Below are 222,086 nucleotides of genomic sequence, written 5' to 3' on the forward strand. Positions count from 1 at the left end.
CGGCGCCTTTCCTGGTCCAGGGAGTCGAGGCGGGCTGTACGCCCGCAACCCGCGAACTTTCAGTCCGATGCGAGGGCGACGTCGAGAATGGACCGGCTGCAATTCGGGGTCGGTGCGTTGGAGCAGAAGGAGTTGACGGAGAAGTCGCTGAAGTTCGCGCTGGGCTCGATGGGAATGACGCGCCCCACCGGGTTGGGAGTCACACTGACCTTGAACTCCGCACCCAGACGTAGGCCGTTTGCGCTGCGGTGACGCCTACGCGGACCTCGAAATCGTCCCGGCCTCCGTTGAATGCGTCCGGCCGTGACCAGGATCCCAGATGGAAGTCCTGGATCTCGCCCGGCCGCAGCGAAGCCTGGACGGGAACCTCGGCGCATTGGCCCTGGACGGTCACCTGGGGCACTTCGTAGGCCAGGAACGGCGAAAGGGGGACGACGCCGCCAGGACGAACCGAGGTTATCCGATACTGGCCACGCCGACCGCCCGACTGGCGGGGTGATCAGGCCGGGGAATGCTCAGACGGCGGCAGCCCGCAGTTCGCGCATGCGTTGAACGCCGCTCCCCCGGCCAACTTCCCGTGAGCCAGTCGTGAACGGCGCGCTCGCGTCGGCAGCGAGAAGGGCGTCCGCCGGGCAGTGCGGCGAGGGCGCGAGGCGCCGGCCCTCAGTGATGTTCTGCCGTGAACAGGCGTGCGCGACATGGCTGCCACGATCGGACAGGTGCTGATTGCCCTGGCCGGGATCGTTCATACGGGGAGGGCGTCTCCGGGGAAGCCGTGGCACGGGTGAACCTCGCAGCGCATCATCCCCGCGCGCACGCAGGGGTCCTCGGCCATGATCTCCGCGGCTTCTTCGGCCGGCACGGTCATGATCGCGACGCCGGCCACGGTGTCGGAGGCGACCGGGCACAGGATCGCGATCACCCCCTCAGCACGCAGCGACACCATGCGCCGCTGGTGTTCGAGTTCGATGGCGTCCGCGCCGTCCATGGTCCGCTCCGGCCTCCAGTGGAGGAGCGCCAGGCTGTAGGGCTTCGCGGTCGCGGCCAGAGCCCGGATCTGTTCGTCGGTCACGGTCGTGCTCATGAGGTCTCCCTACTTCTCGATGCGCTCGGCCAGCGAGACGATGATTCCTTCGGGCCCGCGGACGTAGGCCATGCGCCACACGCCCTCGTACTCGCCGATGCCTCCCACGAGGCCGTAGCCGGCGGCTGCGGCGTGGTCCACCGCGGCTCGGAGGTCGTGCACCTCGAAGGCGACGTTGCGCAGGCCCAGCTCGTTGGCCGGCGCGGCAGGCGAACCCGGGAGGTGGTCCGGCCGCGTGAAGCTGGAGAGCTCCAGCGTCGTCCCTCCGCCGGGCGGTCGCAGCATGACGATCTCGGTGCGGGCATCGGTCATGCCGATGACCGTGTCCAGGAACTCGCCTTCTACGGCCATCTTCTGATCGGCCTCCAGGCCGAGGCTGACGAAGAACGCCGTCGCGGCGTCGAGGTCGGCGACGGTGATGCCGACGTGGTCGAAACGCCTGATGAATGCCATCGGATCCCCTTCAGAGTTTCCTTAAGAGACTCTGGGAAGGTAGCACCCAAGGTTTCGTAAGGGAACCCCAATTGCTAGATTGTCGCCATGCAGCGAACGCGGTTCGGGGAGATGGCGTGCTCCATCGCGCGTACGTTGGACGTGATCGGCGAGCCCTGGTCACCGCTGATCCTGCGCGACGTGTGGGCCGGGGTGCGCCGCTTCGACCACATCCAGGCGGACCTCGGGATCTCCCGCAAGGTGCTCACCGAGCGGCTCAACCACCTGGTCGAACAGGGCGTGCTCGAGCGGCTGCCCTACGACGCCCGCCCCCGCTACGAGTACCACCTCACCGCCAAGGGCACCGAGCTCGTCGAGATGCTCATGGTGATGGCGCGGTGGGGCGACCGCTGGCTCGCCGGCGAGGCCGGGCCTCCCGTGCTGTACCGCCACCATGCCTGCGGGCAGATCGGCCACGTCGACCCGCGCTGCAGTCACTGCGGAGAGCCGATGCACGCCGACGACGTCGACCTCCTCCCAGGACCGGGCTCGGCCTGACGACCACAGGACCTGCGCGGTGTTACCAGTAGTCCCAACCGTGCCAGCCGTACCAGGAGCCCGTGAGGTGCCGGTAGGTGTCGTCCCCCGTCTCCTCGGGCTCGCCCTTGGGAAGCAGGACGAAGTTCGTATTGCTGTAGACGGCCCATTCCTCGGCGATCAGGCAAGCGCTGCCGGGGACGTCCTCGGCGTCCTTCTCCAATCCCGAGTACGGAAATGCATCACATATCCGGTACAACCCCACCCATTGGCAGGAAAAATCGCGATCCGTCTGCCTGGTTACGGTCTGAGCGTAGGCTTCCATGCTCGGTTTCGAGATCGTGAATCGCAGCCAGAAGGGCGCGTCCACGACGAGTGCCCCCACCACGCCTCCGGCGATGATCCAAGGCAGGACCCAACGTACGATCCGTCCGTCGATCGCGCCTCGACCGACCGCCAAGCCGAAGCGGAACAACCAGATCACATACAGAGGAACCCCGAAGAAGAAGGCAACCAGCATCATCTCGATGACGTACCAATGGGGGACGCTGGCCCAGTACAGAATGACGCAGGCCGAGGCGGAGAGCACGGTGAGGTACAGCCATCCGGGAGGCTTGGTGATCACGCGCCACCTTAGCGCTCGTCATAACCATGCGACCAGGCCGCGTCAGGCCGACTTTCAAGGGCTGGAGTGACGCGAACCGGGCTTCGCGAGGCCGGCGTTCAAGGGACTCATCGCAGAAGAGGGTGCAGTCGGGGTCCGCCGGTTTTCGAGGTCGCCCGCACGGATTCTCACGCTCGGCTGCACTCCTGTCCGAGCGCGACGGGACGTGCGCCGGGGAACGAGCTATGCGTCGTCGTTGCCATCGCGCAGGGAATGGATCATGCTCCGCAGGATCCGGAACGCCTCTGACTGCTCGGTCTCGGACATGCCTGCCAGCATTCTGACCTCGACGGACCGGACCGCCACGGTCGCCTTCTCGAGGCTCCGCCGGCCGCGAGGCGTGAGCCGCGCGGGAAGAGCCTTCCCGACGGGCGCCTCCGCGGGCCTGGTCACGTAGCCGTCTCGTTCCAGGGCCTGGAGCAGCACGTTCATCGTCTGCCGGGTCACGAACGCGCCCCGCGCGAGCTCGGAGTTCGACAAGCCCGGCCGTTGAGCCAGCAGCTCGAGGCAGGAGTAGTGCGTCACGCTCATCCCGAGCGGCCGCAGCACCTCCTCCATGGCTGCACGGAGGGCGCTCGACGCCTCTTTCAGCAGGTAGCCCAGCGACGTCTCCAGATCGACGCCGACACCCTTTTGACTCATGTCAGTATTCTGACATAGATTCACCTGTGTCAGAAAACTGACACGAAGAGAAGGAGCATCATCATGCCCGTCACCGGCCCCGACTTCATCTCGCTCCAAGCGCGCGACCTCCACGCTTCGCAGGCGTTCTACGAGCAGTACCTCGGCCTCGTCCGCTCGCCGGCCGGACCTCCGCACGCCGTCGTCTTCGAGACGAAGCCGATCGCGTTCGCACTCCGCGACATCGTTCCCGGCACCGATCTCACATCCGCCGCTCAGCCCGGCATCGGTGCCGCGATCTGGCTCCACGCCACAGACGTCCAGGCCATCCACGATGCCCTGGTCGCCGACGGCCACACCATCGTCTCCGCACCGACCGACGGCCCCTTCGGCCGGACATTCACCTTCGCCGACCCCGACGGCTACCAGATCACTCTCCACGATCGCGCCTGACAGGCCGAACGCCACCGGACGATCACCGGCCCCCGAAGACCGAGCTTGTGCCCGGGGCTCGAGAACCGGGCGAGTTTGTTCACCCAGGGTGATCACTCGAAGAGCTCCCTGACGCGGTCGCGGTAATAGACCCCTTCCACGTCGTGCGGCTGGCCGGTGAGGCGCTCGACCAGTGCCGGCGCCGGCTGATCGTCCATGGCCACCGCGGCCGTAAGGACGACCCGCTCTACCGGGTACGGCGGACCCTGCAAACCGGCGCCGACCAGCAGAAGGACCGCCTCGCCGACCTGTTCGACGCGGAGAGCCACGGCGACACGCACGTCGAAGTCGAGGCGACCTGGGGGATCTACCAGCGGATGATCGCCGCCTACCGCGAACCTGACGCAAACTCGGCAAGGCGTCCCGGCTGCGCCGGCTTCAGGTCGTGACTGCGCCTTCGTCTGTGAAGAGCCCGTTCAGGCGGCTGAACCACGTTCTGGTACGGCGTAGCAGATCGATACGGTGGGCTCGCTCGACGATGTGGTGACCCTCGCGCGGGTAGACGACGAACTCGTGCTCGACGTCGAACCTGCGCAGGGCCCGGTGCAGGAACTCCGCCTGGCTGAGCGGGACGTTGGTGTCCTGCGCGCCATGAACGATCAGGACCGGGGTTCGGATCCTGGCGGCGTAGGAGATGGGGCTCCGCTCGTCATGTGGGTGCGGGCCGACTCCCTCCCAGCCGGTGCTGCCGCCACGCGCCGCCTCGAACGCGCCCAGTTCGCCGGCCGCGGCGAGCATGCCCCAGTCACTGATCCCCGCACCCACCAGCGCCGCCTTGAAGCGGTCGGTCTGACCGACTGCCCAGGCGGCCATGTATCCGCCGTGACTGTAGCCGCCGATGCCCAACCGGTCAGGGTCAGCCACCCCCTGCTCGATCAGCAGGTCGATGCCGGTGAGCAGGTCCTGCCACTCCTCCCTGCCAAGGGTGCCGTTCGTGGCGAAGGCGTGCCCGTGGCCCTGGCCGCCCCAGGGATCGGGCAGGAAGACGGCGTGACCGTCGGCGGCCAACCACTGCGCGGGCTCGTAGTGATGCAGGAGCAACTGGTCCGCCCAGCGTGCATAGGGCCCGCCGTGCACGATCGTGACCAAGGAGAACGGGCCGTCCTCCCGGGACTTGCCGGGTGGCAGGACGAGCAGGCCGTCCAGGTCCAACCCGTCTTTCGCCCGATAGGAAAGGCGTTCCTGGGCGCCCCACTCGATGGCGCGCAGTTCGGGTGCGGTGTCGCTGAGCCGTACCAACGGACCTTGGACAGGACCCGCGAAGACCGAGCGTGCCTCGTGCGCCTCGCTCCTGGCCAGCGCGATCGTCGCGCCGTCCGCGTCGGCCGTCAACCACCACGCCAGTCCCCGCAGAGGAAGGACCTCGACGAGCCTTCGCGTGGCCGGGTCAAGGCGATGGATCGCGGAGTCCAGCCCGTCCGCGACCAGAGCCAACCCGCCGGAGGTCAGGTTGAGCGGGCAGACCGGTAGACCTTCGGTGAGATTGCGGTGCTCTCCCTCCGCCAGCGTGACGTCCAGCACGGCGTTCCCGCCGACTATGCCGGGTGGTGTCGTCGCGATGTAGGCGACATGCCACCCGTCCGCTCCCTCCCACCAGGTGAGCGAGCCCGCCGACACGGCCGCCGCGCCCAGCTCTCGCACCTCGCCGGTGGCTGGGTCGAACAGGTGCAGGCGTGGCGTCAGCTCGCCGGGATCGGGGTCGGCCGACTCCTGCGTGAGCACGGCGAGCATCCCGCCCCCGGGCCGCTCTGCCACGTCGACCACATGCCGCCCCAGGAAGACCCCTGGGGTCGTGACCGCACCGCTCCGCAGATCGAGCAGCCGCAGCCGGTCATGGTTCGCGGTCTCGCTCCACACCCACGGATCGCTCTCGCCGGGGTCCGGCGAGAGCACGACCACCGTGCAGGAGTCGGCGAGCGGCAGGTAGGCGCCCACCTCGCCCTTCCACGACCTGCGGTCGCCCCCTTCAGCCCGCTCCCGGTGCAACTGCTCTTCCGTCCGGAAGTAGACATACCGCGAGTCGGCTGACCACTTGGGGTCGATCCCTTCACCCAGCTTCCTCGATGGCGCCTTCCCGTCCACCCCCGCCACCCAGACCGTCCTGCTCGGCATCACGCCATAGGTCACCCACCGCCCATCCGGCGAAATCACCGGACAAACGGGCACCTGCGCGTCAACCACCATCTCTTCGGTCAGCATCGCCCGATGTTCGCACACCAACCCGGCCGGGCGGGCTCCTCTCGGGCGCGGCCCGTCGGCTTCAGAGCACAGTCGATATGACGAAGCGGCAGTGTTCCGTCTCCAACCACCGGTCGGTCAGATAAGTGTTGCTCAGGCGGGCGGCGAGGGTGAAGGCGGAGGTTTTCCATTGGTCGTCGGGGGTGGTCGGGAATGACAGGCCAGGGACGTGCGGGGCGACGACTTCTTTCATGGCAGAGGGCCAGTCGGTGACAGGGGATTTGGGGATTGACGCGATCAGACGCCCTTGTGCGGCATAGTTGAACTCGACCTGCGCCGGGCCATTCCAATAGAGCGTGAACGCCTCCCCCGCGATGGAGAGAGCGGCCATGACCTCAGAGGAACGCGCTTCGCCGCCGTTCGGTTCGATCGCGAGGGTCCAGCCGTCCAGCGAGCCGACAAGGACGGTTTGCCAGGCTTCGTCGTAGTGCTCGAACTCGGCGTCCGTGACAGTCATCGGCGTCCCACTCTCCACGTCCGCGCCGAAACAACGCGCGGCCTGTTCGACGTCGAGACCCGAGCACCAGGTGACGCAGGCCGGATCAGACATCCATCGAGTGACGAGTTCGCCGTAGTGGGCGACGCCGGGGTCTGACATCCCGTCACCTTCACATGGGCGAAAAAGAACTGCAACGCCTCAGTGCCTGCCCGACGGCAAACGAGCCGATCCGAGCGAACCAGCCCGTACGGACCCTGCGATAGATACACCGTGAGACCGTTCCCCTTCCGGCGGCGCGCGGCCCCGGACGTCACCGCGGAAGGCGGCGACGCCGACCTCGTCACCGCCGTCGCCGCCCGCAGCACCGCCGCCCTGCGCATCCTCCACCAGCGCCATGCCCCCTGGTTGCGCGCCCGGCTGGCCCGCCGCTGCGCCGACGCGGACGTGGTGGACGACGCGCTGCAGGAGACGTTCCTGGCCGTGTGGCGTTCGGCGGGCGGCTTCCGGGGGCGACAACGTGGCCGGCTGGTTGTGGACGATCACCGTCCGCCGGCTGATCTCCGCCCTGCGGGGCCGCGGCGCGCGCCGGGTCGGCTCCGGCCTCGAACCGGACGACAGCTCCCCGTCGCCTCCGCCGAGGACGTCGTCCTGCTGGGCGTGGAGCACGGCGATCTCGGCTCAGCCGTTCGGGCATCCGGCCATCTTCTTCTTGACGTGCATGGTCATCTCGGGAGTCAGCTTCACCCGGCCCGGCTGCGCCCAGACGAGCACCTGTCCAGTGGCCGACGGCACCGCGTCGGTGACGAACCAGTTGCCCGGCACCTGCTGGGCGCGGTCCGATCGCTTGCCGACCCTGAACTCCTCGATCGAGCCGTCCCGCTCGGCCAGCACGGCCCGTACCTCGTCCACGGTCATGCCGCGGAACGGTACGCAGTGCAGCAGCTCACCGGTGGCCTCGGCGTCGCCTGCCGCTACGTACCGCTCCCCGGGCCGGGCCGGGCGGGCGAACGAGATCTGCGCGCTGCCCTTGAAGTCCCCGGGAATGCGGAATGAGGCCGTGCATCGGCCGGACTCGCACTCCACCGACTCCTCTTCGATGCCGGCTCCCTCCGAATTATCCGTGGCCGTGACATGACCGACGATGCTCGGTGAGCCCGGTGCGATCGTCAGACGGATGTCGAGCCCACGGGCCTTGAACTCGGACGCGAAGCGCTCGGGGTCGGCGTAGAGGTCCTTGACGGTGACGATCCAGTCGTCGCCCGAACGCTCGAACGCCAGCGCGGCGGCCGGCGCGACGCCGCCTGGCGCGCCCGTGGGGATGAACGCCACCCCCATGACGGCCACGGCCGCCAGCATCGCGGCGACGGGGATCACCACCGGCCAGCGCACTCTGCGACGTGCCATGACCGGCGTCGCGACGATCCTGCGGAACAACTCCTGCGCATCCTGCCCGTGTTCCGGCGCGTGGGGCCGCGAGCGGTGTCGGCCGCGAGGAACTCCAGGAGATGGCCGACGCCGCCCTGCGCAACTGGCCGCTCGCCTGAGATCAAGGCTGCGCGTGCCGGTGCAGGCCGAGCGTGGCGATGAGGTCTTCGTGGAGCTGGAACCAGACGCGATGGCAGGAGTCGACGTCGGTGCGGTCCACCCAGGCGTTGTCCCCGGCCCGGGCGCGCGCCAGCGCCGCCGCGAACCGGGCGTCGTAGCCGCGGAACCGGGTCAGCACGCTCCCGAGCCGGTCCGCCAGCGGCGTGAGCGCGCGGGAGACGCAGGCGAGCTCGTGCAGGACCCCGGCGTCCCAGTCGGCATCACGATGATCGTTGACGGCTAGCCGGTCGCCGGCGGTCGGCCGGAGCTGCCAGTCGGTGCAGGCCTGGAGCAGGAGGGCGTTCAGCGGGAGGAACGCGCGGTAGACGTCCCTGACCTCGTCGGCGCCGCCGGCGTCGGCGAGCTCGGCGGCGAGCCTGCGCTCGTTCTCGGCCCGGCCTGGCTCGGTCAGCGACCAGCCGCCGGTGCCGGCGAAGGCGGAGTGCCCGGCCCAGCCGCGCGCCTCGAAGTCGCGCAGCAGCTCCTCGGCCTGGGCCGCGTCGAGCCCGTACCGCCGCGCGACCTCCGGGGTGTCGGCGAAGCCGAGGACGCGTACGGCGTGCAGGACCAGCAGGTCGGGCGCGGAGTCGCGGGTCATGCGCCGGCCTCGCGCGCGGTCAGGCGGGTGTAGTGCTGCTGGCACGCCTGCGGCGAGTTGAACCCCATCGCGTCCGCCATCTGCGCCCACGTCAGCCCGCTGCCGCGGGCGATGAACAGCAGGGCGGATTCGAGCCCGTCGACCTCGGCTCGGGCGGCCGGCAGGAGGGCCAGCGCGCTCAGGACGTCCTCCGGGGCCAGGTCGGCGTTGCGCCAGACGGCGAACTGGACGAGGTCGACCGCCGACGGCGGGGCCGGCGCGGGGCGCCACGGACGGGCGTCGAGCGCGTCCGCGCCCAGGCGCAGCAGGCGTCGCCGCGCGTCGTGCTCGCGGCCGGCCTGGGCCTGGTCCGCGCGGTCCGCGCGGCCGGCCTGACTGAGGTCCTGCTTGCGTGACATGCCGTTCATGATCCAGAATCAACGAAATGTTGTCAACGTTTCGTTGAAAGGCGGGCGGATGATCGTACCCCTCAGGTCGGCCGCCGCCGGCACGTGCGGGGGCAAGGCCGGGGCGCTCGGGGCGCTGCTCCGCGCGGGACTGCCGGTCCCCGACGGGTTCGTGGTGCCGTTCGCCGCCTACCGGGCCGCCGTACGCGACCTGGACCCCGGGCCGGACCGGCGGCGGGCGATCGAGGACCTTCCCGTCCAGGCCGCCCTGATCGACGCGCTCGGACAGGCGCTCGGCGAGCTCGGCGATCCGCCCGTCGCCGTGCGATCGTCCGCCGCGCACGAGGACACCGGCCGGATGTCGGCGGCCGGTCAGCACGACAGCTTTCTCGCCGTACGCGGAGCCGGCGCGGTCGCGGACGCCGTACGCGCCTGCTGGGCCTCGCTGTTCACCCCGCGCGCCGTCGACTACCACCAGGGGGCCGGCGACCTCGCCATGGCCGTCCTCGTGCAGCGCCACCTGGACGCCGAGGCGTCCGGCGTCATGTTCACCCCGGCCGACCCGCACGACCCGGTCCGCATCGAGGCGTCCTGGGGGCTCGGCCCCAGCGTCGTCGGCGGCACCGTCACCCCTGACGCCTACCGCGTCGCCGGGGACGGGACGGACACCCGCGCGCTCGCGCACAAACGCACCCGCCTCGACCGGCGGGGCGACCGGCTCGTCACGTCCGACGTGCCCGCCGACGCCCGTGACCAGCCGTCACTCGACGACGTGACCGCCGGGCTGCTCGCCGAGCTGGGCAAGCAGATCGCCGCCCTACGCGGCGGGCCGCAGGACGTCGAATGGGCGATCGCCGGCGGACGCCCCTGGATCCTGCAGGCACGGCCGGTCACGGCCACACCTCCCGCATGGCCCACCCACCACCCCCCGGCCACGCTGACCGGAACACCCGGCAGCCACGGGATCGCCACCGGCACCGCGCGGATCATCCGCGGCCCCCGCGACTTCGCCCGCGCGCGGCCCGGCGACATCATCGTCTGCCCCCTCACCGACCCCGCCTGGACGCCGCTGCTGCGCATCGCGGCCGGCGTCGTCACCGAGACCGGAGGCGTACTCTCCCACGCCGCCATCGTCGCCCGCGAGCACGGCATCCCCGCCGTCCTCGGCGTCCCCGACGCGACGAGCAGACTGCACGACGACAGCACCATCACCATCGACGGCACCACCGGCACCGTCACGGACCGGAAGGAGACGGGAAGCGGGCCCGCCCGGGCGCCGCGCCCCACCCGCCCATGACCACGCGACACCTCTACCTGGCCCGCCACGGCGCGGCCGACGCCCTCGGCAACCTCACCGACCTCGGCCGCCGGCAGGCGGGACTGCTGGGCGAACGGCTCGCCGGCCTGCCGATCGACGCCGTGTGGCACTCCCCGCTGCCGCGCGCCGCCGCCAGCGCGCGCGAACTCGCCCGCCACCTGCCGGACGCGCCCGTCGCCGAGGCCGCCGAACTCATCGACCACGTGCCCTACGTCCCCCCGGCGGCCGAGATGCCCCCGGCGCGGGCCGGCTTCTTCGACGGCTACGACGAGGCCGAGGCGGCCTCGGGCCACAAGCTCGCCGAGGCCCTGCTGGCCCGCTTCGCCACGGCCCCCGAGGCCACCGACACCCACGAGGTCCTGGTGACGCACGCCTTCCAGATCGCGTGGCTGGTGCGGCACGCCCTGGACGCGCCGCCGTCACGCTGGCTCGGACTGAACAGCGCCAACGCCGCGCTGACGGTCATCCACTACCGCCCCGGCCTGCCGCCGACGCTCGTGACGTTCAACGACATGGGCCACCTGCCCGCCGAGCTGCGCTGGACCGGGTTCCCCGACGGCATCCGGCCATGAGGTGACGGCCTCCAGCAGCTCCCGCACCCGGCCGAGGCAGGCGGCGGCGTACGCGCCGTCAACCTCTCCGCAGTCCGGCACGGTCCCCTTGTAGGCTGCGCACCTCTGCCGCCAAGGGCGGCGCCCTCGTGACCGCCCACCGACGACCGGAGTGACCACTTTGTATGAGATCCCGCAACTGCTGGCCGAGTACGACCGCGCCCGCGCCTACACCGACGAGCTCTGGCGCGACCTGACCGCCGAGGAGCTGCACTGGCGACCCGAGCAGAACTTCAGCCCCATCGGCTGGCACCTCGGCCACCAGGCCCACGTCGCCCACTTCATGGTCCGCAACCTCACCGCGGCCGAACCGAGCCCCGCCCCCGACCTGGACGGCCTCATGGACTCCGCCAACCCGGAAGCGGACCGGCTGCCCCTGCCCGACCCCCGGCGGCTGGCCGACTTCCGCGCCACCGTCGGCGAACGGGTCCACGCCCGCATGAACGCCATCGGCGCCGGCGACGTCGGCGCCCCCGCCCAGCTCAAGATCGTCGCACAGACGCTGCTCATGGCCATCATCAACCACGAGTACCAGCACGACCGCTGGATCGGCGAGGTACGCAACCGCGACCTCGGCCACACCCTGCCCGACGACCCCACCTCCGATCTCATCACCACCGTCGATGGTTACCTGGTCGTGTGCGGGTGGAGCATCTGAGGGGGTTGCCTGCCTTCGTCATCTTGCCCATTGCGGGCAGAACGCCACGTGCAATTGAGTGATGCCCCAGCCGTAGATGGCTCGACACACGTGATAGTTGCATCCAACCGGTTGGTGCAAACCCCGTTGCGGCGGCGGGCGGCGTTCCCGCGTTGAGACGTTCCCGGATCTGCTTCCAGCGGGAAGGGCGCAGCTGCAGTTCGCGGGGGGCCAGCACGAGGTCCAGCGGCAGCTCGTCTTCCCCGCCGACATCGGGCACGGCCGGAGCGGTACGCATCGGCACATGGACCAACGACCGCGGCGCGGAGCGACCTCCGCATCGGAGGTCGTAGCCGCCGATCCGCGCGACGAAATCCGCTCGCTCGCCCCGCCCGGAGCGCACTACTGTCGCGCGGATGAGCAACCCTCACCTGCCTGTGCTGTGGCTGTCGGGCCCCACGGGTGTCGGGAAGTCCTCGGTCGGCTGGGAGGTGTTCACGCAGCTGAGCCGTGGCGGTGTCAAAGCGGCGTTCGTCGACGCCGACCAGATCGGCCTGTGCCACCCCTTGCCGGAGGGTGTGACGCATCGCCTCCGAGCGCGGAACCTGGCCGCGATGTGGCCGCACTTCAAACAGGAAGGCATGCAGTGTCTCGTCCTCGCGGGCTTTGTCCACGCTCCTGAGGAGGTTCGTGAGTACACGGCCCTTCTGCCCGAGGCCGCGTTCACGTTGTGCCGGCTGCGCGTCGACAGCGCCGAGCTCAAGGAACGCTTTCTGGGGCGAGGCTGGCGGCCCGAACTGGTGGAGGCGGCGGTCGCCGAGGCAGACGCCCTGGACCGGAGCGACTATGCCGACGTGTGCGTGGACACCGGCGGCCTTGCGGTGCCCGAGGCGGCGCGACTGATCCGCGAGCGGGCCGGAGGATGGCCGGCCGCCCTCCCCGCCCCGGCGTCCTCCGGAGACCTGCGGCACCACCCGCCCGCATCCCAGGCGGATGCCGCGCCCACACCCGTGCTGTGGCTGCGCGGCGCGACGGCGGTCGGCAAGTCCACGGTCGGTTACGAGATCTTCTCGCAGGTCTACCGGACCGGTCTGCGTGCCGCCTACGTGGATGTGAAGCAGATCGCTGCGCTGGCTCCTGTCGGCGACGACGACACGGACAACCGCCGCCTCAAGGCGCACAACCTCGCGGCCGTCTGGGCCGGCTATCGCGCGGTGGGCGCTCAATGCCTGGTCGTCTCCGGCGAAGCCGACTCCGACGACACCGTCCAGGCCTATGCCGAGTCGCTACCAGGAACGGCCCTGACCGTGTGCCGCCTGGATGCCGGTCCAGCGACACTGGCTGACCGCATCGCACGGCGTGCCCAGGGAGGCGGACCTTCCATACCGGGCGACGAGCTGAGAGGGCTGGGCCCGGACGCCCTGCAACGTGCCGCCGAACGCGCGGCCCGCGAGGCCGAGGCGCTTGCCCGGGCGGGGGCAGGTGATCTGCGCATCGACACCGATGGCCGGTCGGTGCAGGAGGTGGCCGCGGACGTACGGGCTCGCGCCGGCAACTGGCCGACAGGCGCCCAGGCCGAGACGTGATCAGAATCGCAGGTCTAAACCAAGCGGAAGGTGTCGGTAGCGGAGCTCGCATTGGCATGTCCCGGTCGCGTCAAAGATGGACAGCCTTCGGGCGGGCATCCTCACGGCCGTAGGCGAGAATGCGCCGCAACGCGTTCCGGAACTCCTCGATCGCTTCGTCGTCCGCCTCGATGGTCGCTTCGATCTCGGGGTCGGACAGGCCCAGCGCTTCGAGATCGTGCGGGTCCAGGACGATGCGCAGCACGTTGCCGTGCAGGGCGAGCTCGTTGACGGCGCCGTAGGCGGTGCCTTGGTTTGCGGTGACCACGCAGTGGGTGTCCCAGCCCAGGGTGATGTCCTGCTCGTCGGGCTCGTACAGGGCGCACTGGAAGTCGAACATCAGGCCGTCGCCGTCCTCGGTCTCGGCGATACCGGCTGACAGGCAATCGTCGGCTCCATCCTGGACTCCGACCGCTCGGGCGATGAACCTGATCGTCATATCGCCGGAGAGTAGCGGCATGCCGTACCGGCGGTCCCCTCTGGAAGGAAAGAAGAGCTGTCATGAGAAAGATCATTGCTGAGCGCTCCGACGGGATAGAGGTGAGGGGTTTCCACGGGTTCGCGGATGTCGAGGCTGCGAAGGATCTCCGTCCCGGTCAGCGGAGCATCTGGGACCTCAGCGGGCCTGGCCGTGGCCGGCGGGTCGCGGTCGGACCTAATGCGCTCATCGTGGATGTCGCTCCGGACGTCGGCGTGTTCGTACGCTACGAGAGATGGGACGGCCCGCCCGACCCATATGCGGAATGGGAGCTGGTGTGGGACGGCCCGCTCTTCCTCGCTTCGGGGCGGGTCTGCGCCGTGAAGGAGGATCAGGGCGAGAGGGATTATCATCCGGCCTTCGACCTTGGACGTGAGATGACGCAGTGGAGCGCCCGCCTGCTCTCCAAGTTCGTCGACAACGACCGCGAGCCACTCTTCCCCCGCAACATCTACGAGGTCACCCTTCTCACGCTGCAACTCTGGCCGTGAACCGCGCGAGGTCATCGCTCGCATCGCGCGACCACGCTCGTGGAGGCGATCCTCGTGCTCGGGCAGGCGCTATCTGCGTTTTATGATGATGCGTTGCGGGCCGTTGACGTTGTTCCCGCTGCCTCCGGACAGGTTGTTGGACTTGTAGGAGTCGACCACGTTCGAGAAGTTTCCGCTGTCGATCGATTTGCCCTTGCTCCAGTAATTGCCGAACTTTCGCGAGTTTCCCTTGTTCTTGGGATGGCCCGCCTTCGCGGAAACATAGGCCGCCTCGCGAGTCGACGATTCGGCGGGCAGGGCCGGGGTCGTCGCGGCGAAGAACGCCAGGCCGACAACGGCGATGGCCAGGCCGGTCATGTTCACGTGCTCTCTCATTCCGCCCGCCCGGTCACCGCAGGGTCTGGGATCCGTTGGCGTTGTTGCCGCTGTCGGTGGCGTTGTTGCTGTTCGTGGAGCCGTTCACGTTCGAGAAATTGCCGCTGTTGATGGGATCTCCTTCGCTATGGTAATTCCCGCTGTTGGTGGAGTTGCCGCTGTTTTCTGCCCCGTTGACGCATTTCGTGGGAGAGTTGGACGAAGGAGAGTTGTAGTTGACCAGCCGGTTGCCGCAGAAGACCGCCGGAACCATCGACAAGATGGTGCCCAGGTCCGCGCCCACCAGGCGCGCCAACGGGGAGGGCTCTTGGGGCGCCGGTCGTGCCGCCGCGTCGCTGACCGCGGTGAGGGTCATGCTGGACCCGGTTATTGTCACGACCGCGGCAAGCCGAATCAGGATTTTCTTCATAGGCTCCATGTCCGCCTCCGATGCTCAGTGACAGGTCGGTTCACGATCGCCGCCGAGCGTATAGCTCACGATGGAGCGTGGCCAATGTTCCGGCGCCGTGTCGGCTTTCTCAGTGAGCCTTTTTTATCCTGGGTAACGGCCCTCTTCGACGCGCGCCTTCAAGGTCGCGACGGGTGCGAGCGGCGGTCACGTCGTGGACGGCGCCCGCAAGCGCGGGTGAGGAAGGTCGGCTGTGTCAGCAGTAGTGCTGTGCTCTGGCGGTGAACTCGGCGGCGGAGAGCAGGGCATCGACCCCGTCCGGGTGATGTTCGGCGTGGTTCTGAACGAGGATGCTTCCGGCCGTTATCTTCTCTTTGGTGTCGTTCGTGAAGGTGACGTCGGCCATTCTCGCGTGGCTCGTGGCGTTGTAGGCGCCGGCGACGTACTTCTGGCCAGGCCGGAAGTTCAGGTCGCCCTTGAGCAGGGACCAGCCCGGCGGGATTCTCTCCAGGTCCAGGGAGGCCGTGGTCCCGGACAGTTTCGGCGCTTTGAGGTCGGCTTGGTCCACAAGGTCGCCGTTGACCCTGCGATAGATGATGACGCCGTCCGGAGGCTCCTGACACCATGCCGCCACCACCGCCATTCGTCCTTCGGCGTTGACGGTGATCCCGGTGACGCCTCCAGCGGCTGGGCTCGTGGGGACGCAGCCGGTGGCCGTGGCGAGGGCGAGAAGGCCGAGGATCTTCCGGACCGGATGCCTGTCGGCCTGCGTTCTCACTGATCGCACCATCTTTCGGATAGTGACACCTGAACATCTCGGATTGAGATGCGCTGGGTCACAGGCCGGCCGATGATGATCGGGATGTCAGCACGACGAGCAGGCCCGCCGTGATCAGCCCGCCGGCGTGCAGGCAGAGCGTCGGGACGATGCCGAGGTGGTCGCCGAGCACGCCCGCCGACACCATCCCGAGCAGCGACGTGGCGGCCTGGGCGCTGCCGAGGAGGCCGAAGACCGCGCCCAGCCGGTCCTCGCCGGTGGCCGTCTGGGCGAACGTGGTGAGTCCCGCCATCGCGGCCGCGGCCGGTAGCCCGGCCAGGGCGATCAGCGCGATGGCCGGCCACAGCTCACGCGTCAGGAGCGGATAGGTGAACAGCGCCAGGTCGGCCAATCCGAAGACGACCGTTCCCCATCCGAACAGCGCGCGCGGCGTGGCGTACCCCGGGCGGGCGGCGACCGCCAGGCCGCCGGCGATCCCGCCGACCGCCTGCGCCGACAGGAACAGCCCGTACGCGTCTCCTTCCCCGCCCAGCACCTCTGCCACGAACGGCGCCGCGAGCGTCGCGAAGATGCCCTCGCCCAGGCCCGTGATCACCATGTACGTCACCAGCAGGCGCACGCCGGGGTCGCTCCTGGCGAGCCGTAGCCCGGCGACCCACTGCCCGCCCATGGTCGTCGCGGCCGTGGCGCGTCGGGCGGGCGTACGCAGGCGGGCCAGCAGGAGTGCGGAGATCAGGAAACCGGCCACGCCGATCCAGACGACGGCGGCCAGCCCGCACCGACCGCGACCCCGCCCGCCAGCGCTCCCAGCAGTCTGGCGGCCTGGCCGCTCTGCCCCTGCAACGCGTTCGCCCTGACGAGCTGCGAGGCGGCCACGATCTGCGGCACGAGGGCCTTCTGCGCGGGGAACAGGACCGTGCTGATCACGCCCGTCCACAGAGCGACGGCGTAGACGATCCACACCTGTCCCGGTTCGCGTACCGCGAGGAGAGGCAGCAGCCCCAGGCCGAGCAGCACGTCCGTGATCACCAGCAGCCTGCGGCGGTCCCAGCGGTCGGCGAGCACGCCCGCCAGTGAGCCGAGCAGGACGTCCGGCAGGCGGCCCGCCAGCAGCATGGTGGCGCTGGACAGGGTGGACCCGGTGAGGACGTAGACGTGGTACGCCAGGCCGGTGCCGATGACCCAGTCGCCGGTCTGCGAGATCAGCCCGGCCGTGAGCAGCCGCCGGTAGTCGCGGTTCTTCCCTAACGGGCCGCCGATCCCGGTCGGCGCCTCCCCTGCCGGTTCCCCTCCCGGCAAGGTGGCGTCCCTGGCGTCAGTCACCGGTGCCGGTGGCCGGGAGCGGGACCAGGAGGGTGGTCAGCAGGACGGGCCGGGCCCCCTCCGGCCGCTCGGACGGGTCGGCGATCCGCGCCATCAGCGGTTCGAGCAGCCGGTTGAACGCGGCGTCGAACGAGGCCAGTTCGTCGGGCGTGACGTAGAGGTAGGAGCTGCCGATCCCGCCGGCCGTCCGCCATTCGTCCGGCTCGTCCGTACGGCGCTCCTGCCACTCGGCCAGCCGGGACAGCGCCCGTTCGGCGATGACCTGTTCCAGCAGGCCGCGGGCGGCCGACCCCTCGGAGGTCGATGCGGTGTCGGACCACTCCTGGGTCAGCGACGTCGCCTTCCACGGCCGCTCGCGTTCGTCGCGCGCCTCGGCCTGCTCCACGAAGCCGTACTTGGCGAGCTGCCGCAGATGGTAGGAGGCCAGGGCCTGGCTGATGCCGACCTCGCGGGCGGCGTCCGCGGCGGTCGTGGCGCCGGCCCGCATCAGCAGCTCGTGCAGGGCCAGGCGGACGGGGTGGGCGAAGGCCCGCATGGCGGCGGGGTCGTCGAGCACCCGGCGTGGCCGCTTCCTCCAGGATTCCAAAGACATGCTTGGAATCCTGGGCCGGCCGGGTGCCGATGTCAAGGAAACCTTTGGAATATGGTGCACACGAAGCCGCGTACATCCCGGCGCCGACCCCCGCCACAACCCACGCGGTACGCCCGCCGTACCGGAACGGCACCCCAGGCGGACGACAGGCCGCCGGCCCCGCGCCTACCGTCGGGCGCGACCGAAACCCCGTGAGGCGGAGGACCCTGTCCGATGAGATCCAAGACCCTCGGCCTGTCGCCGATCGCCGTCCTGGCCCTGGCCGCGCTCGGCGCGCCCAGGGCGATCGCGCATGACCTGGGCCTGGTCGGTCCGGTGGTCAACGCCCTGCTGGTGTTCCTGCCGATCGCCGTCTGGCTGGTCGTCGTGCTGTGGAAGCGTGTCCCGAACCCGTTCCTGACCCTGCTGGCGGTCGGCGTCGCCTACGGGGTTCTGCTCGGCGTCACCCACCAGGTGCTGTGGTCGGCGTCGTTCGGCGATGATCAGCCCGCTCTCGGCGGCAACCTGGCGGGTGCTCTGTCGCCGGCGATGGAGGCCGTGCTGCTGCGCACCTTCGCCTTCGGCAGCAGTGTGCTGACCGGCGCGGGGGTCGGCGTGGTCGCCGGCGTCGTCGGCTGGGTCGGGGCGCGGCTGCTCCCCGCGGCGCGACGCTGACGCCCGGCCGCGCGAGGCCGGCGTCGGCTCATGGACGGATGATGGCTCGTTCGAGCAGGTCCTGAAGGGTGCGCTGCTGCTCGGCGGTGAGGCCGGCCAGCGGTGAGTCCTGGACGAGGAGTTCGAGGAGCCGTTCGCGCAGAGCGTTGCCCTCCGGGGTGAGGACGAGTTGCTTGGCGCGACGGTCGGTGGGGTGCGGACGGCGCTCGATCAGGCCCTGCTTTTCGAGCTTGTCGACGATGAACGTGGCGTTGGAGGGCTCGCAGCTCATGCGTTCGGCGAGCTCCCGCATGGTCATCGGGCCGGTCAGCTCCCGCAGCGCGGTCGCCTGGGCCGAGGTGAGGCCCAGGGTGACCGCGCGTTCGCGTACGTGGACGGCGATCTGCTGGGCCAGTCCATTCACCAGGCCGCACAGCTCCCGCTCGGCGACGGCCTGCGGTTCCGAGGACGGCGGGGACGTGGTCATGCGCCCCATCCTAGCAAGTACATCAAGCCAGAATCTTTCAAGCTTGACCATTTCAAGCTTGAAGTTTATGGTGGCCTGGCCGACGACCCGACCCCCGAAGAAGGGAACGCGACCATGTCGAACTCCGCGGTTCATCAGGACGAGCGGCTACGGCGGCCGGCGAGGATCCACTCGGTACGGCTGGGCGACACGAAGGTGTCCTTCGTGCCGGACGGGGCCATCCAGGGGAGACCGCGCAGCTGGCTGCCGGACACCACCGACGAGACCTGGGCCGCCCACCCGCAGTACCTGGACGCCTCCGGCCACCTCGTGGCGAGCATCGGCGGACTCCTGGTGGAGAACGGCGACCGCGCCCTGCTGATCGACGCCGGGTGGGGCCCGGTGTCGCTGCCCGCCGAGCCGGGAAGCCCGAACGGCGCCGTTCACGGTGGCGCGCTGCTCGACAGCCTGGCCGAGCTGGGCCGCAGGCCGCAGGAGATCGAGGCGGTGGCCTTCACCCACCTGCACATCGACCATCTCGGCTGGGCCTGGCACCCCGCCCCCGGCGGTGACCAGCCGGTGTTCACCCGGGCCGAGTATGTGGTGGCCGAACCGGAATGGGCCCGACGCGACCTGCTCGCGCAGGGCGTCACCGAGGAGGAGGCCACCGCGCTGGCGCCGCGCGTGCGTACGGTGACGGACGGCCAGGAGATCTTCCCCGGCGTGAAGGCCCAGATCACCGGCGGCCACACGGCCGGGCACACCCAGTACGTCATCACCGGCGGCGGAACCCGGCTGATCGCCTTCGGCGACGCCCTCCATTCACCGATCCAGGTGGACCACCCCGAATGGTCCTGCCTCTACGACCACGACCCTGCCCGGTCCGCCGGGCATCGGCGTCAGCTCCTCGCCGAGCTGGAAGAGCCCGGCACGATCGGCTTCGGCATCCACTTCGCCGATGCGGTCTTCGGGCAGGTGCGCCGGGACGGCGCCGGCCCCGCCTGGCGCCCCCTGGACGTCTGATCCATGCCGACGACCATCACCCGCGGCCTGCCCACCCGCTCGCCCGTACGGCACTGGCCGGGAATCGCCGCGACCGCGCTGACCGCGACCGTGGCGGGGACGCCCGGCTTCACCGTCGGGGCGCTGGCCCCGGCGATCGGAGCGGACCTGCACCTCTCCCGCAGCGCCGTCGGGCTGGCCATGAGCCTCTTCTACGCCGCCACCGCCTTCGGCTCGCCCGTCGCCAAACGGGTGGCGGCGCGGTTGCCTGTCCCCACGGTCCTCGCCGTCGCGGCGCTGGTCGCGTCGGTGGTGATGGTCGTGGCGTCACGGGCGACCGGGCCGGGGCTGCTGACGGCGGCACTGCTGGTGGGCGGGCTGAGCAACGCGCTCGTCCAGCCGGTGGCGAGCCGGCTGATCGCGGCACGCGTCCCGGAACGCCGGCGTTCGCTGGCCGCGGGCATGATCGGCGCGGCGCTGGGGGCGGCCGCCCTCGTCCCCGGCCTGCTCGTCGCCCTCGTCCTCCCGGCGTACGGCTGGCGGACCGCCCTGCTCGTCGCGGGTGCCGCCGCGCTCGTAGCGGTCGCGCTCGTCCCGCTGGCCCGGGCGCCCGGCGGTCCGCCGCCCGTCAGGCCGAAGGAGGCCGGGGACGAGCGACGGACGGTCGGGCGGGTCCTGGTGCTCTGGGCGCTGGCCGCCGCGCTCTCCGCGACCGGCAACAACGCGGTGGCCACGTACTTCGTCGAACTGGGCACCCACTCCGGGCTGGGCACCACCGTCACGGGCAACCTGTTGTCGCTCAGCGCCCTGCTCGCCATCGCCGTACGGATCATCGCCGGGGCGCTCACCGACCGGGCTCCTCACCGCAACGCGGCGGTGATCGTCGCGATGATGCTCACCGGCGGGCTCGGGCTGGCACTGATCGCGATCGGGACGGCGACGACGTTCGTCCTCGGTGCCATCCTGGCCTTCTCCGCGGGCTGGGGCTGGACCGGGCTCCTGCTCGCCACCACGCTGCGCCTGGTGCCCGGCCGGACCGAGGACGCCGGGCACACCGTGCAGATCGGCGTGTACGCGGGCGCCACCATCGCACCGTTCGCCTTCGGCGCCCTCTCCAGCGCCCTCGGATTCCCGGCCACCGCCCTGCTCGCCGCCGTGGCCGCCGTCGCCGCGGCGGCGGCGATGACCGCCGGGGCGCTGCTGCTGCGGCGAGCGGGGTGACGGGCGCGGACCTTACCGGGGAAGCTCGTCCGTCCACCCCGTGGTCAGCTTGATGAACAAGTCGCGCTTCGTCCCCATCGACCCTCCTGTGGCGGTGGGGAGATAACTGGTGCGGATCACCTGGGACGTCTCGGGATCGACGACCAGCCTGCTCTCATGCCTCCCGCTCTGGATCAGCAGCTCCTCGCCGCCTTCGATCGCGCCCAGCCGCCGCACGCCCGGCAGCTCGGCGAGCGCGCGGAACGCCGCCGATCGCACCTCCGCGGGCGGACGTCCCACGGCGGGAGTTCAGCTGTTGCTGAGCCTCGGGGAGGACGACCCCAGGACGCGGGCCGGTGCGGATCGCCGTGGCCGGTGGAGGCGACGACCGCTGTGGCCGCACCTGTCGCGCCGGGGCCGGCCGCCTGCTCGCGCCCCCGCCCGGCGTCCCGTCACCGGCTGCGACGACGGCGGTGGCGGCGAACCCGGAGACGGTGAGGACGGTGGCCGGCCCGGAGGTCCGCCGCCTGCCCCGCTGGGCAGGGAGAACATCCAGGCGAGGGTCGTCCCGTAGACGGCCATCGACACCGCGAGCTTGAGCAGCTTGAGCCAGACGGGCGCGCCGGACGGCATCCGGTCGGCGAACACGAGCCCGGCCGCCGAGACGACCAGCAGGAGCAGCATCGAGGCGACCATCAGCATCAACGGTCGCTGCCACCGGGACGCCCGGCGCAACGCGGCGCGAACGAGAGACATGGGACCTCCCGGGAACGACCAGACCCACCGTCCAGGCTCCAGGTCACCGGGTGTCACCGCATTGCCGTACACCCCCTTGTCGGCAGTGAGGCCCGCCCTACCCCTGGCGCCTCCTGGCGCCGTCAGTGATCCACCCGCGTGCGCCGGACGAATCACGGTCACCTCTCCAACGGAAGGGACTTCGATGGTCCAGCCACACTGGTTACGCAAGACCCTGACCGCGGGCCTGCTCCTGGCCGTGGCCGCGGGCGTCCTGACGCCCGGATCCTCCGCCGCCGCCGCGACGGCCCCGTACGCGGCCGACCTTCCCGACCTCGGCACTCCCGCCGTCGCCTACGACCGTACCTCCCAGCCCACGGCGACCGGCGTCGCCGCCCGCGGCGCCGACGGCTCGCTGCTGTACAGCGCCCGCTCCGGCTCCTCCTTCGGGCCCTTCCAGTCGCTCGGCGGGGTGATCGTCGGCGACCCGTCGGTGGTGGTGACCACCGCGGGCACCCACTTCTTCGTACGGGGCACCGACGACCAGGTGTACACCAACACGATCACCCCCTCCGGCGTCGTCACCGGCTACGCGCACGTGCCCGGCCTGACCGTCACCGGCGACGTCGAGGCGCTCGTCCCCAACCTCGCGCCCGCGGGCAGCCTGCGGATCTTCGCCCGCGGCACCGACGACGCCGTCTGGACCAACCAGCTCACCGGCGGCGCCTGGAGCGGCTGGAGCAGCCTCGGCGGCTTCGCCACCAGCGACATCACCGCCACCCGTACCTTCGCCTTCCCGAACGACACCGTCCGGGTGTTCGTCCGCGGCGCCGACCACCGCGTCTACGTGAGCAGGGTGGCGGCCAGCGGCGTCACCCCCTTCGAGCCGCTCGCGGACCTGCGGGTCACCAGCAACATCGCCGTGGCGGAGGACGCGATCTTCGGCGGCGGCTCCATCGCCGCCCGCGGCGCGGACAACGCCGTCTGGGTGCTCAACCTGTTCACCCTGCCCTACACCTGGAGGTCCCTCGGCGGCAGCGCCACGAGCGACGTCGCCCTGAGCTACCAGGCGAACGTCACCGCCCTCTACGTCCGGGGCACCGACAACGCCATGTACGTCAACAAGACGACCGCTTCCGAGGCGGCCTACCGCGGCTTCGAGCGCATCGACGGAACCGTCACCGGCAACCCGGCGGCGTTCGGCACCGGTCCCAGCGTCCCGGGCACCGGCTTCCTGCTGGCCCGCCTCGGCAGCGGCGCCCTCGGCCTGAACCTGGAGCCCAATCCCGCCGTCCTGCCGCCGCACAAGTTCGGCGGCTACAGCCCGATCCCGGGCCCGGCCGCCGGCTGAACCACGGTCGCCCGCGCCTCTCTCGAGCCGCGGGCGACCTTTGTAAGCCGCCAGCGGGCCGGTGAGGGTGAGGAAGGTCTCCGACGCCAGTCTCACGGTCCCCAGGCCCTCGCTGGTGGCCTCGGCCACGGCACGCCGGCCGGCCTCCAGCTCGCCGAGGGAACGTTCGACCTGGTCGCGGAAGAGCTTGCCCGCCTCGTTCAGCCGCAGCCGGCCGCTCCGGTCGAACAGCGGTGTGCCCAGTTCGCTCTCCAACCGGGCGATGGTACGGCTCAGCGACGGCTGGGCGACGCGAAGCTCGTCGGCCGCCCGGCTGAGGTGCTCCAGTCGCGCCACCACCAGGAAATGCCTGAGCGAGTTCAGCTCCACCATGTCTCCCTGGGCATAACGCCATACGCACGACGCCGGCCTCAAGGACACCGTCTCCTTGCGACCCGGCGAAGCAGTGGAGATCATCACCCGCTTCGACGGCTGATCATCTAGGGCCTCGTGACGCGAGAGGAAGGCGGCCGAGGGCGCGGCTGGAAAACATGACACAAGGCGTCGGGTTTTGGAGCGACCATCGGTTCCCTCGACCGGGACAACGTCCCGGTCCTGGTCAAGATGGAGGAAGGTTGACTGCGTTCGTACAGGACGTCGCAGGGGTGCGGTGCGAGACCATCGAGGTGGTGGGGGCTCGTACCAACAACCTGCGGGACGTGTCGGTGAGCATCCCCAAGGGATGCCTCATCGCCTTCACCGGGGTCAGTGGCAGCGGCAAGACCTCGCTGGCCATCGACACCCTGCACCATGAGGCCCAGCTGCGCTATCTGGAGGGGCTTTCGCCGTTCGTGCGGCAGTACATCACGCAGCGCAACCGGCCGAAGGTCGACCGCATCCTGGGACTCGGCGCGACGCTCGCGGTCGACCAACGCCGTCTGAACCGCAACCCCCGGTCCACGGTGGCGACGATCACCGGTATCGACGGGCATCTGGGGCTGTTGTACTCGCGCCTTCCGGGCGTCGGCGCGGACCCGGCGGCGCAGGGTGGGAACGGGCACCTGACGACCGCTCATTTCGACCGGAACACGCCGGAGGGGAGCTGTGCGGACTGCCACGGCGTGGGCGGGCGCTGGCAGGCGCAGGAGGACCTGGTCATCACCCATCCGGAGCTTCCGCTCTTCGAGGGGGCCTCGCCCTGGTACGCCAAGTGGCGTTCGGGGGAGCACGCGTTCGTGCCGGCGCTGGCCGAGAAACGGGGTGTGGATCTCGGCCTGCCGTGGCGGTCGCTGCCGGAGGAGTTCCGTCACTGTGTCCTGTACGGCACCGGTGAGGAGAAGGTCGAGGCGACCGTCGACATGACGAGCAAGAAGGAGACGGTCTCGGTGACCTACACCTCGAGCCAGCCGCTGCGGGGCGCGCTCGCCGAGGTGGAGCGGGTGTTCATGAACGCCCAGACCTCCAGCGCCAAGCAGCGCTACCTGCCGTACATGCGCAAGCAGCCGTGCGACGCCTGCGGCGGCAGCGGATACGACCAGGTGGCCCGGTCCGTGCGGCTCGGCGGGCTGACCTATCCCGACCTGCTGGAGGTGGAGGTACGGGAGGTGCGGAGCTGGGCGGAGCGGGTGGCCGGCGACCTGGGCGCCCGGCAGCGCGAGGTGGGTGAGCCGCTGCTGCAGGACCTGGGCCGCAGGCTCGGGATACTCGACCGGCTCGGCCTGGCCCATCTCCAGCTGTCCCGGAGCGCCGCGACGTTGTCCGGCGGCGAGTTGCAGCGGACCCGGCTCGCCGCGCAGCTCAGCACCGAGCTGAGCGGTCTCATCTTCGTCCTGGACGAGCCTGGGGCGGGGCTGCATCCGGCGGACAAGGCGCATCTGCTCGACATCGCCCTGGAGCTGCGCAAGGCCGGCAACACGGTGCTCCTGGTCGAGCACGACCCCGAACTGATCGCCCGGGCCGACTGGGTGATCGACATGGGGCCCGGCGCGGGCCGCCTCGGCGGTGAGGTCCTGGTGTCGGGGCCTCCCGCGGCCGCGGCCGCCCATCCGACGTCGCTGACCGGACGCTATCTGGCCGGTGAGGGGCCGCGGCTGCGCCGGACCCGCCGTCCGGCAGGGGATGACATCGGCTGGGTGGAGCTGCACGGCCTGCGCGCGCACAACATGACCGCGGACCTGGTGCGTTTCCCCGCCGGTCGGCTCACCTGCCTGACGGGGGTGAGCGGCAGCGGCAAGAGCAGTCTGCTCGGCGCGCTCGCGGCGAGCGTGGAGGCCGCGCTGAACGGGACGAGGACGGACATGGTGCGGCAGGTGACCGGCCTGGAGGGGTTCGACTGGGTCGCCGTCGTCGATCAGGAACCGCTCGGGCGCACGCCGCGGTCCAACCCGGCCACGTACAGCAAGGCGTTCGACATCGTCCGCCAGCTGTTCGCCGAGACGGACGTGGCGCGCGAACGCGGGGTCAAGGCCTCCTGGTTCAGCTTCAACACCGCGGGCGGCGGCCGCTGCGAAACCTGCACCGGTTACGGCCGCAAGCTGGTTGACATGCACTTCCTGCCCGATGTGTGGGTGGTCTGCGACGCGTGCGAGGGCCGGCGCTACAAGCCGGAGGCCTTGGAGATCAGGTATCGGGGATTGGCCATCGATCAGGTGCTGGAGCTGACCGTCGCCGAGGCCGTGGAGCGGTTCTCCGAGCCCCGGCAACTCGCGGAGATCCTGGGAGCCTTGAACCAGGTCGGGCTCGGCTATCTCCAGCTCGGTCAGAGCGCCACCGAGTTGTCCGGCGGCGAGGCGCAGCGGCTGAAACTGGCGTCCGCCATCCAGCGCGGCGCCGCGGGCCGCAAGGCCGGCCTCGTCGTTCTCGACGAACCCGTCTCGGGCCTGCACCCGTCGGACATCCAGCGTGTGGTGGACGCGCTCGACGTGCTGCTCGACTCGGGCAACACCGTCGTCGTGGCCGAACATGACATCCCCGTCGCCGCGTCCGCGGACTGGGTGATCGACCTGGGGCCGGGAGCCGGTCCGGACGGGGGCACGGTGATCGCGGAGGGAACCCCGGACGCCGTCGCGACCGCGGACACCCCGACCGCTCGTTTCCTCCGCCGGTACGCGGCGGGCCTGCCGCTCCTGGAAGTGCGAGAAGGTGCGCGCTGCTGATGCCCTCTCACAGAGGCGAGCATGGGTGAGTCAGAGCCCCGCTTCCCGCGCCGGCGCCGCCTGTCATGCCGCTGACCGAGGGTCCGGTCGTTCGCAGCAGGAGCGCCAGGGCCCAGTCCTGGTCGTTGGCCAGGGGGTCCGGACGATGGGCCGGGCGGCCGTCCACGCAGCTCGGCATCACGAAGGCGCAGGTCGCGCGGCCGTCGGGGGTGAAGTCGACGAGGTTGGCCGCGAAGATCGCGTCCGCGGTCCGCCGGCTCTCCTCGGTCTGCAGCTGTGCGGGGAGCCGGCGGAGGGCCACCGCGGTCAGGACGCTCCAGTAGTGCGGGAACACGTCGCCCCACTGCCGGTCGATGCCGAACCAGTAGCCGTCCCAATGCCGGATGCCGATGTCACGCAGCCGCACGTGCGGCTGCGGCCCTCCGAAGGCCCGCAGCCACGTCACCGCGGGACGCAGCGCGGCGACGAAGCGCTCGTCGGGCCGCAGGGCGTACGCGGTCGCGAACAGGCTCACCAGCGGCGCGACCATCGACTGTTCGTACGTGACCTCGTGCGCCGGCAGGTCGGTGCCGAGGTCCACGAAGCGATCGGCGTGGTCGATCAGGGCCTCGCGCAGCGAGCCCGCCCGCTCCGGATGGCCCTGGCCCTCCAGTGCGTCGGCGACCCCGGCGACGGCCTCGGGGTGCCCGATCAGGAGATGGTCGGCGGCGCCCAACGCGTAGCCGGACTCCAGAAGGGACGCGGCGAGGTCCAGGTCGGCGCCGTCGCCGTAGAGATGGAACTGGTCGAGGAAGAAGTGCGCGAGCCACGGCGTGTTGTAGAGCCGCAACGGCTCGGCACCGGGCCGGCTGCCGCGATGGACGGAGCCGTCCGGCTGGACGAGCCGTTCCCGGGCGAAGCGCGCGAATCCCCGCAGCGCGTCGTCGATCGCCTGCCGGTCGCCCCAGCCGCGCCGCCGCGCCTGTTGCAGCAGCACGGCCATCCCGGTCCGCTCGGCGCCGTCGGTCCAGTCGGGCCAGCCATTCTCCGTCTGACGTAACCCGGTGCGGGTGTCCACGGGCACGAACGCGTGCCGCTCGGGATCCGGCCGTTCGACCGGCCGGTGTTCGTGGAGGATGCGTTCGACCCGTGCCTCGGTGAGCAGCCGGACCGGGGCCAGGAAGGCGACCGCCGTACGGCTCGTGCGCCCGTCGCGCTCCAGGTCGAGGTGCTGGACGCCGTGGCGGACAGCGGTCTCCCCGGACAGGAGCTTCGTTCCGGCGGCGAGCTCTACCGCCGGCTTCGAGCCGAGCGGCGCGGTCAGCGAGGGCAGCCGCGCCGGAGCGTCCGTGGCGGCGAGGAACGCCTCGCGGCTGTCGTACCAGCCGAGCTCCCACGACAGCGTGTGGCTCTCCCCCGCGGCCAGCGTCAGGATCGGCTGCCCGCCGAAAGCGTCGGGGTTTCGGGCATGATCGGTCGGGTGGACGAGGAGGTGGCCTCGGGCGTTCGACGAGGTGCGCCGGTTGCGGGACTCGACCGAGTACGCCCACAGGCTCCCCTCCCGCACGATCACCCCGAGCAGCGGCGCCGCCCCGGACATCGGCTCGGCCAGGATCCATGACCACGCGCCGCCGGTGAAGACGTGCGCGTGGCAACCGTGGGCCAACGCCGACCGCGCCCCGTCGTAGACGTCACGTACCGGCACGTTCAGCGCCAGCCCCGTGATCTCGACGGCGCGGTCGCCGGTGTTCGTCCACCGGTAGGTCTCGGCCCAGTGGTCGCCGTCGGTGCGGCGCTCGATGCTCAGCTCCAGGTCCGCTCGCGGCCGATGCCACGCGGTCACGCCGCCGGCGTGCCAGTCCACCGCGTTCGCGGTCTGCCATCGGCCGGACCCCTCGGGCGTGATGACGAAACCTGAGCCCCAGGAGTGATCAGGACCATGCCATTCCTCCAGTGCCTCGCTGAGGAGATAGACCCGGCCGGGGTCCCGGGGATGCAGGAACGCCGCCGGCGCTCCGTCGGGGCCCAGCTCGACGCCGCCCCCGCCGAACATGAACGTCTTCGTCATCCTGACCTCAGGCGATGTAGGGAAGTTGCGCCGGCTCGACCTGTCCGAGCAGCGGCACACCGTTGGCGAACCTGCCGACCTCGGCCACCGCGAACTCGCCGAGCCTGCGCATCTCACGCCCCTGCGCACCGGCCAGGTGCGGAGTGACGAGGACGTTGGGCAGGGCGAAGAGCGGATGCCCCGGTGGCAGCGGTTCGGGGTCGGTCACGTCGAGGATGGCGGAGATCCGGCCCGTGGCGCACGCCGCGGTCAGCGCCTCGGTGTCGATCAACGAGCCGCGGGCGGTGTTGACGACGACGGCGCCGTCCGGCAGCAGGGCGAGCCTGCGGGCGTCGAGCATGTGGCGGGTCTCGGGCAGGGCGGGGGCGTGCACGGTGACGAGGTCGCCGCGGCGGCAGAGCTCATCGAGGCTCACCGGCTCGACGCCGAGGGCCGCGGCTTCGGCCGTGCTCACGTGGGGGTCGTACAGCAGCACCTCCACGTCGAAGGCCCGCAGACGGCGCAGCACCAGCCGGCCGATCCGGGAGGCGCCGATCACGCCCACCGTGCAGTCGTGCAGGCCGGTGCCGTCGCCGGAGAGCCAGTCCCTGGGGCCGTCCTCGCGGGCGGCGGCGTAGCGCCGGGCGCGGGTGAAGGCGCGCTTGGCGCCCAGGACGAGCATGGCGAGGGTGTAGTCGGCCACCGGGACGGCGTTGGCGTCGGCCGCCGAGGACACGACGACGCCCCTGTCGTACACGGCGGGAGCGACGCGGGCCTTGACGGTGCCGGCGGCGTGGATGACGGCCCGCAGCCGGGGCGCGGCCGTCAGCACCGCCTCGTCGACGCGCGGGCCTCCCCAGCCGGTGAGCAGGATGTTCGCCTCCGCCAAGGCGGCGGCGGCCTCCGGTCCCTCGAACGAGGTGAAGGTGGTCGCCGGGTCGATGTCGGCCAGTTGCCGTAACCGGGTGAGCAGATCGGCCGGGAAGACGTCGCCGAACGCCCAGGGGGCGATGGCGAAGACCGCGACGGGTCGCCGTAGCACGGATCAGCTCCTATGAGACGTGGGACCTTCATGTAAACGCTTCCTCAGTTCGAGGCAACTGTACGAGATCACGTCCCCCGTCACAACGCTGCTTCTCCAGGAAGACTCCATGAGACCGCTATTGACGGTCCTATGTAACCGCTTTATGTTGATGAACATTCTGTTTCGAGCTGGGCACGCGAGAGAGGCGTAGCACGTGAGCATGACGCGGGTCCGCAGCGACACCGGCGCGGCCAGCCCGCCCACCGAGAGGACAGGGACGGCGCACAACCGCCTGCGCCGCATCCGCGCCGACCGCGTGCTGCTGCTCATCGCGGTGCCGGGCCTGGTGTACTTCCTGGTCTTCCACTACGGCGCGATGTTCGGCAACGTGCTGGCGTTCATGAACTACGTCCCGTTCCTCGGGATCTCGGGCAGCGAATGGGTGGGCCTGGCGCACTTCGAGCGCATGCTCACCGACCCCGGGTTCTGGAACGCGGTGCGCAACACCCTGACGATCGCCGTCCTGCAACTGGTGTTCTTCTTCCCTGCCCCGCTGGCTCTCGCCCTGCTGCTGCACAGCATCGTCGGCGACACGGTCAGGAAGTTCGTGCAGAGCGTGGTCTACCTGCCGCACTTCCTGTCGTGGGTGATCGTGCTGGCGCTGTTCCAGCAGATGCTCGGCGGCGCGGGCGTGGTCAACGGCTGGCTGTCCGACCTGGGCGCGGGCAGCATCTCGATCATCGGGAACCCGGACGCGTACGGGCCGCTGGTGGTCGCCCAGCTCGTCTGGAAGGAGTGCGGCTGGGCCACCATCATCTTCCTGGCCGCGCTGTCGCAGGTCGACGAGCAGCAGTACGAGGCCGCCGCCATCGACGGCGCGAGCTGGGGCCGCCGCCTGTGGCACGTCACCCTGCCCGCCATCCGCCCGGTCATCGTGCTGCTGCTGGTGCTGCGCCTGGGCGAGTTCCTGTCGATCGGGTTCGAGCAGTTCTTCCTGCAACGCCAGTCGGTCGGCCCGGAGACCGGCGAGGTGCTGGAGACGTTCGTCTACTTCACCGCCTTCGCGGGCGGCGACTTCGGCTACGCCGCCGCCGTCGGGCTGTTCAAGGGCGTGATCGGCGTCGTCCTCATCCACACCGCCAACAAAGTGGCGCACCGGCTCGGTGAGCAGGGGGTTTACAAGGCATGAGCACCACCACGCAAGCGCCCGCCTGGATGGGGCGCCCCACCGTCGCCGTCCGCGCGCTCAAGGCGGTCGCGCTGAGCGTCGTCGTGCTGCTGGTGCTCTTCCCGCTGTGGACGGTGCTGGCCACCAGCCTCGCGAGCCCGCAGAACGTCATCGACAACGGCGGCTGGGTGATCTGGCCGACGGAGTTCTCCTTCGACGCCTACGGCGACATCCTGGCCGGCGGCATCATCACCCGCGCCCTGGTCATCAGCACCGGCATCACGCTGGTCGGCACGGCTCTGAGCCTGGCCTGCACCATCGCGCTGGCGTACACGCTGAGCCGGCCGAAGGTCTACGGCGGCAAGCCGATGCTGCTGCTGGTGCTGTTCACGTTCCTGTTCCCGCCCGGCATGGTGCCGCTGTTCCTGGTCGTGCAGAGCGCCGGCCTGGTGGACAACTACGCGGCGCTGATCCTGCCGTTCCTGATCAACGTGTTCAACCTGGTCGTGATGCGCGGCTTCTTCCAGTCGATCCCGCAGGAGCTGATCGACGCCGCCCGCATGGACGGCGCCGGCGAGCTGGCGATCCTGCGCAAGGTCGTGCTGCCGCTGTCCAAGGCGGTCATCGCGGTGATCGGCCTGTTCTACGCGGTGTCGTACTGGAACCGCTTCTTCGAGGCGATCATCTACTTCAACGACCAGAGCAAGTGGCCGATCGGCACCGTCCTGCGCCAGTACGTCACCGGCGGCGCCTCCCTGTCCGAGACGGCGGGCGAGATGGCCACGGCCTCGCCGCAGTCGGTCCAGATGGCCGTCGTCATCCTGGCCACCCTGCCGATCGTGTGCGTGTACCCGTTCCTGCAGCGCTACTTCGCCAAGGGCGTGCTCACCGGCGCGCTCAAGGCCTGAACCCCCCGAAGGAACCTCGTCATGGACAACATCATGAACCGTCGCGGCCTGCTCAGAATGGCCGGCGCGGGAGCCCTCGGCCTGGCCGCCGCACCCCTGCTGTCCGCCTGTGGCGGCGGCAGTGGCGGCGGCTCGGGCACCGGCGGCGTCTCCAACGCGGGCAAGCAGCTGGCGCCCTGGCCGACCTACGTGCCCTTCGCCGGGCCGAAGCCGGACGCGCCGGGCGACGACACCGGCGTACAGCCGCTCTACCTGACGTACCCGGAGACGCTGACGCAGTCGGTCGACGACACCGTCGGCGACGGCTCGAAGGTGACCGCGCTGGTCGTGACGTACGGCCCGCCGCCCGCGCCCGTCGCCCAGAACCGGTACTGGCAGGCGATCAACAAGGCGCTCAACGTCGACCTGCAGGTGACCATCATCCCCGACCCCGAGTACGGCCAGAAGATGACCACCCTGATGGCCTCGGGCAGCGACCTGCCGGACATCATCATGTTCACCAACCTGGCGCTGCCGCACTCCCTGGAGTTCATCCAGGCCCGGTGCGCCGACCTGTCGGAGTTCGTCGCGGGTGACGCCGTCAAGCAGTACCCGAACCTGGCCAACATCCCCACCTACGCCTGGAAGGGCATGGGACGGATCAACGGCAAGATCTACGGCATCCCGCTGGAGCGGCCCATGCCGGCCAACAGCCTGTTCGTCAACCGCACGGCCATGGACGAGGCGGGCATCCCCAAGGACTGGACCGCCGAGCAGTACCTGGACGCGATGAAGGAGCTCAGCGGCGAGCGCAAGTGGGGGCTCGGCTGGTACAAGACGCTCTTCACCGGCCTGGGCTGCATCAGCTACCACGCCGGCGCGCTCGGCGCGCCCAACATCTGGGCGGTCTCGGGCGGCCAGTTCACCTCGACGATCACCACTCCGCAGTTCGAGCAGGCCATCGACGTCATGCGCAAGCTGGTGGAGGCCGAGTCGGTGCATCCCGACAGCCTCACCGTCAGCTCCACCGACATGCAGAGCTACTTCTACAACGGCACGGTCGCCTCCTCCCAGGACGGCTTCGGGTCGTTGTCGCCGACCACCCTCACCAAGATCAACGGCAGGTACGAGCTCGACCTGGGCCGCCCGTACAGCCCGCAGGCCACGCCCTGGCAGAGCGCCGGCATGTTCGGCTACGTCACCTTCAAGAAGGCCCCCGCCGACCGGATCAAACTGCTGCTGCGCATCAGCGACTACCTCAGCGCCCCGTTCGGCACCAAGGAGTACGAGCTGGCCAACTACGGCGTCGAGGGCGTGCACTTCACCAAGGAGGACGGCGGCATCAAGACCACCGACCTCTACCAGACGGAGAACAACAACACCCTCCCCTTCCGCTACATCGGTGCCGCGCCGTCGGTCCTCTACCTCCCCGGCCATCCGGAGACGGCCAAGGCCACCTACGAGTGGCAGCAGGCGACGCTGCCGAAGAGCGTCCCCAATCCCGGTCAGGGGCTGCGTTCGGCCACCCAGGTGAGCAAGGGCGCCCAGCTGAACCAGATCCTCGGGGACGGCATCGCGGCCATCGCCTTCGGCCGCAAGCCGCTGTCGGCCTGGAAGGACGTCGTCGCCCAGTGGAAGCGGACCGGCGGCGACCAGATGGCCGGGGAGTTGGCCGAGGAGTACGCGGCGAACCAGTGACGCCGGGTGCAACCGCTTCCACCCGGCCCCGGGAGAGGTACGATTTGACACCTCCGCAGGGGAGCGAAACGATCGATGCAACCGGTTTACCAGCCATAGACCTGACAGGTGAGGGTGCATGTCCCGGCGCGCGACATCCGAGGGTGAGGACCGGCGGGCGGTGACGATCCGCGACGTGGCCGCCCACGCCGGCGTGTCCGTCGCCACGGTCTCCCGCATCCTGTCCGGCTCCTACCCCAGCGCCCCCGCCACCCGCAGCAAGGTCATGAAGGCGGTCCGCGAGCTCGACTACGTCGCCAACGCCAACGCCCGCGGCCTGGCCGGGGCCCGCAGCCGCAGCGTCGCCATCATCGTCACCTCCGTCGTGTCGCCCCACTACGCGCACGTCGCCCAGGGCGTCCAGACCCAGGCCGCCCTCGAAGGCAAGCTCTGCATCGTCGGCACCACCGGCGGCGACCCCGAGCGCGAGCTCGCCACGGTCCAGCTCATGCGGCAGGAGCAGGCCGAATGCGTGATCCTCGTCGGCAACGTCGTCAACAACGACGCCTACCGCGAGCGCATGGCCGACTACGCCCGCGCCCTGGCCGCCGCCGGCTCCCAGCTCGTCCTGTGCGGCCGCCCCACGCTGGGCCCCGACGTGCCCGCCCTCGTTGTCGAGTACGACAACACCGGCGGCGCCTACGCCATCACCAGCCACCTGCTCTCGGCCGGCCATCGGCGCATCCTGTTCCTCGGCCGCCGCGAGGGCTACACCACGCCCGACAGCCGCGTCGCCGGCTACCGCCGGGCCCTGGCCGACTTCGGCGTCGCCCACGACCCCGGTCTGGAGATCGACGGCACGATGGAGCGCAGCGAGGGCTACCGCATGATCCGGGAGCGCCTCGCGGCGGGACCGGCCGACTTCACCGCCGTCTTCGCCGGCAACGACCTCCTCGCGGCCGGCGCCCGGCAGGCGCTGCGCGAGCATGGGCTGCGGGTGCCCGACGACATCTCCATGGTCGGCTTCGACGACCTGCCCACCGCCGCCGACATCGACCTCACCACCGTCCACGTGCCGCACGAGGAGCTCGGCCGCACGGCCGTCCGCATGGCATTGGAACGCGGGTCCGGCGAGGCCGGCACGGGCCACGTCATGCTCGGCACGCACATCGTCGTGCGCGACTCGGTCCGCACGCTGAAGCCCGCGCCACCGCGGGAGTGACTCCCGGCGCTGTTCAGGCGGTCACCCTCGCACGCACGAGATTGTGGTCCGACAGGCCGTCCGCGTCCTCGACGGCCGCGTCGCGGGCCTCGCCTCCGCGTACGACCACGTGGTCGATGAACGGCGACTTCGTGCCCTCCGTGCGCGGCCGGGTCGGCAGCGCGTCCGGCGGGAGGTCCGCGACGGTGAACGCGGGGCCGAGGCCGGCGAGCACGGCGGCCCGGTCGGTGTTGAAGTCACCGAGCAGGACGACCGGCTCCGGCGAGGCGGCGGCCAGCTCCGAAAGGCGTTCCAGCTGGCGCGCGCTCCGTTCACCGGAGCTCACGTGGACGGCGATCACGAGAACCCCGGCGGTCCGGACGGCGAGCAGACCCTTGCCCGGATCTTCCTCGAAGGGTTCGGCGGCGACCTGCCGGGCCGGTCCGTCCACCGCCAGCACGAGGTGTTCGCGCGGATCGTCGAGGGGGGAGGCGCCGTTGCGCGGTGCCGGGACACGCGGATAGGTCAGGGCATGGACCGTCCGGCCGGGCAGGGCACGACGCAGGGCGGCCAGCTGGTCCCCGCTGACCTCCTGCAGGGCGATGACCTGCTCGGCGCGGCCGGCGAGCCGGGCCGAGACGGCGGCGATCCGCTCCGGCTCGTCCGGCCAGCGCGCCGGGATGTCCGCACCCCAGTTCTCCGCGTGGATGCGGTGCAGAACGTTCCAGGTCATCACGGTGATCATGGGTCGTCATCCTACTGAGGCACGGAGTCGGGATCCGCCGGGGGCCGCCGGCACCGGTTCCGGCGGGCCTCGGCACGATCACCTCAGATGTGCTCTCCGACCAGGGCGAGGCACTGGAAGACGGCCAGGCCGTACTGTGCGCTGGCGTTCGTCGACAGATTCGCCTCGTCCACCGGGTTCAGCACGGCCGACCCCTCGACCCGCCGCGAGGCGAACGGATGGTTGTCGGGGTAGCCGGCGTGGCCGGTGCGCAGCTCCTGCCAGGCACGTTTGGCGAGGGCCTGGTCGTTCAGCTGCACGGCCGCGTACGCGGTGGCCCGCGAGTAGGCCTGCCTGAGGTTGAGGTTGCCCCAGTCGGCGCCGGTGACCTCCTTCTGCTCGGCCTTGGTCGCGTTGTAGAGGCGGCAGAACTCCACCCACTTCGCCTTCACGGCCTGGTCGTCGATCAGGCCGATCAGCTCGGTCATGACCTCGATGAGCCCGAAGACGGAGCTGAGGCTGCCGATGCTCACCGACTTCTCCGTCATCGGGGCGAAGCGGCCGTCGGCCAGGTTGTACGTGACGTCCCCGCCCTGCACCCAGCCGTTGGGCAGCGCCGCGATCGTGGTGGCGCCGTTGACCAGCTTGGTGCGGGCGATCGGGTCGCCGCCCCGCTCCCACTCCGTCAGCCACGCCATCGCCAGGGCGCCCCAGTCGGTGGTCGTGCCGACGCCGAGCGCCTTGGGGTCCGGGTCGAACGGCCGGCCGCCCAGCTTGCGTACGGGGTCGAGCACGAGGAAGCTGCGGTCGGAGTCGATCAGGTCGTGCAGCACGTCGCCGATCCGCTCGTCGGCCGTCAGGAAGTAGTAGAAGCGCTTGTAGCCGGCGTTGCTGATGCGCACCTGCTTGGCGCTGTCGCCCCAGTGCATGACGCCGTGCCGGGTGCCCAGGCCGCGCCACTTGCCGAGGTGGTACATGTCCACCTCGCTGGTGTGGCGGGTCATCGCCTCGGCGAAGCGGAACGCCTGCGCGTCCCCGGTGCGCAGGTAGTGGTACCAGAGCCACAGGTCGGTGGACAGCTCGGAGTTGTCCCAGGCGTAGCCGCCGACGTCGTAGCTCCACACGTGCCGGTCGCCGTCGTAGCTGTGCATGATGTCGCCGTAGTCCCAGAATCCGTACCAGGAGCGCTGGTCCACCTGCTCGCGGTGGTACTTGTGCACCAGGTCGAGCCTGTCCTCCAGCGCCGCCTTGGCCGGGACCGACCGGTCCACCGGTGACCAGGAGCCGAACACGCCGGCCGCGTGGTTGTGCCGAGGCGGGCTGATCAGCAGGGGCGGGGTGGCGTTGGCGTCGGCGAGCCGGGCGAAGCGCTCGCTCGCCGGGGTGGCCTCCAGCGCCCAGAACGTCAGCTCGGTGGTGCGCGCGACGCCGTACGGGGTGCCGAAGCCGGGCTCGTAGTCCTCGTAGGTGATCTCCAGGGCGTCGAGCTGCTCCGGGTAGGTGTCCTGGCCCATGCCGTCGTGGTAGAACCGCAGGTCCATCGCGCCCGCCCGGGGCGACCACATCCACACCGTGGCCTGCGCCTCGTCGGAGGCGGCGCCGGTGATCTCCAGCTCGGTCGGGCAGAGCTGCCAGAAGTTCCGCATGCCGAACGCGAGCCCGCCGGTCGGCCCGCCGACGTAGGCGAGCCCGGCGGCCCGGCGCCCGCCGTCCACGCGCACCCACGAGTGGCCTTCCTTGGTGCGCTTGTGGATCTCGAAGCCGTGCGCGTTGAGCTGGCTCAGCCGGTGGTCGCCCCAGGCCGGGATCCAGTGCAGGCGCGTGGTGACGCGCTGGTCCCAGGTGGCCGGGTCGGGGGTGGCCTTGCCCTGGTACTGGGCCTGCCGGACGGCCTGGCCGGGGTCGCGGCGCAGACCGGTGACGCCGCGTACGGCCTCGGCCAGCACGCCGTCGCCCTCGCCCGCGAAGCGCACGTGCCGGTCGTGCAGCTCGCCCCGCATCGGCACGGCGAAGCGCACGCCCAGGCCGTTGACGAAGTCCTTGCCCTCGTCGCCGTCGTAGACGAAGGTGTGCACCACGCGGATCGCGTCGGAGCCCGCGTACAGGTAGAACCGCACCGTGAACGGCAGCCACTCGCGCCGCCCCTTCTTGTGCCTGCCCTCCACCTTGACCACCGCCCGGACGGGGCCGTTCTGCTCGACCTTCACCGACGAGACATGGCCGGTGAACGACTCGGTCTTGCCGGCCTCCTCGGGCTTGTCCTGGCGGGAGGCGATGAGGCGGCCGTCCTTGGCGACGACGGTCGCGCCCCGCGTGATCGACTTGACCAGGTGCTCGCCCGAGCGCCCGAACGCCACCGTGATCACCCCGGTGTCCACGGTGACCTGGCCGCCGGCGGTCCTGACGACCACCGGCTTCGCGGGCTGCGCCGCCGTTCCCGCGGCCAGCCGGTACGTCCGCGCGCGCGGCTCGGCCCCGCTCACCGCGTGCGCGGTCCACTTCACCGAGCCGTCCGGCCAGAAGCCGATCGGCCACGACTGCACCGGCACCTGGGCGCCCGCCTCGGTGGTGAGGGTGAACTGCTGCTCAGGCGCGAACGCGCCGCGCGGCCACGGCACGCCCCACGTCGTTCCGCCGGTCAGCTCGGCGGGGGCGCCGCCTTCGAGCCAGGTCAAGGTGATCGGGTCATGCCCCTTCAGATCCACGGGCGCGGCCGTCGGGGTGGCCTGCGCCGCGGCGGGACTGGCACCGCGGAAGGCCAGCGCCGCCGCGGCGCCCGCCGCCGTGGTGGCCAGCATGGACCGCCGGCTGATTTCAACCACGAAAATCGAACTCCTTCCGTACGACAGGGGATCAGTAGCTGATGTTCGGCCGGGGCGGCGTGGTCATGCCGTTGCCGAGGTAGTAGTCGACGTGGTGGTCCTGCAGGTAGCCCTTGACGGTCAGGTCGTTGCGGTAGGCCGGGTTGTGGGCGAGCGTGTAGAGCCGGGTGGTGGTCGGCCTGTCGGTGGTGAAGACGAGCAGCTCGTCGTACTCGGGAGTGGTCATCACCACCTCCTCGCGCCAGTCGCCGAGGATGTCGCCGATCAGCGCGGGATACTGCGTGCCGTTGTTGACCGCGCCGAAGTTCCACGTGGTCACCTGCCGTGACACGCCTCCCGTCGCGGGGTCCCACTTCTCGATCCGGCCGTCGTTGAACAGCTCCGTGGTCAGGTCGCCGTCCCAGAGCACGCTCAGATGCGGCCAGGGGCCGATGGCCTGGGTGAGCGTGTTGGTGCGGGCGTTGTAGACACCGGAGAACGACCAGACCTCCATGCCCAGGTGGCGCGGGTCGATGTCGGCGGCCATGCCGCGTCCGACGTCGCCGACGCCGGCCTCGACGTGCTGCCAGAGCATGTTGCCGTTCTTGGCGCCGTAGTAGTACTCGCGCAGGCCGCTCGGGTTGTCCTGCTGCACGCCGTACCCCTCCAGGCCGGCCCGGCGGGGGTCCATGTCGGCGACGTGCCAGCGGTCGCCGTGCACGACCCCCTCGTCGGCCAGGCTGTAGCGCAGGGTGCCGTCGCCGTTGAGCGCGAACCCGATTTCGGCGATCTCGTCATCGCCGTCCTGGTCCAGGTCGATGATGCGGGTGTTGTGCCCGTCGGGGGCGGCCTGCGAGCCGCGCAGCCACTTCCACTGCCTGCTCAGCGTGCCGCCCGAGAGCTTCCACGCGGTGAACATGAGGTTGAAGCCGCCGTCGCCGACCCGGTTCTTCATGTACGCCACCAGGCTCGGCGTCACGCCGTCGAGGTAGCCGACGCCGAGGCGGGCCCCCATCGGGCCGTCGGCGAGGTAGTCGGTCGGCACGGGGGCGCTCGCCCGCAGCGCGCCGGTCCGGCCGTCGAGGATGGCGATGGCCTGGTGGGTGTCGCTCGGCAGGCCGGTGTACGTCGTGCCGTTGCCGAAGACCACCCCGTTGGCGATGCGTACCGCCACCTCCGCCCGGCCGTCGCTGTCGAGGTCGTGGACCGTGACGCCGTCCCAGTGGCCCACGTCCACGGTGGACGAGCCGGGCTCGATGTTGTCCTGGTCGGTGCTGTTCGGCCCCAGATTCACCGACCAGAGGAAGACGCCGTCGTTGCGGTAGGCCTCGATCGTCTGGGGTGAGGTCTGACGATCGAGCACGTAGTCGTACTCCCCGTCGCCGTTGAGGTCGCCCACCCAGACGAACTTCACCGGCCCGCCCGCCCGCAGGGGGACGCGGACGACGGGTTCGGTCGCGTGGCCGGCGCTCAGCGTGAAGGCGGCGCTCGGCGTCTGCTCCGCGCCGTTGACCACCGGCCGGACCCGGTAGCTGTTGGCCTTGGTGAGGTCGGCCGTGGAGTCGGTGTAGTTGGTGCCGCCGGTCAGGGCGGAGGAGTTGAGCTTGACGTACGAGCCGCCGGCGGTGGACCGGTAGACGTTGAAGCCGATCCCGTCAGGGTCCAGCCCCAGCAGCCGCCAGGTCACCAGCACGTTCGTGCTGCTGGAACGCACGGCCACGACGCCGCGCCCCAGGTTCTCCATCGGACGTGCGGCCGCCGCTTGTTGCGTGGGGGCGGCCGACGCCGGGGGCGCGGTCAGCGCCGTACAGGCGAGCAGAACGACGATAGCTCGATGTCGGCGTAAGGCATGCATGAACGTCTCCTTGTCACGAGGGGGGAGCCGGTCACTGATCCGGCCGGGAGCAGAGGAGATGATGCGGCTCGTCGAAACTCTCACGAGTTGAACCGTTTACGTGGATGTCATCGGACCATAGGCAGGAACGCCCGTCAAGCCTTACCCTGACGCCGGCCTGCGCATCTCGCCTGCGCGACGTCGCTGAGCAGCCCTGAACAGGGATTCAACACAAACCGGATACCAGGCGGTCTCATGACATCCTGCCGAGCACCACCTCTGAATCCGCCTCCCCTGCTTGCACAACCCCCGAGAAACCGTTTAAATCCGGGTGTCCACCACGAGCCCCCGCGACTTGTTCGCAAGCCTCCGGAAAGCGCTTACCCGAGGAGCCCAGTGAGACAACGCCGCCCCCTGCTCGCCATCGCCGCCCTGCTCTCCCCGTTGCTCATCGGCTCCCCCGCCCTGGCCCACGGACATCCCCCACGGCCGTACGAGGACCTGGCATCCCACTGCACCGGCACGTCGCCCATCGTCTGCACGTTCGACGTCCCCACCGGCAACTACGACGTGACGGTCGTCCTCGGCGACGCCCAGGTCGCCGCACAGACCTCCGTGCACGCCGAGGTCCGACGTTCGATGGTGCCGCTCACCGCGACAGAACCGGGCGCGTTCGCTCGCCGCGGCTTCACCGTCAACGTCCGCGAGCCCGAGGGCGAGCCCACCGGCCCGCTCGGCACGCCCGGCCTGACCCTGACCTTCGACGGCCCGGCCCCGCACGTCGCCAGGATCAAGGTGGCCCCCGCCCGCCGCGTCCGCCAGCTCTTCATCGCCGGCGACTCCACCGCCTGCGACCAGAGCAGCCACCCCTACTACGGCTGGGGACAGGCGCTGCCCTCCTTCCTCGGCCGGGGCCTCTCCGTCGTCAACCACGCCGACAGCGGCGAGAGCAGCGTCACCTTCCGCGACGGCGAGGCGTTCTTCCCCGCGATGAAGCCCCGCATCCAGCGCGGCGACCTCGTCCTCATCCAGTTCGGCCACAACGACAAGACCACCACCGCCGAGGACTTCCGCGCCAACCTCTCGGCCATGGTCGCCGGCGTACGCGAGCAGGGCGGCCGGCCCGTGCTGGTCTCCTCCGTCGTACGCCGCCGCTTCCAGGGCACCCAGCTCAACGACCTCGGCCTCATCATCCACGGCGACGTGAACCTGCCCGCCGAGACCCGAGCGGTCGCCGCTGCCGAGAACGTCCCGCTCATCGACCTCACCGCCCGCACCGAGCAACTCGTCGAATCCCTCGGCCCCGAGGGCTCCAAGCCGATCTACCTCACCGACGTCAACGGCGACAACACCCACCTGTCCGAGTACGGCGCCCATCAGTACGCGGCACTCGCCGTCGAGGAGCTGCGCGCAGCCCACCTCATCCACCCGTGACCGGGGCAGGACGGCGCAAATGTCAGCCGGTTCCCTGGACCATCGAACGAGGAAGGGGACGAGCAGCCCGGGGCGCGCCGTCCTCTACCTCGATCCGCTGCCGACCGGCTCGATCCGGACCGTGAGACGCCGGCCCGCGCGGGAAAGGTCGTCCAGACCGGCCTCGACGACGCCGAGCCGGACCAGCCCCGGATCGGGCACCGTCTGGCCGAGGTCGTCGTAGTAGACGGCGATCATCCCGCTCACCGGCCAGAAGTAGATGCCACCCGCGGCGGGATCGTGAACCGGCGTACCGCCTCCCCCGGCCGTGAGCGGTCGCGGCAGGGGCCCCGCCTTCGCCTGCCCCCACGCGTCCGCCAGTTGCACGGTCAACGGGAGCATCGCGATGAACTGCCGCGACACCATCGTGTCGGTCAACCTCGCGGCGACGACCTGATCGCCGAACCGCAGCACCACGGGCACCCCCGACCCGGCGCCCGCCACGCGCGGCGACGACACCGGCAGCGTCCTCGTCCCGGCGCCCAGCGGGCCTGCCGGCGCCGAGCACCCCGCCAGGAGGCCGGCCAGCAGGCAGGCCGCCAGGCGGCGGATCCCAGCGGCGGCGGCCGCGATCACAACCTCGCTCATGGCAGCCAGCACACCCGCCCCAGCCCGGCCGAGGAAGTCTCTGCCGATGGGTGTACTCCCAGTACATCCCACGTGCCGCAGAGCCTGACGTACCGTTGCGGCATGGACAACCGGTCCGAAGTGCGGGCATTCCTCACCTCACGCCGCGCGAAGATCACGCCCGGGCAGGCGGGCCTGCCCGTAGCCGGGCGACGACGCGTTCCCGGCCTCCGGCGCAGCGAGGTCGCCGCCCTGGCCGGGATGAGCGTGGAGTACTACGCCAAGCTCGAACGCGGCCACCTGGCCGGAGTCTCGGCCGGCGTCCTCGACGCGCTCGCCCGCGCCCTGCACCTGGACGACGCCGAACGCGCCCACCTGCTGCGCCTCGCGCACGAGGCCGACGGCAGCAACGCCATTTTGCGCCGACGCCGCCCCAAGCAGCCGACCGCACGGCCCACCCTCCAGTGGATGCTCGACGCCATCGCCACCGCCCCGGCGATCATCGGCAACCACCGCTCCGACCTGCTGGCCGCCAACCACCTGGGCCGGGCCCTGTACAGCGATCTGTACAGCGATCTGTACGCCGGCCCGACCCGGCCGCCGAACTTCGCCCGCTTCACCTTCCTCGACAGCGCGGCACGCCGCTTCTTCCCCGACTGGGACCTGGCCGCCGACATGACCGTGGCCAACCTACGCACCGCCGCCGGCCAGGACCCGCACGACAAGGGCCTGCATGACCTGGTCGGGGAGCTGTCCACCCGAAGCGACGACTTCCGCCGCCGATGGGCGGCCCACAACGTCCGCACCCACGGCACCGGCGTCAAGCACTTCCGCCACCACGTCGTAGGCGACCTCACCCTCACCTACGAGAGCATGGACCTGCGCGCCGAGCCCGGCCTGTCCATGACGATCTACACCGCCGAACCCGGCTCCCCCTCCGAGGACGCGCTACGCCTGCTCGCCTCCTGGTCCGCCACCCAAGAACACCCCGAGCGCCCCCAGGACACGGGCCACCCACGCATGGGACGCCCCTGACGCGACCGTCGCCGTGGATCGTCACGACGTGAGCCGGTTGCCCGATTCATGACGATGTCATAGTGAGCTGGTGATCACGTCTCTGGTTCGTACCGCGCCTGGCCAGCAGTGTTGTCTCCAGTCGATCCGAAGGAGACATCATGATTGCCCCGCGCTGGAGAACCTGGCACGGCCCGCTCGTCATCTGCGCCGTCGCGATGGCGGCGCTCATGTCGGTGAGCGCCGTCGGCCTGGTGGTCGACGGGCGGACCGTCATGGGAGAAGGGGTGTGGCTCAAGCCGTTCAAGTTCGCCGCCTCCTTCAGCCTGTACGCGCTCACGCTCGCCTGGATGATCAGCCAGGTGAAGCGGTGGCGGCGGACCCTGTGGTGGCTGGGCACGGTGACGGTGGCGCTGTTCGTGCTGCCGGAGATCTCGGCGATCACCTTCCAGGCGGTACGCGGGGTGCGCAGCCACTTCAACTTCGCCACCACGCTCGACAAGTCGGTGTTCACGGTGATGGGAGGGGCCGCCTACCTGGGCTGGGCGCTGACGCTGGCGCTGGGGATCTTCCTGGTCATGCAGCGCCGGGTGAACCGGGCGATGGCGTGGGCGATCCCGCTGGGGGTGGCGATCTCGCTGGCGGGCATGTCGGTCGGCTACCTGATGACCGCGCCGACGCCGGAGCAGGCGCAGGCCCTGGCCGGCGGCGCCAAGCTGATCACGATCGGCGCGCACACGGTCGGCGCGCTCGACGGCGGCCCGGGGATGCCCCTGCTCGGCTGGGCGACCGGTGGCGGCGACCTGCGGGTGGCCCATTTCGTCGGACTGCACGCACTGCAGGCGCTGCCGCTGATCGCACTGTGGGTGCGCCGGGTCCCGCTGGTGCTCGTGGCCGCCTTCGGGTACGCCGGTCTCACCGGACTGCTGGTCTGGCAGGCGCAGCGCGGCCAGGCACTCATCCACCCCGACGCGACGACCCTGCTCGCCGCCGGTGCTCTCCTGGCGGTGGTGGCGGTGGCGACGGCAGTCCTACGACGCTCCCCGGTCCGCTCCGAAACCCCCGGACAGAACACCTTCGTCGAGCCGACGCAACGACGGCGCGAGCCCGCCGGACAACACTGACAAGCCAGTGACGGAGCCTCCGGCCAGCCTCCTGAGAAGCCACAGGCGTCCACTCCGCCGTCTCGACGAGAGAGCCACCCTCACCCCGTGCCCGCCGACGCAGGACGCAGAACCTCGCTCCCCCGCTCAGGCAGGGCACGGGTCCCTGCTTCCCCTCTGAGGCAGGATGCGGAACCCTACTGCTCCCCACTGACTGATGAACTCGGTCCCGGAGCATCGGATCCCGTTCATCCCGGTCCGCGTCGCCGGTGGCAACCGCAGCGTGCCGCGATGCCCAGCGCACGATCGACGGCATCGTCCGGTTCACTCGTCCGGCAGGGCGAGCGTGCGGGCCGCGTGGCCGGCCCACGCCGTCAGGAACGTCTCCCGGTCCAGGTCGCCCGGCGTGTGGCCGATGAGAATGCGCAGCAGCGGGAAGTAGGTCAGCGACGAAATGAGCACGGCGGCCGTGGCCTCCGGATCGGCCCGCCGGGCCAGCCTGGCCCGCACCGCGCGCGTGTCCCAGGTCGAGGACGTCACGAACTGCTGCAGCCCTTGGTGGTCCACCCCCAGGCAGCCCGCCATCGGCTGCATCGATTTGCGCCGTCCATCGAGCAGCAGACCACGCAGGTAGGTCATCCCCTTCGCTCGTTGATCCGAGCGTGGCATGGGCGCGAACATTTCCGCGGCGAACGTCTCAAACCGTTGCCGCACCCTCGAAAGCTCGTCAGGGGTCACCGCAGCATGAAACTACCCGCATCGCCTCGAGGTCTCTACGCCAAAAGGACCTAACAAAGAACTACTAGGGGACGCCGGCCGCGGAGCAGGCGTCCGCGGAGCAGGCGGCCTCAGCGCCGCCGTCCCCGGCGTCGGCCGCGGTGCGCCCTGCTCAGGCGGATCACCGGTGATCCGCGCTGAACAGGGCTGCCGTCGTGCTCAGGAGCAGGTCGGCTCGCCGCTCTGTGCGGGGACGTTCACCCCGCTCCAGGCCGCCTTGACGACGTTGAACTCGACACAACCGTTGGGGAACAGCGTCCTGGCCGCCCGCAGCGTGGCCACGCGGGCCTTGGCATGCGTCCACGGCGCCGTCTTCATGTTCAGGCCGGTCATGAAGATCTGCCCGGCCTTACGGACGCCGACGCCGGTGATGGCCGCGCCGCCGTCGCACCGGCTGCTGGCCGGCTTCCCGCTCGGGTTGGTGCCCTCGGCCAGCAGGTAGAACCAGTGGTTCTGCGGCCCGGCCCCCGCGTGCACCTCGGTGCTCGGGATGGAGGAGCTGTAGCAGTTGGGGTGGCCCAGCGCCGACGGGTTGTACATGTTCCTGATCGCGCCGCGGCCCACCAGGTTGACCTCCTCGCCGACCAGGTAGTCGGGCGGGTCGAGGGTGCTGGGCTCGTTGACGTACGCCTCGGTCAGCGCGCCGAAGATGTCGCCCGTGGACTCGTTCAGCCCGCCGGCCTCGTTGCCGCTGCCGCCGCTGCCGCCGGAGAACTGGAAGATGCCGTGGCCGAACTCGTGCCCGACGACGTCCATCGAGGTGGCCTGCTGGGTGCCGGCGGAGTTACGGCCGAAGGAGGCGTACGAGCCGTTCCAGAAGGCGTTGGCCTGGTTCAGCCCGACCCTGGCGGGGTAGCCGCGGCCCGAGCCGTTGATGCCGTTGCGGCCGAGCCAGTCGCGCAGCATGTTCCACTCGCGCTGCTCGGCGAAGAGCGCGTCGACGCAGGCCGTCTCCAGGTTGGTGCCGCTGCCGTTGCCCCAGTTGTCGGTCGACTTGGTGTAGACCGAGCCGTTCTGTCCGCCGCACTGGACGCCGGTGCGCGTGGGGTCGCGCATCACGTACGCGGGAGAGGTGTCGATGGTGACCGTGCCGTTGTAGTAGCTGTCGCCGGTGCCGTCGACCACCTGGTCCCACTGGTCGATGACCTGGCCGTCACGCGCGTCCACGTACACGTGCACGATGCTGGAGCGGTCGTCGTTGGCGGCGACGACCTCCCATGCCAGGCGTGGGGTGGGCGTGGTGGCGTGCACCACGAGAACGGGGGTGCCGATCGAGGTGGCCTTGGGCGCCGCGGCGCGGGCCGTGTCCACCGCCGCCTGCGCGGCGATCTGCGGCTTGGTGTCCAGGGAGATCGTGGCCTGCTGGCCGGTGTCGATGGCGCTGACCGACTTACCGGACTTGTCGGTCGTCACGACCACCTCGCCGCCGAAGACGGGCAGTCCGGCGTAGGTGCGCGCGTACGTGAGGTGCTGGATGCCGTTGACGCCGGCGATGGCCGACGACAGGGAGAAGGTGTCCTGGTCGGTGGCTCGGAGCTGCGTCCGGTCGGCGGCGATGACGCTCTGCGCGCTCGCCACCGCGGCGCTGCGCTCCGCGGGTGAGGGCGGGTCGACCGCCTGGGCGTTCGCGCTGGTGAGGCCCGACGGTACGGTGACGGCCAGGGCTAACGCGAGGACGGTGGCAGTGCCCAACCTGAGCTTGGGGTTCACGCTCGTTGCTCCTCAGGGGGGTGGAGTGGACGAGCCCCAGCCGGCTGGGGTGCCCTCAGATTGGCATCGCACGCGACCCGGGTGATACCTCCCAATTTGCCCATAACGCTGTGGTATGGCAGGCCGCCACCTCCATCCGCGGCGACCCGGAGTACGCCGGCGTGGCCGCCGGGGAGCTGAACAGCGCCCGGCAGGTGCACGGGGCGTTCGGTGTCGCCCCGCGGACGTCGTGCACCGGGCAGGCGTCAGGGCGGGGACATGGCGTGTGCCCCATGTGCCCAGGACACCGGGCGGCCGAAGCTTCAGGTGTTCGAAGAGCCGGAAGCGCCGGCTCGAAAGCCCCGAGAAAGGGAATCGCTCATGAAGCGCATGCTCGCCGCCGCAGGGTTCGTGTTCGTTCTGGCCGGCTTCGCCCAGGCCGCCGCCGCGGAGACCACCACGGCCCACCAGCAGGGCGCCGTCGTCACGGCCGCGGCACCCGCCGACCTGCCGGTGCACCGGGGCAAGTTCTGGTTCCACAGCGACTGCATCACGGCCGGTCAGCAGGGAGTCGACCGCGGGCACTGGTCGCAGTACCAGTGCGCGGAAGGCTGGATGTGGAACCTGTGGACCGACCGCTGACGGGCCGGATGACGGCGGCCGGATGACGGCGGCGGGCTCGGGAGGTCCTGCCTCCTCCGGTCATCCCGAGCCCAGCCCGGCGTCCCGCGCCCGTACGATGGCCGCCGCCCGATCGGGCACCCGCAGCTTGGCGAAGATCGAGCCGACGTGGTTGCGCACGGTCTTGTCCGTGACGAACAGCCGCTGGGCGATCTGCCGGTAGCCGAGCCCCTGGGCCAGCAGGTCGAGGATCTCGCGTTCCCGGGCGGTCAGGGTCGGAAAGGCCTCCTTGGCGGGGGCCGCGGTGAAGGCGGCGAACAGCCGGGTCAGCCGTTCGGCCATGTGCGGGCTGAACACCGCTCCGCCCCGGCAGACCGTACGCAGGGCCAGCAGGATCTCCTCACGTACCGCGCCCTTGAGGAGATAGCCGCGGGCCCCCGCGCGGATCGCCGCCAGCAGGTTGTCGTCGTCCTCGGACATGGTCATGACCAGGACCCGGATGCCGGGATGGGCGCGCAGCAGGTCGCGCGTGGCCTCGATGCCCGACTGCCCCGGCAGGTTGAGGTCCATGACGACAAGGTCGGGGGCGGTGCGGGCGGCCTCGGCCAGGGCCTCCTCGCCGGTGGCCGCCTGCGCCACCACCTCGAACTCGGCGTCCAGGCCGACCGCGGCGGCCAGCCCCTCCCTGAACAGGGGATGATCGTCGACCAGCAGCACCCGCCAGACGCGTGGCCCGGTCTCACTCATGGGGGTCTCCGAGGGTGGTGGGAAGGGTGGCGGTCACGGTGGTGCCGCCGGGGGCGGTGTCGATCGTGGCCGCGCCGCCGATCTCCTCGGCGCGTTCGGCGATCGACGACAGGCCGGTGCCGGGCAGGGCGCCGGCGTCGAAGCCGGTGCCGTCGTCGGTGACGGTGACCGTGAGCGCGCCGGGGCGCGCGGTGAACGTCACCTCGACCCCGCGCGCCCTGGCATGGCGTACGGCGTTGGTGACGGCCTCGGCGGTGATGCGGTACGCGGCGGTCTCCACCGCCGGGGGCAGGGCGGGCAGCGGGGTGGCCGGGTCGGTCACCGTGACGCGTACGGCGTCGGTGGTGAGGCGGTGCGCCAGGATCCGGGTCGCGTCGAGCAGCCCCCGGTCGACCAGGGTGGCGGGGGTCAGCCCGGCCGTGATCCTGCGCACCTCGGCCAGTGCCTCGCCCAGGACCTCGACGGCCTCGCGCAGGTGGGCGTCGGCGGCGGACGGCAGGCCGCACGCCTGCGCGACGCCCAGCCGGAGCCGGACCGCGGCGAGCTGGGGGCCGAGGCCGTCGTGGATCTCGCGGCGCAGCCGCCTGCGTTCCTCCTCGCGGGCCAGCACGAGGCGTTCGCGGGCGGCCCGCGCGTCCTCGGCCAGCCGCAGCGCGGCCAGCGCCGGGCTGGCCTGGTCGGCCAGCAGCGACAGGAGCTCGGTGTCACGTTCGGCGGGCGTGCTCGCGCCGTCGCGGGCCACCTCCAGGCGGCCCACCACCTGCCCGTGGTGGCGCAGCGGGAAGACCTGCCCCGGCCCGCTCACCGGCGAGCCGGCGGCGGCCAGCACCCGCTGGCCCGCCCGGGTCTCGACGCCGATCCGCGCCCCGGACAGGCCCAGGTCCTCCACGACGCTGCGGCAGATCTGCTCGGGCACCGAGCCGGGGTGCGGGGCCTGCTGGAGGCGTACCGCCAGCGCGCGTACGGCCTCGTGCGGGCGGGCGCGCGGTCCGTAGAAGGCCCGCTCGATCGCCAGGACGGCGTGCCGCACGACCGGCCGGGCGGCCCAGCCCGCCACCAGCGCGCAGCAGGCCGCGATCACGGTCGCCGCGGTGCGCGTGGCGGGGAAGGCCGCCCACGCCCCAGTGGCGGCGCACGTCGCGGCGATGACCAGCACGGCCAGCACGAACGCGCGGGCCATGCGATGGCTGGTGACCCGCTCCAGCCGCCACATGCCGCCCCGGGAGGCGGCCAGGCAGATCATGGCCCCCCACAGCGCGACACCGGCCGCCCGCGCCACCACCGTCCAGGTCTCTCCCCACAGGTCGGACAGCAGCAGGCACACGTAGAGCGGGTACGCCGTCGCGATCAGCCCCCGGACCCCGCGCCCCTCACCAGCGGGCGCCCGCCACGCGCCGCGCGCCAGATCGGCCGTCATCGCCACGGTCACGGCCAGAGTCACCCAGTCGAGGAGGGCGTGGCTGTCGTGCAGCAGATCGGCGGCCCACTCCCCCGTCGCCGTCTCCAGCCACGGGCTGGCGAACCCGGGCAGGCCCGGGGTGCCGAGGGTCCAGATCACCGCGTACTGGACGCTTGCGGCGGCCGCCACCAGCACCACCATCCGCCGCCAGCGGCGCGAGGCCGAGCCGGGCAGCAGGCACAGCGGGAACAGCAGCACGGTCAACGGCTGGCAGACGGCCCCGGCCGCGCCCAGCAGGAGCGCGGCGGCCGCCACGGGAGCCGCCGGGCCGCGCAGGTGCGCGAGCACGTCGGACACGGCCGGCAGCACGATCCACGCTCCCCCGGCGGCCAGCACGAGCCGGCCCCTGCGGAAGGCGTACCGGTCGGCCAGCAGCAGCACGGCGACCACGCACACCGGCAGCCCTACCACCAGCCGGGTCACCTCGGCGGTCACCCGGGCCGGGCCGGGCGGCGACGGCCCGGCCCGCCCCCAGTCGGGGAGCGTCACCGCGAACCTCGCCACCAGGACGGCCAGCAACAGCGCCGAGGCCATCCCGGCCAGGTGCGCGCCGCGGGTGTGCCACCGGGGGGCGGTGGCGAGCTCCGGCGTCAGTCCACCCAAAGGTCCCACGTGCCGAGCTGGATGCGGATGGTCTTCACGCAGGTGGGGTTGGTCCAGTGCCGCTTCCGCACACCCTCGCGGCCGGCCGCCTGGCATCCGGACTCGGAGTGGTAGGAGGCGATGTAGCGCTTGGCGTCGGGCCCGTCGTCGTCGGCGGCCGCGGCCCCGGCGGGAGCCAGCGCGGCGCCGGCGATCGCCAGGCAGGTGAGCAGTACGGAAGAGATGCGCATGGGGAGCTCCAGAGCAGGGACGATCGCGAACTGTATCCGCTCAGTTGCTCATCGTAGCGGAGCGATCTCCTGCCGACGCAAAGGCTTTCCTCCTTCAGTCGGCCGGCGAGCATGGTGGACGTCGGGCACGCTGCAGCGGCGGCGCGAGGCGCCTCGGCTCCCCCGGCCTCGCGTACGGGTCCCGATCTCGCGCTCGGTCAGGGTCGAGGCGACAGGGACGTGCAGGGTTTCAGGGACCGTACAGGGGTGATGCCCGATGGGCGGTGACAGACCCGTTCCGGCACGCTGATGATCACGCGTGATCACGGCAGAACGTGATCCTGTCCAGCGGACTGGCCCGGCGGCGGCCCGACCCTTCACGGGTGCGGGAGTTGCTGCACCGGGTTGGGCTGGCCGGGCGGGAGGGGCATCGCCCGGCGCAGTTGTCCGGTGGCCGGCAGCAGCGGGTGGCGATCGCCCGTGCCCTGTCTGGCAGGCCGGAGGCGCTGTTGGGCTTCGCCGTTTGGTTCGCGGCGGTGCTCCTGGCCGTGATGTCGGGGGGCGGCAGCGGTCTGGTGGTCGCCGGCGCCGGGAGGCGCAGCACTCCGACATGGGACGTTCAAGTGATCTCACTGGTGGGGGCGGAGGTGAACCGTGGCCCCCGCCAAGGGCGCGGCCACGGTGGCGCGATCGCGGTGAAGCCTCAAGGGGTGCGGGCCGCTCTGGCGGCCTGCTCGATCTTCGCGCAGTAGGCTGCGCGGGCTTCCTCGTCGATCTGCTCCTCGTATTCGGCGCGCAATCCGGTCCGGCCGTCGAGGCCCTCGCGCAGGATGTCGGCGTGTCCCGCATGGCGGGTGGACTCGCAGAGGACATGAACCATGATGGCGAACAGGTTCGTGTGCCAGGCCGGCGTCGACTCCGGCCACCACGGCACGCGGCCGGGGGCGTCGAGGGGAAGCTCGTTGATCGTCGCGTCCGAGTGTTCCCACGTGCGCCGGTAGAACCCGATGATCTGCTCACGGGTCTCGTCCTCGGTCGCCCACAGATCGCTGCCGTCGGAGTCCTGCCACCGGGGCAGCGGTTCGGGGGAAGGGCGGCCGAAGACCTCGCCGAAGTACCTGGCCTCACAGGTGGCCATGTGTTTGACCAGGCCGAGGAGGTTGGTCCCGGTCGCTGTCAAAGGGCGGCGGACGTCGTATTCGGACAAGCCGTCGAGTTTCCAGAGCAGCGCCTTGCGGTCCCGCCGCAGTCTTTCGTGCAAGTTGTCCTTCGCGAAGTCGTCGATCATGGGTCCGATTCTGTCAGGCTGCGCCGGTGGCCTCAGGTCGTGAGCCGCCTGGCGTCGGCTCCGCCGGCTGTCGCTCACAGCCACGCTGCTCGCCGAGGTCCTCGCAGCGATCTCGCAGACCGCTCGCCGCACTCGTGCTGACCCGGCACCCAGGCCACGGTCCGGAGCTGCCACTACCAGCGCAGATCCGGACGTGATCGCGGGTGTCACCGGAGTACTAGCCTGTCCGGCAGGGCGGCTGCTTGGGGGGGCCGGGCCCCGGCGAGTTGAGGGAGACGATGTCGGCGACGCGACTGCTGGTCCTTGGCGTGGTGCGGCTGCACGGTCAGGCACACGGTTACCTGGTGAGCTCCGAACTGGAGTCGTGGGAGGCCGGGCAATGGGCTGGCCTCAGGTCGGGCTCGATCTACCACGCGCTGCGCCAGCTGGCCAAGGAAGGTCTGCTGGACACCAGCGAGGTGTACGAATGGCCGGGCCGCGTCGATTACGCCATCAACGAGAAGGGCGAGGAGACGTTCCTCAGGCTGCTCAGAAGCGCCCTGAGGGTCCCCGATCGGCGTCCGGAGCTGCTCAGCGCGGCCCTCGTGCTGCTTCCCGCGCTGCCCGTGGCGGAGGTGATCGAGCTGCTCAAGGAGCGGGTGGAAGCCCTGGACGGCGAGCGGGAGCAGCTCGTGGCCACGGCCCGGGAGGGAAGGCGGCCGAGGAGCGTCGCAGAGCTGTTCGACCTGCGTGCGGCACAGGCGGCGGGTGAGGCGGCGTGGGTCCGTAACCTGATCGGGCGGCTGGAACGCGGCGAGGAGCCAGTCTGAGCGGTTTGACGGTGAGGACGTGGATAAGCCATAGTTCGATACCCAAATTTGGGTAGCCAAATTTGGGTACGCCTTCTTAAGGAGTTCCATGCGCAGCACGACAACGGCGAACGCCTCCCCCGCCTGCCGGCGCGAGTGGGCCGACCGCCGCGTGGACGGGACGGCGCGATGAGCCAGGAGCCCATCGACAGCCCCACCGGGTGGGTGGCCAGGCACATCAAGAGCTACACCGAGTCCGGCGGCCAGCGCGGTCACCTCTTCCACGGGGCGCCCACGCTGCTGATCACCACGATCGGCCGCCGCTCGGGACTGCCCCGGCGTACCGCCCTCATCTACGGCCGCGACGGCGACCGCTACCTCGTGGTCGCCTCCAACGGCGGTGCCGACGGCCATCCGCTCTGGTTGCACAATCTGCTCGCCCAGCCACAGGTCAGCGTGCAGGTCGGGGCCGAGGTGTTCGACGCGGTGGCCCGCCCGGCGACCGAGGACGAACGGCTTCGCCTGTGGGAGACGATGACCGGGATATGGCCGCACTACGCCGCCTACCAGCGCAAGACGTCGAGACAGATCCCGATCGTGATCATTGAGCGGGTGGCGACGCCGGACCCCGGCTGACGTCGCGGCGGCGTTCCGTCATGGGACGGTGATCCCGGCCGGTCAGGAGCCCGGTCCCGCACGGTGCGGCGCGTGCCGGCCGTGCGGGTCGATCCTTTCCAGGCCGGCAGCCGTGGACGCCTGGTCTCCGCGCTGCCCGCGGGGCTCGGCCGCGCCTTCCTCCGCCTCACGACCAAGAGCGGACGCCTGTGCAACTCCATGTCGGTCGACGACCACCCGGTGGCGCCGATCGGCGGCGCTAGTTCGGATTTTGAGTCGCTTCAGTCGCTGTCCGCGCCATCGCCGGCGGCAGGACCGGCGACGCGGCCCGCCGGTAGTCGCCGGGAGTGAGGCCGTACTCCCGTTTGAACGCCAGGTGGAACCCGACCTCGGACCGGTAGCCGACGCGCCGCGCGACGGCGTGGTGCGGCAGCGCGGTCCCGGCGAGGAGCCGGGCGGCCTCCTGCAGCCGCCGCGCGGTCAGGTGCCGCATCGGCGCCACGCCGACCAGCTCGCGGAACGCCGCCGCGAACGCCGAGCGCGACATCCCGGCCTCGGCGGCGAGCCGGTCCAACGTCCACGGCTCGGCGAACCTGCGGTGCACCGCCAGCAGCGCGGGCCCCACGGACGGATGGCGCAGCGCCCGCAGGATCGGCTCGCCGTCCGCCAGAGCGCCCAGCGCCGCCCGCAGCGCCAGCACGAAGGCCAGCTCGAAGGCGCGCAGCGCCACCAGCGTCTGGCCCGGCGCGCTCTGGTCCCACTCCCGCGCCAGACCGTTCAGCGTGCCTGCCAGCAGCGGCTGTCGCCGCAGCGCGGCCCGCTCCAGCACGAGCACCGGTGGCAACGCCCGGTACAGGGGCGCGGCCGCGGCGGGGTCGTAGTGCAGGCCGCCGCACAACATCGTGGTCGCCGCGCCGGGCCCGTCGATGCGCACCGTCCGCACGCCGCCCGGCGGCCGGGCGGGCAGCAGGCTCGCCAGCGGCACGGTGGCGCGGCCGGGAACGTCGGCGAGCCGGTGGGCGCTGCCGTGCGGGAACACCACGAGGTCGCCGGCCGCCAGCCGGACCGGGGCGTGGCCGGGCAGCTCGACCGTGCACGTTCCCGCCTGCACGTAGTGGAGCAGGGCGCAGTCCTCCGCCTCTCCGGCGACGCCCCAGGGCGAGCGGGCCGTCCAGCGGCTGTGGAAGACGCCCTCCAGCCGCAGCGGGGCGAGGAGTTCGCTCAGCAGGTCGTCGTCTTCCACGGACGTTCCTTAAAGGCTTGAGGACTTTCCTTTATGGATCGTACGCGTCGTGGCTGGGAGGTTGAGGGCATGACGGTTCTGGTGTTCGGCGCGGGTGGCGCCCAGGGCGGGGCGGTGGCCCGGCGGCTCGTGGAGGAGGGGCTGGCGGTGCGGGGCGTGTCCCGTACCGGGGCGGTTCCGGAGGGGGTGGAGCCCGTCAGGGCCGACCTGGGGGATCGCGGGCGGCTGCGGGAGGCGTTCGCCGGGGTCACGCACGTGTCGATGGCGCTGCCGCTGGAGTACGACCCCGACCGGGTGGCGGCGTACACGCGCAACGTGCTGGCGGAGGCGGCGGCCGCCGGGGTGGCGCGGCTGGTGTTCAACCCGGGCAACCGGCTGCCGCGAGCCGGCACCGGCGCGGCGGCGTTCGACACGCGGCGGGCCGCGGCACGGGCGGTGCTGGACTCGCCCGTGCCGGCGGTGGTGCTCTGCCCGCCGATCTACCTGGAGAACCTGGCGGCGCCCTGGGTGCGGCGGGGGCTGACCGGCGAGGGCGTCCTGCGCTATCCCCTGCCGGCGAGCGTGCCGGTGGCCTGGCTCAGCCACGCCGACCTGGCCGCCGCCACGCTGGCCGCGCTCACCGGCGACGACCTGGCGGGCGCCACGCTGGATCTCGGCGGGGAGCCGATGACCGGTCCGGAGCTGGCGACCGCGTTCGGGGCACGGTACGAGGCGATGGACGTGGACGCGTTCGTGGCGGGCGCGGCCGCGGCGCTCGGGCCTGACGTGGCCGAGGGGGTGGCCGCGACGTACCGGTGGGTCGCCGGGCCGGGACGGGAGCTGTACGCCGCTCCGTCCGGGGGCGCGAAGCGGCTCGGCATCGAGGTGACCTCGCCGGCCGACTGGGCGGCCCGCCAGGCGTGGAGCCGGCAGCGGTGACGGGGACGGACCGGGACCTCACGGACGCGGTGCGCGCCGAGGTCGTACGGCATCACCAGGTGATCGAGCAGTGGCTGGCCGGGAAAGCGCCGCGGGCGGCCTTCGACCGGTTCTCCGCCGCGCACGCGCCCGGTTTCACGATGGTGGCCCCGGACGGGCGGCTGCTGTCGCGCGGCGACGTGCTCGCCGAGGTGGAGGCGGCCTACGGGGGCCGGCCGGACGCCCGGATCGAGATCAGGGCCGTCGCCGTGGTGACCACGGCCCCCGGCCTGGTCGTGGCCCGCTACGAGGAATGGCAGGACGACGAGGGGCGGCTGGCCACCGTCGTCCTCCAGGACGGGCCGGCCGGATGGCGATGGCTGCACCTGCACGAGACCCGGCGCGGCGGCAGCGGGGCCCGGACCTGACGGTCAGGCGCTCGCGGCGGCCCGCCAGCGGGCCAGGATCCTCAGGTCGTCGGCGTCGCCGTGCCAGGCGGCCTCTTCGGGCATCGCGTACGGCAGCCAGAGCTCGTAGTCGGGGGCGTCGGGCGGGATGTCGCGGGTCCCGTCGACAATGGTGCCGTCGGCCAGCACGGTCGACTCGGGGATGCGCAGGACGCCGCCGGCCAGCATGACAGCGGTCATGAGCTGCGCCCCTTCCGTCTCATCAGTCACCTGTCCTTCCCAGAATAGCGCGCCTGACTCTCCGGGGAAGGAGACAATTCCGCTCAGCCGATCCCGTACCGGCCAGAAAACCATAAGTAGGCGTGCCGGGCCGCGTCCTCGTCGCCGAACAGATCGATCAGCCGTCTCGCCCGCCTTACCAGGACGCAGGCGAAGGCCTCGGCGTAGAGCTCGGCGGCGTCCTGCCGGTAGGGCGGCGCCAGGTGCGGCGCGCGCAGCGCGTGCAGCCGCGACCAGAACACGCCGCGCGACGCCATGCCGTCCAGGTGGTCCGTGGCGTGCCCCAGCTCGTGCCCCGCGACGCTGACCGACGGGGACGGCACGCTGCCGACGCCGACCCGCCGCCGTACGGGGTCGTAGACGCCCGCGCTGCGCTCCCAATCCCCTTGCTGCACCGGCAGCGGGACGCCGCGAAGCGCCTCGAACCCCGGCAGATCCGGCACGGCTCCGGGCCCCACCACGATGCCTCCGTCCAGGTGCGCGGCCAGGCGGGTGCCCAGGGCCCGCGGCACCGCGGACAGCGTCATGATGGCGAGCAGCACCTCGGCGGGCGGGAACGCGCCGGCCTCCCACGCCCGGGTCAGCCGATCCTCGAGCGCTCCCACGTGCAGCCAGCCCGGCCGTCCCCTGCTCTGGCTGGCCACTCGTCCCCCCGCGTCGATGATCACGACGACTCTATCGGCAGCGGTGGCGCCGCGCATCCGCGGCCGCGACGCCGAGCGGCGGCGGAAACTCGTACGGAAGGGTCGGCGGCGACCGGGCAATCAGTAGTGTCCGACATCCCCGGCGAGAGAGACCGATGCATGACCACGTTCCTCGATGGAGCGGTCGCCGATCCCGAGCGATTCTCCGCCCTCTTCGATGCCCACTACGAGGAGATCCGCGGCTACATCAGCCGCCGCCTCGACCTCGACATCGCCGAGGACCTCGCCGCCGAGACCTTCCTGATCGCCTTCCGCGGGCGTGACGGCTTCGACGCCGCCAAAGGCGGCGTCAGACCTTGGCTGTACGGCATCGCCACCAAGCTCATCGGCCGGCACCGGCGTGCCGAGCTGCGGCGATACCGGGCGCTGGCCAGGTCGGGGCCGCCTCCCGACGAGGACGGCCACGACCAGCGGGTGGTGGATCGGGTCGCGGCGCGGGTGACCGTACAGCAGCTCTCGGCCGCGCTGGCCGGGCTGTCGCGCGGTGAGCGCGACGTGGTGCTGCTCGTCGCCTACGGCGAGCTGACCTACGACGAGGTCGCGGCGGCGCTCGGCATCGCCTACGGCACCGTCGCCTCCCGGCTCAGCCGGGCCAGAACGAAGCTTCGTGACACGTTGGGAGTTGAGGTGTGATGAGGGAATTCCAGCTCATCGACAAGGTGATGCCGCAGGCGCCGCCCGCCGACCACGCCACGCTGACGGCCGCCCGCGCCCGGATGCTGGGCGCCGCGCGGCGGCGGCACCGGCCGGTCTGGCACAAGGTGGTGCTCGCGACCGTGGCCGTCAGCGCGGTGATGGCCGGAGGCTACGTGGCGATGCCGCTCCTGGACCGGACGGGCGTCCAGACGGCCGCGTCGCCGGAGGCGGACGCGGACGCGGTGCTCGCCGCGGCGGCCGACCGGCTGGCCGCCCAGCCCCCGGGGACCGGGGCGTGGTGGCGGCGGGACATGGTGCAGGTGAAGCGGGTGAAGACCGCGACCTACACCGTCGAGCAACGGGTCAGCGACGTGCTGTGGGCGAGCAGGAAACACGGGTATCGCACCCAGCGCGGACCTGTCGCCGCCGAACCGCTCACGCCCGCCGACGAGCAGGCGTGGAAGGACGCCGGCTCGCCCGACCTGTGCGACGGCTGCCAGTTGGGAAAGACGTACTTCACCCCGCTGAGGCTGACATCCAAGCCCGTGTCGGAACTGCCCACAGCACCCGAGGCGCTCAAGGCCGAGATGCTGCGGGCCAACGACAAGGAGGCCCCGGAGGCGTGGCTGTGGGGGGCGGGCAAATGGCTGCTTCTCGACGTCGAGAGCACCCCTGCCACCAGGGCCGCGCTCTACCGGGTGCTCGCCGGCCTGCCGGGCGTACGGGTCGAGAACGACGTCACCGACCTCGACGGCCGGACCGGGGTCGCGCTGATCTACGGCGAGGCGCCCGCCCGTCAGCGCATCATCGTCGATCGGGACAGCGGAAACCTGCTCGCCGTGGAGGACGTCGAGGGGGAGGCGGCGTACGTGATCAAGCGCCTGGGCTGGACCGACGACCCGGCGCCGAAGGAGTCGACGTTCTCATGACCCGCTGAGCGCTCGGCCTCGTAGCGGGGATGCTCTCGCGGCACGGCGTTCAGCCGGGCCAGCGCGGTGACCGGCCCAGGGTGGCGACGATCTGGTCCAGGCGGGACTCTCCCTCCCAGGCGAGCGCCGGCGCGAAGGCCGTTCCGGGAGCGTGGCGGGTCTCGCCGTCGGGAACGGCCCGGGCCACGTCCAGGGCGACCTCCAGCAGGTCCGGCGGGAACTCGACGTCAAGGCCCAGCGCCTTGGCGAGGTCCCACGAGTGGACGACGTAGTCGATGAAGTGGAAGCCGACGGCCTGCCTGCCGGGGAAGGCGAACCCGGTGGCGATCTCGGGCAGGGGGAAGCTCCGCTCCAGCACGCCGTCGGCGGCGAAGGCCGCCAGGACCTGGTCGGCCGCGTCGCGGTAGCTCGCCACGACGTCGTCGCCCAGAGAGCGCAACCGCCACTGGGCGATGTCCCCGTCGCCCCTGGCCGCCGCGGCGAACCCGTGATGCTGGGTGGCCATGTGCGCGAGCAGGCCGTACACGGTCCAGCCGAGGCAGGGCGTCGGCCGGGACAGGTCCGCGGGTCGTACGCGGGAGGCCAGCTCGACGCTGGCCCGCACGGCCTGTGCGTCGAGGGCGACGATGTCGACCTTCTCATTAGTAAGCATCTGCATATGATCTACGACTGCTTATTATCTGTCAACGGGTAGTATGACCGCGTGACGAGTCGCCGCGACCTGGCCGCGATGCTGCAGCCCCTCCTGCAGTCGCTCATCGCGGCCGAGCTCCCGGTGCTGGCGGAGCACGGCCTGTCCATGTGGGGCTACATCGTGCTCGGCGCCCTGGACGACGGCGCCGTACGCACCCAGGCCGCCCTGGCCGAGACGATCGGCGCCGACAAGACCCGCATCATCACCACCCTCGACAGACTGCAGGCGGACGGGCTCATCACCCGCGAACCGGACCCGCGCGACCGCCGCGCCCGCATCCTCGCGATCACCGACGAGGGCCGCGCGAGGCGCCGGGCGGTACGCGCCGAGATCCAGGCCAACGAGGAGCGCCTGCTCGCCCGCCTGCCCGAGGCCGACCGGCAGGGCTTCCTGCGCGCCCTCCAGACGCTCTCCCTGCTGCCCCGCGCCGAGATCGTCGGCGGACCCGTTGCCGAGGAGCGGGTGGAGTGACCATCGCGCTCCTGCGGGTGCGTTACGAACTTCCAGGTGCTTACTTCCTATTGGAAAGCAGGCATCCGTAGGGTCGTCGTCGAATCCTGAAAGTGGGACGACGAGGAGGCTTCATGCGCGCAGTTGTCATCCGTACGCTCGGCGGCCCGGAGGTTCTCGAGATCGCCGACGTGCCGGTGCCGGTCGCGGGAGAGGGACAGGTCCGGATCCGGGTCGAGGCCGCGACGGTCAACCCGGTCGATCTGGCGACCCGGTCCGGCGCGCTCACCGAGGCGGGCCTGCTGCCGGCGCGGGACATGATCGGCATCGGATGGGACGTCGCCGGAACCGTCGAGGAGACGGGCCCAGGGGTGACCGGCCTCCGGCACGGTGACCGGGTGATCGGCCTGTCCGACCGGCTGGACGTCCCGCTCGGCGCTCAGGCCGAACACGTCGTCCTCGACGCGGACGCGGTCGCCGCCGCGCCGGCGGGCGTCTCATCCGTACAAGCCGCCACACTCCCCCTGAACGGCCTCACCGCCGCCCAGGCGCTCGACGGGCTCGACCTGGATGACGGGCAGACGCTGCTGGTGACCGGGGCGGCCGGCGCCGTCGGCGGCTTCGCGGTCCAGCTGGCCGCAGCGCGCGGGCTCCGGGTGATCGCGGTCGCCGGTGCCGATGACGAACCGCTCGTCCGCAGGCTGGGGGCCGAGCTGTTCGTGCCGCGTACGGCGCGGCTGGGCGAGGCGGTCCGTCGCCTCGTCCCGGGCGGAGCGCACGCGGCGCTGGACGCCGCCGTGGCCGGGGTGGCCGCCCTCGACGCGGTCCGGTCGGGGGGAGCGTTCGCCGCGCTGGTGGCGGGAGGGGCGCCGCTTCCGCTGCGCGGCATCCGGGTCTTCCATCACTGGATCCGCGCCGACGGCGCCCTCCTCTCCAGGCTCGCCGCCCTGGTCGAAGCGGGTTCCCTCACCCTGCGCGTGGCTGAGAGCATGCCGCTCGACCAGGTCGCCGCCGCCCACCGGCGCCTCGCCGAAGGCGGTCTCCGTGGCCGCCTCGTCCTCACTCCTTGAAGCAGGCGGCGCGGGCGCGCCCGCTCCGGTCAGGCGGGCTCCGCCTGCCAGATCCTGCTGTGCAGGTCGGCGCCCCGGATGACCTGGACGCGCCATGGGGTCAGCCGCAGGACGTGCAGCCGGGGATCCTCGGGGCTGCTCCAGAAGTTGCCCAGCTCGTACCCTGCTCCGGGCGGGCTGCCCTCGCGGTAGAGGTTCCACACCCGGCGCACGACCGCCGGGTCGCTCACCCATTCGGCCACGGTGTCCAGGCTCACGGCGTTCTGGCGGGGGCTCCAGTAGGAGAACGTGGTGTGCGGGTTGTGGGCCAGGTGTGCCGTCTTCACCGGGGTCCGGTAGGTGGCCAGCCAGCCGAGAGGGCGGCCGTCGACCACTTCCCAGATCGGTATCAGGACGCGCGCCCGCGGGCGTCCCTTGGCGTCCACCGTGGTCATGGTGGCGTACACGATGTCGCCGATGTAGGCGGCGAACTGCTTCTCGATCTCGTCGAACGACGTCACCTTGTCTGCCATGAGGCACTCCGATCGGGGGTCAGGCCGAGGCCGGGACGGATTCGATGGTGGCCGGCGAGTCTCCGGCACGGCGGCGGGCCCCGAAGGCGGTGATCACGGCGGCGGTGATCGCGGCCACGACCGGGACGACGAGGGCGAGCTGGAGGGAATCGAGCTTCGCCGCCCGCGTGGTGGCCTCGCCGAGCGCCGCGACGCTCACGGCCGTCACCGCCGACAGACCGAGCGCCGTGCCGAACTGCAGGGCGGTGTAGAGCAGCCCGCTCGCCAGGCCGTGCTCGTGCTCCTCGACGCCCTCCGTCGCCGCCATCGTCAGCGGGCCGTAGGCCAGGGAGAACGCGACGCCGAGCAGGAGCATGGTCGGCAGCATGGCCGCGTAGGTCCAGTCCATCCCGATCGGCAGGAAGAGCGCGTAGCCCAGGGCGGCGGCCACCAGCCCGCCGAGCAGCACGCGTACGTTGCCGAACCGGTTGACCAGCCGCGGGGTGAGCGTCGGCGCGAGGATCGTGTCCATGCCGATCACCAGCATGGCCAGGCCGGTCTGCAGGCTGCTCCAGCCGCGGACCTCCTGCAGGTAGAGGGTGGCCACGAACTGGAAGCCGGCGAACGAAGCGAGAAAGAGCAGCGCTCCCAGGTTGGCCCGTACCAGCGGGCCCGAGCGCAGGATGCCCAGCCGCACCAGGGGGTTGGCCGTACGCCGTTCGATCAGTACGAACAGCGCCAGCAGGGCGAAGCCACCGGCGAACACCCCGAGCGTGACCGCCAGGTCGTCGCCGGGGCGCTCCAGCCGGACCACCCCGTAGACCAGCAGCAGCATCGCGCCGGTGATGCTGAGGGCGCCGGCCAGGTCGAAGCCGCCCTGCCCGCGCTCGGGCGTCGGGCTCTCCTTGAGCAGGGCCAGCGCCGCGAGGAGGATCGCCGCCGCCAGGATGACCGGCGCGAAGAACACCCATCGCCATCCGATCGCGGTCAGCAGCCCGCCGATGACCAGGCCGAGGGAGAAGCCGCCGGCGGCTGTCCCTGCGTACACGCCGAGCGCCTGCGTCCGCTGGGGCCCTTCGGGGTAGTTGACGGTGATCAGCGAGAGCCCGGCGGGAGCCATGAACGCGGCCGCCACCCCGGTCACGAACCGGGCGACCAGCAGCATCCACCCTTCCGTCGCGAAACCCCCCAGGCCGGAGAAGACCAGGAACACGGTCAGCCAGAACAAGAACATCCTGCGGCGGCCCAGCAGGTCGGCCGCCCGGCCGCCGAGCAGCATGAATCCGCCGTAACCGAGCACGTAGGCGCTGACCACGCCGCTGAGCGTGCCGGTCGACAGGCCGAGGTCGGCCCGGATCGCCGGCAGCGCGACGTTCAGCATCGCCACGTCGATCCCCTCCAGGAAGACGGCCCCGGCGAGGACGAAGAGCACGCCCCAGGCGCGCGCGTCCATACGGCCGCTCGGTGTGGATCTCGATCTGGATATGGACATGATGCGCCCCTTATGAGTTCTGGGAGTAAGCCATCCGGCAGACGCCTGCGGCAACGGACCGGCCATGGTTCCCGGAAGGCCTGCCGGTTCCTTCTTGTAACCAGCAGAATCGTCGAGCATCATCAGATGTCATGGAAGATGGCACTTCTAAGTCCCTCGGTTACTGCGGTGATACCGACGGCGACTACGACGTTCTCCAGTGGGACACGCGCGAGGACTGCGAGGTCCGGCAGATACTCGACCGCGTCGCGGACAAATGGTCACTGCTGGTCATCGCCCTGCTCGACCAGCGCTCCCTGCGCTTCTCCGAGCTTCGCCGCAGGATCGACGGCGTCAGCCAGCGCATGCTCACCCGCACGCTGCGGCACTTGGAGCGCGACGGGCTGGTGAGCAGGACCGTGCACCCGACCGTCCCGCCGCGTGTCGACTACGAGCTGACCGCGCTGGGCACGACGTTGCACGCCACCATCCGCGCGCTGGTCACCTGGACGGAGACCCACCAGAACGAGATCGCCGCGGCGCGCACCGCCTACGACGCCCGCGTGCTGGCCGAGCAGTCGGCGGCCGAGGCGCAGGCCGCCGAACGGGACGAGATCGCCCGCAACGTTCTGTCGGGCAGCCGTTGACAGCTCGGTGCGCCTTGAGAGCGACTCGAGCGACCGGCCGCGCCGATTCGGCCAAGAGCTACGGAGGGTGAGTCGAGGAGGGCAGGTATACGTGCCGCCCTCGGTCGCTGCCGTCGGGGAGGCAGAGGTTCGCTCGGCTGAGACGCTCGTCGGTCACTGCGCGCTGCTGCTGCTCAGGGGCCTTTCCGGAACACTCCAGCGACCGAAGCGACTGAAGGTTGCACTCTGTGACGCAGATCGACGCGGAACGAAACGCAGGCCATGAATTCCCTCCCCCCGGTCGCTTCAGTCGCTCGCCGACTCGACCGGGCGTCCTGAGCAGCGTGAACGCCAGCGACTCAGGGTGCCTGCGCGCCGGCTCCGTCCGTCGCTCCGGCTCTGTGTCCGAAGCTCACCGCGCGGGACGTCGCCGCCAGGCCGAAGGCGGCAGGACGTGCGGGTGACGATGGCGAGCGTTCCAAAGCGGGCTGACCGCGCGAACGAGGACTTCACCTGCGCCGGACCGACGGCAGCGGTGCTCATCGACGGCGCCGGCATCCCCGGCGCCGAATCGATCTGCCGGCACGGCGTGGCCTGGTACGCCAGTCGCCTGGGAAGCAGCCTCCTCGGCCTTCTGTCACTCGTGCAGGACAGCAGCCTTCCGGCGCTGCTCGCCGAGGCCATCGATCAGGTGACCGACGGTCACCGTGACACCTGCGACGTGGCCGACCCCATCAGCCCGTCGGCGACCGTAGCCGTCCTGCGCCTGTCCGGCGGCCTCCTCGAGTACCTGGTGCTGGGTGACTCGGTCGTCGTGCTCGACCGAGCGGATGATGATCCGTTCGTCGTGTCCGACCCCCGTGAGGTGATCATCAGCCGGTCGTACCAGCCCGCGATCGAGGCCGCCGCCGAGGGCGGTGACGAGTACCACCGGCTCCTGCGGGACCTGCGCGCCCACCGCAACCAGCCGGGCGGCTTCTGGCTGGCCAAGGACGACCCGCGGGCGGCGGACGAGGCGATCATCGGAAGCCGCCCGGTCTCCGGGCTGATCGGCGCCGTTCTGCTCAGCAACGGAGCCAGCCGCATCGTGGACCGGTTCCAGCTCGCCGACTGGCCGCACGTCATGGCCATGCTGGCGTCGAGCGGACCCGCCGAGATCATCCGTCGTGTCCGGCAGGCGGAAGCGCGCCGCGCGGTGGCGGCGGACGATGCGACAGTCACCTACTGCACTGACCTGGACGAGGTCTGAACGCGTCCCATGAAGGATTTCCGCCTGGCGCGGCAATGACGGGTGAACCCCTACGCCAGGAAGGCCCGCATGAACGAGTCCGAGATCTTCGTCCCACTGTCCAGGAACAGCCGCCCCGCGCCCCCGGGACGGCGGGCGAGGGGTTGACGGGCGTCCGGGCAAGAGCCGGAGATCGCCTGGACCGCGATGTCGTTCGCCTCCCCGTTGTTCCTGTGGTTCTTCATGCCGGCCACGCTGCTGGCCCTCTGGGCGCTGCCGCGCCGCTGCCGCAACGCGGTCGTCGCCGCGGCCAGCATGGTCTTCTACGCCTGGGGCGCCGGGCCGCACACCCTGCTGCTGCTGTCGGCCATCGTCGTCAACTACGGGGCCGGCCTGGCGCTGGACTCGGCGCGGCTGCGGGATCGGCCCCGGGCCCGCCGCAAGGTGCTCCTGGCGGCCGTCGGGTGGAATGTCGCGATGCTCGCGGTGTGGAAGTACGCCGGTTTCGCCACCGAGCAGCTCGACGCCCTGACGGACGCGCTGGGTCTGGGCCACAGCCCGATCGTGACCCTGGCGCTGCCGATCGGGATCTCGTTCTTCACCTTCCACCACCTGTCGTACGTGGTGGACGTCTACCGCGGCAGCACGCCGGCCCAGCGAAGCCCCGTCCGGTTCATCACCTACATCGCGATGTTTCCGCAGCTCGTAGCGGGACCGATCGTCCGCTACCACGAGATCGCCGAGCAACTGGGCGACACCCGCAGGGACCGCCTCGGCGACCTGGCCGCCGGCTTTCCCCGCTTCGCCCTGGGCCTGGCCAAGAAGGTGATCGTCGCCGACTCGCTCGCCGCCGTCGCGGACGCGGCGTTCGCGCAGGCCGGCGGGCCGGTCAACACGCCGACGGCGTGGCTGGGGGCGACGGCCTTCGCCCTGCAGATCTACTTCGACTTCTCCGGCTACTCCGACATGGCCGTCGGTCTGGGCCTGATGTTCGGGTTCCGGCTGCCGGAGAACTTCGACCGGCCGTACTCGGCGTACTCCGTCACCGACTTCTGGCGGCGCTGGCACATGTCGCTGTCGCGCTGGTTCCGTGACTACGTCTACATCCCGCTCGGCGGCAACCGGGGCGGCGCGCCGAGGACCTACCGCAACCTCCTGATCATCTTCGTGCTCTGCGGCTTCTGGCACGGCGCCGACTGGACCTTCCTGGTGTGGGGCCTCTACCACGGCGGCCTGCTGGTGGCCGAACGGCTGCTCGGCTGGGACCGTCCGCCGGGCACCGTGTGGACCCTGGCCCTGCGCCGCGCCGCGACCCTCCTGCTGGTCGTCGTCGGGTGGGTGTTCTTCCGCGCGAAGAGCATGAGCGAGGCGTGGAGCATGCTGCGGGCGATGTTCACCTGGCGGCCGGGCGAGCTCGACGAGTTCGTCGCCTGGGCCGCCGGCGACCAGCGGACGGCGGTCTTCGCGCTGGCGCTGGCCGTGGTGGCGCTGCCGGCCTCGCGGGCGCTCGGCCCGCTCATCCAGACGGGCCGCGGGCCGGTGGTGCGGGTGGCGCGCGCCGCGGTGACGTGGGTGGGCGCCCCTTACGCGGCGATGCTGGTCGCCGCCGGCACGTTCAGCCCTTTCCTGTACTACCAGTTCTGATGAGGACACCGATGACCCTCGTACGGACCGGATCGGCGCGGCGGGCGATGACGACGCTCGCGGCCGCGCTGTTCTTCTGCGGGCCCGCGCTCGCCTTCGCGGCGGGCGCGCGGGCGGTGGAGATGGAGAACCGCAGGCTGCCGGAGTTCCCGGCGCTGTCGCGCGGCTGGAGCGTCATACCGGACGTGGAGGCCTGGGCGTCGGCTCACCTGCCGTTGCGGCAGTACGCCGTCCGCGCCAACGCCACCCTGTCGGAGCTGCTGTTCGACGAGGCGCCGTCGTACGACACGGGGGGCACCCCCGGCTATCCCCGGGTGATCGAGGGGCGGGACGGCTGGCTCTACTTCGGTGACGACGTGACCGAGGCGTGCCGGCCGCGCCAGTCCGTCGCCGAGACCCTGGAGCGGGTACGCCGCCTGGCCGAGATCGTACGAAGATCGGGAAGGCGGTTCCTGTTCACCGTGGCTCCCGACAAGACCACGGTCAGCCCGGACCGGTTGCCGGACCGCTTCCCCGGTCAGGCCTGCCTCCGCGAGCGCAAGCAGGAGTTCTGGACCGCGCTCCGGGCCGCCGGCCTGCCCGGCTTCGTCGATCTCCGGGACCGGCTGGAGCGGGCGCAGCGCGAGTCCGGCACGCCGGCGTACTGGCGGACCGACAGCCACTGGACCGAGCACTCCGCCGGCCTGTACGGCCTGGAACTGGCAGGCGCACTCCAGCCCGGCCTGTCCCGCGACACCCGGCTGGTGAAGACCGGGCAGGCGCCACGGAACGGCGACCTGGGCGGGCTGCTGGGGATACCCGTCGAGGAGAGCATCAACCGGTGGCGGCTGGTCCGCGACGGCGTGCGGCAGGTCCGGCGGGACGATCGCGAACTGCCCGTGTCGTTCCGTGTCGTCAACCAGTCGGACCAGGCGCCGCTGCACAGGCCCCGGACGCTGCTGATCGGCGACTCGTTCACGCGCAACTCGCTGCCCTGGGTGGTGCCGTACTTCGCCGACCTCACCTACCTGCGCAGCGACGCGCCCGCCAGGACGGGGCCGGACGATCTCGTGGAGAAGGTCGTCCGGAGTGAGACGGTGGTGTTCGAGATCGTGGAGCGGTATCTCGTCGGCGGGCACGCCGAGATGCTGGACGACGCCGTGCTCGCCGCCCTCGACGAAGCGCTCTGAACGCTCGCGCTTCCTGGCGTGACGCCCTTCCTCACGGCCGTGATCGTCGTCACCGTGAAGAATCTCGGCCTGACGCGGCAATAGCTGGTGACCGCCGCATAAGCCAGGAAAGGTCGGCATGCATGACAATCCCTCGCGAAGCTGTCGAGGTCGACGACGCGATCCTCATCGAGAGATCGCTGAACGAGCCCGAGATCTTCGCCACGCTGTTCGACCGGCACGCTCCGCTCCTGCATCGCTACGTGACCAGGCGGCTCGGGCCCAGCGAGGCGGAGGACGTCGTGGCCGACACCTTTCTGGCCGCCTTCCAGCAGCGCGGCGGCTATGACCGCCGTCGCTCCGATGCCCGGCCGTGGCTGTACGGCATCGCCTCCAACCTGATCGGCCGCCGGCGTCGCGCCGAGATGAGCCTCTACCGCGCCTACGTCCGCAGCGGCGTGCACCCGGCGGAGCGCTCCGGCTTCCAGGTCGAGGACGGGGTCAACACCCTGGCCGTCAACCGGCCGCTGGCGCTCGCCCTGATGGACCTCAGCCCGGCCGACCGCGACGTGCTGCTGCTCGTCGCCTGGGCCGAACTGAGCTACCAGGAGGTGGCCGACGCGCTGGCCATCCCGCCGGGGACGGTCGCCTCGCGCCTCAACCGGGCCCGTCTCCGGATCCGTCAAGCCCTGAGCCGACAAGGAGATTGACCATGGACGAGATGGACGAGCTGAAGGCCATGTGGCAGGCCGTCCCCCCGGCCTCGCCGGACGAACTCGCCGGAGCGCGGCAGCGGCTGCTCCGCCGGGCGCGGCCCCGGCGACGGGTCGTCACCGGCCCGCGGCTGCTGGTCGCGGCCGCTGTCGCGGCGGGACTCGTCGTCACACCGTTGATCAGCGGCATCGGGACCTCCGCCTACGCGGTGGCCGAAAGCCCGGACGGCACGGTCATGGTCACCGTCAACGAGCTGCGCGATCCCTCCGGACTGGAGGCCAGGCTCGCGGAGGCGGGCGTCAAGGCCGACGTGACCTTCCTGGCCCCGGCCATGCGGTGCGCGGCCCCTCGGTTCGTCAGCGAGGACCAGACCTACGGCGGGGCCCCGGTCGCGAACGCGAGCGAGCTGCGTTCACTCGTGGAGAGGTCGCGCTCGTCCAAGGTCGTCCAGGTGAAGTCCGTCCGGACGATTCGGATCGTCCCGCAGTACATCGAGCCGGGCGAGACGCTCGTGGTGGAGTTCCGTGACAACCGGAGCTCGTACATACCCTGGCTGCTCGCCACGTCGCTGGCACCGGCGGGCACCACGGTGAAGCCGTGCGCGCCCGTCAAGGACCCTCACTGAGCACCCGGCCCGCGTGCCGGGTGCGCGTGACGGTCGCCCGAGCCACCCGTTGGAGGGCGGCTCGCGGCTGATCAGGCCTTCGGAAGGGTGATCCCCAAGGCGACCATGGCGGGCGAGGGAGGCCCGCCCTCGGAGCGTTCGGTCTTGTGGCCGGGCTTGCCGGGGGCCAGCGTCCGGGGGTCGACCGACTCCAGCGGGGCTCCGGTGCTGTATTCGCCGTCCGGGAGCGTGTCGCGGTCGTGGGGGGCCAGCCAGAAGACCCGGCGGTGGAAGGTGCCGGACGCGGGAGCGGCCTTGGCCGTCCGCCCGAGCACGGCGTAGCCCACCATGCGGCCGTCGCGGTGGTAGGCGGGCTTGCCGCGACGCGTGGGCAGCCTGTCCAGGCTCTGGCGGACGTAGTCGAGACCCTCGGTGTCCTCAAGCCACACCAGCTCGACCTCGTGGCACAAACTCGATTCGTTGATCAGGCTCATCGCCGGGCCTCCTCACCGTGGAACTCGGAGCTGAGGCCGATACCCGGATAGAACTTGCGCGAGTTGGACAGGATCATATCCTTTGGCGACGTCATTCTCAGTGTGTCGCGAATGCGTGCGGCGAAGTTGCGGGCCGAGACAGGGGTGGCACCCTCTGAGCTGCACCAGCGGGTGTAGGCCGCGTACAGACTCGTCTGTTCTGCACGCAGGCCCGGTTCGAGTATGCAGGCGTCTCCGATGAACCGCCCCACTACATCCTCCGTCGCTTCGTAGGCATCTGTCGCTAGACGTACCCGTTGCGGCCCTGACAAGTCTTTCTCGCCCGCCAGGTAGCGGCGGGCTCCGTCGACCAACCAGGACAAGATTCCCGGTCCCTCCTCATCCACCAGGATGCGTGCGAGGTTGTCAATCTTATGTTCTTCGGACACCACCCGTTCGAAGGGGATCAGGCGCAGCCGCCGCCAGAACGCGAACCCGCCCGTGCTCACCTCGGGGCGATGGTTGCCCAGCAACCACAGGTGGTGAGTCGGGTCGAAACTGAAGAAGTCCTGACGCATCCGGCGCGCCTTGATCTTGTCGCCGCCGGTCAGCAGCTTCACCCGGGCCTCGTCGAAACGATCACCGGGCTTGAGCTCGGAGCAGACGATGACCCGGCGGCCGTGCAGCTCGGCCAGGTCGGTCGGGTGGCCGTCGAACGACTTGGCCATGAGGAACCCGGGCGGGGCCGCGTCGGCGTAGTCGCCGAGCAGTTGCAGCATGACCTCCAGCAGCACGGACTTGCCGTTCTTGCCGGCGCCGAACAGGAACGGCAGGACCTGCGCGCCGACGTCCCCGGAGATGGAGTAGCCGAGCAGCAGGTGCAGGAAGTCGACGGTCTCCTTGCCCTCGGCGTCGTCGCCGAAGGTGTCGGAGAGGAACCGCTCCCAGCGCGGGATGGGGCCCGGCTCGGGGGCCAGGGTGGTGGAGCGCGAGTGCAGGTGCCGCTCGGGATCGGGGGCGGTGATCAGTCCGGTACGCAGGTCGACCACCCCGGCCGGGGTGCACAGGGCGTAGGGGTCGGCGTCCAGCGCGGCGGCGTTGAGCGCCATTCCGGGAGCCGCCTTCGCCTGCACGAGCATGGCGTGGATGCCGGCGGTCGACAGCGCCCGCTTCTTGTGCCGACGCAGGTCGCTGGCGGTGTGCCGGTGGAAGCGGTCGAACACGGCGAGCTGGTCGGCCATCTCCCCCGCCGCCCAGAGCACGGCGTCGCTCTCGTCGGGGATCCAGCGGTACTCCGCCCAGCGGTACCAGCCGAGGCCGGGCACGTGCTTGAAGTCGCGCCCGTACAGGTGCACGAACAGCTTGGCGTTGCCCCGGTCGCTCAGCGACTCAGGCAGCAGCCCGTCGCTGGTCGCGGGGGCCTGGGCAGGCGGCGCGGCCGGCGGCGGAGCAGCGGCGGGCGGGATCTCGGCCAGTTCGAGCATCTGCTGGGCGGCGGCTTCCGCGTTGAAGCCCCCGGACGGGGTGCCGGGCGTCATGAGCGTTCCTGGAGGTAGAGCGGCCGGGTGGAGCCTCGGGTCAAACCGCTGCTGATGATCTTGTCGGAGCGGCCCTCCTGTCCAGGACGCGCGTGGTGGGCGGCCGCCGCCAGCATCGTCTGGGCGTCGTGCGCGGACAGATATCCGCCGGCGACGAGGCCGCCGGCGGTGTACGCCGCTCGGTTGAGCTTGCCGGTGAACCCCGCGCCGTGCGGGACGGACGCGCACGCCTCGATGTCGGCCAGCAGGCGGTGCAGCAGGCGTTCGGCCGAGGTGTTCCGGCCGCCGGCGCCGACGACGGCCTGACGGGCGCGGGGCGGGATCGGGCGGCCCTGCTGGGGCGGCCTGGCGGCGGGGACGGGGACGTGCCCCGTACGGGAGAGTTCCTGGGCGAGCCAGTGCGGCAGGGGCGCGGGCACGCGGCACTCCCCCACCGCCGTGTAGACGCCGTCCTGGGTGCGCGTCCCTGGCGCGATGATGTAGCCGCCGTGGGCGCGTACGTCGACCTGCCAGGCCAGGGCCCGGGAGGAGCTGGAGCCGGTGGAGCAGAGGAACGTCTGCCCGGGCTCGGCGCGGTACCAGATGTGCAGGCCACCGGAGGGCGTACGGACCCGCAGGGTCGAGGCGTCGGCCGCGGCGTCGGGGGCACGGCGCAGGGCGGCCAGCAGCGCCAGCGTGTCGAAGCCGGTCGCGAGGCCGGCCAGGTCGACACGGGGGTCGATGGGGATGCCGGGCAGCAGGCGGTCGCGGTCGGGCACGGGCGTGGGGTGGGCGTCGACGTCGATGACGACGAGCCGGGCGGGACCGCAGGCGACACCGACGCCGAACGCCGGGTGGGCGCCCCACCAGCTGTCGATCAGCTCCGAGTCGACGGTGGCGGAGTGGAACCCGTGGCACCACCGGCCCTGCCGCAGACACGGGCATCCGGCCGGGTCGTGCCCGGCGGCCTGGCAGGCGGGGCAGTTGCGCGCCGGGGTCTTCCGGCCGGCGGCGAGGGGGTGGACGGGCCAGCCCTGGGCGGCGCACCAGCGGGCGATGTCGATCGGCCGGGAGAGCTGGGGAGGGCTGGGGGTGACGTCGTCGAGAGGGGCGTGCAGAGTCACGTCATCCCTTCTCGTGGTCCGGGCAGAGGGTGGGTCGCCGGTTCGGCCTGCTTGCCTGTCGCCGCCCGTGAGGGAGGCTGAGCGACTGAAGCGACCGAGCCTTGAACATGGCACGACAGATTAGCGGACCTTGGGGCGGCTGTGGGGGATGGCGTGGGCGTGGCGGAAGAAATGCGACGCGGCTTCGCGATGGCCCCGTGAGGCGAGGCGCGTCGGCGACGGGCCGTCTGGAGTAGCGACTGAAGCGACTCTACTGAGCACTTATGACGCCAGCACGACGATGCGTACTACGACGACATATACCGGAGGAGGAGTCGCTTTGGTCGCTGCCCATCCTCGCACAACCCCCTGACCTGCGGCTTTGTCAGCTACTCAGGACCAGCTACCGAAGCACTGTCAGTCCCTCCGTCCCCGGCTGCCCCACGCGCCCCGCGGCTTTTGGGATTGTTTGAGCCCCGGCCCGGAGAGGGAGCGACTGAAGAGACCGAGGGCCGGCCGGGTCGCTTGGGTCGCTCCAGCACCCAAGCGACTGACGCTCAGTCTCTGTGCCGCGGTGGGCCGCCCGGTCATGACAGCGACCGGAAACGCGGCCCCGTCTCCCTCCCCGGATCGTGCGCCGAGCACCGCCGCATGCCGGTCTTCAGTCGCTTGAGTCGCTTCGATCGCTCGGCCTGCACGAGTGGTTCGTACGCCTTTTCGCCGGGCCCGGTCCCTTCAGTCGCTCGGGTGCTGTCAGGGCCGGCTCGGCGGGGCCGGGCCGGTATCCGCTCCCCCGTGACCGATCAGCCCAGCCAGCGTCGGATCGCCGTCCTGAGCGACGCGCGGGACTCCGCGTCGGGCTGCGGGACATCGGTGGCCCACGCCACGTATCCGTCGGGCCGCAGCAGCAGGGCCGTGCACGGCACGGCGGGCCCGGGCAGCCCCGCGGTCGCGGGGTGCCCCCAGTCGCCCCCGGTGAAGTCGATCAGGTGCGGGCGGCCGTCCCTGGTCAGCTCGGCCAGCCGGCCCCCGCCCTCGAGGTCCAGGTCTGGAGCCCACCGGCCGGCCAGCGGATGGTCGCTGCCCACCTCGTAGCGGATGTCGGCGCCCGACATCAGGTCGGCGATCCGGCGGACGTTGCGCGGGTCGCCGAGCAACTCGGTGAACAGCGCGCGCAGGCCGGTGACCTCGCTGCCCGGGGCGATCAGCGCGGACTGGGCGCGCGAGGACATCACCACCCGCTCGGCGGCCGGGCGCCGTTCGGACTCGTAGGTGTCGAGGAGCCCGGCGGGGGCCGTGCCGCGCACCTCGGCCGCGAGTTTCCAGCCGAGGTTGACCGCGTCCTGGAGGCCGAGGTTGAGCCCGGGCCCGCCGATCGCCGAGTGCACATGAGCGGCGTCGCCGACCAGCAGCACCCGGCCGTCACGGAAACGCTCGGCCAGGCGGGTGTTGCCGCCGTTGAGCTTGCGCATCAGGTGCGGCCCCGGGCCGTCGGGCGGGCCGAAGGCGATGTCCGCGCCGAGCACGCGCCGGGCGCTGGCCTGTAGTTCCTCCAGGGTGAGCGGCCCTTCGGCGTCCTGTCCGTTCCACTCCATCGTGGAGATCAACGGTGCGGTGGAGCTCGGCAGGGGCGCGTACACGAACAACCCGTGCTCGGTCCGGTGGTGCAGCAACGGCGGGATGGGCCCGTACCCGGGGACGTCGAGGCCGCCGGTGGCCGGGTCGATGAACTCGGCCGCGACGGTGGCGTGCGCGGTGCGCGAGATCGTGGTGTCGGTCGTCACGCCGGGGAAGGCGATGCCGGCCAGCTTGCGCACGATGCTGTGGCCGCCGTCGGCCCCGACCAGGAAGCGCGCTTCGACCGTGTACGGCCCGGCCGGGCCGCTCACCTTGAGGGTCACGCCATCGGCGTCCTGGTCGAATCCGGTGAGTTCGTGGCCGCGCCGGATCTCGACGGCGAGCTCGCCGGCCCGTTCCTCCAGCATCTGCTCGATCCTGAGCTGCGGAACCGGGAGGAGGTAGAGGGGGTTGTCGTCCAGCACGCTCAGGTCGATGGGCAGCGCGCCGAAGACGAACCCGGGGGCGGGCCGCGGCGGCTCCTGGACACCGGCGAGCCGCTCGTACAGGCCGCGCCGGTCCAGCATCCGCACCACCTGCCCGACCAGGCCGTTGGCGCGGTTGTCCTGGCTGCGCTCGGGCAGGCGCTCCAGGACCAGGGGGCGGACTCCGGCCAGGCTGAGCTCGCAGGCCAGCATCAGCCCGTTTGGCCCGGCTCCGGCTATGACGACATCGACGATCATGGTGGTCCTTCCGGGCATGACGGATCGGCCGACGGCAGGCCGGCAGAGAAAGATGGGGAAGGTCAGGGCGTCGGCAGTCCGGCGGCGACCTGACCGAGGGCGTCGCGCAGCAGCTCCGGGAACGGTGCCGGTGCGTCGCCGTGGAGCCACAGGTGAATGGTCGCGAGCACGGCGGCGCCCACCGCCCCGGCGACCAGGTGCGGATACAGATCCCGATCGAGGTCGGTGCCGGTGCGCTCGGCGACCGCCGCGGCCAGCGCGTCCTGCGCGGCCGCGTGGGCCTTGAGGAACTCGCCCCGGTGCTCAGGGTGCTGGGTCATCAGCTTGACACCGGTGATCCAGTGCTCGTCGGCCGACCACCCGCGCTCCTGCATGCCGAGCGCGAACCGGGCGAACACCGCGTTGGTGACGGCCTCCCACAAGGGCTCGCTCTCCGGCCTGGACCTCAGCTCGTCGGCGATCTGCACCGCCCGGTCGAAGTGCCTGGCCGCGATGGCCTCGCCCTTGCTGGAGAAGTAGTTGTTGAACGTGCGGTGCGACACGCCCGCCTCGGCGGCGATGTCCTCCACCCTGACATTGTCGAAGCCACGCTCGACGGCCAGCTTGATCGCCGCCCAGCTGAGCGCGAGCCGGGTTTCTTCCTTCTTGCGCTCCCTGAGCCCCATACGAGCACCCTACACAAACTTGCGAGTCACGCAAAGATGCGAGTCGCGCAAAATTTCGGGGCGGCGGGTGCGGTGCCCTGCCCTGGCCGGCCACCGAGCGGCGAACACTGGGCGACAGTCGCCTTAGGGGAGAACGCCATAACTGCACCACCCGGCGCCCGCGGCTACGAGGAGATCGCGGCGGCCCCGGACATACCGGTGGAGACCGTCGGGTCCCGGATCAACAGGGCACGCAAGAAGCTGCGTAAGGCCCTGGGCGACGTCAACCCGATCGGGGAGCGGCGATGGACGAGTTGAAGCCGATCGGAGCCGGGTTCGTGGAGCCCGAGCCCACGCCGGAGGCGGCGTCGGCGAAGGGACGTGACCGCCTCCTCCGCCTGACCTGTGAGGCACGGACGGCGCGGCCGGCCCGTGCCCGCCGCAGCTGGCCCGCCACGCTGCCGATCCGGCGCCGTGGCGGTGACGCTCACCGGCGGCATCGTCGTCACCCAGGTGAGTCCGGGGGCTCCGACCCGCGTACCCCTCATGCCTGATCGCCGCCCCTCCAGCCGACGCCAGGACGCTGCTCATGCGGGCCACGCCGGCCGCCGCCGCCCGACAACCCGACCCGGTTCCGGCCCGCGACCAGTACGTTCACACCAAGACGCTGGCCCAGCGCAGCCTCTACACCACGGACGCGTCGGGCCGGACGCTCCACACCATGGCGCTGGTGAGCGAGGAGCGCTGGGAGGCCGCCGACCTGGACAAGCCCTGGCTGCGCCGCAGCCGGAACCCGCCGGCCACGGGACCTGCGCCCGCATGTACTGGGACCGCGGCGACATGACCGACAGGGCGCCGCCGGGCGTCTCAGGTGGTGGGAAGAGCCCTGACGCCGGACGTCCCGGTGAGCGAGCCCTCCTCCTCGTCGTCCAGCAGGTACGCCTCCACCGCGACGGATACCAGCGTGGACAGGTGCTCGGCCCCGGTCTCCTCGACGAGCTCGGTCAGGATGTCGAGTTCGGCCGGGCGGAACTGCACCGGCCACAGCACCCTGCGGACGCCCGCCTTCGATCGTGACCGCAGGTTTCTCCGAGGCGGGAATCGCGAGCCGTTGGGCCGGCTGACTTCCAGACGCGCTTGCACCAGGAACCCCAGTACGCCTTCGGTCAGGTAGTGGTCGATGGCGTCCATCGCCAGTTGGGCGTACTCGATGCCCTCGGCACGGCTCATCTCGCGCGCCCGCTCTTTCACCTTGGGCGTCACGTAGATGCTGACCTGCTCAGGCGTCTGGTACGCACTGGTCGGCGAGGGCTCAGCGACCGGAGCGGGCGCGCGGCGGGCGGCCGCCTGCGCGGGACGGGCGGCCTGGCGGCGCGGCTTGGTCGCGTGCGGCGTGGGAGGACGCGACGGCGACGGTGATGTCGCGTCCTCCGCCGTGCTGGCTCGTACGGCCTCCTCAGGGGCCCTGAGGGCCGAGCCTGCGGCGCTGTCGGGCGATCCCGACGGCTCCGGCAGGCCGCCCGCGTCCGCGGGTGCGACGACCACGCTGACGGGCTTGGAAGGCGTCCGCGGCGTGGGCGTCTCGATGGCAAGCTCGGCGGAGGAGCCGTCCGCCTCCTGTGCCACGGGCGCGGGAGCGACCGGTGCTGCCGGAGCCTCGACCTTGGCGGGCTCTGCTGCGACCGGTGCTGCCGCTGCAGGCTCGGCTGCGACCGGCTCGGGTGCCGGCTCTGCTTGAGGAGCAGGAGCAGGAGCAGGAGCAGGTGGCGCGGGCGCAGAGGCCGCCGCCGTGGCCGGCGTGGTCGGCGCAGGGACCGGGGTAGTGACCGGCGCAGGAACCCGCGCGGCGCCCGGCGTGGCGCCCGGTGCGGAGGCCGGTGCGGAGGCCGGTGCGGAGGCCGGTGCGGAGGCCGGTGCGGAGGCCGGTGCGGAGGCCGGTGCGGAGGCCGGTGCGGAGGCCGGTGCAGCAGCCCCTGCCGGGGCGGGTGCCGGGGCAGGGGCTGCCGTGGTTGCGGCGGCCGCTGTAGCCTCCGGAGCCGGCTGCTTCTTCTCCCCCTCGGCCAGCTTGCCGACCAACGTCGCCAAGCCGCTCTGCCCCCGCTTGCCGCGCGCCCGGGTCATCCCGCTGAGGCGCGGCTGCGGCGGCTTGTCGTCGAAGAACTCGCTCGTCATGCGTACGCCTCCGCTTCCAGCTCCAGCGCCCGAGCGATGATCTCCATGGTGGCCTCTTCCATCTCGATGGCGGAGGTCTCGGCCGACTCCGAGCTGAGAGACAGCTGGTGCTGCCTGGCGTGCTTCTTCCAGTCCGCGCCCGCGGTCAGGTCCGCCAGTTCGGCGAACACCCGGCCGTGCTTGCGGCACTGGTCCGCGACGTTGACGGCCCGCGTGATGACGGTCTGGAAGATCGGGATCCCCGAGTCGCCGAGCACGCCTTCGATCTCGCGCCGCTTCTTGGCCAGGAACCCGATCTCCTTCACCCCCACCACCTCCCCGTCGTCGTCCTTGACCTTGCGCAGATGCTGGCGGTCGAAGCCGAACAGCAGCACGCCGAGCGGCGTCAGCGCCGGGTTGAGCGGGGATGCGACGTCGAAGACCTCGCTGACTCCTTCAAGACCCTGGATGGCGCCTTGGTCGAAACAGACGGGGATGAGCACGTACTCGGCGGCGACGGCAGCCAGGTGCTGCAGGTCGGCGATGTTGGGCGGGCAGTCGATGAGGATCCACTCGTAGTCGTCCGCCACCTCCGCCAAAGCCTGGGCCAGACTCAGCAGGATCTCCCTGCGAGGGTCGATGGACCTGGTGCCGATGATCGAGGCGGTCGTCCGCTTGAGCACCTTGCCGCCCGGCACGACGTCGAGCTGAGGCCGTACGTCGCGCACGATGTGCAACGGACCGGTGCCCTCCACCACGTTGATGACGCTCTGCCCCTCGTCGTCCCCGGGCCTGCCCTGGTAGCCCAGATCCAGCCCCAGGTTGCCCTGAGGGTCGAGGTCCAGGGCGAGGACCCGCTTGGACGACCCCGCTTGGTGGAGCGCGGCTGCCAGCTGGGCCGAGATGTTGGCCGTGGTGGTGGTCTTCCCGGCACCCCCCTTGTTGTTCAACACGATGAGCACCCGCCGCAGCTTGGGGCGGATCTGTTCGATGATCTCCTGCGTGGTCATCCCACGGGCCTGAGTGGCAGAGAGGGGGAAGCTCATGGATCTACTCTCCTGTGCATGCCTAGGACTGGACGGAAGGTCCCTTGTTCCTGCAGAGGCGCAAGCTCCCGGTAACTTGACGAAGCTGATGGAACTTCCGTCCCTTTCTTAACAGATGAATGCCTTGAGCGTCATCTTCAGCTACGGCGTGTCGCCGCGCTCGTTCTCCCGTCCCCCTGGGCGATCCCTCGACAGACCTCTCCTCGCGCTGAACCCTCCGCTCGTCTCTCACTTGGTGACCTGAGGGTGCCACCCGGCAGTCACGTCGATGAAGGCTCGCTCACTCGTGGAAGCCGTTGAGATGTGCGTCCCCCGGCCTCGCCATGGCCTGACCTTCTGCCCTGATCGCCTACGGCTTCTTCATCTGCTGCCACCCCCACTCTGATCATCAGTCTGCTCAGTTGTCTGCATGGTGCTTGCATCACCGATTGACCTATGACGTGGTACGGCTTTCTGTAGAACATCTGACAAGACTTGTTGCAACACTGTCTCCTGCCATTTCTGTCCGCCTTGTCCTCAGCCTGTCTCTTCCGCTGTCGATGCGAATATGTCCATGACATTCGACGTCACTATCTCAGATGCTTTCGATGCAGCTATTCACAAACCGGTCTATGTCCCTCTCGACAGACCTGTCTTCACACCTATTAGTCGAGCCGACCTGCGGTGATGCGGTCGCGTCGGTGAGGGTACGCGCCGCGATGGCACGCCCACCCGCAGAATTCACGGCTGACGGTGAGCCCTTGAGGAAGCCTCCCGGCTCGCACTGCAAAGCGCGGCCGGGAGCCTTCTCTCGAATTACTTTCCCATCCTATGCAGGCCATGCGCAATATCGCGAAGACGCTGGCTGGCAACGGACGGCAATTACGAAGCAGCCCTGCAAGCACGCGGGAACGCGGAGATGGCGCGGCAACGGGTACTGCCGGCTCGCCGATCAGGCCGTCCGGCCGGGATAGGTCGCGGTGATGAGCCGGTACAGAAAGGCGTCGAGGTCGTCGAGACCGTAGGAGGCCAGCACGTCGGGCGGCTGGGAGAGCAGGTGGGCCAGCGCGCCGTTGATGGCCAGGGTGACCGGGGCGGCGCCGTCCCGGGTGGCCGGAAGGCCGGCGGACTGCTGGAGGGCCAGGTGCAGATCGAGGTCGGCGCGGGCGAGCCGGGCCATGGTCTGGCGCACCTGCGGGTTCCTGGCGGCCTCCGCGTTCAGTTCGAGGTAGGCCAGGACGCGTGACCTGTTGTCCGTCAGCGCTTTGTCCATCAACCGGCGCAGCAGCGCGAGCAGCTGGTCCACGGTGTGGACCTCGGCCTGCTGGAGGTCGCCGAAGTAGCGATCCACGCACCGCTCCGCCGCGGCCTGCAGGAGACTGACGCGGGTCGGGAAGTAGTTCTTCGCCGTGCCTTCCGGCAGCCCGGCGACCCGGTCCGTCGCCCGGTGCGTGAGCCCCCGGCCGCCCTCGGCAGCCAGCACCTCGATCGCCGCGTCGCGCAACCGATCGCGCCGGTCACTGTTCTCCGCCATGGGCCTCTATGTTTCCACTCGACAGGACCACCACATCCGTGGTACCACAGGTGTGGTGATTCGAATGAGAAATGCCGTCATCGTGGGCGCCGGCGTCGGCGGGCTGACCGCCGCGATCGCGCTGCGCGCCATCGGCTGGAAGGTCTCCGTCTTCGAGCGGTGGCCACGGGTCGTCGCCGAGGGCACCGCGCTGGGCCTGCGCCCCGACGCCCAAGCCGCCCTGGCCACGCTGAAACTGGGCGAACGGCTGCGCGAGCGCACCGTCCCCTACCGGCGGGCGCAGATCCGCACCCCCGGCGGCAGACGTCTCGCTGACCTGCCGCTGGGGCGCATCGAACGGCGCGGCGGGGCACCCGTCCGCATGCTGTCGCGGGTCTCGCTGATCGAGCTGCTGCTGGAGGAGGTGGACCAGGAGACGATCAGCACCGGCGTGAAGATCACCGATCCCGCCGGGCTGCGGGCGGAGTACGACCTGGTGATCGGCGCCGACGGGGTCCGCAGCGCGGTACGCCAGGCGTTCTTCGATCCCACCACGCGACCCCGCTACGCGGGCATTGTCGCTTGGCGCGGCGTCGTCGAGGGCTTCGAGCCGCAGGACTACGGCGAGACGTGGGGACGCGGGCAGATGTTCGGCATGACCCCGCAGGCGCCGGGCGTCACCAACTGGTACGCCCCCGTACGTGCTCCGGCAGGCACCCGCGAGACGCTCGACGACCTGCGGGCCCGCTTCGCCGGCTGGCACGAGCCCATTCCCCGCGTGCTGGCCGCGGCCGACGAGGGCACAGTGCTGCGGCACGAGGTCCACGACCTGGCGCCGCCGCTGGCCTCCTACGTCACCGGGAACGTCGCGCTGATCGGCGACGCCGCCCACGCGATGACCCCCGCCCTGGGGCAGGGCGCCTGCCAGGCCCTGCTCGACGCGACCGAGCTCGCCGCCTGCCTGCGCGACCACCCCGGCGACGTCGAGCAGGCGCTGCGCGCGTACGACGCCAAGCGGCGTCCGGCGACCCAGCGAATCGTCACCGCGGCCCGGTGGATGACCCGCCTGGCCGGGGCCGATCGCCTGACGGGCCCGCGCAATGCCCTGATGCGCCTCCTGCCCATGTAAGGGCGAACGCCGCCGTCTGCTCGCTCGTGCTCTTCAGCAGGATCCGGCGGGACGACCCGTTCGAGGACCGAGCGAGTACGAGGTCAGCCGCCGAAACGGGCCTCGTGCTGCTGCTCGGCGAGCAGGGTGAGCCGGGGAAGGAGATCCGACAGTTGCTCCCGAAAGGCGGCATAGCGCTCCTCCCGCAGCGCGTCGAGAATCTCCTCCAGCCACCAGCCGATCTCGCGCAGCGTCGGATACCGGTCCGGCGTCAGCGGCCACTGCATCTCTCTGACCGCACGACGCAGGCCGATCAGGTTCTCCGCCAGCTCGTCGTCCAGCAGATGGTCGAACCGCGCGCGATAGTCCACCAGCTCTCCTGCCGCCTCCCACAACGGCAGCGCATGCCGGTCGTACCACGCCGCCTCCGCCGTGCTCGTGCTCGTGGGGGAAGAGGTGGGGGAGCGCCGGTGTGCTCGTTCCGCTCGTTCGTTGCGGGCCAGCCCCAGCTTGGCGGCCCGATGGCGAAGGATGCGGTGCTCCACGGCCTGCCTGCTGCGTACGTTGAGCGGGGGCGCCATACGCATCATTGCGATCTGCTTGGCACAGCCCAGTTCGAGAAGTTCATGTTCCAGGCGGTCGGCCTCGTCCGGCAGGTGCGGACAGTAGCGCCGGACGTAGGCCAGCACCCACAGACCGTCGATCACGTCACCGACGAGCACCCAGTCCGGGACCCGCCGACGGGTCAGGACATAACGGATCACGGCGAGGGGATGGTCGGCCGGATCGTCGCGCAGCAGTGTCTCCACATCGGGATCGTGTGCCTTGCGGCGTCGCTCTACAATGTCCTGGATGGCCCTCTGACCTGCGGTTTTAGTGACAAGAGGCTCTGCGCGTTTCGGCATGTCAATAGTGTATTGACGTTTATGATCATGATGCTGCTGGTGGACGGTTGTGACTCCCGGAGATGGTTGTCACCTACCAAAGATAACTGCCACCAAGATCCCTTCATGGCGGTTGTCCTGTCTCGCGAAACCTGGCGTGCGTCTCATCCACCTGGCGGGATTCGCCGTTCCGTCTCACCTGGTTGGTGTGGCCGCCTGTGGTCGGCCACGACTAGTGATCACGTTGGCTACGAGTCGTGGGTCTGGCTCTCCTGGGCCGCGCCGCCGAAGCGGGCGCGGCCGTCGTCTTCGTCGAGTACGACCGCTCGCCCGAGGCCCGCCACCTGGTGGCCATCGAGCAGGCTTACGCCACCGCCCAGTGGATCGTGAAGTTCGGCGCCGAAGAGGGGCTGGACCCCTCCCGGCTGGCCGTCGCGGGCGACTCGGTCGGAGGCAACATGACCGCGGCGCTCACCATCCTGGCCGAGCAGCGCGGTGACGTGCATTTCGTACGACGAGGTCCGGCCGGGCGGCCTGCGCGTCCGTGTCGCTCTCGGATACCGGCTCCGTTGCGGTGCGGCGCGCTTCTCGGTGGGGCCATATGCGATCAGCCGATCCCGCAGATCAGGACGAGCGCGTAGGGCGGGCGACCATCCTCATGGAAACGGCAAGGAAACAACCGCAGCTCTACTACTGATCCGCATGACGTACCGAACTTCACTGACGGCACTGGCCTTGGCGCTGGCGGGGTTGGCGGCGTATCCTTCCGCGGCGGGTGCCACCGCTACCGTCGCCGTGAGCGCGAGCGCCAGCGCGAACCCCAGCTCCAGCTCCGGCATGTCTTCCGTGCAGTGGAAATCCTGCCCGGCCTACTCCGATGAGGTGATCCGCGGCCTGGGCGTGGCGGAGGACAAGGTTGCGGCGTTCCGCTCCTTGATGACGCGCCTGGAGTGCGGCACGGTCGGCGTCCCGCTGAACCATCGTGACCCCAGCGGGCGGAAGATCGACATCGCGGTGACCCGGCTGGCCGCCACGGACGAGGCCCACCGGCTCGGCGCCATCGCCGTCCTCCCGGGCGGGCCGGGCAACAGCGGATACCTGGACCCGGTCCTGCGGGCTGCGCTCAGGAACGAGGAGATGGCGGGGCTCAACAAGCGATACGACATCATCGGCTTCGACCCGCGCGGGGTCGGGTACAGCACCAAGGTCGCCTGCGCCTTCTCGCCGAACGGCCCGCAGGAGCCCGGCACGCTGACCAGGGAGGCGGCCAGGAAGATATACGACGCCCAGGTCGCCGCCAACCAGAAGTGCGGACGCTCTGACCCCGCCTTCCTCGGACAGCTCACCACCGAGAACGTGGCCAAGGACCTGGACCTGGTACGGACCGCGCTGGGCGAGAGCGAGCTCAACCTGCTCGGCTTCTCCTGGGGCACCCATCTGGGCATGGTGTTCCGCAGCCTGTTCCCGGGGCACACCGGACGGGCCTTCCTGGACAGCGTGGCGCCGCCGTGGACCCGCATCGACGAGCACGCCAAGGACAGCGCGGAGGCGGCCGAGCGTAACTTCGGGCGCATGGCCGCCTGGCTGGCCCGCCGCGACGCCACCTACGGTCTCGGGCCCACCGCACGGAAGGTGCGCGAGGAGGTGGCGAAGCTGGTCCGCACGTACGACAAGAGCCCCAAGATCTACACCGACCTGCAGCGGCCCATCGACGGCTCGGCCATCGCCGACCTGGCCAGGCGCAACTCGACCGAGTGGGTGCGCGCGGGCAAGGCGCTGGCCGAACTGCGGACGGTGACGGGCACCACCGCCCCGCCCACCGTCAAGGAGCTGCTCGGCGCACCGATGATGGGGACGCCCGTGCCCGGCGCGCCCGAAACACTGAACATGACCATGAACTTGGCCGTCGCGTGCAACGAGGACGGCAGCCGGGCCGGTTTCGACACCGCCTGGCGTGACCACCAGCAGCTCGTGAAGCGCCATCCGGCGACCGGCCGGTCCTGGGGACTGCCTGTCATGTGTCCCGGCTGGCCGCTGCCGGTGCAGCAGGCCACGTTGAAGCGGGGCAACGGGTCACTGGTGCTGGCGGGGCACCTGCACGAGTTCATGTCCGTCTACGACTGGACGCTGCAGACGCGGCGCGCCATCGGCGGCACCGTCTACACGGTCGCCGACGACGTGCACGTGTCGACCACCCGGGTGCCCAAGTGCGCCGCCGACGTGGTGCGGTACTTCGAGACGGGCCAGATCGGCAGAGGTTGCGACGGCAGCGCAATCCCGGGCTGACCATCGGTTACGGCCCGGCGACCCGCCACGGGTCGCCGGCGCGATGTCCTGGCGGCGACGTCGAGGCTCACGGCTCGCCCGCCCGGGACCACGGCGAGCGCCCGGTTCATTCAATCCCTGGAGTGGTCATGATGTCCGCCGGTAACTGCGGGTGACGAAGATCTGCTGGCGGGCGTATTGCTGAAGGCCTGGTTGGACATGTCGACCACTGCGCCGTGGTGCGGCCGACACCGAGGGATGGCAGGCAGCCCACCGGCTGGTCGCCCGACTGCCCAAAGACGCCCGCCTTGTCTCCAGCAACGAGCCGAAGGCATGGCAGACCCTGGGGGGCGATGACGCGGTCGTACGTGATCGACGGTTCGACGAGGTCACCCGCGTGGAGCCATGGGAAGGCGACTATCGCGAGTTGCGGCGCGCGTACGTGGAAGGCGCGGATCACGCGGACTGGGAGCCGCGAGCCGAGGTCGCCAAGCGCTTCGACGCAGGGATCACCGAGCATCTCGCACTTGCCGGCGGGCGCCCGCTCGTGGTGGCGACGCACGGCATGGCGATGACTGTTTGGGTGATGACTCGGCTGGGCCTGGAGAGCGCCGGCGACTTCTGGGCGCACCTTCGCTTTCCTGACGCGCATCTGGTCGACCTGGGCGCGGGCACCGTCGAGCGAGCCTTCACCCTCTGAAGATCACCAGAAGGACCAAGAGGCGATTGAGCGCGCGGCAGCCGAGCTTCGATCACTCAAACGTCGATGAGAATCGCTCAACCTTCGCTGCGACGGAACATGAAACGACAAGATCCCGCCTATCGCGATGATCAGACGGGATCCCGTCGACTTCCGTCCGGCCGTCTCATGAACGGCCCTCCTCGACGGCCTGGCGGCTCGACTGCGCTGACGGCCCGTCCAGCCGGTGACGGCCACATGAGGGAGTGTTGAACACTTCCCGCCCGCTCTGTCCCATTTGACGATCATGCCGACACAATGTCGCCGTGATCCGATTTCTCCTGATGTATCTGCGTGCCTTGCTGATCGGCTGCCTGGCGACGGCCGGGCTGCTGTCGTTCTCCGGCGCCGCCACGGCGGCCACGCAGCCGCCGGCGGGGAAGCCGCCGTACGCGCTGCTCCAAATGAACCTCTGCCTCAGCGGCTACGCCGGTTGCTACGCCAAGACGCAGTACCCGAAGATCCTCGACGAGACGGTGGAGCGCATCCAGGCCAACGACGTCAACGCCGTCACCCTCAACGAGGCGTGCAGCGGCGACGTGGCCCAGATCGCCGAGCGCACCGGCTACCACTACCGCTTCGCCACGATCATTTACAACGGCGCGCCGCTGGCCTGCAAGACCCCGGCCGGGCGCGGTGAGTTCGGCAACGCCGTGCTCACCAAGGAGGCGATCCACGCCGCCGAGGACGCGCCGTACTCCGTCTTCAGCGGCGTCGAGCAGCGGCGCTGGCTCTGCGTGACGACCGCCCGCCGCGTGGACGTGTGCACCAGCCACCTGTCCACCGACGGCGAGGCCGCCGGCTCGGCCAACTCCACCCAGTGCGGCGAACTCGCCCAGGTGCTCGCCACCCGCGCGGGCCGCCCGGTCGTCTTCGCCGGGGACGTCAACCGCCGGGCGTCGTGCGCCCCCGAGGGCCTGTGGACGCTGACCGACGCGGCCGCGAGCCAGGCTCCCGGTATCCAGCACGCCTACGGCAACCTGACGGGGGTGCGGCTGGAGATCGAGCGGACCACGTACACCGATCACGACGCCCTCGTGATCCGCGGTGGCCTGCCGAAGCTCGCCTGATCAGGCGGCATATTCGCCGGCGTACGCGCCAGTGGCCGGGTTGACAGCACGGGTGACCGCGATGCCCGTGCCCGCCGACCTGGCCCACCTGGTGTCCGGGACCCGGGTGCTGGACGGCGACGCGGCGCCGAGAGGGCTGCCGCAACCCGCCGGCGATCTGCTGGTCATGCCCGACAGGGCGTGCTGGCCGGCTGGACCCGAGACGCGCGGACGGCAGGGGACACCGCCCGCCGGACACCGCCCGCCGGACACCGCCCGCCGGTGAGGTGCTCAGCCTCGGCCTGGCTTCAGGCGCCGTGCCGGGTGTCACCTCGGCTGGGGGGAGCTGCTGAAGCGCGCTGTGGCGAAGCTGGTGGGTGGACTACGTGACCGGCCACGGCGACCTCATGGGCTTTGTCAGCGCGGGCGATCGCCCGCCCGCAGGATGTCGGTGATCTCGTCCACCGCAGGACCTCGCCCCGGTGTCGCCTTGGGCGCGGTGATGGACACCTTGGCCTGCCAGTTCCAGAATCGCGTGACCAGGCGCACCGAGCGGATCCGGTTGTCCCCCAGCCCGATGGAGTCGGCCTTCGTGGTCGTCTGGAAGTGCCAGCCGAGCCGGTCCGGCAGGCCACGGTCGTCGTACAGGTATTGCCACCAGATCTCATCCGTGCCAACGGCCGAAGTGCCCGCCGCCTCGCGGAAGGTGGGGGAGACCCGGTAGAGCTCCTTGAGGGTGATCGTGCCGCTACGGGTGTAGATGCGCTGGTTGCGGCCGGTGGTGCGGTTCTTGTGCCATGGCGTGACCGATGAGCGGTCCGCGGTGGACAGCAGCTTGGCCAGGGTGGCCGGCTCCAGCACGTTGATGATCTGGTCACCGTACGCTGCGGCGCCCCCGCCGGCGCGGCCGGTACGGAGCCACGTGCGGGATTTCGGCAGCAGGTGGTAGAGCCAGCCCTTCGTGCTGATCATGCGCGTCGTTCCAGCGGATTTGAGCAGGCCGGCGAAATAGGCGTCTCCCTTGGCCGCCTCCTGCTTCATCAAGACCTGTCCGCTCAACTGCACGACGCGGGTGATTTCGGAGGCCGTCACGCCGGTGGCGCCCAGTAGGAGCTTGCCGGTGCCCTTCAGGCCGACACCGCCGGATATCTGCTCGCGAGTGGCGTCGTTCTGCCAGAACAGATCGGTGCCGGTGCTGCCAAGAAACTCCAGCGTGACCCCGGCATTGCGGGCCAGAAGGGCCCGTACGGCGGCCACCGGGTCGGGAGCCGCGGCGGCATGGGCGGTCGCGGGGACCGCGGTGGCGAGAGCCAGAGTCGCTATGAGGGCTTTCATGTCCTGTCCAGGGAGGGGATCCAAGATCGCCGCCCATTGTGGCGGAGTGTGGAAGGGCTGTCGATCTCCTTGACCGCCGGTCGACACCGGGAGCGCCGAAAGCAGCGACAGAAGGCAGAGGAAAGTCTCCACCGAACCCGGGGTGATTCGGAGCCGCTTGGAGCTCGACGGGGATTCAGCCTGGTGTTTTGGTCCTGAACTCGAACCCAGGAGTGCTCGATGGCGCGGCCTGCGTCCCGGCGATCTTCCCATCCACACACAACCACGAGCGAGCGCAGCACTCCAGCGATATGGTTCGCGATCGCCCGGGAGGTCCTGATTGGCTGGGCGCGTGAGAACCCAGCGGTGTGATTGGGCAGAGCTCCCGGTCATCGTGAGGCGCGCAGTCGAACATCGGTTGGGTGCCGGCTTCCAGGGCTTCGAGGAGCGTCAAGGTGGCTTCTCCTTCGGCGTGCTCGGCGTCGCGACGCTGTCCACGGGGGAGCAGGTGTTCATCAAGGCCGTACGCGACGATGCGGCCAACGTGCAGGACTACCGGACCGAGGCTGCTGTCGCCACCGCGTTGCCCCCGGCGGTGCCCACGCCAAGGTTGCGATTCTCGTGTGAGCTGGCCGGGTGGCTACTGCTGTGCTTCGATGTCGCGCCGGGCGCGCTGCCGCACGAACCGTGGCGGCCCGAGGAGTTGTCGGCCGCCTTGGAGGCGGTGACTGAGTGCGCTCTGCAGTTGACGCCCTCGCCGATCGGCGGCCTGCCGACACTGGGCCAGCAGATGGCCGGGCGGTGTGAGATCTGGCGGGAACTGAGGCGAAACGGCGCCCTTGGCACGGTCACCGTTGACAGCATCGGCGAATGGGAACGCAAACACCTGTCCCGCCTCGCCTCCGTCGAAGCGACGTGGGCCGAGCTTGCCGTCGGCGATACGCTCCTGCACTTCGACCTGCGCTTCGACAACGTCATCGTCAGCCCGCGCAGGACCGCGCAGGTGGTCGACTGGGGGCGTGCCTGCATCGGCCCGGCCTGGGGCGATCTGGTCTGCCTGCTGTTGCAGTCCGATCTGGGCAACCTTCACCCCGACGACATCTTCTCGGGTCACCTGGTCGGCCGAGCCGCTGAGCCCACGCAGGTCGACGCCTTCCTCGTCGCGTTGGCCGGCTACTGGACCCACACGGCATCGCTTCCAGGTCCCGCCCATGCCCCGCATCTGCGGGACCGGCGGGAGCACTCACGGCGAGCGACGATCGGCTGGCTCCGACGCCGCTGGTCCCCAGGTGATTCCCAGAGGTAGTTGCGTGATGAGTCTTCAAAGGGCGCCGGCGTGGTTGCCGTGGCGGTCCTCGACACGGTGCACTGAGCAGCAGGCGCGAAGACCGGGACGTTGGAGGGCTCGTTGACGACAAATGAGGACGGAACGGACGCGAGGCAGGTGTTCATGGCACTGCCGACCCGAACGGATGACGACAGGACGTTGTTGCCGTCGCGTCCGAACGGCGCTGCTCGAACATCTGCGAACGGGCACCGACGGGGAGCGGGCCGGCGCTGCGCGAGCGTGGTACTGGTCGGCTCTGCCGCTTCGGCTCAGCCACGTGCGAGCGGAGACTTCGAGCACCGAGAGCCCGGCAGAGCCAGACGACCCGTCGGCCCTGATGCGGGAGTGGCACCAGGCCGCACTCCGGGAGTTCGTGAGCAACGAGCACCTGGACGTCCGGCGATGCATTCTCCCCGTGCTGCCGCTCTGGCGATCCGCGTACCCGCCGGAGCTGCATGACCTCGTGGACGCGGCGGTGTCGATCGCCCGCTCGCACCCGGACGGGTACATCCGCCATCGCGTGGAACTCCAGGTCCGTGGTTGACCACGTCTCACGTCAACGTTCTGCCCATCAGCGTGCAGACTGTCGCATAGCGCCGGATCACGCCGTCCGGGCCTTCGGCATCCCATGCGTCGGGCTCGCTGCCATGGGCGACGTAGCCGAGTCGTTCGTACAGCGCTCTCGCACGAGGATTGCTCTCCTCGACGCTCAGCTCCGCGCGGTGCAGTCCCCTGGCGATGATGCGCTGCTCGGCCGCGTGAACCAGAACGGTCCCGATGCCGCAGGACTGCAGAGCGGGGAGCACGGCCAGTTGCCAAAGAGTTCCCGCTCCTGGGCTCATCTCATAGTCCACGCCGCCGATCCCCACCGGCCGGCCGGACGGGGGACAGACGGCCAGGTAGTCCACGACGCCGCTCCGCGCGCGCTCGAGCTCCCGCGCGACGTAAGTCAGGTGCAGAGCCGAACCGGACCACGAACACCACTGCAGATCCTCCTGGGTCAGATCACGCACTGACAAATTGACGACGACAGCCGGCATCGACAGCACCTCCTTGCCGGACAGCGTCTCTGCCAGGGCCTTCACCTGGCAACCGAGTTCTCAAGCGCCGGCGCGGCGAGCCCCGCGCTGAAGCTGAGGAGGCTCAGCGCTCCGCTTCCGCGAAGGGTCCGTGGCCGAGGACGGCGAGCAGCCGCAGTTTCTCGAAGTCCTCGGTGCGCGGCGCGGCGGTGAGCACGAGCAGCGTCTGGGACTGGTCCTCGGTGAACAGCGCCTGGCAGTCCAGCTCGATCGGCCCGATCTCGGGATGGACCAGCGTCTTGTGGTCCTCGAACCGCCGGACGACCTCGTGCCGTGCCCAGAGCTCGGCGAACTCCTCGCTCGTCCTCTGCAGGACGCGGACGAGCTCGCCGGCCCGCGACCGGGGCCCGCGCAGGCCGTACGCGACGCGCAGGTTCGCGACCTGGGCCCGGCTCTGCCGGTCGCGGTCGGCCTCGGGGTAGAGCGTGCGCTCTGAGGGGTCGGTGAACCAGCGGTAGATCGCGCTGCGCGCCAGGCCGGTGTGCTTGGCGGCGTCCCCGAACAGGGCGGCGGCCGGTCTGTTCTGCACCAGCGTCTCGGCCAGGTCGGACAGGATGAGCGCCGGGGTGTCGTCGAGCCGGTCGAGCACCCGCAGCAGCGCGGGCGCGACGTGCGTCGAGGCGGACAGCGTCGCGGGCGCGTTGTGCCCGGCGATTCGGTACAGGTAGTCGCGCTCGTCGCCGGTCAGCCGCAGCGCGCGGGCGAGGGAGGCCAGCATCTGCTCGCTGGGCTGGGGGCCGCGCCGCTGCTCAAGCCGCGTGTAGTAGTCGGTCGACATGACGGCGAGGGAGGCGACCTCCTCGCGCCGCAGCCCGGGGGCCCGGCGGCGGGCGCCCTCGGGCAGGCCGACGTCCCCGGGCTGGAGCGCCTCGCGGCGGCGGCGCAGGAAGTCGGCCAGTGCTGCACGGTCCATATGACCGATTATGGGGTGCGGCCGCCGGGCGAGGCAGGGATCGCCGATCCCCCGATGACCCATCTCTGCCTGCGCCTCGACGGGTTGGGAACGATCGGTACATGCACATTTCCGGAAACACCATTTTCATCCCCGGCTCCACCAGCGGCATCGGCCTCGCTCTCGCCCTTGAGCTGCAGGCCAGGGGGAACACCGTCATCGTCGGCGGCCGGCGCGCCGAACTGCTCGAACGGATCGCGGCCGAGCACCCCGGCATCCACACCGTCCAGATCGACACCACCGACCCGGCGAGCATCGCGGACGCCGCCAAGCGGGTGCTCGCCGCGCATCCGGACCTCAACGTCCTGGTGACGATGGCCGGCGTGATGCGCGTCGAGGACTGGCGCGACCCCGCGACGTTCCTCGCCACCGCCGAGGAGACCGTGATCACGAACGTGCTCGGCCCGATCAGGCTCATCGCCGCGTTCGTCGAGCACCTGCGCGAGCGGCCGGACGCCACGATCATGACGGTCTCCTCGGGCCTGGCGTTCGCGCCGCTCAAGGCCACGCCGAGCTACAACGCCTCGAAGGCGGCCATCCACATGCTCAGCGAGTCGATCCGGCTGCAGCTGGCCGGCACGTCGGTGAAGGTCGTGGAGCTCGTGCCGCCGTCCGTCCGCACCGCGCTGCTGCCGGGGCAGGAGGACAACGAGCACGCCATGCCGCTCGACGCGTTCGTGGCGGAGGTGGTCGGGCTGATCGAGGCTCAGCCCGACGCGAAGGAGATCCAGGTCGAACGGGTGAAGTTCCTGCGCTACGGCGAGGCCCGCGGCGACTACGACCAGGTGGTCGAGACGCTCAACGCCGCCGACCCGCACGGCAAGTAGGCCGGGCGGTACGGGCCCGCGCGCCCGCGCCATGACGCGCACGGCGCTACCCGGCCGGTGGTCACCGCGCCCCCGCGCCATGACGCGCAGGGCGCACCTCGGCCGGTGGTCACCGCGCCCCCGCGAGCTCCGCCACGGTCGCGGCGACCTCGTCGACCTCGTCCTCGGTGTTGTAGTAGTGCGGCGACAGGCGCACGCACCAGTCCACGTCCTTGTCGCCGAAGTCGTACTGGGCGAACTCGCGGAAGCTGAGCGCCGAGTTGATCTTCCGGGCGTCCAGGGCGGCCTTGAACGGCTGGGGCTGCCGGCCGTCGATGGCGAAGGTGACCAGCGCGCCCAGCCGGGCGCCCCGGTCGAGCACGCGCACCCCGGGCACCTCGGCCAGCGACCGGCGCAGCCGGGCGGCCAGCGCGGGGGTGCGGTCGGCGATGACGTCCAGGCCGACCTGCCGGGCGTAGCGCGCGGCCTCGGCGCATCCCAGCACGGCGGCGTAGGGGAACTCCCAGTCCTCGAAGCGGGCGGCCGTCTCCACCGGCTGGTAGCGGTCCTCCGCCACCCAGCGCGCGCCGTACATGTCGATGAACAGCGGTTCGTATCCGGCGCGCAGGACGCGGTCGGCGACGTAGAGGAAGCCCGTGCCCCGTGGTCCGCGCAGGAACTTGCGGCAGGTGGAGGTGAGCAGGTCGCAGCCGATCTCCTCGACGTCGATCGGGTACTGGCCGAGCGACTGGCAGGCGTCGACGAGGTAGAGCAGGTCCAGCTCGCGGCAGTGCCGGCCGATCTCGGCGACCGGCTGGACGAGACCGGAGTTGGTGGGGATGTGGGTGGCGGCGACCAGCCGGGGCCGGTGCTCGCGCATGAGCGCGGCCATGGCGTCCACGTCCACCCCGCCCTCCGGGACGTCGGGCGCGTGGATCACGCGCACACCGTGGCGCTTGCGCAGTGACAGGAAGGCGATCTGGTTGGAGATGAAGTCGTTGCGGGTGGTCAGGATCACATCGTCGCGCTCGAAGGGGATCGCCGACAGCGCGGTGGTGTAGGCGTGGGTGGCGCTGCTGGCGAAGGCGATGTTGCCGGGGCCGCAGTTGATCAGGGCGGCCAGTTCGTCGTAGAAGCCCCGCACCTGCTCGGTCCGGGCGGCCGCCGCCTCGTAGCCGCCGATCTGCGCTTCCAGCCGCAGATGGTCGAGCATCGCGGTCAGCACGGACGCCGGCGCGAGGCCGCAGCCGGCGTTGTTGAAGTGCACGACGTTCGCGACGCCCGGCGTGTCGGCCCGCAGGACCAGTAGTGATTCTGGGTTAAGGACAGAAGTGCTACCGTCATTCCTCATGAACGAGGGTAGCACTTCTGGCGAATTGGCGGCGAGCCTGCGCGCGCTGGTGGCCGGCCTGGCTCCCGGCGATCGGCTGCCCAGCAGCCGCGAGCTGACCGAGAAACACCGGGTCGGTCCCGGTACGGTCTCGCGCGCCATCGCGACGCTGGCCGCCGAAGGGCTGGTGGTGACCAGGCCCGGCTCCGGCACGTTCGCCGCGCCGCGCCGCCGCGGGCCGGGCGACGAGGCCGCCGACACCTCCTGGCAGGCGGTCGCGCTGGCCGGACGTGACTACGACACGGCCAACGCCCTCGAAGCCGCGCAGTCCCTCCCGGCTCAAGGGATCGCCATGTCGGGCGGCTACCTGCACGAATCCCTCCAGCCCGTACGGGCCCTGAGTGCCGCCCTGGCCCGCGCGGCCCGGCGGCCCGACGCCTGGCGCCGCGCGCCGAGCGCCGGCCTGGAGTCCCTGCGGACGATCTTCGCGAGGCAGATCGGCGCCGGCCTCACCCCGCAGGACGTGCTGATCACCGGTGGCGGCCAGAGCGCGCTGTCCATGCTGTTCCGGGCGATCGTCGCGCCCGGCAGCCCGGTCCTGATGGAGTCGCCCACCTACCCGGGCGCACTGAACGCGGCCCGGGCCGCCGGGCTGCGGCCGGTCCCGGTGCCCATGGACGACGAAGGCATCCGCCTCGACCTGCTCGCCGACGCCTTCGCCATGACCGGCGCCCGGCTGCTGTACTGCCAGCCCACCTTCCACAACCCCACCGGCACGGTGCTCGCGGCCGAACGGCGCGCCCGGATCGGCGACGTCGCCCACGCGGCGGGCGCCTTCCTCATCGAGGACGACTTCGCCCGCCACCTCGGTCACGGCCGCCCCGTGCCCCCACCGCTGATCACCGGCGACCGCCACGGCACGGTGATCCAGCTCACCTCGCTCACCAAACCCGCCTCGCCCAGCCTGCGCATCGGGGCCGTCGCCGCCCGCGGGCCGGTGATGCGCAGGCTCCAGGGCATGCGCTACGTGGACGACTTCTTCATCGCCCGCCCCCTCCAGGAAGCCGCCGTCGAACTGCTCAGCGCCCCCGCGTGGCACCGTCACCTGCAGGCCCTCGCGGCCTCCCTGTTCGAACGATGCGCCGTGCTGGCCGGCAGCCTCGCCCGGGACCTGCCCGAATGGCACCTCACCCGGCTCCCGGCCGGCGGCCTGCACCTGTGGGTCCGCCTGCCCCCGGGATCGGACGACGCCGCGGTCGCCGAGGCGGCCCGCGCCCGCGGCGTCACCGTCAACGCCGGACACCGCTTCTTCCCGGCGGAGCCGGCCGGTCCCTGCCTGCGGCTCAGCTTCGCGGCCGCGGCCGATCCGGCCGAGCTGGCCGAGGGCGTCCGCCTGCTCCGATCGGGGAACGCGACCTGAAGATCCGCAGGGCGGCCGGGCCTACCATGTGAGCGTGACCTCGACACCCCGCCGCGCGTCCAGGAGCGCCGTCGCCGTGCCCAGCATACGGGACGTCGCGGCGGCCGCCGGGGTGTCGTACCAGACGGTCTCGCGGGTGCTCAACGACTCGCCCAAGGTCCGCGCCGAGACCCGCGCCGCGGTGCTGGCGGCCATCGACCGGCTCGGCTTCCGGCCGAGCCGCGCCGCCCGCGCGCTCAGCCTCGGACGTGCCCGCTCCATCACCGTGGTGACGTCCAACACGGTCCTGTACGGCTACGCCGCCACCTTGCAGGGCATCGAGGAGGCCGCGCGCGCGGCCGGCCTGGCCGTCGGGATCCGGGTCGTGGAGTCGGCCGAGCCCGCCGAGGTGAAGCAGACCGTCGACGACGTCAGCGACGCCAGCGCGGGCGGCGTGGTGGTGATCGCGTTCGACCCGATGGGCGTGGCGGTGCTGGAGGCGCTGCCCCGGCACGTCCCCGCGGTGGCCGCCGCCGAGCCGGCCGCGCCCGACCGGGGCCGGGTGTCGATCGCGCTGGACGAGCGCCGCGCCGCCGCCGACGCCACCCGGCACCTGCTGGCGCTCGGCCACCGGACCGTGCACCACGTGGCGATCCCGTCGGAGGGCCGGGCGGGCGGCCGGCTGGCCGGCTGGCGCGACGCGCTGGGGGAGTCGGGCGCGCCGATCCCCGCCGTGCTCGACTGCGGCTGGGACATCGCCTCGGCCTACGCCGCCGGGCGGCGGCTGGCCGCCGAGCCGGACGTGACCGCCATCCTGTGCGGCAACGACGACATCGCCCAGGGGGTGCGCCGGGCGTTGTACGACGCGGGCAAGGCGGTGCCCGGCGACGTGAGCATCGTCGGCTTCGACGACATCCCGGGCTCGGCGTACTGGACGCCCGCGCTGACCACGGTCCGGATGGACTTCGCGGGGCTGGGGCGGGCCTGCTTCCACGCGGCCGTGGCCGAGCTGACCGGCCAGGAGCAGCCGGAGCTCGCCCTGGTCGCGCCCAGCCTGGTGGTGCGCGAGTCGACCGGGAGCCCGCGCGGCATTTAGAAACCTGCGCGTAACGATCCCGCAAACAGGTCTTCCCTCATGTCGGTGTGACCGCTCACACTGCACTTTGTGACCGGTCACACCGATGCGCCATCACTGGTCGCACGAGAGCACGGAAGCACGAAAGAGAGTCCCTTGATGCCTGCTGACGTCGTCGAGATCCTGCGCTGGGGCCACTCCGGCCTCGCCGCCGTCCTGGAGGTCCACCCGGATCGCCCGGTGGCGCTGCGCGAGCTGACCGCCGGGCCGGTCAGCGTGCGGGCGCGGGTCTCCCAGCCGGTGGTGGAGGTGCTGGTGCCCGGCGAGGGCCGGGCGCGGGCCTCGCAGCGGCTCTCGGAGACCGCGGTGGGCTCCCGGCTGCGCTACGCCGGGTCCGAGCAGTCCAGCGCGGACGGCTGGCACGAGCTGCGGGTGCGGATGCGGGACGAGGTGTCCGGGCTGGCCGCCGAGCTGACCCTGCGCTCGCCCGACGGCGTGCCGGCCGTGCAGGCGTCGGTGCGGGTGACGAACCAGGGCGCGGAGCCGGTGCTGCTGCTGGCCGTGACCTCCTTCGCCGCGGGCTTCCTCGGCCTGCCGGTCGCCGACCTGGACGTCCTGTACGGCGACAGCGACTGGCTGGGCGAGAACCGCTGGACCAGCAGGCCGCTCGCCGACCATGTGCCCGACCTCGGCCTGACCGGGCACGGCCAGCACGGCAAGAGCGTCTTCGCGCTGACCAGCACCGGCACCTGGTCGAGCGGGAGGCACGTGCCGATGGGCGGGCTGAGCGAGCGGCGTACCGGCCGGACCTGGCTGTGGCAGATCGAGCACAACGGCGCGTGGCGGTGGGAGGCAGGCGACCGGATGGACGGCGCGTACGTCGCGCTGTCCGGCCCCACCGATCCCGACCACCAGTGGAGCGAGCTGCTGGCGCCCGGGGAGTCGTTCGTCACCGTGCCCGTCTCGGTCGCCGTCTCCGACGACGGCGTGGAGGGCGCCGCGGCGGCGCTGACCGCCCACCGTCGCGCGCTGCTGCGTCCCCATCCGGACCGGCCGGCGCTGCCGGTCGTGTTCAACGACTACATGAACACGCTGATGGGCGACCCGACGACGGACAAGCTGCTGCCGCTCATCGACGCCGCCGCCGCGGCCGGCGCGGAGGTCTTCTGCGTGGACGCCGGCTGGTACGACGACGGCGGCGACTGGTGGGACAGCGTGGGGGAGTGGCTGCCGTCCCGGTCCCGCTTCCCGCGCGGCCTGGAGGAGGTGCTGGCCAGGATCGCCGGGCACGGCATGACGGCCGGGCTGTGGCTTGAGCCGGAGGTGATCGGCGTACGCAGCCCGATGGCCGGCAAGCTGCCCGCCGAGGCGTTCCTCCAGCGCGGCGGCGTGCGCCTGGCCGAGCACGGCCGCCACCACCTGGACCTGCGCCACCCGGCGGCCGTCGCGCACCTGGACCAGGTGGTGGACCGGCTGGTCGAGGAGCTCGGCGTCGGCTACTTCAAGCTCGACTACAACGTCAACCCCGGCGCGGGCACCGACGTCGGCGCCACGAGCGTCGGCGCGGGGCTGCTCGCCCACAACCGGGCGCACCTGGCCTGGCTGGAGGGCGTGCTGGACCGCCATCCGCACCTGGTGCTGGAGAACTGCGGCTCGGGCGCGATGCGCATGGACTACGCGATGCTCTCGCGCCTGCAGCTCCAGTCCACCAGCGACCAGCAGGACTTCCTCCGCTACCCGCCGATCGCGGTCGCGGCCCCGCTGTCGATGCTGCCCGAGCAGGCCGCCAACTGGGCCTACCCCCAGCCCGGGATGACGGACGAGGAGATCGCCTTCACGATGTGCACCGGCATCATGGGCCGGCTCTACCTGTCGGGCAACCTGCACCGGATGACGCCGGAGCAGCTCGCCCTGGTCCGGGACGGCGTACGGCTCCACCAGAGCCTGCGCCCGGACCTGCTGCGCGCCACGCCGTGCTGGCCGCTCGGCCTGCCCGGCTGGGACGACCCGTGGCTCGCCCTCGGCCTGCGCACGGAACACGGCACCCACCTCGGGATCTGGCGCAGGCCGGGAGCCGCCGAGACCACCGTGCTGCGCCTGCCCCACCTGGCCGGGCGCGACCTGCGCGCGCAGGCCGCCTATCCGGCTCCCCAGGAGGGCTGGTCCGCCGCCTGGAACCCGCGGACCGCGGAGCTGACCGTCACGGCGACGGTCCCCGCGCCTACCGCCCGAATTCTGCACCTTCGTCCCTACTAATCTCCCTAAAGGGATGTTCGACGCCAAAGGCGGGCGAACATGGATAAAGGAAGCAAACCGTGAAGCTCGTACCGCGTGTCGCCGCCGTCGCGGCCCTCGCCCTGGCCGTCGCGGCCTGCAGCGATCCCTCCGCCGGCCCCGCCGCGCCGGCCGCAGGCAGCTCCCCGGCCGCCTGGCCGTCGCCCACCGCCCGGCTGGACGGGGTCACGTTGACCATCTGGGCCGCCCAGAACAGCAACACCGTGCCCAAAGCCGTCACCGACGCCTTCACCCAGGCCACCGGCGCCAAGGTCGAGGTCGTCACCATCCCCGACCCGTACGAGCAGGGCGTGCAGACCAAGGTCGCCACCGGCGACAAGCCCGACCTGGCCTTCTGGCAGCCGACGGCGTCCATGCTCACCGCGCTCAACGCCCGCGCCAACCTGCAGCCCCTCGACGGCGCGCCCTGGGTCGAGTCGCTGTCGCCGGAGCTGCGCGACATCACCGGCCTGCTGGACAAGACCCGTTACGCCGCGCTCGTCACCAGCCCCGCCGTCGAGGGCGTCTACTACAACAAGCAGGTCTTCGCCGCCCACGGCATCAAGGAGACGCCCAAGAACTTCGACGAGATGCTGGAGGTCGCCCGCACGCTCAAGGGCAAGGGCGTCACCCCGTTCTTCGAGATGGCCGGCGACAAGTGGGCCACCCAGTGGTGGGTGCAGGTCCAGCTCGCCGACGCCGCCAAGGGCGGCCTGTGGGACCGGGTCAACACCGGCAAGGAGACCTTCGAGGACAAGACCGTCCTCGACGCCATCAAGAAGTACAAGGCGCTCATCGACGAGGGCCTGTTCAACTCCGACATCAAGACCGCCAAGTTCGAGGACCAGGGCGAGGCGCTGCTGTCCGGCAAGGCCGCCATGGCGATCCAGGTCAACTCGTTCTTCGGCCAGCTCCAGGCCAAGGCCGACACCGCCGAGCTGGACGAGAAGATCGGCTTCTTCCCGATCTCGCCCAGCGGCAACGTCGGCACCTCCATCCCCGACCAGTCCAACGCGCTGGTCGCCTTCCGCACCGGCGACGACAAGCGGGAGGCCGCGGCCCGGCAGCTGCTGGCGTACTGGATGGGGCCCGGCTACGCCTCCTTCGTCGCCGACCGCAAGACCGTGTCGCTGCGCCCGGACGTGCCCACGCCCGACGGCGTGCCGCAGGCGCTGCGGGACGTGCACGCCTCGCTCGGCCAGTCGGTCGGCTCCATGCAGTCGCTGGCCGTCGCCAACCCGGACCTCTACCTCAACCTGGCCGACATGATCACCGGCAGCCTGACGCCCGAGCAGGTGGCCGCCGCCACCCAGAAGCAGTTCGCCCAGCTCGCCAAGGCCGCCGGCGCCACCGGCTTCTGACCGCACCGGCGGGAGGCGGCCCCCGGCCTCCCGCCCCTTCCCCACACCCCCAAGGAGCCGATGGTGCCGACCGGCCAGCAGACGCTCACCCGCCCAGCACGCCGCGTCCCGGCCGCCCGACCGGCTGCGGTCGCGCGCGACCGCACCCATCCGATGTGGTTCCTCGTCCCGGCGTTCGTGATCCTGTTCGTGTTCTTCTTCCTGCCGACCCTGTTCAACTTCGTCTACGCCTTCACCGACTGGTCCAGCTTCAAGAGCGACATCCGCCCGGTCGGCTTCGACAACTTCACCGATCTGCTGTCGGACGGCACCCTGTTCAGCGCCCTGCGCATCACTGTGATCTACGCCGCCCTGGTCGCGCTGCTTCAGAACCTGTTCGGCTTCGGCCTGGCGGTGCTGCTGGAGAAGGACACCTGGCTCAACCGGGCCGCCCGCATCGTCTTCGTCGTCCCGGTGCTGATGTCCGCGCTGGCCGTCGGCTACCTCTTCCAGGCCCTGCTCAAGCCCGACGGCAGCCTCAACGACCTGCTGTCGGCCGTGACCGGGCAGCAGGTGGAGATCGCCTGGCTGGGCAGCACCACCTGGACGCTCGTGCTGGCCGCGGCCATCCACGCCTGGAAGTGGATGGGCCTGTCCATGCTCATCTACCTGGCCGGGCTCAAGACCGTGCCCGAGGACGTCACCGAGGCCGCCCGCATCGACGGCGCCAGCGGGTGGCAGGCGTTCTGGGCGGTGCGCTTCCCGCTGCTGGCCCCCGCGATCACCTTCAACGTGGCCACCGCCCTGCTCGGCTCCATGAACGGCTTCGACATCGTGCAGGCGCTCACCGGCGGCGGCCCGGCCCGCAGCACCGAGATCCTCAACATCTTCATCTACCGCACCTTCGGCCAGGGCCTGTTCGCCCAGGCCACCACCATGAGCCTGGTGCTGTTCCTCATGGTCGCGCTGCTGGCCTTCCCGGTCATCCGCGTCCTGCGCAAGAGGGAGGACATCCTGTGACCGCCCCCGTCTACGGCGCGCCGCGCCGCCGCGTCACCCGCCCGCCGGTCGCGCGCGGCTGGGCCGCGCGGCTGCGGCCCGCCGCCGTCGTCGCGCTCGTCGCGCTCGTCATGGGCGTGCCGCTGTGGCTGGTCGTGGTCACCGCGGGCAAGTCGCAGGGCGAGGCGCTGTCGCCGGACCTGTCGCTGCCCTCGCGCTGGCAGCTCTGGGACAACCTGGCCCAGGTCTGGCAGCAGGGCGAGGTGCCCAAGGCGTTCCTCGGCAGCGTGCTCGTGGTCGCGCCGTCGGTCGCTCTGGTGCTGGCGTTCGGCTCGATGGCCTCCTGGATCCTGGCCCGCCGCGCCAGCCGGCTCAACGCCGTGCTGTACGCCCTGGCCATCAGCGGCATCGTGCTGCCGCCCGCCGTCGTCACCATCGTGCTCCTGCTGCGCCAGCTCGGCCTGGCCGGCAGCCCGGTCGGCATGATCGGCGTCTACGTCGGCATCTACATGTCCACGGTGATCTTCTTCGTCACCGGGTTCGTCCGTACCGTGCCGCTGTCGCTGGAGGAGGCTGCGCGGATGGACGGCGCCGGTCCCGTGCGGGTGTTCTTCTCCGTCATCCTGCCGCTGCTGCGGCCGGTGCTGGCCACCGCGACCATCCTCATCTGCCTGTACGTCTGGAACGACGTCTTCTACGCCTTCTTCGTCATCGGCGGCCGGCTCGACACGCTGCCGCTGAACCTGTTCCAGGTCGCCAACGCCGGCCTCTACCTCAACAACTGGCACCTGATCTTCGCCTACATCATCCTCATGAGCCTGCCGCTGCTGGTCGTCTTCGCCGTCGCCCAGCGGAAGATCATCTCCGGCATCACCGGCGGCGCCGTCAAGTAGCCGGCCCGCCCGTCCCCCCCATCCCCCCATGAGAGAGGACGTCATGCCCCGACCCCAGCCCCGAGCACGCGCGGCCACCGCTGCCGCCGCGCTGGCTCTCGCCTCACTGACCGCCGTCCCGGCCCACGCCGCCGCCCCCGACGTGGTGGCGGTGGACTTCGCCCAGCGCACGGGCCCGGTGCACGGCGGTGCGACCGGCATGCTGTACGGCCTGTCGGACCCCGGCGTGCCCGGCGACTCCCTCCTCGCCGGCGCCCGGCCGCGTACGATCGCCCAGAAGGCCCCGGACGGCGACCAGCACCCCAACGGCGACGCGCTCAAGGTCGCCGACGGCTTCTTCGCCGCGGGCGGCGAGGAGATCGTCGTCTACATGCAGGACGTCTACAGCCAGTGGCCCTACGAGAACCGCGGCATCGACGACTACCTCGCCAAGGTGGACACGATGGTCCGCAAGGTCGTGCGCGAGCGACCGAAGGACAAGGGCAAGTTCGTCTGGGTGCCGTTCAACGAGCCCGACGGCATCTGGTACCAGAACTGGAGCACCTCGAAACAGAAGTTCTTCAGCGACTGGAAGGCGGTGTTCGAGCGCATCCGCTCCATCGACCCCGCCGCCCGCATCGTCGGCCCCAACGAGGCCAACTACAACCCCGGCCGCCTGCGCGACTTCCTCACCTGGGCCAAGGCCACCTCCTGCGCCGGCGACCAGCAGGGCAACTGCCTGCCCGACATCATGGCCTGGCACGAGCTGTCGCGCAGCCGGCTCGCCGACTACCGCGGCCACTACGAGGACTACCGCCGGATGGAGCGCGAGCTCGGCATCGGCCCGCTGCCCATCAACATCGACGAGTACGGCAACCGCCGCGACATGTCCGTCCCCGGGCAGATCATCCAGTGGATCTCCCTGTTCGAGGACACCAAGGTCGACGCCGACATGGCCTACTGGACCTACGCCGGCAACCTCGACGACCACGCCGTGCGCACCCGCCAGGCCAACGGCGGCTGGTGGCTGCTCAAGTGGTACGCCGACCTGACCGGGCAGACGGTCAGGACCACCCCGCCGCAGATCGACGTGGCCGACACCGTGCAGGCCGTCGCCGCCATCGACGAGTCCGCCCGGCGCGGCACCGTCCTGGTCGGCGGCGGCTCGCAGCCCGTCCGCCTCGACGTCTCCGGACTCGCGGCCGCCGTCTTCGGCCCGCAGGTCGACGTCCTGGTCTCCAGGACGACGTGGAGCGGGTACGAGGGCGACGCGCTCAAGCCGCCGGTCGTCGCCGCGCGGCGGACCGCCGTACGGGACGGGCGCATCCAGGTGGACCTGCCCGGCGGGGACGTGATGGCCGCCTACCGGGTCACGATCGTGCCCTCCACCGGGGCCGCGCCCGCCACGGACGCGCCGTGGAGCACGTCGGTGGAGGCCGAGTCGGCCACCCTCACCGCCGCGCAGGCGTTCGACCAGGACACCACCGCGGACCCGCAGCTCTACGCCACCTCCGGCAGGCGCGACGTCGGCGCCATGAACCAGATCGGCTCGGCCGTGACGTTCTCGGTCACCGTTCCCCGCGACGGCCGCTACCGGCTCGGCATCCTCCAGGGCGCGAACAAGATCCCCGGCAGGCACGCGCTCTTCGTGGACGGCAGGCTCGACCGGATCGTGCAGTACTCGGCCAACCTGAGCTGGACCTACCGGGGACGCACCGACGTGGAGCTGACGCTGGCCGCCGGCACCCACCAGCTGTCCCTGCGCACCAGCGCCGACGGGGCCAAGCGGCTGCCCGGCAGTGACATCACGCTCGACAGGTTCGACCTCACCGAGGTCACCGGGGCGGAGCGGGCCGCGTATCCGGCCGACGAGGCGCGGCTGTCGGGCGGGGCGCGGATCACCCGCGAGGGGAAGGGGCCGGCGATCGCCCTCGGCGGCGGCGCCCGCGCCACCTTCTTCGTCGCCGCCGGCCAGGACGGCTACCACGACCTGACCCTCTCCTACAAGGCGAGCGCCGCCGGCGACCTGGGGGTCCGCCTCGACGGCCGCGAGGTGCGCGGCCTGCGGGCCACCCGCCCGGGCGAGGCCGCCTCCCGCGCCCGGATCTACCTGCCGGCCGGCGTCTCCAAGATCGAGGTGAGCGGCCCGGCCGGGCTGGAGCTGCGCGAGCTCACCACGGTCAGGACCGCGCAGGCCGACACCGCGATCCACCGGGTCGAGGCCGAGCAGGCGCGCCTGGCCGGCACGGCGAAGGCGGTCACCGTCCCCGCCACGAGCGCGTCCAACGCCTCCGGCGGCGTGTACGTGGGCGACCTCGGCAACGGCGCGGGCAACACGCTGACCCTCACCCGCCCGGCCGGGTTCGGCGCCGGCGAGTACGTCCTGCTCACCCACTACGCCAACGCCGACCGCAACACCGGGCACCCGTACAACACCGACGTCATCAGCCGCTTCCTCGACATCACCGAGACCGGCGGCGTGACGACGCGCGGCGTGTTCCGGCACAACTACGCCTGGGACAACTTCTGGCCCCAGGCCACGCCGCTCACCCTCACCACGCAGGACGGCGCGCTCGTCCTCGGCAACGCGGGCGCCTACGGGCCGAACGTGGACCGGCTGGAGCTCGCCCGCCTCGTCCTGGAGGTCCAGAACGGCTGACCGCCGGCGGGGCACATGCGTGACGACGTAGGGGACGCTGTCGACGATCGCCGACAGCGTCCCCGAGACGCCGAGCGGCCCTATCGTGGTCGGCCCCGGCCTCCTGGCCGTCACGCCCGCCTGACCCGGCCATCCCCACGTGTTGCCGCGTCGCCGTCGCTCAGGCGTGCAGCCACGCCCGGGCCTGCGCGAGGATCTCAGGGGGCGTCGTACGGTTGACGTCCGTGACCAGATCGGCGATGGTGACCCCGCGCAGCGACTCCCGCCAGGCGCGGTCGGCGGATTCCATCGTGCGGGCGATCGGGCAGGGAGTGTCGCACCGCTCCGCCGGCACGGCCATCGGCCCCCGCTGACGCACTTCCGTACACCGGAACGCCGGCTCGACGCCGTCGATCGCCTCGACCACGTCCAGCACGGTGATCTCAGTCGCGGCCCGGGTCAGCACATAGCCGCCGGACTGGCCCAGCGTTGAGCGCACGAGCCCTGCGCGGGACAGCAACTGCAGCTGTTTGGCCAGGTAGCTCTGCGAAACGTCGTGCAACTCGGCGAGCTTGGCCGCCGGCACCGGCGCCCCCGCCCCGCTCAGCACGACACAGCAGTGCAAGCCCCACTCGACCCCGCCGGACATCTTCATGCGCCCAGCCTACTTGACTCGGACAACTCTTATCCGAATAGAATCTCGGACAACAATTATCCGAATTCAGGGCGTCGAGTCGCCGACGGTTCTCGTGACCCCCGCCGATGCGCCGTCGGCGCACGCCGGCCTCGACGACGCGATGCCCACGCCTCAAGGAGAAACCATGACGACCCACGTGCACACCAGTGAGCCCCGCCTCGACCTGCGGACGGCCGCTCCGAAGGCCGCCAAGGCGCTCTACGCCGCGGACCAGGCGATTCTCGCCTCGCCGCTCGACCCGACCATCCGGGAGCTGGTCAAGCTGCGTACTTCACAGATCAATAACTGCGTGCACTGCATCGACCTGCACAGCCACGATGCGCTGGAGCAGGGCGAATCGCTGAACCGCATCATCCAGCTGTCCGCGTGGCGCGAATCGGCGCTGTTCACCCCAGCGGAGCGGGCGGCGCTCGAGTACACCGAGGCCGCGACGACGCTGACCCCGCACGGCGTCAGCGACGAGATCTGGGCCGGCGTCCGCAACCTCATGACCGACGAGGAACTCGGCGCGCTGGTCGTCCAGGTGGCTCTGATGAACGCCTTCAACCGGTTCGGAGTCCCGCTGCAGATACCGGCGCCGCCCCGCGATTAGTCCTGCCGCTGTGCTCGTCCTCGGCAACGTGGGCGCCCACGGGCCGAACGTGGACCGGCTGGAGCTCGCCCGCCACGCCCCTGCGGGACTGGGCCTTTCCTCGATGCTGTGTTAGCGCTAACTTGACTGTGGCAGACGGATTTCTCTCCGGGCGGGCGTCAACGATCACGCAGTGAGCGACGCCCGCACGGAGAGAACCATGACAGGCACCACGTCTCGTCGCGCCCGCCCGACCGCGCGACCGATCGCCACGACGACGCACGAGAGGGGTTCCTTCATGGACACATCCCGAGGCAGGCGACTGCTCGCCGGGCTGGCGGCCCTGGTGCTGCTGCCGATCACCGTGGTGAGCTTATGGACGACGCCCGCGGCGGCCGCGACCAGTCAGTTCCGCGGCATGAACTGGGCGGTGCTGGGCGACAACTTCAGCACCGCCCCGCTCGTCGTCGACGGGCTGAGCGGCTCCGACAGCTACGCAACCGTGCAGGCCAAGGCCAACGCGCTGTACGACGACATGCAGTCCACCCTCGGCGTGAACACCGTCCGCCTGCCGATCAACACCCACACCGTCGGCACCGCCTGGTGGAACGCCTACCGTGGCGCCGTCGACGCCGCCACGGCGCGCGGATGGAAGGTCATCCTCGCCTACTGGGAGGACGGCGCCGCCTCCGGGGGCCGCATCACCAACCTGGCGGCCTGGAACTCGATGTGGTCGACCGTGACCTCCCAGTACGGATCGAACGGTCTCGTGTACTTCGAGCCGATGAACGAGCCCCACGGCTACAGCTCCGCCGAGTGGCGCAACCTCGCCGCCGACTGGCTGACCTCCCACTACTCGGCCCCGCCGAACCGGGTGCTCGTCGGCGGCACCGGCTACAGCCAGGACCTCCGTGACCTGTGCAACGACTCGCGTTTCGCCGGCACGCTGTTCTCGTTCCACCACTACGCGTTCTTCTACTCCGCGAACACGTACGACGGCTGGCGGTCCCACGTCCAGACGCGCCTCGGCAACTGCGCCTCCCGGGCGGTCGTGACCGAGTTCGGGGCTCCGATGAACAACGGCCTGAACTACGCCGACGCGAACAGCACCGACAACTTCGTCCGCCACATCCGCGCCGTCACCCAGGTGATGCGGGACAACGCCATGGGCGGCACCTACTGGCCGGCCATCGGCGGCAAGCCCGGCGACATCGGCTACGACTGGTACGCGATGTACGCCAAGAGCGGCAGCGGCACCGCCCTCGACCTCACGATCCGCAACCAGTCCGGCGCGACCCGCCTGCGCTACGGCTGGGGTGACGCCGTCGACGGCGGCGGCGGCCCCACGACGACCCAGATCGTCAACCAGAACTCCGGCAAGTGCGTCGACGTCCTGCAGGCCTCGACCGGGAACGCCGCCGAGATCATCCAGTACACCTGCACCGGCGCCGCCAACCAGCAGTGGCAACTGCGCGATCTCGGCAACGGCTACCACAACCTCGTGGCGCAGCACTCCGGCAAGTGCCTCGACGTCAACAACGCCTCCACCGCCGACAACGCGGCCGTCATCCAGTACACGTGCGGCAGCGGCACCAACCAGCAGTGGCAGCTCCGCGCCGTGCCAGGCACGAGCTACGTCGAGATCGTCGCCCGGCACTCGGGCAAGTGCCTCGACGTGTCCGGCCAGTCGACGGCGAACAGCGCCCGCCTCCAGCAGTACGCCTGCTGGGGCGGCGCCAACCAGCACTGGGACGCCTGACGCCACACCACACGAAGCGGACCGCCGACACAAATCATCTAGGCGTGCTTCTCGCCGCCGGCCCGGTGCCGTGGCCTGCCGGGCGGGCGGGGCCGGGGCAGGAAGACGGCCGCGAGCAGGCCGATCGCCATCGCGCCCGTCGCGACAAGGAAGGAAACGCGGAAGCCGTGCAGGGTGGGGACGGTGACGCCGTTCACCTGGTGCGCGGTGCCGGCGAGGACCGTGGCGATGACGGCGCCGGCGACCGAGGAGCCGATCGAGCGCATCAGCGTGTTGAGGGCGTTGGCCGAGCCCGCTTCCGAGGCGGGGGCCGCGTCGGCGATCAGGGCTGGGAGGGCGGAGTAGGCGAGACCGATGCCGACGCCCAGGATCGCCGTGATGACGAGGCTCTGCCAGGGGGCGCTCAGCAGCCCGAGGCCGGCGCCGTAGCCGAGCGCGATGACCATCATGCCGAGGATCAGGGCGGCCTTGGGGGACAGTGCCGCGGACAACCGGGCGTAGAGGGGGGCCGTGAGCAGCATGGTCAGGCCGAGCGGCACCATGCACAGGCCGGCGACCACCATGGACTGGCCGAACCCGTGGCCGGTGCTCGCCGGCATCTGGAGGAGCTGGGGAAGAACCAGCGACACCACCAGAAAGGAGGCGCCGACCATGATCGAGGCGAGGTTGGTGAAGAGCGCCGCGGGGCGGGCCGTGGTGCGGAGGTTCACCAGCGGTGTCTCGAGCCGTAGCTCCATGACCCCCACAGGACGAGGACGACGGCCGCCGCGGCGAACAGCCCGAGGGTGGCGCCGGAGGTCCAGCCCCAGGAGCCGCCCTTGCTGACCGGCAGCAGGAAGAGGACGAGACCGGCGGACAGCCCGATCGCGCCGAGGACGTCGAAAGTGCCTGGCACGCGGGCCGAGGACTCGGGGACGACGAGGAGGGTGAGGACGATGCAGAGGACGCCGAGGCCGGCGGAGCCGTAGAAGAGGGCGTGCCAGTCGAGGTGCTGGGCGACCAGGGCCGCCGCGGGCAGGGCGAGACTGCTGCCGATGCCCATGGATGAGCTCACCAGGGCCATCGCCATGCCGAGCTTCTCGCGGGGGAGCAGGTCGCGCATCAGGCCGAGGCCGAGGGGGACCGCGCTCATCGCGAGACCCTGGAGCGTCCGGCCCGCGATCATCACGTACAGGTCGCTGGTGAGGGCGCTGACGAGTGCGCCGCCGACCATCGCCCCGAGGCCGAGGACCAGCATGCGGCGCTTGCCGTGAAGGTCGCCGAGGCGGCCCATGATCGGCGTGGCGACGGAGCCGGCGAGCAGGGTCGAGGTGATGACCCAGCTCGCGTCGTCCGGCTCGGCGCCCAGCAGATGTGGCAGGTCCTTGAGCACCGGGATGAGCAGGGTCTGCATCACCGAGACCACGATGCCCACGAAGGCGAGCACCGGAACGAGAGCGCCGCTCCTCGCTCTGGGCGCGGGAGGGGCGGACGGCGTGGGCGTGCGTGTCATGGGCGTGCGTGTCATGAGGGACGGTCCCCGGACCGGGGGGTACGGGGTGCCGGATTCGTCGAACCGGCCGCTGCCCAGGGGCCGAGGGCGAACCCGGCGCCCTTCCGCCGGACCTCCACGGCGCCCGCGCCGCCGAAGTGCGCGGGGACGAGCAGTTCCCTTTCGTCGGCCGCCCGCCCGAGGATGCGGCGGCGGCTGGCCGCCGCTTGTCGCGGGGCCAGGCAGGCGTTGCTGTTGAGGCAGGGGTCGAGGATCTGCACCGGGCTGTGCAGAAGATCTCCGACGAAGACCGCCCGGTCGCCGCCGGAGGCGAGTCGCAGCACCGACGAGCCGGGAGTGTGGCCGGGGGCGGATTCCAGGGTGAGGTGTTCGTCGATGCGGTGGTGGCCGTCCCACAACACGGCCTGTCCGGCCTGGTGGACGGGTGCGACGCTGTCCTCGTAGATCAGGCGGTCGACCTCCTGCGCGCCGTTGCCGTACGCGTTGTCCGGGCCGTAGTGGAAGTCGTCGGCGGCTGGAATGAGGTACTGGGCGTTGGGGAACGCCGGCACCCACTGCCCATCCTCGTCGAGGGTGTTCCAGCCGACGTGATCGACGTGCAAGTGGGTGTTGATCACGACATCGACGTCCTGTGGATGAACGCCGGCTCTCGCCAGGAGGTCAAGGAACTCACTCCGAGCCTGGTGGAACGGCCCCATGCCCGGTCGTTCGCGCCCGTTGCCCGCTCCGGTGTCGACCAGGACCGTCCGCCCGCCGCTGCGCAGCACCCAGCTCTGCAGGGCGGTCACCAGCAGGCCGCTGTCCGGTTCCCAGTGATCCGGCGCCAGCCAGTCCTCGTTGTCCTTCCACACCTCGCCACCGGCTTCCGCGAAGAAGGCGGAGGGGGGCAGGAATGGGGCGTGCCACTCGACGACCCGGATGATCTCGACGTCCCCCAGGGTCATGCGCTGCGCACTCTTGTCGTCGTTCGTCATGGGAACGACCCTAAGAAGGTGCGGACGATCGCCTCAATGCGTATTCAGCTCAGTCAGATACGAGTCCGTCTCACGGACTATACGGGAGATATCCTGGGTGAGTGGATGTGGTGAGTGACGCGATCTCCGCCGTTCACCTCGGGCACCCGTGGTTCCAGCGGGTGCGGGCGAGCGGGAGCTGGTGCGCGCGGCTTGATGCGTACGACGGCGCGGGCTTCCACGTCGTCCTGAAGGGCAACTGCCGGCTCCTGACCGACGGTGGCGCCTCGGTGTCCCTGGGCGTGGGCGACGCGGTGCTGCTGCCTCACGGCACGGGCCATGTCATCGCCGACGCTCGCCTTGATGCGGAGGTCGCGGCGCGGAAGGCGGTGCCGTTCGAGCAGTGGCTCGGGGAGACTTCGCCGCGAGCCCGGCCCGATCGCGACGGGACGGAGATGATCTGCGGCAGATACTGGCTCGACTGCAGCCGCATGCACCCGCTGATGACGGAACTGCCCGAGGTCGTCCACCTTCCCAGCCGCGTGGGCACCCACCTCGAACTCCGCGCCGCGATCGACCTGCTGGCCGGTGAGCTGGACGAGGCGCGGCCCGGTTCCTGCGTGGCGCTCCCCAACCTGCTCGATCTCCTCCTCGTCTACATGATCCGTGCCTGGATGACCGAGACCACCAGCGGAGCCTGGCCCAGCGCACTGGGCGACTCGGTGACGGCCGCCGCGCTGCGGGCGATGCACTCGCATCCGGCCGCGCCGTGGAGCATCGACCGCCTGGCCGCGGAGGCGGGCGTCTCCCGCCCCACGCTGGCGCGCCGGTTCACCACCCTGGTCGGCCGCCCGCCGATGGCGTACCTCACCTGGTGGCGCGTGATCCTGGCGGCCACCCTGCTCCGCGACACCAAGGAGACCCTGGCTGCCATCGCCGACCGCGTCGGCTACGGCAGCCCGTATGCGCTCTCCCACGCCTTCCAGAGGGAGTTCGGCACCACACCAGGGCGATATCGGGAGGCCGCGAACCGGCGCGCGACGTCCGACGCCTCCCCACGCTGATGCGGCAAGTGCCGGCTGCTCGGTGTACGGCGTGTCGCAGGCCGATCACGGCCAGGGTGGTACGGCATGACGACGCGGATGCTTGCTGAGGCGGTGGCTGTGCTGCCGCAGGTCCTGGAGGCCCTGGGCTGGCAGGGCCGGCGCGTGGTCCAGGCCAGGGCTTTGAGCAGCCGGCGGTGGGTGGCCTGTGAATTGAACGAGGCCGAGCACGAAACTCGATTGCGTGAGGGGCTGCCGCCGGCGGCTGACGCCTTCCTGCTGCACTGCGTCGCCCACCGCTACCCGGACTTCCTGTCGCGCCCGGCGCCGGTGCACATCGAAGGCGCGATCGCGCCGCGTAGGACCTGGGCGGCCGCGAGGAACAACCTCGGCGGGTTCGTGTCGTTCGGTGCACGGGTGGCCCTCGTACCCACCGTTGTGGCACGAAGCCTGCCCGTCGCGGTGGATGCCGTCTACTACGGCTTCGGCGTGGTGGCTCTGGAAGAGCCTGATCGGCTGGTCCATCCGCCTGAGCCCGTTCCCGCCCAGGAGCGCACGTGGGTGAGACGACTCGTCGAGGAAGTGATCTATGACGCCGTGCTTCGTCAGGCCGGTCAGGCTCTTCCCGTCGCACTCGGCGTGGCGTAGGACTTCACCCACGCCTGCAGGTGCTTGGGCACTCCCCACGACAGCCGGCGCTGGGCGTTCAACTCGTGGTGCCGGTGAATGGCGTCCTTGCATTTGGCCAGCCAGGAGCCCGGCCGTTGGTGCGGGAGCAGAGTGGTGATGCCCTCATGGAGGTGCAGCAACGGCTCGAACGTGTGGGCGGCGAGTTCGGTGGGTGAGGCGGTGGCCAGCCAGTCCATCGTGCGGCTGCCGCACACGCGGCAATCACAGGTCCAGACATCACGCATCAGGTCGGGATCTTCGAGAGTGGCCTGCACGCCTTCGAGAATCTTGTCCACGGTCATCAAGGCCAGGAGCGGCAGGACGAGTGTGTGCCGTCGGGGCGTCCCATTGTTCGGGGGAGGCGAGGCGTCTTCGGGATAGAGATGACGCAACGAAGAGGTGGCGCCCATGGCAGCCCAGAGGGCGCCGTGAGCGATTGCTCCCAGTCCGGAGACGTCCGTGCTCAGCAGGCTGACCGGGACGGTGGCACGTTCCAGCAAGTGTCTGAGGCCCGAGACCGCTCGGATGGAGCCGAGAGGGTCGCTCCGGTGCTCCAGCACAAGAGCCACCGGCGTCTCGTGCGAGCAGATCTCACTGACGAGATGGTCTACCCAGGGTGTCAGCAGCCAGCTACTGTGCAGGGGCAGTACGGCGGTGACGTCGGCGCCCGCTTCCTTGGCTTGGCTGAGCACAGTCCGTAGTGCGGCCTTGTCCTCCTCGCCCACGTATCCGGAGTCGGTCAAGACGCTGGGGACGTCCAACGCGCGCTGGGCATCGAGCCAGGCGCGACTGATCGGCTCCGCCCCGGCCTTCCGGCGGGACTTGCCACCCGCGTAGCAGCGCCGGTCGATGAGCAGGGGCCCGCGGAGGCGTTCTCGTAAGGATGGGTGAAGCGCGGTGGCCTTCTCTCCTGTGAGCACGATTCCGCCGGCGGATGACGGGATGATGTCGAGCACAGCGGACATTTGCCCGGCTGGGATCATGAAGCAGGTGACGATCCGTGAGGATCGTGTTCGCGGTATGGGTTCTTTCTGGCGTGGCGCCGGCCGGGGCATGGCCAGGGACGTAGACAGGTACTTAGCTAATTGCCATAATGCCTTTGTGCTGGACGTTGATCTGGTGAAGGCGCTGGCCAACGACAAGCGGTTGCTGATCTTGGAGTGGCTGCGTGACCCTGAACGCCATTTCCCGCCGCAGCGGGACGGCGACCTGGTGCGCGACGGGGTCTGCTCCTTGTTCATCGCCCAGAAGCTGGGAGTGAGCCAGCCGACCTGCGGTGAGCATCTGAAGGTGCTCGCGCAGGCCGGGCTGTTGCGCGGCAAGAAGATCAAGCAGTGGGTGTTCTACCAACGTGACGAGGACCGCATTTCCGCGGCGAAGGAGTTGCTGAGCGGTGAGTGGTGAGCTGGGCGGCGGTGTCGCCGCGCCCGAGAGTCTGGACGCGGGACTCTATGAGCGGTTGATCGCCGATCTGGAAGCGGCGGGGGCGCGCTATCGTCTGATCGACCACCCGCCCGAGGGGCGCACCGATGAGGTCAGCGCTCTGCGTGGACACGACGTCGCACAGGCCGCCAAGTGCCTGGTCGTCATGGTCAAGATCGGCAAGAAGCGGACCCGGTACGTGCTGGCCGTGGTGCCCGGTGATGCCCGCCTGGATCTGCAGGCGGTGAAAGCCCTGCTGGAGGGCACCTATGCCGCCTTCGCCGACCGTGACAGAGCCGAGGAACTGGCCGGCAGCGTCAGCGGCACCGTGCTGCCCTTCAGCTACCACCCCAAGCTGGAGGTGATCGCCGACCCGGCGCTGCTGCGGGTTCCGGAAGTGTTCTTCAACGCCGCCCGCCTGGACCGTTCGATCGCCCTGGCCACCGACGACTACCTACGGCTGGCCGCCCCTCGCGTCGCTCCCATCATCACCGCTCCCTGACTCCGACGCCGGAGCGCGTCAAACAGCTCGGGGTGTAGATGACCACGTGCAGGTCGGGGTGGTCGGCAGGGGCCAGGCGGTGGTGCTCGAAGTGTCGCATCCCCGTGATCGGGTGGTCGAAGACGCGCACGCGGGAGGCGAAGCCCTCGATGTGGTGGTCCTGCCACGCCGTACGGAAGGCCGCACTCGTGGCCAGCAGGCGCTGGATGGCCGGGGAGCCGGCGAGGTCGCCGAGCCGGGGCCCGGCCTCGGCCCGGAACTCGGCGACGAAACGACGGCTCGTGACCTCCCAGTCCGGCAGCAGATCACGGACGTAGGGATCGGTGAACACCAGCCACAGCAGGTTGCGCTCCTCGGGAGCGACCGTGGCGACGTTCGGATACAGGTCGACGTAGGCGGCGTTCCAGCCGGTGATCGTCCAGTCGGGCGCGATGGCGTACGCGGGACATCCGGCGAGCGCGTCGAGCAGCCGCTGCACGTGGCCGGGAGCGGTGCGGGCCGCCGGTTCCCCGGGCTCGGTGAGGGGGGCGTATCCGGCCAGGGACAGCACATAGGCATGCTCGGCGGGGGTCAGGAGCAGCGTACGGGCGAGGGCGTCCAGGACGTGCCGGGAGGGCTGGATGTCGCGGCCCTGCTCCAGCCACGTATACCAGGTGGCGCTGACCTGGGAGAGCGTGGAGACCTCCTCTCGTCGCAGGCCGCCGCGCCGGCGGGGACCGGCCGGGGGCAGGCCGACCGCCGTCGGGTTGAGCCGGGCTCGCCTGGCGCGCAGGAAGTCGCCCAGTTCCTTGCGCCGCTCCGCTGCCGTTCCCATGGACGCAGGATAGGTACTGGTAGCCGGACTACTAGCATTCGGGGCGTCTTCGCGGTACGCCCGCGCACCGCGAGGATCGGGGCATGCCACAGCTGAGATCCCGCACCGTCACCCATGGCCGGAACATGGCCGGGGCGCGCGCCCTGATGCGCGCCTCCGGCGTGCCCGGCGCCGACATCGGCGTCAAGCCGGTGATCGCGGTGGCCAACAGTTTCACCGAGTTCGTCCCCGGTCACACCCATCTGCAGCCCGTAGGCCGGATCATCGGCGAGGCCATCGGCGCGGCGGGCGGCATCGCGAGGGAGTTCAACACCATCGCGATCGACGACGGCATCGCCATGGGCCACGCGGGGATGCTGTACTCGCTGCCCTCGCGGGAGCTGATCGCCGACTCCGTCGAGTACATGGTCCAGGCGCACTGCGCGGACGCCCTGGTCTGCGTCTCCAACTGCGACAAGATCACCCCGGGGATGCTGCTGGCCGCGCTGCGGCTGAACATCCCCACGGTGTTCGTCTCGGGCGGCCCCATGGAGGGCGGACGGACGGTGCTGTCCGACGGCACGGCCCGTACCGGCCTGACCCTCGTCACCGCCATGTCCGAGGCGGTCAACCCCGCCGTCTCCGACGCCGACCTGGCCGCCATCGAGGAGGCGGCCTGCCCGACCTGCGGTTCGTGCGCCGGGATGTTCACGGCCAACTCCATAAACTGCCTTCTGGAGGCTCTCGGCCTGGCCCTGCCCGGCAACGGCACCACCCTGGCCACCCACACCGCGCGCAGGGCCCTGTACGAGCGGGCCGGGCGGACGGTCGTGGAGCTGACCGAACGGTACTACGGCAAGGACGACGCCACCGTGCTGCCCCGGGCGATCGCCTCCCGGGCGGCGTTCGACAACGCGATGGCCCTGGACCTGGCCATGGGCGGCTCCACCAACACCGTGCTGCACCTGCTCGCCGCCGCCCACGAGGCCGAGCTGGACTACGGCCTGTCCGACATCGAGGCGCGCTCGCGCGAGGTGCCGTGCCTGTGCAAGGTGGCCCCCAGCAGCGCGTACCTGATGGAGGACGTCCACCGGGCCGGCGGCGTCCCCGCCCTGCTGGGCGAGCTGTACCGCGCCGGGCTGCTGCGCGAGGACGTCCAGGCCGTTCACGCCGGCTCACTCGCCGCCTGGCTGTCCGCCTGGGACGTCCGCGCCCCCTCGCCCTCCCCGGAGGCGACCGGCCTCTTCCTCGCCGCTCCGGGCGGCGTCCGCTCCGCGTCCGCCTTCGGCCAGTCGGCCCGCTGGGAATCGCTGGACCTGGACGCGGCCGCGGGCTGCATCCGCGACGCCGCCCACGCCTACTCGGCCGACGGTGGGCTCGCCGTGCTGCGGGGCAATATGGCTCCGGACGGGGCGGTGGTCAAGTCCGCCGGCGTCCCCGACGGCATGACCGTGTTCACCGGCGCAGCCGTGGTCACCGACTCCCAGGACGAGGCGGTGGAAGCGGTCCTGTCCGGGCGGGTGCGTCCGGGCAGCGTGCTGGTCATCCGCTACGAGGGTCCGCGCGGCGGTCCGGGCATGCAGGAGATGCTGTATCCGACGGCCTACCTCAAGGGCCGCGGCCTCGCCCACTCCGTGGCCGTCGTCACCGACGGCCGCTTCTCCGGCGGCAGTTCCGGCCTGTCCGTCGGCCACGTCTCACCAGAAGCCGCCGCCGGAGGACCGCTGGCACTGGTCGCTGACGGCGACCTGATCACCGTCGACATCCCGGCCCGCACCCTGCGCCTCCACGTGCCGGAGCCGGAGCTCGCCGCCCGCCACGAGAGCTCGGACTACCGGCCGCACCGCCCCCGGCGGCCCGTCTCGACGGCTTTGCGCGCGTACGCGGCCCTGGCCCAGTCCGCCGACAAGGGCGCCGTACGCGCCCTGCCCAGCGACTGACCGCTCCGGAACGACTCGATCAGCGCCGTTCCGCCGTGATGGCTCGTGCGAGTGCCGCAGTACGGGCTCGCGCGAGCCGGCCGTGACGATCCCTCTTCGACCGCCAGCGGCGGCGACGCGAACTGAACAACGCCTCCCCAACAACCTGCTTCACAGGAACAGCAGGGACACTCACAGACCGGAACTGATGACGTGGACGCCGTCATGCTGCCGTACGGCCGGCCTTCCCTCGCCTTGCATCGCGTCCAAGACTCGGACGGCAAAGGCTTCGACGGAGAGCCCTTTGATCTCCTCAGCCGTGGCCCACCTGAAGGCGCGCGTCTCATCCGTTTCCGTCAAAGCCCCGCCCACAGCCCGGCACCTGAACACGAGCGCGACGATCCCGCGCTCCATGTTCTTGTAGACGCCGGTGAGCGCCTCCGGCTCGACTTCGAGGCCAGTTTCCTCCCGGACCTCCCGTCTGAGCCCGCCGACCACGTCCTCCTCCAGCTCAAGCACGCCACCGGGCGCTTCCCAATGACCGTTGTCCCGCCGCTGGATGAGCAGTGCCCGCTGCCGGTCGTCCACTATGACGCCCGCGACGCTGACCGAGTGACGTGAGTCGTGATCCATCGAAATCCTCATTGCCCGAAGGTGGCTAGACTCCCAAGCTAGTACATGTATGTACGAGTAGAGGAGTGAGCCTGGATGACCTTGGCATTGCCGGGTCTGGACCCGGTTACCGACCGCCCGGTGTTCAAGCAGATCGCCGATCACCTTCGCGATGCCATCGAACAGAACAGGCTGGAGCCCGGAGCGAAGGTGCCCTCCGAAGCCAAGCTCATGGCACACTACGGCGTCGCTCGGATGACGATCAGGAACGCACTCCAAATCCTTCAGACCGAGGGGCTGACCGTAGCAGAACATGGGCGCGGCGTATTCGTCCGTTCGAGATCCCAAGTGCGTCGCCTCGCTTCCGACCGGTTCGCGCGACGGCACCGTGAGCAGGGCAAGGCCGCGTTCATCGCGGAAACTGAGGGCGTCGGCGGCAAGCCGACGGTTGATTCCATCCAGATCAGCGAGACAGAGCCGCCGGCCTACGTGGCGCAGCGGCTGGGTCTCGGCGAGCGCGACAAGGTGCTCGTACGTTCACGTCGCTACTTGATCAACGGCCACCCGGTGGAGACAGCGGTTTCCTACCTTCCCGCCTCGATCGCGAGAGGGACACGCATTGCCGAACCCGACACGGGACCCGGCGGCATCTACGCACGACTGGAGGAGATGGGACACCCGCTCGACCACTTCGATGAGGAGGTCAGGTCCCGGATGCCGATGCGCGAAGAGGTCAAGGCACTGAAGCTGGCACCCGGCACTCCCGTCTTCCATCTCGTCCGCACTGCGTACGCCGAGAACGGCAGGGCGGTGGAGGTCTGCGACACGGTGATGTCGAGTGACGCCTACGTGCTCTCCTATCAACTTCCAGCGCAATAGCCCTTGACTCCTCTAGATAACTTTGACATACATGAGCCAACTCCTCTAGTCGAGTAGACGCCTAGACGGGAGCCATAAAGATCTCGCAGGCAGAACCAGGAAGGCCGCCGCAACCAGTGAATCCACAGCAAACCCTGGACCGCCATCTCAGCGACCTCCGCGCTTCGTTCCCCGACTGGGCCTTCTTCCGCAGTGACCCAGGCGCCTTCTACGCGACACGACGCGGCGTCGTCCTCACCGACGCCGAGATCGATGCGGGCCTTGAGCAGCCTGTGAGCGCCGACGACGAGGCCACCTTCGTGGCGCTGTTGCATGAGCAGCACGTGAGGGGGTGGAGTCGTGGCCGCGCGACCGCCTGATTCACGGCGGTGCAACAATCAGCACGCCGCCCCGCCGGCCCCTGAGGCAAGGGTGATCGAATGGGGGCAGAGCCATTCCCGCGTGAACCGAGTACGAGTCCGCACACACACCTGCTCCTGCACTTCGCCCTACTTCGAACTGTGCACAGCAGGCGGACTTTGGTTCGTCCGGCGTTTCACCGCAGGCACTCCGACCGTGACCGCCGAAAGTCCTTGGATATCGGCCCGCGCCGCCCAAGACCTGTGGAACCAGATCTTGACCGGCCAAGCCCAATGACCGGCCGCCACAGCTCACCGTCGTAGTCGCCGGCCTGAACCTGCCCGCCACCCCGGATGCGTTCCGGCGTTCCACCGGGCTCGTGGCGTCGAGAACTCGATTCGTCTCATCGGGAAACAGCAGGCATGACACGAACAACCCCACCGGAGGAGCGGGTCGAGGCGGACGACGCCGAGCTCATCCGCCGGTCCATCGACGATCCGGAGCAGTTCACCGGCGTGTTCGACCGGTACGTCGAGCAGATCCACCGCTATGTCGCGCGGCGGTTGGGCGTGCAGGTCGCCGATGACGTCGTGGCGGAGACGTTCCTGACCGCCTTTCGCTGCCGCGCCTCCTACGATCACGCCCAACCGCTGGCCAGGCCGTGGCTGTACGGCATCGCGACCAACCTCATCGCCAGGCAGCGGCGCGACGAGGAGCGGTTCCTGCGGGCGCTGGCGCGTACCGGTGCGGAGCCGCCGTCCGAGTCCATGGCCGACGCGGTGGTCGGGCGCGTGGCCGCGCAGGCCGAGGACCGTCGGCTGGCGGGGGCGCTGACGGGCCTGGCGAGCGGTGACCGCGACGTGCTGCTGCTGGTGGCGTTGGGAGACATGGCCTACGACGAGGTGGCGCAGGCGCTCGGCATCCCGATCGGGACCGTGCGCTCGCGCCTGCACCGGGCCCGCAAGCAGGCGCGGGCCGCCCTCGGCACCGGCACTCAGACGAGAGAGGACGCATGATGGACGAGTTCGGACGGTTCCTCGAGGCCACCCCGGCGATCACCGGCGAGGCGAAGGCGGCGGCGCGCACCCGGCTGCTGGAGGCCATCCGTGAGCCGGTCCCCCTGCCTGCAAAGCCTCCGGCGCGGCGGCGCGGGCCGCGCCTGGCCTGGCGGCTGGCGCTGGCCGCGTCGGTCGCGCTGGCCGTCGGCGCGGGCGTCATCACGGTACGCGGCGGTGGAGAACCTGCCACCGCCCCGGTCGCCGCCGTACGGGAACTCGGCGACAAGGCGGCCAGGAGCGCCGAGACCGACCCGTACCAGATCACGCCCTCGCCGGGCCGCTGGCTGTACGTGCAGCAGACGATCGCTCCGCTCCGCCAGGAGCCGGAGCCCGAGGTGGACCGCGACAGGCGCATGACTCTGGAGACGTGGCACAGCCTGGACGGCAAGCAAGTGGCGTTGGACGACGGACGGGGCAGGCTCGTCACGGAGGAGTACGGCCCCGGCGTCACGGCCGCGGACCTGGCCGAGGCGCCGGTCACCCCCGAGGAGATGATCGCCAGGATCGGGGCGAGCGTCGATGCGACCCCGGCGACGGAGTTCGACGACCCCGGCGCGACCCGGCAGGAGCGGATCTTCCGGACGATCTCCCAGTTGCTGGGCGAGCAGCCGCTGACCGCCGACGTACGGGCCGCGTTGTTCCGGGCGCTGCCCATGATCGAGGGGGTTGCCGTCAAGCAGGACGCGGTCGACGCGGCGGGCCGCCACGGGGTCGCGTTCGCCTGCACGGGAACCTGGGAGCGCCTGGAGATCATCGTGAGCGCGCAGGACCACCGGTTCCTGGGGACGTACGGCGAGAGCGTCGCCGACCGCACCTTCGACCTCCCAGGCGGGGCGACACGCACCGTCAAGGCGGGCACCCCGCTGGTGTGGAGCGCGCGGATGACGGCCGAGGTCGTCGACAAGGCCGGGGACCGGCCGTAGCGAGGGCGTCATCTTTGGTTGACGCGCCATCGCTCGTCAACCTAAGATGACGTCATGGAGTCCGATCCCATCGCAGCGCTCACCCGCGCCGTGAACGCCGACGACCCGATCAACTCGCTCGCGGCCATCGCCGAGTTCCGCCGTGAGCTCGCGCGCATGGAGGCGGTGGCGGTCCGCCAGGCCCGTACCCGGGGCGACAGCTGGACGGAGATCGCCGCCGCTCTGGGCCTCAGCAAGCAGGCCGTGCACAAGAAGCACGGCGGCCGGGGCCTGTTCCGCGCCCAGGACTAGCAGACGGACACCACACCGAACGTCAGCGATCAAGGCTGGACGTTCCGATGCGTGCTGCCCGGAAGCGGTCCGGGCGGCCGGCGAGGAGGACGATGATGACGGCGGCATCAGTGACACGAGACGCTCTCGCGGTCGCGGTGACGGCCAACCTGCCGGTGATCCTGTGGGGCGCGCCGGGCACCGGCAAGACGTCCGTGGCGACCGCGCTCGGCGCGGCCGTCGGCCTGCCGGTCGAGGTGGTGGTCGGCTCGATCCGCGAGCCGAGCGACTTCTCCGGGCTGCCGGTGCTGCGCGACGGCGGCACCTGGTTCGCGCCGCCGCGATGGGCCGAGCGGCTCGCCGCCGGGGGCGGCGGCCTGCTGTTCCTCGACGAGCTGACCACCGCGCCGCCGGCCGTGCAGGCCGCCATGCTGCGGGTGGTGCTGGAGCGCACGGTCGGCGACCTGGTGCTGCCGGACGAGGTACGGATCGTGGCCGCCGCCAACCCGCCGGACCAGGCCGCCGACGGCTGGGACCTGTCCGCGCCGCTGGCCAACCGGCTCATCCACCTGAACTGGACGGTCTCGGCCGAGGACGTCGCCGAGGGCTTCGCCGGAGGCTTCCCCGTGCCGGAGTTCCACCTGAAGGGCCCGGCCGGCCCCGCCGACGCCCGCGCGCTGGTCGGGGCGTTCCTGCGGGTGCGGCCGGAACTCGTCCTGGCGGTGCCCGACAGCCCGGACCGGGCGGGCCGCGGCTGGCCCAGCCCGCGCAGCTGGGAGATGGCCGCACGGGCGATCGCCGCCTGCGAGCGCCTGGGCGCCGGCGAGCCGGTCCTGGCCGAGCTGGTGCTCGGCGCGGTCGGCGAGGCGGCCGGGTTCGAGCTGCTCTCCTGGCGCCGCAACCTCGACCTGCCCGATCCGCAGTCCCTGCTGAACGACCCGCACGCACGCCTGCCCGAGCGACTCGACCGGCTGCACGCCCTGCTCGGCGCGGTGGTCGCGTACGTACGGTCGGACGGCACCACCGACACGTGGGAACGGGCGTGGGCGGTGGTGGCCCGGGTCGCGCGCACGGCGCCGGACGTGGCGGCCAGCGCGGCCCGTTCGCTGGCCCGTACCCGGCCCGAGGGCGCGACCCTGCCCGAGGCGATGCTCGAACTCGCGCCGGTGCTGCGCTCGGCGGGGCTCCTGCGATGACCGCCGACCGCGCTCCCGCCCACGAAGAGGCAGTGCGCGCCAGGATCGCCGCCGCGCGGCTGTGGGCGGCGCACCGGGCCCCGTACCTCGCCTCGGCCGTCTTCGCCCTCAACCCGGTCATCCTGGAACCGGCCCTGGACGAGGACACCGGCGCGCCCGTCGCCGACCCCGGCTTCCGCGCCTTCCCCGCCGACACCCGGTGGAATCTGTACGTGGAACCGGGCACCGCGCTGGCCACCCCGGTCGAGGAGATCGGCTGGTGGATGCTGCACCAGGTGGGCCATCTGGTGCGCGGGCACGCGGCCCGCTCGCCGGTGCGGCCGGAGCCGGGCCACGAGGTGAGCCACGCCGCCGGCGCGGCCCGCGACGACGAGGCCCACCGCTGGAACCAGGCCGCCGACGCCGAGATCAACGACGACCTGGAGGCCGAGGAGCTACGCGGCCCGGCGGGCGTGCTGTCGCCTGCCGAGCTCGGCCTCCCTGCCCACCGCACCGCCGAGGAGTACGTGCCGATGCTCGACGTGCTCGCCTCCGCGATGGGCCGCGGCGGGCGGGCGCTGGCCGAGGCGATCGACTGCGGCAGCGCCGTGGACGGGCAGGAGCGCACGTACGAGGACGGCGGCTCCGGCGAAGGGCTCACGCAGCTCGACCGCGAACTGCTCGAACGCACCATCGCGGCCGGCATCCAGGACCGGATCAGCGCGCGCGGCGAGCTGCCGTCAGGATGGCGCCGCTGGGCCGAGGAGCGCCTGCGTCCCTCGGTGAACTGGCGGGCCCGCCTGGGCGCGGTGATCCGGCGCGGGCTGAGCACGGTGGCGGGGCAGGTCGACTTCAGCTACCGCCGCCCGTCGCGCCGCGCCGGCGCGTACGCCGGCATCGTGCCGCCGTCGATGGTACGCGCGGTCCCCGACACGGTGCTGGTGATCGACACCTCCGGCAGCGTCACGAACGACGTGCTGAACCGGTTGCTCGCCGAGGTGACCGGCATCATCGACGGCGTGGCCGGCCCCGGCCGGCGGCTGCGGGCGTTCTGCTGCGACGTCCGCCCGCACCCCGTCCAGCTGGTACGCCGGGCGAGCGACATCGAGCTCGTCGGCGGCGGCGGCACCGACCTGCGGGCCGGCCTCGCCGCGGCCATGGCCCTGCGGCCCCGGCCCGACCTGGTCGTCGTGCTGACCGACGGCGAGACGCCGTGGCCCGAGCAGCGCCCTCCCGCCCAGGTGGTGGTCTGCCTGATCGGCGACGGCGGGCACGCGCCCGGCTGGGCGTCCGTGGCTCGCATCCCGGCGAAAGGAGAGTCATGACGACGGGCTACGCCGACGAGCCGGGCCCGGAGCCGCTGCACGCGTGGCGGCGACGCGGTTTCACCATCGCCGAGGCCCGGCGGTGGATCGACGACGGCTTCTCGATCGGCAACGCGGAGCGGTGGCGCGCATCCGGCGTCTACACCGCGGCCGACGCGCGATCATGGCGCACCGCCGGAGCCACCCCGTACACCGTGGATCTGTGGCTGCGGGCCGGCATGACGCCACGGGACGCGGTGCGGTGGCGCGAACTGGGCTATCCGCCCGAGGAGGCGGCCGACCGGCACCTCGCGGGGGAGCGCCCGCACCCGCGCGGCCGGCTGTGGCGGCTGCTGCACCGGGGCGAGCAGCCGGGCGGCGCGTTCGCCGACGAGGAACGCTCCCGCAGCATGCGGGAGCTCCTGCGGGCCGGCATCCCGGCGGGCAGGGCACGCGCCTACGTCGAGGCGGGCTGGACCGGCGCCGCCGCGGTGGAGTGGGCCGAACGCGACGTCGAGGCGGGCCAGGCCCAGGTCTTCAGTGCGCTCGGCCTGTCCGCCCGCGAGGCCGGCCGCGTGCTCGCCTCGGGGCAGGACGCCCTCTCCCTCATGACCGAGTTCTGGCGCGCCGGAGTGCCGATCGACGAGGTGGCGGACTGGCGCGCGGCGGGTTTCACCGGCGAGGAGGCGGCCCGGATGCGGGCCGAGGGCATCGGCGTCGAGCAGGCCAAGGTGCTGCGGGCGTTGAACGACGGCGACGAGTCCTGACCGGGAGGCGAGAAGAGTCAGGGAGCCGTACGACTCCGAGCCGCGAGAGCGCCCGCCACTCCCAGCGCCGCGGCGGCCACGTACGACCAGTTGACCAGTTCCAGGCCGGAGCAGCCGCGCGGTGCCGACGAGGCGAGCTGGGCGACCGGGTCGTACAGGGCGGGGACGAGCAGCACGAAGGCGGCGGACAGCGCGGCCGGGCCGGATGTGAGCACGGCGCCGACGGCGGCCACGCCGACCCACACGCCGACGGCTTCGGCGATGGAGAGATGCGCCTGGACCAGCGCCCAGGTGTCCGTCAGGTCCGCGCGGCAGCCGAGGTCCGCGGCCGAGGAGACGGACATGGTGGCGGCGACGTCGCGGGCGACGGCGACGACCAGGACCGCCGTCCAGGCGGCGGCGGTCGCCCGCCGCGCCGGACGGCGCGGCCGCCGGTCGCCGCGATCCAGGAGGCAGGCGGTCAGGGCGGCCGCGTAGCAGAGGAGCAACAGCCACTCGCCGCGCTGGGGGCCGCAGGGCGTGGTGTACGGGATGACGACGGTCAGCGCGCCCAGCACCAGCACGACGGCCGACATGGACGCGCCGAGCACCGCGAAGCGGCGTGGCAGCCACAGGGCGAGCAGCGCGAGCGCCACCGGAAGGAGCTCCGCGCCCCACTCGCCGAGCGTCCACACGACCGTCGCCGCGGCACTCGGCCCCGGCAAAGCCTCAGAGAGCGGCGTGTAAGCGAAGAATCCGCAGCTCTCGCCGGGGAACAGCGCCGATAAGACGGCCGGCGTCACGGCTGCCAGCATGGCCAGGAGACGGAACATGAGGCGGCCTTTCGCCGGGTCCACGCGATCATGTGGGGGCGAGGCTACCGTACGGCGAGGTCAGTGCGAATGGACTCGTGCGTGCGCCTCTTCGAGGGAGGATCCCGCGAGGAGCGCCGCGACCCCGCCGGCGAAGTTGGCGCACGCGAAGATGTCCTTGTGCGGGCAGGCCAGGCCGTGGGCGATGGCGGTGCGGGCCACCTGCGCCTGCGCGATCCGCTGATCCAGCTCGGCGAGCTTGCGCTGGTACAGCTCCCGCCAGTCGTCGCCGGCCGGCGTACGGGAGGCGAGGAACGCCTTGACCTCCCGCAACGTGAAGCCGACGTCGCGCAGCAACAGCACCACACCGACCAGCTCGACCGCCGACGGCGGATAACGCCGCTGGCCCGAGACCCGGGCCGGCGCCGGCAGCAGGCCGAGCTGCTCCCAGTAGCGCAGAGCGGAGGTGGCGACGCCGGTGCGGCTCGCCAGCTCGCCGATCGTCAACTGCTCGCTCATTGACTTCAAGCGTACTTGAAGCCGTTGACTGGCGATCATGCAGATTCTCAGGCAACGCGTGATCCGCTACCTGGTGAGCCAGGCCCATCGTCCCCGGGGCGTCGTCGGGTGGGCGAACGGCTGGATGTTCGCCCACCGCCCCTCCAACCGCAAGCGCAACATCTGGGCGGTGTCGTTGCTGGACGTGCGGCCCACCGACCGGGTGCTGGAGGTCGGCTTCGGCCCCGGCGTCGCCATCGCCGAGTTCGCCGCCCGCGCCACCCGGGGCCAGGTCTTCGGCATCGACCACTCGCGGGCCATGGTCCGGCGGGCCGCCCGTCGCAACGCCGCCGCCGTACGCGCCCGCCGCGTGCACCTCACGTGCGCCCCCGTGGAGCGGTTGCCGAGCTTCGGCGATCCGCTCGACGCCATCCTCGCCGTCAACTCGGTGGGGTTCTGGCCCGAGCCGGTGGAGCGGCTCGGCGAGCTGCGCCGCCTGCTCCGCCCCTCGGGCCGCATCGCGCTGGTCAGCCAGCCCCGCTGCCCCGGCGCCACCCGGGACACCACGGCCCGGGCCGCCCAGGAGCTCCAGGACCTGCTCACCCGGGCCGGTTTCACCAACCTCCGGGTCGAGACCCTGGAGCTCGACCCGCCCGTCGCCTGCGTGCTCGCCGACAGTCCGGGGTAGCCATCTGGCTCAGCTCGGTGCCGCGGCCTCGATCGCCTGCTTCATCTCCCGGGCGCCGTGTTCGACGCGCACGCGGATCTCGGCCGCTCGCGCGTGCGGGAGCACGTTGGTGATCCAGATCAGCCGGCCCGCTTCGCCGCCCTCCGGCCGAACCTCGAACGAGGCGTGGTGGTGATCGAGCGCGGGTCTCGCGCCTTCGACGACGGAATAGACCAAGCTGCGGGACTCGTCGTCGATCGCGACGATCAGCTCGCGGATCACGTGCCCGTCGGGAAAGGTCAGGAACCGCTGGTCGCCCTCCAGCCGGGTGCCGACGACACGGCCCGGCAGCAGGCGCTCGTGCACGGCTCCGACGTCGCGCAGCACATCCCAGATGTGCTCAGGGGACGCGTCGATGACGATCTCGTGGCGAATGGAGGCCAAGACGCCGCAATTCCCTTCCGGTTGGGACGACATCGGTCAGGGCTGTTGCCCGGCCCGGCGCAGGTGCTCGGCGAGGCGATGCTGGTTGGCGGCCAGCCGCAGGCACAGGTCGCGCAGCACGACCAGTTCTTCAGGGGCGAACCCCTGGAACATCGCCCGCATGGCAAGCTGCGACGGCTTGCGGAACGCCTCCATCCATGCTCGCCCGTCAGGGGTGATCTCGGCCAGGACCGAACGCCGATCCTTCGGATCGGGGATTCGGCGGACCAGCCCGTGGCTCTCCAGCGTGTCGACCAGGCCGGTGGCGTTGCGGGAGCTGACCCCGGCGGCGCGGGCCAGCTCGCCGATGCTGATGCCGTGCTCGCTGTCGTCGAGGCGGATCAGCAGGTCGAGCGCGCCCGCGCTGACCCCTCGCCCCTCAGCGCCGTGGGCGCGCATGCGCTCGACGGCCTGGTTCGCGGTGCGGACGGCGGCGCTCGCCTCGAAGGCGAGCAGGGTTTCGTCGCTGTCGGCGAACCGGGTCATCGCGGCCCTGACCCGAGGGTCGTAGAGGAGGCCGTCGGAGTCGCTCTCATAGATGTTTACGTCCTTCATTATGAAGGAGGAGAATAGTACGTACTTCCCTATATCGTCCAGCGCTCCGGAAATCGCCCGGCCGGTGAAACAATCCAGCGGGAGGTCCGTATGCGTGTCACCCCGCTCACCCTGCTGATCCCCGAGAAGCGCGCCGTGCCGTACGCCGACGACCACGGCCTGCTGGCGAGCACGGCCGCCTGGGCCACCGCCGACGAAGCCCCGGCGGTGCGCCTGGTGTCCGGCGCGCCGGGGGCGGGCAAGACGCGGCTGGCGGTCGAGCTGCAGGCGCAGGGGGTGCGCTGCGTCTGGGCGCGGCCGGGCGAAGAGCCCCCCGAGCACGTGGACGGCGGGGTGATCGTCGTGGACGACGCCGACGCGCACGACCCGGTGGCGCTGGCCGAGATCCTGGCGAGGGCCGCGACGACGCGGCTGCTGGTGCTGGTGTGGTGGAGCTCCGCCGTCAGCAGCGACGAGTCGGGCCTGCTGGAGAGCGCCGAGCACGTCACGCTCGTGCCCGCCGTGCTCGATCAGCGGTCCGTACGGGCGGCGCTCGCCGAGCGGCTCGGGGTCCCCGTGCCGGAGGGCGCCGCTGCGCGACCGGAGACTCCGCTGCAGGCCCTGGAGTCGGCGCTGGCCGAGGTGGTCGGCGGGGAGCTGTGGCAGCGCGAGCAGGAGCTCTGGCCCGAGCCCGAGGTGCCGGCGCCGCCCGAGGTGATGCTGGATGCCCTGGCGGTGGCCGTGGTGCTGGACGGCTCGATCTACGGGGACGGGGAGCTGGAGCTGGCCGAGCTGCTGCTGCGCGTTCCCGGCCTGGTGGACGCCGACGTCGAGGTCCGCGTCGCCCTGGCGCGCTGGGTGGCCGACGCCTACCCGGAGGGCCGGCCCGAGTCGTTCATGCGGCGGATGGCGGCCCGCCGGCTGGAGCAGCGCCCCGAGCTGGCCGTACGCCTGCTGCGTGAGCTGTCGGCCCGGCGTGCGCTGCGTGCGCTCATCGCCCTGGCGCGGGTCCCCGGCGTACGGCTCGGCGCGCTGATCGGGGCCGAGGTGGCGGCCTTGCAGCCCGTGCTGCTCAACGCCGCGCTGACCGGCGCCGCCAGAGTGGTGGACGAGGCGCTGGCCGAGCTGGTGGGCGAACGCATCCGCCAGGGCGCGGCGCCGTCGGACCTGCTGCCCCCGATCGAGGGGCTCGACGACGACGACAAGGCCCTGGTGCTGCCGCTGACCATGGCGGCGCTCGCCGAGCAGGGCGGGCCACCGCGCGCCGACGCGGCGGAGGCGCGCAGGTCACGGGCCTACCGGCTGCTGGAGCTCGGGCAGCTGGAGGAGGCCGCCACCGTGCTGCGGGAGGCCGTCGCCCTGTTCCGCGTCACGCCGGGCGCGCGGGCGGGGCTGGCGGGGGCGCTCAACAACCTCTACATCTGCCTGTCGGGGCTGGGCCGCCTCGACGAGGCGCACGCGGTGATCACCGAGGAGGTCGAGCTCAACCGGGTCCTGGCCAGGAACGACCCCGGCCGCCACGACGCCGCGCTCGCCGCCTCGCTGAGCAACCTCAGCGTCTCGCTGACCCAGAGGGGCCGCGCCGAGGAAGCCCTGGAGCTCGTACGGGAGGCCCTGACGTTCTTCAGGGGATCGTTGGAACACGGCCCCGACCTCGCCGGCGCGCTGGCCAACGAGGCGCATGCGCTGAGCAGGCTCGGCCGCGACGAGGAAGCCCTCGCCGGCCTGTTCCAGGCGCTGGAGATCCGCCGCAGGTCCGGCGATCCGGTCAAGCTGCTGCTGGTGCTGAGCAACCTGACCGGCACGCTCAGAAAAGCCGGGCGGGTACGGCAGGCCGCCGAGGTCGCGCGGGAGATCCCGCCGGTCGTCGACGGGCTGCCGCCCCACGTGGCCAGGATCAACCGGCCGCTCATCGCCGGCGCCCTGTTCAACGCCGGGACGGTGCTGCCGGAGGACGGCCTGGCCGTGATGGAGGCGGGCATCGCCGTGCAGCGCGACCTCGCGGCCGAGGACCCCGACCGGCACGGCGACCTGCTCGCCGGCATGCTGCGCGACTTGGAACGGGCCTCACTTGCCCAGCAGGTCGAGGAGCATCTGCAGGACCCTGCCGAGGTTGGCCATCCCCCTGACGTCGATGACGACCTTTAGGTCCTTCTCGTCCTTCTTCTCCTGCTTCCTGAACTCCACCCGCGGCCTGATGATCGCCACGGCCGCCGCCACGCCGACGACGGCGGCCAGCGTCTCGGCGTCGACGGGCAGGGTCGAGCGCCGGCGTACCTGCTCGATCGCGCGCTCGACCTCCGGCGCGACGTCGGGCAGCTCGGCGAGCTCGGCCAGCAGCTCGCGGGCCGAGGGCGGTTGCGCGCCCGGCTGCACCTCCAGGGCAGCGGCGAGGTCGCGTACGTAGGCGCGGTCGCGCTCCAGCCGGTCGCGCACCTCCTGCGGCGTGGTGGCCGGCTCCTCCTCCTCGTCGAAAGCGGTCAGCAGGTGCTGTAACACCCGGACGGCCTCTTCCTCGCGCAGGCTTTCGATCCCGGACATCCGGACCTCAGCTTCCGATGAGTTTGAACGCGGACCAGTGGTAGACATGCTGCCACGCGGGCTGATCGTCGTCGCGCCACATCGCGCGCTGGGCCTGGGCGATCGCCTGCCACTTGGGCACGCCGTCCCACAGCCAGCGGCGGTAGAAGTCCGCGAGCAGCTCGGTGGAGGAGGCGAGGTCGACGTCCCACAGCGGAGCCAGCACCGAGTCCGCGCCCGCCGCCAGGAACGCCCTGGTCGGGCCCCACATCTCGTCGCTGCCGCCGGTGACGTTGCGGCCGAGCGAGCAGGCCTGGACGGTGACGTGGCCGGCGCGGGTGCCCTCCCCGATCAGGTCCCGGCCCGTCAGCAGGCCGGAGGCGAGCGCGAACCCGGACCGCATGATGTCCGCCTTGTCGCGGTAGGCGCCGTGCGCGAGCAGATGGTGCAGCACCACGGACCGGCTCGTCTCCTGGAAGGACGCCACCGTCGCCTGCTCACCGAACGACGCCCGCACCGCGGGGAACGCGGCCCCCAGGGTCGCGCACAGCTGCTCGTGCGCCGCCGCCATGGCCGCGACGTCGTCACCGGGCATCGGCGCCGTCGTCACGCCCGCGCGCACGAACCGCGCCAGCTGCCGGTCCCGCGCCCGCGTCATGAGGAAGTCGAGCATGCCGAGGCTGGGGACGTAGGTCCAGCCCGGCGTGGCGCCGCGCCGCCAGAGCCGCGGCAGCAGCAGCGCGTGGACGGGCAGGTTGTGCCACTGCCGGTGCGGGACGGCCACCACCAATTCGCTGTCCTCCAGGTACGGCACGGCCGGCGCGAGCAGCTCGCCCAGCTCGTCGAGCGGCCGGAGAAAGCGCCGGTGGTGCCGGCCGGGATCCTGGGGGTCGATGGCGCCGAACAGCCCGGCCGCGGAGAAGTAGGCCTGCATGCGGGTGCCGGCCCGCTCCAGCTCCGCCGCGCCGACGGGCAGGCGCAGCATGACCGGCGGCCGGGCGGGGTCGCGGACGATGTTGAGCACCGTCTCGCTCCTGGTGGCGTAGAACGACAGCACGGCGGTCCCGCCGGGCAGGCGTTCCCACAGCTCGTGGGCCGCCCGTTCGTCGAGCGTCGCGGAGACGGCGCCGCCCCGCTCCCCGCGCCATTCGCGTTCGGCGAGATCGACGCGCGGGTCGGCCAGCGCCTCGACCGGCAGCCCCGGCGCCTCGTCTGCGGCCCGTTCCACGGGCGGACGATGCGGCAGGCCCATCGTCAGGTCGCGCAGGAACCAGCGGCTCTTGGCGTTCTCCGCCTCCAGCACGATCTCCAGGGGGTGCTCGGCCAGAAGCAGGGGGCGCGCCGCGGCGCATCTGGCCAGCCGGCCGATCATCTCGATCGCCATCCAGCCGCCGTGCGTCTCCTCGGGACGCGGCGGCCGCACCAGGGCGGCGTAGCCCGCGTGCTGCGCCGCCCGCGCCGTCCTGAACAGCTCCATCGCCGCCTCGTAGTCGCCCCGGGCCTGACGGTCGTCGCCGACCATGGCCAGGATCGGGACCAGCTTGGCCGCGTTGACCTGCTGGAACCCCTGCACCCTGCGCAGGTGGGCGGCGGCGGACCTGTCGAACTGGTCGAGCAGGCTCGGCTCGGCGTACGCCTGCCTGCGCAGCGCGGCGATCGTGAACCAGTCGCCGGTCTGCCGCAGCGCCTCGTCCTCGGCGATGCCCGGCGTGACCCTGAGCTCGGCCAGGCGCTCCATCGCGGCGCCGTCGCCGAGCAGGTCGGCCACCCGCCACCGGTAGAGCTCGATGGTGCGCCGGGACCGCAGCGCCTCCTCGCCTTCGATGCCGTCGTAGATCTCGGCGGCCCGCTCCAGATGCGCGGCGGCGCGCATGAGGAGGGTTCGTGACTTCTCCGGCATCGGCTCCAGGTAGCGGCGCTCCGGCTCGTGGTGGGAGAAGGTCGTCGCGATGGTGATGCCGACGCTCATGTTGAGCTGTCCCTCGAGCCAGCGGTCGGCGAACGGAGCCGGATTGGCGACCGCGGCCGTGAAGTGCGTGACCGCCTCGTCGAGCCAGCCCATGTACTCGCAGGCCACCGCCGCCAGCCTGCGCGCCGTGCGGGCCTGGTCGTGCGCGCCGGTCCGCTCCGCCTGGACGGCGGTCCAGGCGGCCACCCATTCGGCGAAGTCGAGCCGGCCCTCGTCCAGCAGCAGGCCGGCCAGGTGCGTGCCGACGGCGATCCCGCCGCTGACCGTTTCCGGGTCGGCGAGGTCGCCCAGGTAGCGGTGGTAGGCGAAGGAACGGAAGGCCGCGAGCAGGCGGCCCTGCTCGATCGCGGTGACGGCTTCGCGCAGGTAGAGGCCGGACTCGATCTCGGAGGCGCGGCTCTCGGGGACGTCCTCCAGTTCGGTCATCAGCAGCGAGGGCGGCAGTCCGGGCGCGGGCCATACCGCGTGCATGCGCAGGCCGTACTTCTTGATCAGCTTGCCCAGGTTCCCGCCGCGCGTGACCCACGAGGGCACCTCGATCGAGGCGACCTTCAGCGACTCCGAGCCGAACGCGTACAGCACGGCCTCGGCGATCTCACGGGGATCGCGGGAGATCGGCCGGATCGCGACGGTCCGCCACGTGCCGTTGCCCTGGGGAAGGTCCGACCAGATCAGGTCGGCCGGCCAGTCCGGCTGGGTGACCGGCACCTCGCCGAGCACTCCGAGGAAGAGCCTGCGGGCGTGCTCGGCGAAGTCGGCGGCTCCCGGGTCGGGCTCGACGTAGCACATGCGCCGCCTGCCGCCCGAGAAGTGGCCGGTCAGCATGTGGGCCCGGTAGCCGAGCCCGCGCAACCGGTACGGCCCGCTGATCCGGAGCGGCGCGGTCAGCGCCGTCAGCGCGTCCATGGCCAGCCGCTTGGCCGTCCAGCCCGGCTGCTGGTGGTAGGGCAGCAGGGGCATCCCCTCGGCGGCGATCCAGGTGCCGATCAGCGCCGTCGTCTCGTAGGACCGCCTGGCCAGCTCGGTCAGCTCCAGCAGGTAGGGGCCGATCCGTTCCCGCAGGGACTCGCTCATCTCCTCGTCGGTGACCTGGACGAACGTCCACATCGTGCCGTCGATGAGCGCGCGGACGACGTAGGCGAGCGGGCTCCCGCGCCGCCTGAACGGCCCCTCGATCCACACCCCTCCGATGCGGGCAGGCGGGGCGGCCGCCTCGGCCGCGGCCAGGGCGGCGGCGGCGAGCTCCTCGCCCGCCAGCCCTTCACCCTCGGGGAATTCATGAACGGTCGTCTCCCGCCCGCCGAGCACCAGCAGCGGGTCCGCAAGCTCGCCGGCCGCCGCCATGACGTCGGCGAAGAACCTCGCGTACGGGTCCTCGTTCGCCGCCGCGAGGGCGAACCCCTCCGACGCCACCAGCACGAGCGTGCGGTCCCGGCCGCCGTGCTCGCCGCGCAGGACCCAGACCGCGCCGCCGGCGAGCCGCTCCACCGACACCCGCGGGCCGGACAGCTGGGCGCGTACGCTCAGGAAAGCCTCCGCCGCCGGATGCCGCTCGCCCAGCCCGGCCACGACGTCGTCCACCAGGGCCAGCAGCTCGGCCTTGTCCTCCTCCGCGCCGGTGATCAGGTAGCGGTGACGCAGGAGAGCGGTCAGGTCCATGGCCACGTCGAGGTCGCCGGGGGCCAGGGTCCTGGCCGTACGCAGCAGCTCGACGGCCTCGGCGAGCTGCCCCAACTCGTCGCCCCACAGGCGCCGCGACAGATCGTCGGCCAGGTTGCTCAGGCACATCACCCGGTCGGGCGGCTCGGCCTTCGCCAGGGCTCTGCGGTGCAGGTCGATGGCGCGGTCCAGGTGGGCGCGCTCGTCCTCGTGGAGGAAGCGCTGCCGCCAGGCGAGCCCGTAGTGGTTGAGCACGCGCGCGTTCAAGCCGTCGAGCCCGCCCGGGGTGCGGTCGACCACCTCCTCGTACAGGTCCAGCGCCCGGTAGAGGTCGGCGCGCCGCCGGCTCACGGTGTGCCGCTGACGTAAGGCGTTGGCGAGATTGGCGACGATCCAGGCCGGCCGCTCGCCACCGGCTGCGGTCAGAGCGGCCTCGTGGGCGTCGATCGCCTCGTCCAGATCGCGTGGCTCGCGCGACAGCGACCAGCGGTCCTGCAACGCCGTGCCCAGCAGGGTGCTCAACCGTACGGGAGCGACGTCCTGTCCGCCGCGCAGCAGCTCCACGGCCCGGTCGACCAGGGCCAGGTCACGTTCGGCCTCGTAGAGCCGGCGTAGCGCCTCGGCCTGGGAGGCGAGAAGGTCTTCCTCCGCCGGGCCCCACCGGAGCGCCCGGTCGAAGGCCGCCACGGCCAGACGGACGTCGTCGGCCAGGTGGTCGCGGTGGTGGCGTTCCAGGTGGACGAGCCCGGCGCGGTACCAGTCCCGGCCCGCGTCCAGCCCGGCGCGCTCCGCGAGGTCCGCCGCCGCCTCGGCCGTCACCGCCGCCCTGTCGAGGTCGGCGTCCCGGCCGTCGAGGTGCCAGCGGTTCATGAGCATCGAGGTGAGGGTGGCCTGCAGCTCGCACCGTTGCGCCGCGTCGCCCTCCTCGGCCGCCACCTGCTCGGCCGCGGTTATCGCCTCGTCGAGGTCCGCGCGGTCGTCGGTGCCGAGATAGCGCTGCCACAGCTCCTGCACGTGCGCGTACGGGTCGCTCGCCATGGACGCCCCCTGTGCTCGGCCCCGACGTCATCGTAGGCGCGTGAGCCGGGGCCGGACAGGACCTCGCCTCCCATCAGCCGGCCGAGTACGCCGCCCTGGCCGCCTCGACGCTCTTGCGCAACGCGGTCGCGATCGGCTCGACGGGCGCGGACAGCTGCTGGATCCGGTCCAGGCGCGTCTCCCGCCTGGACGCGACCACCGTGCTGAGCCGGGCCGCCGTGGCCAGCGCCGCCAGGACGCGGACGTCGTCGTCCAGGCGGCCGACGGGCCGGCCGCCGCGGATGGCCCCGCCGACGCGCTCGATGAGCCTGCGCGACACGTACGCCTTGCGCGGCGTGATCCGCTCGACCCTGAACAGCAGGACCCGGCGCCGCTCCACGCTGATCAGCCGGGCGGCCGCCAGCTCGTCACGTACGACGCCGACCGCCTTGCCGTGGTCCTTCTGCACCCACCGCCGCCACGAGCGCGGCGGCGAGTTCGCGATCTGCTCCCAGACCACGGCCGGCAAGGAGCCCGGCTCGACGGCCGGGGCCGTGAGGGGCCGCGCCTTGCCCGACTCGTCCGCGAGGTTGCCCGCCAGCAGCAGCTCGGCGAGGGCGGCCGCGCGCAGCAGGTAGCCCAGCGCTCCCCGCTCGGTCAACCGGTCCTTCCGCAGGTCGAAGGCCAGCAGGAAGGCTGATCGGGTCAGTGACTCACTCTGCTTCACTCGCGTCTCCATCCGCCCGCTCCCGTTCCTCTCCCTGATCCGCGTGATCCGCGTCGTCCTCCGGCACCTTCCTGGGCCGCCCGCGCGGGCGCATCCGCTCCACCCCGTCGGGCAGGCGCCCGGCCTCGGAAAGGGCCCTGCGCAGCAGGAACTCGATCTGGGAGTTCGTGCTGCGCAGCTCGTCGGACGCCCACCTGGCCAGCGCGTCGTGAACCACCGGGTCAAGCCGCAGCAGGATCTTCTTCCGCTCCACGGTGATTACTGGTAGAGCGTGCCCGTGTTGACCACGGGCTGGGTGTCGCGGTCACCGACCAGCACCACGAGCAGGTTGCTGACCATGGCCGCCTTGCGCTCCTCGTCCAGCTCGACCACGTTGTGCTCGGCGAGCTTGGCCAGTGCCATCTCCACCATGCCGACCGCCCCGTCGACGATCCGCTGCCGGGCCGCCACCACCGCGCCCGCCTGCTGGCGGCGCAGCATGGCGTGGGCGATCTCGGGCGCGTACGCCAGGTGGATGATGCGGGACTCGATGACCTTGACCCCGGCGGACGCCACCCTGGCCGCGATCTCCGTGGACAGCCGCTCGTTGATCTCGTCGGCGTTGTCCCGCAGGGACAGCCTGGGCTCGCCGTGCGCGTCGTACGGGTAGCTGCCCGCGATGTGCCGCACGGCCGTCTCCGCCTGGATGGCCACGAACTCCACGAAGTCGTCCACCTCGAAGACCGCCTGCGCGGTGTCCTGCACCTGCCAGACGACCACGGTCGCGATCTGGATCGGGTTGCCGTCGGCGTCGTTGACCTTCGTCACGTCCGTCTCGTGGTTGCGGATCCTCGTGGACACCCGTCGGCGCAGCGTGATCGGGTTGACCCACTGGAAGCCGGGGGTGCGCAGGGTGCCGACGTACCGGCCGAGCAGCTGCACCACCCTGGCCTCGCCCGGCGCGACCGCGGTGAGGCCGAAGTACATGAGCAGCCCGAGCAGGAACATCAGGACGCTCACGACGGCCACCCAGACGCCGCCCTGCCCGGCCTCCGAGGCGAGCATGACGATCCCCACGACGAACAGCGCGATCCCGCCCAGGGTCAGCGCCGTCGCCACTCCCAGCATCACGAACCCGTTGGCCGCCCGCACCGGGCGCTCGCTCGTGCGCGGTGCCGGCATGTCCACGACAGCGGCCTCCAGTGTGGCCCCGCCCGATGTGTTCGCCATCGTCCGTCCCTTCTCGGCGATTTCACTCTGCTATCTAAGTGATATCACTTTTTTGGCGGCTGTGCGAGGCTGATTTTCACGTACGGGATTGTTAGGCTGCGCGCATGTCAGATCTGGGGCAGGTGCCTTGGCCGCCTGGGCTGATCCGGACCGAGCGGCTCGTGCTCCGTGAGCCCGAGGCGCGGGACCGTACGACGTTCATCGAGCTGCTCGCCTCGCCGGAGGTGCACACCTATCTCGGCGGTCCCCGTCCGCGCGACGAGATTGAGCGTGAGATGCCCGAGGTGCCCGAGCGACGGCCCGGGAGTTTCGTCGTCGAGCTCGACGGGGCGATGATCGGCCAGGTCCTGCTGAGGAGAGCGACCGGGCACCGCCGCCCGGCCGCCGTGGGGAAGGCCGACCTCGGTTACCTGTTCCTGCCCGAGGTGTGGGGGCGAGGGTACGCCGCCGAGGCGTGCGCGGCGGCACTCGGCTGGTTCGACGGCGTCCTTCCCGGCGAGCCGGTGGTGCTCACCACCCAGAGCGCCAACGTCGGCTCGATGCGCCTCGCGGCGAAGCTGGGGTTCACCGAGGTCGAGCGGTTCCATGCCTGGGGCGCCGAGCAGTGGCTCGGCCTGCGGCCCCCGGCCACGTGACGAAGACGAGGACGTGCCGGCCGCGGCTTCCTCCTCCCCGCCCCGTCGGTCAGTCGCCACCCGGTCTGCTGAACTCCTCGATCAGCACCGGATACCGCTCCCCGCCGGCGTCGGCGCCAGTCGCGCGCCCTCGGCCACCAGCGGGCCTGGCCAGGATCCCGTCCCCCGTCTGAACCGTCGCCTCCCGGCCTCACTCGCCGGGGTCGGCGATCTCGATGAAGTAGAGCGGATCGTCCAGGCCGGCGGCGGTCCGCTCCCATCGGGAGCGATCGAGCGTGAGGATCGGGCAGGTCGCCATGAGGGCCAGCGCCGCGACGTGCGCGTCCCACGGGTCCACGCCCGTCCGCTGGATCATCTGGGCGAGCAGGGCCGCCTGTTCCACGCCGTCGAGCGCCGCCACCTGGACATGCTCGAACGCGGTCAGACCGGACAGCAGCGCGCTCGCCTCCTCCCCGGGGGCGTCCAGCAGCGCCCCGGCGGCCGTCAGCGCCGAGATGACCAGGGGCTGGCCGATCCGGTCGTAGTCCAGGACGAGCCCGATGAGGTCGGCGTCGCCCCGCGCGATCTCCGCCAGGACGCCGGCGTCGAGGATGTACGGCGCCGGAACGTGATCACTCACCCGCGGCCACCTCGAAGCCCGCCGCCCGGCTCTGGGCCTCGATGTGCCTTCTCATGCGCTCCACCCGCGCCGGGTCGGCGTGCGCCGCGCGCTCGCGGAGCTTGGCCAGCGCGTGCTGGTCACGCTGCCGCTTGATCGCCATGGCCTCGTTGAAGGCCGCCGACACCGACTCCGCCTTGCCCGCGTGGACGAGTTGCTCGGCGTACCCGGCCAGGTGGGGGTCCACGGTGATGGTGATCCGCTTCTTGACCTCGCTCATACCCGGATCATACTTCCTCGGCGGTCCCGCGAAGGATCTGATTTTTCTCCCGCCCCAAGAGGACTATTTCCCCGTATTTGGGCACAAGACCGGCGGCCACCGGCCAGCAGGCACGAGATGAGGAGACGGATGAACGCCATGGTGACCGACTACGACAGCCCGCGCAAGATCGACGACGCCGGGCAGGAGGGTTACGCGGACACTCTGACCCGCCGCCCCGACCTCGCGTCCGCCGCCATCGACGTCGACGAGACCGAGCTGGCCGAGTCGCTCGAGCTGCCCGGCGCCGACCTGTCGGGCGAGGAGCTGGCGGTGCGGGTGATCCCGCCCCAGCCCGACGAGTTCACCTGCTCGCACTGCTTCCTCGTACGGCACCGCAGCCAGCGCGTCTCGGAGCTGAGCGGTCAGCAGATCTGCCTGGAGTGCGCCGCCTGAACCGCTGGCCGGCGGCATACGAGGCCGTGAAACCGAGGGCCCGCCGCGATGTGCTCGCCGCTCCCCGAGTCGCCCGCGTCTCGGGGAGCGGGACCGGCCCTGCGTGGCGTAACTGATCAAGATGCCCAGGTGGTCGCTCCGGGCGGGGTGGCTGCGCGGTGCGGCGGTCATCCGGGCCTTGAGATGGTAAATAACGTCTTCGTCGCTTTCGGCCCTGCTTGCGCTGGTCCGGGCGCACTCTAGAGGCATGTCCAAGACAGGCGAGAGTTCCGGACGCGGGTCGATTTCGCGGGTGCGGCGCGGGGTGGGCGTCGCGGCCCTGGTGGTGATGGCCGCGTTGCTGGTGGTCGGGCTGGTGGGCTTCTTCGCCGACCCGCTGCAGCTGCCACCGGAGGTCTTGGGGGTCCTCGATCAGCGGGCCAGCGTGGTGAGCATGTTCATCGGGGCAGCCGGGTTGGTGATCGCGGCCGCGGCGCTGCGGCTGCAGCTGCGAACCGATCACGGGCAGGCCACCGCCGAGCCGCCGGTGCAGCTTCCCCCGGCAGCGGGCACGCAGACGCAGCTGAACATGCCGGCCGCGGGCGGGACCGTGAACGCGGTCCAGGGCGGCACCCTGAACATCCACAATCCCGCCGCCCCTGACGGTGGTGGGCGGGAGCCGTCGCCGTGACCGAGCCGCCGTCCTCGGCGAGCGGCGTCCCCAAGGTGCAGGTGAATGCGCCGGCTGCGGGCGGGGTCGTCAACGCGGTCCAGGACGGGGTGCTGAACGTCTACCAGTGGAAACCCGCCTACCGCATCGAGGACTTCCCCGCGGAACCCCGGCCGGTACGGCCGGCCCGGGTGCGGGCGCAGCCGTCCCTGCTGTTGCGGGCCCGATCTCGGGTGGTGCCCTTCACCGGCCGGCAGGATGACCTGCGGAAACTGGCCGGCTGGCGTGATGACGAGGCCGTGCCCGGGTTGGGGGTGCGGCTGTTGCACGGGCCGGGCGGCCAGGGCAAGACCCGGCTGGCCGCCCGGTTCGCCGAGCTGTCGCGCCAGGCCGGATGGCGGGTGTGGCAGGCGAGCACCAACCCGCCGGGCGCAGGACGGACCGGTGCCGTCGCCGCGGCGGGGGAGCACGGGCCAGGGCTGCTGCTCGTGGTGGACTACGCCGAGCGCTGGCCGGTGCCGGCCCTGTACGAGCTGCTGCAGGAGCCGGTCCTGCACGCGGGCCGGGTGCGGGTGCTGCTGCTGGCCCGCCCGGCCGGGGTGTGGTGGGACAGCATCGCCGCCTGGGCCGAACGGGTGCTGGACGTCGACGCCGACGCCCAGGCGTTGCCGCCGCTGGTCGCCGAGCCGGCGATGCGGCACCGGCTGTTCGCCGAAGCGCGCGACCACTTCGCCGCCCAGCTCGCCCTTCCCGCCGAGCAGGCGGCGACGATCGTGCCGCCCGCCGGCCTGGCCGACGACGCCGAGTACGCCCAGGTGCTGACCGTGCACATCGCGGCGCTGGCCGCGGTCGACGCCCACCGCCACGGCGAGGAGGAACCCGGAGACCCGGCCCGTGCCTCGGCCTATCTGCTGCGCCGCGAGCGCGAGCACTGGGCCGAGCTGCACCGCCGCCTGCCTGAGCCCCTGGTCAGCGACCCGGTCACCATGGGCCGGGCCGTCTTCGCCGCGACGTTCACCCGGCCGCTGGCCCGCCCCGACGCCCGCCGGGCGCTACGGCACACCGATCTGGCCGAGACCGTCGAGCGCGCGAACACCCTGCTCGACGACCACGCCTACTGCTATCCGCCCGCCCAGGCGGGCACGGTGCTGGAGCCGCTGTACCCGGACCGGCTCGCGGAGGACTTCGCCGCCCTGGCGATCCCCGACCCCGCCGTGGCCGGGCCCGCTGCTGACGACTGGGCCGGCCACGCCCTGTCCGGCTTGCTCGCCGCCCCGGCCGGGCAAGCCGACCAGAGGCAGGTGCCGCCGTGGATCCGCCCGGCCCTGACCATGCTGATCGAGACCGCTCGCCGATGGCCGCACGTCGCCGCCACGCAGCTGTACCCGCTGCTCGCCGCCCGGCCCGAGTTGATGCTGTACGCCGGCGGCGCTGCCCTGGCCCGTCTGGCCGGCCTGCCCGGCATCGACCCCGTCCTGTTGCAGCACATCGAAGCTCACCTGCCGGTCGGCCGGCACATCGACCTCGACATCGGCATGGCCGCGCTGTCCAGCCGGCTGACCGCGCACCGCCTGGCCACCACCACCGACCCTGCCGAGCACGCCCAACTCCACGCCGGCCATGCCCTGCGCCTGACCAACGCCGGTCAACATCGGGCCGCCTTGGAGGCCAGCCAACAGGCCGTCACCCTGTATGGGGAATTGGCCGGGCTCAACCGCGACGCTTACCTGCCCAGCATGGCGATGTCGCTGAACGATCACGCCCTCAGGCTGGCGGAGGTGGGGCAGCGGGCCGAAGCCCTTGAGGTGTCCGAGCAGGCCGTCACCCTGTACGGGGAGCTGATCGGGCTCAACCGTGACGCTCACCTGCTCAATCTGACCATCTCACTGAACAACCACGCGACCCGGCTGGCGGACATGGGGCGGCGGGCCGAAGCCGCCGAGATGTCCGAGCAGGCCGTCGCCCTGCATGGGGAACTGGCCGAGCTCAACCAGGACGCCTACCTGCCCGACCGGGCGATGTCGCTGAACAATCACGCCCTTCGGCTGGCGGAGGTGGGGCGGCGGGCCGAAGCCCTTGAGGTGTCCGAGCAGGCCGTCGCCCTGCGCCGGAAACTGGCCGGGCTCAACCGCGACGCTCACCTGCCCGACCTGGCGGTGTCTCTGAACAATCACGCCCTCAGGCTGGCGGAGGTGGGGCGGCGGGCCGAAGCCGTCGAGGTGTCCGAGCAGGCCGTCGCCCTGTACGGGGAGCTGACCGGGCTCAACCGCGACGCCTACGTGTCCGACCTGGCCGGCTCGTTGAACAATCATGCCAACCGGCTGGCGGAGGTGGGGCGGCGGGCCGAAGCCGTCGAGGTCTCCGAGCAGGCCGTCGCCCTGCGTCAGGAGTTGTCCGGGCTCAACCGCGACGCCTACCTACCTGCCCTGGCCGGCTCGTTGAACAATCACGCCCTCAGGCTGGCGGAGGTGGGGCGGCGGGCCGAAGCCGTCGAGGTCTCCGAGCAGACCGTCGCCCTGTACGGGGAGTTGGCCGGGTCCAACCGCGACGCTTACCTGCCCGCCCTGGCCACGTCGTTGAACAATCACGCCCTCCTGCTGGCGGAGGTGGGGCGGCGAACCGGGGCCGTCGAGGTGTCCGAGCAGGCCGTCGCCCTGTACGGGGAGTTGGCCGGGCTCAACCGCGACGCCTATCTGCCTGCCCTGGCCACGTCGTTGAACAATCACGCCAACCGGCTGGCGGAGGTGGGGCGGCGGGCCGAAGCCGTCGAGGTCTCCGACCGGGCCGTCGCCCTGCGTCAGGAGCTGACCGGGCTCAACCGCGACGCCTACCTGCCCGACCTGGCCGGCTCGTTGAACAATCACGCCCTCCGGCTGGCGGAGATGGGTCGGCGGGCCGAGGCAGCCGAGGTCTCCGAGCAGGCCGCGACCTTTTATAGGGAGTTGGCCAGGTTCAACTGGGACGCTTACCTGCCTGAGCTGGCCACGTCGCTGAACAATCACGCCCTCCGGCTGGCGGAGGTGGGGCGGGGGGTCGAGGCCGTCGAGATGTCAGAGGAGGCCGTCGCCCTGCGCCGGGAGCTGGCCGGGCTCAACTGGGACGCTTACCTGCCCGACCTGGCGATGTCGCTGAACAATCACGCCGCCCTGCTGATGGAGGTGGGGCGGGGGGTCGAGGCCGTCGAGATGTCAGAGGAGGCCGTCGCCCTGCGCCGGGAGCTGGCCGGGCTCAACTGGGACGCCTATCTGCCCGACCTGGCGATGTCGCTGAACAATCACGCCGCCCTGCTGGCGGAGGTGGGGCGGGTGGCCGAGGCCGTCGAGATGTCCGAGGAGGCCGTCGCCCTGCGCCGCCAGCTGGTCGCACTCAACCGCGACGCCTACCTGCCTCACTACGTACAGAGTCTTGTCGTCCGCGGATGGACGCTGAGCGAGGCGCAACAGCACGGCGAGGCTGTCACGCCCCTCGCCGAGGCGTTGGCCGCCGGCAAGGAGCTGCCAGAGTTCGCACGAGAGATTCTCGAGAACGCCGTCGCGGTCCTACGTGAGGCACACCAGAGAAGCCCCGCAGAAGTCGACGCGGCCTTCGAGACCCTCACGGGCCAGACCTTCACCAAGTGGATCAGCGAGTAGCCCCGCCGGTCGTCCGACCGGCGGGGCGAGCTCCCGGATCAGGACGCCCAGTGGGCCTGGTCAGTCGGCCACGTCCGCTGCGTCTGCTTCTTGAGCAGGCTCTCCTCGGGCGTGCCCACCGCGCACCGGGTGCCGCGCGGCGGCACGGTCAGCGCGATCAGGTACTGGTCGATGATGTCGTCCTGGCACTTGTCCTTGCCGTAGATGCGGTGCCCCCAGCCCTCGTACGTGAGCAGCACCGCCTTCGGCCCGAGCTGCCGGGCCGCGTTCGCGGACCAGATGTACGGGGTGGCAGGGTCGTGCAGTGAGTTGCCGAGCAGGATCGGCGCCTCGCCGGTGTACCGCAGCTGGTGCGGCGGGTTGGTCGGCGTCGAGTTGAGACAGATCGGCAGGTCGTCGATCGGGTACGGGTGGTACCGCGTGTCCGGCGCCAGCGCGTTGGACGCGCGCATGAGGGCGGCGTACTCGTTGTAGTTGCGCACCTTGAGGTTGTAGTCCTGGCAGAGGATGCGGGTCGGCAGCTCGGCCACGTCCCCCTCCACCGGTCCCCGGCCGGGCAGCGGCGGCACCCACGACGGCTCCGCGCCGCCGCTCAGCCAGTCGATGACCTCGCTGAGCGTACGCCAGTCGGGGCCCTCGGTGCCGAGCGCGGCGTTGTAGATGACCTGCAGCTCCGTCATCTTCGTGCCGGTGCTCGGGTAGACGAGCTCGCCGCGCCGCGCCTTGGCCAGCAGGTCCTTCCACAGCTTGCGTACGTCACGCCCGTGCAGGACGCAGCTCTCGTCGGCCTCGCACCAGCCGACGAACTGGTCGAAGGCGTCCTCGACGGCCAGCGCCTCGGTGGCGAGGAAGCCCGCGACGCCGAGGCTGTGGTCCATGTTGCTGTCCAGCGCGAGGGCGCGGACCCGGTTCGGGAACAGCTCGGCGTACATCTGTCCGATGAGCGTCCCGTACGAGATGCCGTAGTAGCTCAGCTTCTCCTCGCCGAGCGCGGCGCGGAGGGCGTCCATGTCCCTGGCCACGTTGCGCGAGTCGACGTGGTCGTAGAGCGGGCCGGTACGCGCGCGGCAGTCGGCGTGCAGCTTCTTGGTGAAGGCGTTCCAGGCATCGAAGTCGGCCTGGCTGGACATCACCGTGTGCGGCATCTGGTTGTACACCGAGGCCGAGCAGATCACCGGGTGGCTGCGGCCGACGCCGCGCGGGTCGAACCCGACGATGTCGAACCGCTTCTGCAGCTCCTGGGTGTAGGAGTCGGGGGCGCCGTACACGGCTTCCACACCGGAACCGCCGGGGCCGCCCGGGTTGATGACCAGCGACCCGATCCGGGCGGCGGGGTCGGTGGCCTTGCGGCGGGCCAGGGCCAGGTCGATGGTCGGGCCGTCGGGCTTCGACCAGTCGATCGGCACGGTCAGCTTGCCGCACTCGGCGCTGGGCTCCTCCTCACAGGGCGCCCAGGCGATGCCGCCCTGCCCGGTGGCCGCCGCGGCGGCGGCGGCCGGCGGGGCGGGAAGGAAGGCGGTCAACGCCAGGACGGCGGTGGCGAGCAGGGTCGTTCTCTTCCGCAAAACGCTCCGATCCTCTGTTGACAGGGACTGACCCGTACGCGCAAGACGAACGAGTCAATTGCTGATCATGGAGCATGCGGCGGCATTTTTAGTCGGAAATCGACAAGTTTGTCACCCGGTCGCGGTCTGAACCGGCGCTCTCCTCCGCGGCCGTCGAACAACCGTTGATCTACAGCGTAAAGGCGCCGGGATCGTCGTCCATGCCGGCGCCCTTCGTCGTCAGGCTGGACCCCGGCGCCTGCTCGGAGCTGCGACGACAGGCGTACGCGAAGGACCGGCATCCTTCGTGACAGCGTGTTACTCTCGCCGAGTCGCCGGGCTGGAGCCCGTAGAGACAGCTGTGCCCCGGGCTGCTTGCGAGCAGAGGCAATCCCGGGGCTTATGTCATCCACGGTAGCACGCGGTGTCCGGCCGAGGGAGGCAAGGTCTGTGGATCAGCAGGAGGCTCGGCATCTGTACGGGGTGCTGACCCAGGCCAGGCTGCCTGAGTACGAGGCGTTCTGCGGGGGTGACCCGGTGGCCGCGCTGCGGCTGTTCTGCTGGAACACCGAGGTCGCGGCGGCCTTCTACGGCCCCCTGCAGCACCTCGAACTCGCCTTGCGCAGCGTGCTCGACCAGCGCATGTCCCACCTGTTCGAGCGTGAGGACTGGTGGGCTCACCCGCGGGCGGACCTGCACTACGGCGCCCAGGCGAAGATCAGGGAGGCCGTCCACCAGCTGGGCCGGCAGGGGCTGCGGGCCACGCCGCCGGAAGTGGTCGCCGAATTACCGTTCGGGTTCTGGGTGAGTCTGGTCGGGCGCGGCAACAACTACGACCAGCGGCTGTGGCGGGCCTCCCTGTACCGGGCGTTCCCCGGCTATCGCGGAGGGCGGCACGCGCTCCATCGGCGGCTGGACTTCCTGCGGGTGCTGCGCAACAAGATCGCTCATCATGCCCCCATCCACCATCGCCATCTGGAGGCCGACCATGAGGCGATCATCATGATGCTCGGCTGCATCGACGAGCCCTTGGCCCGGCTGGTGGCCCGTTACAGCCCGGTGCCCGCCGTGGTGGCCCTGCGACCGAGCCTGGGCTGAGCGCCCTCGGCCGCGCCGGCGAGGAAGGACGCCGATCGGCCACGCGGAGAACACCGCCAAGCGGGTCCGGTCGGCCTTGCGGCGGCCGGCGCGGTAGATCGCGGCGTCGCGAGCCGCTCGCCTCCAACCGATCGGCCGCCCCGATCGCCGCCGCGCCCGCTGTGCCTGCCGCCGTCCGTACGCCTCCGCCGACCGTATGTCTGGATTGCCATGCCATGACAGAAATGGTAATCATTTCCACGACATGAGGCCAGAGGAGAGGGCAGGGCACATCCGTTGATGAGCGAAAGCGGGCACCGGGTGCCGGTGCGGGCGGCGTGAAAGAGCTCTCCTGGCCCGTACGGCTGCTGCTGGTCAACCAGTTCGGCGTCAACACCGGCTTCTACCTGCTGGTTCCTTACCTGGCCGGCCACCTCACCAAGGATCTGGGCCTGTCGGCCGCGGTCACCGGCGTCGTCCTGGGGGTGCGTAACCTCAGTCAGCAGGGCCTGTTCCTGATCGGCGGCTCGGCCTCCGACCGGCTGGGCGCGCGTCGCGTGATCATCGCGGGGTGCGCGCTGCGCGCCGTCGGGTTCGGGCTGTTCGCGTTCGGCGTCACGCTGCCGCTGCTGCTGGCGGCGGCCGTGCTCAGCGGGCTGGCCGGCGCGCTGTTCAACCCGGCGGTCCGCGCGTACATCGCGGTGGCCGCGCCCGACAAGGCCAGGGCGTTCGCGCTGTTCAACGTGTACGCCCAGGCCGGGGCGCTGTGCGGGCCGGTGCTCGGCGGCGTGCTGCTGCTGGTCGGCTTCCGCGCCGCCGCGGTCGCCGCCGCCGTGATCTTCGTGGTGCTGACCGTCGCGCAGGCGTGCGTCCTGCCGGCGCGCGAGGTGACGCCGAGCGGCTCGTCCGTGCTCGGCGACTGGCGGCGCTGCCTGGCCGACCGCCGCTTCCTCGCCTTCACCCTGTCCCTCAGCGGCATGTACGCCCTGCAGAACCAGCTCTACCTGGTCCTGCCGCTCGCCGCCGAGCGGGCGACAGGCACGGCGGGCTCGGTGGCGCTGCTGTTCCTCGTGTCCACCGTGGCGACCCTGGCGCTCCAGGTGCGGATCACCACGTGGCTGGGGTCGGCGGTGAGCAGGGACCGCGCGATGGCGTGGGGCCTGGCCGTGATGGGCGCGGGCTTCCTCGTTCCCGCGCTGCTCCCGGGCATCGTCCCGGTGCTGGTCGCGGCGCTGGCGCTGGCTCTCGGCCTGATGACGGCCCAGCCGTTCGTGTACGAGCGCATCGGCGCCTTCGGCGGCGATGCGCTGGCCGGCACCTACTTCGGCGTCTTCTACCTGGTCTCGGGGATCGTCGCCGCGGCCAGCACCGCGTTGATCGGCTGGGCGGGCGCGGCCGGGTTCGTCGTGTGCGCGGCGATCGGCCTGGCCTGCGCGGCCGCCGTCCTGACCCTGGAACGCCGCACGGCTGTGCCCGCCTGAACTTCCCCGACCCGTATGAGACCGACCCGTACGAGACCGACCCGCGAAGGACCCCCAAAATGCGTGACCATCTCAGCCGCCGCGGCTTCCTCGCGGCGACCGCCGGAGCCGCCCTCCTCGCCGGATGCGGCACGGGCGGCGCGCCCTCCACCGGAGGGGGCAGGCTGCGTGCCGTGTTCGCCGGCGGCGGCGCCACCGAGGTGCTCGACCCGCACCTGGCCAACCTGTTCAACGAGGCCGCACGTGCCAAGGCCCTGTACGACAAGCTCGCCGACCTCGGCTCGGACGTCTCACCCCAGCCCCGCCTGGCCGAGAGCTGGGAGCCGGACGCCGGCTTCACCCGCTGGCGCGTCACCCTGAGGCAGGCGACCTTCCACGACGGCCGCCCGGTACGCCCCCAGGACGTCCTGGCCAGCTACGCGAGGATCACCGACCCGGGCAGGACGTTCCGGGCCAAGTCCAGCCTCGCCCTCATCGACCTGCGGAGCAGCCGGGCCGTCGGCGACCGGGTGGTCGAGTTCGGGCTCAGGCGGCCGTTCGCCGAGTTCCCGAACGTGCTGGCCGCCTTCGGCGCGTACATCGTCCCGGAGGGGACCACGGACTTCAGCAGGCCGGTGGGGTCCGGGCCGTTCTCCTTCGTGTCGTGGAAGCCGGGCAGCTCGGTGCTGCTCAAGCGCTACCCCGACTACTGGGAGGGCGCGCCGTCGATCGAGGAGCTGGAGCTCCTCATCGCCAACGAGGAGTCCGCGCGGGTGAACGCGCTGCTCGGCGGCCAGGTCCACTACGCCCACGACCTCTCCCCGGCCTCCGCCCGCCAGCATGCGGGACGCCTCACGATCGTCCGCGCGCCGGGCAGCTCGATGAACGCGTTCGCGATGAAGGTGGACCGCGCGCCGTTCGACGACCCGGACCTGCGGGAGGCGATGTTCTTGCTCACCGACCGGCGGCAGCTCGTCGACACCGTCATGCCCGGCGCCGGGCAGATCGGCAACGACCTGTTCGGCAAGGGCTACCTGCACTACGCCGACAGCATCCCCCAGCGTCCGTTCGACCTCGACCGGGCCAGGGCGCTGATCAGGAAGGCGGGCGCGGACGGGCTGCCGGTCGAGCTGACGACCTCCACGGCAGCGGCCGGCTTCGTCGAGGCGGCCACGGTCTTCGCCGACCAGCTGCGCGCCGCCGGGCTGAAGGCCACCATCGTGAGCGGCGACAAGGACACGTACTGGTCGGACATCCTGACCAAGGGCTCCATCGTCAGCTTCCGCTCGGGCGCGATGCCGATCGAGACCCACATCGCGCAGCGGCTGCTGTCCACCTCGACCACGAACGCCACCAAGTGGGCCAGGCCGGAGTTCGACGCCCTCTACCGCGAGGCCGTCTCCGCGCCGTCCGCGGCCGACCGGGAGGCCGCCTATCTGGGCATGCAGCGGATGCTGCACACCGAGGGCGGGCTGCTGGTGTGGGGGTTCGCCGACTGGATCGTCGCCACTTCGCCCGGCGTGACCGGCGTGCTCCCCGCGCCCGCCAACACCCTGGACTGGGCCAGGTTCGACAAGGTGCGGCTGGCGTGAGCCTGGCCCGTTACGCCGCCCGTCGCCTGGCCGTGGGGGTCGTTCAGGTCACCGGGGTCGCCTGCCTGGTGTTCCTGATGGTGGAGTCCCTGCCCGGCGACGCCGCGGTGGTGCTGGCGGGCGACCAGCCCGACCCGGAGCGGATCGCGGCCATCCGCGCCGCCCTCGGCCTGGACCGTCCCCTCGCCGAACGTCTCACCTCCTGGGCCCACGCCCTGGCGCGCGGCGACCTCGGCGCCTCGCTCGTCTCCGGCCGCCCGGTCACCGGGATCGTCCTGGACGCACTGGCCCCCACCGCCGTGCTGGCCGGACTCACCGTGCTGCTCCTGGTGCCCCTCGCGGTCGGTCTCGGGGTCGCCGCCGCCCGGCGCGAGGGCGGCAGGTTCGACCGGGCGCTGACCACGGTGAGTGCCGCGCTCTACGCGGTGCCGGAGTTCGCGCTGGCCATCGTGCTGGTGGCGGTCTTCGGCGTGGTGCTGGCGTGGCTGCCGCCGACCGGGCTCGGCGGGCTCACCGCCGCCGCGCTGGTGCTGCCGGTGTCGGTGCTGCTGGTCCGGCCCGTCTGCTCCACCGGGCGGCTGGTCCGCTCGGCGATGATCGACGTGCTGGCCTCGCCGTACGTGCGGCACGCCCGCCGCCTGGGGCTCAACGGGTTCGCGCACGCGCTGCCCAACGCGCTCGCGCCGGTCGTGCAGCACCTGGCCCGCACCGTCGACTGGCTGCTCGGCGGGGTGATCGTGGTCGAGGCCGTGTTCGTGATCCCCGGGCTGGGCCGCACGCTCGCCGACGCGGTCGGGCACCGTGACCTTCCCGTCCTGCAGGGGCTGGCGCTGCTGTTCGCCGCCACGACCGTGCTGGTGAACCTGGTCGCCGACGTCGTCTCGTTCCGGCTGGCGCCGCGCGCATGAGGTATCTGCTGCTCGCCGTGCCGCTGGTCGTGGCCTTCGCGGGGCCGCTGGTCCCGTACGAGGTGGCGCGTTCCGCCTCCTTCGCGGACGTGGGGCCGCTCGGCACGGACTTCGCCGGGCGCGACGTCTGGCACCAGGTGCTGCTGGGCGGGCGGGCCCTGGTCATGACCGCTGTCCTGGCCACCGTCGGCGCGTATCTGCTGGGCACGCTGTGGGGGCTGGCCGCGGCGAGCGCGCCCAGGGCGCTCGACGAGATCATGATGCGGCCGCTCGACCTGCTGATGGCGGTGCCGTCCCTGCTGCTGCTCCTGGTGGTGGCCGCGCTGGCTCCTGACGGCGTGCTCGTCTGGATCGTCATGCTGGTGCACCTGCCCGACATCGCCCGCCTGGTCCGCGCGTGCGCCCTGGAGGCGGGCAGCCGTCCGGCCGTGGAGGCCATGCGGCTGCAGGGCGAGGGCTGGTGGCGGATCACCGTCGGGTTCGTCGCCCGGTCCCTGGCCCGCGTGCTCGCCACCGACGCGGGCGCCCGGCTGACCGGCTCGCTCTATCTCATCGCCGCCGCGAGCTTCCTCGGCGTCGCGGGGCCGCCGGACGCGAGCGACTGGGCGGTGATGGTCGACCGCAACCGGGGCGGGCTCTTCCTCAACCCGTGGGCGGTGCTCGCCCCCGCCCTGATGATCGTCATGCTCGCCGTGGGGCTGAACCTCACCGTGGACCGCGTACTGAACAGGGCCCCTCATGCTGCACGTTGACGATCTGACGGTCGCCGTACCCGGGCGGACCCTGGTGGACGGGGTCAGCTTCGCGCTGCCCGCCGCGCGGACGCTGGCCCTGGTCGGCGCGTCCGGCAGCGGCAAGACCACCACCGCGCTCGCCCTGCTCGGCGAACACCCGCCCGGCGCCCGCGTGACCGGCCGCGTCACCGTGGCCGGACGCCGCATCGCCGCCGGCCAGCCCCCGCCGCCGGGAACCGTCGGATTCATCCCGCAACATCCCGCGAGCGTGCTCAACCCGGTGCTGCGCATCGGCACCGTGCTCCGCCGGCTCGCGGCGCGCCACGGCACCGCCGTGCCGGAGGCTCTGTCCAAGGCGCGACTCCCCGGCGACCGGGACTTTCTGCGGCGCTTCCCGCACCAGCTGTCCGGCGGGCAGCAACAGCGGCTCGTCCTCGCCCACGTCCTGCTGGCCGGCCCGTCCGTGATCGTCGCCGACGAGCCCACCACCGGCCAGGACGCCGTCACCCGGGCCGAGGTCGCCGCCGAGCTGTCCGGGCTCGGCGTCGCCGTCGTCCTGCTCAGTCACGACCTCGAACTGGTACGGGAACTGGCCGACCAGGTCGTCGTGCTGAAGGACGGCCGCGTCGTCGAGTCGGGCCCCACGGTCCTGGACCGCCCGCGTACCGCGTACGCCAGGGCTCTCGTCACCGCGCGCCCCCGTGAGCCGGAGTCCCGTGCGGAGCCGGTCGCCCTCCTGGAGATCGAGGACCTCGGCGCCGGGATCCTGCGCGAGGTGACCCTCGACGTGGCGCGCGGTGAACGGCTGGCCGTGGTCGGCCGCTCGGGCAGCGGCAAGACGACGCTGGCCCGCTGCGTGGCCGGGCTGCGCCCGTGGTCCTCCGGCGTCATCCGCCTGGCCGGCCGTCCGCTGCCCCGGCGGCGCGGCCGTGCCGACCTGGCCCGCGTCCAGTACGTCTTCCAGAACGCCCTGGCCTCGTTCGACCCCTACCGCGCTGTCGTGGATCAGGTCGCCAGGACCGCCGTACGCCTGCGTGGCCTGCCCGTGCCCGCCGCCCGGGAGGAGGCCGTCGAGACCCTCGCCGCGCTCGGGCTGGACCCCGGCGCCGGCCGGCGTCGGCCGCACGCGCTGTCCGGCGGCGAGCTCCAGCGCGCCGCCCTGGCCCGCGCGCTGCTCGCCCGCCCCGACGTGCTGATCTGCGACGAGATCACCTCGGGCCTCGACCCCGTCACCGAGGCCGAGGTGTTCGACCAGCTGACCGCCCTCGACGTGACCCTGATCGTCATCAGTCACGACCTGCCCTTGGCCGCGCGGATCGCCGACCGGGTAGCGGTCCTGCGCGACGGCCGGCTGGTCGAGCACGGACCCGCCGGGCAAAATTCCCTACCAAACCTACGGAAATAGTCTGCATTTGTCCGGAAGGTGTGCCATAGTCCCGGCATGAGCTTGGACGAGATCCGCCCCATGAGCGCCCGTGCTCACTCTCCCATGACGGCCGCCATCTCGACCGCGCGCTGGATCAGGTCCGCCGCCGTGGACGACGAGCACGGCAGGCACTGGCGGGCCAACCCGGACCGGCACGGCAGGCCGGCGCTGCGGCCGCGGCCCCGGTCCCTGTACTCGGGCGCGGCCGGGGTGGTGCTGTTCTTCCTGGAGCTGGCCGCCGCCACCGGGCAGGAGGCGTACCTGGAGGACGCGCGGCAGGGTGCGCACTGGCTGGCGGCCACCTGGCGGCGGGAGGACGACCTCACGCTGCACCACGGGCTGACCGGCACGATGATCGCGCTGATGGAGGCCGGCTGGGCGCTCGGGGACGACCGGCTCGACGCCGAGGCGGCGGCCATCGCCGACCTGGTCGTCGCGAGCGGGCACGCCCGGGTGGACGGCTTCGGCTGGACGTTCGACCCTGCCCAGCTCGGCGACGGGGGCATCGTGCTGGGGCTGCTGCGCGCCGCCGCCCGGTTCGGCGAGCCCGCGTACGAGGAGGCGGCCGTCAGCGCGGGCCTGCGCATCGCGGGGCTGCCCGTGCCCGGCCGCCGGCACGGGGGCCTGGACGGGCTGCCCTCCGACGCGGTCGCCCCCGGTTTCCTGACCGGTTCGGCCGGGATCGCCTTCCTCATGGCCCGCCTGTACGGGGTGACCGGGGACGAGCGATTCCTCCGCGCCGCCCGCAGCGGGGCCGGATTGGTACGCGAGGTGAGCGTGACGGGCGGCGACCGGGCGCTGGTCCCGCACCACGTGCCGCGCTCCGGGGAGCTGTACTACGCGGGGTTCTGCTCGGGTGCGGCCGGGGTGGCGAGGATGTTCTACGAGCTGTACCGGGTGACCGGCGACCCCGAGGACCTGGACTGGGTGGAGCGGCTGGCCCGCGGCGTGGTCGACAGCTCCGCCCCGCCGCGCCGTACGCCGGGCTACTGGAACTCGGCCTGCCAGTGCTGCGGCACGGCCGGGCTGGTGGAGCTGTTCGTGGGGTTGTGGGCGGTCACGGGGCGGTCCTCCTGCCTGGAGTTCGCCCGCACCCTCGCGGCCGACCTGGTCGCCAGGGCCGACGATCACGACGGACGCGGTTACCGCTGGTACCAGGCCTACCGCCGGGTGCGGCCCGGCGAGGTGAGCGCGGACACCGGCTACATGGTCGGCGCGGCCGGCATCGGGGCGGCCCTGCTGCACCTGGACGCGGCCGGGCAGCCGGACCGGGCGCGCCGGGTGCTGCTCCTGCCGGACAATCCGTTCCCCGCACTTCCATTTCCATGTATATCCAGTAGGGATAGTTGACTATAAGGGGAGCGGCGGGTAGCGTCGTGATCATGAACCACGCGGTGGGCAGGATCGTGGTGATCGGCGCGGGACCGGCCGGGACGTGCGTCGTGGACAGGATCTGCGCCGGGGCCCCGCAGCCGGGCGGCGGGCGGACGGTCGAGGTCCACGTGGTGGACCCCGCCGCGCCCGAGTGCGAGACGCCGTACGGCGTCCAGGTGCACGTCCATCGCGACCGGGCGATCGGGCTCACCGAGTCGGCGGGCCGGCAGCTCGTACGCCTGCTGGGCGGCCTGACCCTGGAGGCGGACGCCGTGGTGCTGGCCCACGGCCGCCCCGGGTCAGGGGAGCATGACGTCGCCGCCCGGGACGGGCTGCTCCACCTGCCCGGCGGCCCCGGCCACGACCTGGAGAACGTCCCTGCGGGCGAGCCGGTGCTCGTGCGCGGCGCGGGACGGGCGTTCACCGACCTGCTGGCGCCGCTCACCGTCGGGCGCGGCGGCCGCTTCACCCAGGGACGCCAGGGCGAGCCGGTCTACCTGCCCGGCGGCTTCGAACCCCTCCTGTACGTGGGCTCGCGGCGCGGCGTGCCGCACCACGCCCGTCCCGGATACGAGCCGGCCGGGGAGGCGCGGGCGCGGCGGTTCCCGTACGAGGGCGACGAGCGGCAGGCGACGGCCAAGGAGCTGGCGTACGCCTACTACCGGGAGCTGTTCACCGCACACCCGTCCCGTACGAGAACGACGTGGGCGGCGTTCGAGCCCGCCTTCGTCCGCGCCGAACCGGGCGGCAGGGAGATGCGCGCGCTGGTGACCAGGTCCGTGCCGCGCTTCGCCGACCGGCTGCACCTGGACCGGCTCGCCCGCCCGCTGCGCGGCATGCGCTTCGGCGACCTCGCCGGGCTGCAACGGTGGATGCACGGCTTTCTCGCGGCCGACCTCGAACGGCGGGCCGACCCCGCCTTCAGCCCCGACCTGGCGCTGATCCGCGCGCTGCGGGACGCGCGCCCCCGCATGGCCGGCGATCCGTGGTTCGAGGACCTGTTCGGCCTGCTGGCCGACGGCCCGTCCCTGGCCCGCCAGGCCGAGCTGCACGCCCTGGCCAGGGCGGGGATCGTCACGTTCATCGGGGCCGAGCCGCGCATCGAGCAGGACGAGGACGGCTGGCGGGCGAGCGGCCCCACCGTTCCCGGCCTGACGCGGGCCCGGACGCTCATCGAGGCGCGGCGGCTGCCGTCCGGGCCGGACGGCTGCGCCGACCCGCTGCTCGCCGGCCTGTACGCCCGGGGCGAGGCCCGTCAAGCGGCCGGCCTCCTGGACGTACGCCTCCCCGACGGCCGGCTGATCACCGGAGACGGCTCCGTCCACGACCGCCGCTTCGCCCTGGGCTCCCTGACCGCCGCCGGTGGGTTCGCGACGCTGCTGCGCCGGGCCGACGCGGTGGCACGGGCCGTGCTGTCCCAGGTCTCCGAGGCCCTGGTGCACGCGGCGGCCTGACCAGAGCCCGGACGACGTAGCCGAGGTGATCGCGGAGACCTTTTCCTCCCCTGCTCACGGGACGCCTACATCCGAGGGGGAGACGCTGGTCCGCCGTGCGCGTCGGTGAAGGTGGCGCCGATCTCCGCCAGCCGTTCGGCCGCGTAGCCGGGGTCGATCAATGCCTCGGGGGTGTGGAGACCGGGCTGCACGGGGGCGCCGCGCAGGCCGAGCAGCCGTTCGACGCCGAGGGCGACGCCGAGCGCTGTCAGGGGGCGCTGTCCCTGCGGGTGGAGGAGGTAGTGGCTCGTCCTGAGGGGTGCGCCGGTGCGATCCACGCCTTCGAGGTCGATTCTGACCTCCGCGGAGCTGGGTCCGCCGCGCCGCCTGCCTGCCGATTCGCCGATCGCGAAGGCGACGCGGACGTTGGCCGCGCCGGTCGCGACGGCCAGGCTCGGTACGTCGAGGATGGGGACGAGCCGGCCGGGTAGCAGGGTGCCGTCGATGCTGGTGATCTCCACCTGCGCGTCGGGGCCGCTGAGCCAGTCGAAGACGCCGTCGCGGCGGACGGGTGCCGCCGAAGCGGCGGCCAGCAGGCGTGCGACGTCGGCCACGGCCGCGGGTCCGCCGCCGTCCTGTTCGTCCAGCACGCCGGTGACCTCGATGGTGTCGAGCCGGTCGAACTGCCTGGCGAGGGCGAGCGTGGCGAGGACGACGGTTCCCGCGTACCAGTGGCCGGCCAGCAGGATCGGCGCCGCGCCGGCTCGCTGTCCGGCGGCGGCGACCTCGGGTCCGATGTCGTTGAGGCCGTTGGAGATGCTGACGTACGGCAGGCCGTGGTCTTGTGCGTAACGCAGTCCGTTCAGGTGGCTGTCCCACAGCGCTGCCACGACCGCCGAGTAGCCGTCGGTCGGCTGGAGGCCGAGGCCGTCCCGGCGCACGTCGATGGTCACGGCGGTCGCGCCGCCGAGCTCGTCGGCGACCCGCCGGGCGCGGCCGAGATCGCGGGCCGCGATCGTCAACGGCAGCTCCGGGTGCCACCGGCGCAGGAGGGCCGCGGTCTCCGCGCCCACCTCGCCGGACCCGCCCATGATCAGTACGGAGTGCTCCACAGTGGTGTCCTCTCCCTAACCTACAATCTGTAAGTTACATTTTGTAGCTTACGATGGGAGGTAACGCAAGGGAGGACGATGACCACGGGATCGACGCGCCTGTCCAGGCCGGCCAGACGGGAGCAACTGCTCGACACCGCCATGACGATCGTGCGCGCTCACGGCACCGACAGCCTCACGCTGCTCAGCCTGGCGGAGGCCGCCGGAGTGAGCAGGCCGATCGTCTACGACCACTTCGGCACCCGCCCCGGCCTGCTGATCGCGCTCTACCGGCGGCTCGACGAGCGGCACCGGGCCGCCCTGGAGGAGGCCCTGCGCGACGCCCCGGCCGTCCCCCGCGAGATCGCCCGCGTCCTGAGCGCCGCCTACTTCGCCTGCGCCACCGACATGCCCGAGTGGACCGCCATCTCGGCCGCGCTGAAGGGCAACCAGGAGATGGAGGCGGTCGAGCGCGAGTTGCTCGACGGCTTCGCGGACCTGATGGCCACCGCCCTGCGGCCGTACTCCGGGCTCACCCGGGAAGCCCTCCGGCTGCGCTGCGTCGGCGCGCTGGGCGCAGCCGAGGCGATCGCCGCGGAGCTCAACCGGGAGCGGGCGGTCGTCGCCGATGCCATCGCGGCGCTGACCGACCTGATCCTCGGCGGCATCGACGCCGGAGCCCGGGGCTGACACTGACGCGCCTGCAGATCCTGTTGCGTGCTTGTGTTGACAAAGCATGGTTGCAAAAGACAAGCTTGCTGCTCGTTCGGCCACCAGGCCGTCCGCCCGGCTGTCGAAGGAGCCCCCCATGCCTGCCCGCAAGATCACCGCTGGACTGTTCGTCGCGCTGGACGGGGTCGTGGAAGCGCCGGAGACCTGGCACTTCCCCTATCTGAACGAGGAGATGAGCGCGGCGGTCGGCCAGATGTACGCCGAGGCCGACACGCTGCTGCTGGGCCGCGTCACCTACGAGGCGTTCGCCGCCGTCTGGCCGCACCAGACCGGGGAACTGGCCGGAGCGATCAACGGCATCCGCAAGCTCGTCGCCTCCACCACCCTCACGACGGTCGCATGGAGCAACGCGGCCCTCGTCGAGGGCGACGTCGTCGCCGCGGTGAAGGAGCTCAAGGGGCAGCCGGGCGGCACCGTCACCCTGGCGGGCAGCATCAGCCTGGTCCGCGCGCTCCTGCGCGCCGGGCTCCTGGACGAGCTGCGTCTGCTGATCCACCCGCTCGTGGTCGGCACCGGGAAGCGCTTGTTCCCTGAAGGCACCGCCCCCGTGCCACTGAAGCTCACCCGGTCGGCCACCTTCACCACCGGCGTGCTCGACCTGACCTACCAGCCCGCCTGACCCACCCCCTGATCAGAACGGAAGACCCCGATGAACGACGTCCGGACCGGGACGCTGCAGGTTCCCGGCGCATCGGTGTCGGCGCCGCCTCAGGCGACGGGGATCCGCCAGGGACGCGGACGCTGATGAGGGGGTGAGCCGCTCAGGCGTGGAGGGTGGGCAGCCCGTCGGTGAACACTCGTGCGTCGACCTGGTCCAGGGCGACGCGCAGTGCGCCGAGCGCGACGCTGTCGGCGCCGAGGACGGAGGCCCGGATCTCGGGGACGCGCAGGCAGAGGCGGCTGAGCTCCCGTTCGAAGGGCCCGATGAGAAGGTCGGCGGAGCGGGAGTAGCCGCCGCCGAGGATGACGACCTGCGGGTCGAGCGTCAGCACGAGGGCCGCGGCGCCCACGGCCAGGTCCTTGACGTAGCGGCGCAGCGCCTGGCGGGCGTGGCGGTCGCCCTCGCGGGCGCGTTCGAAGACCCAGGCGGCCTTGTCGTTGGGGTGGATGCCCTCGGGCACCCCCGGGCAGTTGTCGATGTGGGAGGGCGCCGCGAGCCAGCGGACCGCCTTCAGCGCGCCGATCTCACCGGCCGCTCCTCCGTAGCCGCGCCGCAGAGTGCCGTCGAGGATGAGGCCCGCGCCGGTGCGCATGCCCGCCAGCAGGTAGACGATGTCGTCGGCGTCCTGGGCGGCGCCTTTCCAGCGTTCGGCGACGGCGGCGAGCTTGCAGTCGTTCTCGACCAGGATCGGGCAGGTGAAGCGGGCCGACAGGTGCTCGGCGGGCGAGACGCTCGCCCAGCCGGGCAACGGGGTGAACAGCGTGGTGCGGCCGGTGGCGTCGACCGGGCCGGTCACGCCGACCGTGACCGCCCAGATCTGATCGGGCCGCATCCCTGCGCCCGACAGGCACTGGGTGATGGCGGTGTCGAGGGCCTGGAGCCGCGCCGCGGGGTCGGCGTCCGGCTCGACCGGGAGCCGGTGGCTGTGCAGCACCTGCCCTTCGAGGTCGGCGAGCAGGACGAGGATCTTGTGGCCGCCGACGTCGACGCCGAGCACGTGCCCGGCGCCGGCGTTGAAGCGGTAGCGGCGGGCGGGGCGGCCGACGCTGCTGCCGTCGGGCTCGACGACCTGCACCCATCCGTCGGTGACCAGCCCGCGGACCACGACGTCGGTGCCGGGCCGGGACAGGCCCGTGCGCTGGGCGAGCTCGGTGACGGTCACGGGTGGCTGGCCGCGCATCGCCCGCAGGATGCCGAGCGAGTTGATCTCGCGCAGTCTGCTGACGTCCGCCCCGGCCGCCTCCAGCACCCCTGCACCCCCCGATTATGCTTCGTTTCAGCGTAATTCTAGCGCCCTGTCAGGAGATCGGATACTGCTGCCCCGGCCCCAGCGCGGGGGCGAAGTCCACGGTACGGCCGTCGATGACGAAACTGTAGCGGCCCGTACGCACGATCTCCGGCTGCTCGGCCAGGTAGGCCGTCAGGTGCGCGAGCTCGTCGGCGCTCAGCCAGGAGGGCGGGTCGGAGACCGCCTTGAAGCCGCAGATCGCGGCCAGGTCCCGCAACCAGCCCATCTGCGTCTCGGTGAGCAGGTTGAGCCGGCTGCGGAAGTACACGATGTCCGGGTCGACCTGGAGCAGGGGTGACTGCCACAGCCGGTGCAGCGTGTTGACCAGGGCGTTGTAGGCCATGGCGTCCGAGGGGTCGTCGGTGGCGTAGTTGGTCCACAGCGGGGCGACGTCGGGGCCGCTGCGCAGCCCGTCGGCCAGGCCGAGCGAGGGCAGCAGCGGGGCGCCGCTGCCGAGCAGGTAGACCTCCGGGCCCGCGACGCGCCGGATCAGGGCGAGCGCGTCCCGGTAGGCCTGCTCGCGGGGCGCGCCGGAGTGCCGGACACCGGGGACCGCTCCGGCGTTGACGAAGTCGAGCTTGAGGTAGGTGAAGCCCCACTCGTGCACGACCCGGTGGATCAGCTCGGTGAGGTGGTCCTGTACGGCGGGGTGGGTGAGGTCCAGGGCCCAGTAGGAGGTGCCCCAGTTGTGTCCCGCGACGACCGGCTGCCCGTCGCCGTCGCGCAGCAGGAACTCGGGGTGCTCGCGGGCGGTCCGCGACGTGGGCAGCACGATGAACGGGGCCAGCCACAGGCCCGCCCTCATCCCGGCGGCGGCGATGCGGTCGGTCAGGGCGCGCATGCCGGAGGGGAACTTGTCGTTGGGCTCCCAGTCCCCGACGGCCACCTCCCAGCCGTCGTCGATCTGGGCCACGTCGTACGGCAGGCCCGCCAGCGCGGCGAGATCCTTGTTCAGCACCTGCTCGCTGACGCCCTCGTAGTAGGCGTACCAGGTGCACCAGACGTTGCCGGCCTGCCGGTCGCTGCTGCCGAGCCGCGCCGCGAGCTGGTCGGTGTAGCGGGCGAAGACCTCCTGTTCGGGGCCGTAGGCCAGGAACCAGGGGGCGCCGTCGTCCTCGTACCAGCCGGCCAGGGTGTCGAGGTCGGCGGACAGGCGGGGGGTGCCCAGCCCGAGCGAGCCCAGCAGCAGCACCTGCCCGTCGTCGCCCTGCAGCGCGGCCACGGCCGAGGAGTGGTGGCGGGCGGGATCGTCCCAGATCGTGTCGTCCGCGGTCAGCCGCCGCCGCGGGTCGGCGATCCGCAACGGGGGCTCGCTGAGGCGGCGCCACCCGCACGGGCTCCAGGAGTTCTGGCCATGCCGGTAGAACAGGGCGTCGGCGAGACCGTGCAGGATCGCGACCCGCCCGGACGGCAGGACGAGACCGCCGGCGACGGGCGTGGGGGGCTCGGAACCGGTGAGCTCGATCGCGAATTCACGACCGGCCAGGTCGACGAGCAGGGGCATGGTTCTCCTTCGAGCAGCAGATGGTGAAACGTCAGGCGAACAGGGCGTTGACCTGCTGGTTGGCCTTCTTCAGCGCCTCGGCGGGCTCGATCTGGCCGAGGATGACCGCCTGCAGGGCGTCCTGGACGATCTGGCTGATCTCGGTGCCGTGGTCGGTGATCGGCAGCAGGAACGTGCCGCCCGGGGTCTTGGTGTAGTCCACGTACACCTGCACGTCACGGCCCTTGGCCTGGTGGGCGGCCAGCGCCTTCTCCGCCGAGGTCTTGATCGCGGGGAACACGACGGCGTCGGCGGCCACCACGTCCTGGCAGGCGGCCGAGCCGAGGTACTTCACCCACTTCCACGCGGCGTCCTTGTGCTCGGTGCCCGCCCAGATGGCGTCCGAGAGGCCGTTGATGGCGCTCTTGCGGGTCCCGGCCGGGCCGACGGGCAGCGGCGCGAGCGCGAACTTGTGCTGGGCGCCGTCACCCATGTACGTGTTGATGGTCCAGGAGCCGGCGATCGTGAGCGCGGCCTTGCCGGAGTTCATCACGGCGTCGATGCCGAGCGTCGACTGCTTGTCGAAGCGGGGCGCGTACCCCTTGTCGGTCATCGCCTTGTACCAGCCGATGGTCTCGATCAGCTTGGGGTCGTCGTACTTGTACCGGGTGCCCCAGGGGTTCTTGTCGAGGTAGGTGAAGCCGTTGGCGGCGGCCAGTTCGCCCCAGCCGTTCTGGCCCTGGGAGCCGTCGTTCCATTCCGGCTGGTATCCGTGGACGGCGACGTGGTTCTTGTCGAAGTCCGGGTCCAGGCCGTTGCGGCCCTTGTCGTCGACGGTGAGCTTGGCGATGACCTGCTCGAAGGTGCCGCCGTCGGTGGGGTTCCAGGTCAGGTCGGTCAGTTCCTCGGGCTTGACGCCGGCCTTGGCGAGCAGGTCGGCGTTGTAGACGATCGCCTCGGTGTCCCAGTCCTTGGGCAGGCCGTAGCGCCGGCCGTCCTTGGTCCACAGGTCGGCGAGGCCGTCCTGGTACTGGGTCAGGTCGACCTTGTCGGCCTCGACGTAGGGCTGGATGTCGAGGATCTGCCGGCTGGAGACGAACTGCGGGTAGTACGACACCTGGTTGGTCCACACGTCGGGGGCCTCGCCGGCGGCCAGCTGCGTGGTCAGGTTCTGCCAGTACTGCGCCCAGGCCGTCTGGGTGATCTTGATGGTGATGTTCGGGTTCGCCTTCTGGAAGGCGTCGGCGCAGGCCTGGTAGGAGGCCAGCTGGTTGTCGTCCCACAGCCAGTAGTCGAGGGTGACCTGGCCGCCCCCGTCGCCGCCCGCCTGCCCGCCGGTCTCCGAACCGCCGCAGGCGGTGAGCGTGGTACCCGCCAGCAGCGCGCACAGCGCCGCTCCTGCCAGCTTCTTGTTGATCATGGGAGGTGCCTCTTCCTGGGGGGTGGGGCCGAGGGCCCAGAAGTTGCCTCTTGCCTTGGTGGCTCTCTCGAATAATGATGTGGCTCATCGAATATTTGTCAAGGCCGACTCATAATTGCCTTGGCGATCATCCTGTGGAGGCTTCGATGGTCCACACCCCGACCGGCCGGCCCGCCCGGATGGCGCTCGCCGCCCTCCTGGCCGCGACCGTCACGGCGCTGCCCGCCCCGACCCCGGCCTCGGCCGCCGGACCGGGCTGGCGGAGCCTGGCGGCAGGGCAGGCCGCGAACGCCAACCCGCTGAAGGGCTTCATCCCCTACGCCGGCGCCTACACGACGTTCCCGCACTCGATGGAGTGGTTCTACCTGCCGCTGAACGCGGTGATGACCGGCGCGCACCGCTTCGACTGGCGGGCGCTCGACGAGCAACTGGACGCGATCGCCGGCCGGGGCCACCAGGCGGCGTTCCGCTTCTACCTGGACTATCCGGGCAAGCCCAGCGGCGTCCCACGGTTCCTGCTCGACCAGGGCCTGCTGACCCGGCCGTACGACGACTTCGGCAACGACGGGCAGAGCGTGTCGCCCGACTACGACGACCCGAACCTGGCCGCCGCGCTCGACCGGTTCATCGCCGCGCTCGGCCGCCGCTACGACGGCGACCCGCGGATCGGGTTCGTCCAGCTCGGCCTGCTGGGCTTCTGGGGCGAATGGCACACCTGGCCCCACAACGGCGACCCCGGCACGGAGAACTGGTTCGCCTCCCAGGCCGAGCAGCTCAGGGTGCTGAACGCCTACGACGACGCCTTCGACCGGACCCGGCTCATGGTCCGCTACCCCGGTGCCGACAACAAGGCGCACGACCTGGGCTATCACGACGACTCCTTCGCGTACTCCACCCTGCCGGGCCCCGGCTGGCACTTCATGGACCTGATGCGGCAGGCCGGCACCACCGACAAGTGGCGCACCAACCCCAACGGCGGCGAGCTGCGGCCCGAACTGCAGGGCTGCCTGTTCAACACGCCTGTGGACTGCCCCGGCGACGGGGACAAGGACTTCGGGGCGAGCGTCGCCCAGACGCACGCCACCTGGCTGCTGAACCACCACGCCTTCAGCCCCGGATACACCGGCGCCGCCTACGACCAGGCGCTGAAGGGCGCGAAGTCGCTGGGCTACGAGCTGAGGGTCACGGCGGTGCGGACCGAGCAGCGGGGGCGCGGCCTCGACCTCGCCGTACGGATCAGCAACGACGGCGTCGCCCCGTTCCCCTACGACTGGCCCGTCCAGGTGGCCGCGGCCGGTCGGGACGGGCGGATCGCCCGGACCTGGACGACGTCATGGAAGCTGACCCGGGTCATGCCCGGCGAGCCCGCCGAGCTCACCGCGTCCCTGCCGCTCGGGCTGCCGAAGGGCGACCACACGCTGGTCCTGCGGGCCGCCAACCCGTTGCGGAACGGGGTGCCGCTGCGCTTCGCCAACGCCGACCAGGACACGACCGTTCCCGGCTGGCTGACCCTCGGGCGGATCAACGTCTCCTGACCACGAAAAGGGGTGCGGCTCCGGCCGCACCCCGCTCCGTCACTTGATGCCGGAGAAGTTCATCGACTGGACCAGCCGTTTGCCCAGGAAGACCAGCAGGATGAGGACCGGGATGACGGACAGCACCGACCCGGCCATGATGCCGGTCCAGTCGGGCCCCCGGTTCGGCGACTGCTGGAGGAACACGCCCAGCCCGACGGTGAGCACCCGGGTGGCCTCGCCCTTGCCCACCAGCAGCGGCCACAGGTAGTCCTTCCAGCTCCACACGACCGTCGTGAGCCCGATGGTGATCAGCGGGCCGCGGCTCATGGGCAGCACGATCCTCCAGAACATCCCCCACCGGCCGATGCCCTCCAGCGTCGCGGCCTCCTCCACGTCCCGGGGGATGGACAGGAAGAACTGCCGCAGGAAGAACACCGCGAACGGCGTCATCAGCAGGCCGGGCAGGACCAGCCCCGGGATGGTGTTGAGCAGGTCCAGCTGCTTGACCAGCACGAAGTTGGGCAGGATCGTGAAGATCGGCGGCACCATGAGCGCGGCGACGATGACGGCGAAGGCCACGTCCCTGCCAGGGAAGCGCAGCCGCGCGAAGGCATAGCCGGCCATGGCGCAGCAGAAGGTCTGCACGACGGCGATCAGGCCGCTGTAGATGAGCGAGTTCATCGTGTACAGCAGGAAGTTCAGCTGCGCGCCCGATCCGCCCGCGGCTCTGGCCGTCCCGGCGTCGACCAGCCCCAGCACCCGCGCGAAGTTGATCAGGGTGGGGTGGTCGGGCCACAGCCCGATCGAGTCGGTGTAGAGGTCGCCCGCCGGGGTCAGGGCGGTGCGGACCATCCAGTAGAAGGGGAAGACGGTGAGCACGACCGCGACGAGGAGGGCGAGCCAGGCGGCCCTCCTGCCGATCTTCATGCCGGAGAACATCCGAAGCTCCTTAGCCCAGGTCCGAACGCGACGCGCGCAGCATCCGCAACTGCAGGGTCGTCAGCACGCCGAGGATGACCACGAGGACCATCGCCAGGGCGGAGGCGTATCCCATGTCGAAGTAGGTGAAGGCCCGCTGGTAGATGTAGTAGTAGATGACCCGGGTCTCCGGGATCGGCGCCTTGCCGCCGTACACCACCGCGACCGTGTCGAAGATCTGGAACGAGCCGATCAGCGACACCACCAGCACCAGGGCCAGGATCGGCCGCAGGAGCGGCAGCGTGATCGAACGGAACATGCGCCATTCGCCCGCGCCGTCCATCGCCGCGCCCTCGTACAGGTGGGGCGGGATCTGCAGCATCCCCGCGTAGAGCAGCAGTGCCGTGTAGCCCGTGAAGGTCCAGGTGTTGACCAGGGCCACCAGGGGCATCGCCCAGTCCGGCGCGTTGAAGGACAGAGTCGTGTCGAGGCCGGTCAGGCCGATGAGATGGTTGACGAACCCGAGGTCGGGGTCCAGTAGCCAGGCCCACAGCAGGCCGATGGTGACGTTCGGCACCAGCCAGGGCACCAGGAGCGTGGCGCGCAGCACGACCGACCGGGTCAATCGGTGCATCAGGGCGGCCAGGCCGAGCGCGAGCAGCGTCTGTGAGGCGATGTTCACGACGACGTAGTAGCCCGTGACCTTGAGGGCGTTCCAGAACTGGCCGTCGCTGACGAGCTGGCGGTAGTTGTCGGCGCCGACGTACTCGGGGTCGGCGAGCAGGCTGTAGTCGGTGAACGAGTACCAGATGCCGCGGGCCGTCGGATAGGCGTAGAAGACCGCGAAACCGACGATCACCGGCAGCAGGAACAGCCACGCGGCACGGCGGTCGTCCCGTGGTCGCCGCGGGGAGCGGCCATGCCGGCCGAGAAGCCCTTGGCGCTGGCCGGTCCCGGCATCGAGTCGTGTCCCCACCGCTTGCATGGACGCTCCCTGTCGACTGCCACTGGCCGGCGTTCCGTGCGGCCGGTCTGGATAATAATGATGCGATCTAGCGATAGTTTGTCAAGGGCTCATCATATTTACGGGCGCAGCGGCGGAGTGGGGTTCTTTCGGGGTGCTTACGTCTCCCGGCGCGCTCTTCGGGCGGGTGCCGGGCGGGCGCATCATGGCGAGCACCAACACCAAGAGAAGGGCTCGTCGCGATGGGACTTCATCGGGTCGCCGCGGTCGCGGGGTTCGTGTCAGGGCTGTTGATCGTGGTCAACGCGGCGCGCAGGGGCGGGCTGGTCGCGGAGACGGACTTCACGCACGCCATCGCGCCGTTCGGGGCGCTGACGGGGCTGCTCGCCGTCACCGGGATCTACCTGGTCATCCGGCACCGGGCCGGGGCGCTGGGGCTCGTCGGGTACGTGCTCAACTCGGCCGGGCTGGCCGGGGCGTTCGCGGTCGAGTACATCCTGCACTACGTGTTCCCGTACCTGGGCGCGGGGACGGTGGCCGCGCTGCTGACCGGCATGACCGGGACGGCGTTCCTGGTCACGTCCGCGGTGCTGGTGATCGGTGTGGTGGTCTTCGGGGTGGCCGCCGTCAGGAGCGGGACGATGCCCGTCGTGGGGGTGGTGCTGTACGTCGCGGGGATGCTGCCCGGGTCGCTGCGGAACCTGGTGCCCGTGCCGCTGTATCTGGGCGGGCTGGTCGTGGCGGCCGTCGGGGTCGTCTGGATGTCGGCCCGGCTGTGGTCCGTGGGGGCGGCGGGGGAGACGGGCGCGCTGCGGCGTACGACGCGGCGGGGCGTCACGCCCTGACGCTGACGACGATCGGCCGGGCCGGAGACGCGACGAGGGCCTTCCGCAGCTGTGGTCGGCTCTCGTCGCCGGCCCGCGCGCCCGCAGGCCTGCTGCCGGCGGCCGGCGGCCGGCGGCCGGCGGTCGGCGGCTAATCTGGTCGGTCAGCTTGAGGGCGGCTGCGACAGAGCCGCCAGAAGTCGGTCGACCTTGGCGTCGATCTGCGCAAACTGGGTTTCGATCAGGTCTTTCAGACGGTGCTCAAGCTGGTCGAGGTTCTCCTTGGTGGCCGGCGAAGCCTTGCCGGCCATGATCTCCCCGAAGACGGGCTCGGTGTACTCGACGAACTCCTGCCGGATCGTGATGGGCAGTTGTTCTATCGCGGTCTTGAGGTCTCCCAGCTCGGCGCCGAGCCTGAAGGCGGTCGCTTCGAGGCGTTGAACGCGATCGGCGAGTTGCGCGCGATGCTGGGGTGCAGTCATGTGACCGATCGTAGTTTGAGGGTGCCCTCTTTTCGGCCGGAGCCGGTGAAGAGGACATGCCCGGCGATGGGAGCTCTGGCGAGATCAAGATCTATGGACCGGGCCACCCGGCGAACCGCGCGCGGCGAGCACCGCCCAGCCCGCCGCCGCCACGACCACCAGCCCCGCCCGCGTCCGCTCGTCATGCAGCCGGGTGACCCGGCTCCAGGAGCCCGAGCATCAGCGCCACGACCAGCATGACCTGCAGCCCGTGCAGGCCGACGAAGTGCGGGATGCGCAGGCCCCCGCCGACCGTGCTCCAGTCGGTGAGCGGCAGCCCGGGGCCGCCGTCCGGACGCCCACGTTGTGCTGCGCGTCCAGAGGGCCGGCGTGCCCGGCTGGTCGTCGGCGCCGTGCTGGTCCTGGGACTGGCGCGGCGATGAACGCGACAGATGTGCGGGCGCGCCGACTTCGCCCTTCTCAACGGATACTCCTCGCGCGACTATCCGTCACCACCGGAATCTTGGAAAAGCCGAAAACTGGACACACCCAACAGGCCGACTAGAAGTGCGATGCCGAAACTGTGACATGGGGGGACGTGCCTTCCGGAACCCGCTGTACCGCGCGGCGCTCTGTGCCAAACTCGCGTCACCGCAGCTCTCTCGTGACACGGGGTGGCCCATATGAAATGTGGATTTCGCCGGATATGCCGTGCATCGCTGATATGGCTGCTTATTCCGGTAATGCTGGTCGGTTGCGACCGCAAGAACAGAGACACGGCGTCCCACCAGCCGAGCACCTCTCATGACAAGATCACATCGAGCGCCGAACCTAGCGGCAGGTCCGACGGCGACGAGCCCGGGATCACCATCGAGGTCCCGATCGAGGTGGACGGCAACTCGGACAACAACAAGCAGGACAGCGGCTCGGGCAACAGCAAGCAGGACAGCGGATCCGAGCAGAACCCCAAAGCGGAAGAACCGGAACCCGACCCCACCGAGGACGCGTTCCGATCCGTCAGCGCGGGCGATTGCCTGCCTGTCTACCGCACCGGCTACGGCGACGACTGGAGTCAGTCGAAGCCACCCGAATCGGTCTCCTGCCGCGGCAACTATGCCGGCCTCTTCTATGTCACCCGAACCGGAGGCAGCGGCCTGATCTGTCCCAACGGCCGCGCCGAGGACTCTTGGCGCTACTACTCCGCCATGTCGAAACAGACCACGACACTCTGTCTCAGGCGGATCTGGGTGAAGAATTACTGCGTACTCGCGATTGATTCCGGGGACCAAAGCCTGTCTGTCGGCCTGTCGACCGCCGTGGGCTGCAACGCCGACCGCGTGCCCAAGCCCTACAACCGGATCGTGGTCGTCTCGGACGTCTACCGGGCTCCGCCGGACGCCCACGTCGGCTACTGCAAGAAGAATCAGTACGACAATCGCATGTACTGGATGGTCCTGGTGTCCGGCGGCGAGGACATGGTCTGTTTCACTGACCCGAACGCCTGACAGAACTGCCTGGCCTCAGGACTGTAGGGATCGAGGTCACCCGCCTCTGCGGTGACGTGCTCGCGCTCGACCGCGTCTCGCTCGGCATCAAGGGGCGAGCTGGTCGGGCTGATCACCGCCACCTCAAAACCAACTAAACAAGTAGGACTTGACGGTTTTAGGCGGGCTGTGTTGAGCTGGGGGCGGCTGACGGACGTGAGAAAGGCCCCGGCTCATGCATGTGGAGTCCCGTCCCTTATCGATCCCGCCCCTGCCGGTCGCCGGCTTCGACCCGCTGGACGACCCGGTGCGGGCCTCGCTGCTCGGGGCGCACGCGCACCTCGCGGAGCGGCGCGGCCGGGTGCTGCGCTACCCCCTCGACGTGGCCCCGTTCCTGTCGATGCCGCACGACCCGGGCCCCGCCGACTGGCAGGACGCGGCGGCGCTGGCGGGCGAGGGCGGCGACGTGCCGCTGACCGGCGCGGCGCCGGCGCCGCCGCCGGGCTGGGAGGAGGCGGCGAGCATTCCCGGCGTCCAGCTCACCGGCGAGCACGTCGCGGGGAAGCACGACCCCGATGTGGTACGGCTGGGGGCGGCGGACGTGCCCGAGATGCTCGACCTCGTCGCGCGGACCAGGCCGGGCCCGTTCCGGCCGCGTACCGTCGAGCTCGGCGTCTACCTCGGCATCCGGCACGGCGGCGCGCTGGTGGCCATGGCGGGGGAGCGGCTGCACCCGCCGGGCTGGACCGAGATCAGCGCCGTCTGCACCGATCCCGCCCACCAGGGACGGGGGCTGGCGACCCGGCTGGTGCTCGCGGTCGCCGCGGGCATCCGCGATCGCGGCGAGACGCCGTTCCTGCACGCCTCCGCCGCCAACACGCACGCGATCGGCCTGTACGAGCGGCTCGGCTTCCGCCTGCGCCGCACCACAGAGTTCCGCACCGTACGGGTTCCCGCACGCGGCCGGAACGGGGGCGGCTCATGACGTTGCCCGAGGTCCAGGCCCCCGTCCAGCAGGAGGCGGACCGGCCGCTGGAGGTGGTGACCGCCCGCCGCCCGCTGCGCTGGCTGGCCGCGGCCGGCGTGCTCGTAGTGCTGGCCATGGCCGCCAGCGCCCTGATCACCAACCCCGCCTGGGAGTGGGAGGTGGTCGGACAGTATTTGTTCGCGCCGTCGGTGGTGCGCTCGGTGCTGCTCACGCTGGAGCTGACCGCGCTCGGCATCGGGCTCGGCTTCGCCCTCGGCACCGTGCTGGCGCTGATGCGCCTGTCGCCCAACCGGCTGCTGTCGTCGGTGGCCTTCGGCTACGTGTGGCTGTTCCGGTCGGTGCCGCTGATCCTGCAACTGCTGTTCTGGTACAACCTGGCGCTGCTCTATCCGCGGCTGTCGGTCGGGGTGCCGTTCGGCCCGGCGTTCTTCGACTTCGGCACCATGGACCTGATCGGGCCGCTTACGGCGGCGGTGCTCGGGCTGGCGCTGCACCAGGCCGCCTACGCCGCCGAGATCGTCCGCGGCGGGCTGCTGTCGGTGGACCACGGGCAGCGGGAGGCGGCCGCCGCCCTCGGACTGCCCCCGGCGCGGCGGCTGTTCCGGATCATCCTGCCGCAGGCCATGCGGACGATCGTCCCCAACGCCGGCAACGAGATCATCGGCCTGGTCAAGGGCACCTCGGTCGTCTACATCATGGCGCTGCCCGAGCTGTTCTACCAGGTCCAGGTGATCTACAACCGCAACGGCCGGGTGATGGCGCTGCTGCTGGTCGCGGCCGTCTGGTACCTGGTCCTGACCACCGCCCTGTCGATCGTCCAGCACTACGTGGAACGGCACTACGGCAAGGGGCGCGCATGAACGCGATGGTCGAGCTGCGCGGCGTACACAAGAGCTTCGGCCCGCTGCACGTGCTGCGCGGCGTGGACCTCGACGTGGCCCACGGCCAGGTGCTGGTCGTCCTGGGACCGTCCGGGTCCGGCAAGTCCACCCTGCTGCGCGTGATCAACCACCTGGAGAAGGTCGACCGCGGCTCGGTGCGGGTGGACGGGCGGCTGCTCGGCTACCGGCAGGCCGGCGACCGCCTGCACGAGCTGCCCGAACGCGAGGTGCTGCGCCAGCGCACCCAGATCGGCTTCGTCTTCCAGTCCTTCAACCTGTTCCCGCACCTCACGGTCCGGCAGAACGTCACCGAGGCGCCCCTGTCGGCCCAGCGCAGGCCGCGCGCCGAGGTCGAGCCGCTGGCCGAGCGGCTGCTGGCCCGCGTCGGCCTGGCCGGCAAGGCCGACGCCTACCCGCGCACCCTGTCGGGCGGGCAGCAGCAGCGCGTCGCCATCGCCCGCGCGCTCGCCCTCGAACCCAAGCTGCTGCTGTTCGACGAGCCGACCTCCGCGCTCGACCCCGAGCTGGTGGGCGAGGTGCTCGACGTCATCAGGGACCTCGCCCGCGCCGGCACCACCATGATCGTGGTCACCCACGAGATCGGGTTCGCCCGCGAGGCGGCCGACGCGGTGGCGTTCATGGACGCCGGCCGCGTCGTCGAGCTCGGCCCGCCCGCCCAGGTCCTCGACGCCCCCGTGCACGAGCGCACCCGCGCCTTCCTCGCCAAGGTCCTCTGACACCCCCAAGGACGACAGACATGCGCGCATCGCCCCTGCCCCTCCTCCTCGCCGCCTCCGTCCTCGCCGTCCTCGCCGCCTGCGGCGCCGAACCGGCACTCGACGCGCCGGCCTCCTCCGCCCCCGTGGTCGCCGGCAAGAAGATCAACCTGAGCCCGGAGCAGAACCGGGTGCGGACCGCGAAGGTCGCGGCCATCGCCGCCAAGGTGCCGAAGGAGATCGCCGCCGACGGCAAGCTCACCGTCGGCTTCAGCGCCGGCGGCGCGCCCCCGCTGGTGTCCCCGGCCACCGACGACACCACCCTCATCGGCGACGAGACCGACCTCGCCCAGCTCGTCGCCGACGTGCTGGGCCTGGAGTTCACCCCGCAGTCCAGCTCCTGGGAGAACCTGTTCCTGGCCGCCAAGTCCAGCAAGTACGAGGCCGTCTTCAGCAACGTCACCGTCACCGAGGAACGCAAGGACACCTACGACTTCGCCACCTACCGCATCGACCAGCTCGCCTGGCAGGTGCCCGACAACAGCCCCGTCAAGGCGATCAAGGGGCCCGCCGACATCGCCGGGCTGCGCGTGTCGGTCGGCGCCGGCACCAACCAGGAGAAGATCCTGCTCGACTGGGACAAGCAGAACCGCGCCGCCGGCCGCGAGCCGGTCGAGATCCTCTACTACGAGAGGTACGGCGACGTGCTGCTCGCCCTGAAGTCGGGCCGCGTGCAGGCGTACTTCGGCCCCAACCCGAACATCGCCTACAACATCGCCGTCAGCGGCGGCTCGCGCATCGTGGGCACGTTCTCGGGGGCGGGGCCGGACCTGCAGGGACTCATCGCCGCCATGACCAAGAAGGGCAACGGCCTGGTGCAGCCGCTGAACGAGGCGCTGAACACCGTCATCCGGAACGGCACGTACCAGCAGGTGCTGGAGCGGTGGGGGCTGGCCAACGAGGCCGTCCCGGAGTCGCGGATCAACCCGCCCGGCCTGCCCCGCCAGCCGGCTTCGTGAACGGCCCCGGCGTGCGGCGCAGCAGGTAGGTGTCCATGATCCAGCCCTTGCGGGCGCGGGCCTCGGCGCGCAGCTCGCGGATGCGGTCGCCGACCTCGGACACCGGCCCCGACACCAGGATCTCGTCCGGCGTGCCGAGGTAGGCGCCCCAGTAGATGTGGAAGTCGTCGAGCCCCGCGAACGAGCAGTGGGCGTCGAGCATGACCACCACGTCGTCGGCGGTGGGGCCGTGCTCGGCCAGGCGGCGGCCAGTGGTGAGGTGGGTGGGCCGGCCGACCTGGGTGAGGCCGACGCGGTGGCGGGCGGTGAGCGCGGCCACGCTGCTGATGCCGGGGACGACCTCGACGTCGAAGGTGACGTTCCCGCGCTGGAGGATCTCGTCGAGGATGGCGAGCGTGCTGTCGTAGACGGCCGGGTCGCCCCACACCAGGAACGCGCCGGTCTCGCCGTCGGCCAGCTCGTCGCGGATGAGCGCCTCGCAGGCGAGCGCGCGGCGCGAGCGCCAGTCCTCGACGGCGGCGGTGTAGGCGGGGGAGTCGCGGTCGCGCTCCGGGTCGCGGGCCTCGGCGATCCGGTACGGCTTCCGGCCGTGCTCGGCGATGAGGTCGAGGCGGAGCTGGACCAGCTCGTGCTTGACCTCGCCCTTGTCGACGACGAAGAACACGTCCGTGGCGGCGATGGCCTTGACCGCCTGGAGGGTGAGATGGTCGGGGTCGCCCGCGCCGATCCCGATGACGAGGAGCCGCTTCATCCGGCAAAGTCTGCCAGATGGGCAGATATACGATATCCAGCGCACATCGCGTAGAGGAGAATCGTGAACCTGGCTGAGCAGGGCGACGCCTTCGCCGCCTTCTGGCAGGAGCGGCACCTGTGCACGCTCGCCACCGCCCGCCCCGACGGCCGTCCGCCGCACGTCGTGCCGGTGGGCGCGACGCTGGACCTGGCCGCCGGGATCGCCAGGGTGATCACCTCGGGCACCTCGTACAAGGCCAGGCTGATCGGCCCGGCGGGCGCGCCGGTCGCGCTGTGCCAGGTGGACGGCCGCCGCTGGTCGACGCTGGAGGGGCTGGCCGTCGTGCGGACCGAGCCTGAGCAGGTGGCCGAGGCGGAGCGCCGCTACGCCGCCCGGTACAAGCCGCCCCGGGTCAACCCGTCGCGGGTGGTCGTGGAGATCCAGGTGACGCGCGTGCTGGGCAACGTGTGATCACGGTCGTCGGGATCGGCGCCGACGGCTGGGACGGGCTGGCTCCGGCCTCACGGCGGGCGGTGGAGGCGGCCGGCGTGCTCATGGGCGGCCCACGGCAGCTCGACCTCGTCCCCGGCTCGGAGGCCGAACGGGTGGCCTGGCCGTCCCCGCTGCTGCCCGCACTGCCCGCGCTCCTCGACCGGTACGCCGGCCGCGAGGTGTGCGTGCTGGCCAGCGGCGACCCCATGTTCCACGGCATCGGCTCGACGCTGGTGCGGCTGCTCGGGGCGGAGCGCGTACGGGTGCTGCCGCACGTGTCGTCCCTGTCGCTGGCCTGCGCCCGGCTCGGCTGGCCGGTCGAGCGGGTGGAGGTCGTCAGCCTGGTCGGCCGCCCGCCCGCGGCCCTCGCCGCCGCGCTCGCGCCCGGCCGCCGGGTCGTCGTGCTCGGCGCGCGGCCCGACTCCCCGTCCGTGGTCGCGGAACTGCTCGTCGCCCACGGGTACGGCCCCAGCCCGATGACGGTGCTGTCGGACCTGGGCGCGCGGCAGGAGTCCGAGCTGCGGGGCACGGCGGAGGGCTGGAGGGCCGCCGAGGTGTCCCCGCTGCACGTGATCGCCGTCGAGTGCGCCCCGGCCCCGGACGCGGAGCCGCTGAGCAGGGTGCCCGGGCTGCCGGACGGCGCGTACGAGCACGACGGGCAGCTCACCAAACGGGAGGTCCGCGCCGTCAGCCTGTCCCGCCTGGCCCCGATGCCGGGCGAGCTGCTGTGGGACGTCGGCGCGGGCGCGGGCAGCATCGCCGTCGAATGGATGCGCAGCCACCCGTCGTGCGCGGCCGTCGCGATCGAGAGCAGGCCCGACCGGGCCGCCGCCGTACGCCGCAACGCCGAGCGGCTGGGCGTGCCGTCGCTGCGCGTCGTGGAGGGCAGGGCGCCCGGGGCGCTGGACGGGCTGCCCGCGCCGGACGCGGTGTTCGTCGGCGGCGGCGCGACCGCGCCCGGTTTGCTGGAACGGTGCTGGTCGGCGCTGCGGCCCGGCGGCCGGCTGGTCGTCAACGCCGTCACCCTGGAGTCCGAGGCCGTGCTCGCGCACTGGTACGGCAGGCTCGGCGGCGACCTGGTGCGGCTCGGCGTCCAGCGGGCCGCGCCGGTGGGCGGGTTCACCGGCTGGCGAGCGGCCATGCCGGTGACCGTGTGGTCGATCACAAGGAAGGACTCACCGTGACCGTGTACTTCGTCGGAGCCGGTCCCGGCGCCGCCGACCTGATCACGCTGCGCGGCCTGCGGCGGCTGGAGTCGTCGCCGGTCTGCCTGTACGCCGGGTCGCTGGTGCCACGGGAGCTGCTCGACGCCTGCCCGCCGGGGGCGAGGCTGGTGGACACGGCCGATCTGACGCTCGACGAGATCATCGCCGAGCTGGCCGCCGCGCACCGCGACGGGCTCGACGTGACGCGGCTGCACTCGGGCGACCCTTCGGTGTTCAGCGCCGTGGCCGAGCAGATGCGCAGGCTGGACGCGCTCGGGGTGCCGTACGAGGTGGTGCCGGGGGTTCCGGCGTTCGCGGCGGCGGCGGCCTCGCTCGGCCGCGAGCTGACCGTGCCCGGCGTCGGGCAGACGGTCATCCTCACGCGTACCTCCGCCCGCGCCACGCCCATGCCGGACGGCGAGGACCTCGGCACTCTCGGCGCGAGCCGCGCCACGATGGTGCTGCACCTGGCCGTGCAGCGGATCGACGAGGTGGTGGCCGAGCTGGTGCCGACCTACGGGGAGGACTGCCCGGTGGCGGTCGTGGCACGGGCTAGCCGGGCCGACGAGGTGATCCTGCGCGGGACGCTGGCCGACATCGCCGGGCAGGTCCACGAGGCCGGGATCCGGCGGACGGCGGTGATCGTCGTGGGGCGGGTGCTGGCGGCGACACAGTTCCCCGGCAGCCACCTCTACAGCGCGGCGAGGGACAGGCCGGCCAGGGATGGCGCGTGCGGCGGGTCCTGATTCTGGGCGGCACCGCCGAGGCTCGCGCGCTGGCCGCCGAGCTGGCCGCCGATCCCGCGCTGCGCGTCGTGTCGTCGCTGGCCGGGCGGGTCAGCAACCCGCGCCTGCCGGTGGGCGAGGTGCGCGAGGGCGGGTTCGGCGGTGCGGAGGGGCTGGCCGCCTGGCTGACGCGGGAACGGATCGACGTGCTGGTGGACGCCACGCACCCGTTCGCCGAGCGGATGACGGCCTCGGCGGCGGCGGCCTCGGCGGCGAGCGGCGTGCCGCTGCTGGCGCTGCGCCGTCCGGGCTGGCGCGAAGGGCCGGGCGACGACTGGCTGCGGGTCGGCTCGTTGCCTGCGGCGGCCGACCTGCTGGTCAGCCGCGACTGGAGGGCCGGGGCCGCCGCGCCGGGCGAGGTGCGGGTCTTTCTCACCACCGGCCGCCGCAGCCTGCCGGTCTTCGCGCCGCTGCCGGGCGTGTGGCTGCTGGCCAGATCGGTGGACCCGCCCGAGCCGCCGGTCCCCGCGAACGCGTACGTCCTGCTCGACCGGGGACCGTACACCGTGGAGGGCGAGCGCGCCCTCATCCGCGAGCACCGCCTGGACGTGCTGGTGACCAAGGACAGCGGCGGCCGGATGACCACGGCCAAGCTCGTCGCGGCCCGCGAGGCCGGACTGCCGGTGATCATGGTGGACCGGCCGCCGCCGCCCCCGGGCGTCCGTACGGTGGACAGCGTGGCGGCGGCGGTGGCCTGGGTTCAGGGGTAGCGGCGCGGGGTGTAGACGACGCCGCCGTTGACGCGGGTCGTGGAGGAGCCGACGATCAGCAGGCAGCGCATGTCCACCTGGCCGGGGTCCAGCTCGCCGAGCGTGGTGACGGTGACGCTCTCCTCCGGACCGCCGACGTCCCTGCCGATCACCACGGGGGTGTCCGGCGTCCGGTGCTCCAGCAGCAGGTCACGGGCGGCGCCGAGCTGCCACGTACGGCTGCGCGAGGCCGGGTTGTAGATCGCGAGCACCAGGTCGGCCCGCGCGGCGGCGCTCAGCCGGTCGGCCACCACCTCCCACGGCTTGAGCAGGTCGGACAGCGACAGCACGCAGTAGTCGTGGCCGAGCGGCGCGCCCGCCCTGGCGGCCACCGCCTGCGCGGCGGTCAGCCCGGGGACGACCCGCACCGGCACGCCGGGGAAGTCGGCGGCGGCTTCGAGCACCGCGCTGGCCATGGCGAACACGCCAGGATCGCCGGACGACACGACCGCCACGCGGGCCCCGTCGCGGGCCAGCTCCAGCGCGTGCCTGGCCCGCTCCGCCTCGACCCGGTTGTCCGTGCGGTGGCGGCGCTGGCGCGGGTTGGGGGCCACGCGGTCCACGTACGGGCCGTAGCCGACGAGGTCGGTCGCGGCGGCCAGCGCCTCCTGCGCCTCCGGCGTCAGCCACGGCCGCCCGGCCGGGCCCAGCCCGACCACGACCACCTCGCCCCGCCCCTCCGCCGCCGGACGTTCCGGGACGAACGTGCGCTCGGCCGGGCTCGCGAGCAGGGCCAGCGAGAAGTACGGGACGTCGGCCGGGTCCACGTCCTTGAGCGGCGCGACCCGCTCGGCGCCCATGGTGGCGCGCTCGACGTACCAGGCGTCGTCGAGCCGTCCCGCCTCGGCCAGCGCGTCGCGGACCTTGCCGAAGGTGCGGCCCAGCTTGAGCACGGCGGCGGAGTCGGTGTCGCGCAGCCGCTCGGCCAGCACGGGGGCGGGCAACGTGCCCGGCAGCACGGTCAGCACCTCGTCCCGCTCCACCAGCGGACGCCCGAGCACGGCGGAGGCGGCGCTGACCGAGGTGACGCCGGGCACCACCTCGGTGGGGTAGCGGTGGGCGAGGCGTTTGTGCAGGTGCATGTAGGAGCCGTAGAACAGCGGGTCGCCTTCGGCCAGCACCACCACCGTCCGGCCCGCGTCCAGGTGCGCGGCCAGCCGCTCGGCGCAGTCGGCGTAGAAGTCGTCGAGCGCGCCCTGGTAGCCGCCGGGGTGGTCGGTGGTCTCCGTGGTCAGCGGGTAGAGCAGCAGCTCCTCGACCTGACCCTCCCGCATGTACGGCAGCGCGATCGAACGGGCGATGCTGCGGCCGTGCCGGGCGGCGTGGTAGGCGATCACGTCGGCCTCGCCGATCAGCCGGGCCGTCTTGACCGTGACCAGCTCGGGGTCACCGGGACCGAGGCCGACCCCGTACAGGCGTCCTGTCAACGTCGTCTACTCCGTCTCATCCGCGATGGCGTTGACCGCCGCCGCCGTCATGGCACTGCCGCCGCGGCGGCCGTGCACCACCAGGTACTCCAGGTCGCTGCCGGCCAGCGCCTGCTTGGACTCGGCCGCGCCGATGAAGCCGACCGGGATGCCGAGCACGGCCGCCGGGCGTCCCGCCCCCTCGGCGACCAGCTCCAGGAGGCGGAACAGCGCGGTCGGCGCGTTGCCGATCGCCACCACCGCGCCCTCCAGGCGGTCGCGCCACAGCTCAAGGGCGGCGGCGCTGCGGGTGGTGCCGAGCCGTTCGGCCAGCTCGGGCACGCGCGGGTCGCCCAGCGTGCAGAGCACCTCGTTGCCGGCGGGCAGCCTGCGCCTGGTCACGCCCGAGGCGACCATCATGGCGTCGCACAGCACGGGCGCGCCGCCGCGCAGCGCCTCGCGGGCCCGGACGACCGCCCCGGGCGACCAGGCCAGGTCGTCGACGAGGTCGGTCATGCCGCAGGCGTGGATCATGCGCACCGCCACCTGGGCCACCTCGGGCGGCAGGCCCGTGAGGTCGGTCTCGGCGCGGATGGTCGCGAACGAGCGCCGGTAGATCTCGGCGCCGTCGCGGATGTAGTCGCTCAAGGGTGGCGTTCCTCGTATCCGTTCGTGGTCGCGATCAGCTGGACGACCGGGCCGCGCGGCAGGCCGCAGCGGCGCTCGCAGCCCGCCCAGTGGACGGGGGTGGCGGGGGCGCGGTCCAGGCCCTCCACCCAGCGCCGGGCGTCCGCCCGTACGTCGGCGAGGGCCTTGGCGCAGCCGGGACGGCCGGTGCAGGCGGTGACGCCGGCCCAGGGGGAATCAGGGTCGGTGACGAGCCCCATGCCGTCGAGCGCCTTCCCGGCCCGGTCCGCCTCGGCGGGGGAGAGGTCCGGCAGCACGACGGTCCGCCAGGGCGTCAACCGCACGGCGTGACCGGTGTCCGCGAGCGCCAGGGCCTGGCCGGACGTCAACCGCCCAAGCGGCACAACGGCCTCGACGGCCACCCGCCCGTCCCGCTGCACCATCCGGCCCGCCGCTGGCCTGCCTGCACGGGGCGGCGGGAGGCGGTCGGGACCGGGCAGCCGACGGGCCGGGGCTGGAACAGGAGGATTCGCGCCGCCGCCCAGGCGGGCCAGGTCCGGGACGGGCGGGTTTGCGCCGCCGCTCGGGCGGGCCGGGGCCGAGATGGGCTGGTTCGCGTCGTCGGGCAGGCGGGCCGAGTCCGGGACGGGCTGGTACGCGCCGCCGCGCAGGCGGGCGGCGATTCGGGCCGGGCCGTCGTCCAGTTCGCGGACGCGCCAGGCGCGGTCATCGCCGGAGGGCAGCTCGTCGAGGAACGCCTCGGCGGCGTCGATCATGAGCGCGATCGCCGCGTCCGGCCCGGCGGTCAGCCCGGTGTCCGTTCCGGCGAGCAGCAGCCGCCCGGCCGCCGCGTCCGAGACGTCCGCGCCGCGCGCCGGCGTCGTGTCCGAGACGTCCGCGCCGCGCGCCGGCGTCGTGTCCGAGACGTCAGCGCTGAGTTCGGACGCCGCGTCCGAGGTGGCCGCGCCGAGCCTCGTCGCCGCGTACGTGACGTCCGCGCCGAGTCCGGCGACGTCGCCCGTGCCGTCGTCCAGGGCGAACAGGAAGCGTCCCGGTAAGCCGGCCAGCCGGGGGCGCGCGCACAGGGCCCGGTCGAGGGCGTGGGCCATGGCCAGCACGTCCACCAGCCCGTCCGGGCCGCGTCCGCTCAGCGGGGAGGCCACGATGTTGCGGACCCGCTCGTGCGCGGGCGACGGCAGCAGCCCGGCCGCCGCGATCCGCCGGGCGAAGACGTCCGGCGAGCGCAGGCCCCGCACCTGGACGTTGGCCCGCGACGTGAGCTCGATCACGTCCGCCCCCAGCTCGGCCGCGCAGGCGGCGAGCACGCGGAGCTGCGCGGCCGACACCGCGCCGCCGGGCAGGCGCACGCGGGCGAGCGGGCCGTCGGCGGCCTCGTGCACCTGCAGCGCCCCCGGACAGGCATCGGGACGCGTACGTCCGGGAAATTCACCTACGGGCACGAAGGGATCGTAACGCCACTTCTGAGGCGGGTCGCTCCTGCCGTAAGCTTCGGCGTAGGCGATGGCAAAGGGAGGAAGCCGGTGCGAATCCGGCGCGGTCCCGCCACTGTGACCGGGGAGCGAACCCCACCACAAGGCCACTGTCCGGCGACGGACGGGAAGGCCGGGGTGAGCGTCGATCCGGGAGCCAGGAGACTCCTGCCGTCGCAACACCCGCGACCGGGGCGAGGACCCCGAGGGAGGAACGCGCCGTGCCTGGCGACAGCCGTACCGTCCTGCTGCTCTCCACCTCCGACACCGACCTGCTGAGCGCCCGCGCCTGCGGCGCGGACTACCGTCTGGGCAATCCGGCCCGGCTGACCGCCGAGGACCTGCCCGGCCTGACGGAGGGGACCGATCTCGTCGTGGTGCGCCTGCTGGGCGGGCGCCGGGCCTGGGAGGAAGGGCTGGACGCGCTGCTGGCCGGGCCGCGCCCCGTCGTGGTGCTGGGCGGCGAGCAGGCGCCCGACGCCGAGCTGATGGAGCTGTCCACGGTCAGCGGCGGGGTGTGCGCCGAGGCGCACGCCTACCTGGCCCACGGCGGGCCGGCCAACCTGGCGCAGCTGCACGCGTTCCTGTCCGACACCGTCCTGCTGACCGGGCACGGGTTCGAGCCGCCCGCCGCCGCGCCCACCTGGGGACGGCTGGAACGCCCTGCCCGCTCCACCAGCGGCCCGGTGGTGGGGGTGCTCTACTACCGGGCGCACCACATGGCGGGCAACACCGCGTTCGTCGAGACACTGTGCGCCGCCGTCGAGGACGCGGGCGGGCAGGCGCTGCCGATCTTCTGCTCGTCCCTGCGCGCGGCCGAGCCGGAGCTGCTCGACACGCTGCGCGCGGCGGACGCGCTGGTCGTCACGGTGCTGGCGGCGGGCGGCTCCCGCCCGGCCACCGCCGGCGCGGGCGGCGACGACGAGGCATGGGACGTCGGCGCGCTGGCCGGGCTCGACGTGCCGATCCTGCAGGGGCTCTGCCTGACCACCACCCGCCAGGCGTGGGAGGAGAACGACGACGGCCTGTCGCCGCTGGACGCCGCCTCCCAGGTGGCGATCCCGGAGTTCGACGGGCGGATCATCACGGTGCCGTTCTCATTCAAGGAGATCGACCCCGACGGGCTGACCGTCTACGTCGCCGACCCCGAACGGGCCGCCCGGGTGGCGGGCATCGCGGTGCGCCACGGCCTGCTGCGGCACACGCCGCCCGCCGCGCGGCGGCTGGTGGTGATGCTGTCGGCGTACCCGACCAAGCACTCCCGCGTCGGCAACGCCGTCGGGCTGGACACCCCCGCGAGCACCGTACGGCTGCTGGCCCGGCTCGCCGAGGCCGGCTACGACCTGGGCGACGGCTTCCCCGGCGTGGCCGAGCAGGACGGCGACGCGCTCATCCACGCGCTGATCGCCGCCGGCGGCCAGGACCAGGACTGGCTGACCGAGGAGCACCTGGCGGGCAACCCGGTCCGCATCTCCGCCGCCTCCTACGAGCAGTGGTACCGCACCCTGCCCGCGGAGCTGCGGGAGGCGATCGAGCGGCACTGGGGGCCGCCGCCGGGCGAGCTGTTCGTGCACGAGGGCGAGAACGGCGCCGACATCGTGCTGGCGGCGCTGCGGGCCGGCAACCTGGTGGTGATGGTGCAGCCGCCGCGCGGCTTCGGCGAGAACCCCATCGCCATCTACCACGACCCCGACCTGCCGCCCAGCCACCACTACCTGGCCGCCTACCGCTGGCTGTCGGCCGAGTTCGGGGCGCACGCCATGGTGCACGTCGGCAAGCACGGCAACCTGGAGTGGCTGCCGGGCAAGTCGGCGGGCCTGTCGGCGGCCTGCGCCACCGACGCCGCCATCGGCGACCTGCCGCTGATCTACCCGTTCCTCGTCAACGACCCGGGGGAGGGCACGCAGGCCAAGCGGCGCGCGCACGCCGTGCTCGTGGACCACCTGGTGCCGCCGATGGCCCGCGCCGACACCTACGGCGACATCGCCCGGCTGGAGCAGCTGCTGGACGAGCACGCCACGATCGCCGCGATGGACCCGGCCAAGCTGCCCGCGATCCGGGCGCAGATCTGGACGCTGATCCAGGCCGCGCGGCTGGACCACGACCTGGGGCTGGCCGACCGGCCGCACGACAGCGAGTTCGACGACCTCATCCTGCACGTGGACGGCTGGCTGTGCGAGGTGAAGGACGTCCAGATCCGCGACGGCCTGCACGTGCTCGGCCAGGCGCCGACCGGGCAGGTACGCGTCGACCTGGTGCTGGCGATGCTGCGCGCCCGTCAGATGTGGGCGGGCCGGGAGACCCTGCCCGGCCTGCGCGAGGCCCTCGGCCTGGCGGAGGACGGCACGGCGGGGCTGGGCGAGGTGGACCGGGCGGAGTCGGTCGCCCGCGCCCTGGTCGAGGCCATGGAGGAACGCGGTTGGGCGCCCGAGTGGGCACCCGAGGTCGCCCGCGCGGTGCTAGGGGGCGCGCCGGAGGTGGGGTCGGAGGTCGCCCGTACGGCGTCGGGCGGTGCCCCGGAGGTGGGGTCCGCGGTCGCCCGCGCGGCGCTGCACGACGTGCCGCCGGAGCGGGTGGAGCTGGTGGCGCGCGTGCTCGCCTTCGCCGCCACCGAGATGGTGCCGCGCCTGGCCCGCACCACCGACGAGCTCGACCACGTCCTGCACGCCCTGGACGGCGGCTACGTGCCCGCAGGGCCCAGCGGCTCGCCGCTGCGCGGCCTGGTCAACGTGCTGCCGACCGGCCGCAACTTCTACTCCGTCGATCCCCGCGCGGTGCCGAGCCGCCTGGCCTGGGAGACCGGCCAGGCCATGGCCGAGTCCCTGCTGGCGCGCTATCGCGCCGACACCGGCGAGTGGCCGTGCTCGGTCGGGCTGTCGGTGTGGGGCACCAGCGCCATGCGCACGGCCGGCGACGACGTCGCCGAGGTCCTGGCCCTGCTCGGCGTCCGTCCCGAATGGGACGACGCCTCGCGCCGCGTCACCCGGCTGGAGCCGATCCCGCTCGCCGAGCTGGGCCGCCCGCGCATCGACGTGACGGTCCGCATCAGCGGGTTCTTCCGCGACGCGTTCCCGCACGTGGTGAGCATGCTCGACGACGCCGTACGGCTGGCCGCGTCGCTCCCGGAGCCGGCCGAGGACAACTACGTGCGCGCCCACGTGGCCGCGTCCGGCGGCGACGAGCGCCTGGCGACGATGCGGATCTTCGGCTCCGCGCCCGGCGCGTACGGGGCGGGGCTGCTGCCGCTCATCGACAGCCGCAACTGGCGCGACGACGCCGACCTCGCCGAGGTGTACGCCGTGTGGGGCGGCTACGCCTACGGCCGCGACCTCGACGGCGTCGCCGCCCGCCCGCAGATGGAGGACGCCTACCGCCGCATCGCGGTCGCCGCCAAGAACGTCGACACCCGCGAGCACGACATCGCCGACTCCGACGACTACTTCCAGTACCACGGCGGCATGATCGCCACCGTGCGGGCGCTCACCGGCAAAGCCCCGGCCGCCTACGTCGGCGACAGCACCCGCCCGGACGCCGTACGCACCCGCACCCTGTCGGAGGAGACCTCGCGGATCTTCCGCGCCCGGGTGGTCAACCCGCGCTGGCTGGCCGCCATGCGCCGGCACGGCTACAAGGGCGCGTTCGAGCTGGCCGCCACCGTCGACTACCTGTTCGGCTACGACGCCACGACCGGCGTGGTCGCCGACTGGATGTACGACAAGCTGACCGAGACCTACGTCCTCGACCCCGAGAACCAGGAGTTCATGGCCCGCTCCAACCCGTGGGCGCTGCACGGCATCGCCGAACGCCTCCTGGAGGCCGCCGAGCGCGGCATGTGGGAGCACCCCGACCCGGAGGTCCTGCGCGGCCTGCGCGAGGTCTATCTCAAGACCGAGGGCGACCTGGAGGACGACACCAGCCGCTGAGCCAGGTGCGGCGCGCCCGCCCAGTGCAGGTGCAGATAGGACGCGGTCACGCCGCGGTCGCCGTACCCGTCGTGGCCGCCGTCCCAGCGGAACAGCGGCTCGCCGGTGTACCGGACGGCGGTGCGGTGGAACTCGTGTCCCCGCAGCCGCTCGCCCGCCCTGGTGAGCGGCGAGCGCCGCAGCGCGAGCGCGTCCCGGTAGCCGAGCGTCAGCCGGGACGTCATCCGCGCCCGCCCGGGGACCCGGCCGCACATGCGCCGGCCGTCCAGCTCGTCGCACAGGTACAGCAGTCCCGCGCACTCGGCCGCGATCGGTCCGGGGAAGGCGGCGACCTGCTCGCGCAGCGGCTCGTTGGCGGCCAGTTCGGCGGCGTACATCTCGGGGAAGCCCCCGCCGATCACGAGTGCGCCGGCGCCGTCCGGCAGCCGTTCGTCGCGCAGCGGATCGAAGACGGCGACCTCGGCCCCGGCCGCCCGCAGCAGCTCGGCGTGCTCGGCGTAGCCGAAGGTGAACGCCTCCCCGCCGGCCATCGCGACCACCGTCCGGCCGCCCGCCGCGCCAGGAGCGGCCGGCGGCGGCTCCCAGGCGGGCCCGCCCAGCGGGGGAGCCGAGCGGGCCAGCCGCAGCAGCGCGTCCAGGTCGCACGAGCGGGCCACCAGCGCGGCCAGCCGGTCCACCGCCGCCAGCGCCTCGGCCTTCCGCTCGGCGGCGGGCACCAGCCCCAGATGCCGGGACGGCGTGGCCACGGCGTCGTCGCGGCGGATCGCCCCCAGCACCGGCACCCCGGCGGCGGCCAGCGCGGAGCGGCACAGCTCCTCGTGCCGGTCGGAGCCCACCCGGTTGAGCACCACCCCGCCCACCCGCACCCGCGGATCGAACGTGGCGAACCCGTGCGCCACCGCCGCCACCGACCTGCTCTGCCTGGCCGCGTCGAGCACCAGCACCACGGGCGCGTCCAGCAGCGTCGCGACGTGCGCGGTCGAGGCGAAACCGGAGTCCCCCTTGCCGTCGAACAGGCCCATCACGCCCTCGACCACCGCCACGTCGCACCCGGCCGCGCCGTGCAGGAACAGCGGCGCGACCAGCCGCTCGCCGACGAGCCACGGGTCCAGATTGCGGCCGGGACGGCCGGTGGCGAGGGCGTGGTAGCCCGGATCGATGTAGTCGGGCCCCACCTTGTGGGGCGACACCCTGAGCCCGCGCGCCCGCAGCGCCGCCATCAGCCCCGTGGCCACCGTCGTCTTGCCGCTGCCCGACGACGGGGCCGCGATGACGAGCCGGGGAACTACCACTCGATGCCTTTCTGCCCCTTCTGCCCGGCGTCCATGGGGTGGCGCACCTTGCCCATCTCCGTCACCAGGTCGGCGGCCTCGACCAGCCGCTCGGGCGCGTCCCGCCCCGTGATCACGACGTGCTGGTTGCCCGGCCGCGCCGTCAGCGCCGCCAGCACGTCGTCCAGATCCAGCCAGCCCCACTTCAGCGGGTACGTGAACTCGTCCAGCACGTAGAACCGGTACGTCTCGGCCGCCAGGTCGCGCTTGACCTGCTCCCAGCCCTCGCGGGCGTCGGCCGCGTGGTCCTCCTCGGTGCCGGGCCGCTGGATCCACGACCAGCCCTCGCCCATCTTGTGCCAGGTCACCGGCCCGCCCTCGCCGCTCTCGCCGAGCACCTTGAGCGCCCGCTCCTCGCCGATGCGCCACTTGGCCGACTTCACGAACTGGAACACCCCGATCGGCCAGCCCTGGTTCCAGGCGCGCAGCGCCATCCCGAACGCGGCCGTGGACTTGCCCTTGCCTGGCCCGGTGTGGACCATCAGCAGCGGCCGGGTCCGCCGCTGGCGCGTGGTGAGGCCGTCGTCGGGCACGACGGCCGGTTTTCCCTGCGGCATGATCAGACCGCCTTCCTGTAGTCACGGACGACCGCCCCGAGGTCGGCCAGGGAGTCGAGGGGCACCAGGCGGGCGCGCAGCCGGGACGCCAGCCGGACGGCCAGGCCGAGCCTGACCGGCCCGCTCTCGCAGTCCACGACCACCGACGCGGTGCCCTTCAGCAGCGCGGCGGCCCGGTCCACGTCGCCGCCCGCCGTGGCCCGCCCGTCGGTCACCAGCACCAGCAGCGGCCGCCTCGCCGGATCGCGCAGCCGCTCCACGCGCAGCACCTCCGCCGCGCGGGTCAGCCCCGCCGCCAGGGGCGTGCGCCCGCCGGTGGGCAGGGACCGCAGCCGGGCCGCGCCCGCCTCCACCGACGACGTGGGCGGCAGCGCCACCCGCGCGCCGGTCCCCTGGAAGGTGATCAGGCCGATCTTGTCGCGCCGCTGGTAGGCGTCCAGCAGCAGGCTGAGCACGGCGGTCTTGACGGCGGTCATCCGCTTGCGGGCCGCCATCGAGCCGCTGGCGTCCACGACGAACAGCACGAGATTGCCCTCCCGGCCTTCGCGCACGACCTCACGCAGGTCGTCGCCGCGCAGCACCAGGCCGGTGCCGTGACGGCCGCGTCCGCGCTGGTGCGGGGCCGCCGCAAGCAGCGTCGCCGGCACGTGCAGGTCGCCGATCGGGCCGTCCGGGCGGCGAGAGCCGGTGCTCCGGCCGCGCCGGGTCCGCGACCGCGACCGCCTGCCCGCCGCGCCCTCACCGAGCCCCGGCACCTCCAGCAACGGCACCCGGTACGGCGCCGCCACCCCTGCCACCCGGTGCGCGGCGCCGGGCGGTGTGCCGTCCGAGGGCTCCACGGAGTCCGGCGGCCCGGCGTGATCCCGCCCGCCCGATCCTGGTCCCGCACTCGCCGAAGCCGAAGCCGAAGCCGGAGCCGGAGCCGAAGCCGGAGCCGCGCCCATGCCCGCGCCGTCCGGCCCCGCCGCGTCCGCGGGCGGTGGCGACGTTCCCGCCGAACCACGGCCGTCGCCGCCGAGGCCGCGACGGTCGTTGCCAGGACCGCCGTCGCCGCCCGGACCGCTGCCGTCATCGCCCGGACCGCCGGCGCTGCTCCCCGGACCGCTGCCGTCGTCGCCCCGGCCGCCGCCGCCGTCATCGTCGCCGGGCCCGGGCTCGTCGTCCCCCGCCGTACGCTCCAGCAGCTCCTCAAGCAGCCGCTCGTCCAGCCCCGGCGCGTCGAACGGATCGCGCCGCCTGCGATGCGGCAGCGACAGCCGGGCCGCCGCCCGCACGTCCTCGGTGGTCACGGCGTCGCGCCCCTGCCAGGCGGCGTGCGCGATCGCCGCGTTCGCCGTCACCAGGTCCGCGCGCAGGCCGTCCACCTCGAACGCCGCGCACACCGTCGCGATCTGTCGCAGCCGCGCGTCCGGCAGCCGTACCCCGGGTACGCGGGCGCGGGCGGCGGCGATCCTGGCCGCCAGCGCCGACTCCTCCGCCGCCCAGCGGGCCGCGAACGCCGCCGCGTCCGCCTCGAAGGCCAGCCGCCGCCGCACCACCTCGGCCCGCTCCTCCGGGTCCCGTGACGCCCGGACCTCGACCGTCAGGCCGAACCGGTCCAGGAGCTGCGGGCGCAGCTCGCCCTCCTCCGGGTTCATAGTCCCGACCAGCAGGAAGCGGGCGGCGTGGCGTACCGACACCGACTCGCGCTCGACGTAGCACGTCCCCAGGGCGGCGGCGTCGAGCAGCAGGTCCACGAGGTGGTCGTGCAGCAGGTTCACCTCGTCCACGTACAGCACGCCGCGGTGGGCGGCGGCCAGCAGGCCGGGCTCGAACGCCTTCACGCCCTCCGTCAGCGCCCGCTCCACGTCGAGCGAGCCGGCCAGCCGGTCCTCCGACGCGCCCACGGGCAGCTCCACCAGGGCCGCCGGACGTTGCACGCCCTCGGCCCCCGGCTCGTGCGGCCCGTCCGGGCAGCCGGGGTCGGGCGCGGCCGGATCGCAGGCGAACCGGCACCCCGGCACCACGACCACCGAGGGGAGCTGGGCGGCCAGCGCCCGTACGATCGTGGACTTCGCCGTTCCCTTCTCCCCGCGTACGAGCACCCCGCCCACCCGGGGCGAGACCGCGTTCAGCACCAGCGCCAGCTTCAGGTCGTCGAGGCCGACGACGGCGCTGAACGGATAGGTGACGATCAAGACTTCCAGACCTTCCGGTTGACATGGGCCACCCGCCAGCCGTCGCGCGTGACGACCAGCTCGGTGGTGGACAGAGGCGCCACATCGAAACGGGCGGTGGCCCGCGGGCCCAGCCCGAGGGCGTGACCGAGCGCCGCCCGGATGGCGCCGGCGTCGCAGACGGCGACCGCCTCGGGCTCGTCCCGTGCCGCTTCGAGCCAGCCGGCGACCCGGACGGCGAGCGCGGCCAGGGACTCGCCGCCGTGCGGGGCGGCGTCCGGGTCGGTCAGCCAGCTCGCCAGCGCCTCCGGCTCCTCCCGCGCGACCCGCTCGTACGGCAGGCCGCGCCACCGCCCGCAGTCCGCCTCCCGCAGGGCCGGAGCCTCACGTGGCTCCAGCCCCAGAGCGGCGGCGGTCCGCCGGGCGGCCCTGGCCGGGGCCACCCACGCGGGGAGCGCGGCGAACCCCAGCGCGGCGGCCCTGGCCAGGCTCGCCTCGTCGGCGTCGTCCTCCTCGCGGGGGAAGCACGCGGCCCGCATGCCCGGCGTCGTGGCGTGCCGGACGAACAGCACCCGCTCAGCCCGGCACGGCGAGGGGCGCAGGAGCCGCCGCGCGCCGCGCCACCCGGTCGCTCGCCCAGCCGAACAGCACGCCGAACGCCGTCCAGAAGACGAGCTGGGTGCCGAGCGAGGCGAGCCTGAACTGCCACAGCAACGTCGCGGGGAAGCCGTCGGGCACCTCGTCGACCGCCGGCAGCAGCCACCAGGCGGCGGCCACGGGCACGAGGAAGGCGGCCACCGCCGCCACCCACCGTGCCCAGTCGTCCCCGGTGGTGACCCGGCGGGCCGTGGCCACCGCGATCGCCGTCGCGGCCAGCCCCACGAGGATCATCACCACGTAGAGCAGGGTGCGGCTGTCGATGGTCTCCGGGTCGCCCACCGCCGGTGGGTTGGCCGGATATTTCACGAAGGGAACCAGGATGACCGCGCCGAACGCCGTCCCGGCGGCGGCCAGCGCCAGCCGCCCGTCCGAACGCGGCCCGACCCGCCCGCGCAGGCCCGCGAACACCAGGGCGAACACGCCGCCGACGGCCAGCCCGTAGAGCCCGGTGGCCAGGAAGAGCGCCGCCTTCTGCGCCGGCCTGCTGACCGCGGCCCCTTCGCCGTGGTCGTGCGCCGCCTCCCCGGCGGTGTGGTCATGCGCGGCCTCCCCGGGGGCGTGGTCGTGCGCCGCCGTCCCGGCGGCCGCCTCCTCCAGGGCGATCGCGTCATCCACGCGAGGCTCGCCGAAGACGAAGGCGAAGCCGCCCGCGACGAGTCCGGCCAGCAGCCCCATGAGCAGGCCCCTGACCAGGAGAGTGCGTACCACCCCGCCCCCTAGTGGCAGGGCACGCCGAGCAGATGCCGCCCGTCGTGCATGAGTTCGTGCAGGAATGCTCCCGTCTGGGAGATGGCGCCGTTGTCCATCAGGACGAGGTACGCCACGAGCAACAGCACGGGCACGGCCAGCAGCCAGGGCCGCAGGCGCGGGAAGGGAATGGACGACGGAACGGACGACGGGCTGGACAACCCGCTCATGTGAGCCTCCTCAGGGTGACGCGTCCCATGTTGCGAGGTCACGGTCGCCAAGCGACCTGGCTCCCGGGATCAACGTCCCGGATACAGTGGCGCGTCCGCACCGGCATCTCACCGGATTTCCCTTGGACAACCGTGAAATCTCCCGGAACGTATCCTTTTCTCCCGTTCGCGTCAATGCGTCCCCGGGGCGGGCAGGTCGGCGTGGCAGGCGCCGGAGGCACGGAAGGGCTCGGCGAGCTGGGCGAGGTAGGCGGTGGGGTAGTCGGGCTTGGCCGCCATGCCGAGCTGGTCGGAGGTGAAGCGGCGGGCGGGGTCGTAGGAGAAGGTGCCGAGCAGGTGATCCCAGGTCAGGGTGAACAGGCCGAAGTTGACGTCGCCGATCCCGGCCCACTTGAGGTGGTGGAAGCGGTGGCCCTCGTTGAGCGCGAGCACGTACGTCAGCGGGCCGACGCGGTAGTCGGCGTTGGAGTGCTGGAGCAGCAGTTGCACGGCGACGGCGACGGCCAGGGCGGAGGCGACGTCGACCGGCAGGCCGACGAGGATGAGCGGGGCGACGCCGGCGCCCATCTCCACGGTCTGGTGCAGGGGGTGCTTCATCAGCCCGTTGAAGCCGTAGAAGCGCTTGACGGAGTGGTGGACGGCGTGGAAGCGCCACAGCACGCCGATCTTGTGGCTCGCGTAGTGCGTCAGGGTGATGCCGAGGTCGGCGATCAGGACGGCGGCCAGCACCTGCAGCGCGAAGGGCCATGAACGCGGCCACAGGTCGGCGACCGTGACGGTGGCCGCCAGCAGCGGGATGACGCCGACGCTGACGAGCAGCAGCAGCTCGTTGACCGCGGCGTGGGCGACGTCGCGGGAGCCGTCCCCGGCCGGGCTGTTCCATTCGGCCTCGTACGGCAGGGCGCGTTCGGCCGCGAAGGAGCAGCCGATCGCGGCCGGCAGCAGGCCGACCAGCCAGAGCTTGGAGGCGCCGGAGGCGGCCAGCGCGATGGCGGCGCCGTTGACGCCGAGCAGCATGAACGGGACATATCCATAACGGATGACTGTGCGGTGCATGCCGATCAGCCTCGCGGCGGCCGGCCGTCCGGGGCTTGGACGGATCCGCTGTCCTTCACGCCCGCACGAGGTGGATGAGCTGGGAGGGGGCCAGGCCGAACATCTCGTGGCAGACCCGGGTCAGGTGGGAGCCGTCGGCGAAACCCGCGCCGTGCGCGGCCTCGGTCAGCGTGGCGCTGTCGCGGGCCAGCTCGATGGCGCGGCGCAGCCGGGCCCAGCGCACGTAGACCGGGTAGGGCAGGGCGAGCTCGGCGGTGAACAGATGGCCGAGGCGGCTGGCCGACAGGTGGACGGCGCCGGCCAGGTCGGTGAGCCGGACGGGGCCGGCCAGCAGCTCCGGCAGCAGCTCCAGCGCTCTCCGCAGCGCCGGGTGGCGCGGGCCCGGGACCGCGGCCGTCCAGGCACGTACGAGCGCGGCCGGATCGCGGGACTCGTCGCCGGCCGGCACCAGGGCGTGCGCCGCGTCCACCCAGGCGCCGACCCGGTCGCGGCCCGGCCAGGCCGCAGCGGTGAGCAGGTGGCGGCCCGCGCCGCCGGCCGGATCGAGATAGAGCATGTCGGCGCGGGCGCCGGGGCCGCCGCGCACGGCGTGCCTGGCGCGCGGCGGAATGATCGCCGCCCGCACCCGGCGGCGGATGTGGTGGGCGTCGGCCAGCTCCACCGTCCCGGCGGTCACGATGATGACCTGGAGGGCGGCGTGCGCGTGCGGCTCGGTGGCGCCGACCTCGCCGCTGAAGGCCAGCCAGCCCGGCCGCAGCACGGTCGTCCCCTGCCACCCGGCCGCGGTCATGGCTGTCGTCCTCCACGATCTGGCCGCCGTGGGGGGAGACGGAGTGATCGGCGCGGCGGGCGATCCGCGTCCAGTGTGCCATCAGACCACGCGGAAGTGGTGGGTGCCGTCCCGCTCAAGCTGCTCCACCAGGCCGTACTCCCACGTGAGGTACGCCTCCATCGCCGTCCTGGCGTTGTCGGTCCCCTCGTACGGCCGCCGGTACCGATCAACCGGCTCGACCGCGTAGCGCCCCGGATCCGACTCGACCGGTCCGCGCCAGGCGGCCGTGCCGCCGTCCAGGCCGAACACCGGCGCAGGGGTGAGCCGGCGCAGGTCCGCCGCGGCGAAACGCGCCAGCACGCCGTCCGGGCAGGTGACGACGAACCGGTCAGCCGGGCCGGTCGCGGCGAGCGCGGCGGCCAGCCGTGACCGGATGGCGTACCAGGCGCCGGGGATGTGCCCGGCGGCGTAGTCCCGGCTGGGCGCGACGTCGATGACGACGGTGGAGGCCCCGTCGGCGGCCAGCCAGGCGCGCAGGGTCGCCGCGTAGACGGTGGCGCCCTGCGGCGGCTCCGGGAGGGGATCGGAGTCGCCCCGCCTGGTCAGATCCCCGGGAGCGGCGGGGCTGATCGCATAGGTCTCCCAGCCCATCTGGGCGAGCCACGACCCGGTCATCGCGGCCCGCACCCCGTCGTCGTCCACGACGACGACGCGGGCGCCGCGCACCGGCGCGTAGTGGTCGGTCTCCTGCACGAGCTGCCCGCCGGGCGCGTGCCGGGAGCCGTCGAGGTGCCCGGCCGCGAACTCGGCCGCCGAGCGGACGTCGAAGACGTAGGTCGTGCGACCGGGGTCGCGCAGGCCGGGCAGGTCGGCGGCGCCGATGAACCGCACGCCGGCGCGCCGGGCGACGTCCCGGGCCCCGGCCAGGGCGAGGGCGTGGTGCGACTCCGTCACGGCGCGCGGCGCCGCCCTGGTCGCCGCGTGGTCGAGCCGCTGCCCGGCGAGGGTCCAGCCGATGGTGCCGTTGCGCAGCGCCGCCACCGGGTTGGGCAGGCCGGCGTTGATCAGGGACTGGGCCCCGATGATGCTGCGGGTGCGCCCGGCGCAGTTCACGACGACGGGGGTGGCGGGGTCGGGGGCGAGCTCGCGGACGCGCAGCACCAGCTCCGCGCCCGGCACGCTGGTCGCGGTGGGGATGCTCATGGTCTGGAACTCCTCGAAGCGGCGCGCGTCCACGATGACGGGCGGCGTGCCGGCGTCGATGAGCGCCTGGACGTGCTGCGCGGTGAGCGACGGCGTGCCGCGGACCGACTCGACCAGCTCGCCGAACGCCTTGCTGGGCACGTTCACGTCCTGGAAGAGCTCGCCGCCGGCGGCGATCCAGCCGTCGAGCCCGCCTTCCAGCGCGTCCACGCGCGAGTAGCCGAGGCGGCGCAGGACGTCGATCGCCCGGTGCGCGGGCGCGTCCGCGTCGCCGTAGACGACGATGGGGGTGTCGCGGCGGGGGATGCGCCGCCAGGCGTCCAGCTCCAGCCGGGAGAGGGGAAAGCTGGCCGCCCACAGCGGATGGCCCCGCGCGTGGTCGGCCTCCTCGCGTACGTCGGCGATGACGATCTCGGCGCGGCGCAGCAGCAGCGCGCGGACCTGCGCGGCCGAACGAGCGGACATCGGCGGGCTCAGCGGATCTCGACGTCGGACCAGTCGAGCCCGTCGAGGTTGACGACGATCGCCTCCTGGGTGGTGCGGGCGATGACGACGACGGCCTCGGTGTCGGGGTCGGGGTTCTCCTCGCGGTGCGGGACGAACGGTGGCACGAAGATGTAGTCGCCGGGACCGGTGCTGATGCGGTGTTCGACGGGTTCGTCGCCCTCCACGTCCAGGAATACGAAGACCGGGTGCCCGGACACGACATAGATCGCGGTCTCGGACGCCCCGTGGTGGTGGTTGCCCGACGCGGTCGCCGCGGCGACGTGGGTCTGACCCATCCAGAGGTTCTCGGCGCCGACCGTCTTGCCGCTGACGGCCTCCAGCCGCGTCATCCCCGAGGTCTGCGAGGTCCGGCCGATCAGGCCGGCGGGGGCGACGTGGTGCAGGGTGCGGTGGAACGGGTCGATGCCGGCGGGCACGAGGACGCCGCTGGGCGTACGGACGAGGTCACGGCCCGTCGGGCGGGACGGCTGGCGGTCGGGCATCAGGCTCCTTTGGCGAGGACGAGGTCGTGCGGTGGCACCTTGGTCAGGACCGGGGTCGTCAGGAGGCGGCGCAGCGTGTCCGCCACGCGCTCGGCGACCGCCGGCGCGACGCCCTGGCAGGTCCACAGCGCCAGCGGCAAGGGCTTCGGCCTCGGCAGGTCGTCGCGCGGCACGAGCCCTTCCGGGGTCTGGCCGAGGGTCGCGAGCAGCGCCACGCCCGCGCCGGCGCTGACGGCGGCCTGCACGCCGGCCAGCTGGTTGGCCTCGGCGGCGATGGCGACGGGGATCGCGTGGTGCGACAGGGTCACCAGGGCGCGGTCGCGGAGGGCGCAGGGGTGGTCGAAGGCGACGAGCGGGAGCGGCCGGCCCTGCCTCGGCGGCGTCCAGCCGGGGGCGGCGTACCAGGTGAGCGCGAGGTCGCCGACCGGGGTGGCGCGCGGGTCGTCGGCGGGTCCGATGAGCAGGGCCAGGTCGATGCGTCCGGTGGCGAAGCTCTCGCGGAGCCTCGCCCCGCGGTCGATCCTGAACCTGACGCCGTAGCGGGGCCCGGCCCCGTCGAGCGCGGTCCCGTCAAGTGCGGCCGCCAGATGCGGCAGCAGTTGCGCCGCCGCGTGCTCGGTCGAGCCGATGACGATCGTGCCGCGCGCCTCGTCGTCGAAGCTGCGCAGCCCTTCGTCGTGCAGCGCCAGGATGCCGCGCGCCAGGCCCAGCAGTTTCTCTCCGTCGGCGGTGAACCGGGAGCCGCGGCCGCTGCGCTCCACGAGCGGGCGGCCGATCGCGGACTCCAGCCGGCGGACGTGCTGGCTCACCGCGCCCTGGCTGAGGTGCAGGGCGTCGGCGGCGCGCTGGAAGCCGCCGGCGTCGGCGACAGCGACGAAGCTGCGCAACGGTGCGATGTCCAGCGTACGGTTCATACCCGGAATCATACCTATTATTCCTACCTGATGTAAGGGTATTTATCACGTGACGTGATGGCCCGCGATCACGAAGCGTCGTTGGACACCCCGGCAGGCGACACCGCAGGCTGACAGGTGTGCACCAGCCGGCGGTGCTCCCCATCTCTGCAGCAGTCCACCCGTCTGAAAGGCTCGCTACTTTGTCGATCCAGATCCTGGGGATGGTCTCGACCGCCTACGGCTCGGAAAGCGCCGGCTGGCAAGGACCGGTCGTCGATCCCGGCTACCTCGCCGACTTCGCCCGCGCCCACGAGGAGGCCGGTTTCGACCGCGCGCTCGTCGCGCACAGCGCCACCTCGCCCGAGGGCTTCGCCGCCGCCGCGCACGTGCTCTACAACACCGAACGCCTCGGCGTCCTCATCGCCCAGCGGCCCGGATTCATCCAGCCCACCCTGACCGCGCGTAAGCTCGCGACGCTGGACAACCTCACCGGCGCCGGCCGCGTCGCGATCCACCACATCACCGGCGGCAGCGACACCGACCAGCGGCGCGACGGCGACTTCGCGGACAAGCAGGCCCGCTACCGGCGCACCGCCGAGTTCATCGAGGTGCTGAGGCGCACCCTCACCTCCGACGAGCCCTTCGACCACGCGGGGGAGTTCTACCGCTTCGAGGGCGCGTTCAGCTCGGTCAAGCCGCACGGCCCGGTGCCGATCTTCTTCGGCGGGCAGTCCGACGACGCGATCAGGGTGGGCGGGCGCTGGGCCGACGTCTACGCCCTGTGGGGAGAGCCCCTGGCCCAGACGCGCGAACGCATCGACCTGATCCGCGCCGAGGCCGCGCGGCACGGCCGCGAGATCGGCTTCTCCCTGTCCGTACGCCCGATCGTCGCCGAGACCGAGGACGCGGCCTGGGAGCGGGCCGACGGCATCCGCCGCGCCTTCGAGGACAACCTCGCGCGCAGCGGCGGCGGACCGTGGCGGATCGGCCGCGGCGACAACACCGCCGTCGGCGCCAAGCGGCTCAAGGACGAGGCGGACGAGAAGCTCGTGCACGACGAACGCCTCTGGTTCGGCGTCACCCAGCTCACCGACGGCGGCGGCAACTCCACCGCCCTGGTCGGCACGCCCCAGCAGGTCGCCGACGCCCTGCTGAAGTACTACGACCTCGGCGTCCGCACCTTCCTCATCCGCGGCTTCGACCCGGTGCGGGACGTACGCGACTGGGGCCGGGAGCTGGTCCCGCTGCTGCGCGCCGGCGCGGCCGCCCGCGAGGAAGCCCTCGTCACCACGGGGCCGGGCCGATGAGGACGAGATGGGCCGCCGGCCTCGTGGCGCTCCTGCTGACCGGCTGCGCCTCCCCCGCGCCCGTCGGCGAGGCCGCAGCCGGATCGGCCGCCGGCGGGCGCGGCGACACCCTGACGTGGGGCTGGTCGCTGCCCTCGACCTGGGACCCGGTGACCTCGGCGGTCGGCAACGACGTCCACGCGCTGACCCTCGTCTACGAGGGGATCACCGAGGTGGACGAGAAGGGCGAGGCCCAGCCCGGCCTCGCGCGGTCGTGGACGTACGCCAAGGACGGCCGCTCGGTCACCTTCCACCTGCGGCCGGGCCTGACCTTCTCCGACGGCACGAAGCTCGACGCGGCCGCCGTCAAGGCGAGCCTGGAACGCGGCAAGACCGCCAAGGACTCGACGATCGCGCCGCAGCTGGTCACCGTCGAGCGCATCACCGCCGACAGCGCCACGGACGTGACGCTGCACCTCACCCAGGTGGACTACCAGATCCCGCTGCTGCTGTCGGGCAAGACCGGGCAGATCGTCAGCCCGGCCGCGGCCAAGGACCCGGCGAAGCTGGCCACCCAGCCCGTCGGCGCCGGGCCCTTCATCCTGAAGAGCTACGTGCCCGGGTCGCAGGCGACGCTGGTGAAGAACCCCGCGTTCTGGAACGCGGGCGACATCCTCGTCACGAACTTCGTGCTCAAGCCGACGCCCGATCCGTCCGTGGCGGTCGCGGGCCTGCGCTCGGGCCAGTACGACCTCGCCGACCTCACCGCCTCGCAGGTCGGCGGGGTCGAGGCCGCCGGGTTCCCGGTCGTGAAGACCGACGTGCTGCCGGTCCGCGTCCTCGACGTGAACAACACCGTCAAGCCGTTCGACAACCCCAAGGTCGTCCAGGCGATCAGCACCGCGATCGACCGGCAGGCGCTGGTCGACACGGCCAACTTCGGGTACGGCCGGCCGGTCTGGCAGCCGTTCCCCCAGGGCTACGTCGCCCACGACCCCGGTCTCGACAACCTTTACCCGCACGACGTGGCCAAGGCCAGGCAGTTGCTGGCCGAGGCCGGATACCCGGACGGCGTCGACGTCCAGCTCGCGCTCGGCAGGGCGGACGACCCGGTCGGCGAGCTGATCCAGCAGCAGCTCAACGCGGCCGGCATCCGCACGACGCTCACCGTTCTGACGCCCGGCGTCAACAACTACATCACGCGCAAGTACCCGTTCGTGCTCGACCAGTTCAACGCCCGCCAGTCGCCGGTGCAGGCGCTGCAGGTGCTGTTCGGCGCGCAGGGCCTGATGAACCTCGGCAAGACCACCCCCGCCGAGCTGCCCGCCGCGGTCGCCAAGGCGAGCGGGCACGCCCTGACCGATCCCGCCTACCCGGCGGCGATCCAGGCCGCCACCAGGATCGCGGTGACGAACATGCCGAACGTGTTCCTGTACTCGGTGACGCGCTTCGCGGCGCACACCCCGAAGGTGCACGGCCTGCGCAACTGGGTGGACATCCAGCGCTTCGAAGGCGTCTGGGTGGACAAGTGACCACGCTGAACGTACGCGACACGACCGGCCGGACGGGCACCGCCGCCACCCCGGCGGGCCCCGGCCGGCCGGGGCCCGGGGGGCGGGCCGTCGCGCGGACCGCCGCCGCGCTCGGCCGGGCCCTGCTGATCGCGGTCCCCGTGCTGCTCGTGTCCACCTTCATCACCTTCATGCTCGGCGGGCTGACGGACCAGGACCCCGCCTCGGTCGTGCTCGGCGACTCCGCCACCCCCGCCGACGTGGCGAGGATGCGCGAGGTGTTCGGGCTCGACCGGCCGCTGCCGGAGCGCTACGCGCTGTGGCTGTGGGACGCCCTGCACGGCGACCTCGGCTCCTCCTGGTTCACCAAGATCCCGGTGGCGCAGAGCATCGCCGAGCGGCTGCCGGTGAGCCTGTCCGTGGCCGCCGGGGCGCTGCTCATCGCCGTCGTGCTCGGCGGCGTCTTCGGCGTCCTCGCCGCCGTACGGCAGGGCGGCCGGCTCGACCGCGCCGTCACTGTCGTCACCTCCGTGCTGGCGACCGTGCCCGGGTTCGTCGCCGCGATCGCTCTCATCACGGTGTTCTCGCTGCTCGTGCCGGTGCTGCCCTCGGGCGGCTGGGCGTCTCCGTCCGACGGGCTGCTGACCTGGGCGAGCTTCCTCGTGCTGCCCAGCGTGTCCCTCAGCCTGGACGCCGCGGCGGACGTCGCCCGCCAGCTGCGGACCGGGATGGCCGACACCCTGCACGAGAACTACGTCGTGGGCGCGCAGGTGCGCGGCCTGCCGGCGTGGCGCATCGTCCTCGTCCACGCGCTGCGCAACGGCGCGGGACCCGCGGTCGCCGTGCTCGGCATGCACGTGCCACGGCTGATCGGCGGGGCCGTCATCGTCGAGACCGTGTTCGCGCTGCCGGGCATCGGCGAGCTCACCAAGACGGCGGCGCTCGGCGGTGACGTGCCCGTCGTGCAGGGGGCTCTGCTCGTCACGATCGGCGTCGTGCTGATCTCCTCCGCGCTCGTCAACGTCCTGCTGGTCAAGCTGCGCCCCGCCGCCAGGAGGGAAGTATGAGGACCGTCACCGGCGTCCTGCGCACCCGCGCCGGCGTCGTCGCCGCGGCCGTGCTGGCGGCGGTGCTCCTCCTCGCGGTGCTCGGGCCTCTCCTCGCGCCGTACGACCCGCTGAGGAACAGCGCCGAGATCCTCCGGCCGCCGAGCGCGGCGCACTGGTTCGGCACCGACTACCTCGGCCGCGACGTGCTGAGCCGGGTCCTGGCCGGCGCGCCCCGGTCGGTGTTCACCGCCTTCGAGGCCGTCGGCATCGGCCTCGTCATCGGCGTCGTGCCCGGCATCACCTCCGTCCACCTCGGGCGCGGCTACGAGTGGATCACCCTGCGGGTCATGGACGGGCTGATCGCGCTGCCGTTCCTGATCTTCGCCATCGCGGTGGCCGCGCTGCTCGGCAACGCCGTCCACCAGGCGATGATCGCCGTCGGCATCCTGCTCGCGCCGTCGTTCTACCGCATCACCCGCGCCGCCGCCCTCAGCCACGCGAACGCGCAGTACGTCACCGCCGCGCAGCTGTTCGGAGCCTCGGCGTGGCGGGTGCTGCGCACCCACGTGTGGTCGAAGATCCTGCCGACGCTCGTCGTCGCCACCGCCAACGCCACCGCCGGCGGCCTGCTGATCGTCTCGTCGCTGACCTTCCTCGGCATCGGCGTCGTCCCGCCCGAGCCCACCTGGGGCGGCATCGTCGCCAGCGACCTCGGCTACCTGGCCCAGAGGCCGTACGGGCCGGTGTTCCCGTCCCTGTTCATCATGGCGGCCGTCGGCGCGCTCAACCTGCTCGCCGACGCGATCAGGGACACCGGCGGCGACCACGGACGGGCACGCGCCCTGACGAGAAGAGGAGCACGCCGTGCCCGCCTCACCTGACCCGGCGCTGCTGTCCGTACGCGGGCTGCGCGTGAGCGTCGCCGACGGCACCGAGGTCGTCCGCGGGGTGGATCTCGACGTCACCCGCGGCTCGGCCGCCGGGCTGGTCGGCGAGTCCGGCAGCGGCAAGACCCTGACCTGCCGCGCCGTCCTGGGGCTGCTGCCCGCCGGCGTCGCGGTCACCGGGGGCGGGATCAGCCTGCGGGACGTCGAGCTGACGGCGCTGCCGGCCGCCGAGCGGGCGCGGCTGCGCGGCACCGAGCTCGCGGCCGTGTTCCAGGATCCCGCCTCGTACCTGAACCCGTCGATCACCGTCGGCGCGCAGCTCGCCGAGGTGCTGCGGGTCAAGGCCGGGCTGGCCCGCCGGGCGGCGCGGGAGCGGGCCGTCGAGCTGTTGCACGCCATGGGGCTGCGCCGTCCCGAGCACGTCTACACGCAGTACCCCTTCGAGCTGTCGGGCGGGATGCTGCAGCGCGTGCTGATCGCGATGTCGATCACCGCCGACCCGGACCTGCTGATCGCCGACGAGGCGACCACGGCACTCGACGTGACCGTGCAGGCCGAGGTGCTGGAGCTGCTGTCCGACCTGCGCCGCGACCGGGGGCTCACCCTTCTCGTCGTCTCCCACGACCTGGCCGTGATCGCGCAGGTGTGCGACACCGTCCACGTGTTCCGTGACGGCGTCGTCGTCGAGGCGGGGCCCACCCGGCAGGTCCTGCGCGCGCCGCGTCATCCGTACACGCGCGAGCTGATCGCCAACCACGAGCGCTTCGGCATCGACCGGGTGCGCGAGCAGAGGAGCCGGCGATGACCGAGCTGCTGAACGTCTCCGGCCTGCACGTCGCGCTCGGCCGCGGCCGCAGGCGCACCGAGATCCTGCACGGCGTCGATCTCACGGTCGCGCCCGGCGAGATCGTCGGGCTGATCGGCGAGACCGGCTCGGGCAAGACCACCCTCGCCCGCGCCGTGCTCGGCCTGGCACAGGCCAGGAGCGGCACGGTCACGATCGGCGGGCACGAGGTCGGCGGGCTGCGCGGCCGCGCGCTGCGCGCCTTCCGCCGCGGCGGCGCCGTCCAGTACGTCTTCCAGGACCCGCTGCGCAGCCTCGACCCCGACCGCACCGTCTTCGACACGCTCGTGGAGGGGCTCGTCGTACGCGGCGGGCACGGCCGCGCCGAGCTGCGCGACGCCGCGCACGAGGTCGCGGGGCTCGTCTCCCTGCCGCTCGACCTGCTGCCCAGGCACCCCGGCGAGCTGTCCGGCGGCCAGCGGCAGCGGGTCGCCATCGCGCGGGCCATCGCGGTCGGCCCGCGGCTGCTGATCTGCGACGAGCCGGTCAGCGCCCTCGACGCCTCGACCCGCATCACGATCCTCGAACTCCTGCTGCGCCTGCGCGAGAGCCACGGCATCGGCGTCCTGCTGATCACGCACGACCTCGGCTCGCTCGGCGGCGTGGCGGACCGCGTCGTCGTGCTCTACCAGGGTCAGGTGGTGGAGACGGGCACCACCCAGGAGATCCTGCTGGCCCCGCGGCACCCCTACACCCGCCTGCTCGTGACGTCCGTGCCGTCGATCAGGGACGAGGAACCGCCGGACCCCGAGCTGCGGCGGGCCCTGCGCGACGAAGTGCACGCCCTCGCCACCCACCATTCCGCCTCCTGGAGCCTGACATGACGTACAGCACCGACCACCACGCCCCCGAAGGGCTGCGGACCAGGGGCACGGTCATCGTCGTGCCGGGCCGCGGCGAAACCCGCGCGAGCTACGCGCGCTTCGGCTCGCGGCTCGCCCACGACGCCTACCGGGTGCGGGTCGTGGACCCGCCGGCCGCCGACCCGGCCCACGTCGCGCCCTTCCTGGACGCCCTCGCCCGGCGGCTGACGGAGGCCGTCGAAGGCGTCGCAGCCGAGACGCCGGACGGGCTGCCGCGCCCGTTGGTGCTGGTGGGCTCCGACCTGGGCGCCGCCGGGCTCGCCGCCCTGCTCGCCTCGGAAGCCTCGGAGGCGGTGTGGTGGCCGCAGGCGGCCGTGCTCGCCGGCCTGCCCGGCGCCGGCGCGCGGGCCGGCGGCCGGTGGGAGGACGAGCTCGACGTCCGGACCCACTGTCCCACGCACCGCGGCGTCCTGACCGGCGACGCGGCCGTGCGGCGCGGCGCCCTGGCCGGCGCCCTGCCCCGGGAGCTGCTGGACGCCGCCTACGCGAGCCGTGCGGAAATCCCGCACCTGCTGCTGGTCGGGGACGCCGATCCGCTGGCGGACCGGGCGGCGATCGCGCGGGCGGCCAGGACGCTGCCGAAGGCGCGGCTCACCGTCGTGCGCGGCGCTCACCACGACGTGCTCAACGACGTGCAGCACCGCTCGGTCGCCGCCGAGATCGTCACGTTCCTGGAGGCGCTGCGGGAGGAGCTGGTCCCGGCCGTCACCGTGGAGACGAGCGCCTGGTGACCCCCGCTGGTGGTTTAGGCGAAATGCGGGAATGCCGACCCTTTGCCAGGTCATCGATTGCGGCAGATGGTCCACATCTGTCACATGGGTATCTGCTGTATGCCGAAATCGCGGCATTCACAGAAAAGAAAGCACGATGATCTCACCAAAGCACATATTCGCCTGGGCCACCGCGGCGATCACCGGAGCCCTCATGGCCGCCTCGTTCCAGACACCGGCGATGGCCGGCGAGGGCCCGGAGCCCGGCGACCTCAGGTACGACGCCCCGATCGCCCGGCCGATCGCTGCGCCGGTCGCCGGGTACGACCCCGTCACAGGGAACGCGGTCACTGCGGCGCCCGGCGAATCCGGCGTGAGCCTCGCGCCGTGTGATGACGGCAGAAGGGTTCTCGGCGGAGGCTGGACCACGGGAAGCACGAGCGACACCCCTGTGGTGACGTTCAACAGTGCCATCGCGAATGGTGCCGCGTGGCAGGTCGCCTTCCGTAACCTGGGCGGTGAAGACCTGACTCTGACCGCCACCGCCCAGTGCGCCTTCGTGCGGCCGACTGCCACTTCCCGGCCTGAAACACCCTGAGGCCGTCCCGGTCGATGACACGGGACGGCCTCAGCCGTTCCGCATCACCGGGTGCGCGCTACCAGCTCCCCGATCTCGGGAAGCACCGCGTCCGCGACCGTGATCTTCCGCTCGATGAGCCCGTTGGCGTGGAAGAGGTCGGCGGCGTGCTGCTGCTCGGCGACGAACTCCTCGCTGACCGGGTGCAGGCCCCAGGGGCGGGTGCGTAGCGCGTGCTCCCAGGCGTCGAGGTCGCCGTCGAACAGGGCGGCGGCCTCGCGCGGGTTCTCCTCCGTCCAGCGGTCCGCCCGCTGCAGCGCGGTGACGATCGCGGCCAGCTCCTCGGGCCGCTCCCGCGCGAAGTCGCGGCGGGTGAACCAGAGCGAGCGGTGGCTGAACAGGCCGTCGGTCTCCACGAGCGTACGGGTGCGTGACTCGACCGGCGTCAGGTACGGGTAGGAGCCCACCCAGGCGTCCACGTCGCCGTTCACCAGCAGCTCGGCGGCGTTGCCGTAGGCGTCCACGGGGACGATGTCGCCCCAGCCGAGCCCTTCGCGCTCCAGCGCCAGCAGCAGCAGCGTCGTCTGCCATGAGCCGTGCCCGAGCGCCACCCGCTTGCCCTTCAGCTCCGCCACGGAGCCGATCGGCGAGTCGTCCCGCACCACCAGGCGGCCGTTCTCGACGCGCGGCTCCGAGATCGCCACGTACACGATGTCGTGGCCCTTGGCCTGCGCGGTCACCGGGGGAGTGGAGCCGGTGCCGATGAAGTCGTAGCCGCCGTCGAACAGGTGGTCGCCGTGCGCGGAGGGCAGGGCGCGGGTGGGATCGACGCGCTCGCCCCGGCCGAGGGCGTTCAGGTCCACCCACTCGACGCCGGGCAGCAGGTCGCGGTGGCGGGCCACCCAGAGCGTGTTGTTCTGCGGGAAGAAGCCGACCTTGGTGGTCATGAGGTACGTCCTTTCAGTAGCGGGAGAACATGGCGGCCCACGCGGCGGGCCTCCTCGAGATGGGGGATCCCGGCCAGGATGAACGCGTCCACGCCGAGGTCCAGGAGCTGGTCGAGGCGTTCGGCGACCTGGTGGTAGTCGCCGACCAGGCCGAAGGCCGGCCCGTCGCGCAACTGGCTGAACCCGCCCCATACGTTGGGCGCGACCTCCAGCGCGCGGTAGTCGTCACCGGCGTCGGCGAGGAAGGCGCGGCTGCGCCGCACGCCGACGGAGTCGCCCTCGGCGCCGCCGCTCTCGCGCGGCCTGGCCCGCCAGCCCTCCTCGATCTCGGCCCACGCCTCCTGCTCGCTCTCGCGGGCGAGCAGGTCCACCCGGACGGCGAAGCGGGGCGGGGTCCGGCTGTGCGCGCGCACGGCGTCGAACTTCTCCGCCAGCGCCTCGAACGGCTCCAGCCACGACAGGTAGTAGTCGGCGTGCCGGCCGGCCGCGTCGATGGCGGCCGGCGAGGAGCCGGAGAAGAAGATCTCCGGGAACAGCTGTCCGCGCAGCTCCTCCGGCAGCCCGGCGTCCTCGACCTGGTAGAAGCGGCCGTGGTGGGTGTGCCCGCCCTGCCAGACGCCCTTGAGCACGTCCAGGAACTCCGAGGTCCGCGCGTAGCGGTCGTCGTGGTCGACCTTGTCGCCCCACCACAGCTGCGCGGGGCCGCCGCCGCCGGAGATGACGTTGTAGACGATCCGCCCGCCGGTCGCCCGTTGCAGGGTGGCCGTCATCCGCGCGGCCTGGACGGGGTGCAGGAAGCCGGGCTGGAAGGCCACCATGAAGCGGTACGACGTGGTCTCGCGGGCCAGTGTCGCGGCGGCGGCCCACGGGTCGTCGGTGTGCGGGAAGTTCGGCAGCAGCCCGCCGACGAAGCCGCTGTCCTCGGCGGCCCTCGCGACCTCGGCCATGTAGTCGGCGTGGCTGTAGCCGTCGTCCTTGCCGTCCCTGGTGCCCGGTGCGGTGCCGCCGGGGGTGAAACCGCCGCGGCTGCGGACCCGGCGGCGCAGCGAGGACTGGTCGCCCTCCATGTGGATGCGCCAGTAGATGTCAACGGTCAAGAGCCCGCTCCTTCACGTGCTCGCCGAGGCGGTAGACGTCCTCGGTCTGGAGGAAGAACTCGGTGACCCCGAGGGCGGCGTACTCCTCGGCGGCGTCGAGCGAGGGCAGGTGCACGCCGTAGCGCAGGCCGGGCAGTTCGGGGACGAGGGTCGCAAGGTCGTCGCCGGCCGCGAAGACGTGCACGTCGGCGTGGCGGCGCGACAGCTCCAGCGCCTCGGGCGAGGTGCCCGACAGGTGCACCTCGGGGAAGGGCGACGACGACAGCGGCCCGGCGAACCCGCCCTTGACCACTTCGTAGAAGTCGCCGCCGAAGTCGAACGGGCCGCCGCCCCAGACGCCCTTGGCCACGGTCAGGAACTCGTCGGCGCGCCTCACCCGGGCCGCGCCGGTCAGGAAGTCGCCCTGCGCCCTGGCCACGGCCGGGTCCACGTCCACGGCGAGCCGCCAGCCGAGCCGTCCGGCGGAGAACCGCTGCAGGGACGCCGCCAGCTTGGCCGCGTAGACCGGGGTGGCCACGGCCGGGTGGAACTCGGCGACGACCCGCAGGTGGCGGGTGCGGCGCAGGACGCCGGCCGCGACGGTGAGCGACTCCTGCCCGCCGGGGTCGAAGGGCACGAGCGCGCCCGCCCACCCGGACAGGTCCGCGGCCACGGCGGCCCGCCCGGCGGGGTCGGCGAGCGCCGGCCGTACGTCGGTGACGAAGGCGGGCAGCTCGGCGGCGGCGGGGCTCCTGGTGGGCAGGACCACGTGGAAGCGCGCGCTCATGCCGCCGCCCCCAGCGGAACCTCTCCCAGCAGGGCGTCGATCCGCGGCAGCAGCTCCTGCGCCAGCGGTTCGATCTGGGTGTCCAGCACGAACAGGCCGCGCGTGACGTGCCGCGCGCCGAGCACGCTCAGCACCGGCCGCAGGGCGTAGTCCACGGCCAGCAGGTGGGCGGCGGTGCCGCCGGTGGCGACCGGCACCACCGTCTTGCCGGCGAACGCGCCCTGCGGCAGCACGTCCAGGAACGCCTTCAGCAGCCCGGTGTAGGACGCCTTGTAGATCGGGGTGGCGACGACGATCGTGCCGGCCGCGGCCACCTGCCCGGCCGCGCGGGCCAGGTCGGGGTGGGCGGTGTCGCCGCGTAGCAGGGCCTCGGCGGGCAGGTCGCGCAGGCGCAGGACCGTGGCGGGCCGGTCCAGCCGATCGGCGAGGTGGTCGAGCAGACGTACGGTGCGGGAGGCGGCCGATGGGCTGCCGGAGATGAGCAGGACGGACATGTCAGATCTTTCCTAGGGGTTCGGCGGAGACGGGCGGCGTCCGGGAAGGCCGCGGCGACTGGCCCGTCGCGTCGAGGAACTCGGGTGGCGGCAGGTGGTACGGCGGCTCGGCGTCGGCCGGCAGCGGCGCGGGCGGCCGTTCGGCGGCCTCGAACTCCTCCCGGACGGCCGCCAGCGTCTCGGGCTGCTCGACCAGCGTGACGGCCGCCGAGGCCAGGTAGCGGGCGGCGGCCAGCAGCCCGGCGTGCGCGATCGAGGTGCCCGTCGCGGCCGTGGCCGCCCACGAGTGCAGCGGCACCCCGAGCGGCACCACGGCCGCGACCAGGCTGAGGTGCGGCGCCGCCCAGCTCACCTCGGAGGTGTCGCTGGACGGCCCGCCGAGGTCCGGCTCGGCCGGCGGGCGCAGCGGCAGCACCCCGGTCGCGAGGCCGGTGGCCGGTCGGCCGATCGCGGTCTGCAGCCGCTGCGCGAACGCGTGGTCGGCGTCGGTGAACGCGGGCGGGCCCAGCTCGCTCATCGTGTGGTGCAGCAGCCGCGCGCCGGCCTGGTTGCCGAGTCCCTGCCTGATGGCGGTGACCAGGCGGTGCTCCAGCCGGGTGCCGCTCGCGGCGGCGGCGGCGTGGGCGCAGGTCACGACCTTGTCGTAGAGCGTCGCGGCGGCGGAATGCGAGGACTCGCGGACGTAGACCCACACGGTCCGCAGGTCGGGGGTGACGTTGGGGGCGCCGCCGCCGCTGATCGTGTAGCTGACGCGGCCGGAGGGGGCGACGTTGCCGGCGCGCAGGCGCTCGATCATGTCGGCCAGCAGCAGCGCGCCGTCCAGGCCGCTGCGGGTGCCGAGCGGGTTCGAGCCGTGGCCGGGGGAGCCGAGGAAGGAGAACGTGGCCGAGTACAGGGCGCTGGTGCCGCCCCAGCCGGTGCCGGTGACGGGGGAGGGATGCCAGTCGAGGAAGGCGTCCAGCCCGTCGTAGGCGCCGTCGCGCACCGCGTACGCCTTCCCGACCAGCTGTTCCTCGCCGGTGGACGCGAACACCTTGATCGTGGCCCGGTTCCCGAGCGTCCTGGCGGCGGCGATGGCCGCGCCTGCCGACGCCGCCGCCAGGGCGTTGTGGCCGCAGCCGTGGCCGGGGCCGTAGGCGGGGGCGTACGCGTCGCCCTCGAACGCGACCGGCTCGTGCCGGGGCACGCCGGCCCGCTGGGACAGGCCGGGCAGGGCGTCGTACTCGACGTTGAAGCCCAGCACGGGCCCGCGGTCGCCGTGCGTGGCGACGAACGCGGCGGGCAGGCCGGCCGTGCCCCACGCGATCGTGAAGCCGTGCGCGCGCAGCAGCTCGGCGGTGGCCGCCGCGGAGCGCCACTCGCGCAGCGACGGCTCCGCCCAGGCCCAGATGCGGTCGGCGAGCCCGGTCAGCGCGGCGGCGTTCGCGCCGATCCAATCCGTCATGACCGCACTCCGGCGTCCACGCCCAGGTCGGCGAGGAGCCGGCGGCGCAGGTCGACGAAGCCGGGGTCGGTGCGGTCGCGCGGCCGGTCGAGCTCGACCCGCACGTCCGTGACGAACGCGCCCTCGCGCAGCACCGCGATCCGGTCGGCGAGCAGGATCGCCTCCTCCACGTCGTGCGTGACGAGCACCACGGCCGGGCGGTGCCGGGCGCACAGCTCGGCGATCAGGTCCTGCATCTGCAGCCGGGTCAGGGCGTCCAGCGCGGCGAACGGCTCGTCGAGCAGCAGCAGCTCGGGCTCGCGTACCAGCGCTCTGGCCAGCGCGACCCGCTGGGCCTCGCCGCCGGACAGCGTCGCGGGCCAGGCACCGGCGTGGCTGCTCAGCCCCACCTCGGCCAGGGCGGCCAGGCCCTTGGCGCGGGCGGCGCGGCCCTGCCCGATGATCACGTTGGCGAGGGCGCGCTTGGACGGGACGAGCCGCGGCTCCTGGAAGACGACCGTGCGCACCGGCGGCACCAGCACGCTGCCGCCGCTCGCCGCGTCCAGCCCGGCGAGGATGCGCAGGAGCGTGGTCTTGCCGGTGCCGCTCGCGCCGAGCAGCGCCAGGAACTCCCCGCGCCGCACGTCCAGGTCGACCCCGTCGAGCACGGCCCGCTCGCCGAAGACCTTGCGCAGCCCGCGCGTCCGTACGGCGAGGCTCATCGGATGCTCACCGCCCTGCGCCAGGGCATCGTGACCCGCTCGGCCAGCCGCAGGGCCAGGTCGGCGACCAGCCCGATCACCGCGTACAGCAGCACGCACAGGGCGAGGATGTCGGTACGCAGGTAGTCGGTGGCCCGCGCCATGAGGTAGCCGAGCCCGGCGGTCACGTTGATCTCCTCGGCGGCGATGAGCGCGATCACGCTGAGCGTGGTGGACAGCCGCAGCCCGGCGAAGATGGAGGGCAGCGCGCCCGGCAGCACGACCTCGCGGGCGATGGCCAGGCGGCCGAGGCCGAACGAGCGGGCGGCCTCGACGACCTTGCGGTCCACGTTGCGCACCCCGCTGGCGACGTTGATGTACATGGGGAAGGTGCAGGCGACGCCGATCAGCAGGATCTTGGACGCCTCCTCGATCCCGAACCACACGATGAACAGCGAGGTCAGCGCCAGGAACGGGATGGCGCGCAGCGCCTGCATCGAGGAGTCCACGAGCTCCTCGCCGAGCCGGGTGAAGCCGGAGACGACGCCGAGCAGCAGCCCCGTGGAGGCGCCGAGCACCAGGCCGAGGCCCGCCCGGGTGATCGACACGCGCAGCGCCTCGGGGAGCTGGCCGTCGGCCCACAGCTCGGCGAAGGTCGCGACGACGTCCTGCGGGCCGGCCAGCACGTCCTCGGTGAGGACGCCGGAGGCGGTGGCGGCGTACCAGGTGGTGAGCAGCAGGACGGGGCCGATGGCGCGCAGCGCGAACGTCACGGCCGGGTGGCGGCCGGCCGAGCGCGGCGGCTCGGGAGCGACGAGTCCTTCGACGCCGGCCTCCGTGCGGGTGGTGGCCACGCTCATGACGCCGCGTTCCCGAGCGTGGTCACGTCCACGACGTGCTGGGAGACGTCCAGCGGCGCGGTGAGCACCTTCTGGTCGAGGAAGAACTGTGCCACGTCCTGATATTTCGCGATCTCGGCGGCGGTGACCGCCTGGGCGGGCTTGCCCTTCCGCTGGATGTCGACCACCAGGTCCTTCTGCTTGCCCTGCACGGCCTGCGGGCCCGTCTGGGTGAAGACGTTCAGGTACGCCGCCGGATCGGCGATCTCCTTGGCGCTGCCCTCCTTGATGAACTCGAACAGGGCCTTGACCACCTCGGGATGCTCCTGCAGCAGCTTGGTGGCGGCCACGTAGATCACGTAGTTGTCGGACTTGATCGCCTCGCCGTCGGCCAGGATCCTGGCGTCCAGCTGGGTGACGGCCGGGATGAGGAAGGTGGAGAACGTGGACCAGGCGTCCACCTCGCCCGAGCCGAAGACCGGCGCGGTCTGCGGCGGCAGCAGATAGACCCGCTTGACCTTCTCGACCGGCACGTCGAACGTCTGCAACGCCTTGAGCAGCAGGTATTCACTGGTGCCGCCGTGCCCGACGGCCACGCTGCGCCCGGCGAGGTCGGCCACGGACTTGATCGGCGAGCCGTTCTTCACCACGATGCCCTCGCCCGCCAGGTCGGGCGGGACGGTCGCGAAGATCTTGAAGCTGGGCTTGACGGCCAGCGCGGTGACGCCGGAGGTGATCGAGCCGGTGGCGATGTCGAGCGAGCCCGCGTTGATGGCCTGCGCGGCCGGGGCGAACACGGAGAAGTCGCCGGCCCACTTGACCTTGGCGTTGACCTTGGCGAGGGCGGCGTCCAGGCTGCCGTCCTTCTTGGCGACGGCAAGGAAGCCGCTGTTGCCGGGGTCGGAGATGCGCACGACGACCGGCTCCCGGCCGGCGGCGGTGGTGCCGCTGGTGCCGCCGCAGGCCGCGGCCAGGAGGGCGAGGGGAAGGGCGAGCAGCAGTTTACGCATGGGTGACTCCTTGGAGCGGGGTGTGGTCGGCCCAGGCCGTGACGTCCACGGGCGATGCGAGGAAGCCGTGGGCGCGCAGGAAGCGCTCCTGCTCGGCCAGCAGGTCGAGGCGTTCCGCGGACAGGTCGAGATGGAGGGAGGCGCCGGGGACGTAGGCGGCGGCCACGCCGGCCGCGCCCGCGCCGGTCTCGGCTCCCAGGATCCTGGCCATCTCGGCGGGGTGGCCGGCGGCCCAGTCGGCGGCGCGCAGCAGGACGGCCAGGAAGCGGGTCACCACCTCCGGGTGCTCGTCCAGCAGGCGCTGGTGCACGGTGATGGGACGGGGGGTGCCGTTGTTGACGCGGGCGCGCCGGTCCGGCACGGCGTCCAGGTCGATGCCCACCTCCGCGCCGTGGCGCAGGGCGGCCTCGACGGCGAGCGCGCCCTTGACGTAGACCGCGTCCACCCGGCCGGCGGCGAGCGCGGCCAGCTCCGCCTCCCACTGGCCGCCGCCGGGCTCGGCCTCGACGTCCACCAGGTCGGCGTCCCCGAGCCCGAGCCCGGCGAGGGACAGCGCGCCGTGGAAGCCGCGCAGGGCCATGGCCCGCCAGAAGTCGATGGCGATGCGGTGCCGGGGCGCCGCCAGCCGCAGGCCCTTGAGCTGCCCGGGGTGCTCCAGGTCGGTGCCGCCGCGGACCAGCACGGCCTGCCGCTCCTCGATCCAGGTGAGCCCGATGAGCCTCGTCGCCTCGCCGCGGGAGCGGGCCCACAGCGCCGGCACGTTGCCGCCCTCGCGGAACAGGCCGGTCAGGGCGTGGGTGTAGTGGGTCTCGCGGGGCACGCCGGGGTCGTCGTCCTGCAGCGAGCGGACCTCGATCCCGTCGGCGGCGAACTCCTCGGCCAGCCAGCCCTGGTCGGCCGCGATGCCCGTCGCGGTGGGCACGGGACAGCGGGTGAACCAGATGGCGTCGAGTGCGGCTGTGGTCATGGAGGAGAGTTTGCTAGTAAATTGGTAGGGAATGCAAAGAATGTCCCGCGATGCGGGAAGCCTTCCCGGCCGGACCGGCTCTCACCTGGTCCCGGCTCTCCCTACTCGGAAAACGGAGTTTCCCGCATGGCAGCAGACGGCGGCGTCCAGTCCGTACGCAGGGCGATCGGCCTGCTCGGCTGCTTCGGCGGCGGCGACGCCTCGCTCAGCCTGTCCGACCTGTCGCGCCGGATGGACCTGTCCACCTCGACCACGCACCGCCTGGCCAGAACGCTGACCGCCGCCGGCTTCCTGGAGCAGGAGGACCGCACCGGCCGCTACCGGCTCGGGCCGTCGATCACCGAGCTGGGGCAGCTCTCCTTCCACCGGCGCGGTCTGCACCGCATCGCCCCCGAGCTGGCCGAGCTGGCCCGGATCACCTCCGCGACCGTGGACCTGGCCGTACGCAACGACCGGCACGCGGTCATCCTGAGCGGCGGCTCGCTCAACCCCGACAGCGGCGTCGGCCTGCGCCGCCCCCTGCACTCCACGGCGCTGGGCAAGGTGCTGCTGGCCTGGGACCCGGAGGGCAGCGCCGACCTGGAGGCGCTCGGCCCGCTGCGGGCGCTGACCGGCCGCACCATCGTGGACCACGCCGAGCTGCGCGCCGAGCTGGACCGCGTGCGCGAGGCCGGGTACGCGCTCAACGACGGGGAGTCCGGCGACGGCATCCGCACCGTCGCGGTGCCGGTGCTCGACCGGCGGAGCCACGCCCGCTACGCGCTGGCCGTACGCTCCACGCCGCTGGTCATCAGCGACGCGCGGATCGGCTGGTTCGCCGCGCACGCGCGGACCTGCGCCCGCGCGCTGGAGGTGCTGCTGATCCCGCCGGCCGAACGCCGGCTGCGTCCCTCCTCCTAGGTCACGCCGTCGCGCCGCAGCAGCGGCAGGAGCCGGTCGCCCTGGCGTACCAGCTCCGGCAGGTAAGGGGTGTCGGACAGGATGAAATGGGTGATGCCGAGGGCCTGGTAGTCGCGCAGGGACGCGGCCACGTCCGCGGCGGAGCCGACCAGCCAGGTGGTGGCCGCGCCGGCGCCGCCGTACCGGCCGGGGGCGGTGTAGAGGTTGCGGTCGAGCACCTCGCCGCGCTCGGCCAGGCCCAGCAGGCGTCGCTGGCCGGCGGCGGCGTTCCAGTTCACGTCGCGGGCGATGCGGCCCCGCGCCATCGCGGCGACCCTGTCCTCGGCGTCCGCCCACGCCTCGCCGGCCGTGTCGCGGACGACGGTGGTGACGCGCAGGCCGAACTCCAGCGGCGCAAGCTCGCGGCCGAGCCGGTAGGCGAGCCCTTTGAGGCGGTCGATGCGCTCGGCGACGTCGGCGAGCGGCTCGCCCCAGAAGAGCTGCACGTCGGCCTCGGTGGCGGCGACCCGCTCGGCGGCGGGCGAGGCGCCGCCGAAGTAGAGCGGCGGATGCCGGCGCGCCCCCCGGACGGCGGGCCGCGGCTGCACGGTGGAGCCGGTGACGCGGAAGTGCTCGCCGTGGTGGGTGACGTCCTCCTCGGTCCACAGCCGGCGCACGATCCGCATGAACTCCCGGGTACGGGCGTAGCGGACGTCCCGGTCGGCCGCGTCGTCGCCGTAGGCCGCCGGGTGGTCCTCGCCGGAGACCACGTTGACCAGCACCCGGCCGCCGGTGAGGTGGTCCAGGGTGGCGGCGGCGGAGGCGAAGTGGGCCGGACGCCAGTAGCCGGGCCGGACCGCGACCAGCGGCCGGAACGTCGTCGTCCGCGCCGCCAGGGCGGCCGCCACGGTGAAGGTGTCGGGCCGGCCCCAGCCGGTGCCGAGGAGCGCGCCGTCCCAGCCGTGCTCCTCCAGGGCCGTGGCCTGGGCGGCGAGCGTGTCGAGGCTGTTGTGGCCGGCGACGACGTCGTCGCCCCGGTGGCCGGGCCGGGCCTGGTTGGGGATGTACCAGAGCAGTCGGGGGCTCATCCGCCGTCCCTCCTCCAAATAACCCTCATTCCAGGGTTATTTTAGGGGGAACTAGGCGGTCGTGACGGAGGCGAGGATCGCCAGCTTCTCGGCGCTGCCGGTGCCGGGGTCCGGATGCAGGACGACGAGCGTCTGACCCGGCGCGCCGCTGACGCCCAGCCTCTCCCGGTTCAGCCACAGCTCGCCGACCTGGGGATGGTGGAGGCGCTTGGGCGTGCCTTCGCAGGTGTTCACGTCGTGGCGGGCCCAGAGCCTGCTGAACAGCGGGCTGGCCAGGGAGAGCTCGCCCACGAGCTCGACGAACCGGGGATCGTCGATGTCGGTGCCGACGGACTTGCGGAAGCCGGCGACCATGCCCTGCGCGGCGTCCTCCCAGTCCGGGTAGAGAGCCTGCTCGCCGGGGTCCAGGAACACGTCACGCAGGCGGTTGCGCCCCGCCACGAGACGCGGCGACAGCGCGGTCGCCTGCGCGTTGGCGGCGAGGACGTCGAAGGCGCGGCCCTCCACGTACGCGGGCAGCGCGAGCGTGGCGACGAGCTTGGCGACGCCCGCGGGGACGCTCTCCGGGCGGGGCCGCCGCCGTCGCCGCCGGGGAGTCCCCGCCCCGAGGCGCAGCAGGTAGGCCGTCGCGTCGTCGTCGAGCCGCAGCACGCGGGCCAGGGACTCCAGCACCTGCTCGGACGGGTTGCGGTCGCGGCCCTGCTCCAGGCGCAGGTAGTAGTCGGCGCTGATGCCGGCGAGCATCGCGACCTCCTCCCTGCGCAGGCCCGGCACCCGCCGTACGCCGACGGAGGGGATGCCGGCCTGCTCGGGGGTGACGAGCTCCCGGCGGGCGCGTACGTAATCGCCCAGAAGGTTGGATTCGCCGCTCATGCACCCCACGGTAACGGCGCACCTTCGTGCGTGCCTGGCCCCCTCACCCCCAGGATCGCGAGGGCTCTGGCTGCGCCGGCGGACGCGCGGAAACCTCACTCGGGACCGAACATCGGCGGTAAAGGAGCCACATCATGTCGACATATGTCCTGGTACACGGGGCCTGGCACAACGGACGATGCTGGGAACGGGTGGTCCCGCTCCTGACCTCGGCCGGACACCAGGTGGCCGCGCCGTCACTGACCGGCTACGGCGACAAGGCCCACCTGCTCGGCCCCGAGGTGGGACTGGACACCCACGCCGACGACATCGTCAAGCTGATCACCGACAACGACCTCACCGACGTGATCCTGGTCGGCCACAGCTACGCCGGCCTGGTCATCTCCTCCGCCGCCAACCGCATCCCGGAGCGCATCGCCCACCTGGTCTACCTCGACGCGATGGTCCCGGAGGACGGCGAGAGCGCGGTGGACGTGCAACCCATGACCCAGGCCCTCATCGACCGCGCCGCGCAGTCCGGAACCGCCTGGCGCATCCCGCCGCTGCCCGAGCTGCCGCCGCCCCTGGGCCTGTTCGGGGTCACCGACCCGGCGGACGCGGCCTGGCTCCGGACGATGCTGTCGGACCAGCCGGTGCTCTGCCTCCAGCAGCCGGTCCGGCTGGACAACCCCGCCACGCGTACGATTCCGCGCACGCACATCCACTGCGTCGCCGGCGTACCGGAGGGCATCACGCGCCGGCCCGTCCCGGCGACACAGCCCAACGGCAGCCCGGCCCAGGTGTGGGAGCTGCCGACGGGCCACGACTGCATGATCACCATGCCGTCCGAACTCACCGAACTGCTGCTCAAACTCGGCTGACCCGGGCGTCCGGCTGGGCGCCCTTCTCCGGCTTCTTCCACACCCACGCGCCGCCCGCCCGCATCACCGCCTGGCAGGCCAGCCGCCCCTCCAGCCCTTGACCCGGCTGCACGCGCCCCTGGCGGCGGTGACGACGGACCTCGATGCCGTCGAAGCGGCGGCGTTCGCGGCCAGGACGTTGGCCGCCGCGACGTGAACCGGCGGCGCCCGACCGCCTAACTCGTTTGCCGACGACGCGAGCCGGAAGTCATGATCAGGTATGCCGGTGACGCCAGAACTCCTCGCCTACTACGACCAGGACAGGGAAGACGCCCGACTGCGCGAAGGGCGTGGCCGGCTGGAGTTCTGGCGCACGCAGGATGTGCTGCGCAGGACGCTCCCGCCGGCGCCGGCCCGGGTGCTGGACGTGGGCGGCGGCACCGGCGTACACGCCGAGTGGCTGAGCGCCGACGGCTACGAGGTCGAACTGCTCGACCCCGTTCCCCGCCATGTCGGACGTGCCGCCCGACTGACCGGGGTGACCGCGCGGCTCGGCGACGCACGCCGGCTGCCCGTCGCGGACGCGAGCCAGGACGCGGTCCTCCTCCTGGGCCCCCTCTACCACCTGCCGGACCGAGCCGATCGAGTGCTGGCCCTGACGGAGGCCCGCCGCGCCCTGAGACCCGGCGGCGTGGTCGCGGCTGCGACGATCAACCGTCACGCGGCCGTCCACGACACCATCTGCACGGGGCACTACCTCCAGGAACGGGAACGGGAGGCCGCGCACGCGGCGGCGACGGACGGGATCATGATCTCTCCCGGGCGAGGGTTCCCGGCCTACTTCCACGAGCCCGACGAAGTGCCGGGAGAATTCGCCGACGCGGGCTTTCCCGATGTCGAACGGTACGGCCTGGAAGGCGCCTTCTGGCTGTACGGCGACATCGGCGACTGGCTGGACGACCCGGAGCGCCGAGTCCTCCTGCTCGACGCGCAGCGCTCGATGGAATCGGTGCCGTCGCTGCTCGGGGTCAGCGGCCACCTGCTCACCGTCGCCAGACGCGACCAGTGACACGGTCCGCCCGGCCGTGGAGCCGAGGGCGCCCGCAGGGGCGCGATCACCCGCCTATATGATCTTCATGGCCATGCCCCGACGATGAAAGGGCGTGAGCATGCGGCTCAGCCTCCCTCGTAACGGTCTGCTGGCAGTGGCGGCCCTGGACCTGCTCGTCGCCTTGTCGATGGTCGCTGGATGGTGGACGCCCGCGCCGGCGGGACTGCTGGCCGCGGCGGTGGTCGCGCCGCTGTCCGCCATGGGCTACGTGCACGCGTACCGGCTGTCCAGCGCCGCTCGTAAGGCCGGCGCCTCGCCATGGGACGCGCTGAGAACGATCGCCGACGCCCTGGTGCCGCTGCCGGTACGCATGCTCATGAGAGCCGAGCGCCGGAACCTGGCCAGCTTCGCGCTGTGGGTCAGGCGGCGTCAGGACGGGGTCACGCCGGGCGGCACCGCCCTGGCGTATGCGAAGAACCAGCGGCCGATGCTGCTGATGCTGCTGTTCGCCGTGGCCGTGCAGGCCGTCGCCCTGGAGTGGATGCTGGCGGCCTCGGACGGCCCGGCCGGCCTGCGCGCCGTTGTCGTGATGGCCGACGTCTACCAGCTCCTGTTCGTCCTGGCCCTCGGGGCGGCGTCCGCCACCCGCCCGCACGTCGTGACCGCCGAGGAGCTGCGCATCCGCTACGGCGCGTACTTCGACGTACGCGTCCCACGCGAGCTCATCGCCTCGGTGAAGATCAGCCGCAACTACAACGCGCGCGGCGTGATCGCCGTCGCGGACGGCCACCTCACGGTGGGAGTGGACGCGCAGACCAACCTGATCGTCAACCTGACCGCGCCGCTCACCGTCACCAGGCCACTCGGCCGTCGCGAACACGTCACCACGATCCGCTTCTACGCCGACGACCCCGGCTCTGCGTTGAAGAGCCTGACAGGGCGCTGAACCTGCCGTCCGGCAATCCGGCGGATCTCCTCCAGCGGGTACGGCGTCTTCCTGCTCTCACTCTGCAGCCCGTGGTAGAAACCGTTCAGCACGGTGGCCATGGGGCTGTCCCGCGACAACAGGGCCGCGACCCCGCCGGGCACGCCGACCGGCCGCTCTCCTGAAGCCCATGTCCGTACGAGTTCGCGCCGCCCCGCCCAGTCTGCGCCGTGGAAGGCGCCGGCCAGCCAGTTCACCAGATACGTCAGGGTGTAGGTGCGGTCGTAGGTGAGGTGCCGTCGGTAGAAGACCTGTTCCTCCTCCGACAGGTCGAACCGGGTCGACACGGCGCATCCGAAGTCGGTCAGGTAGAAGCGGCGCCCGTCGGTGAGGGCGTTCTCGAAATGCGCGTCGAAGTGAAGCAGACCGCCCGCGTTCATGAAGGACACGGCCTCCCGCAGCCCTTGGTCCACCAGGGTGCACGCGCGGTCGGCGTCGCCCGCACGTACCTGCTCGTCCAGCCACTGGTGCAGGTTGTAGGGAAAGTGCTCCAGGAAGAGCGTCAGGCTCGCCGGCGCCTCCGCCAGCGCTTCGAGCCGCCGACGCACGCCGGGCGCGCCCTCCCAATAGGCAACCGTCCGCTCGATGTCGGCGAGCTCTTCGTACAGCGGGGCGGGCTCGGCGTTGGGCAGCACCCGCCAGTGGTAGAGCAGCGGGAAGGCGGGGGACCGGCCGGTCAGCACCCATTCGGTGGTCATCGTGTGCGCGGCCAGCTCGCGCCAGGCGCCGAAGCCGGGCGAGCCGATGCCGTACTGACAGAAGGGCGGCAGCCCGAACAGGTTGGCCGTCGAGTGCGGATGGCGCAGTTCGAGCTCGGTGAGGGGCACCCGTTTGACGAAAACCGAGGTGCCACCGACGTCGAGCCGCGCCGCCGCCCCGCCGATCCCGGTGCCGAGGGGAACGCCCTCGCGCTCCAGCAACTCGGCCAGCTGCCGGTCGTCGTAGCGGGCCAGGGCCGTGGAAACGTCACGATGGGCGGTCGACCGCGTGTCCGTCATCGTGATCACTCTACTGGTCGGCCTGGGCACAGCGACGGCGCGGTGCGGTCGGCAAGATCAGTAACATGACTGGCCACGCCGTCATCACCTCAGGAGCCCGCACCTGATGTACTTCATCCATCGCAACTGGAAAGCCGGGCCACTGTGCAAGAGCGTCCGGCACGTGCCCGGCCGCACCGTCCTGGAATGGTTTCGCGGCCTGTGGGAGCCGGACGGCCTCGACCGGGCGCGCTCCGACCTGAACGGCGCACCCTACGAGCTGGAATTGCTGAGAGAATGCGGCGACACCCCTCCTGAGGACATGGTCGAGTTACGCCGCCGAATCCGGATGCAGCTGTGGGCCGACAAGGAGCTGCACATCGATGACCACAGCATCCGCATCAGCAGCATGGGCGTGCACCTGGAGGAGGCGTTCTACTTCGTCGACGACGCCCGCGTCGCCGAGCAACCGGACCGCTGGACCTACCCCCTCCACCCCTCGTGGCCACTGCCCGACGCCGCCGCTCCCGGCCCGACGCCGTTCGTTCCACCCTTCCCTTGCGCCGAGCTCGCCCCCTCGACCACTCACGACGTCGGCGCCACCTACGTGCTGCTCACCACATTGAACGCCAGGCACGACACCCTCGGCTGGGATCGGACGTACGTCCTTCCCGGAGTGCGACTGCCTCAATTGGCCGCCGCGCTCCGCCGCCCCGTCCAGAATCGCGACAACTGGCCCGGCCCTCTCCTCGACCTCCGAGCATTGACAGCCCCGGACGAAGACGGCATCGCACCCGCCCTCGAACGTCTCAGCCGTTTCGCAGGCGGTGCCGGCGAACTCCCCGAGCCGCACGACCAGGCGCACCGGGCGGCGCTGGAACACCTGCGTACCGTCACCCCGGACGACGGCCGCCCGCCCGAGTTCACCCTCATCCACGTCGGCGAGCACCTGGCGCAGATGGCCCTGCACACGAACTCCATCGGCCACCGCCCCTGGTTCGTCTTCGACGACATCTGGGCCAGCGCCCACCCCGACCTGGCCGCCTCTCTCATCCACTACGCCTACCACTGGGACCCCGGCTGCACCCGTAAGCACGGGTTCATGATGCCCTGCGGTCACGAGGAGTACCTGGACCTCCGCCTGCGCTACGCGGATCGCGTCCGCGACTACGAGCCCTACGACGAACCGCTGGTGACCGAGCTGACCGGCGTGCGCAGCGTGGCCGAACTGCGCCGGCAGATCTTCCAGGACGCCGGTACCGGCAAGCAGCGCCTCCTGCTGGTCCTCGACCAGGACCATCGAAGCGAGCTGTTCGGCGTCGTCGGCGCCGTTCTCGGGCATCCGACCCCCGACGCCTGCGAACTCCGCTACTTCCACCTGGGCAAACCCCACCGCCACCGTCCCGAGCAGCGCGATCGGTTGATCAAGGCACTCTGTTTCGAGCTGAGGAAAGAGGGCTACACCAACCTCGTCCTGGACCAACCCCCGAACGAGCTGTGCCAGAAGCGGCTGAATCCGGTCACCTTGCGCGGCACGTCACCCACCAGCCAAGTGATCCCCGTGGCCGACTTCTACCCGCCAGAGCTCTACGCTTTGCGGGCGGACCCGTTCCTCCTCTAAGCGAGGAGTACTCCACGGGGGCACGGACAGTCAGGCCGGACGGCGTCTGCTGCCTTCCGGCGTGAAGGTGAAGGTGTCCTTGAACGCTCCCCTTCCACAACGGACGGCCAAGAGGACGGGTTCGTCGTGGATCGGACGCCAGGTCGTTTCGGTCTGGTCGGAGCACCCGTTCCAGAGATGAAAGAAGATGATCGGTTCCGTCGCCTGCTCAGTCAGGTAGGCGAAGGTCTTGCCGTAGAAGGGGTTGGTGCCGCCGAGAAGAACGGAAGGCGGGCCGAACTCCTCTCGGACTTCGCTGAGGGTCCGGTCGTGAGCGGCCCAAGCGGCGATTCTCCGCCGGAGGGACGCATGATCCTCGCTCGTCAGAGTTCTGTCGGCCTCCAGCCACCCTCGATCGTGGGCGAGCTCGGCGTAGATCGAGGCCACGCCGTCGTGGCGGAGATCAGGCAGGACGGTGGCGAGCGCTCCCGTCACGCCGAGCGAGTCGAAGGCGCCCCGCCTTTCCAGGGACCGCATTGCTCGCGCCCACTCCGTCTCCTGGTGTTCGGCGTAGGCCAGGTGATCGAACAGGAGGCGCAGGGACGTCTCACCGCCGAACATGCCGAGCCGGCGAAGCGCGTGGTTGAGCTGACCTTTGAGATAGGTGCGGATCTCGGCCGACGAGCGTGGCCCGGGAGAGGGCGTCATGTTGCTCACTCCAGGTCGCGTGTGCGGGGCTCGGGTGGCACTTCAGACAGCGGATGACAGCCGCGGGTGCGGCAGCACCCGCCAGTGACACAGCAGCGGGAAGCCGGGCGAGCCGATGCCGTGATCACTCTACTGTCCGGCCGGGGCGGTGCGGGCGGCGCGCGCGTTCCGCTCCTCCGCAACCTCTGGACCATGACTCTCCCGTGGGGGAACATGCGTCGGAGGCGTCACGCGCGGCTTCTGTCGATGCGCGAGCGCGGCGGCCACCGGGGGATGCGCAGGCTGCCGTCGCCGGTCGATCGAGCTCCGAGTCCGGCATGTCTCACCTGCCCGCCGCACCACGTCACCGGAGGCTGGCCCTCCGGGAAAGGGGTTCTGTCTTGTCCGTACGAGCATCAGCGAGCTCTCACCGGCCCTGGGCCCGATTAGGCGCGATCATCACCTGCCTGGTCCTGACCCTGAGCGGCGGCGTGACGGCCGCCGCCCTGAACGCGGCACCCGCGCACGCCGCCTACCCCGGAGTCAACGGCAAGATCTACTATCTCGCGGGCGGGAACATCCACAGCGTCAACCCCGACGGCACGGGGAGCTCACCTCTCGTCCAGGGCCCCGAGTACGAGTGCGCGGTGGACGCCTTCCCCGACGGTCAGAAGCTCGTCTTCGCCCGCTGTGACGACCCTGCCGAGCTGTACACGGTGAACGCCGACGGCACCGGGATCACCCAGCTCACCACCGGCTCCGGTTTCATCCGCCGGGGACTCGCCGTGTCCCCCGACGGCAGCAAGATCGCCTACGCCACCGCCGGCGGCCTCAAGGTGGTCAACGCCGACGGCGCCGACCCCGTCACCCTGGTCGAGGGAGACGCCACGCAGCCGGCCTGGTCTCCTGACGGCACCAAGATCGCGTACGTGTCCAAGTCGGACGTCTACACCCGCAACGCCGACGGCACCAACCCCCAGAAACTGACCACCCAGTTCGTCACCGGCTCCTCCACCCGCCCGGACTGGTCGCCGGACGGCACGAAGATCCTCTACATCCAGTCGCAGATGGGCCCGCCCCCGGTCGTCTGGGTGATGAACGCCGACGGCAGCAACAAGACGATGCTGATCGCCATCGCCACCTCGGCGGTGTGGTCCCCGGACGGCACCAAGATCGTCCGCGACGGCGGCTACCTCGTCACCTTGGACGCCGACGGCTCCAACCAGGTCGCCTTGCCCGTGAGCGGCAGCGTCGGCGACTGGGCGCCCTCCCGCTACCGTTTCGGCGGCTTCCACCCGCCCCTGGCCGCCCCACCCGCCGTCACCCACCGCAAGGCGGGCGCCGCCGTACCCGTGACCTTCAGCGTCGGCTCCTACCAGGGCCTCGGCATTCTCGCTCCCGGCTCCCCGTCCAGCCAGCCGTACGACACCGAGACCGGCGAACCGACCGGCCCGCCCGAACCCGCCCAGGCCGCCGGCCAGTCCGGCCTGCACTACGACCCGGACGCCGGCACCTACACCTACATGTGGAAGACCGACAAGGCGTGGAAGGACACCGCGAGGAGACTGACCCTCACCTTCGAGGACGGCACCCGCCACACCGCCGACATCCAGTTCCACTGACCCCGATCCGGTCACCAGCCCAGGCTCAGGCCGAGGGCGGCGATCAGGCCCGTCGTCGCGGTGGCGCTCGCCGGCGCGCGCAGATCCGTTGAAACGCAGGAACGGGCGGCGGGCCAGGGCAGTGGCCGCGGCGACGGGGGAGCCGCCCAACGCCGCATTGAACCGGACACGCGGCCCTCCGAGGGAAGGCCCCGCCATCTCGACCCGGCTGAGCGCGAGCCGGGCGCCAGGCATCGCCACGGGCCGAAGCCGCTTCCAGCATCCCCAACGGGATCGCAACCTCCTCTCAGCCCTCCTGCGAGAGGCCCTCGGCACTCGCCAGGCCGACTGCGAGCGGATCTCAAGCCGGTGTGGCCTATAACACGTTCGTCACGTTGAGTTCGCTCGTCCGGGACCGGCAGCATTCTGGAGGCATGTCGACAGCGGACGACACCTCCTCCCACAACGAGGAAGCGCGGCGTGCCCAGCTGCGGGCAGAGGCCTCCGGCCAGGGCCGGGTGTATCAGTCCGCCAGGGATCTGACGATCCACCATCACTATCCGTCCACGCCGGCCCACGGCCAGATCGTCGAGGGCGACATCCCGCAACGCCCGCCCGGCTTCGAGCCGCGGGAGTCGCTGCTGCGGCAGCTCGGCGAACTGCTCGGCGACCCGGCCTCGGATCAGGCCGTACAGGATGCGGGTGGCGGCGGGGCGGCGGTGATCTGCGCGGTGGCCGGTACGCCCGGGGTGGGCAAGACGATGCTGGCCGCCTCCTACGCCTGGGCGTGCCAGAACGCGCGCTGGCCGGTGGTTGCCTGGATCGCCGCCGAGACCCCCGACCAGATCCTGACCGGCCTGGCCGCCCTGGCCGAGCGGCTGGGCGAACGCCGCCCCGACGAGGACGCCGCCGCGGCCGCCCGCCGTGCCAAGGCCTGGCTGGCCGCCACCACCGAGCCGGCGCTGCTGGTCTTCGACAACGCCACCGACGTGAACGCCCTGCGCGCCTGGACCATGCCGGCTACCTGGAGCTGCTGCGCGGCTTCCCCGTCGGCGACTATCTGACCGCCCAGGACGGCGACGCCTACCCGGCCGGCGCCGCCGAGGCCATCCTGCTGTCGGTCACCCAGGCGGAGTCCGCTCTGCCCTTCGCCCATGAGGTGCTGTCGATTCTCGCGGTGCTGTCGCCCTCCGGCGTCCCGCTGACGGTGCTGTCCGCCCTGAGCGATGCGGGCTCCGAGGCCGGGAGCGCGCCGGTACGCCTGCGGGAAATGCTCGCCGACCTGGCCGACACCTCGCTGATCACTTTCAGCGAGGACGGGACCACGGTCTTGATGCACCGCCTCATCCAGCGCGTACTGTGCGATCGCGCCGCCCACCACGGCGACCTCGGCATCGTACTGAACCAGGCCGTCGCGCTGCTCCGGGACTACGCCGACGCGCTGCCTCACGGCGCCGAGACCTGGGCGGCCCGGGCCGCGGTCGAGATGGTCATCGACCAGAGCGACGCCCTCTACCGGCGAGCGCCCGCCGACGAGCTTCCCAAGGAGCTCCTGGAACTCCGGATCTGGTGCGGCAAATCTCTGCAGGACCTCGCCGAACCTGCCCGCGCCGTACAGCTGCTCGAGGCCACCCTCGCCGACTGTGAGCGGGTGCTCGGCCCCGACCACCCCCATGTCCTGGTCTGCCGTACCAACCTCGCGCACGCCTACTATGCGGTGCAGGACTTGGGCCGGGCCATTCCTCTGTACGAGGCGACGACGGCCGACTGCGAACGCGTGCTGGGCGCCGACCACCACCACACCCTGATCAGTCGTAGCAACCTGTCCGGCGCCTACCATGCGGCAGGGGACTGGCGGCGGGCCATCGCGCAGCTCGAGGCCACCCTCCCCGACCTGGAGCGGGTGCTCGGCCGGAACCATCCCGACACTCTGTCCGCCCGCCACAACCTCGCCCTCGGCCACCAGGAGGCGGGGGACCTGAGCCAGGCCATCCGGCTGTTCGAGGCCGCCCTCGCCGGGCGCGACCACGAGCTCGGTCCTGATCACCCCGCGACCCTGGCCACCCGCACCAGCCTGGCCGGCGCCTATCAGGCATCGGGGGACCTGAAGCGGGCCACCCAGCTGTTCGAGGCCACGGCCGCCGACTATGAGCGGGTGCTCGGCCCCGACCACCCCGACACCCTCAATTGCAGCACCTACCTGGCCAACGCCTACCAGGAGGCGGGGGAGCTGGACCAAGCCGTCGCGCTGTTCGAGCAGACGCTGGCCGAACGGGAGCGCGTGCTCGGTCCTGATCACCCCGCGACCCTGTCCTCCCGCGTCTACCTCGCCGGCGCCTACCGTACGGCGGGGAACCTGGATGGGGCCATCCAACTGCTTGAGGCCACTGTCAGCGACTGCGAGCGGGTGCTGGGCCCCGACCATCCCGACACCCTGACCTGCCGCAGCACCTTCGCCATCGCCCTCCAGGCAGCGGGTGAACTGAAGCGGGCCATCCAGTTGCTCAAAGTGAGCGTCAGCGACGATGAGCGGGTGCTGGGCCCCGACCACCCCTCCACCCTCACCTCCCGCTTCTACCTGGCCGACGCCTACCAGGCGGCGGGGAACCTGGGCCGGGCCATCCCGCTGCACGAGGCCACCCTCAACGACCGCGAACGCGTCCTCGGCCCCGACCACCCATCGACCCTGGCCTCCCGCATCCACCTCGTCAGCGCCTACCAGGCGGCGGGGGATCTGGGCCGGGCCGTCGCGCTGTGCACGACCACCCTCAGCGACTGTGAGCGAGTGCTGGGGAGTGATCACCCCACTACCCGTGTCGTCAGGGCGAATCTGGAGGTTCTCGCCTCCGAGGCCGCTCGTCGAAGGGCTCGTTGGCGGAGTTAGCCCGTCACCTCAGGAACCGCAGGCTCGGACGGCCGGCGGCGGAGCGGGTGATCTCCGTTCGTACGCGGTAGACGCGCTCCACCGTCTCCTCCGTGAGGACCTCCGCCGGAGGGCCGGCGGCGACGAGCCGCCCCTGGTGCAGCAGCAGGAGCTGATCGCAGTACTGGGCGGCGAGGTTGAGGTCGTGCAGGGCGGTGACGACGGTGACCGGGGTCGCGGCGAGCAGGTCCAGCAGGGCGAGCTGGTGGGCGATGTCGAGGTGGTTGGTGGGTTCGTCCAGCAGCAGCTCCGTGGGTTCCTGGGCGAGGGCGCGGGCGATGTTCACCCGCTGGCGTTCGCCGCCGGAGAGCGTGGACCAGCGGCGGTGCTCCAGGTCGGCCACGCCGCACCGGCGCAGGGCGCGGCGGGCGTGTACGAGATCGTCCTCGCCGGTGGAGGCCGCCAGGCGGCGGCGGTGGGGGATGCGTCCGAGCAGCGCCACGTCCAGGACGGTCAGCTCCGCGTCGGTGCTGACCTCCTGGGCGACCACGGCCAGGCGGCGGGCGACGTCGCGCCGGGGGAGGCGGTCCAGGTCGTGGCCGTCGAGCAGGACCGTGCCGCCGTGCGGCCGGAGCAGCCCGGCGAGCAGCCGCAGGAAGGTGGACTTGCCGGAGCCGTTCGGGCCGAGCAGCCCGGTCAGGCCGCCCGGGGCGAACGCGACGGTGATCCCGTCGACGATCGGCCGGCCCTGGGCCGTCCACCTGACGTCGTGGGCGTGCAGGCTCACGCCGGTGTCTCCTTTCTCCGCCGCATGACGAGCGCGAAGGCGGGCACGCCGATCAGCGCCGTCAGCACGCCGACGGGGATCTCGCGGGGGGCGAAGGCGGTGCGGGCGACGGTGTCGGCGGCCAGCAGGAACACGCCGCCGTACAGGGCGCAGGCGGGAAGCAGCGCGCGGTGCCGGCCCCCGGTCATGGCGCGTACGGCGTGCGGGACGATCAGGCCGACGAAGCCGATCGCGCCGCTCGCCGCGACCAGCACCGCCGTGGTGAGCGCGGTGACCGTGAACAGGATCAGCTCCGTCCTGGCCGGCGCGATGCCCAGCGACGCGGCGGCCTCGCGGCCGAAGGCGAACGCGTCCAGCGCCGACGAGGCCGCCCAGCAGGCCGTCATGCCCGCCGCCGCGACCACGGCGCACAGGGCCACGCTCGCCCAGCTCGCCGAGGCCAGCGAGCCCAGCAGCCAGAAGGTGACCCCGCGGGTGCTCTGCGCGTCCGCCGCCCAGATCACGGTCAGGCTGGTCAGGGCGCTGAACAGCTGGGAGACCACGACCCCGGCCAGCACGACGCGGACCGTGCTGCCGAACCGCCGGCCGATCATGGCCAGCACGCAGCAGAAGGCGAGCGCGCTGCCGCCGAAGGCGCCCGCCGACAGCGCCGCGGCGCCGGTGCCCAGCCCCAGGACCAGTACGGCCACCGCCCCGGTGGAGGCGCCCGAGGAGATGCCCAGCAGGTACGGGTCCGCCAGCGGATTGCGGGTCAGCGCCTGCAGCACGGCCCCGCACACCGACAGGCCGGCCCCGACCAGCGCCGCCAGCAGGACCCGCGGCAGGCGCAGCTCCCAGATGATGCCGTCGTCCAGCGGCGCGAGCGGCCGTACCGGCAGGCCGGCATGGGCCGCGACCGTCCGCAGCACGTCGGCGGGGGACAGCCCGGCCGCCCCCACCACGGAGGCGGCCGCGATCGACAGCAGCAGGAGCAGCAGGCCGGCGCTGATCGCGGATGCCGTCCTCATCGCCTGGCGAAGACGACGTAGTCGTCGAGGTACTGCCAGACGGTGCCCACCTCGGTGAAGCCGGCCGTGCGCAGGGCGGCGAGGTGGAAGGGCAGCGGGGCGAGCGGCTGGGGCGGGCGATCGGCGAAGCGCCGCTCGCGCTCGGGGACCCGCTCGGCGAGGTCGGGCAGCTGCCCGGCCAGGGTCCACCAGGCGTCCCAGGTGGGGGTTCCGGCGGTGAAGGCGGCCTGCCGCACCTGCTCGTCGTGGCGGGCCGAGAGCTCGGCGAGGGTGGGGTGCCCGGGGCCGAAGCGCAGGTGGTCGGCGTTGAGCAGGACCGCGCCGGGCGGCAGGATCGCGGCCAGTTCGGTGTAGACGCCGAGCAGCTGGGACGGGGACAGCCAGTGCAGCGCGGTCGAGGTCAGGACGGCGTCGAAGCGCCGGTCGGCGAAGCGTCGGCTCCAGCCCGGCTCCGCCAGGTCGGCGTCGACGACGGTGGCACGGTCGCCGTACTCGCTGAGCACGGTCTCGGCGAGCCGGGCCAGCACGGGATCGTGGTCGGCGGCGACGACGCGGGAGCCGGGCACGCGGGCCAGCACCCGGTCAGCGATCGATCCGGGCCCGCAGGCCAGGTCCAGCACGGTCGGCTCGGCGGGGCAGTGCAGGCGCAGGACGTCCAGCATGACCTCGAAACGGTTCTCGCGGTGGGCGACGTACGCGCTCTGCTGCTCCTCCCAACGGGCCAGCAGGTCGCGCGGGGTCAGGACGGGGGCGGTCATGCGTTCTCCTTGGCGGGTGCGTACAGGCTGGTCAGTCCGCGGCCGACCTGCTCGACGGCGGTGACGGCGCGGATGGACGGGTCCACGGAGGAGCCCGGGACGACGATGAAGCGCTCGTTCCTGACCGCGGTGAGCCTGGAGGCGACGGGGTCGTCGCGGAGGAAGCGCTTCTTGGCCTCGGCGCTGTCGCCGTCGCCGCCGCGGGTCAGGTCGGCCAGCACGATGACGTCGGGGTCGCGGGCGGCGATCTCCTCCCAGTTGCCCTCCGCCCACTGCTGCTGTACGTCGCCGAACGCGTTGCGCGCCCCCAGCAGCCGGGTGATCGTGCCGGGCAGGCCGGTGTCACCGGCGATGGCGGGGGTCTTGGTGCCGGAGTAGTACCACATGAGGTCGGCGTCGAGGTTCGCCGGCGCCGCGCGCTCGGCCGCCTCCAGCCGCCGGCGCAGGTCGGCGACCACGGACCGGCCCCGTTCCTGCACGCCGAAGACGGTGGCGATGTCGTCGATCTCCTTGAAGATCGCCTCGAACTCGGCGGTGGCGGGGATGAGCGCCCGGTCCTCGCAGTCGTTGGACGACAGGTACGCGGGGACGCCCAGCCTGGCGAGGTCCTGGCGCGACCCGGCGGCCTCGGGGGCGAAGGCCGAGGCGCGCATGGAGTAGACGAAGTCGGGCTTGCCGGCCAGCAGCGCCTCGCGGCCCGGGTACTGCTCGGCCAGCACGGGCACCTTCGCGTAGGACTGCGCCAGTTCGGGGAGCACCGGGTCGGTCTGATACGCCGTGCCGGCCATGCGGCCGGCCAGCCCCAGGGTC

At 71.9% G+C, this 222,086-nt stretch carries 220 protein-coding genes, 4 pseudogenes and 1 riboswitch (1 of these 225 only partly in view); of the genes and pseudogenes, 113 read left to right on the plus strand and 111 right to left on the minus strand.

What is annotated here, in order from left to right:
• Window positions 1-745: 745 nt before the first annotated feature.
• Entirely contained in the window at window positions 746-1,084 is a 339-nt protein-coding gene (locus ABD292_RS14185; RefSeq protein ID WP_344207641.1) for a hypothetical protein, read from the minus strand.
• Between the two features lie 9 nt (window positions 1,085-1,093).
• A complete protein-coding gene (locus ABD292_RS14190; protein WP_344207642.1) occupies window positions 1,094-1,537 on the minus strand; it encodes a VOC family protein in 444 nt (147 codons plus the stop codon).
• A gap of 87 nt (window positions 1,538-1,624) precedes the next feature.
• On the opposite strand from ABD292_RS14190, the gene ABD292_RS14195 reads away from it, so the two are divergent.
• A complete protein-coding gene (locus tag ABD292_RS14195) occupies window positions 1,625-2,074 on the plus strand; it encodes a winged helix-turn-helix transcriptional regulator (protein ID WP_344207643.1) in 450 nt (149 codons plus the stop codon).
• 22 nt (window positions 2,075-2,096) lie between these two features.
• Here the strand turns inward: ABD292_RS14195 and ABD292_RS14200 are convergent, their stop codons facing one another.
• Together ABD292_RS14200 and ABD292_RS14205 are read right to left on the minus strand one after the other, a co-directional pair.
• Window positions 2,097-2,678, minus strand: coding sequence for a hypothetical protein (locus tag ABD292_RS14200; protein ID WP_344207644.1), 582 nt, complete (start codon window positions 2,676-2,678; stop codon window positions 2,097-2,099).
• Window positions 2,679-2,900: 222 nt separating this feature from the next.
• A complete protein-coding gene (locus tag ABD292_RS14205) occupies window positions 2,901-3,359 on the minus strand; it encodes a MarR family winged helix-turn-helix transcriptional regulator (protein ID WP_344207645.1) in 459 nt (152 codons plus the stop codon).
• Between the two features lie 63 nt (window positions 3,360-3,422).
• Here ABD292_RS14205 and ABD292_RS14210 point away from each other — a divergent pair, with 63 nt between their 5' ends.
• Together ABD292_RS14210 and ABD292_RS14215 are read left to right on the plus strand one after the other, a co-directional pair.
• On the plus strand, window positions 3,423-3,791 hold the full coding sequence (locus tag ABD292_RS14210; protein WP_344207646.1) for a VOC family protein: 369 nt from the start codon (window positions 3,423-3,425) through the stop codon (window positions 3,789-3,791).
• 98 nt (window positions 3,792-3,889) lie between these two features.
• Window positions 3,890-4,189: pseudogene (locus ABD292_RS14215) on the plus strand (transposase); the annotation flags it as partial.
• A gap of 19 nt (window positions 4,190-4,208) precedes the next feature.
• On the opposite strand, the gene ABD292_RS14220 reads toward ABD292_RS14215, so the two are convergent.
• Window positions 4,209-6,029, minus strand: a complete 1,821-nt coding sequence (locus ABD292_RS14220; RefSeq protein WP_344207647.1) for a S9 family peptidase — start codon at window positions 6,027-6,029, stop codon at window positions 4,209-4,211.
• 61 nt (window positions 6,030-6,090) lie between these two features.
• Entirely contained in the window at window positions 6,091-6,666 is a 576-nt protein-coding gene (locus tag ABD292_RS14225; protein WP_344207648.1) for a DUF6461 domain-containing protein, read from the minus strand.
• A gap of 111 nt (window positions 6,667-6,777) precedes the next feature.
• On the opposite strand from ABD292_RS14225, the pseudogene ABD292_RS14230 reads away from it, so the two are divergent.
• Window positions 6,778-7,008 (plus strand): annotated as a pseudogene (locus tag ABD292_RS14230) (RNA polymerase sigma factor); the annotation flags it as partial.
• Window positions 7,009-7,185: 177 nt separating this feature from the next.
• Here ABD292_RS14230 and ABD292_RS14235 read toward each other — a convergent pair.
• From ABD292_RS14235 to ABD292_RS14245, 3 genes are all read right to left on the minus strand, one after another.
• Entirely contained in the window at window positions 7,186-7,911 is a 726-nt protein-coding gene (locus ABD292_RS14235; protein ID WP_344207962.1) for a hypothetical protein, read from the minus strand.
• Window positions 7,912-8,053: 142 nt separating this feature from the next.
• Window positions 8,054-8,689, minus strand: coding sequence for a transcriptional regulator (locus ABD292_RS14240; RefSeq protein ID WP_344207649.1), 636 nt, complete (start codon window positions 8,687-8,689; stop codon window positions 8,054-8,056).
• A complete protein-coding gene (locus tag ABD292_RS14245; protein WP_344207650.1) occupies window positions 8,686-9,087 on the minus strand; it encodes a DNA-binding protein in 402 nt (133 codons plus the stop codon). The genes ABD292_RS14240 and ABD292_RS14245 overlap by 4 nt, the downstream gene beginning before the upstream one ends.
• A gap of 58 nt (window positions 9,088-9,145) precedes the next feature.
• Here ABD292_RS14245 and ABD292_RS14250 point away from each other — a divergent pair, with 58 nt between their 5' ends.
• The 4 genes from ABD292_RS14250 to ABD292_RS14265 all read left to right on the plus strand — a co-directional run bounded on the left by ABD292_RS14250 (window position 9,146) and on the right by ABD292_RS14265 (window position 13,227).
• Window positions 9,146-10,372 carry a PEP/pyruvate-binding domain-containing protein gene (locus tag ABD292_RS14250; RefSeq protein WP_344207651.1) on the plus strand — a complete coding sequence of 409 codons (1,227 nt, stop codon included), beginning with the start codon at window positions 9,146-9,148 and terminating at the stop codon, window positions 10,370-10,372.
• Window positions 10,369-10,965: a histidine phosphatase family protein gene (locus ABD292_RS14255; protein ID WP_344207652.1), complete on the plus strand. Its 597-nt coding sequence runs from the start codon at window positions 10,369-10,371 to the stop codon at window positions 10,963-10,965. Before ABD292_RS14250 ends, ABD292_RS14255 begins: the two co-directional genes overlap by 4 nt.
• Window positions 10,966-11,116: 151 nt before the next feature.
• Complete coding sequence (locus tag ABD292_RS14260) at window positions 11,117-11,662, plus strand: DinB family protein (protein WP_344207653.1); 546 nt, start codon at window positions 11,117-11,119, stop codon at window positions 11,660-11,662.
• Window positions 11,663-12,057: 395 nt separating this feature from the next.
• Window positions 12,058-13,227 (plus strand): nucleoside/nucleotide kinase family protein, encoded by a 1,170-nt coding sequence (locus tag ABD292_RS14265; protein ID WP_344207654.1) that lies wholly within the window; start codon window positions 12,058-12,060, stop codon window positions 13,225-13,227.
• Between the two features lie 70 nt (window positions 13,228-13,297).
• Here the strand turns inward: ABD292_RS14265 and ABD292_RS14270 are convergent, their stop codons facing one another.
• Window positions 13,298-13,705: an Imm10 family immunity protein gene (locus tag ABD292_RS14270; protein WP_344207655.1), complete on the minus strand. Its 408-nt coding sequence runs from the start codon at window positions 13,703-13,705 to the stop codon at window positions 13,298-13,300.
• A 62-nt stretch (window positions 13,706-13,767) separates the two neighbouring features.
• On the opposite strand from ABD292_RS14270, the gene ABD292_RS14275 reads away from it, so the two are divergent.
• A complete protein-coding gene (locus ABD292_RS14275; protein ID WP_344207656.1) occupies window positions 13,768-14,235 on the plus strand; it encodes a hypothetical protein in 468 nt (155 codons plus the stop codon).
• 69 nt (window positions 14,236-14,304) lie between these two features.
• Here the strand turns inward: ABD292_RS14275 and ABD292_RS14280 are convergent, their stop codons facing one another.
• The 6 genes from ABD292_RS14280 to ABD292_RS14305 all read right to left on the minus strand — a co-directional run bounded on the left by ABD292_RS14280 (window position 14,305) and on the right by ABD292_RS14305 (window position 17,691).
• Window positions 14,305-14,598: a hypothetical protein gene (locus tag ABD292_RS14280; protein WP_344207657.1), complete on the minus strand. Its 294-nt coding sequence runs from the start codon at window positions 14,596-14,598 to the stop codon at window positions 14,305-14,307.
• A gap of 25 nt (window positions 14,599-14,623) precedes the next feature.
• Window positions 14,624-15,019 (minus strand): hypothetical protein, encoded by a 396-nt coding sequence (locus tag ABD292_RS14285; RefSeq protein WP_344207658.1) that lies wholly within the window; start codon window positions 15,017-15,019, stop codon window positions 14,624-14,626.
• 235 nt (window positions 15,020-15,254) lie between these two features.
• Window positions 15,255-15,776 (minus strand): hypothetical protein, encoded by a 522-nt coding sequence (locus ABD292_RS14290; RefSeq protein ID WP_344207659.1) that lies wholly within the window; start codon window positions 15,774-15,776, stop codon window positions 15,255-15,257.
• Between the two features lie 58 nt (window positions 15,777-15,834).
• Window positions 15,835-16,524, minus strand: a complete 690-nt coding sequence (locus ABD292_RS14295) for an MFS transporter (RefSeq protein ID WP_344207660.1) — start codon at window positions 16,522-16,524, stop codon at window positions 15,835-15,837.
• Window positions 16,509-17,075, minus strand: a complete 567-nt coding sequence (locus ABD292_RS14300) for an MFS transporter (RefSeq protein ID WP_344207662.1) — start codon at window positions 17,073-17,075, stop codon at window positions 16,509-16,511. Before ABD292_RS14300 ends, ABD292_RS14295 begins: the two co-directional genes overlap by 16 nt.
• Before the next feature lie 16 nt (window positions 17,076-17,091).
• On the minus strand, window positions 17,092-17,691 hold the full coding sequence (locus ABD292_RS14305) for a helix-turn-helix domain-containing protein (RefSeq protein ID WP_344207663.1): 600 nt from the start codon (window positions 17,689-17,691) through the stop codon (window positions 17,092-17,094).
• A gap of 213 nt (window positions 17,692-17,904) precedes the next feature.
• On the opposite strand from ABD292_RS14305, the gene ABD292_RS14310 reads away from it, so the two are divergent.
• The gene (locus tag ABD292_RS14310) at window positions 17,905-18,345 is read left to right on the plus strand and encodes a hypothetical protein (protein ID WP_344207664.1); all 441 of its coding nucleotides are present in this window, start codon (window positions 17,905-17,907) and stop codon (window positions 18,343-18,345) included.
• Window positions 18,346-18,373: 28 nt separating this feature from the next.
• Here the strand turns inward: ABD292_RS14310 and ABD292_RS14315 are convergent, their stop codons facing one another.
• On the minus strand, window positions 18,374-18,811 hold the full coding sequence (locus tag ABD292_RS14315; RefSeq protein WP_344207665.1) for a MarR family winged helix-turn-helix transcriptional regulator: 438 nt from the start codon (window positions 18,809-18,811) through the stop codon (window positions 18,374-18,376).
• 114 nt (window positions 18,812-18,925) lie between these two features.
• Between ABD292_RS14315 and ABD292_RS14320 the strand changes: the two genes are divergently transcribed.
• A complete protein-coding gene (locus ABD292_RS14320) occupies window positions 18,926-19,813 on the plus strand; it encodes an MBL fold metallo-hydrolase (protein ID WP_344207666.1) in 888 nt (295 codons plus the stop codon).
• A 3-nt stretch (window positions 19,814-19,816) separates the two neighbouring features.
• Window positions 19,817-21,013: an MFS transporter gene (locus ABD292_RS14325; RefSeq protein ID WP_344207667.1), complete on the plus strand. Its 1,197-nt coding sequence runs from the start codon at window positions 19,817-19,819 to the stop codon at window positions 21,011-21,013.
• Between the two features lie 12 nt (window positions 21,014-21,025).
• Here the strand turns inward: ABD292_RS14325 and ABD292_RS14330 are convergent, their stop codons facing one another.
• Both ABD292_RS14330 and ABD292_RS14335 read right to left on the minus strand, forming a co-directional pair.
• Window positions 21,026-21,292: a hypothetical protein gene (locus ABD292_RS14330; protein ID WP_344207668.1), complete on the minus strand. Its 267-nt coding sequence runs from the start codon at window positions 21,290-21,292 to the stop codon at window positions 21,026-21,028.
• Between the two features lie 9 nt (window positions 21,293-21,301).
• Complete coding sequence (locus ABD292_RS14335; protein ID WP_344207669.1) at window positions 21,302-21,748, minus strand: hypothetical protein; 447 nt, start codon at window positions 21,746-21,748, stop codon at window positions 21,302-21,304.
• Between the two features lie 184 nt (window positions 21,749-21,932).
• Here ABD292_RS14335 and ABD292_RS14340 point away from each other — a divergent pair, with 184 nt between their 5' ends.
• Window positions 21,933-23,078 carry a DUF8189 domain-containing protein gene (locus tag ABD292_RS14340; protein ID WP_344207670.1) on the plus strand — a complete coding sequence of 382 codons (1,146 nt, stop codon included), beginning with the start codon at window positions 21,933-21,935 and terminating at the stop codon, window positions 23,076-23,078.
• Window positions 23,079-23,276: 198 nt separating this feature from the next.
• On the opposite strand, the pseudogene ABD292_RS48955 reads toward ABD292_RS14340, so the two are convergent.
• Window positions 23,277-23,534: pseudogene (locus ABD292_RS48955) on the minus strand (helix-turn-helix domain-containing protein); the annotation flags it as partial.
• Window positions 23,535-23,692: 158 nt separating this feature from the next.
• Between ABD292_RS48955 and ABD292_RS14345 the strand changes: the two are divergent.
• Window positions 23,693-26,212: an excinuclease ABC subunit UvrA gene (locus ABD292_RS14345; protein WP_344207671.1), complete on the plus strand. Its 2,520-nt coding sequence runs from the start codon at window positions 23,693-23,695 to the stop codon at window positions 26,210-26,212.
• A gap of 7 nt (window positions 26,213-26,219) precedes the next feature.
• Here the strand turns inward: ABD292_RS14345 and ABD292_RS14350 are convergent, their stop codons facing one another.
• Complete coding sequence (locus tag ABD292_RS14350) at window positions 26,220-28,259, minus strand: hypothetical protein (protein WP_344207672.1); 2,040 nt, start codon at window positions 28,257-28,259, stop codon at window positions 26,220-26,222.
• 7 nt (window positions 28,260-28,266) lie between these two features.
• The gene (locus tag ABD292_RS14355) at window positions 28,267-29,280 is read right to left on the minus strand and encodes a hydroxyacid dehydrogenase (protein WP_344207673.1); all 1,014 of its coding nucleotides are present in this window, start codon (window positions 29,278-29,280) and stop codon (window positions 28,267-28,269) included.
• A gap of 202 nt (window positions 29,281-29,482) precedes the next feature.
• On the opposite strand from ABD292_RS14355, the gene ABD292_RS14360 reads away from it, so the two are divergent.
• The 4 genes from ABD292_RS14360 to ABD292_RS14375 all read left to right on the plus strand — a co-directional run bounded on the left by ABD292_RS14360 (window position 29,483) and on the right by ABD292_RS14375 (window position 34,216).
• Entirely contained in the window at window positions 29,483-30,451 is a 969-nt protein-coding gene (locus ABD292_RS14360) for an ABC transporter permease (RefSeq protein ID WP_344207952.1), read from the plus strand.
• Window positions 30,448-31,338: a carbohydrate ABC transporter permease gene (locus ABD292_RS14365; protein WP_344207674.1), complete on the plus strand. Its 891-nt coding sequence runs from the start codon at window positions 30,448-30,450 to the stop codon at window positions 31,336-31,338. Before ABD292_RS14360 ends, ABD292_RS14365 begins: the two co-directional genes overlap by 4 nt.
• 21 nt (window positions 31,339-31,359) lie before the next feature.
• Window positions 31,360-33,015, plus strand: a complete 1,656-nt coding sequence (locus tag ABD292_RS14370; protein WP_344207675.1) for an extracellular solute-binding protein — start codon at window positions 31,360-31,362, stop codon at window positions 33,013-33,015.
• A gap of 118 nt (window positions 33,016-33,133) precedes the next feature.
• On the plus strand, window positions 33,134-34,216 hold the full coding sequence (locus ABD292_RS14375; protein ID WP_344207676.1) for a LacI family DNA-binding transcriptional regulator: 1,083 nt from the start codon (window positions 33,134-33,136) through the stop codon (window positions 34,214-34,216).
• A 13-nt stretch (window positions 34,217-34,229) separates the two neighbouring features.
• Here ABD292_RS14375 and ABD292_RS14380 read toward each other — a convergent pair whose 3' ends face one another.
• The 3 genes from ABD292_RS14380 to ABD292_RS14390 form a co-directional block, all read right to left on the minus strand.
• A complete protein-coding gene (locus tag ABD292_RS14380; protein WP_344207677.1) occupies window positions 34,230-34,940 on the minus strand; it encodes an endonuclease/exonuclease/phosphatase family protein in 711 nt (236 codons plus the stop codon).
• An 83-nt stretch (window positions 34,941-35,023) separates the two neighbouring features.
• A complete protein-coding gene (locus tag ABD292_RS14385) occupies window positions 35,024-37,741 on the minus strand; it encodes an exo-rhamnogalacturonan lyase family protein (RefSeq protein WP_344207678.1) in 2,718 nt (905 codons plus the stop codon).
• Window positions 37,742-37,772: 31 nt separating this feature from the next.
• Window positions 37,773-39,575 (minus strand): rhamnogalacturonan lyase family protein, encoded by a 1,803-nt coding sequence (locus ABD292_RS14390; protein ID WP_344207679.1) that lies wholly within the window; start codon window positions 39,573-39,575, stop codon window positions 37,773-37,775.
• 375 nt (window positions 39,576-39,950) lie between these two features.
• On the opposite strand from ABD292_RS14390, the gene ABD292_RS14395 reads away from it, so the two are divergent.
• Complete coding sequence (locus ABD292_RS14395) at window positions 39,951-40,988, plus strand: rhamnogalacturonan acetylesterase (RefSeq protein ID WP_344207680.1); 1,038 nt, start codon at window positions 39,951-39,953, stop codon at window positions 40,986-40,988.
• An 84-nt stretch (window positions 40,989-41,072) separates the two neighbouring features.
• Here the strand turns inward: ABD292_RS14395 and ABD292_RS14400 are convergent, their stop codons facing one another.
• Window positions 41,073-41,615 carry a cyclophilin-like fold protein gene (locus ABD292_RS14400; protein ID WP_344207681.1) on the minus strand — a complete coding sequence of 181 codons (543 nt, stop codon included), beginning with the start codon at window positions 41,613-41,615 and terminating at the stop codon, window positions 41,073-41,075.
• A gap of 102 nt (window positions 41,616-41,717) precedes the next feature.
• On the opposite strand from ABD292_RS14400, the gene ABD292_RS14405 reads away from it, so the two are divergent.
• Window positions 41,718-42,629, plus strand: coding sequence for a helix-turn-helix transcriptional regulator (locus tag ABD292_RS14405; RefSeq protein WP_344207683.1), 912 nt, complete (start codon window positions 41,718-41,720; stop codon window positions 42,627-42,629).
• Between the two features lie 140 nt (window positions 42,630-42,769).
• Window positions 42,770-43,732, plus strand: coding sequence for a hypothetical protein (locus ABD292_RS14410; protein ID WP_344207684.1), 963 nt, complete (start codon window positions 42,770-42,772; stop codon window positions 43,730-43,732).
• Between the two features lie 411 nt (window positions 43,733-44,143).
• Here ABD292_RS14410 and ABD292_RS14415 read toward each other — a convergent pair.
• Both ABD292_RS14415 and ABD292_RS14420 read right to left on the minus strand, forming a co-directional pair.
• Window positions 44,144-44,449: pseudogene (locus ABD292_RS14415) on the minus strand (transposase); the annotation flags it as partial.
• A 198-nt stretch (window positions 44,450-44,647) separates the two neighbouring features.
• Window positions 44,648-46,198 (minus strand): M4 family metallopeptidase, encoded by a 1,551-nt coding sequence (locus tag ABD292_RS14420; protein ID WP_344207685.1) that lies wholly within the window; start codon window positions 46,196-46,198, stop codon window positions 44,648-44,650.
• 360 nt (window positions 46,199-46,558) lie between these two features.
• Here ABD292_RS14420 and ABD292_RS14425 point away from each other — a divergent pair, with 360 nt between their 5' ends.
• Window positions 46,559-46,819 carry a hypothetical protein gene (locus tag ABD292_RS14425; protein ID WP_344207686.1) on the plus strand — a complete coding sequence of 87 codons (261 nt, stop codon included), beginning with the start codon at window positions 46,559-46,561 and terminating at the stop codon, window positions 46,817-46,819.
• Window positions 46,820-46,879: 60 nt separating this feature from the next.
• Here ABD292_RS14425 and ABD292_RS14430 read toward each other — a convergent pair whose 3' ends face one another.
• From ABD292_RS14430 to ABD292_RS14440, 3 genes are read right to left on the minus strand one after another with little or no spacing between them, the layout of a single operon-like run.
• Window positions 46,880-47,545 (minus strand): response regulator, encoded by a 666-nt coding sequence (locus ABD292_RS14430; RefSeq protein ID WP_344207687.1) that lies wholly within the window; start codon window positions 47,543-47,545, stop codon window positions 46,880-46,882.
• A complete protein-coding gene (locus tag ABD292_RS14435) occupies window positions 47,538-49,607 on the minus strand; it encodes a sensor histidine kinase (RefSeq protein ID WP_344207688.1) in 2,070 nt (689 codons plus the stop codon). The genes ABD292_RS14430 and ABD292_RS14435 overlap by 8 nt, the downstream gene beginning before the upstream one ends.
• A complete protein-coding gene (locus tag ABD292_RS14440) occupies window positions 49,595-49,837 on the minus strand; it encodes a hypothetical protein (RefSeq protein ID WP_344207689.1) in 243 nt (80 codons plus the stop codon). The genes ABD292_RS14435 and ABD292_RS14440 overlap by 13 nt, the downstream gene beginning before the upstream one ends.
• Before the next feature lie 314 nt (window positions 49,838-50,151).
• Here ABD292_RS14440 and ABD292_RS14445 point away from each other — a divergent pair, with 314 nt between their 5' ends.
• Window positions 50,152-50,568: an ATP-binding cassette domain-containing protein gene (locus ABD292_RS14445; protein WP_425565089.1), complete on the plus strand. Its 417-nt coding sequence runs from the start codon at window positions 50,152-50,154 to the stop codon at window positions 50,566-50,568.
• Here ABD292_RS14445 and ABD292_RS14450 read toward each other — a convergent pair.
• Complete coding sequence (locus tag ABD292_RS14450; protein WP_344207691.1) at window positions 50,520-51,104, minus strand: DinB family protein; 585 nt, start codon at window positions 51,102-51,104, stop codon at window positions 50,520-50,522. The genes ABD292_RS14445 and ABD292_RS14450 overlap by 49 nt on opposite strands.
• Window positions 51,105-51,382: 278 nt before the next feature.
• Here ABD292_RS14450 and ABD292_RS14455 point away from each other — a divergent pair, with 278 nt between their 5' ends.
• Together ABD292_RS14455 and ABD292_RS14460 are read left to right on the plus strand one after the other, a co-directional pair.
• Window positions 51,383-51,913, plus strand: a complete 531-nt coding sequence (locus tag ABD292_RS14455) for a PadR family transcriptional regulator (RefSeq protein ID WP_344207693.1) — start codon at window positions 51,383-51,385, stop codon at window positions 51,911-51,913.
• Between the two features lie 168 nt (window positions 51,914-52,081).
• Entirely contained in the window at window positions 52,082-52,528 is a 447-nt protein-coding gene (locus ABD292_RS14460; RefSeq protein WP_344207694.1) for a nitroreductase family deazaflavin-dependent oxidoreductase, read from the plus strand.
• Window positions 52,529-52,766: 238 nt separating this feature from the next.
• On the opposite strand, the gene ABD292_RS14465 is transcribed toward ABD292_RS14460, so the two are convergent.
• Window positions 52,767-53,750, minus strand: a complete 984-nt coding sequence (locus tag ABD292_RS14465; protein ID WP_344207695.1) for an AraC family transcriptional regulator — start codon at window positions 53,748-53,750, stop codon at window positions 52,767-52,769.
• A 69-nt stretch (window positions 53,751-53,819) separates the two neighbouring features.
• Here ABD292_RS14465 and ABD292_RS14470 point away from each other — a divergent pair, with 69 nt between their 5' ends.
• Both ABD292_RS14470 and ABD292_RS14475 read left to right on the plus strand, forming a co-directional pair.
• Window positions 53,820-54,668, plus strand: coding sequence for an SDR family oxidoreductase (locus tag ABD292_RS14470; protein WP_344207696.1), 849 nt, complete (start codon window positions 53,820-53,822; stop codon window positions 54,666-54,668).
• The gene (locus ABD292_RS14475) at window positions 54,665-55,075 is read left to right on the plus strand and encodes a DUF4440 domain-containing protein (protein ID WP_344207697.1); all 411 of its coding nucleotides are present in this window, start codon (window positions 54,665-54,667) and stop codon (window positions 55,073-55,075) included. The genes ABD292_RS14470 and ABD292_RS14475 overlap by 4 nt, the downstream gene beginning before the upstream one ends.
• A gap of 3 nt (window positions 55,076-55,078) precedes the next feature.
• On the opposite strand, the gene ABD292_RS14480 is transcribed toward ABD292_RS14475, so the two are convergent.
• A complete protein-coding gene (locus tag ABD292_RS14480) occupies window positions 55,079-55,294 on the minus strand; it encodes a hypothetical protein (protein ID WP_344207698.1) in 216 nt (71 codons plus the stop codon).
• 83 nt (window positions 55,295-55,377) lie between these two features.
• Window positions 55,378-56,001 carry a hypothetical protein gene (locus ABD292_RS14485; protein WP_344207699.1) on the minus strand — a complete coding sequence of 208 codons (624 nt, stop codon included), beginning with the start codon at window positions 55,999-56,001 and terminating at the stop codon, window positions 55,378-55,380.
• Window positions 56,002-56,136: 135 nt separating this feature from the next.
• Here ABD292_RS14485 and ABD292_RS14490 point away from each other — a divergent pair, with 135 nt between their 5' ends.
• Together ABD292_RS14490 and ABD292_RS14495 are read left to right on the plus strand one after the other, a co-directional pair.
• A complete protein-coding gene (locus ABD292_RS14490; RefSeq protein WP_344207700.1) occupies window positions 56,137-56,670 on the plus strand; it encodes an RNA polymerase sigma factor in 534 nt (177 codons plus the stop codon).
• Complete coding sequence (locus tag ABD292_RS14495) at window positions 56,670-57,602, plus strand: CU044_5270 family protein (RefSeq protein ID WP_344207701.1); 933 nt, start codon at window positions 56,670-56,672, stop codon at window positions 57,600-57,602. The genes ABD292_RS14490 and ABD292_RS14495 overlap by 1 nt, the downstream gene beginning before the upstream one ends.
• A 49-nt stretch (window positions 57,603-57,651) precedes the next feature.
• Here ABD292_RS14495 and ABD292_RS14500 read toward each other — a convergent pair whose 3' ends face one another.
• Window positions 57,652-58,254, minus strand: a complete 603-nt coding sequence (locus ABD292_RS14500; protein ID WP_344207702.1) for a TIGR03086 family metal-binding protein — start codon at window positions 58,252-58,254, stop codon at window positions 57,652-57,654.
• 51 nt (window positions 58,255-58,305) lie between these two features.
• Between ABD292_RS14500 and ABD292_RS14505 the strand changes: the two genes are divergently transcribed.
• A complete protein-coding gene (locus tag ABD292_RS14505) occupies window positions 58,306-58,767 on the plus strand; it encodes a MarR family winged helix-turn-helix transcriptional regulator (RefSeq protein ID WP_344207703.1) in 462 nt (153 codons plus the stop codon).
• A 113-nt stretch (window positions 58,768-58,880) separates the two neighbouring features.
• Window positions 58,881-59,816, plus strand: a complete 936-nt coding sequence (locus ABD292_RS14510; RefSeq protein WP_344207704.1) for an NADP-dependent oxidoreductase — start codon at window positions 58,881-58,883, stop codon at window positions 59,814-59,816.
• A 29-nt stretch (window positions 59,817-59,845) separates the two neighbouring features.
• Here the strand turns inward: ABD292_RS14510 and ABD292_RS14515 are convergent, their stop codons facing one another.
• A complete protein-coding gene (locus ABD292_RS14515) occupies window positions 59,846-60,328 on the minus strand; it encodes a pyridoxamine 5'-phosphate oxidase family protein (RefSeq protein ID WP_344207705.1) in 483 nt (160 codons plus the stop codon).
• A 19-nt stretch (window positions 60,329-60,347) separates the two neighbouring features.
• Window positions 60,348-61,760, minus strand: coding sequence for an MFS transporter (locus ABD292_RS14520; protein WP_344207706.1), 1,413 nt, complete (start codon window positions 61,758-61,760; stop codon window positions 60,348-60,350).
• A gap of 170 nt (window positions 61,761-61,930) precedes the next feature.
• On the opposite strand from ABD292_RS14520, the gene ABD292_RS14525 reads away from it, so the two are divergent.
• Window positions 61,931-62,425: a winged helix-turn-helix transcriptional regulator gene (locus ABD292_RS14525; RefSeq protein ID WP_344207707.1), complete on the plus strand. Its 495-nt coding sequence runs from the start codon at window positions 61,931-61,933 to the stop codon at window positions 62,423-62,425.
• Between the two features lie 433 nt (window positions 62,426-62,858).
• On the plus strand, window positions 62,859-63,653 hold the full coding sequence (locus ABD292_RS14530; protein WP_344207708.1) for an integrase: 795 nt from the start codon (window positions 62,859-62,861) through the stop codon (window positions 63,651-63,653).
• 50 nt (window positions 63,654-63,703) lie between these two features.
• Here ABD292_RS14530 and ABD292_RS14535 read toward each other — a convergent pair whose 3' ends face one another.
• Window positions 63,704-63,877 carry a hypothetical protein gene (locus tag ABD292_RS14535; protein ID WP_344207709.1) on the minus strand — a complete coding sequence of 58 codons (174 nt, stop codon included), beginning with the start codon at window positions 63,875-63,877 and terminating at the stop codon, window positions 63,704-63,706.
• On the opposite strand from ABD292_RS14535, the gene ABD292_RS14540 reads away from it, so the two are divergent.
• The 4 genes from ABD292_RS14540 to ABD292_RS14555 all read left to right on the plus strand — a co-directional run bounded on the left by ABD292_RS14540 (window position 63,876) and on the right by ABD292_RS14555 (window position 67,763).
• On the plus strand, window positions 63,876-65,276 hold the full coding sequence (locus tag ABD292_RS14540) for an MBOAT family O-acyltransferase (RefSeq protein WP_344207710.1): 1,401 nt from the start codon (window positions 63,876-63,878) through the stop codon (window positions 65,274-65,276). The two genes, ABD292_RS14535 and ABD292_RS14540, sit on opposite strands and share 2 nt — an antisense overlap.
• An 11-nt stretch (window positions 65,277-65,287) precedes the next feature.
• Window positions 65,288-66,445 (plus strand): alginate O-acetyltransferase AlgX-related protein, encoded by a 1,158-nt coding sequence (locus ABD292_RS14545; RefSeq protein WP_344207711.1) that lies wholly within the window; start codon window positions 65,288-65,290, stop codon window positions 66,443-66,445.
• Window positions 66,446-66,567: 122 nt separating this feature from the next.
• Entirely contained in the window at window positions 66,568-67,134 is a 567-nt protein-coding gene (locus ABD292_RS14550) for an RNA polymerase sigma factor (RefSeq protein WP_344207712.1), read from the plus strand.
• Between the two features lie 2 nt (window positions 67,135-67,136).
• Window positions 67,137-67,763 carry a hypothetical protein gene (locus tag ABD292_RS14555; RefSeq protein WP_344207713.1) on the plus strand — a complete coding sequence of 209 codons (627 nt, stop codon included), beginning with the start codon at window positions 67,137-67,139 and terminating at the stop codon, window positions 67,761-67,763.
• Between the two features lie 71 nt (window positions 67,764-67,834).
• Here ABD292_RS14555 and ABD292_RS14560 read toward each other — a convergent pair whose 3' ends face one another.
• The 5 genes from ABD292_RS14560 to ABD292_RS14580 form a co-directional block, all read right to left on the minus strand.
• Window positions 67,835-68,236 carry a DUF6009 family protein gene (locus ABD292_RS14560; RefSeq protein WP_091088912.1) on the minus strand — a complete coding sequence of 134 codons (402 nt, stop codon included), beginning with the start codon at window positions 68,234-68,236 and terminating at the stop codon, window positions 67,835-67,837.
• On the minus strand, window positions 68,233-69,753 hold the full coding sequence (locus ABD292_RS14565; protein ID WP_344207714.1) for a DNA primase family protein: 1,521 nt from the start codon (window positions 69,751-69,753) through the stop codon (window positions 68,233-68,235). The genes ABD292_RS14560 and ABD292_RS14565 overlap by 4 nt, the downstream gene beginning before the upstream one ends.
• Entirely contained in the window at window positions 69,750-70,856 is a 1,107-nt protein-coding gene (locus ABD292_RS14570) for a bifunctional DNA primase/polymerase (RefSeq protein ID WP_344207715.1), read from the minus strand. The genes ABD292_RS14565 and ABD292_RS14570 overlap by 4 nt, the downstream gene beginning before the upstream one ends.
• A 782-nt stretch (window positions 70,857-71,638) precedes the next feature.
• Entirely contained in the window at window positions 71,639-73,135 is a 1,497-nt protein-coding gene (locus ABD292_RS14575) for an FAD-dependent monooxygenase (protein WP_344207716.1), read from the minus strand.
• A 62-nt stretch (window positions 73,136-73,197) separates the two neighbouring features.
• Complete coding sequence (locus tag ABD292_RS14580; protein ID WP_344207717.1) at window positions 73,198-73,800, minus strand: TetR/AcrR family transcriptional regulator; 603 nt, start codon at window positions 73,798-73,800, stop codon at window positions 73,198-73,200.
• A gap of 568 nt (window positions 73,801-74,368) precedes the next feature.
• Here ABD292_RS14580 and ABD292_RS14585 point away from each other — a divergent pair.
• A complete protein-coding gene (locus ABD292_RS14585; RefSeq protein ID WP_344207718.1) occupies window positions 74,369-74,623 on the plus strand; it encodes a hypothetical protein in 255 nt (84 codons plus the stop codon).
• Window positions 74,624-74,646: 23 nt separating this feature from the next.
• Here ABD292_RS14585 and ABD292_RS14590 read toward each other — a convergent pair whose 3' ends face one another.
• From ABD292_RS14590 to ABD292_RS14600, 3 genes are all read right to left on the minus strand, one after another.
• Window positions 74,647-75,405, minus strand: a complete 759-nt coding sequence (locus tag ABD292_RS14590) for a hypothetical protein (RefSeq protein ID WP_344207719.1) — start codon at window positions 75,403-75,405, stop codon at window positions 74,647-74,649.
• A 542-nt stretch (window positions 75,406-75,947) separates the two neighbouring features.
• Window positions 75,948-76,940 carry a ParA family protein gene (locus ABD292_RS14595; protein ID WP_344207720.1) on the minus strand — a complete coding sequence of 331 codons (993 nt, stop codon included), beginning with the start codon at window positions 76,938-76,940 and terminating at the stop codon, window positions 75,948-75,950.
• 967 nt (window positions 76,941-77,907) lie between these two features.
• On the minus strand, window positions 77,908-78,489 hold the full coding sequence (locus ABD292_RS14600) for a TetR/AcrR family transcriptional regulator (RefSeq protein ID WP_344207721.1): 582 nt from the start codon (window positions 78,487-78,489) through the stop codon (window positions 77,908-77,910).
• 64 nt (window positions 78,490-78,553) lie between these two features.
• Here ABD292_RS14600 and ABD292_RS14605 point away from each other — a divergent pair, with 64 nt between their 5' ends.
• Window positions 78,554-79,597, plus strand: coding sequence for an FAD-dependent monooxygenase (locus tag ABD292_RS14605; RefSeq protein ID WP_344207722.1), 1,044 nt, complete (start codon window positions 78,554-78,556; stop codon window positions 79,595-79,597).
• An 83-nt stretch (window positions 79,598-79,680) separates the two neighbouring features.
• On the opposite strand, the gene ABD292_RS14610 is transcribed toward ABD292_RS14605, so the two are convergent.
• Complete coding sequence (locus ABD292_RS14610; RefSeq protein WP_344207723.1) at window positions 79,681-80,481, minus strand: hypothetical protein; 801 nt, start codon at window positions 80,479-80,481, stop codon at window positions 79,681-79,683.
• A gap of 236 nt (window positions 80,482-80,717) precedes the next feature.
• Between ABD292_RS14610 and ABD292_RS48960 the strand changes: the two genes are divergently transcribed.
• From ABD292_RS48960 to ABD292_RS14635, 5 genes are all read left to right on the plus strand, one after another.
• Window positions 80,718-81,101, plus strand: coding sequence for an alpha/beta hydrolase fold domain-containing protein (locus ABD292_RS48960; RefSeq protein ID WP_425565090.1), 384 nt, complete (start codon window positions 80,718-80,720; stop codon window positions 81,099-81,101).
• Between the two features lie 154 nt (window positions 81,102-81,255).
• Window positions 81,256-82,746: an alpha/beta fold hydrolase gene (locus ABD292_RS14620; RefSeq protein ID WP_344207724.1), complete on the plus strand. Its 1,491-nt coding sequence runs from the start codon at window positions 81,256-81,258 to the stop codon at window positions 82,744-82,746.
• Window positions 82,747-82,954: 208 nt separating this feature from the next.
• Entirely contained in the window at window positions 82,955-83,425 is a 471-nt protein-coding gene (locus ABD292_RS14625) for a histidine phosphatase family protein (RefSeq protein ID WP_344207955.1), read from the plus strand.
• A 305-nt stretch (window positions 83,426-83,730) separates the two neighbouring features.
• Complete coding sequence (locus tag ABD292_RS14630) at window positions 83,731-84,534, plus strand: endonuclease/exonuclease/phosphatase family protein (RefSeq protein WP_344207725.1); 804 nt, start codon at window positions 83,731-83,733, stop codon at window positions 84,532-84,534.
• A 61-nt stretch (window positions 84,535-84,595) separates the two neighbouring features.
• Window positions 84,596-84,799 (plus strand): hypothetical protein, encoded by a 204-nt coding sequence (locus ABD292_RS14635; protein ID WP_344207726.1) that lies wholly within the window; start codon window positions 84,596-84,598, stop codon window positions 84,797-84,799.
• A 131-nt stretch (window positions 84,800-84,930) separates the two neighbouring features.
• Here the strand turns inward: ABD292_RS14635 and ABD292_RS14640 are convergent, their stop codons facing one another.
• Entirely contained in the window at window positions 84,931-85,848 is a 918-nt protein-coding gene (locus ABD292_RS14640; protein WP_344207727.1) for a hypothetical protein, read from the minus strand.
• 373 nt (window positions 85,849-86,221) lie between these two features.
• Here ABD292_RS14640 and ABD292_RS14645 point away from each other — a divergent pair, with 373 nt between their 5' ends.
• On the plus strand, window positions 86,222-87,133 hold the full coding sequence (locus ABD292_RS14645) for a phosphotransferase family protein (protein ID WP_344207728.1): 912 nt from the start codon (window positions 86,222-86,224) through the stop codon (window positions 87,131-87,133).
• A 298-nt stretch (window positions 87,134-87,431) separates the two neighbouring features.
• Complete coding sequence (locus ABD292_RS14650) at window positions 87,432-87,698, plus strand: hypothetical protein (protein WP_344207729.1); 267 nt, start codon at window positions 87,432-87,434, stop codon at window positions 87,696-87,698.
• A gap of 7 nt (window positions 87,699-87,705) precedes the next feature.
• On the opposite strand, the gene ABD292_RS14655 is transcribed toward ABD292_RS14650, so the two are convergent.
• Window positions 87,706-88,239, minus strand: a complete 534-nt coding sequence (locus ABD292_RS14655) for a GNAT family N-acetyltransferase (protein ID WP_344207730.1) — start codon at window positions 88,237-88,239, stop codon at window positions 87,706-87,708.
• A gap of 58 nt (window positions 88,240-88,297) precedes the next feature.
• A complete protein-coding gene (locus tag ABD292_RS14660; RefSeq protein WP_344207731.1) occupies window positions 88,298-89,146 on the minus strand; it encodes a helix-turn-helix transcriptional regulator in 849 nt (282 codons plus the stop codon).
• Between the two features lie 101 nt (window positions 89,147-89,247).
• On the opposite strand from ABD292_RS14660, the gene ABD292_RS14665 reads away from it, so the two are divergent.
• Window positions 89,248-90,012: an SDR family oxidoreductase gene (locus ABD292_RS14665; protein ID WP_344207732.1), complete on the plus strand. Its 765-nt coding sequence runs from the start codon at window positions 89,248-89,250 to the stop codon at window positions 90,010-90,012.
• Window positions 90,013-90,121: 109 nt separating this feature from the next.
• On the opposite strand, the gene ABD292_RS14670 is transcribed toward ABD292_RS14665, so the two are convergent.
• Complete coding sequence (locus ABD292_RS14670; RefSeq protein ID WP_344207733.1) at window positions 90,122-91,342, minus strand: aminotransferase class V-fold PLP-dependent enzyme; 1,221 nt, start codon at window positions 91,340-91,342, stop codon at window positions 90,122-90,124.
• Here ABD292_RS14670 and ABD292_RS14675 point away from each other — a divergent pair.
• From ABD292_RS14675 to ABD292_RS14705, 7 genes are all read left to right on the plus strand, one after another.
• On the plus strand, window positions 91,341-92,741 hold the full coding sequence (locus ABD292_RS14675; RefSeq protein WP_344207734.1) for an aminotransferase-like domain-containing protein: 1,401 nt from the start codon (window positions 91,341-91,343) through the stop codon (window positions 92,739-92,741). The two genes, ABD292_RS14670 and ABD292_RS14675, sit on opposite strands and share 2 nt — an antisense overlap.
• 34 nt (window positions 92,742-92,775) lie before the next feature.
• The gene (locus tag ABD292_RS14680) at window positions 92,776-93,816 is read left to right on the plus strand and encodes a LacI family DNA-binding transcriptional regulator (RefSeq protein ID WP_344207735.1); all 1,041 of its coding nucleotides are present in this window, start codon (window positions 92,776-92,778) and stop codon (window positions 93,814-93,816) included.
• A 138-nt stretch (window positions 93,817-93,954) separates the two neighbouring features.
• Window positions 93,955-96,051: an alpha-galactosidase gene (locus tag ABD292_RS14685; protein ID WP_344207736.1), complete on the plus strand. Its 2,097-nt coding sequence runs from the start codon at window positions 93,955-93,957 to the stop codon at window positions 96,049-96,051.
• A gap of 59 nt (window positions 96,052-96,110) precedes the next feature.
• Window positions 96,111-97,430 (plus strand): ABC transporter substrate-binding protein, encoded by a 1,320-nt coding sequence (locus ABD292_RS14690; protein ID WP_344207737.1) that lies wholly within the window; start codon window positions 96,111-96,113, stop codon window positions 97,428-97,430.
• A gap of 60 nt (window positions 97,431-97,490) precedes the next feature.
• Window positions 97,491-98,429 carry a carbohydrate ABC transporter permease gene (locus ABD292_RS14695; RefSeq protein ID WP_344207738.1) on the plus strand — a complete coding sequence of 313 codons (939 nt, stop codon included), beginning with the start codon at window positions 97,491-97,493 and terminating at the stop codon, window positions 98,427-98,429.
• The gene (locus ABD292_RS14700) at window positions 98,426-99,301 is read left to right on the plus strand and encodes a carbohydrate ABC transporter permease (RefSeq protein WP_344207739.1); all 876 of its coding nucleotides are present in this window, start codon (window positions 98,426-98,428) and stop codon (window positions 99,299-99,301) included. The genes ABD292_RS14695 and ABD292_RS14700 overlap by 4 nt, the downstream gene beginning before the upstream one ends.
• A gap of 43 nt (window positions 99,302-99,344) precedes the next feature.
• Window positions 99,345-101,939, plus strand: coding sequence for a CBM35 domain-containing protein (locus ABD292_RS14705; RefSeq protein WP_344207741.1), 2,595 nt, complete (start codon window positions 99,345-99,347; stop codon window positions 101,937-101,939).
• 160 nt (window positions 101,940-102,099) lie between these two features.
• Here ABD292_RS14705 and ABD292_RS14710 read toward each other — a convergent pair whose 3' ends face one another.
• Window positions 102,100-102,573 carry an RrF2 family transcriptional regulator gene (locus ABD292_RS14710; RefSeq protein ID WP_344207742.1) on the minus strand — a complete coding sequence of 158 codons (474 nt, stop codon included), beginning with the start codon at window positions 102,571-102,573 and terminating at the stop codon, window positions 102,100-102,102.
• Window positions 102,574-102,739: 166 nt separating this feature from the next.
• Here ABD292_RS14710 and ABD292_RS14715 point away from each other — a divergent pair, with 166 nt between their 5' ends.
• Together ABD292_RS14715 and ABD292_RS14720 are read left to right on the plus strand one after the other, a co-directional pair.
• Window positions 102,740-103,207: a carboxymuconolactone decarboxylase family protein gene (locus tag ABD292_RS14715; protein WP_344207743.1), complete on the plus strand. Its 468-nt coding sequence runs from the start codon at window positions 102,740-102,742 to the stop codon at window positions 103,205-103,207.
• 277 nt (window positions 103,208-103,484) lie between these two features.
• On the plus strand, window positions 103,485-104,945 hold the full coding sequence (locus ABD292_RS14720) for an RICIN domain-containing protein (RefSeq protein WP_344207744.1): 1,461 nt from the start codon (window positions 103,485-103,487) through the stop codon (window positions 104,943-104,945).
• Window positions 104,946-104,983: 38 nt separating this feature from the next.
• On the opposite strand, the gene ABD292_RS14725 is transcribed toward ABD292_RS14720, so the two are convergent.
• Genes ABD292_RS14725 through ABD292_RS14735 form a run of 3 tightly spaced genes read right to left on the minus strand, consistent with a single transcriptional unit; the run spans window position 104,984 to window position 107,411 of the window.
• Window positions 104,984-105,682 (minus strand): MFS transporter, encoded by a 699-nt coding sequence (locus ABD292_RS14725; RefSeq protein ID WP_344207745.1) that lies wholly within the window; start codon window positions 105,680-105,682, stop codon window positions 104,984-104,986.
• Window positions 105,652-106,437, minus strand: coding sequence for an MFS transporter (locus ABD292_RS14730; protein ID WP_344207747.1), 786 nt, complete (start codon window positions 106,435-106,437; stop codon window positions 105,652-105,654). Before ABD292_RS14730 ends, ABD292_RS14725 begins: the two co-directional genes overlap by 31 nt.
• Before the next feature lie 11 nt (window positions 106,438-106,448).
• On the minus strand, window positions 106,449-107,411 hold the full coding sequence (locus tag ABD292_RS14735) for an MBL fold metallo-hydrolase (RefSeq protein ID WP_344207748.1): 963 nt from the start codon (window positions 107,409-107,411) through the stop codon (window positions 106,449-106,451).
• 101 nt (window positions 107,412-107,512) lie between these two features.
• Here ABD292_RS14735 and ABD292_RS14740 point away from each other — a divergent pair, with 101 nt between their 5' ends.
• Both ABD292_RS14740 and ABD292_RS14745 read left to right on the plus strand, forming a co-directional pair.
• The gene (locus ABD292_RS14740; protein WP_344207749.1) at window positions 107,513-108,454 is read left to right on the plus strand and encodes an AraC family transcriptional regulator; all 942 of its coding nucleotides are present in this window, start codon (window positions 107,513-107,515) and stop codon (window positions 108,452-108,454) included.
• 66 nt (window positions 108,455-108,520) lie between these two features.
• Window positions 108,521-109,081: a hypothetical protein gene (locus tag ABD292_RS14745; protein WP_344207750.1), complete on the plus strand. Its 561-nt coding sequence runs from the start codon at window positions 108,521-108,523 to the stop codon at window positions 109,079-109,081.
• Here the strand turns inward: ABD292_RS14745 and ABD292_RS14750 are convergent.
• On the minus strand, window positions 109,048-110,058 hold the full coding sequence (locus ABD292_RS14750; protein WP_344207751.1) for a hypothetical protein: 1,011 nt from the start codon (window positions 110,056-110,058) through the stop codon (window positions 109,048-109,050). The genes ABD292_RS14745 and ABD292_RS14750 overlap by 34 nt on opposite strands.
• Before the next feature lie 25 nt (window positions 110,059-110,083).
• On the opposite strand from ABD292_RS14750, the gene ABD292_RS14755 reads away from it, so the two are divergent.
• A complete protein-coding gene (locus tag ABD292_RS14755; RefSeq protein ID WP_344207752.1) occupies window positions 110,084-110,506 on the plus strand; it encodes an ArsR/SmtB family transcription factor in 423 nt (140 codons plus the stop codon).
• The gene (locus tag ABD292_RS14760; RefSeq protein ID WP_344207753.1) at window positions 110,496-111,026 is read left to right on the plus strand and encodes a YbaK/prolyl-tRNA synthetase associated domain-containing protein; all 531 of its coding nucleotides are present in this window, start codon (window positions 110,496-110,498) and stop codon (window positions 111,024-111,026) included. The genes ABD292_RS14755 and ABD292_RS14760 overlap by 11 nt, the downstream gene beginning before the upstream one ends.
• Here the strand turns inward: ABD292_RS14760 and ABD292_RS14765 are convergent.
• A complete protein-coding gene (locus tag ABD292_RS14765) occupies window positions 111,013-111,840 on the minus strand; it encodes a helix-turn-helix transcriptional regulator (protein WP_344207754.1) in 828 nt (275 codons plus the stop codon). The two genes, ABD292_RS14760 and ABD292_RS14765, sit on opposite strands and share 14 nt — an antisense overlap.
• A gap of 83 nt (window positions 111,841-111,923) precedes the next feature.
• Between ABD292_RS14765 and ilvD the strand changes: the two genes are divergently transcribed.
• Window positions 111,924-113,759 carry a dihydroxy-acid dehydratase gene (gene ilvD / locus ABD292_RS14770; protein WP_344207755.1) on the plus strand — a complete coding sequence of 612 codons (1,836 nt, stop codon included), beginning with the start codon at window positions 111,924-111,926 and terminating at the stop codon, window positions 113,757-113,759.
• Between the two features lie 171 nt (window positions 113,760-113,930).
• Here ilvD and ABD292_RS14775 read toward each other — a convergent pair whose 3' ends face one another.
• A complete protein-coding gene (locus tag ABD292_RS14775) occupies window positions 113,931-114,371 on the minus strand; it encodes an NUDIX hydrolase (protein WP_344207756.1) in 441 nt (146 codons plus the stop codon).
• Between the two features lie 75 nt (window positions 114,372-114,446).
• Between ABD292_RS14775 and ABD292_RS14780 the strand changes: the two genes are divergently transcribed.
• From ABD292_RS14780 to ABD292_RS14815, 8 genes are all read left to right on the plus strand, one after another.
• Complete coding sequence (locus ABD292_RS14780; protein WP_344207757.1) at window positions 114,447-115,229, plus strand: GntR family transcriptional regulator; 783 nt, start codon at window positions 114,447-114,449, stop codon at window positions 115,227-115,229.
• 116 nt (window positions 115,230-115,345) lie between these two features.
• The gene (locus ABD292_RS14785; protein WP_344207758.1) at window positions 115,346-115,588 is read left to right on the plus strand and encodes a hypothetical protein; all 243 of its coding nucleotides are present in this window, start codon (window positions 115,346-115,348) and stop codon (window positions 115,586-115,588) included.
• A gap of 402 nt (window positions 115,589-115,990) precedes the next feature.
• Window positions 115,991-116,584 (plus strand): RNA polymerase sigma factor, encoded by a 594-nt coding sequence (locus tag ABD292_RS14790; RefSeq protein WP_344207759.1) that lies wholly within the window; start codon window positions 115,991-115,993, stop codon window positions 116,582-116,584.
• On the plus strand, window positions 116,581-117,549 hold the full coding sequence (locus ABD292_RS14795) for a CU044_5270 family protein (protein ID WP_344207760.1): 969 nt from the start codon (window positions 116,581-116,583) through the stop codon (window positions 117,547-117,549). Before ABD292_RS14790 ends, ABD292_RS14795 begins: the two co-directional genes overlap by 4 nt.
• Window positions 117,550-117,603: 54 nt before the next feature.
• Window positions 117,604-117,840: a hypothetical protein gene (locus tag ABD292_RS14800; protein ID WP_344207761.1), complete on the plus strand. Its 237-nt coding sequence runs from the start codon at window positions 117,604-117,606 to the stop codon at window positions 117,838-117,840.
• 110 nt (window positions 117,841-117,950) lie between these two features.
• Complete coding sequence (locus ABD292_RS14805) at window positions 117,951-119,015, plus strand: AAA family ATPase (RefSeq protein WP_344207762.1); 1,065 nt, start codon at window positions 117,951-117,953, stop codon at window positions 119,013-119,015.
• On the plus strand, window positions 119,012-120,319 hold the full coding sequence (locus ABD292_RS14810) for a vWA domain-containing protein (protein WP_344207763.1): 1,308 nt from the start codon (window positions 119,012-119,014) through the stop codon (window positions 120,317-120,319). Before ABD292_RS14805 ends, ABD292_RS14810 begins: the two co-directional genes overlap by 4 nt.
• Window positions 120,316-121,065: a hypothetical protein gene (locus ABD292_RS14815; protein ID WP_344207764.1), complete on the plus strand. Its 750-nt coding sequence runs from the start codon at window positions 120,316-120,318 to the stop codon at window positions 121,063-121,065. Before ABD292_RS14810 ends, ABD292_RS14815 begins: the two co-directional genes overlap by 4 nt.
• A 17-nt stretch (window positions 121,066-121,082) precedes the next feature.
• On the opposite strand, the gene ABD292_RS14820 is transcribed toward ABD292_RS14815, so the two are convergent.
• Window positions 121,083-121,877, minus strand: a complete 795-nt coding sequence (locus ABD292_RS14820; protein WP_344207765.1) for a hypothetical protein — start codon at window positions 121,875-121,877, stop codon at window positions 121,083-121,085.
• Window positions 121,878-121,937: 60 nt separating this feature from the next.
• Entirely contained in the window at window positions 121,938-122,375 is a 438-nt protein-coding gene (locus ABD292_RS14825) for a MerR family transcriptional regulator (RefSeq protein ID WP_344207766.1), read from the minus strand.
• A gap of 37 nt (window positions 122,376-122,412) precedes the next feature.
• On the opposite strand from ABD292_RS14825, the gene ABD292_RS14830 reads away from it, so the two are divergent.
• Complete coding sequence (locus ABD292_RS14830; protein WP_344207767.1) at window positions 122,413-123,042, plus strand: class I SAM-dependent methyltransferase; 630 nt, start codon at window positions 122,413-122,415, stop codon at window positions 123,040-123,042.
• A 9-nt stretch (window positions 123,043-123,051) separates the two neighbouring features.
• Here ABD292_RS14830 and ABD292_RS14835 read toward each other — a convergent pair whose 3' ends face one another.
• Both ABD292_RS14835 and ABD292_RS14840 read right to left on the minus strand, forming a co-directional pair.
• Window positions 123,052-123,465: an SRPBCC family protein gene (locus ABD292_RS14835; RefSeq protein WP_344207768.1), complete on the minus strand. Its 414-nt coding sequence runs from the start codon at window positions 123,463-123,465 to the stop codon at window positions 123,052-123,054.
• Window positions 123,466-123,501: 36 nt separating this feature from the next.
• Window positions 123,502-124,059 carry a MarR family winged helix-turn-helix transcriptional regulator gene (locus tag ABD292_RS14840; RefSeq protein WP_344207769.1) on the minus strand — a complete coding sequence of 186 codons (558 nt, stop codon included), beginning with the start codon at window positions 124,057-124,059 and terminating at the stop codon, window positions 123,502-123,504.
• Window positions 124,060-124,149: 90 nt separating this feature from the next.
• Here ABD292_RS14840 and ABD292_RS14845 point away from each other — a divergent pair, with 90 nt between their 5' ends.
• Window positions 124,150-126,186, plus strand: a complete 2,037-nt coding sequence (locus tag ABD292_RS14845) for a tetratricopeptide repeat protein (protein ID WP_344207770.1) — start codon at window positions 124,150-124,152, stop codon at window positions 126,184-126,186.
• On the opposite strand, the gene ABD292_RS14850 is transcribed toward ABD292_RS14845, so the two are convergent.
• The 5 genes from ABD292_RS14850 to ABD292_RS14870 form a co-directional block, all read right to left on the minus strand.
• Window positions 126,106-126,579: a hypothetical protein gene (locus ABD292_RS14850; RefSeq protein WP_344207771.1), complete on the minus strand. Its 474-nt coding sequence runs from the start codon at window positions 126,577-126,579 to the stop codon at window positions 126,106-126,108. The two genes, ABD292_RS14845 and ABD292_RS14850, sit on opposite strands and share 81 nt — an antisense overlap.
• Before the next feature lie 7 nt (window positions 126,580-126,586).
• The gene (locus ABD292_RS14855) at window positions 126,587-131,224 is read right to left on the minus strand and encodes a CHAT domain-containing protein (RefSeq protein WP_344207772.1); all 4,638 of its coding nucleotides are present in this window, start codon (window positions 131,222-131,224) and stop codon (window positions 126,587-126,589) included.
• Window positions 131,225-131,297: 73 nt separating this feature from the next.
• On the minus strand, window positions 131,298-131,930 hold the full coding sequence (locus ABD292_RS14860; RefSeq protein WP_344207773.1) for a GPP34 family phosphoprotein: 633 nt from the start codon (window positions 131,928-131,930) through the stop codon (window positions 131,298-131,300).
• On the minus strand, window positions 131,917-132,183 hold the full coding sequence (locus ABD292_RS14865; protein WP_371247863.1) for a type II toxin-antitoxin system antitoxin: 267 nt from the start codon (window positions 132,181-132,183) through the stop codon (window positions 131,917-131,919). The genes ABD292_RS14860 and ABD292_RS14865 overlap by 14 nt, the downstream gene beginning before the upstream one ends.
• 5 nt (window positions 132,184-132,188) lie before the next feature.
• Complete coding sequence (locus tag ABD292_RS14870) at window positions 132,189-133,139, minus strand: SPFH domain-containing protein (RefSeq protein WP_344207774.1); 951 nt, start codon at window positions 133,137-133,139, stop codon at window positions 132,189-132,191.
• A 104-nt stretch (window positions 133,140-133,243) separates the two neighbouring features.
• Here ABD292_RS14870 and ABD292_RS14875 point away from each other — a divergent pair, with 104 nt between their 5' ends.
• Window positions 133,244-133,774, plus strand: a complete 531-nt coding sequence (locus ABD292_RS14875) for a GNAT family N-acetyltransferase (protein ID WP_344207775.1) — start codon at window positions 133,244-133,246, stop codon at window positions 133,772-133,774.
• A gap of 190 nt (window positions 133,775-133,964) precedes the next feature.
• Here ABD292_RS14875 and ABD292_RS14880 read toward each other — a convergent pair whose 3' ends face one another.
• Window positions 133,965-134,393, minus strand: a complete 429-nt coding sequence (locus ABD292_RS14880; protein ID WP_143082465.1) for a PIN domain-containing protein — start codon at window positions 134,391-134,393, stop codon at window positions 133,965-133,967.
• Window positions 134,386-134,652, minus strand: a complete 267-nt coding sequence (locus ABD292_RS14885; RefSeq protein ID WP_344207776.1) for a hypothetical protein — start codon at window positions 134,650-134,652, stop codon at window positions 134,386-134,388. Before ABD292_RS14885 ends, ABD292_RS14880 begins: the two co-directional genes overlap by 8 nt.
• A 138-nt stretch (window positions 134,653-134,790) precedes the next feature.
• On the opposite strand from ABD292_RS14885, the gene ABD292_RS14890 reads away from it, so the two are divergent.
• The 3 genes from ABD292_RS14890 to ABD292_RS14900 all read left to right on the plus strand — a co-directional run bounded on the left by ABD292_RS14890 (window position 134,791) and on the right by ABD292_RS14900 (window position 139,368).
• A complete protein-coding gene (locus ABD292_RS14890; RefSeq protein WP_344207957.1) occupies window positions 134,791-135,087 on the plus strand; it encodes a DUF4193 domain-containing protein in 297 nt (98 codons plus the stop codon).
• A 247-nt stretch (window positions 135,088-135,334) separates the two neighbouring features.
• Window positions 135,335-135,757 (plus strand): hypothetical protein, encoded by a 423-nt coding sequence (locus ABD292_RS14895; protein ID WP_344207777.1) that lies wholly within the window; start codon window positions 135,335-135,337, stop codon window positions 135,755-135,757.
• Window positions 135,754-139,368 carry a tetratricopeptide repeat protein gene (locus tag ABD292_RS14900; protein WP_344207778.1) on the plus strand — a complete coding sequence of 1,205 codons (3,615 nt, stop codon included), beginning with the start codon at window positions 135,754-135,756 and terminating at the stop codon, window positions 139,366-139,368. The genes ABD292_RS14895 and ABD292_RS14900 overlap by 4 nt, the downstream gene beginning before the upstream one ends.
• Window positions 139,369-139,406: 38 nt before the next feature.
• Here the strand turns inward: ABD292_RS14900 and ABD292_RS14905 are convergent, their stop codons facing one another.
• The gene (locus tag ABD292_RS14905; protein WP_344207779.1) at window positions 139,407-140,933 is read right to left on the minus strand and encodes an alpha/beta hydrolase; all 1,527 of its coding nucleotides are present in this window, start codon (window positions 140,931-140,933) and stop codon (window positions 139,407-139,409) included.
• Between the two features lie 429 nt (window positions 140,934-141,362).
• On the opposite strand from ABD292_RS14905, the gene ABD292_RS14910 reads away from it, so the two are divergent.
• From ABD292_RS14910 to ABD292_RS14945, 8 genes are all read left to right on the plus strand, one after another.
• Window positions 141,363-142,010, plus strand: coding sequence for a hypothetical protein (locus ABD292_RS14910; RefSeq protein WP_344207780.1), 648 nt, complete (start codon window positions 141,363-141,365; stop codon window positions 142,008-142,010).
• A 317-nt stretch (window positions 142,011-142,327) separates the two neighbouring features.
• Window positions 142,328-143,470: an MFS transporter gene (locus tag ABD292_RS14915; protein WP_344207781.1), complete on the plus strand. Its 1,143-nt coding sequence runs from the start codon at window positions 142,328-142,330 to the stop codon at window positions 143,468-143,470.
• A gap of 59 nt (window positions 143,471-143,529) precedes the next feature.
• On the plus strand, window positions 143,530-145,041 hold the full coding sequence (locus ABD292_RS14920; protein ID WP_344207782.1) for an ABC transporter substrate-binding protein: 1,512 nt from the start codon (window positions 143,530-143,532) through the stop codon (window positions 145,039-145,041).
• Window positions 145,038-145,949, plus strand: a complete 912-nt coding sequence (locus ABD292_RS14925; RefSeq protein ID WP_344207783.1) for an ABC transporter permease — start codon at window positions 145,038-145,040, stop codon at window positions 145,947-145,949. The genes ABD292_RS14920 and ABD292_RS14925 overlap by 4 nt, the downstream gene beginning before the upstream one ends.
• Window positions 145,946-146,701 carry an ABC transporter permease gene (locus tag ABD292_RS14930; protein WP_344207784.1) on the plus strand — a complete coding sequence of 252 codons (756 nt, stop codon included), beginning with the start codon at window positions 145,946-145,948 and terminating at the stop codon, window positions 146,699-146,701. The genes ABD292_RS14925 and ABD292_RS14930 overlap by 4 nt, the downstream gene beginning before the upstream one ends.
• A complete protein-coding gene (locus tag ABD292_RS14935) occupies window positions 146,688-148,088 on the plus strand; it encodes an ABC transporter ATP-binding protein (protein ID WP_344207785.1) in 1,401 nt (466 codons plus the stop codon). The genes ABD292_RS14930 and ABD292_RS14935 overlap by 14 nt, the downstream gene beginning before the upstream one ends.
• 36 nt (window positions 148,089-148,124) lie before the next feature.
• The gene (locus ABD292_RS14940; protein WP_344207786.1) at window positions 148,125-149,459 is read left to right on the plus strand and encodes a lanthionine synthetase LanC family protein; all 1,335 of its coding nucleotides are present in this window, start codon (window positions 148,125-148,127) and stop codon (window positions 149,457-149,459) included.
• A gap of 32 nt (window positions 149,460-149,491) precedes the next feature.
• Window positions 149,492-150,937 (plus strand): FAD/NAD(P)-binding protein, encoded by a 1,446-nt coding sequence (locus ABD292_RS14945; protein ID WP_344207787.1) that lies wholly within the window; start codon window positions 149,492-149,494, stop codon window positions 150,935-150,937.
• Between the two features lie 65 nt (window positions 150,938-151,002).
• Here the strand turns inward: ABD292_RS14945 and ABD292_RS14950 are convergent, their stop codons facing one another.
• The gene (locus ABD292_RS14950) at window positions 151,003-152,028 is read right to left on the minus strand and encodes a Rossmann-fold NAD(P)-binding domain-containing protein (protein WP_344207788.1); all 1,026 of its coding nucleotides are present in this window, start codon (window positions 152,026-152,028) and stop codon (window positions 151,003-151,005) included.
• Between the two features lie 78 nt (window positions 152,029-152,106).
• On the opposite strand from ABD292_RS14950, the gene ABD292_RS14955 reads away from it, so the two are divergent.
• Together ABD292_RS14955 and ABD292_RS14960 are read left to right on the plus strand one after the other, a co-directional pair.
• Window positions 152,107-152,697 (plus strand): TetR/AcrR family transcriptional regulator, encoded by a 591-nt coding sequence (locus ABD292_RS14955; RefSeq protein WP_344207789.1) that lies wholly within the window; start codon window positions 152,107-152,109, stop codon window positions 152,695-152,697.
• 118 nt (window positions 152,698-152,815) lie between these two features.
• Entirely contained in the window at window positions 152,816-153,358 is a 543-nt protein-coding gene (locus ABD292_RS14960; RefSeq protein WP_344207790.1) for a dihydrofolate reductase family protein, read from the plus strand.
• Window positions 153,359-153,500: 142 nt separating this feature from the next.
• Here ABD292_RS14960 and ABD292_RS14965 read toward each other — a convergent pair whose 3' ends face one another.
• Genes ABD292_RS14965 through ABD292_RS14975 form a run of 3 tightly spaced genes read right to left on the minus strand, consistent with a single transcriptional unit; the run spans window position 153,501 to window position 157,591 of the window.
• Window positions 153,501-154,649, minus strand: a complete 1,149-nt coding sequence (locus ABD292_RS14965; protein WP_344207791.1) for an ROK family transcriptional regulator — start codon at window positions 154,647-154,649, stop codon at window positions 153,501-153,503.
• Window positions 154,650-154,698: 49 nt separating this feature from the next.
• A complete protein-coding gene (locus tag ABD292_RS14970) occupies window positions 154,699-156,192 on the minus strand; it encodes a glycoside hydrolase family 36 protein (protein WP_344207792.1) in 1,494 nt (497 codons plus the stop codon).
• 31 nt (window positions 156,193-156,223) lie between these two features.
• Complete coding sequence (locus ABD292_RS14975; protein ID WP_344207793.1) at window positions 156,224-157,591, minus strand: ABC transporter substrate-binding protein; 1,368 nt, start codon at window positions 157,589-157,591, stop codon at window positions 156,224-156,226.
• A gap of 146 nt (window positions 157,592-157,737) precedes the next feature.
• On the opposite strand from ABD292_RS14975, the gene ABD292_RS14980 reads away from it, so the two are divergent.
• Complete coding sequence (locus ABD292_RS14980; protein WP_344207794.1) at window positions 157,738-159,126, plus strand: DUF4832 domain-containing protein; 1,389 nt, start codon at window positions 157,738-157,740, stop codon at window positions 159,124-159,126.
• Window positions 159,127-159,165: 39 nt separating this feature from the next.
• On the opposite strand, the gene ABD292_RS14985 is transcribed toward ABD292_RS14980, so the two are convergent.
• Entirely contained in the window at window positions 159,166-160,047 is an 882-nt protein-coding gene (locus ABD292_RS14985) for a carbohydrate ABC transporter permease (RefSeq protein WP_344207795.1), read from the minus strand.
• A 10-nt stretch (window positions 160,048-160,057) separates the two neighbouring features.
• The gene (locus ABD292_RS14990) at window positions 160,058-161,011 is read right to left on the minus strand and encodes a carbohydrate ABC transporter permease (RefSeq protein ID WP_344207796.1); all 954 of its coding nucleotides are present in this window, start codon (window positions 161,009-161,011) and stop codon (window positions 160,058-160,060) included.
• Between the two features lie 221 nt (window positions 161,012-161,232).
• Between ABD292_RS14990 and ABD292_RS14995 the strand changes: the two genes are divergently transcribed.
• Complete coding sequence (locus ABD292_RS14995) at window positions 161,233-161,835, plus strand: hypothetical protein (protein WP_344207797.1); 603 nt, start codon at window positions 161,233-161,235, stop codon at window positions 161,833-161,835.
• A gap of 143 nt (window positions 161,836-161,978) precedes the next feature.
• On the opposite strand, the gene ABD292_RS15000 is transcribed toward ABD292_RS14995, so the two are convergent.
• Window positions 161,979-162,296: a hypothetical protein gene (locus ABD292_RS15000; protein ID WP_344207798.1), complete on the minus strand. Its 318-nt coding sequence runs from the start codon at window positions 162,294-162,296 to the stop codon at window positions 161,979-161,981.
• A gap of 181 nt (window positions 162,297-162,477) precedes the next feature.
• Window positions 162,478-162,759: a hypothetical protein gene (locus ABD292_RS15005; RefSeq protein ID WP_344207799.1), complete on the minus strand. Its 282-nt coding sequence runs from the start codon at window positions 162,757-162,759 to the stop codon at window positions 162,478-162,480.
• Window positions 162,760-163,018: 259 nt separating this feature from the next.
• Here ABD292_RS15005 and ABD292_RS15010 point away from each other — a divergent pair, with 259 nt between their 5' ends.
• The 5 genes from ABD292_RS15010 (at window position 163,019) to ABD292_RS15030 (ending at window position 167,363) form a co-directional block, all read left to right on the plus strand.
• A complete protein-coding gene (locus tag ABD292_RS15010) occupies window positions 163,019-163,780 on the plus strand; it encodes a hypothetical protein (protein ID WP_344207800.1) in 762 nt (253 codons plus the stop codon).
• A gap of 214 nt (window positions 163,781-163,994) precedes the next feature.
• A complete protein-coding gene (locus tag ABD292_RS15015) occupies window positions 163,995-164,744 on the plus strand; it encodes a GNAT family N-acetyltransferase (RefSeq protein WP_344207801.1) in 750 nt (249 codons plus the stop codon).
• Window positions 164,741-165,607 (plus strand): amino acid ABC transporter permease, encoded by an 867-nt coding sequence (locus ABD292_RS15020; protein ID WP_344207802.1) that lies wholly within the window; start codon window positions 164,741-164,743, stop codon window positions 165,605-165,607. Before ABD292_RS15015 ends, ABD292_RS15020 begins: the two co-directional genes overlap by 4 nt.
• Complete coding sequence (locus tag ABD292_RS15025) at window positions 165,604-166,365, plus strand: amino acid ABC transporter ATP-binding protein (RefSeq protein WP_344207803.1); 762 nt, start codon at window positions 165,604-165,606, stop codon at window positions 166,363-166,365. The genes ABD292_RS15020 and ABD292_RS15025 overlap by 4 nt, the downstream gene beginning before the upstream one ends.
• Window positions 166,366-166,385: 20 nt before the next feature.
• A complete protein-coding gene (locus ABD292_RS15030; RefSeq protein ID WP_344207804.1) occupies window positions 166,386-167,363 on the plus strand; it encodes an ABC transporter substrate-binding protein in 978 nt (325 codons plus the stop codon).
• On the opposite strand, the gene cobF is transcribed toward ABD292_RS15030, so the two are convergent.
• Window positions 167,326-168,114, minus strand: coding sequence for a precorrin-6A synthase (deacetylating) (gene cobF, locus ABD292_RS15035; RefSeq protein WP_344207805.1), 789 nt, complete (start codon window positions 168,112-168,114; stop codon window positions 167,326-167,328). The genes ABD292_RS15030 and cobF overlap by 38 nt on opposite strands.
• Before the next feature lie 63 nt (window positions 168,115-168,177).
• Between cobF and ABD292_RS15040 the strand changes: the two genes are divergently transcribed.
• From ABD292_RS15040 to ABD292_RS15055, 4 genes are read left to right on the plus strand one after another with little or no spacing between them, the layout of a single operon-like run.
• Window positions 168,178-168,567: a pyridoxamine 5'-phosphate oxidase family protein gene (locus ABD292_RS15040; protein WP_344207806.1), complete on the plus strand. Its 390-nt coding sequence runs from the start codon at window positions 168,178-168,180 to the stop codon at window positions 168,565-168,567.
• Window positions 168,564-169,772, plus strand: coding sequence for a precorrin-6y C5,15-methyltransferase (decarboxylating) subunit CbiE (gene cbiE / locus ABD292_RS15045; RefSeq protein WP_344207807.1), 1,209 nt, complete (start codon window positions 168,564-168,566; stop codon window positions 169,770-169,772). Before ABD292_RS15040 ends, cbiE begins: the two co-directional genes overlap by 4 nt.
• Window positions 169,769-170,539 carry a precorrin-4 C(11)-methyltransferase gene (gene cobM / locus ABD292_RS15050; RefSeq protein ID WP_344207808.1) on the plus strand — a complete coding sequence of 257 codons (771 nt, stop codon included), beginning with the start codon at window positions 169,769-169,771 and terminating at the stop codon, window positions 170,537-170,539. Before cbiE ends, cobM begins: the two co-directional genes overlap by 4 nt.
• The gene (locus ABD292_RS15055; RefSeq protein ID WP_344207809.1) at window positions 170,524-171,288 is read left to right on the plus strand and encodes a cobalt-precorrin-6A reductase; all 765 of its coding nucleotides are present in this window, start codon (window positions 170,524-170,526) and stop codon (window positions 171,286-171,288) included. Before cobM ends, ABD292_RS15055 begins: the two co-directional genes overlap by 16 nt.
• On the opposite strand, the gene ABD292_RS15060 is transcribed toward ABD292_RS15055, so the two are convergent.
• From ABD292_RS15060 to cobG, 3 genes are read right to left on the minus strand one after another with little or no spacing between them, the layout of a single operon-like run.
• Window positions 171,279-172,754, minus strand: a complete 1,476-nt coding sequence (locus ABD292_RS15060; RefSeq protein ID WP_344207810.1) for a precorrin-2 C(20)-methyltransferase — start codon at window positions 172,752-172,754, stop codon at window positions 171,279-171,281. The two genes, ABD292_RS15055 and ABD292_RS15060, sit on opposite strands and share 10 nt — an antisense overlap.
• Before the next feature lie 6 nt (window positions 172,755-172,760).
• Complete coding sequence (locus ABD292_RS15065) at window positions 172,761-173,381, minus strand: precorrin-8X methylmutase (RefSeq protein ID WP_344207811.1); 621 nt, start codon at window positions 173,379-173,381, stop codon at window positions 172,761-172,763.
• Complete coding sequence (gene cobG / locus ABD292_RS15070; RefSeq protein ID WP_344207812.1) at window positions 173,378-174,820, minus strand: precorrin-3B synthase; 1,443 nt, start codon at window positions 174,818-174,820, stop codon at window positions 173,378-173,380. Before cobG ends, ABD292_RS15065 begins: the two co-directional genes overlap by 4 nt.
• A 31-nt stretch (window positions 174,821-174,851) precedes the next feature.
• Window positions 174,852-175,033: riboswitch (cobalamin riboswitch) on the plus strand.
• A 38-nt stretch (window positions 175,034-175,071) separates the two neighbouring features.
• Between cobG and cobN the strand changes: the two genes are divergently transcribed.
• Window positions 175,072-178,773, plus strand: coding sequence for a cobaltochelatase subunit CobN (gene cobN, locus ABD292_RS15075; protein ID WP_344207813.1), 3,702 nt, complete (start codon window positions 175,072-175,074; stop codon window positions 178,771-178,773).
• Here cobN and ABD292_RS15080 read toward each other — a convergent pair.
• The 11 genes from ABD292_RS15080 to ABD292_RS15130 form a co-directional block, all read right to left on the minus strand.
• A complete protein-coding gene (locus ABD292_RS15080; RefSeq protein ID WP_344207814.1) occupies window positions 178,728-180,065 on the minus strand; it encodes a cobyrinic acid a,c-diamide synthase CobB in 1,338 nt (445 codons plus the stop codon). The genes cobN and ABD292_RS15080 overlap by 46 nt on opposite strands.
• The gene (cobO, locus tag ABD292_RS15085; RefSeq protein ID WP_344207815.1) at window positions 180,059-180,661 is read right to left on the minus strand and encodes a cob(I)yrinic acid a,c-diamide adenosyltransferase; all 603 of its coding nucleotides are present in this window, start codon (window positions 180,659-180,661) and stop codon (window positions 180,059-180,061) included. The genes ABD292_RS15080 and cobO overlap by 7 nt, the downstream gene beginning before the upstream one ends.
• Window positions 180,662-180,663: 2 nt before the next feature.
• On the minus strand, window positions 180,664-182,838 hold the full coding sequence (locus ABD292_RS15090) for a VWA domain-containing protein (protein WP_344207816.1): 2,175 nt from the start codon (window positions 182,836-182,838) through the stop codon (window positions 180,664-180,666).
• Entirely contained in the window at window positions 182,835-183,389 is a 555-nt protein-coding gene (locus tag ABD292_RS15095) for a histidine phosphatase family protein (RefSeq protein ID WP_344207817.1), read from the minus strand. The genes ABD292_RS15090 and ABD292_RS15095 overlap by 4 nt, the downstream gene beginning before the upstream one ends.
• A 4-nt stretch (window positions 183,390-183,393) precedes the next feature.
• Window positions 183,394-184,185 (minus strand): CbtA family protein, encoded by a 792-nt coding sequence (locus ABD292_RS15100; RefSeq protein ID WP_344207818.1) that lies wholly within the window; start codon window positions 184,183-184,185, stop codon window positions 183,394-183,396.
• Between the two features lie 8 nt (window positions 184,186-184,193).
• Complete coding sequence (locus ABD292_RS15105) at window positions 184,194-184,394, minus strand: CbtB domain-containing protein (RefSeq protein ID WP_344207819.1); 201 nt, start codon at window positions 184,392-184,394, stop codon at window positions 184,194-184,196.
• Window positions 184,395-184,565: 171 nt separating this feature from the next.
• Window positions 184,566-185,450, minus strand: coding sequence for a sterol desaturase family protein (locus tag ABD292_RS15110; RefSeq protein WP_344207820.1), 885 nt, complete (start codon window positions 185,448-185,450; stop codon window positions 184,566-184,568).
• A 55-nt stretch (window positions 185,451-185,505) separates the two neighbouring features.
• Window positions 185,506-186,240, minus strand: coding sequence for a helix-turn-helix transcriptional regulator (locus ABD292_RS15115; protein WP_344207821.1), 735 nt, complete (start codon window positions 186,238-186,240; stop codon window positions 185,506-185,508).
• Window positions 186,241-186,321: 81 nt separating this feature from the next.
• Window positions 186,322-187,890, minus strand: coding sequence for a rhodanese-like domain-containing protein (locus tag ABD292_RS15120; RefSeq protein ID WP_344207822.1), 1,569 nt, complete (start codon window positions 187,888-187,890; stop codon window positions 186,322-186,324).
• An 8-nt stretch (window positions 187,891-187,898) separates the two neighbouring features.
• Window positions 187,899-188,414: a cupin domain-containing protein gene (locus ABD292_RS15125; protein WP_344207823.1), complete on the minus strand. Its 516-nt coding sequence runs from the start codon at window positions 188,412-188,414 to the stop codon at window positions 187,899-187,901.
• Window positions 188,414-189,328: a LysR family transcriptional regulator gene (locus ABD292_RS15130; protein WP_344207824.1), complete on the minus strand. Its 915-nt coding sequence runs from the start codon at window positions 189,326-189,328 to the stop codon at window positions 188,414-188,416. Before ABD292_RS15130 ends, ABD292_RS15125 begins: the two co-directional genes overlap by 1 nt.
• A gap of 182 nt (window positions 189,329-189,510) precedes the next feature.
• Between ABD292_RS15130 and ABD292_RS15135 the strand changes: the two genes are divergently transcribed.
• The 8 genes from ABD292_RS15135 (at window position 189,511) to ABD292_RS15170 (ending at window position 197,058) form a co-directional block, all read left to right on the plus strand.
• The gene (locus ABD292_RS15135; RefSeq protein WP_344207825.1) at window positions 189,511-190,617 is read left to right on the plus strand and encodes an LLM class flavin-dependent oxidoreductase; all 1,107 of its coding nucleotides are present in this window, start codon (window positions 189,511-189,513) and stop codon (window positions 190,615-190,617) included.
• Window positions 190,614-192,128: an ABC transporter substrate-binding protein gene (locus tag ABD292_RS15140; protein ID WP_344207826.1), complete on the plus strand. Its 1,515-nt coding sequence runs from the start codon at window positions 190,614-190,616 to the stop codon at window positions 192,126-192,128. Before ABD292_RS15135 ends, ABD292_RS15140 begins: the two co-directional genes overlap by 4 nt.
• The gene (locus ABD292_RS15145) at window positions 192,125-193,174 is read left to right on the plus strand and encodes an ABC transporter permease (protein WP_344207828.1); all 1,050 of its coding nucleotides are present in this window, start codon (window positions 192,125-192,127) and stop codon (window positions 193,172-193,174) included. The genes ABD292_RS15140 and ABD292_RS15145 overlap by 4 nt, the downstream gene beginning before the upstream one ends.
• Window positions 193,171-194,037 carry an ABC transporter permease gene (locus ABD292_RS15150; protein ID WP_344207829.1) on the plus strand — a complete coding sequence of 289 codons (867 nt, stop codon included), beginning with the start codon at window positions 193,171-193,173 and terminating at the stop codon, window positions 194,035-194,037. Before ABD292_RS15145 ends, ABD292_RS15150 begins: the two co-directional genes overlap by 4 nt.
• Window positions 194,021-194,848, plus strand: a complete 828-nt coding sequence (locus tag ABD292_RS15155; protein WP_344207830.1) for an ABC transporter ATP-binding protein — start codon at window positions 194,021-194,023, stop codon at window positions 194,846-194,848. The genes ABD292_RS15150 and ABD292_RS15155 overlap by 17 nt, the downstream gene beginning before the upstream one ends.
• Window positions 194,845-195,711, plus strand: a complete 867-nt coding sequence (locus tag ABD292_RS15160) for an ABC transporter ATP-binding protein (RefSeq protein WP_344207831.1) — start codon at window positions 194,845-194,847, stop codon at window positions 195,709-195,711. The genes ABD292_RS15155 and ABD292_RS15160 overlap by 4 nt, the downstream gene beginning before the upstream one ends.
• Complete coding sequence (locus ABD292_RS15165; RefSeq protein ID WP_344207832.1) at window positions 195,708-196,481, plus strand: serine aminopeptidase domain-containing protein; 774 nt, start codon at window positions 195,708-195,710, stop codon at window positions 196,479-196,481. The genes ABD292_RS15160 and ABD292_RS15165 overlap by 4 nt, the downstream gene beginning before the upstream one ends.
• A gap of 193 nt (window positions 196,482-196,674) precedes the next feature.
• Entirely contained in the window at window positions 196,675-197,058 is a 384-nt protein-coding gene (locus tag ABD292_RS15170) for a hypothetical protein (RefSeq protein ID WP_344207833.1), read from the plus strand.
• Between the two features lie 44 nt (window positions 197,059-197,102).
• Here the strand turns inward: ABD292_RS15170 and ABD292_RS15175 are convergent, their stop codons facing one another.
• The 9 genes from ABD292_RS15175 to ABD292_RS15215 are packed head-to-tail and all read right to left on the minus strand — an operon-like array spanning window position 197,103 to window position 205,281.
• Window positions 197,103-197,984 carry an ABC transporter substrate-binding protein gene (locus ABD292_RS15175; protein WP_344207834.1) on the minus strand — a complete coding sequence of 294 codons (882 nt, stop codon included), beginning with the start codon at window positions 197,982-197,984 and terminating at the stop codon, window positions 197,103-197,105.
• Window positions 197,981-199,081: an LLM class flavin-dependent oxidoreductase gene (locus tag ABD292_RS15180; RefSeq protein ID WP_344207835.1), complete on the minus strand. Its 1,101-nt coding sequence runs from the start codon at window positions 199,079-199,081 to the stop codon at window positions 197,981-197,983. Before ABD292_RS15180 ends, ABD292_RS15175 begins: the two co-directional genes overlap by 4 nt.
• Window positions 199,071-199,847: an LLM class flavin-dependent oxidoreductase gene (locus ABD292_RS15185; RefSeq protein ID WP_344207836.1), complete on the minus strand. Its 777-nt coding sequence runs from the start codon at window positions 199,845-199,847 to the stop codon at window positions 199,071-199,073. Before ABD292_RS15185 ends, ABD292_RS15180 begins: the two co-directional genes overlap by 11 nt.
• Window positions 199,844-200,341, minus strand: coding sequence for an NADPH-dependent FMN reductase (ssuE, locus tag ABD292_RS15190; RefSeq protein ID WP_344207837.1), 498 nt, complete (start codon window positions 200,339-200,341; stop codon window positions 199,844-199,846). Before ssuE ends, ABD292_RS15185 begins: the two co-directional genes overlap by 4 nt.
• A 1-nt stretch (window position 200,342) precedes the next feature.
• Window positions 200,343-201,785, minus strand: a complete 1,443-nt coding sequence (locus ABD292_RS15195) for an amidohydrolase (protein WP_344207838.1) — start codon at window positions 201,783-201,785, stop codon at window positions 200,343-200,345.
• Window positions 201,782-202,486: an ABC transporter ATP-binding protein gene (locus ABD292_RS15200; RefSeq protein WP_344207839.1), complete on the minus strand. Its 705-nt coding sequence runs from the start codon at window positions 202,484-202,486 to the stop codon at window positions 201,782-201,784. The genes ABD292_RS15195 and ABD292_RS15200 overlap by 4 nt, the downstream gene beginning before the upstream one ends.
• Window positions 202,483-203,325, minus strand: coding sequence for an ABC transporter permease (locus ABD292_RS15205; protein WP_344207840.1), 843 nt, complete (start codon window positions 203,323-203,325; stop codon window positions 202,483-202,485). Before ABD292_RS15205 ends, ABD292_RS15200 begins: the two co-directional genes overlap by 4 nt.
• Complete coding sequence (locus tag ABD292_RS15210) at window positions 203,322-204,314, minus strand: ABC transporter substrate-binding protein (protein ID WP_344207841.1); 993 nt, start codon at window positions 204,312-204,314, stop codon at window positions 203,322-203,324. Before ABD292_RS15210 ends, ABD292_RS15205 begins: the two co-directional genes overlap by 4 nt.
• Window positions 204,307-205,281: an ABC transporter substrate-binding protein gene (locus tag ABD292_RS15215; protein ID WP_344207842.1), complete on the minus strand. Its 975-nt coding sequence runs from the start codon at window positions 205,279-205,281 to the stop codon at window positions 204,307-204,309. Before ABD292_RS15215 ends, ABD292_RS15210 begins: the two co-directional genes overlap by 8 nt.
• A 126-nt stretch (window positions 205,282-205,407) precedes the next feature.
• On the opposite strand from ABD292_RS15215, the gene ABD292_RS15220 reads away from it, so the two are divergent.
• A complete protein-coding gene (locus ABD292_RS15220) occupies window positions 205,408-206,181 on the plus strand; it encodes an IclR family transcriptional regulator (protein WP_344207843.1) in 774 nt (257 codons plus the stop codon).
• Here the strand turns inward: ABD292_RS15220 and ABD292_RS15225 are convergent.
• Window positions 206,178-207,248 (minus strand): LLM class flavin-dependent oxidoreductase, encoded by a 1,071-nt coding sequence (locus tag ABD292_RS15225; protein ID WP_344207845.1) that lies wholly within the window; start codon window positions 207,246-207,248, stop codon window positions 206,178-206,180. The two genes, ABD292_RS15220 and ABD292_RS15225, sit on opposite strands and share 4 nt — an antisense overlap.
• A 51-nt stretch (window positions 207,249-207,299) precedes the next feature.
• Entirely contained in the window at window positions 207,300-208,121 is an 822-nt protein-coding gene (locus ABD292_RS15230) for a helix-turn-helix domain-containing protein (RefSeq protein ID WP_344207846.1), read from the minus strand.
• Window positions 208,122-208,255: 134 nt separating this feature from the next.
• Here ABD292_RS15230 and ABD292_RS15235 point away from each other — a divergent pair, with 134 nt between their 5' ends.
• The 3 genes from ABD292_RS15235 to ABD292_RS15245 all read left to right on the plus strand — a co-directional run bounded on the left by ABD292_RS15235 (window position 208,256) and on the right by ABD292_RS15245 (window position 210,957).
• The gene (locus ABD292_RS15235; protein ID WP_344207847.1) at window positions 208,256-208,981 is read left to right on the plus strand and encodes an alpha/beta fold hydrolase; all 726 of its coding nucleotides are present in this window, start codon (window positions 208,256-208,258) and stop codon (window positions 208,979-208,981) included.
• A 265-nt stretch (window positions 208,982-209,246) separates the two neighbouring features.
• A complete protein-coding gene (locus ABD292_RS15240) occupies window positions 209,247-210,029 on the plus strand; it encodes a class I SAM-dependent methyltransferase (protein WP_344207848.1) in 783 nt (260 codons plus the stop codon).
• A 94-nt stretch (window positions 210,030-210,123) separates the two neighbouring features.
• Window positions 210,124-210,957: a hypothetical protein gene (locus ABD292_RS15245; protein ID WP_344207849.1), complete on the plus strand. Its 834-nt coding sequence runs from the start codon at window positions 210,124-210,126 to the stop codon at window positions 210,955-210,957.
• On the opposite strand, the gene ABD292_RS15250 is transcribed toward ABD292_RS15245, so the two are convergent.
• Window positions 210,909-211,994, minus strand: coding sequence for a protein kinase family protein (locus ABD292_RS15250; protein ID WP_344207850.1), 1,086 nt, complete (start codon window positions 211,992-211,994; stop codon window positions 210,909-210,911). The two genes, ABD292_RS15245 and ABD292_RS15250, sit on opposite strands and share 49 nt — an antisense overlap.
• A gap of 106 nt (window positions 211,995-212,100) precedes the next feature.
• Here ABD292_RS15250 and ABD292_RS15255 point away from each other — a divergent pair, with 106 nt between their 5' ends.
• A complete protein-coding gene (locus tag ABD292_RS15255; protein ID WP_344207851.1) occupies window positions 212,101-213,594 on the plus strand; it encodes a hypothetical protein in 1,494 nt (497 codons plus the stop codon).
• Window positions 213,595-213,624: 30 nt separating this feature from the next.
• On the opposite strand, the gene ABD292_RS15260 is transcribed toward ABD292_RS15255, so the two are convergent.
• A complete protein-coding gene (locus ABD292_RS15260; RefSeq protein WP_344207958.1) occupies window positions 213,625-214,281 on the minus strand; it encodes a hypothetical protein in 657 nt (218 codons plus the stop codon).
• A 380-nt stretch (window positions 214,282-214,661) separates the two neighbouring features.
• Here ABD292_RS15260 and ABD292_RS15265 point away from each other — a divergent pair, with 380 nt between their 5' ends.
• The 3 genes from ABD292_RS15265 (at window position 214,662) to ABD292_RS15275 (ending at window position 218,745) form a co-directional block, all read left to right on the plus strand.
• Entirely contained in the window at window positions 214,662-215,882 is a 1,221-nt protein-coding gene (locus tag ABD292_RS15265; RefSeq protein WP_344207852.1) for a PxKF domain-containing protein, read from the plus strand.
• Window positions 215,883-216,295: 413 nt separating this feature from the next.
• Window positions 216,296-216,925 carry a hypothetical protein gene (locus ABD292_RS15270; RefSeq protein WP_344207853.1) on the plus strand — a complete coding sequence of 210 codons (630 nt, stop codon included), beginning with the start codon at window positions 216,296-216,298 and terminating at the stop codon, window positions 216,923-216,925.
• A 95-nt stretch (window positions 216,926-217,020) separates the two neighbouring features.
• Entirely contained in the window at window positions 217,021-218,745 is a 1,725-nt protein-coding gene (locus ABD292_RS15275) for a tetratricopeptide repeat protein (protein WP_344207854.1), read from the plus strand.
• 4 nt (window positions 218,746-218,749) lie between these two features.
• On the opposite strand, the gene ABD292_RS15280 is transcribed toward ABD292_RS15275, so the two are convergent.
• The 4 genes in view from ABD292_RS15280 to ABD292_RS15295 are tightly spaced (each overlapping or abutting the next) and all read right to left on the minus strand, a layout consistent with a single transcriptional unit that may run on beyond the window.
• Complete coding sequence (locus ABD292_RS15280; RefSeq protein ID WP_344207855.1) at window positions 218,750-219,511, minus strand: ABC transporter ATP-binding protein; 762 nt, start codon at window positions 219,509-219,511, stop codon at window positions 218,750-218,752.
• Window positions 219,508-220,518, minus strand: coding sequence for a FecCD family ABC transporter permease (locus ABD292_RS15285; protein WP_344207856.1), 1,011 nt, complete (start codon window positions 220,516-220,518; stop codon window positions 219,508-219,510). The genes ABD292_RS15280 and ABD292_RS15285 overlap by 4 nt, the downstream gene beginning before the upstream one ends.
• Window positions 220,515-221,276, minus strand: coding sequence for a class I SAM-dependent methyltransferase (locus ABD292_RS15290; RefSeq protein ID WP_344207858.1), 762 nt, complete (start codon window positions 221,274-221,276; stop codon window positions 220,515-220,517). The genes ABD292_RS15285 and ABD292_RS15290 overlap by 4 nt, the downstream gene beginning before the upstream one ends.
• A protein-coding gene (locus ABD292_RS15295) for an ABC transporter substrate-binding protein (protein ID WP_344207859.1) crosses the window boundary here: on the minus strand, window positions 221,273-222,086 show its 3' portion. The gene runs 29 nt beyond the window's last position; only the last 814 of its 843 coding nucleotides appear in the window; its start codon lies off the right edge, out of view — the gene reads right to left on this strand; it ends in the stop codon at window positions 221,273-221,275. Before ABD292_RS15295 ends, ABD292_RS15290 begins: the two co-directional genes overlap by 4 nt.

Source organism: Nonomuraea bangladeshensis (genome assembly GCF_039529455.1).
Lineage (GTDB): Bacteria > Actinomycetota > Actinomycetes > Streptosporangiales > Streptosporangiaceae > Nonomuraea > Nonomuraea bangladeshensis.

Excerpts from the sequence above, each read along its gene's own strand:
- ABD292_RS14350 (WP_344207672.1), bottom strand. The coding sequence starts at position 28,259 with ATGACGAAGACGTTCATGTTCGGCGGGGGCGGCGTCGAGCTGGGCCCC.
- ABD292_RS14675 (WP_344207734.1), top strand. The coding sequence starts at position 91,341 with ATGAACGAGGGTAGCACTTCTGGCGAATTGGCGGCGAGCCTGCGCGCG.
- ABD292_RS14410 (WP_344207684.1), top strand. The coding sequence starts at position 42,770 with ATGATTGCCCCGCGCTGGAGAACCTGGCACGGCCCGCTCGTCATCTGC.
- ABD292_RS14715 (WP_344207743.1), top strand. The coding sequence starts at position 102,740 with ATGACGACCCACGTGCACACCAGTGAGCCCCGCCTCGACCTGCGGACG.
- ABD292_RS14335 (WP_344207669.1), bottom strand. The coding sequence starts at position 21,748 with ATGTCTCTCGTTCGCGCCGCGTTGCGCCGGGCGTCCCGGTGGCAGCGA.
- cobO (WP_344207815.1), bottom strand. The coding sequence starts at position 180,661 with ATGCCGCAGGGAAAACCGGCCGTCGTGCCCGACGACGGCCTCACCACG.
- ABD292_RS14970 (WP_344207792.1), bottom strand. The coding sequence starts at position 156,192 with ATGCCCCTGCTCGTCGACCTGGCCGGTCGTGAATTCGCGATCGAGCTC.
- ABD292_RS14360 (WP_344207952.1), top strand. The coding sequence starts at position 29,483 with ATGACGCGGGTCCGCAGCGACACCGGCGCGGCCAGCCCGCCCACCGAG.
- ABD292_RS14745 (WP_344207750.1), top strand. The coding sequence starts at position 108,521 with ATGACGACGCGGATGCTTGCTGAGGCGGTGGCTGTGCTGCCGCAGGTC.
- ABD292_RS14265 (WP_344207654.1), top strand. The coding sequence starts at position 12,058 with ATGAGCAACCCTCACCTGCCTGTGCTGTGGCTGTCGGGCCCCACGGGT.
- ABD292_RS14240 (WP_344207649.1), bottom strand. The coding sequence starts at position 8,689 with ATGACCCGCGACTCCGCGCCCGACCTGCTGGTCCTGCACGCCGTACGC.
- ABD292_RS14460 (WP_344207694.1), top strand. The coding sequence starts at position 52,082 with ATGAGCCAGGAGCCCATCGACAGCCCCACCGGGTGGGTGGCCAGGCAC.
- ABD292_RS14775 (WP_344207756.1), bottom strand. The coding sequence starts at position 114,371 with ATGGATCACGACTCACGTCACTCGGTCAGCGTCGCGGGCGTCATAGTG.
- ABD292_RS14930 (WP_344207784.1), top strand. The coding sequence starts at position 145,946 with ATGAGGTATCTGCTGCTCGCCGTGCCGCTGGTCGTGGCCTTCGCGGGG.
- ABD292_RS14315 (WP_344207665.1), bottom strand. The coding sequence starts at position 18,811 with ATGACCACGTCCCCGCCGTCCTCGGAACCGCAGGCCGTCGCCGAGCGG.
- ABD292_RS14565 (WP_344207714.1), bottom strand. The coding sequence starts at position 69,753 with ATGACGCCCGGCACCCCGTCCGGGGGCTTCAACGCGGAAGCCGCCGCC.
- cobF (WP_344207805.1), bottom strand. The coding sequence starts at position 168,114 with ATGAAGCGGCTCCTCGTCATCGGGATCGGCGCGGGCGACCCCGACCAT.
- ABD292_RS15015 (WP_344207801.1), top strand. The coding sequence starts at position 163,995 with ATGCATGTGGAGTCCCGTCCCTTATCGATCCCGCCCCTGCCGGTCGCC.
- ABD292_RS14635 (WP_344207726.1), top strand. The coding sequence starts at position 84,596 with ATGCCCGTGCCCGCCGACCTGGCCCACCTGGTGTCCGGGACCCGGGTG.
- ABD292_RS14490 (WP_344207700.1), top strand. The coding sequence starts at position 56,137 with ATGACCACGTTCCTCGATGGAGCGGTCGCCGATCCCGAGCGATTCTCC.
- ABD292_RS14670 (WP_344207733.1), bottom strand. The coding sequence starts at position 91,342 with ATGAGGAATGACGGTAGCACTTCTGTCCTTAACCCAGAATCACTACTG.
- ABD292_RS15230 (WP_344207846.1), bottom strand. The coding sequence starts at position 208,121 with ATGAGCGGCGAATCCAACCTTCTGGGCGATTACGTACGCGCCCGCCGG.
- ABD292_RS15165 (WP_344207832.1), top strand. The coding sequence starts at position 195,708 with ATGACGTACAGCACCGACCACCACGCCCCCGAAGGGCTGCGGACCAGG.
- ABD292_RS15205 (WP_344207840.1), bottom strand. The coding sequence starts at position 203,325 with ATGAGCGTGGCCACCACCCGCACGGAGGCCGGCGTCGAAGGACTCGTC.
- ABD292_RS14365 (WP_344207674.1), top strand. The coding sequence starts at position 30,448 with ATGAGCACCACCACGCAAGCGCCCGCCTGGATGGGGCGCCCCACCGTC.
- ABD292_RS14520 (WP_344207706.1), bottom strand. The coding sequence starts at position 61,760 with ATGGACGCGCGCGCCTGGGGCGTGCTCTTCGTCCTCGCCGGGGCCGTC.
- ABD292_RS14305 (WP_344207663.1), bottom strand. The coding sequence starts at position 17,691 with ATGTCTTTGGAATCCTGGAGGAAGCGGCCACGCCGGGTGCTCGACGAC.
- ABD292_RS14840 (WP_344207769.1), bottom strand. The coding sequence starts at position 124,059 with ATGAAGGACGTAAACATCTATGAGAGCGACTCCGACGGCCTCCTCTAC.
- ABD292_RS15140 (WP_344207826.1), top strand. The coding sequence starts at position 190,614 with ATGAGGACGAGATGGGCCGCCGGCCTCGTGGCGCTCCTGCTGACCGGC.
- ABD292_RS14800 (WP_344207761.1), top strand. The coding sequence starts at position 117,604 with ATGGAGTCCGATCCCATCGCAGCGCTCACCCGCGCCGTGAACGCCGAC.
- ABD292_RS14585 (WP_344207718.1), top strand. The coding sequence starts at position 74,369 with ATGCGGGCCACGCCGGCCGCCGCCGCCCGACAACCCGACCCGGTTCCG.
- ABD292_RS14405 (WP_344207683.1), top strand. The coding sequence starts at position 41,718 with ATGGACAACCGGTCCGAAGTGCGGGCATTCCTCACCTCACGCCGCGCG.
- ABD292_RS14375 (WP_344207676.1), top strand. The coding sequence starts at position 33,134 with ATGTCCCGGCGCGCGACATCCGAGGGTGAGGACCGGCGGGCGGTGACG.
- ABD292_RS14610 (WP_344207723.1), bottom strand. The coding sequence starts at position 80,481 with ATGCCGAAACGCGCAGAGCCTCTTGTCACTAAAACCGCAGGTCAGAGG.
- ABD292_RS14480 (WP_344207698.1), bottom strand. The coding sequence starts at position 55,294 with ATGACCGCTGTCATGCTGGCCGGCGGCGTCCTGCGCATCCCCGAGTCG.
- ABD292_RS14225 (WP_344207648.1), bottom strand. The coding sequence starts at position 6,666 with ATGTCAGACCCCGGCGTCGCCCACTACGGCGAACTCGTCACTCGATGG.
- ABD292_RS14400 (WP_344207681.1), bottom strand. The coding sequence starts at position 41,615 with ATGAGCGAGGTTGTGATCGCGGCCGCCGCCGCTGGGATCCGCCGCCTG.
- ABD292_RS14990 (WP_344207796.1), bottom strand. The coding sequence starts at position 161,011 with ATGCAAGCGGTGGGGACACGACTCGATGCCGGGACCGGCCAGCGCCAA.
- ABD292_RS14545 (WP_344207711.1), top strand. The coding sequence starts at position 65,288 with ATGACCCTCGTACGGACCGGATCGGCGCGGCGGGCGATGACGACGCTC.
- ABD292_RS15000 (WP_344207798.1), bottom strand. The coding sequence starts at position 162,296 with ATGACTGCACCCCAGCATCGCGCGCAACTCGCCGATCGCGTTCAACGC.
- ABD292_RS14945 (WP_344207787.1), top strand. The coding sequence starts at position 149,492 with ATGAACCACGCGGTGGGCAGGATCGTGGTGATCGGCGCGGGACCGGCC.
- ABD292_RS14255 (WP_344207652.1), top strand. The coding sequence starts at position 10,369 with ATGACCACGCGACACCTCTACCTGGCCCGCCACGGCGCGGCCGACGCC.
- ABD292_RS14850 (WP_344207771.1), bottom strand. The coding sequence starts at position 126,579 with ATGTCCGGGATCGAAAGCCTGCGCGAGGAAGAGGCCGTCCGGGTGTTA.
- ABD292_RS14245 (WP_344207650.1), bottom strand. The coding sequence starts at position 9,087 with ATGTCACGCAAGCAGGACCTCAGTCAGGCCGGCCGCGCGGACCGCGCG.
- ABD292_RS14830 (WP_344207767.1), top strand. The coding sequence starts at position 122,413 with ATGCAGATTCTCAGGCAACGCGTGATCCGCTACCTGGTGAGCCAGGCC.
- ABD292_RS14270 (WP_344207655.1), bottom strand. The coding sequence starts at position 13,705 with ATGACGATCAGGTTCATCGCCCGAGCGGTCGGAGTCCAGGATGGAGCC.
- ABD292_RS14535 (WP_344207709.1), bottom strand. The coding sequence starts at position 63,877 with ATGAAGAACCACAGGAACAACGGGGAGGCGAACGACATCGCGGTCCAG.
- ABD292_RS15210 (WP_344207841.1), bottom strand. The coding sequence starts at position 204,314 with ATGCGTAAACTGCTGCTCGCCCTTCCCCTCGCCCTCCTGGCCGCGGCC.
- ABD292_RS14955 (WP_344207789.1), top strand. The coding sequence starts at position 152,107 with ATGACCACGGGATCGACGCGCCTGTCCAGGCCGGCCAGACGGGAGCAA.
- ABD292_RS14340 (WP_344207670.1), top strand. The coding sequence starts at position 21,933 with ATGGTCCAGCCACACTGGTTACGCAAGACCCTGACCGCGGGCCTGCTC.
- ABD292_RS15220 (WP_344207843.1), top strand. The coding sequence starts at position 205,408 with ATGGCAGCAGACGGCGGCGTCCAGTCCGTACGCAGGGCGATCGGCCTG.
- ABD292_RS14855 (WP_344207772.1), bottom strand. The coding sequence starts at position 131,224 with ATGGCGAGCGACCCGTACGCGCACGTGCAGGAGCTGTGGCAGCGCTAT.
- ABD292_RS14845 (WP_344207770.1), top strand. The coding sequence starts at position 124,150 with ATGCGTGTCACCCCGCTCACCCTGCTGATCCCCGAGAAGCGCGCCGTG.
- ABD292_RS14725 (WP_344207745.1), bottom strand. The coding sequence starts at position 105,682 with ATGGAGCTACGGCTCGAGACACCGCTGGTGAACCTCCGCACCACGGCC.
- ABD292_RS14890 (WP_344207957.1), top strand. The coding sequence starts at position 134,791 with ATGGTGACCGACTACGACAGCCCGCGCAAGATCGACGACGCCGGGCAG.
- ABD292_RS14765 (WP_344207754.1), bottom strand. The coding sequence starts at position 111,840 with ATGGGAACGGCAGCGGAGCGGCGCAAGGAACTGGGCGACTTCCTGCGC.
- ABD292_RS14710 (WP_344207742.1), bottom strand. The coding sequence starts at position 102,573 with ATGAAGATGTCCGGCGGGGTCGAGTGGGGCTTGCACTGCTGTGTCGTG.
- ABD292_RS14250 (WP_344207651.1), top strand. The coding sequence starts at position 9,146 with ATGATCGTACCCCTCAGGTCGGCCGCCGCCGGCACGTGCGGGGGCAAG.
- ssuE (WP_344207837.1), bottom strand. The coding sequence starts at position 200,341 with ATGTCCGTCCTGCTCATCTCCGGCAGCCCATCGGCCGCCTCCCGCACC.
- ABD292_RS14685 (WP_344207736.1), top strand. The coding sequence starts at position 93,955 with ATGCCTGCTGACGTCGTCGAGATCCTGCGCTGGGGCCACTCCGGCCTC.
- ABD292_RS15270 (WP_344207853.1), top strand. The coding sequence starts at position 216,296 with ATGTCGACAGCGGACGACACCTCCTCCCACAACGAGGAAGCGCGGCGT.
- ABD292_RS14550 (WP_344207712.1), top strand. The coding sequence starts at position 66,568 with ATGACAATCCCTCGCGAAGCTGTCGAGGTCGACGACGCGATCCTCATC.
- ABD292_RS15215 (WP_344207842.1), bottom strand. The coding sequence starts at position 205,281 with ATGACCACAGCCGCACTCGACGCCATCTGGTTCACCCGCTGTCCCGTG.
- ABD292_RS14235 (WP_344207962.1), bottom strand. The coding sequence starts at position 7,911 with ATGGCACGTCGCAGAGTGCGCTGGCCGGTGGTGATCCCCGTCGCCGCG.
- ABD292_RS14455 (WP_344207693.1), top strand. The coding sequence starts at position 51,383 with ATGTCGGCGACGCGACTGCTGGTCCTTGGCGTGGTGCGGCTGCACGGT.
- ABD292_RS14935 (WP_344207785.1), top strand. The coding sequence starts at position 146,688 with ATGCTGCACGTTGACGATCTGACGGTCGCCGTACCCGGGCGGACCCTG.
- ABD292_RS14595 (WP_344207720.1), bottom strand. The coding sequence starts at position 76,940 with ATGACCACGCAGGAGATCATCGAACAGATCCGCCCCAAGCTGCGGCGG.
- ABD292_RS14185 (WP_344207641.1), bottom strand. The coding sequence starts at position 1,084 with ATGAGCACGACCGTGACCGACGAACAGATCCGGGCTCTGGCCGCGACC.
- ABD292_RS14825 (WP_344207766.1), bottom strand. The coding sequence starts at position 122,375 with ATGAGCGAGCAGTTGACGATCGGCGAGCTGGCGAGCCGCACCGGCGTC.
- ABD292_RS14190 (WP_344207642.1), bottom strand. The coding sequence starts at position 1,537 with ATGGCATTCATCAGGCGTTTCGACCACGTCGGCATCACCGTCGCCGAC.
- ABD292_RS15030 (WP_344207804.1), top strand. The coding sequence starts at position 166,386 with ATGCGCGCATCGCCCCTGCCCCTCCTCCTCGCCGCCTCCGTCCTCGCC.
- ABD292_RS14510 (WP_344207704.1), top strand. The coding sequence starts at position 58,881 with ATGCGCGCAGTTGTCATCCGTACGCTCGGCGGCCCGGAGGTTCTCGAG.
- ABD292_RS15150 (WP_344207829.1), top strand. The coding sequence starts at position 193,171 with ATGAGGACCGTCACCGGCGTCCTGCGCACCCGCGCCGGCGTCGTCGCC.
- ABD292_RS14870 (WP_344207774.1), bottom strand. The coding sequence starts at position 133,139 with ATGGCGAACACATCGGGCGGGGCCACACTGGAGGCCGCTGTCGTGGAC.
- ABD292_RS14720 (WP_344207744.1), top strand. The coding sequence starts at position 103,485 with ATGGACACATCCCGAGGCAGGCGACTGCTCGCCGGGCTGGCGGCCCTG.
- ABD292_RS14755 (WP_344207752.1), top strand. The coding sequence starts at position 110,084 with ATGAAGCAGGTGACGATCCGTGAGGATCGTGTTCGCGGTATGGGTTCT.
- ABD292_RS14985 (WP_344207795.1), bottom strand. The coding sequence starts at position 160,047 with ATGTTCTCCGGCATGAAGATCGGCAGGAGGGCCGCCTGGCTCGCCCTC.
- ABD292_RS14780 (WP_344207757.1), top strand. The coding sequence starts at position 114,447 with ATGACCTTGGCATTGCCGGGTCTGGACCCGGTTACCGACCGCCCGGTG.
- ABD292_RS15235 (WP_344207847.1), top strand. The coding sequence starts at position 208,256 with ATGTCGACATATGTCCTGGTACACGGGGCCTGGCACAACGGACGATGC.
- ABD292_RS15010 (WP_344207800.1), top strand. The coding sequence starts at position 163,019 with ATGCTGGTCGGTTGCGACCGCAAGAACAGAGACACGGCGTCCCACCAG.
- ABD292_RS14275 (WP_344207656.1), top strand. The coding sequence starts at position 13,768 with ATGAGAAAGATCATTGCTGAGCGCTCCGACGGGATAGAGGTGAGGGGT.
- ABD292_RS15120 (WP_344207822.1), bottom strand. The coding sequence starts at position 187,890 with ATGTCCGCTCGTTCGGCCGCGCAGGTCCGCGCGCTGCTGCTGCGCCGC.
- ABD292_RS14195 (WP_344207643.1), top strand. The coding sequence starts at position 1,625 with ATGCAGCGAACGCGGTTCGGGGAGATGGCGTGCTCCATCGCGCGTACG.
- ABD292_RS14820 (WP_344207765.1), bottom strand. The coding sequence starts at position 121,877 with ATGTTCCGTCTCCTGGCCATGCTGGCAGCCGTGACGCCGGCCGTCTTA.
- ABD292_RS15025 (WP_344207803.1), top strand. The coding sequence starts at position 165,604 with ATGAACGCGATGGTCGAGCTGCGCGGCGTACACAAGAGCTTCGGCCCG.
- ABD292_RS14705 (WP_344207741.1), top strand. The coding sequence starts at position 99,345 with ATGCCCCGACCCCAGCCCCGAGCACGCGCGGCCACCGCTGCCGCCGCG.
- ABD292_RS14605 (WP_344207722.1), top strand. The coding sequence starts at position 78,554 with ATGAGAAATGCCGTCATCGTGGGCGCCGGCGTCGGCGGGCTGACCGCC.
- ABD292_RS14210 (WP_344207646.1), top strand. The coding sequence starts at position 3,423 with ATGCCCGTCACCGGCCCCGACTTCATCTCGCTCCAAGCGCGCGACCTC.
- ABD292_RS15130 (WP_344207824.1), bottom strand. The coding sequence starts at position 189,328 with ATGAACCGTACGCTGGACATCGCACCGTTGCGCAGCTTCGTCGCTGTC.
- ABD292_RS14370 (WP_344207675.1), top strand. The coding sequence starts at position 31,360 with ATGGACAACATCATGAACCGTCGCGGCCTGCTCAGAATGGCCGGCGCG.
- ABD292_RS15160 (WP_344207831.1), top strand. The coding sequence starts at position 194,845 with ATGACCGAGCTGCTGAACGTCTCCGGCCTGCACGTCGCGCTCGGCCGC.
- ABD292_RS14660 (WP_344207731.1), bottom strand. The coding sequence starts at position 89,146 with ATGGACCGTGCAGCACTGGCCGACTTCCTGCGCCGCCGCCGCGAGGCG.
- ABD292_RS14815 (WP_344207764.1), top strand. The coding sequence starts at position 120,316 with ATGACGACGGGCTACGCCGACGAGCCGGGCCCGGAGCCGCTGCACGCG.
- ABD292_RS14575 (WP_344207716.1), bottom strand. The coding sequence starts at position 73,135 with ATGATCGTCGATGTCGTCATAGCCGGAGCCGGGCCAAACGGGCTGATG.
- ABD292_RS15285 (WP_344207856.1), bottom strand. The coding sequence starts at position 220,518 with ATGAGGACGGCATCCGCGATCAGCGCCGGCCTGCTGCTCCTGCTGCTG.
- ABD292_RS14975 (WP_344207793.1), bottom strand. The coding sequence starts at position 157,591 with ATGATCAACAAGAAGCTGGCAGGAGCGGCGCTGTGCGCGCTGCTGGCG.
- ABD292_RS14875 (WP_344207775.1), top strand. The coding sequence starts at position 133,244 with ATGTCAGATCTGGGGCAGGTGCCTTGGCCGCCTGGGCTGATCCGGACC.
- ABD292_RS14500 (WP_344207702.1), bottom strand. The coding sequence starts at position 58,254 with ATGCTTACTAATGAGAAGGTCGACATCGTCGCCCTCGACGCACAGGCC.
- ilvD (WP_344207755.1), top strand. The coding sequence starts at position 111,924 with ATGCCACAGCTGAGATCCCGCACCGTCACCCATGGCCGGAACATGGCC.
- ABD292_RS14390 (WP_344207679.1), bottom strand. The coding sequence starts at position 39,575 with ATGCATGCCTTACGCCGACATCGAGCTATCGTCGTTCTGCTCGCCTGT.
- ABD292_RS15290 (WP_344207858.1), bottom strand. The coding sequence starts at position 221,276 with ATGACCGCCCCCGTCCTGACCCCGCGCGACCTGCTGGCCCGTTGGGAG.
- ABD292_RS14600 (WP_344207721.1), bottom strand. The coding sequence starts at position 78,489 with ATGGCGGAGAACAGTGACCGGCGCGATCGGTTGCGCGACGCGGCGATC.
- ABD292_RS14920 (WP_344207782.1), top strand. The coding sequence starts at position 143,530 with ATGCGTGACCATCTCAGCCGCCGCGGCTTCCTCGCGGCGACCGCCGGA.
- ABD292_RS14310 (WP_344207664.1), top strand. The coding sequence starts at position 17,905 with ATGAGATCCAAGACCCTCGGCCTGTCGCCGATCGCCGTCCTGGCCCTG.
- ABD292_RS14665 (WP_344207732.1), top strand. The coding sequence starts at position 89,248 with ATGCACATTTCCGGAAACACCATTTTCATCCCCGGCTCCACCAGCGGC.
- ABD292_RS14325 (WP_344207667.1), top strand. The coding sequence starts at position 19,817 with ATGCCGACGACCATCACCCGCGGCCTGCCCACCCGCTCGCCCGTACGG.
- ABD292_RS14380 (WP_344207677.1), bottom strand. The coding sequence starts at position 34,940 with ATGATCACCGTGATGACCTGGAACGTTCTGCACCGCATCCACGCGGAG.
- ABD292_RS14425 (WP_344207686.1), top strand. The coding sequence starts at position 46,559 with ATGAAGCGCATGCTCGCCGCCGCAGGGTTCGTGTTCGTTCTGGCCGGC.
- ABD292_RS15175 (WP_344207834.1), bottom strand. The coding sequence starts at position 197,984 with ATGACCACCAAGGTCGGCTTCTTCCCGCAGAACAACACGCTCTGGGTG.
- ABD292_RS14470 (WP_344207696.1), top strand. The coding sequence starts at position 53,820 with ATGACGGTTCTGGTGTTCGGCGCGGGTGGCGCCCAGGGCGGGGCGGTG.
- ABD292_RS14495 (WP_344207701.1), top strand. The coding sequence starts at position 56,670 with ATGAGGGAATTCCAGCTCATCGACAAGGTGATGCCGCAGGCGCCGCCC.
- ABD292_RS14285 (WP_344207658.1), bottom strand. The coding sequence starts at position 15,019 with ATGAAGAAAATCCTGATTCGGCTTGCCGCGGTCGTGACAATAACCGGG.
- ABD292_RS14895 (WP_344207777.1), top strand. The coding sequence starts at position 135,335 with ATGTCCAAGACAGGCGAGAGTTCCGGACGCGGGTCGATTTCGCGGGTG.
- ABD292_RS14525 (WP_344207707.1), top strand. The coding sequence starts at position 61,931 with ATGGAAGATGGCACTTCTAAGTCCCTCGGTTACTGCGGTGATACCGAC.
- ABD292_RS14730 (WP_344207747.1), bottom strand. The coding sequence starts at position 106,437 with ATGACACGCACGCCCACGCCGTCCGCCCCTCCCGCGCCCAGAGCGAGG.
- ABD292_RS14540 (WP_344207710.1), top strand. The coding sequence starts at position 63,876 with ATGCCGGCCACGCTGCTGGCCCTCTGGGCGCTGCCGCGCCGCTGCCGC.
- ABD292_RS14995 (WP_344207797.1), top strand. The coding sequence starts at position 161,233 with ATGGGACTTCATCGGGTCGCCGCGGTCGCGGGGTTCGTGTCAGGGCTG.
- ABD292_RS14580 (WP_344207717.1), bottom strand. The coding sequence starts at position 73,800 with ATGGGGCTCAGGGAGCGCAAGAAGGAAGAAACCCGGCTCGCGCTCAGC.
- ABD292_RS15125 (WP_344207823.1), bottom strand. The coding sequence starts at position 188,414 with ATGCCCGACCGCCAGCCGTCCCGCCCGACGGGCCGTGACCTCGTCCGT.
- ABD292_RS15110 (WP_344207820.1), bottom strand. The coding sequence starts at position 185,450 with ATGCACCGCACAGTCATCCGTTATGGATATGTCCCGTTCATGCTGCTC.
- ABD292_RS14790 (WP_344207759.1), top strand. The coding sequence starts at position 115,991 with ATGACACGAACAACCCCACCGGAGGAGCGGGTCGAGGCGGACGACGCC.
- ABD292_RS15225 (WP_344207845.1), bottom strand. The coding sequence starts at position 207,248 with ATGAGCCCCCGACTGCTCTGGTACATCCCCAACCAGGCCCGGCCCGGC.
- ABD292_RS15020 (WP_344207802.1), top strand. The coding sequence starts at position 164,741 with ATGACGTTGCCCGAGGTCCAGGCCCCCGTCCAGCAGGAGGCGGACCGG.
- ABD292_RS14430 (WP_344207687.1), bottom strand. The coding sequence starts at position 47,545 with ATGAGTGAGACCGGGCCACGCGTCTGGCGGGTGCTGCTGGTCGACGAT.
- ABD292_RS15255 (WP_344207851.1), top strand. The coding sequence starts at position 212,101 with ATGTACTTCATCCATCGCAACTGGAAAGCCGGGCCACTGTGCAAGAGC.
- ABD292_RS15260 (WP_344207958.1), bottom strand. The coding sequence starts at position 214,281 with ATGACGCCCTCTCCCGGGCCACGCTCGTCGGCCGAGATCCGCACCTAT.
- ABD292_RS14810 (WP_344207763.1), top strand. The coding sequence starts at position 119,012 with ATGACCGCCGACCGCGCTCCCGCCCACGAAGAGGCAGTGCGCGCCAGG.
- ABD292_RS14205 (WP_344207645.1), bottom strand. The coding sequence starts at position 3,359 with ATGAGTCAAAAGGGTGTCGGCGTCGATCTGGAGACGTCGCTGGGCTAC.
- ABD292_RS14555 (WP_344207713.1), top strand. The coding sequence starts at position 67,137 with ATGGACGAGATGGACGAGCTGAAGGCCATGTGGCAGGCCGTCCCCCCG.
- ABD292_RS15200 (WP_344207839.1), bottom strand. The coding sequence starts at position 202,486 with ATGAGCCTCGCCGTACGGACGCGCGGGCTGCGCAAGGTCTTCGGCGAG.
- ABD292_RS14450 (WP_344207691.1), bottom strand. The coding sequence starts at position 51,104 with ATGATCGACGACTTCGCGAAGGACAACTTGCACGAAAGACTGCGGCGG.
- ABD292_RS14560 (WP_091088912.1), bottom strand. The coding sequence starts at position 68,236 with ATGAGCCTGATCAACGAATCGAGTTTGTGCCACGAGGTCGAGCTGGTG.
- ABD292_RS14515 (WP_344207705.1), bottom strand. The coding sequence starts at position 60,328 with ATGGCAGACAAGGTGACGTCGTTCGACGAGATCGAGAAGCAGTTCGCC.
- ABD292_RS15185 (WP_344207836.1), bottom strand. The coding sequence starts at position 199,847 with ATGAGCGCGCGCTTCCACGTGGTCCTGCCCACCAGGAGCCCCGCCGCC.
- ABD292_RS14885 (WP_344207776.1), bottom strand. The coding sequence starts at position 134,652 with ATGAGCGAGGTCAAGAAGCGGATCACCATCACCGTGGACCCCCACCTG.
- ABD292_RS14980 (WP_344207794.1), top strand. The coding sequence starts at position 157,738 with ATGGTCCACACCCCGACCGGCCGGCCCGCCCGGATGGCGCTCGCCGCC.
- ABD292_RS15115 (WP_344207821.1), bottom strand. The coding sequence starts at position 186,240 with ATGACCGCGGCCGGGTGGCAGGGGACGACCGTGCTGCGGCCGGGCTGG.
- ABD292_RS14695 (WP_344207738.1), top strand. The coding sequence starts at position 97,491 with ATGGTGCCGACCGGCCAGCAGACGCTCACCCGCCCAGCACGCCGCGTC.
- ABD292_RS14735 (WP_344207748.1), bottom strand. The coding sequence starts at position 107,411 with ATGACGAACGACGACAAGAGTGCGCAGCGCATGACCCTGGGGGACGTC.
- ABD292_RS15195 (WP_344207838.1), bottom strand. The coding sequence starts at position 201,785 with ATGACGGATTGGATCGGCGCGAACGCCGCCGCGCTGACCGGGCTCGCC.
- ABD292_RS15250 (WP_344207850.1), bottom strand. The coding sequence starts at position 211,994 with ATGACGGACACGCGGTCGACCGCCCATCGTGACGTTTCCACGGCCCTG.
- ABD292_RS15170 (WP_344207833.1), top strand. The coding sequence starts at position 196,675 with ATGGCCGCCTCGTTCCAGACACCGGCGATGGCCGGCGAGGGCCCGGAG.
- ABD292_RS14220 (WP_344207647.1), bottom strand. The coding sequence starts at position 6,029 with ATGCTGACCGAAGAGATGGTGGTTGACGCGCAGGTGCCCGTTTGTCCG.
- ABD292_RS14640 (WP_344207727.1), bottom strand. The coding sequence starts at position 85,848 with ATGAAAGCCCTCATAGCGACTCTGGCTCTCGCCACCGCGGTCCCCGCG.
- ABD292_RS14940 (WP_344207786.1), top strand. The coding sequence starts at position 148,125 with ATGAGCTTGGACGAGATCCGCCCCATGAGCGCCCGTGCTCACTCTCCC.
- ABD292_RS14795 (WP_344207760.1), top strand. The coding sequence starts at position 116,581 with ATGATGGACGAGTTCGGACGGTTCCTCGAGGCCACCCCGGCGATCACC.
- ABD292_RS15105 (WP_344207819.1), bottom strand. The coding sequence starts at position 184,394 with ATGAGCGGGTTGTCCAGCCCGTCGTCCGTTCCGTCGTCCATTCCCTTC.
- ABD292_RS14440 (WP_344207689.1), bottom strand. The coding sequence starts at position 49,837 with ATGCGCATCTCTTCCGTACTGCTCACCTGCCTGGCGATCGCCGGCGCC.
- ABD292_RS14960 (WP_344207790.1), top strand. The coding sequence starts at position 152,816 with ATGCCTGCCCGCAAGATCACCGCTGGACTGTTCGTCGCGCTGGACGGG.
- ABD292_RS14320 (WP_344207666.1), top strand. The coding sequence starts at position 18,926 with ATGTCGAACTCCGCGGTTCATCAGGACGAGCGGCTACGGCGGCCGGCG.